Below are 184,152 nucleotides of genomic sequence, written 5' to 3' on the forward strand. Positions count from 1 at the left end.
AGGCCGCCAGGGATCGACACGGCGACGCCGACATCGGCGTGCTTGTGCTTGACCATGGCGCTGTCGGTCCACGAGGCATTGGCATCCGGCACCGCCATCAGCGCCATCGCCATCGCCTTGATCACCAGGTCGTTGACCGAGAGCTTGTAGGCTGGAACCTCGCCCTTCTCGGTCTTCTTCACCGGCGCGGCGGCATTGAGCTGCGTGCGCAGCGCCAACAGCGCGTCGAGCTCGCAGTCGAGCGTCAGATAGAAATGCGGGATGGTTGACTTGGCCTCGACCAGGCGGCGCGCGATGGTCTTGCGCATACTGTCGTGCGAGACGAGCTCGTAGGAGCCTTCGGCAAACAGCTTCAGCACCTGGTCGTCCGACATCGCCTTCGGCGCCGCGGCGGATGCAACTGCGGGAGCCTCCGCAGCGACCCTTGGGGTGGCGTTGCCGATCGCCGCGTCGATATCCGCCTTCACCACACGGCCGTATGGGCCGGTTCCAGCAATATTGGAAAGCACGATGCCCGCCTCACGAGCGAGACGACGGGCCAGCGGCGTTGCACGTGCGCCCACCGGCGATTGGCTGATCTCCCCCCTAGTGGGGGAGATGGCCGGCAGGCCAGAGGGGGGCGCGACAGAATGAGATGCTGGCGAGACAGCGCCCCCCTCTGTCGGCATCGCCGACATCTCCCCCACGAGGGGGGAGATTGGAGCCTCACCCTGCTTCGCCACAGCATCAGTCCCATAAGCCTCGCCATCAGCATAAATCCAGGCAACAGGCGCGCCGACCGGAATGTCGACGCCCTCCTTGCCGGTGACATCAAGCAGAATGCCGCTCGCCGGCGCATCGATTTCCATCGCCGCCTTGTCGGTCTCGATCTCGAACAGCACGTCGCCCTGCTTGACGACGGAACCCTCGCTGACAAACCAGCGCGAGATCTGGCCGGTCGTCATATCCATGTCGACCTTGGGAAGGATGACTTCGACGGGCATCGGCTAGCGCGCTCCCCTGACCAGATCGCGCGCCGCCGCGACAATGTCGGGCACTTGCGGAACGGTCGCCCTTTCCAGGTCGGGATTGTAGGGGATCGGTATCTCGGCGCCGCCCAGCCGCACGATCGGCGCATCGAGGAAGTCGAAGGCCTCGCTCTCGGCGATCATGGCGCTGACCTCGGCGCCGACGCCCAGCGTCTTCACCGCCTCGTAAACGCAAAGCAGCCGCGAGGTCTTCTTGACGCTTTCGATGATGGTGCGCTTGTCCATCGGCCGCACGGTCCTGAGGTCGATCACCTCGATGTCGATGCCTTCGGCTTGCAGCGCTTGCGCCGCCTCCAGTGACTTGTGCACCATGATCGAGGTCGCGACGACGGTCAGGTCGCTTCCCTCGCGCCGGACATCCGCCTTGCCGATCGGCACCGTGTAGTGGCCCTCGGGCACCGGCCCCTTCATCTTGTAGAGCAGCTTGTGCTCGAAGATCATCACCGGATCGGGATCGGCTATGGCGGCCAACAACATGCCCTTGGCATCGTAGGGCGTCGCCGGCTGGATCACCTTCAACCCCGGCACATGGCCGAGCCAGGCTTCCAGGCTCTGGCTGTGCTGCGCGGCCGCGCCGGTGCCCGAGCCGGCCGGGAACCGCATCACCACCGGCACCGAGACCTCGCCGCCCAGCATGAAGCGCATCTTGGCCGCCTGGTTGACGATCTGCTCCAGGGCAAGCGTGGCAAAATCGGAAAACTGGAATTCGAAGATCGGCCGCAAGCCGGTCATCGCCGCGCCGACGGCGACACCGGCGCCGCCGAGTTCGGAGATCGGCGTGTCCATCACCCGGTCGACACCGAAACGCTCGACCAGATCGCCCGTCACCTGGAAGGCGCCGCCATAGACGCCGATGTCCTCGCCCATCAGCAGGACGCGCTCGTCGGCCTCCATGGCGATCGCCATCGCCTCCTGGATCGCCTGCGCATAGCTCAGTTCGCGCATCTCGGCATCCATCACGCCAGCTCCGTATAGACGTAGTTCTGAAGATCGCCGATGTCCGGAGCGGGGCTCGCCTTGGCGAATTCGATGGCCTCGGTGATCTCCTGTCTGACAGCTTCGCGCACCGCTTCGATGCCGCTGTCGTCGATGATGCCGAATTCCTTCAGTTCAGCCTCGAACAGCGTGATCGGATCGCGGTTCGACATCCAGTCCTCGATCTCCTCCTTGCTGCGGTAGCGGTTGCGGTCGCTCTTGGAGTGGCCGCGATAGCGGTAGGTCTTGGATTCGATCAGCGTCGGTCCCTCGCCTGTCCGGGCGCGCTCGATGGCGGCATGCGCGGCCTCCGCGACTTCGGTGAAGCTGTTGCCGTTGACGATGACGCCGGGCATCGAATAGGCCGCCGCCCTGTCGGCGATGTTCCTGACGGCGGTCGAGCGGGCGGTCGATGTCGACATGCCGTAGCCATTGTTCTCGCAGACGAACACCACCGGCAGCTTCCAGATCGACGCCATGTTCAGCGCCTCGTGGAAGGCGCCCTCATTGTTGGCGCCGTCGCCGAAGAACGAGACCACCACCTTGCCGGTCTTCAGCCGTTTGGCGGAAAGCGCCGCGCCGACCGCGATCGGGATGCCGCCGGCGACGATGCCGTTGGCGCCGAGATTGCCCTTGGCGACATCGGCGATGTGCATCGAGCCGCCGCGCCCTTTGCAGTAGCCGGTGGTCTTGCCGAAGAACTCCGCGAACATCTTTCTGACCTCGGCGCCCTTGGCGATGCAGTGGCCGTGGCCGCGATGGGTCGAGGTGATCTGGTCGTCCTCGGCAAGCGGCATGCAGATGCCCATCGCGCTTGCTTCCTGCCCGATCGACAGGTGCATGGTGCCGTGGATCAGGCCGCGCATGTAACAGTCCTCAGCGCCCTCCTCGAAGCGGCGGATGAGGTACATCTTGCGCAGCACTTCCCTGAGCTGGCCGGCGTCGTAGTGCCGGTAGGCAAAGGGCAGATTGGTGGGCGCGGCCTTTTCCAGCACGGCTTTCCTGGCCATCGTCATGCCCTCCCGTAGACCAGCTGGTCCTGTCGCGCCCTGAGCTCCGCGATCCTTGAACCCGGCGCGGGCGCCGCATTGGCATAGGTGATGAGATCGCCCTTCCTGATCGGCGATGTCACCGAGGCGCCTTGCAGCAGGCCGCAGGGAACGGCTCCGGCCGCCTTCGCCTCCGGCGCGGTCATGATCCAGGCGCGGTAGCAATACTCGCCGATCGCATCGAGCCGTTCGCCCGGCTGCATGTCCTTCTTGGCGACCGCGCAGACCTCCGCCACCGGCTTTGCCAGCGGCACCATGTCGGCCTTGCCGTAGAGGACGACGCGCGCGCAGGTCAGCGGCACTTCGAGCGAGGTCAGGTGATACGGTCGATGAAAGGTGAAATATGGGCCCTTGCCCATCTTCAGGTCCTCCATGCGCTCCGAGATGCGCGGATGCGACATGTCGGCGACGACGAAGACACCCGGCGCGACGCCCTTGCCGATCGAATAGTCGACGACGCCGACCTTCGACAGCACGCCGCCATCCTTCTGCGGCACCAGCACCTTCGACAATTCGCCAAGCGTCGCAGCGGGCCCGTGCATGCCGGGCCTGTCGGGCACCAGTCCGGTGGCATTGGCGATCGCCGCCATCTCGACCATCGTCTTGGAGCCGTCGACGAATTCCACCAGCATGCGCACATTCATGTGGCGGCGCGCGGCCTCCTCGGCATAGTCATGCGGGACGGCGTCGATGTTGAGCGGGTTGTTCTTGCCCTTGCCGGCGGCGACGATCGGATGGCCCATCGCCGAAACGAACTCGATCAGTTCCATGCAGGAGGACGGCTCGTCGCCGGCGCCGAGCGAATAGGTGACGCCCAGCCTGTCGGCCTCGCTCTTCAGATAGGCGCCGATGGTCACGTCCGCCTCGACATTCATCATCACCAGATGCTTGCCGTGCTCCATCGCCCGCAGGCCGTATTCGGCGCCGACCGCCGGAACGCCGGTGGCGTCGATCACCACATCGATCAGCTCGTTGTTGATGACGAGGTCGGCATCGCCGGTGACCGCGACCTTGCCGGCCTCGATCGCCGTGCTCATCGCCGCGACGCTTGAGACCTCGCGCGAATGGCCGCTCTCCTGAAAGGCGATATCGACCGCCTTGGCCGCCGCCGGAAGGTTGAGTTCCGAGATCGCGCCGATCTCGATGCCGGTCATGTGGGCGACCCTGGTCACGATGTCGGTGCCCATCTCGCCTGAACCGATCAGCCCGATGCGGATCGGCTTGCCGGACTTCGCCCGCTCGGAAAGATCGCGCGCAAGGCCGGTCGGCGCGACGTTGATGGTCATTGCTATATCCTCCCAGGGGCGTCTTGCCTCCGGCTGACAAATACTGAACATCTGTCTCCATATCAAGACGAATGTACAAATCTTTGCGGCAAAATCCGCAGCAGGAATTGCCTGCCGGATGAGAGGTCACGCACTTCGCGAGGGCTTTGCTGCTTTCCGGCCCGAGGACCGGTTGCCCTCGCCTGAAAATCAGATCGAATCGCTCGGGCGTGATTGCCCGAACGCATCGCCGGGCCGTAGGGCGACAAGCCCGGCCCGTAGGCCGATTGGGCTGAACCTGCTCCCTGGACCGGAGCGCCGACAGACCGCCGCAGCGGAAAACGCAAGAACGGACTCGGCGCGCCGTAGCCTATCTCGTCGCTGCCGGAGGCAGGCGGTCGAGCGCCGTTTCGCGGGGAGCGGCCAGAGCCTTCTTGATCGCTGCCCTCTCCTGCGCCATCGCCGGGAACAGCCAGTTCGGTTCCAGGCCGACGAACTGGTCGAGGAAGGCGATCGACATGTTCGGATCCTCCTCGGCGTTTTCCCGATAGGACCACCAGACGCGCAGATCGGAGGCGGCCTTTTCGAGATCGCGGGATTGCCCGAACTCCTGTTCCTGGACCGCGGCAATGCCGCAGACGCAGAAATTCGTATAGAGAAAGCCTTCCGGCCAGAACCGCGCAATCTCGAGCGTGGCCTTGTCATCCGCCTCGCTCGTCCCGGCATCCGAAACCATCACCGCTGGCTTGGTCCGGATCAGCTCGCGCAGGGCTAGCCCCGCCACGAAGACGATGTAGTCGGCCCGGTCGATCGCTGCCGAATCGTCCTGCTCGTCGATCGCCGCCAGCCAGTCGAAGAAGACCTGGTTCAACAGCTTGTCGTCGATCCGGTAAGAGAACCCAAAGTGCTCCTTCACCAGTTCCGCATTGTTCCGGAAGGCCTTGGAAAACCACCGCAATTGGCGGAGCCGGTGCCGCAGGTCCGGTATCGAGGACAATTTGTCCTTGGGTGTCAGATCCATTGTCCAGTTCCAACTGAGGCGCCCGCGATACCCAACCGCGACAGGGCATCAACATGTACATCTGTTGCACAAAAAATGCAAAGGTTCATCCCCGCCGATTTCGCGACAACCTCTCGCGAACGACCCGCTACGGAAGATGCGGGATCAGATCGGCAAAGACTCGCGCCAGGTCTCCAGGCCGATCCTGGCTTGCCAGCGCCTTGCTGAACAGCACGTAGCGCGCGTCGACCGCAGCGCAGACGCCCACATAGATATCGTCATCCGCCGTGACGTCGGCGCTATAGCTGGCGACAGCGGTGGCCAAGGCGAGTGCCGCCGCGACATATATGCCAGTGTCCAGCATCCGGCCGTTGGCCGCGTCATCGATGTATCGCGGCGACTCGACCGGACGGGCGCGAAGAATGGCATGGGCCATGGCGGCCGCCTGTAGGGCAATGTCGTCGAGCGAGGCATCGTCGGCGCCTTTCGATCGGCCAGCCGGGGCCGGCTGCTCGGTTCTGGCCGCGAGGCGATGGGCTTCGCCGAACAGTTCCTCGCTCAGCCGCGGATTGGCGACCCCTTTCGCCAACAGGATCTGCTTGGCGGCGAAATAGCAGTCGCGCGCGAACAGCGCCTGGGAGGTCGCATTCTCGGTGTCGAAGTAACGGCCGAGCGGATAGGCGGACGCGCTGCCGAAATGCGCCTTGGGGTCGGAAGAGAGCAGCCCAATGGCGACAGATTCCAATGCCGAAAGCGCGCTGTCGGAGAAGTCGGCGATCGCCGTCACCAGCCCGGCCGGGCCGGCGGCGCGGTCGCTCCGTTCCGGCGACTGGTCGTCCTGCCCCTTGCGGGTGGTCGCACGCATTTCGCGCGCCACGAACCGGGCGTCGCGCAAGCGCTCCTTCACTTTGGTCCGCAGTTCCTCCGGCAAAAACGGCGCCATCACCTGGGTCCCTTTGACTGCCAATCGTTACTCCTTGCAAAGATAGACAATTATGGGCTGCAAAGCTATGACATCGTCATCCGCGCATCCTGTGTTCCGGCTGTGACAGGTGGGCTGGAATGACGGGAGCCAAGGGGACCATGCGCCAGAGGAAACGGGGCTCGAAAGATCCCGAGATGCCGTTTGGCGAGAATGTCCGCGGCTCGAGTCAGGCCGACCGCGTCCGCATCCGGACCGCATGGATGTACTATGTCGAGCAGCTCACCCAGAGCGAAATCGCGGCCATCCTCAATGTCGGCCGGGTGACCGTCGTCAGGCTTCTGGCCGATGCCCGCGCCCGCAACGAAATCAAGATCACGATCAACGCCAAGGTCGCCGACACGACCGAGCTGGAGCGCGGCCTCGAGGAACTGTTCGACATCCAGAAGGCGATCGTGGCGCCGCTGTCCGGCCCGCAAGCCGATCCGGTGCCCGTCATCAGCGCCGCGGCGGGCGACTATATCTCGCAGATCGCAACATCGAACATGCGCGTCGGCGTCGGCTGGGGACGGACCCTCTACAACACCTTGCCCTTCATCAAGGGCCAGTCGCTCACCGGCTTCCGCGTCTACTCGCTGCTCGGCGGCATCATCCAGGCGCGCCGCTTCAATCCGGCCGAGTTCGCCTGGCAGCTGGCCGAGCTCTTCCAGGGTGAGGGCTTCCTGGTGCCGGCGCCGGCGATCGTCGACAGCGTCGAGACGAAGCGCACCCTGATCGAGCGCTGCGGCCTCAACACCATCTTCGAAATGGCCGAGGATCTTGACGCCGTGCTTCTCAGCGTCGGCGGAACCACGTCGACCGCCACCTCGTACCAGGTCGGCTACCTGACCGATGCCCAGCACGACTCGCTGGTTGCGGCCGGCGCGATAGGCGACCTTTTGTTCCACTTCTTCGACGAGCGCGGCAACCTCATCGATCACGAGATCAACGACCGCGTCATGTCGGTCGGCCTCGACCGGCTGCGCCGGGCGCCGATCCGGCTGCTCGCATCCGGCGGGCCGGAGAAAGTGGGCGCCCTGATCGGGGCGATGAAACTGGTCAACCCGACGGTTTTCATCACCGACGAGGTCACCGCGGCGAGCATGATCGAAAAGACGCGGCTGAACGGATCGCGGAAGAAGGCATAGAGCGCCGGACGGCACGGCCGGCGCCCGAGCCGCGCCTCAGGCGGCGAGCGTATTGGTCTTCTTCCTCGTGCGCCGCGCGAAGTCCATCGTGTGCTCGAACGACACCACTCCGGCCTGGCTGCCGAGCCCGGTTGCGTTCAGCGCCGAGGTCGCCTGCGCCAGCGTGACCGCGCTTTCCGCGTCGAGCCCGCGGTGCAGGCCCGCCGCGAAGCCGGCGTTGAAAGCATCGCCGCAGCCGCAGGTGCAGACCACATCGACCTCGAAGGCCGGGATATGGAAGCGCGTGCCGTCGGCATGGTGATAGTAGGCGCCGTGTTCGCCAAGCGTCAGGATGCAGCAGCCCACGCCGCGATCGAGCATGAAGCGCGCCACGTCCTGCGTGTCGGTGAGACCGGACAGTAGCCGCGCCTCCTCGACCGAGGGCAGGAAATAGTCGACATGCGGCAACAGCCTTGCGATCATCGACATGTCCTCATGCCTCGCGGAAGCGACGTCGAGCGTGGTCACGCAGCCGCGCTTCTTGGCGCGCGCCAGGAGGTCGACGGTCGGCTCGCCATCCATGCGATCCATCAGGCCCGCGCCGCCGACATGCACGAACGACGCATCGAGCACCCGGTCGAACTGGTCCGGCGTGACTTCGAAGAAGCCGGTCGCGCCCTTCATGTGCATGGCCGGCCGCTGGCCGTTGTCCTGGACCGCGACGATGCTCGACGAGGTGCCGACACCGTCGATGCGCTGCATCATGCTGGTGTCGACGCCGTAGCGGTTGAGCCGGCCAAGCACCCAGTCGCCCATGTCGTCGGCGCCGACGCCGCCGACGCCGAGCACCTTCATTCCGTATTTCGCCGCCACGATCGCCGCCGCCCCGGCGGCGCCGGAAACGGCGATGGTGATCTCCTCGAGGAAATCGAATTCGGTCGGACCCGGAATGCGGCGCACCGGCCGCCCGAGGCAATCGAAGGTGAAGAAGCCGATTGAGGCGTAGTCGTAGAGCACGGTGGTTCCCGTCAGTTGAGGCGGATGCGCTGGCCCGATTCCGCGTCGAAGAAATAAAGCCGCTCGGGGTCGAGCTCAATGGCGATCGAGGTGTCGAGCGGCTGCCGGAAATCCCGGTCCGCCTTCACCTCGACGACCATCGCATCGGTGCGAACCGAAAGGAAGGTCTGGTCGCCGGTCGGCTCGAGCCCGTAGAGCTGCCCCTTGAGATGAGCGGCCGTGCCGGTCGCCACTTTCGCGTCCTCGGGCCGCACGCCGAGAATGACGGCCCGGCTGTCCGGCAGGTTGATGCCGGCGACCTCGACCCCCGGAGCGGAAAACCGCTTGCCGCGCACCTCGCCCTTGATCAGGTTCATGGGCGGCGAGCCGATGAAGCCGGCGACGAAGGTGTTGTTGGGATTGCTGTAGATCTCGTCGGGCGTTCCAAGCTGCTGGATGCGCCCCTTGTCCATGATGACGATCCTGTCGGCGAGCGTCATCGCCTCCACCTGGTCGTGGGTGACGTAGATGGTGGTGATCTTCAGCTGGCGCTGGACATGTTTCAGTTGCACCCGCATCGCGTTGCGCAGCTTGGCGTCGAGGTTGGACAGCGGCTCGTCCATCAGGAACACGCGCGGCTGCCTGACAATGGCGCGGGCAAGGGCCGCGCGCTGCCGCTGTCCGCCCGACAGCGCGCCCGGCTTGCGGTCGAGGTAGGCTCCGAGTTCGACCATGTCGGCGGCCCGGCGCACCCGCGCGTCATGCTCGGCCTTCGGGATGCCGCGCATCCTGAGCGGAAAGCGGATGTTTTCGTAGACGGTCATGTTCGGATAGAGCGCGTAGCTCTGGAACACCATCGCCACGTCGCGGTCGCGTGGATCGAACTCGTTGACCAGTTCGCCGTCGATCCAGATTTCGCCCGAGCTCAAATCGTTGAGGCCGGCGATCATACGCATCGTCGTGGTCTTGCCGCACCCCGACGGCCCGAGGAAGACCATGAACTCCTCGTCGCGTATATCGAGGTCGACATTGTCCACGCCGACGACCGATCCCCACCCCTTGGTTACCTTCTTGAGCTGAATCTGAGCCATGTTCGTCTTTCCGGTTCTTTCTTTGGCCGCGCCGGAGCCCTTTGGGCCGGCGCGAAATCTCAGCCCTTGACCGCGCCCATGGTCAGGCCTCGCGACAGGTGCTTCTGGATCAGCACGACCAGAAGCATGATCGGCACGAAGGCGAGGAAGGCGACAAGCGCGATCGCGTTGTAGATGATGCCGTCGGACCCGCCGGTGAAATTGGCCAGCGCCACGGACAGCGTGTAGGCGTTCTTGGTCGACGCGATCAGCAGGGTGAAGAGGAACTCGTTGACCGCGAAGATGACGGCGATCACCGCAGCGGTGATGATGCCCGGCAGGCACATCGGCACGATGATCGACACCAGGATGCGCAGGTCGGACGCGCCATCGGTGCGGGCCGCATCCTCGATCTCATGCGGAATGTCGAGCATGTAGGAGCGGATGATCCAGGTCACCAGCGACAGGTTGATCGCCGCATAGACCAGCATCAGCGCCCAGACCGAGTCGAGCAGGCCAAGCTGGCGGAACAGGAAGAAGATCGGGATGGCGACGATGGCCGGCGCCATCATACGGGTCGACAGGATGTAGAAGCCGATGTCCTCGCGGAACCGGTAGTTATAGCGGGCGAGCGAATAGGCGGCCGGGATCGCGAGCAGAAGATCGATAACGACGCTGCCGCCGACCGCCACGACCGAATTGCGCAGATAGTTGCCCATCGGCCAGTCGGTCCAGATCATATCCCAGGCATCGAGCGAGAAGCTCGGCCAATAGATCGGCTGGGCGGCGATGATTTCGGTCCTCGGCCGCAGTCCGATCGACAGGAACCACAGGATCGGCGCCAGGCAGAACACCGCCCAAGCGCCAAGCACCAGGTAGCGCAGCAGCAGGCTTTCGGAGGATTTCGCTTTGGCGGCCATGGGCTATTCCCGTCCCGAGCGGAAGAAGCGTTTCACGAACAGCTGCGCGACGATGACGGTCATTGCCAGCATCACCACCGAGACGGCCGAGGCGTAGCCGAAGTTGAAGGTCTTGAAGCCGATGCGATAGATGAAATAGCTGATCGTCTCGGTGGCGCCGCCGGGCGTCCCGCCGGTGATGATGAAGACCGAGGCGAACATCGTGATGATGTCGATGGCGCGCAGGATCAGCGCGACGACGACGATCGGCATCATCAGCGGCAGCGAGATGTTCCAGAAGATCTGCCGCCATTTGGCTCCGTCCAGCCGCGCCGCCTCCTCCATCTCGGCGTCCTGGCCCTGCAGCGCGGCGACGAAGATGATGAACAGGAAGGGCGTCCACTGCCAGACGTCGGCGACGATCAGCGTCAGCCGGGCAAGCCAGACCGAACCCAGGAAATCCAGGTTGCCGTCGATCAGCCCCAGCCGCATCAGCAGGTCGCTGACGACGCGGCCGTCGTTGAAGGCAAGCTTCCAGATGAAGGCGACGGCCGAGGGCATGAACAGCATCGGCATCAGGAAGATGATGCGCCACGACCGCACCCACGGATCGCGATAGGCGAAGGCCGCGATGCTGATGGCGATCGTGCATTCGAGCGCGAGCGCGATCGCGCCCATGACGAAGGTGTTCCACAGCGCCTGCCAGAATTCGGGATCCGACAGCAGCTTGCTGTAGTTGTCGAAGCCCGCGAAGGTCCAGTTGTTGAAGCGGACGTGGAAGAAGCCCTGATAGATCGCATAGATGCCGGGATAGAGCGTGATCCCCAGCAGGAAGATCACCGAGGGCGCCACCAGAAGATAGGGAAAGGCCTTGCGGCGCCACCGGCTCCGGGGTCGGAGCCTGACGCCGGGATGGGCGGCCTTGGCCGCCCATCCTGTACTGTTCTGGACCGCGGAGTCCTGCATTACGTGAAGTCTCCCTGGACCAGTCGGCAAGCCAGCATCGTTCAATCGTCAGACCGGCGGGGTCTTGCCCTTGCCGGCCCAGGTCGCCGGAGCCACGGCGGCGTATTTGAAGGGTTCCTTGTCCGAGAAGAAGCCATTCTTGGTCATGATCTCCTTCCAGGCCTTGGCGCCGGCATCCAGCGCCTCCTTCGGCTTCGCCTGGCCGACGATCGCCTTGTTGATCTCGTTTCCGAGCGCCTGTTCCATCTCGAACATGCCGGGAATGCGTGGCGCGCACCAGGCATAGTCCAGCGAGTCCGCCCAGACCGCGGCGGGCTGGGAAACCGACCGCAGCTTATCGTTCTTCAGCACCGACTTGTAGCCCGGCGCGACGCCGTTGGCGTTGGCCTCGTTCATCGCCATGATCGATGCCGTGGTCAGGAAGGCGAGCATCAGGAAGGCGCCCTCCGGGTTCTGCGACGTGGCCGTCACGCAGGAGGTCGATCCGGCAATGTTCGGCGGCGCGAAGCGGGCGCCTTCGATCTGCACGCGCGGCTCATAGATGGTGAGCACGTCGCCGACGATGCGGCTCTGGTCCGGGCGTGTCGCCTGGGTGCCGGAATCCTGCCAGGAGATGTTCATGGCGAGCTGGCCGCCGAGCCAGGCGGCGCGGTTCTCGCCCCAGCCCCATCCGGCCACGCCTTCCGCCGAAGACGCCTGCAGCGCCAGGATGGTTTCCAGCGCCTTGACGCCGGCATCGCTGTTGAAGACCGGCTCCCAGGAATCGTTGAACAAATCGACGCCGTGCTGTGCGGCGATGTGCTCCCAGGTGTAGGTGGACCAGAAGCCGCGGGCGCCCATCAGGCCGACGCCGGCAACGCCCTTCTCAACCTTGTTGAGCTCCGCCGAAAGCCTGATCATCTCGTCATAGGTCGGCACGGTCAGCTTGGTGTCGGCATCCTTGCCCGTCACCTTCTTCAGGAGCGACGGACGCACATGCACCATCTGGATATCGCAGTCGAACGGGATGCCGTACAGGCCCTGGTCGCCGAAATAGCCGTAGTTCAGGCGATAGGTGTCGTAGAAGTCGTCGAGCGGCAGCTTCCACTTCGCGGCATAGTCGTCGAGCTTGGCAAGGAAGCCCGGGCCGGCGAAGTCGCCGAGCCACGGCGAGAAGAACTGCAGCGCGTCGAAGCTGGCGTTGCCGGAGATGAACTCGGCCAGCACCTTGTCGTACATCGAATCGTCCGGGATCGGCACCAGCTCGACCTTCATTCCCGAAAGCTGCTCGAAGGGCTTCAGCCCGTCCGCGGCCGATTCCATGTCGGCGGCGCCGATGGCGAACTTGACCGTCTTGCCGGAGAATTCGCTGCGCACCTTCTCCCAGTCGACGGTGCGGATCCAGTCCTTCGCGGGATCCCAGAGCTCATCGCCATCGGCGAGCTTGTAGAGATCGCGGTATTCCTTCTTGACGTAGCCGCCGACATTGATCTTGGCGAGAATGTCGGCGGGGTTCGCGGCTTCCTGCGCGAAGCTGCGCCGCACATTGAACAGCGACACGCCGCCGGCCGCCACAGCTGAGGCGCCAACCGCCGCCGTCGACATCAGAAACGACCGACGCGATACATCCTTCCTACTTCCAATAGGCATTGCAGATCCTCCCAAACGCCCGCCAGAAAAATCATGCACCGTTGCGGGCCGACGACGATGCTAGCTTCGCGGACAGGGCCGTTGCGGACCCTGCATTGATTCAACCAATCACGCCATATCTTGCCCGGGCCGCGCGGAAATCGGTCCACGCCGGTGCAATCCCGAAACAACACGAACAGACATGTGACTGGGCCTCCCAACTCCCCCGATTTCAGCCGAGGTCGCTTGCCTCTGCATGAACATCGTTATTCTCACAAAGTCAAATGTTCATATCAGCGGGGCGTTGTCAATACGCTCTCGACGGACTTCCGCGCATCTTGGCAAGGCGAGCGCCGGCTAGGGATTGCGTGCAGGAAGTGGCGGAATTCGACGTGCTGTCATCCGCCTTCGCCTTCACCGATGGCCGCGCCAATGCAACGCCTCCCGATCCGTCCAGACCGCGCCGGTGAGCAGGGCCTTGCCGGTCACGTCCAGACCGGGGGCGATGGCCGCCCCGCAGGCGCGTTGGTGTGACTATTCGAACGAGTAGGTGAACCCGTCCGCGGAAGCGCCGACGGTCACTTTCGTCATCTTGGCGCCTTCCAGCGAACGGTTCAGGACGCCACGGCTCAGTTCCGGCAGCAGCGTGTTGGTCAGGATGGCGTCGATCATCCGTCCGCCGGACTCGATCTCGGTGCAGCGCGCCTTGACCAGATCCATGACGCCCTCGCCGATCACCAGCTCGGCATCGTTGGTCGCCCGCAGCCGGCGCGCGATCTTGCCGAACTGGTGCCGGGCGATCGCCTCGATCATCGAGTCCGAGAGCGGGTAGTAGGGGATGGTGACGACACGACCGAGGAAGGCCGCCGGAAAGACTTTGAGCAGCGGGCCGCGCAACGCGGTATCGAGATCATCGATCCCGGTCCGCACGGTGCCGTTCTTCGTACGGTCCATGATGACCTCGGAGCCGACATTCGAGGTGAGCAGGATCAGCGAGTTCTTGAAATCAATCCGCCGGCCCTCGCTGTCGTCCATCATCCCCTTGTCGAAGACCTGGAAGAAGATCTCGTGCACGTCCGGATGCGCCTTCTCGACTTCGTCGAGCAGGATCACCGAATAGGGTTTCCGGCGCACCGCCTCGGTCAGGATGCCGCCCTTGCCGTAACCGACATAGCCGGGAGGAGCGCCCTTCAGGGTGGAGACCGTATGCGCTTCCTGGAATTCGGACATGTTGATGGAAATGAGGTTCTGTTCGCCGCCATAGAGCGTCTCGGCGAGCGCCAGCGCGGTTTCGGTCTTCCCGACGCCCGAGGGACCGCAAAGCAGGAACACGCCCACCGGCTTTTCCGGCGCGCCGAGCCCGGCGCGGCTGGTCTGCACGCGTCTGGCGATCATCTCCATCGCGTGATCCTGGCCGACCACGCGTTCGGCAAGCGTGGCGGCGAGCTTGAGCGCCTTCTCGGTCTGGCTGGACAGCATCCGTCCCGTCGGGATGCCGGTCCAGTCCTGCACCACGGCGGCGACCGCGTTGCGGTCTACGGATGGCAGGATCAGCGGCGTCTCGCCCTGCGCCGCGGCAAGTTCCGCCATCAATTCGCGCAGTCGTGCCAGGTCGGCGGCGGAATCCGGTGGCGAGGCGACGACCTCGGCAACGGGCGCCTCGACCTTGGCTGCCTTCGTTTTCGCGGCCTTCGTCTTCGAGGTCTTGGTTTCCGCGGCTTTCGCCTCCGACGCCGTGGCCTCGGTTGCCTTCTTCTCGGGCGCCTCTGCTCCCGTCGCGGCAGCCGTTTCGTCGCCGGCAGCGCCCTCGGCGTCCACCGGATCGAGCGGCACGCCCTCGCCGCGCAGCCGTGCTCGCAGCTCTAGGATCTCGGCCACCAGCGCCTTTTCCCGGTCCCAGCGTGCCTTGGCGGCGGACAAAGCGGCTTCGGTTTCGGCCAGGCCGGCCTCGACCCTGGCCTGCCGGTCGGCCACCTCGATGCCGATAGCCGCCTCGCGGCCGATGATGCCGCGCTCGACTTCGAGCGCCTGGCGGCGACGCAATATGTCCTCGACCTCGGCCGGCGTGGCATGCTGCGAAACGGCGACGCGGGCGCAGGCGGTGTCGAGAAGGCTGACCGCCTTGTCGGGCAGCTGCCGCGCCGGAATGTAGCGATGCGACAAGGCAACCGCCGCCTCGATCGCCTCGTCCAGGATCTGCACCTTGTGGTGCTGTTCCAGGACGCCGGCGACGCCGCGCAGCATCAGCACGGCCACGACTTCAGACGGCTCATCGATCTTGACCACCTGGAAGCGACGGGTCAGCGCCGGATCTTTCTCGATATGCTGCTTGTATTCGGCCCAGGTCGTGGCCGCGATGGTGCGAAGCTCGCCGCGTGCCAGGGCAGGCTTCAAGAGGTTTGCGGCATCGCCGGTTCCGGCGGCACCGCCGGCGCCGATCAGCGTGTGCGCCTCGTCGATGAACAGGATGATCGGCGTCTCGGAGGCCTGGACCTCGTCGATCACCGCTTTCAGCCGCTTCTCGAACTCGCCCTTGACGCTGGCGCCGGCCTGCATCAAGCCGACGTCGAGCATGCGCACGCTGACATTCTGCAGCGTTGGCGGCACGTCACCCTGGGCAATGCGGAGCGCAAAACCCTCGACCACCGCGGTCTTGCCGACCCCGGCCTCGCCGGTCAGGATCGGGTTGTTCTGCCGGCGTCGCATCAGGATGTCGACGATCTGCCGGATCTCGGGATCGCGGCCGACGACCGGATCGATCTTGCCGTCATGGGCGCGCTGGGTCAGGTCGGTGGCATATTTCGCCAGCGCCGAATCCCCGCCGGGGCCGCGTTTTACCGGCGTCTCCGTGGCTGGGGTGGCCGGGGCAGCGCCGGCCTCCAGCGAACCTTCCATGACATCGGCGAAGCGGGAAATGACGCCGTCCGCATCGATCCGGTCGAATTCGGCGCTGATCTTCGAAACCAGCCCCTCCAGCACCGGCGTCTTCAGGCAGGCAAGCAGGATATGGGAGCTGCGCACCTCTTCCACGCCGAACTCCAGCGTCGCCAGGTTCCAGCCTTCCTGGATGGCGTGGAAGATGTGGTCGGAGAATTCCTCCACCGAGGTGGCGCCGTAGGGCAGCTTGTCGATGGCGCGGGTCATGTCCGCCGTCAGCCGGCTGGCGTCCAGCCCGGCATCGGCCACAATCATCTGTACGTCCGAGCGCTCCGACAGCACCAGTTGCTGAATGAAATGGACGAGTTCGACATAGGGATTGCCGCGCAGCTTGGCCGTGTCGGCCGCGGCCTTGAAGGCACGCACCCCCGTGGCATTGAGCTTGGCGACCAGTTCCTTGCGCTTGAAGCCCTGCGATGACCGGCGCTGTTCCATCGAACGTGCTCCCGAAATCAGCCAGCCGATACCCTGCCATAGAAGCGGCAGGTTGACAAAGCATGTGATGGATAACGCGCCTCGATCCCCGATTCGGCCGGCATCTTCCGTTTTAAGGAAAGCCCCGCATCCCCAAGCAAACAAACACGAAATTGCCCCCGCCTATGCGACGCATTTCACATACGGCGCCGGACAATCACGCCATGGGTTTCGACGACAGAACGGCCGCGTTTAGCTTCCGTTAGTTTTTGAGCAGTCCTTGAATTGTGATAAAGTGACGCAGTGTGATAACCTCACGTCACGCAAGGTCTCAAGGCCGCTCCTGGGGGTTGGTGTGATTGATCTCGCACTCTGGCTGAATCCTCTCGACGGTGAGAATCCGTCAGGTGAGGATTTGCGCAACGAGCCGGCTTTTCATGAACTGGAGCGCCTGACCGAACAGCAGACCAAAGTCGAGTATGACGAGCGCAACAAGCCGTCCGCGGAAGCGATCATCCCGATCGACTGGCCCGCCGTGCTTGCCAAGACCGAGGAATTGCGTCCGCGCGGCCGGGATCTGCGCCTTCTCGTCATCGTCACGCGTGCCCTGGCCAATGAATACCGGCTGGCCGGACTGGCCGAGGGCCTGAGCCTGATTGCGCAGACGTTCGACGCCCACTGGGAAACCCTGCACCCGGCGCTGCGATCCGCTGCAACGCCGCGCGACGCTGCCTTGCGTCGTATAAATGCCCTGCTCGACCTCCAGAACGGCCAGGACGGCCTGCTGGCTAACCTGCGGCAGATGATCTTTTTCGCGCCGCGCCCGATCGGGCCGATCAGCGGCCGCGACCTTGAACAAGGCGCTCTCGACGAGCGCGTCATGCTCCAGGAGGCGGCATCCGGGTTGAATGCGACCGAAAAGGCAGCGCTTGCAAGTGCCCACAGCCAGTTGCTGAACCGGGTGCGCAGCGGATGCGCGGCGCAGATCGATCAGGCCGGCGCCGAGATGACCTCGCTTCTGGCCGACGCCCGCGCAGCCATCGCCGCTCTCGATGCGGTCGAGACCGCGCTCAACGCCCGCATCGAAGGCAACGGCCCTGCCGTCCCGGACTTGAAACGGTTCCTGCAGCGTTTGCTGACCACGCTGGAAAGGAATTCGGCCGGCGCCACGGTGGCGAATGGCGCGGCCAAAGCATCTCCCTCAACTGCGGAACCGGCAGTGCCTGCTCGAAACGGTCATGGAGCCGATACGATGGCAAGTGTGGCAAGCTACGCGGAACAGAGCACCGGGCTGCCCGACCGGATTTCCTCGCGCGACGACGTCGTCAAATGCCTCGACCTAGTCGTCGCTTTCTATGACCGCACCGAGCCGTCCAGCCCGATCCCGCATATCGCCCGCCGTGTGCGCCGCATGGTGCACATGGATTTTGTTGAACTGATGGAAGATCTCGCCCCGTCGGGACTGAAGGAATTCCGGCTTCTGGCCGGCGTTCCCGATGCCAAGAAGACGGCCCAGAAGGATGAAAGGTAGCAACACATGCCAGCCGAAAGCAAAGCGAAGGTCATCGAACGAAATCGCGCGCCGCGGGTGCAGATCGCCTACGACGTCGAAACCTACGGCAGCCCGACTACGATAGAACTTCCGTTCGTCATGGGCGTGATGGCCGACCTTTCCGGCGCTTCGCAGACCAGGGAGGCTTCAAAGTCGCTGCTGGACCGCGCCTTCGTCGAGACCGACGCCAACCGCTTCCCCAAGTTCATGGAGGCGATGGGGCCACGCGTGAAGGCGCGGGTGAAGAACACGCTGCCGCAAGCAGAAGGCGCCGAGAAGGACGAGGAACTGGCGCTTGATCTCACCTTCACCAAGATGGGTGATTTCGCGCCGGACAAGATCGCCGAGCAGGTCCCGCAACTGGCCGAGATCCTCAAGATGCGTCGCCAGCTCGAGGAGCTGCTCGGCTTCATGGATGGCCGTGTCGACGCGGAGAAGCGCATCGCCCAGCTTCTGAACAACGAGCCGCTTCTGAGCAAGATCGCCAGCCAGGCAATGTCTGACGACGACAAGGTTGGGGAATAAGTCATGGCCGAACAGCAAAAGACCGCAGCCGTCACCGCCGAGGCGGAAGCCATCGACCTCGGAGAGTTCAGCGGGCTCCTCGAGAAGGATTTCAAGGTCAAGAAGGACGACAGCGAGAAGCTGCAGCAGTTGGTCCGCAATCTCGCTCTGGCGGCACAGTCTCGCTCCGAGACCACCACCATCTCGTCCAATGCGATCAAGTCGATCAAGTCGCTGATCGCCGGCATCGACAAGATGCTGACCACGCAGGTCAACGAGATCCTGCACGCGCCGGAAGTGCGCGAGATGGAAGGCACATGGCGCGGCCTCTGGTATCTCATCAACAACACCGAGACCGATGCCAAGCACCTCAAGATCCGGGTGATGAACATCTCCAAGGAGCAGCTGGCCGACACGCTCGAGGATTTTGAGGGCCAGATGTGGGATCAGAGCCCGATCTTCAAGAAGGTCTACACGGACGAGTATTCGATGCTGGGCGGCGAGCCGATCGGTTGCATCGTCGGCGCTTACGAATTCTCCAACCATCCGCGCGACGTCGGCCTGTTGCGCAACATCTCGGGCATCTGCGCCTCCGCACATACGCCGTTCATCGCGGCCGCCTCGCCGCGGCTGTTCCGTATGGACAGCTGGCAGGAACTGCCCAACCCGCAAGACCTGCAGATGATCGTCAACAACCCTGCCTACGCCTCGTGGCAGTCGCTGCGCGAGAGCGAGGATGCGCGCTACATCGGCCTCACCATGCCGCGCGTGCTGGCCCGGCTGCCTTATGGCACCGAGACCGTCCCGGTGAAGGGCTTCACCTTCGAGGAGGAGGTTGAGGGCGACCACAACAAATATGTCTGGATGAACGCCGCCTTCCCGATGGGCGTCAACATCAACCGCAGCCACAAGCTCTATGGCTGGGGCACGCAGATCCGCGGCGTCGAGAATGGCGGCACCGTGCTCAACCTGCCGGTGCATGCCTTCCCGACCGACGACGGTTCGATCGCGATGAAGTGCCCTACGGAAGTCGCCATCGACGACCGCCGCGAGGCTGAACTGGCCAAGCTCGGCCTGATGCCCATCCTGCACCGGAAGAACACCGACCTCGCGGCCTTCATCGGCGCCCATTCGCTGCAGGACGACGAGACGCGTGCCGGGCGACTGGTCGATCCCGACGCGCAGTCGAACGAACGCCTGAGCGCCAATCTGCCTTACCTGTTCCCGGTGTCGCGCTTCGCGCATTACCTCAAGGCCATCGCGCGCGACAAGATCGGGTCGTTCAAGGAACGCTCGGACATGCAGATCTGGCTGACCGAGTGGATCAACCGCTACGTGCTGGCCAACCCGGCCTTCGCCGACGACAAGGCGCGCGCAAAGCGTCCGCTTGCCGCGGCCGAGGTCCAGGTGGACAGCGTGGAGGGCCGGCCGGGCTACTACAACGCCCGCTTCTATCTGCGCCCGCATTACCAGCTGGAGGGCATCAACGCTTCGCTCCGGCTGGTGTCAGAACTCCCGTCAGTGAAGGGTTGAACTGCAGCAATGTGATCTTGTTTCGTTTTGAGAGCGGTGGAGAAAGACAATGCCTGTGAAGATCGATGGATTCCTGAAAGTTCCGGATATCAAGGGTCCGAGCGTGCGAGACGGCCACGAGGACGAGATCGAAATCCATGGCGTCGACTACAAGATGGTCGCGCCATACGATCCGAATTCGCTCTCGCGCCGCGGTCGTGTGGCCTTGGGGATGATCAAGTTCACCAAGCACTACGACAAGTCCTCGCCCTATCTGAAGAAGGCGCTGTTCGAGAACAAGGCTCTCGACGAGGTGGTGTTTTCCGCGCGCCGGACCATCGACGGCGAGACCAGCGACTATCTGGTCGTCACGCTCACCGACGCCTCCATTATGGAATACGACATGCAGCAGGCCGAGGACGAAGCCGACCTGATCGAGGAGGAAGTCAGCTTCGCCTATAAGAAGATCAAATTCGTCTACGACAAGGACGACGAAATCGAAATGGATGTCTATGTCGGCAAGTGAGGTCCGGCGGCCCGGCGCGAACAAGCCGCGGCTTGCCGGCAGTTCGCGAGCGACGCGCGAGGCGGTCCAGCCCTCTCTCTGGGACCGCCTCGTCAACGACCTGCCCGGGCTGACCTCCGAGATAGACGGGCTGCGCCAGCTCCTGCAGGACGAGCTTGGCGCGGACCGCCTGGAGACATTTCTTGCCGGTAGCGCGCGGGCCATCGACGCCGATGCGGAGCTGACACCTGACCAGAAGCGGCGCCTGCAGCGTTTGACCTTCCAGACCCAGCATCGCGCCGAGATCGAGAGCCGCGGCGTGGTGGTGTCGGCGCGCGTGCTGAGGGAGGCCGTGCGGCGCGACATCGAGGCCCTGTTCAACACCGAGCGCTTCGAATCCGTTCCGCTGTTTTCCGATCTCGAGCGCGAGCAGGCGTTGGACGATCCGCCGTCGCTGGCGGATTTTCCGGAAGTCCGCCGAAGTGTGGTCAACTACGGCGTGCCTTCCTTCTCCGGACGTTCATCGCGCGACTTCGACCGCGACGTGCTGGCGCGCGAGATCCGCGCGGTGCTCGCCACGTTCGAGCCGCGCCTGAAGGAAAGCGCCACCACGGTCACCGTCACTCTTGGCGACAAAAGCGTGGGTCTGAAGATCGAGATAGACGCGGTGCTGATCATGACGCCGACGCCGGAGCGGCTGCGCCTTCGCACCACGATCAATCTCGACAACGGCCTGGCGCGGACCGAATTCGGGGAAAGCTGAGATGGATCGGGTCTTCGTAGAATATTACGAGGAGGAACTGACCCATATCCGCGGGCTGGCAGCGGAATTCGCCGACATGCATCCGGCGATCGCCCGCAACCTTTCGCTCGATACGGTGCCGTGCCCGGACCCCTATGTCGAGCGCCTGCTCGACGGTGTGGCCTTCCTCGCCGCGCGCACCCGGCTGAAAGTCGATGCCGAGCGCTCCCGCTTCACCCGCGCCGTGCTCGACGTCCTCTATCCCGATCTGGTCACACCGGCGCCGGCGACCGCGATGGCGGTGCTGAAACCCGGCCAGCAAGTCCAGTCGATGATTGCGGGGCATGTCGTCAAGCGCAACACCAGGCTGGTTTCCAGCCTGCAGCCCGGCCTGTCGACACGCTGCACCTACACCACCGCGCAAGAGATCACGCTGTGGCCGATCGCGGTCAGTTCCGTCAGCTATTTCCAGGATCGCAGCGGACTGGCGGCGGCCGGTATCCCGCCGATCGGCGGCGTGGCCGGCGAAGCTGCGCTGCGCGTGGCATTCACCCGGACCGGCAAAGGCAAATTGAACGAACTCGCGCTCGATCGGCTTGATCTCTATTTGGCCGGCCGCGCCAAGGCGCCGCTGATTTTCGACGCCATTTTCGGCGCCTGCTCGGCGGTTGGCGCACGGGCCGAAGGCAAGACCAATCCGATATCGCCGCTGCCGGAGCCCGAAATGGTCGGTATCGGCGACGACGAAGCCTTGATGCCCCGTACCCGCCCGACATTCGAAGGCTACCGCCTGCTGCGCGAATATTTCATGATGCCCGAACGCTTCCACTATGTGCGGGTGTCCGGCCTGCAGCCCGTCATGCGCAAATGCGACGGCGGGCTCGAGATCATTTTCATGTTCCGGCGCCCGGTGCCCGAGCTTGCCGACCTCACGCCCGCCGATTTCGAACTCTTCGTCACCCCGATCATCAATCTCTTCGAGCGCGAGTGCAACGTCGTCGAGCTCGACCCCCGCAGGACGCGGCAAGTGCTGCATGCCGACCGCACGCGCGCGCGCGACTTCGAGATCTACCGGGTCACGCGCGTCGAGGACGCCGAGAGCGAAGGCAGCGACGCCGAAATACCCGAGCTCTTTAGCCTCGGGCAAAACCGCGGCAGCGGCTGGGTCTATTCCACCGAGCGCCGCCCGCGCCGGGCGACCGAGGATGAGCGGCGCGATGGCCTGACCCGCACCTCCTACACCGGGGACGATGTCTTCCTGGCGATCTCCCGTCCGGTCACAAGCCCGGCGAACCGGGCCATAAGGCGGCTCGACGTGATGGCGCTTTGCACCAATCGCGACCTGCCGATCCTCGACGACACCCCAACGCTGACGCTGGAGACGGCCGATCCGGTCGAGGCCGTCAGGCTCATCGGCGCGCTGCGGCCGCCGCAGCCGGCGATCCCCGCCGCGTTGCCCGCGGGCGCCGAAGGTGAATCGAGGGCCGACAATCTCGCCTGGCGGCTCGTCGCCCAGCTCGGGCTCAACTTTCTCAGCCTCGCCAAGGAGGGTCGCGGCATCGATCCGCTCCATGCCTTGCTCGACCTCTATGCCGACCGGGGCGATCCAGGCCTTGCCCGCAACGTGCATTCGATCGTTCGCATCGACTCGCGCCCGGTCATCGAACGGCTGCAGATCGACGGACCGATGTGCTTCGGCAGAGGCACGGAAGTGACCTTGCATGTGGACCAGTCCGTGCTTGCGGGGCAAAGCACGCTGCTGCTTTCGGCCTTGCTTGCGCGGCTGTTTGCCCGCCACGCCGGGATAAACGGCTTTGTGCGGACCCGTACACGGCTGCTGCAGAAGCAGGAGGATGTGCCATGGCCGATGACGCCCGGCAATCGCTACCTGATCTAGACAAGGTCGGACCGGACCGGACCGAAGATTTGTCTCAGTCGTTCGACTTCTTCGAGCTGCTGCGCCGGCTTGAACGCAGAGGTGGCCTGTTCGGCTATTCCGGCCGCTTGGAACGCGAGCCGGCAAGGCTCGGTCAGCATGTGCGCCTGAGCTTTTCGGCCAGGGACGTAGTGGACTTCCAGGAAGCAGCCGACAACGCGCCGGCGCGGGTCACGGTTGCCAATCTTGGCCTGATGGGACCCGAAGGCCCGCTGCCGCTGCATCTGACCCGCTGGGTGCTCGATCGCCTGTCGCAGCGCTGGTTCACCGGCGCCGATGCCAGGCAGACCAGCGACACCACCTTTGTCGACTTCGCCAACATTCTGCAGCATCGCATGATTGCGCTCTACTACCGGGCCTGGGCGGATGCCCACCCGGCGGTGCAGGTCGAAAGGGCCGTCGGCGGCCGGGTTCGTGCAATGCTGGAAGCGATGGCCGGCATTGGCCTTCCCGGCACCCAGAACCCCGAGCTCGACACCGTCAGGCTGCGCCAGGCCGCTTCGCTGGCCAGCCAAGTCGACGGCCCCGAGCGGCTCACCCTGTTCCTGGCCGAAGCCTTCAAGGTGCCGGTGCAGGTCAAGGAGTTCATTGCTGCCTGGATACCGCTGCCGGCCGCGCTGCAGAGCAGGCTTGCCAAGGCCTACGCGGTCCTCGGCCGCGGGGCGACGATCGGCCCGCGCGTTTTCAGCCGCCAGAGCCGGATCGAGCTGCGCGTCGGTCCGCTCGGCCTGGAGGATTTCAAATCTTTCCTGCCGGGCGGCCGGCGCCTGGCGCTGTTCAAGCAGGCGGTTCGCGAGATGCTCGGCGAAGCGCTCGACGTCGACCTGCGCATCGTGCTCGCGCGCGAGGCCGTGCCGCCGCCGCGCATCGGAACCGTCCAGCTTGCCCGCACCGCCTGGCTTGCGCGGCCCGCCGAAAGGGGGGATGCTGACGATCTGCGGCTGCGCACGATCGTCGGATGGCGGCCGGAGATAGCGGGGGTCGCGGCATGAGTCTGCTGCTTACGCTGGAGCAAGGGCCACGCACCCAGGCGGTAAGGCAGACCCGGCTGGACGAGGGTGAGCTGGTGATCGGCCGCAGCGCCGACGCCGGCTGGCAGATCGACGATCCGGACATGTTCGTCTCGCGCGCCCATTGCAAGATCACCGGCGGGCAGGACGGCTATTTCGTCACCGACACGTCGAGCAGCGGGCTGTTCATAAACGATTCCGACAGCCCGCTCGGCGCCGGACGGTCGGCGCGTCTGCAAAGCGGCATGCGGCTGAGGCTCGGCGACTACATACTGTATGTCGACCTGCAGACGCCAGCCATGCAATCGCCAGCAACCACCACCCAGCCGGTCGCCGAACGGTCGCCGCCCGCGTCCCGCGCGCCGTTGAGCATCGGCAACGACGATTTCTTTTCGGCCAGGGCGGAAGAAGAGCCGCGGCGGCCGCGTCCGGCCGATCTGCCCAACCCGTTCGAGCAGCCGCTGCCGGGAGCATTCGAACGCGCCAACGCCAACCAGGGCAGTTCGCAGGCCTTCGACGACCCGTTCAGCCTCGACCCGGTGCCATCCCTCAACGGTGCGGCCGAAGCCGCCCCGGCAAAGCCGTCGGCCGTCGAAGACGATTTCGGTTTCGGGCCGGCCGCTCCGGCGCATGGCGAATGGCCGGCGGGCCAGCGCGAGCGCGTCGCCGAAAGACCGCAACCGGCGAACCCATGGGATTTGCCGGCGCAGGCGCCCGAGCCCCCTCCCGCGCCGCGTGTGGCCGCCAGTCCGCGACCGGTCCGTCAGCCGCCGGCGGCCCCGTCGCAGTCGCACTCGGACATGGCGCTTCGCGCCGCCTTCCTGCGCGGCATGGGCGTCGAGGAAGCCGATCTCGCCGGCCGCGACGCGATCGCCGAGATGGAGAAGTTCGGGCGCGAGTATCGGCTGATGCTGGAAGGCCTGATGCAGCTTCTGCGCAAGCGCTCGGAGGAAAAGGGAAACGCGCGTGTCGCCCAGACGATGGTCGGCGCCTCCGAGGTCAATCCGCTCAAGTTCCTGCCGACGGTCGACGACGCGATCGTGACCATTCTTGGCGAACGCAGTCCCGGCTTCCTTGCCGGCGAAGCGGCGATCTCGGATGCGGTCCGCGATCTCGCGCAACATCACGTGCGCGCCTGGCGCGGCGTGCAGGCCGCGCTTCGCCAGATGGTCGACCGCTTCGACCCGGCGGCGATCGAGGAAGAGCTGAAATCGAATTCCGCGATCGGCACGCTGCTTTCGGGCGGGCGTGGCGCCAAGCTGTGGGAGCTTTACCAGAAACGCCATCGTGAAATCGCCGAGAGCGCTGAAAAGAGTTTTCTCGGCGAGGTCGGCGCTGATTTTAGGGATGCATATGAGGAGGAGTGAGACATGATCGATCGACGCGAATTCATCATTGCCCTTGGCGCCACCGGGCTGGTTTCGGCCTGCCAGAGCGGTCCGCCGAAACCATCCGTAATCACGGTCAATGTGAGCGGCGGCGCCGGCATGAATCCGGGGCCGGGCGGCGGTGACCGGCCGGTGACTGTCCTCGTGATGCGGCTGAGCAGCACCGGCAAGTTCAATTCGGCCGACTATTTCGCGCTGCAGGGCGATGCTGGGTCCGCGCTCGGGGCCGACCTCATCGGGTCCGACACGGTCTCGGTCGCGCCGGGAAAGACCGCGGCCAAGACCATCACGGTCGAACCGAACGCGACGGCGCTCGGCTTCGTCGCGCTGATCCGCGAGCCTGGCGGGAGGAACTGGCGCACGACCAAGTCGGTCTCGCCGGGCTCGAAATTCACCATCAACGTGACGCTCGGCAGCGGTGGCATCTCCGCCTAGCGGCCGGACAGGAAGTGGCTCCGTGCGGAGAGTAACGGCATGAGCGATGCAAACAGGGTGCTGTGGTCCGAGGGCCTGTTTCTCAGGACCCAGCATTTCCAGCAGCAGGACCGGTTCTTCGAGGCGACCGTGCGCGGCGCCTTGCAGGCCGGGCAGCTCCACACGTTCGGCTTCCAGCAGCTGACGCTCGACCAGTCCCTGCTCGACGCCGGCCAGATCTCCATCGTGTCGGCGCGCGGCATCTTCCCGGATGGCACGCCCTTTTCCATTCCCGAGATGATGGACGCGCCACGACCCTTGCCGGTCACCGCCGACACCGGCGCTGGAGCGGTGCTGGTCGCGCTGCCGCTCGAACCGCCCGGCGGCGTCGGCTTCGATCCGGCGCATGCCGCATCCACGGGCGCGCGCTATCATGGGCGGATCGTCTCGGTCCGCGACGCGGTGCACGGAGGATCGGACCCGGAGGAGATCGAGATTGCCCGGCCGCAGGCAGTGCTCTTGGCGCCGGGCAAATCGGTCGGCGGCTACACCGCCCTGCCCGTCGCCGATGTCAAAGGCGTGCGCGCCGATGGCGGCGTCTCGCTGGATGAGGCGTTCCTGCCGCCGACCCTGATCACAGGCGCGGTGGCCTGGTACCGGCAATTGCTTCTGGAAGTCGTCACCGGCCTCGACCAGATCGCCGAGGCGCATGGCAAGATGGTGATGGGCGGGCCCGGGCGCAGCGTGGAGGACCTGTTGATGCTCCACCTTGCCAATGCGGCACGGCCGCGGCTGGCGCACATGCTGGCGCAGGACGTCTTCCACCCGGCCGAGCTCTACCTGGAGCTTGCCGGCCTCGCCGGCGAGATGGCGACCTACGGTTCCAGCTCGCGACGGCTGGGCGAATTGCCGGCCTATGATCACATGGCCCCCGGCCCCGCCTATTCGGCGCTGGCCGACGCCTTGCGCTCGCTTATCCTGAGCCTGCGCTACATCGAGCCCAAATCGCGCGCCCTGCCCGTCATGCGGCATTCGACCAATGTCTGGAAGATCCGCATCGACAATCCGAAGCTGCTGGTGGCGAGCCGCATCGTTATCCGCGTCGGGTCCGAACTGTCGGAAGATGCGCTGCGCAAGATCTTCGTCAATCAGGCGACGGTCGGCGCGGCCGACCAGTTCGAGGGCCTGTGGAAATCGCGCCTGCCCGGCATCCCGCTGAAGCCGCTCCATTCGCAGCCGCGCGAAATCCCCTACGACGGCGACCGGCTGTGTCTCGAGCTCGATCAGAAGAGCGAGCATTGGGCCTCGCTGCTCGACGCCCCCGGCTTCGTCATCGGCGTCTCGGGTGTCTTGCCGAGCGAGCCGCAGGTGGACTGCTATTCGGTGAACAGGTGAGATCATGAGCCGGGATGATCCCTTCGGACTGTCGGAGGATCGCGAACGCACGCGCATCAGGCTGACCGGCGCCCAGATGCCGCGGCCGACGGCGCCGATGCTGACGGGTGTGCCTATCAAGCGCTCACGCACCCATCCCAATGCGCTCATCAACGCCTTTGCGCCGCTGCTCGAATTCGCGCCCGAGCTCGAAAGCGCGCTGGCGCCGGAGAACCCTGAAACGTTGCGCACGCGTCTGCTAGAAGAGCTGGTTCGGGCGCGCGATGCCGCCATGACGTCGGGATCGTCTCTGGAGCGCGCCGATCAGGCGGCCTGGGTGGTGGCGGCGCTTCTCGACGACCTCGCGCTCAACACGCCCTGGGGCGGCGCCAGTGCGTGGCCGCGCCAGCCGCTGGTGGTCATGCTGCGCGGCGATGTCGATGCCGGCACCCAGTTCTTCACGCGCCTCGACGAGCTGGAGCGCCACCCGAACCGGGACCGCGAGCTATTGGAACTGCAGTACCAGTGCCTGGCGCTTGGCTTCCGCGGCAAATACCGGGTGCCCGGCCGCTCCGGCGACCGCTCGCTCAATGCCGTTCGCGTGGCGGCGGCGCGCTTCCTGCGCGATGCCGACGCCGAGGGCGCGCCGCTGTCGCCACATTGGAAAGGCGTGATCGCCTCGGACGAGCCGCAGCGCTTCATCGTGCCGATCTGGGTGATGGCGCTCGCCGCCGCAGTGATCGCCACTGTGGTCCATATCGGGCTCTCGATGGGGCTGAGCAGCCAGGCCGTAGAGCTCTCGGCGCTGGTCCGGGCGCTGCCGCCGCCTGCGCGCGCCGACATCACCCGCGCCGCGCCGAAGGTTGACGCGCCTGCGCCGCCCGAGCCGGAGCCAGTCGATTTCGCGCTGCTGCCGGAATTCAAGGCCGAAGCGCCGGACGACCTCAGGGGGGCGCTCAGCGGCACCGAGAGCGTGTCGCTGGCCAAGCTGGTCATCCAGGCCTCCAACCCCGAATTGTTCCAGTCGTCGCGACCGACACTGACGCCAGGCTTCGAGCCACTGGTCGAATCCATCGCCAAGGTTATCCTCGCCAACCAGGAGCTGATCGGAAACATCACCGTCGTCGGCCACACCGACAACGTGCGTCTGCAAAGATCCAACCCGCTTTCGACCAACCAGCGGCTCTCGGAAGCGCGGGCCGAGACCATAGCCGACCTCCTGGTGCGGGCCGGCGTGCCGCAGGAGCGCATCCATTCCGAAGGGCGCGCTGAGACCGACCCGGTGGCCGACAACTCGACACGCGAGGGCCGCGCGCTCAACCGGCGCGTCGAGGTCCTGGTCGAGAAGAGGCTCTGAGATGTTCATCCTGCGCTTCCTCTGGGCTGTGCTCACATCGCGCTTCCTTTGGACGCTGATCGGCATCGCACTGCTTTCGCTGGTCATCTGGATCTTCGGCCCGATCGTCCAGGTCGGCCCCTATTCGCCCTTCGATTCCGACAATGTGCGCATCGGCATGATAGCCGGGCTGATCATCCTGTGGCTGATCTGGCTGATCATCGCCCAGCGCCGCGCGATCCGCGCCAACCGCATGTTCGTCGCCGAGATCGCGGCGCCGGTGGCGGAGAAGCAGCTCACCCCCGGCGAGGAAAGCGTCGCCGCCGTCGGCGCCAAGTTCGCCGATGTGATGGCCGAGCTGAGGCGCCGCAAGCTCGGCGGCCGCAAATTCCTGCGCGAAATGCCCTGGTATGTGATCGTCGGGCCGCCGGCGACCGGCAAGACCACGGCGCTGCGCCAGTCCGGCCTGAACTTTCCGATCGACCTCACCGACGACCTGCAAGGCGTTGGCGGCACACGAAACTGCGACTGGTTCTTTTCCGAAAACGCGGTGCTGATCGACACCGCCGGCCGCTACGTTCAGCAGGAAAGCCAGCCGGATGTCGACGCAACCGAGTGGCTGGGTTTTCTCGACCTGCTCAAGAAGCACCGCGGCCGCCGCGCGCTGAATGGCGTCATCGTCGCGCTCTCGATCGACGCGCTCTCGGAAGGCGACGAAGCCATCAAGGCGCACGGCCGCAAGATCCGCCGCCGGCTGGCCGAGCTCAACGACCGGCTCGAAATCCGCCTCCCTGTCTACCTGATGCTGACCAAGGCCGATCTGATCAAGGGCTTCGAGGCCTTCTTCGGCGGCCTGTCGACCACCGCGCGCGAGCAGGTGTGGGGGACGACCTTCGCGCTTGACGCCCGCGTCGACGCCAAGACCATCGAGAAGGAAATCGCCACGCTGGCGACCGAACTCGAGCGGCGCCTGGTGCCGCGTCTTGAAGACGAAGACAAGCTCGCCACGCGCGCCGAGATTTTCCGCTTCCCGGCCCAGCTCGCGAGCCTTTCCGAACCGATCCAGGTGCTGATCGAGGCGATGTTCGGCGAAAGCCGCTACGAGGAAGCCGCCTGGCTGCGCGGCCTTTACCTGACGTCGGCGACGCAGGAAGGCGCGCCCATCGACCGGCTGACCGCGGCGTTGTCTTCATCGTTCGGTCTTCCGCCGCGCCGCGCCATGCCCGCGCCAAGGGTCGAGAAGCGCAGCTTCTTCCTGCGGAATCTGCTGACCGAGGTGATCTTCAAGGAAGCCGGCCTGGGCACGTTCGACCCGCTGGCGCAGCGCCGCCGCGCCTGGATCTGGCGCGGCGCCGCCACCGCCTGCGCGGCAGCGGCCTTGCTGGCCGCCGGCCTGTTCTCCTGGTCCTACTACGATAACCGCACCGCGATCACCGCGCAGGCTGGCCAGTTCGAGGCGCTGCAGGAGCCGCTGACCGCCGTCACCGCCGCACCGGCATCGGTGGAGCAGCCGGCCATCGACGGCGCGCTGGCCGCAATGGACGAGGTCGCGAATGCCCGCACCGCGCCGCCGGACGCGCCGCACGACCTGCTCGGACCATCGGCCTCGGCGGAACTGGTGCGCGCGCAGGCCGACACCTACGATCATGCGCTGCGCAACGTCCTGGAACCCCACATGGTCGCGCTGCTCGAGGCGACCATGTGGCGGCAGATCCGCGATCCGGACTTCATGCTGGGCGCGCTGAAGACCTATCGCATGATGACCGGCCTGTCGCAGATGGACACCGACTTCGCGCAGGGCTGGTGGGTCAACAGCCTGCCCGAATTCGCGCCCTCGCCGCCTTTCCCGAGCCCGGACGCGGAAGAGCACCAGTTGGCCGCGATCCGTCGCATGGCGGTCGACGACAACTACATCGCGCCCGACAAGGAACTGGTCGCCGAGGCACTGAAGACGGTGTGCACGATCTCGCTGCCGGCGCGCGCCTACAAGCAGTTGCTGGCCGATCCGGAAGTGGCGGGGGTGAAGGAATGGATCCCGGCCAATTTCGCCGGGCCGAACGGCGCCAAGGTGTTCGCACGGCGCTCCGACAAGACGTTGCGCGTCGGCGTTCCGGGCGCCTTCACCTATGCCGGCTTCCACGATGCCGTTCTCGACCGGGTCGAGGACGTGGCCGCCCAGGCGGCACTCGATCGGGCAGTGTTCGCCGGCGGCTGCTCGGAGAATTCCGAAACCTCCGTCTCGGCGCTGTCCGAGGACATACTGAAGCTCTACTACGACGACTACATCGCGCAATGGGACAGCTTCCTGCGCGATATGCGGCTCGCGCCGTTGGCCGACCTCAATGTCGCCAGCGAGAATCTCAAAGACCTTTCAAGCGCCGATTCCGCGCTGAAGCGCCTTTTGACCGCAGTGGTTCAGGAGACCGACCTTACCCGGTCCGACGAAGCCCCGGCCGACGACAAGGCGGCCGCGAAGGGCGGCTCGAAACTGCTCGGCAAGCTCGGCAAGCTGGGCAAGGTCGTCAAGACCGGGGCAAAGCTGCTGCCGCGCGCCGGTTCGGCCGACAAGGTGGACTTGACCGGCAGCCTGGTGGCCGAACACTTCAAGCCGCTGAAGGGCGCGATCGCCGAGGTCGACGGCCAGCCACCTGCGCTCGACGCCGCGGTGGTGGCGCTGACGGCGCTTTCCAATGTGCTGCAGACGGTGACCGCCAATCCCGACCCGCAGGACGCCATCAAGAAGCAGGGCGGCCTGGCCGAACTCACCGGCGCCGTCGCCAGGCAGGCGCAGATCCTGCCCGACCCGATCGACGACTGGCTCGGCGGCATCGCTGGCGACACCAGCGGCCTGACGCAGAAGGCCGTCACCAACGAGCTCAACGCCATCTGGCGCGCCGACATCCTGCCGTTCTGCCAGGCGGCGCTCAACGACCGCTATCCGTTCAGCCCCGAGAGCGCGGTCGACGTCAATGTCCGCGACTTCGCCCGCCTGTTCGGACCGGCCGGCATGATCGACGCTTTCATCAACGACCATTTGATCAGCTATGTCGACACCGCCAGCCAGCCCTGGAAATGGCGTGCCGACTTCGGCCTCGACCCTGCGGCGCTGGCGGCGTTCGAACAGGCCAGGCACATACGCGACGATCTCTTTCCCGGCGGGACGGGACCGGTGATGAGCTTCACGCTGGAGCCGAAGGACCTGTCGCCCAATGTCACGCGCGTGACGCTCAATCTCGACGGCCAGAACCTCGTCTATTTCAACAACGCGACGCGGCCGCAACCGATGACGTGGCCCGGCAAGGACGGCACCGGCGTGATCTCGCTCGCCTTCCAGCCGGTCGACGGCTCGCCCGAGATCATGCTCAACGAGACCGGCAGCTGGGCGTGGCTGAGGATGCTGCGCGCCGGCCGCTTCACCGGCACCTCGCTGGCGGACGTCTACAGCCTGCGCCTCGGCACCAAGGGCATGTACGCCGATTTCGAGCTCAAGGCGGCAAGCGTCGAGAACCCCTACAACCTCGAAATGTTCAAGAAGTTCACATGTCCGCCGCAGATATGATCCTGCCGGGCTTCTACGGCAAAATCCCCGCCACCGGCGATTTCGTGTCGCGGCGGCTGACGGGAGATTTTGTGCGCGTCTGGGATCGCTGGCTGGCGCAGCATCTTGTTCCGCTGATTGGCCTGGAGTCTTGGCCGCGCGCCACCGCACTGCGCTTCCTGGCCGGCCCGTCCTCCTTCGGCGCGTCGGCAGGCATTGTCGTGCAAAGCGCCGACAGGGTCGGCAGGCAATTCCCCTTGAGCATCGTCGCGCAGCTTTCCAAGGCTTCCTTCCAGTTGGCGCATGCCGAAGCGTGGTTTGCCGGCATCGAGGAAACGGCCATTGCCGCGCAGCAGGGCGGGTTGACGCCCGACGATCTGGAGGCAGCCCTGACGGTGCTGCCGGTGCCGCCCGTCGAGGCCGGCGATGAGGTCGTTGGCGACCTGGTGATGTGGACGACCTATTCGGATTTCTTCGACATCGATCCGCAATCGCCGCAACCGACGCTGGAACAGATCCTCGCCGCCACCTGGGAGACCAGCTGATGCAGATCTGGAATCAGATGGGCTATCCGCACCAGTTCACCATGGGCATGGACAAGGCCGGCCATGAGTGGATCGTCGTGGTGGTCAAAGGTACGTTCGATTTTCCGGCGACGCCCGGCGCAGCGGTGCAGAAATCGGCGGAACAGGTTCCGCTGGTGATGGCCGACACGCAAACGGGTTTGCCAGGTTATTCGGCAACGCTGTGGGAGACCGATTTCGCCTTCCGCAAGCCGCGTTGCGACGTGATCGCCAATGGCTGTGCCTATGCGCCAGGCGGGCGACCGGCGGAGCGCGTGCCGGTCGGCATCAAGGTCGGCACCTGGTCGAAACTGTTCGAGGTTGTCGGTCATCGCGAATGGCGGGCCATCGGGCCGGTGTTTACCTCCACGTCGCCACAGCCCTTCCTGAAACTGCCGATTTCCTACGACGTCGCCTGGGGCGGTGTCGACAGATTGGACCCGGAGGACAAACTCCCCGCCAGCTACAAGTACAACCCGGTCGGCACCGGTTGGTCGCGCACCAGGAACCAGCGCCTCATCCCAGGTTTGCGGCTGCCCAATACGCAGGCGGTCGACGAGGAAATCCGCTCCCCCTTCGGCGACTACAAACCGATGAGCTTCGGGCCGATGGGTCGCGGTTGGCCCGGTCGTATCGAATATGGCGGCACCTATGACGACAACTGGACAAAGAACATCTTTCCTTTCCTGCCGCCGGATTTCGACGAACGCTATTTCCAGATGGCGCCGGCCGACCAGCAGATCGACCATCCCCGAGGGGGCGAAGAAGTGGTGCTGGTAAATTTGACGCCGGAGGGACGGGTTAGCTTCCGACTGCCCTCGACGGCACTGCCGATGACATTGTTCAAGGGCAAGCAGAAGGCCTATGAGGCCGACATCCTTCCAGACACGGTACTCCTCGACCCCGAGAATCGGCGTCTTTCGCTCGTCTGGCGTATCTCACAGCGCATCCAGCGGACCATTTTGGATTTCTCGGAGTGCTGGGTTGGGCCACCGACGCAAGCAATGCTGAGGGCGCGCGCGACGGGGCGCACGTATATCCGTGCCAATGGCACCGCGCCGCAGGAGGAAGAGGCATGACCTCTCCGATCGAGATTGTTTCGGTTGGTATGGTGACTGCGGTTGGCCTCGACGCGCCCTCCGCTTGCGCTGCGATGCGCGCTCGACTCGATGGTTTTCAGGAAACCCGTTTCGTCGGCTTGCCCGCAGGATGGCTTACGGGTGCGCCCGTGCCGCTACCACGCAACTGGATCGGGGAGAAGCGCATAGCCCATCTGGCAGCCGGGGCTATATCGGAGGCTTTTGAAAATCACCCGCAAGCGCGAGGACAGACGGCGCTCATCCTTTGCCTGCCGGAGGAAGATCGGCCTGGGCGACCGGTGAAAGATAATTCCTCCCTGCTCCGTCGCATCGGCGAGATCGTTGAAATCGAACCTCATGTACGCTCTCGTATCGTGGCTTATGGTCGTCCTTCCGGACATGTCGCGCTCGATCAGGCCCGCAGACTGATTGCAGCCGGCGAAGCTCCCTATGTGATGATCGCGGGCGTCGATAGCTATCTGACGGGGCCAACAATTTCCCATTACCTCAGCAGGGGCCGCTTGTTGACCGCGGAGAATTCCAACGGCTTCATTCCAGGCGAAGCTGCGGCTGCGGTTCTATGCTCACGACCGCGAAATAACGGTTTCAGGCTCTTCGGACTCGGTCTTTCGCGCGAGGAAGCTTCGATTTACAACGAGCAGGATTTGCCGCTGCGCGCCGATGGCATGACGGCGGCATACGATGTGGCATTCCAAGAGACCGGGATTGACATGAACCGGCTCGGCTATCGCATCGCGGACCTGATCGGCGAGCATTACTGGTTCAAGCAGACCGCGTTGGCCTCTATCCGCCTCCTGCGGGGACGCCACGAGTTTCAGGACTTATGGTCGCCCGCTGAATCTCTGGGCAATGTTGGGGCCGCAGCCGTTCCTGTCATGGTTGGCATGGCTTGGACAGCAGCCGGGAAAGGGTATGCCGCCGGCAATCCGGTTCTCATCGAGGCCTCGTCCGATGCAGGCGCGTGCGGCGCTGCGGTGTTCGCATACGGGAGATCGGCATGACCGTCTATGCCAATGGTCTTGAGGTTGCCTGCAAGGCGCAGGCAAACCAAGTTATAGCGGCCTTCCCCTATGTCTGCTTCACACCGCCGCAAACTCCGGCAACGCCGCCGGGAGTTCCGGTTCCCTATCCAACATTTGGAATGGACAGTGACACCGACAACGGAACCGGCACGGTCAAGATCGGCGGAAAGACGATAACTCAGAAGAACAAGTCCTATTACACCAAATGCACCGGCAACGAGGCCGGCTGTGCGCCCAAGAAGAACATCATCACCTCGGTAAACACGGGCAAGGAATACGCCCATGCCTGGTCCGGCGACGTCAAAATGGATGGCGAGCCGATCAGCCGTTTCACCGACATTTCATCGAACGATCACGCCTCGCCTACAGCCGGCGGGCCTCCGATGCCCAAGGTAGCTACGGCCACGCCCGCGACCTTCAAATGCTCCGATCTTGAGATAAAGCCCTACAAGGAACTGGAATGCCCCGAAGGCTACGAAAAGGAGCATACCGTCGAGGTCCAGTTCTTCACCGCCGAAGGCGTGCGAGACCTGACCTTGGACTGCTGCAAGGACTACGACGACAAGGAAGCGCCATGCATTTGCATGAAAGCGAAATGGCTCGCGGGCGAAGCCGCAAAGGCCAAGGCAGCAGGCGCGCCCGGCAAAAAGGTAGTCGGCAAGAAGCGCAAGACCCCGCACAACCTAAAGTCGGCGGATGCCCGCAACTGGCTGAGCAACAATTCTTCCGGCAAGCTCGGTGACTTTACCGACACCTGCGTAAACAGCACGGTCAAGAACCTGGACGATCCGAAAATTCCACCGGCCGTGCAGGCCGCGGCCACAGAGTGCCTGAAGACTGCGAACATGGAATACATGAAGAAGGCCATGAACAAGTCCGAGAAGGAGGTGAAAGACAAGAAGGCCTGCCATGCGACATGTCCCAAGGCGAAGGATCAGGCTCGCCTCGTGCAAGTGGCGAAGAAGCGCCTGAAGAAGGCAGCGGGAGGGGAGTCCGTCGTAGTGACGGCCGCAGATGTCGCTCCCTCGAAAGTTTCCTGTTAGCCAAACAAAAGACGAGGCGATGCCTCGATGGCCCGCAAGAATATCTCTCAAGGAGGATGAAGCGGATGAAGATGGATAAGGAAGACCTTGAGGGATTCGCAACCGATCCGGACACTGACATCGAGTGCCTGCAAATTGCGCCATTGAGCGGCAACAAAGTGGCGATCCTGTTCCTACTCAGCGATGCTGACTATGTCACCACAGTCTCAGTGATTTTTGTCGTCGAAAATTTCGACCCTAAGAAAGCTCGTGGCGCCCTGGTGACGTCCGAATGGCTGATGGCGCTCTCGGCCGCGCCTTCGGGCGAAATGTTTGCGCTCGAGGCCACCACCTGGATCTGGCGCTACGCCGGCACCAATTGGACGCGGGACAAGGTCAGCGAAAAGAGCCTCAGGCAGGTTTGGGCAGAGGATGCCGGTGGGGTGATCACTGTTGGCACTGAGGGCGTGGCCTATCGAATGGTTGGGCAGCAATGGCTGCCCATCAGTCCACTAGGCTCCAATGAATATCTGGATGTCCATGGACATCCCAAGCATGGCATCTACGCCTGCGGCGAGATGGGCACCATTCACCGGTTGGTGGGTACGGGCTGGCAGCCGCTGGAAACACATAGACACGACCGATTGCGTGGCATCGATATCGCGCCGGACGGCAAAATCAGGGTTGCCGGCGACGACGGCGTGTGCCTCCGAATTGCAAATGAAGAGATAACCGAGATGACCGCCGCCGGCGACATGACATATCTGTCTGTGCGCAGCTTCAATGGCAAGGCCTACTGGGGCGACGAGGCCGGCCTCAATGTCGAATCGGCTGACGCTCTTCAGCCATTCGAGGACACAGGAATTGCCTCAGATCTCCGCACTGATGGCGAATTCCTGTACGTCGCCGGTATCGACACGGCGTGGCGCTTCGACGGTAAGAGATGGAAGACACTCACGCTCGTCTATGATGACGGTTTGCGCCTAATCTAGCATAGGGGGGTGGTTCGGTTCACGGTCGTGTCTGTCCGGTGACGAAGTCGGGCGGACCGTCCGCCCCTCAATGGCCATTCTGCGAAAGGTAGGTCCGGACCTTAATGAGGTCCAGTTCGGCAATCCGTTTTGGAGCACCGTTTGCCAGCATGCGCAGCACGAACAATTCCCCGGCTTCCGGGTATTCGGCATAGAGCGCCTCTGCAATTTCCCGCCCCGCCTCGCCGGCTATCCTAAGGCCGTCGAGATGAGCATCCAGCCTTTCGACCAGGCGCTCAAGCCGCTCCTCGTCCATATCGGGATTCTCGTCGGGATGCAGCAGATGGCGGTCATAGACGGTCCAGAGAAACGCCGCCATTTCTGCGTGCTGCCGTACAATCTCGCGCAGAACAACCTTGGGCATCAGTTGAGGTTCACAGATGCCCCACGAACGCGGTTCGTAGCGCTGGCATGGCTCGTTACATAAGTGCCGCGGATGGTGATGCGACCGTCTTTTTCCATAATGATCATGGCCTTGCCGCAGCGAAGTTCGATGCGCTCGTTCGCATTGATCCGTACGTGTTCTCCGTCCCGAACGACATGCGCCGCGTTCGATTTATGAGCAGGGTCAACGATCCGGCCAACAATCAGCGGCCGGCCTGGATCGCCATCCTGAAACAGGAGCGCCACCTCTGCGCCGATCATGTCCGAGGTCAATTCCGCAAGACTTCGCGCTGAAACGGCAGTTTCCTTTGGATTGCCCGGGAAAACCACGAGGGGTGAATCCTCTCCGAAGCCCAAAAAGATGCCGATTACAACGCCTTCGATCCGTTCTTTTGTCGCCGACATGGCGCGTCCTCAGTTCTGCTTTATTTCCGAACCCTTCATCGTGATGTCGCTCGAGGCCTTCACATTGATCTTGCCGGAACCCTTGATGGAGATGTCCTTGCCTTCAATGGTGATGGTGCCGTCCTTCTTCATGGTGATCGACGCTGACCCGCATTTGAGGGCAATCGCATCGCCGGCCTCGACTAGAAGCGTCTTACCCACATTTACGGTCGAGTCCTCGCCGACCCGAACCATGCTTCCTTTTGCGACTTTGAGCTCATGCGCCGCGCCAACCTCAGTCACATCATTGTTGGCGATTTTGGTATTGCGGTCCTTTCCTATCTGGGAAGTCTGGCTCCCAGCGATCGCAAAGCTCTGGTCGGCGCCTATCTGAACGCTCTGGCTTGCGCCGATCTTCCAACTATCGCTTGCACCAATATCGTGGCTCTGCCCCGCACCCACCGTCACGCTCCGCGACGCCCCGATCGTGTTCGACTGCACCGCGCCGACGCTCCTCGTCTCCGAAGCCCCCACCGTATCGATGCGCGCCGCGCCGACGGTGACGGTCTGGACGATGCCCACCGTCTGCGAATGGTTGGCGTCGATATTCTCCGTCGAGTTTGAAACGACGTGGATCGTCTCATTCGCCATCACCGTGAGCGAGCGGTTCGCGCCCACCGTCTCGGTGTCGTTGTTGCCGATGTCCGTCGTCTGGTCGACGCCGATCTTGACCGTCTTGTTGTTGCCGACGTCCTCGTCGAGGTTGTGGCCGACGGAGTGCTTGGCGTCATGGTCGATGCGGTCGGACTGGTCATGCTGGACCAGCTTCGTGCGGTCGTGCTTGATCAGCAGGTTGTGATCCTTCTGCGCCTGGAAATTGACCAGTTCGGAACCGGCCTTGTCCTCGAACATCAGCTCGTTGTAGCCGCCGCCGCCCTTGGACGAGTTCGATTTCCAGCCCGATTGCGTCGCGTTGCCCGGCAGCCCGTAGGGCGGCATCTGCGAGGCGTTGTAGACCCTGCCGGTGATGATCGGCAGGTCCGGATCGCCCTCGATGAAGTCAATGATGACCTCCTGGCCGATGCGTGGGATCTGGATGAAGCCCCAGCCGCTGCCGGCCCAGGTTTGCGAGACGCGCACGAAGCACGAGCTGTTCTCGTCCTTCTTGCCCAGGCGATCCCAGTGGAATTGCACCTTCACCCTTGCATATTTGTCGGTGAAGATCTCTTCGCCGGAAGGGCCGACCACGGTCGCCGTCTGCGGCCCGCGCATGATCGGCCGCGGCGTGATGCGCGGCGGGCGATAAGGCAATTTGGTAGGCGCGAGGCCCAGCACTATCCTGAAATTCTCGCTATGCCCCTCGTTCTGGGTCCGGTAGCCCGGATCGAACAGCCGGTACTCGGCGCTGAGCACCATATAGTCCTGGTTCTGGTCGTCGCGCGGAAAACTCTCCAGCTTGAACTTGCAGCCGGCAAAGAGCCCGCGCACGGTGCCCACCGCGGTGCCGCGCTGATGCACCGCCTGAAGTTCCTCGCGCCTTATCCCCGCAATCTTGTCGCCGCGCCCGACATCCAGATGCGCTCCGGGCTGGCGGTAGTTTTCGCCGGCGGCTTCCTTGTGGCCGAAGGGCTGCGCCGATTTCGCCATCAAATCCGCGCCGGGCTTCTCGAAATCATAGTCGGTGTGGGCGTAGGCGCCGGGCCGCACCGAACTGCCTGGAATCCATTCGGTGATGTATTCGACATCGCGCCGCGAGGCCTGCCCCTCGAAATTGTAAAGCACCTTGTCGTAGCCCGGAGCCGGCTTCAGCTTGCTCATCGCATCGCACAGAATGAGCGTGTGCTTGCCCTCGTCATATTCGAAGAAATAGAAGATGCCTTCGTGCTCCATCAGCCGCTGCACGAAATCCAGGTCGCTCTCGTCGTACTGCACGCAGTATTCGCGCTGCGGATAGGACCCCTGCAGCCGCTTCTCGAATTTCGCGATGCCGTATTTCGAGAAGATCTTCTCGATGATCTCCACCGCGGTCATGTTCTGGAAGATACGGCAATCGGTGGTGTTGCCGAGGAACCAGAGCCACGGCCTGATGACCGCTTCATAGTAGGCCAGCCGGTCCTCGATGCGGGTGAGCCGGAACTCGGACACCAGGCCGCTGAACCAGCGCTTCGGATCGGACTCACCCTCGATCGAGACGGAGCCGCCCAGCATTTTCAGCGGATCGACATCGTGGTTGGTGCTGACGAACCCGATCGTATGGGCGAAGCAACGGCTGATCTCATCGCGTCCGACAAGATGGGTAAAGGTCAACAATTCGGCGCCTAACGGCGTCTGCACAACCGTGGCACGTTCGTTCGGCATAGGTCGTGCCCCTCCAGGACGCGGCCGCCAGTGTGATGGATTTGAAGTTCCCCCTATGTTAACCGCATCACGTTCGGGGACTTCCCGGATTGCCACACTAGGCTTCGTTCAGCCTACCATATGTTTTCCCACCGGCCAAAAGGAACGACGGGCGGGCAAAGCTTGCGCCGGAGGCAGTTGTGAAAGGCTGCTGTCGTGTTGTGCTCGCAAACTGCTAGAATGGCGAAATAGATCAGCGGTCCGCGGCCAATTCATATGTTCATCAGTCTGCAGATCAACAATGTCGAGGCCGTGCCCGCAGGTCTCCCCCTCGGCTACGGATCGCGGGACCGCAGCTTTGAAATCGGGCGCGAAAATTGCGACTGGACCTTGCCCGACCCGGACAAATTCATTTCCGGCCGGCATTGCGAGGTTCGGTATGAGGCGGGAGCGTTCTGGCTGCACGATGTCTCGCGCAACGGCACCTTCATCAACGGATCGAGCAAGCGCCTGGCCGCGCCGCATCGCCTCGGGCACGGCGACCGGCTGCTGATCGGCCGCTACGTCATCTTCGTGTCTCTCGACGACGAGCGCGGCGCGACGGGGCACCCTCATTCGCGATCCGGTTCGACGCAACGCGAAATGCCGGCCCCGACGGGCCGGCCGCAGGAATTCAGCAACGAGCCGTTCTTCAGCCCGCGCGACCAACGTCAGGCGCCGGCCCCGACGTCCTCATTGCGGCAGGCCGCCCCGCCGCCTTCGGCCGCGCAGCACCCCGGCGCGGACGAGATCCTCAGGGATATCGCCCGAGCTGCCGGTATCTCGCCGGACCTGCTTCAATCGCGCGACCCGCATGAGGTCGCCGCCGAAATCGGCGCGGTGCTGCGGACGACGGTCGAGCAACTGGCCTTGCTGCTGAAGGCCCGCGCGGCCGCCAAGATCCTGGCCAAGAGCACCCACCGCACGATGATCAGCGCGGCCGACAACAATCCGCTCAAATTCGTGCCCGGAACCGACGACATCATGGAAATCATGTTCGCGCGGCGCAGGGCCGGCTATCTTGACGCCAGGCACAGTGTCGAAGACGCCTTCCGCGATCTCAAGACGCACGAATTGGCCACCTATGCGGCCATGCAGGCGGCGCTCTCCCGGCTGCTTGACGACCTGTCGCCCGAGGCGATCGGCAAGAAGCTTCCGCCCACGTCGTTCAGCTCGAAGAAGAGCCAGGCCTGGGATGCTTTTGTGGCCACCTGGCGAACCATGGAGGAAGCCCACGAAAACGGCATGCTGGACATATTCCTGGCCTATTTCGCCGAAGCCTATGCCAAGGCCGACAAGCAAAAATAGCGTGTAAAATCCGGCTCTAGGGCCGGATCCCTACACCGCCGCCGTTAAGAATAATCCGGGCCATTCCGCGCATATGGTTCCAATCGGCGGCTTCTGAGATTACGATCACATACGACAGTTCGCCAGGCGGTTACGGCTGAATGACCCAGGGGTCTGCGGCAAATGTCATGTTACGGCGGGATCGCGTTCTGTAGCCTAGCTTCCACCGGACACTCCCCGCGCCAGCAGGGCACGCATTCTTTGCTTCTGCCCATGCATGGTCTTGCGCGCCGGCACGGCCGCCATGCGGGAACGGAAGGCCAGCAATGAGCTCGAAGGACGATCCCTTCGGCCCCGCCGGCAAGACCGTCATTCGCGCCAATCCGCGACGCAGGCAAAAGTCGGCGCCGTCGCCCCCGGCATCCGCCGATGGCGGGCAGCCCCTGCCTGTGCGGGATTCGACGGTTTTCGATCCCCAGGGCGGACAGCACATGCCGCCGGGCTGGGCATCCGGAACCGTGATCTATCAAGGAGCGGCGTCCAATGCCGGCCCCTTGGAGACCGCGCATTCGGCGGCGCCGCACCAGGACGTCCTCCTCGACGCCGCCGGCAGCATCACCTACCCCACGGCAAACCCGATCCTGGCCGCCGCCGCGCCTTTGCTGCTGCTGTTCGGCCAGCTCAGGCTCATCCCCGTCGAAAGACATGCCGAGCCGCTCGCCGGGCATATCGCCGAGGCGATCGAAAAGTTCGATCGGACGCTGCAGAAGTCAGGCATCGCCGAAGAGGACGCACGGATCGCGAAGTTCGCGCTTTGCGAAACCGCCGACGATCTTGTCGGCAACCTGCCCTGGCCCGAGGGAGACGGCTGGGCAGGACATGCCATGCTGTCGCGGTTCTTTCACATCAAGTCCGCTGGCGCGGGTTTCTATGAAGCGCTGAACAAGCTGCTCGCCGCGCCGGAAGCGCATTACGACCTGCTCGAACTGATGCATGCCTGCCTGTCGCTGGGGTTTGAAGGACAATACCGCGGCCTGGCGCGCCAGGGCGACAATCTCGAGCGTATCCGGCGCGACGTCTTCGACACGCTCCGCTACTTCCAGCCGCCTGCCTCGCAAGACATCTCGCCCCGCTGGCAAGGCATGGCGGCCGTCATGGCGCAGCCGTCGGCCCGACTGCCATTGTGGGCCGTGGCGGCCGCCGCGGCGACACTGGTGACGGCAGCGTTTTTCGTCCTGCGAGTTCTCATCACCGATGAGGGTGATGCGACGGCCGGAGAGCTGCTGGCGCTCAATCCGTCGACGCCGGTCACCATCGAGCGCGCCGGCGTGGCGCCGCTGGCCGAACCGGCGAAAGTCGCTCCTCCTCCTCCAACGCCCGTCGCGCTCACCCAGATCAACCGGATCCGCGCAGCGCTGGCGAAGGATCTGGTGCGCGGCGGGCTGGCGGTGGGCACGCAAGGCAGCTTCATCGTCGTCGAGATAAACAACGTCCTGATGTTCGAACCCGGCAAGGCCGAGCTGAAACCGGAGTTCCAGTCCCTCGCCGCCGACATCGCCGGGGCGCTCGACGCCGAGCCGGGACCGATCAGGATCGTCGGTCACACGGACAACGCAAAGCCACGCAAATCGAGCACGTTCAAGTCCAATTTCGACCTCTCCGTCGCCCGCGCCAAGGCTGTCGAGGCGCTGATGGCGCCCGGGTTCAAAGACCCGTCGCGGATCACGGCCGACGGCAAGGGAGAGGACGAGCCGATCGCCGACAATGCGACGCCGCAAGGCCGCGCCACCAACCGCCGCGTCGATGTGATGATCCCCAAGGAGGAGACATTATGAGCGCGGCCCGCCGGAAGCGCCCATGACGCAATGGCTGCTGCGCATACTCAACGCCCTCGCCTTGGCCGGTTTCGCGGCGGCCGTCTGGTTTGCCGGGCCGTTGATCCGCTATGCCGATAGCCGTCCGCTGGGCCCGGTGTGGCTACGCGCCGCGATCATCGGCCTGGCTGTGGCCGCGGCCGTACTCTTCTACACGATCCGGTTCTGGCAAAGGCGAAAGGCGCAAAAGGCGCTTGAAGCCGCAATCGTGCGCAACGACGCCGGCAATGACGATTCGCAGGTGCTCGAGGCCCGCATGAGCGAGGCCATCGCGACGCTCAAACGCTCGAGCGGCAAGCACAATTTCCTCTACGACATCCCATGGTACATCGTCATCGGTCCACCTGGCGCCGGCAAGACCACGGCGCTGGTCAATTCGGGCCTGAAATTTCCGCTTGCCGGTTCCGGCACGGCGCAGCCGGTGGCCGGCATTGGCGGCACCCGGTCCTGCGACTGGTGGTTCACCGACGAGGCCGTGCTGATCGACACCGCCGGACGCTACACGACGCAGGATTCCGACAAGGCGCGCGACAACAAGAGCTGGCTCGCCTTCCTGTCGCTGCTCAAGAAATATCGCGCCAGGCAGCCGATCAACGGCGTCATCCTGGCTGTCAGCCTAGCCGATCTCATGAGCCTCGACGACCGGCAGCTTGATGCCCATGTCACCGAGATACGCAGCCGCCTGCGCGAAACCCATGAAACGCTCAGGATCCAGTTTCCGGTCTACCTGCTTTTCACCAAGGCCGACCTCGTCGCCGGTTTCATGGATTACTTCGGCGGCTTCGACGAGGCGCGCAGGCGCCAAGTGTGGGGCGCTACCTTCCAGACCACCGACCGCAACAAGAACATGACCGGCGAGGCGCCGGCCGAATTCGATGCGCTGCCGGCGCGCCTGGCGGACGAGGTGGCCGACCGGCTGCAGGAAGAGGCGGATCCGGTCGCGCGCATATCGATCTTCGGCTTTCCGGCGCAGTTCGGCGCCTTGCGCAACCGGGTTGCCGGCTTCATCGGCAGCCTGTTCGACCCCTCCCGCAGCGAGGTCAATGTCAGCCTGCGCGGCCTCTATTTTTCCTCGGGCACGCAGGAAGGAACGCCGATCGACCAGGTGCTCGGCGCCATCGGGCGCAGTTTCGGCAGCAGCGCCCAGGCCCATCTTTCCGGGACCGGCAAGAGCTTTTTCCTCCACGATCTTCTGGCCAGCGTCATTTTCGCCGAAGCCGGCTGGGTTTCGTATGACAGGTCGGCCGAAAGACGCGCGGCGATCGCCAGATATGGCGGCATCGGCGCAATTGCTTTGGCCGCCGCCGTCGCCCTCGGCGCGTTTGCGCTCAGCTTTACCGCCAACAGATCGCTGCTCGCCGCAACGACGCAGGCGATGAGCCAATACCGCCAGGCGGCGGAACCGCTGCTCAACAGCACCGAGGTCGCCGACGTCGACCTCGAGAACGTGATTGGCCCGCTCGACCAGCTACGCAACCTGCCAGCCGGATTCGAGACCGGCGACACGCCGACGGCTATCGAGGAGACGTTCGGCCTCGGCCAGCGGGAGCGGCTTCTTTCAGCGTCCAAAACGGCCTACCGGCAAGCACTGGAACGAAGCTTCCGCTCGCGCCTGCTGCTGCAGGCGGAGCGCACGATCCAGGCCAGGATGGCCGATCCGGCGGCACTCTATGAGCCGCTGAAGATCTATCTGATGCTCGGCGGCAAGGCGCCGAAGGTCGACGACGAGCTGGTCGTTTCCTGGATGAGGCAGGACTGGGAGCAGAACCGCTATCCCGGCGAAAACAACCGCGAAGGACGGGCCCAGCTCGAAAAGCACCTGCGCGCCATGCTTGCGCTGGACGATGCCTATGATCCGGTCTTCGAGCTCAACCAGCCGCTTGTCGAAGCCGCCCAGCGCTCGCTCGGACGCATGAGCCTCGCCGATCGCGCCACGGCCCTGATCAAGTCGGCGGTCTACGCCGCGGCCCTGACCGATTTTTCCGTCTCGGCCAAGGCAGGGCCGGAAGCGCCGCTGCTGTTCGAGCGCGCCGACGGCAGCGATCTCTCTGGACTTCGCATTCCCGGCCTCTATACCCATGCCGGCTTCAACGATTTCTATCTGCTGCAACTTTCGCGCATCGCGCAAATGCTTGTCGACGACCGATGGGTCCTGGGCGGAGGCGGCGAGCAGGGCGGCATCGATCAGGAATTGCTCAAGCTCGGCCCCGAGCTTCTCGATCGCTATGCCAAGGAATTCGCCGCAGCCTGGAACGGCGTTCTCGACCAGCTGCGCTTCAAGGCGATGCTGAAGGACAAGCCGCAATATATCGCGCTTTCCGCCGCGGCTTCGCAGAACTCGCCGATCGATCAGCTGTTCAGCGCGATTGCCGATGAAACCGCCCTGACCCGGCAAAGCCAGGTCGCAAACACCGACGCAGCCACGGCCGGGCAGCCAGACGCCGCGGCCATCGCCAGGGGCCTTGCCCGCATCGGCATCCAGATGGCGATCGGCAAGTCGCAAAGCCGTGCCGGCGCCGGCACGGCGAGCGCGCAGGGCCCCGGCGCCAATGTCGAGGCGCAGTTCAGGTCGTTCCAGGCCCTGGTGGGCGGTCCCGCTGGACGCCGCCCGATCGACGCGTTGACCCAGAACTTTCGCGACATCTATCAGAGCCTGAAGCTGGCGGCGGACGTTCCCTCCGAGACCGAGCGCGTCAGCACGAACCTGCAATTGCAGGTCTCGACGCTGCGCGCCAACGTCTCGCGCCTGCCCAAGCAGCTTGCCCGCATGGTCAACGCGGCGGCCGACGAGTTCGAGGGCAACGTCGCCGAAACCTCGGTGGCGAATCTGAACCAGTTGCTCGACCAGACGGTGACGCGCCCCTGCGAGGAGATGGTCAACGGCCGTTATCCTTTCGCCGCCGGCAGCACGCAGGAGATTGCGATGGCGGACTTCGCCAAGCTGTTCTCCCCCGGCGGATTGATGGACCGCTTCTTCGCGCGAAATCTCGCATCCATGATCGACATGACCGGCCAGGACTGGAGCTGGAAGCAGGACCAGCGTTTCGGGCGCGATCTCTCGAAAGCGACGTTGAAGACCTTCCAGTCGGCGGCGGAAATCCGCGCCGCCTTCTTTCCGTCCGGTGGTTCGGTGCCTTTGGTCAACATCACGTTCACGCCCTTTTCGCTGCATGGAGATGCCGACAGCGCGGTGCTCGATGTCGATGGCCAGACCGTTCAAAGCAGCCAGACGGGCAACGCGCCGAGCACGCTGAGCTGGCCGAGCGGCGCTGCCTCCGGGTCCGCCAGCCTGAGCCTTGCGCCGGAAATGCCGGGCCGGGAATCCGCCATCAAGTTCGACGGCCCGTGGGCGCTGAAACGGCTCATGGATAAGGCATCCGTCAGCGGCAGCGCAGGCAGTCTGGAAGCGCGCTTCGTGATCGGCGGACGCGACGCGGCTTATACGATCCAGAGCAATTCCGATCCCAACCCGCTGTTCCTTCCGGCGCTTGGCGCGTTCAGTTGCCCGAAGGGATTCTGAGATGTTTTTTCCGCTCCCCGCCCCATCGATGACAAAGCCGGCCGGCCGGCGTACCGGCCTTGATTTCGGTACTCTAATGCTCGCGCCTGTGGCAGAGTGGCGCGAGCGGCGGCCCGAGGGTGCGGCGCGAAGGACGCTTGAGAAGCGCTTGGTGGCAAATTGAACAATGTCGCCCTTCCCTTTGAAAGCTTCGGCGTCAGCCACAAAGGCTGCGTGCGCGACCTCAATGAAGACAGCTATCTGGTCGAGCCGCGAACAGGCCTCTGGGTTGTGGCCGACGGCATGGGCGGACATGATGCCGGAGAGGTGGCTTCGGCAAGCGTCGTCGATCATCTGGCGACGATCGGCATCGCCAGTTCCGCGCCGGATCTTCGCGCACGCTTCGAGGACAGGCTGAGCCGGGCCAATGCCGAAATCCGCGGCATATCCGAAGCCCGCGGCATAACCATCGGCTCGACCTTCGCCGCCCTCTTGGTGATGGACGGGCGGTTTGCCTGCCTTTGGGCCGGCGACAGCCGCGTGTATCTTGTCCGCAATGCCTCGATCTCGCAAATCTCGAAAGATCACACTGAAGTCCAGGAACTCCTCGACAGAGGCATGATCAGCGCCGCCGAAGCGCTCACCTGGCCGCGCCGCAACGTCATCACCCATGCGGTGGGCGTCAGCGACGACGTCGTGATCGACTACCAGCAGGGCGAGACCATGCCAGGCGACATCTTCGTGCTGAACACCGACGGGTTGACGGCGCATGTCAGCGATGCGGAGATCGAGGCGGCGGTGTTGTCGGCCGCGCCTCAGGCGGCGTGCGAGAACCTGCTGGAAACGGTGCTGGCGCGCGGCGGAACCGACAATGTGACCATAATACTCGTGAAGATCGGCGATCGTCGCAACGGCCAGGCGGCCGGTCCGCATCCCGCCACAGCCGGAAGTGGGGACCGATGAGCGCCGACGACAAGACGCGCGTCTCGCCGAGCTTTGCCAGCACAGGCGTCGGCACGCAGCTTAGCGGCATATACGAGCTCGACGAGCGGATCGCGTCCGGCGGAATGGGCGAGGTCTATCGCGGCCACAACATCCAGACCGGCGATCGCGTCGCGATCAAGATCGTGCTGCCGGAGTTCGCCCGCGATCAGACGATCCTGTCCCTGTTTCGTAAGGAAGCCTCGATCCTCAACCACCTGTCGCATGACGCCGTCGTGCGCTACCACGTCTTCACCATCGATCCCGGTATCGGGCGACCCTACCTGGCGATGGAATTCGTCGACGGCCAGTCGCTGTTCGATGTCATCAGGCGTGGCGCCATGCCTGTGGAGGACGTGCGCAAGCTCTGCCATCGGCTCGCCTCCGCCCTGAGCGCCGTGCACCAGGCGGGAGCGATCCATCGCGATCTCTCGCCGGACAACATCATCCTGCCGGGTGGCCGGGTCGACCGCGCCAAGATCATCGATTTCGGCATTGCGCGCTCGGCGGCCGTCGGCGGGGAGACGCTGATCGGCGGCAGGTTCGCCGGAAAATACAACTACGTTTCTCCCGAGCAGCTGGGGCTTTACGGAGGCGAGGTCAGCGAGCAGTCCGACATCTACAGCATGGGGCTGGTGCTGGCGGCCGCCTTGCGTGGCAACCCGCTCGACATGAGCGGCTCCCAGCTCGAAATCGTGGAAAAGCGCCGAACGGTTCCGGATCTTTCCGACATCGATGCCGATTTCCGCGAGATCATCGAGGCGATGCTGCAGCCGGACCCGAAGCACCGGCCGATCAGCATGGCCGAAATCGCCAGGATGACCCGCGACCCCGACGAGGAGACCAGGCCGCCGGTATCCGCCATGCCGCGCGAGCGGCCGGACCTGCATCGCACCTCGACCCCTGCCGCGCCGGAAAAGTCGCAAGGCCAGGCCTGGGTGCCCCCCGGCGACCAGCGTTTTGTCCCGCATCAGCGGCCCGCGCATCTTTCCGAACCGCGCCCGCGGGCGGCGGCACCCCCTCCCCGCGCGGTCGCGCCCGACGGTTCCAGGAAACCCGCAAGGACCCGAAACATCGCCATCGCCGCCGTGGCCGCGCTGGCTCTGGTGTCGGGAGCAGGCGTCTATCTCAACGGTCTCCTGACGCCCGCCGCGCCGCCGGCCGGCAAGACGACGCTTTCCCCTTCGAAAACGCCGAAGCCGGCGCCGGCCGACAGCGCCGCCACGACGCCTCCCGAGGAGCCGGCAGCGGGCTCGTCCCGAAAGCCACAGACAGAGGCAGGCCAGCCGCCGGCTGAGAAGCCGGCAGCGCCGACCCCGGCGCCGGTCGAAAAACCGGCGGATGTGGCGTCCGACCAGAAGCCGGCGCCAACGCAGCCTGCCGAGCCCCTGCCGTCAATGGAGGAGGAACCAAAGCCGCCGACTGCCCAGGCGCAAGCGCCCACCGAACAAGCTCCATCGGCAAATCAGCAGCAGGCCAGCGATGGCCGGAAGGCGACTGCGCCGCCCACCAGGATCGCGCCTGCTCCGCCAACGGAAGAGATTGCCCCGGCCTCGCCACCGGTCGAAAAGGCCCCGGCGCCCGTCCAGCCGGATATCGCGGAAGCTCCGAAGCCGAAGCTGCCGGCCAGCCAGCCGGCTGAGCCGAAGGTGGCTGACAAGGTTCCCGAAGGTGCGGCGACTGCACCGGAAGCGGCGAACACGACAAGCCCGCAGCCTGAACCGCCCGCCGCCAAGCAGCCGGGTGAGACCGTCGTCTTGAATGTGCCCAAACCGCAGGTTCCGCCGGCCGCTCCCCTCGACCAGACCGCGCTACGCGCTTCCTGGGTGCGCGATTTCAGCGGCGGCGACTGTTTCTACGCGACCATGACATCGGCAACCGCCAACGCCGCGGCGATCGAGGGCTTCGGCACTGCGGTCCAGCCGTTCGAGCGCCTGATGTCCGACTTCCAGTCGCGCTTTGGTGTCGAGCCGGATATCAGCGTGCGCCTCATTGAACCCGCCCAATGCGAGGTCACCAATTTCCTGCGTTCTCTCGGCCGCTCCGATGGCGACAAGCCGCAGCTCGTCCTCGATCGGACATTGGTGCCGAACGGCGCGCCGATCGGCGGCACGCTGGTGACGCGTGGCGGCCTCATCTCCAACGTGCTCCTGATCGACCACAAAGGCATGGCGTTCAACCTCGACGACCGCATGGTCGTGCAGGCGGGCAAGGCGAGCTTCAGCATCCCGATCGAGCTCGGCGCCGCCGACAAGACGGCCGGCAAGGTCGTGCCGCAGGTCATACTGGTGATCACGGGACCTCGCGACATCCCGGCCGCCGTGTTCACAAGGCCTACTCCGGCATCCGAGCTGCTGCCCAGGATCCTTGCCGAGATCGAGGCCCGCGGATCTGATTTCTCCGCCACCGCCAAATATTTCCGGCTCGGCGGATAGCATGGACGCCGATGGAAATCCGCCGCTCGCGTTCTTCCTTCCCACCCGTCCTCCCGCCACGCAAGCTGCGTGAACGGGCCCGAACCGTGCTTGGCCTGATCGGCCGCGCCAGGCCTGCCGCGATCCCGGTCGCGGCACTGCTGGCGGTCCTGTCGATCGGCCAGGCGCGCGCCGAGTTCACGGTCTGCAATCAGACGCTGGATGTCGTCAATCTCGCGGTCGGCCAGAAGGTCGACAATGCCGACCAAACGGACGGCTGGTGGACCATCGGCGCGAACCAATGCGTCAACGTCATTCGCGAGGAGCTGACCAACCGCTACATCTACATCTACGCGACGGACGTCTTCGGCCACGCGATCCTCAACGGCTCGACCGAAATGTGCATCGACCGGCGCCGCTTCTCGATACGCGGCATCGACGAATGCTGGCAGCGCGGCCATATCGCGGCGCGGTTTGTCGAGGTCGACACGCTCGAACAGGTGCGGTGGACATTCTTCCTGACCGGGAACAGCCCGTGACGCACAGTATCGACACGAGCTTCAAGCTGAAAAGGCAGGCGCGCCTAGCTTCGCGCAGGCGCAAGCTCTGGCGCCGGGTCCTTATCGGTCTTGCGGCGATGGTCCTGGTTTCGATCGGCACCGGTTTCTACCTCACCGCCGACTACTGGTCATTCGGCGATGAGGATGAGGAATTGCAGGCCGTCGACGGCACAGAGGACGTCCCGGCCGACGCCTCGGTCTATGTGCCCGCCATCATCGACCTTGCCGGGGACCCGATGTGGATCACGCTCGCCCCCGATGCCGACACTTCGACGAAAGCCCATGCGATGGCGCGGCCGGCCGAACTCGATCAGGCCGGGATCTCGCCGCAGATCGAGGTGCTGTCGGACGTGATGCTCAGCGCCAGCGAGAAATTCATGACGACGATCCCGTCGACGCAGGAGGATTTCGCCTTCTTCCAGGCGCAGCGGCAGACCGCGTCGCCGCCGTCCGACGACCTGCAGGACGATCTTCAGCCGCCGGCCGGCGACCTGCAGAACGACCTGCAACCGACGCCTGTCCCTGACGAGGCGCCGGCCGCTGCGGGACAGCCAGCGGACGCCGACGATCCGGAGGCCGGCTGGGGCGAAACGATCGATGCGGGCGAGGCTGCCCTGCCCGCATTCCAGAAGACCCAGATCGAAAACAACACCAGCGTCGCGACCGTCACCAAGGAATACCAGCGCTTCGAGGCGACCGAAGACAGCTTCGTGAAGATCCTCAACGACCGCAGCCTGGACAGCGTGGCGCTCGATGCGCATTTCTCGGCCGAGGACGCCAAGCTGGCCGGGGAAGCGCTGAAGGCGCTGTTCAACCGGGAAAGCCTGGAACCGGGCTATGTCGTGGCGATGCGCGGCTTCAGGCCGACGCGCGAGGCGACGACGATGTCGCTCATGCAGGTCTCGATCTACGCCAAGAACGTGTTTGTCGGCACGCTGACGCGCAACGCCGCCGGCGCCTTCGTATCGGGGGTCGATCCCTGGGTCCGCGAGGACCTGTTCAACTATTCGGGCGCGCCGGAGGAAGGAACGCACAAGCGGCAGTATCGCCTGCTCGACGCGATCTACTCGACGGCCGCGCGCAACAAGGTTCCGACCGGCGTGATCGGCGAAGCGATCATGTATCTGTCGCGGGGGCAGGATCTCGACGCCTTCGCCAGCGAGGACCAGCGCCTGGTGCTGATCTACTCGCAGACGCCGCGCGGCCAAAGCGAGATCTCCGGACGGGTCCTCTATGTCGGCGTCCAGGGCACGGAAAAGAGCCTCGACTGTTTCGTTTTCCAGCAGAGCGACGGCCAGTTCGCGTGCGTCACCGGCAATGACGAGGTTCGTTCGCTGGCGGTGACAAACGGCATGGTCACCCCGGTCAGCGGGGTCATGACCTCGACCTTCGGCCCGCGCAAGCACCCGATCCTCGGAACGGTGCGAATCCATAAGGGCGTCGACTGGGCCGCTCCGGTCGGCACACCGATCATGGCCGCCTTCGATGGCGAGATCACGTTTCAGGGCGATGGCGGCAGCTATGGCAATCTGGTGAAGATCTCGCATCCCAACGGGCGCGAAACGCGCTATGCGCATATGCAGAAATTCGCCATCGCCAGCGGCGTCGGCACCAAGGTGAAGGCCGGCGACGTCATCGGCTATATCGGCACCACGGGGCTTTCGACCGGCCCGCATCTCCATTTCGAGCTCTACCAGGCCGGCGCGGCTATCGATCCGCTGGGAACGGTCACCACGGTTGCCGCCTACGCTTCCGGCGGTTCTGGCGGCACCGGCGATGCTGCCGTCGAGACGCTGACCGACCGCATCGTCCATGTCGAAAGCGGCGGCAGCGCGCGGGCCAAGAACCCGCTTTCCTCGGCGACGGGCGCCGGCCAGTTCATCTCCAAGACCTGGATCCGGATGATGAACACCTACCGCCCCGATCTCGCCCGCTCGCTGTCGACCGCCGACCTGCTCGCGCTTCGCTATGATGCGACGCTGTCGCGCGAGATGGTGCGCAACCTGGCGCGCGAAGGCGAGGCCTATCTTCGCGCCCGCGGCCATCAGATCACCGCCGGCCGTCTCTATCTCTGCCATTTCCTTGGCATGGAAGGCGCGCATCAGGTGCTGGCGGCGCCGGGCGCGTCGCAACTGAGCGCCGTGCTCGGCTCGGCCGTCATCCAGGCCAACCCTTTCCTCACCGGCAAGACGGCCAGTTACGTAGTGGACTGGGCGGAGCGGAAAATGGGGCAGAAGGCCCCTCGCATCGCCACCGACGCGGCGCAGCAGACGACGACCACGACCGAGATCCGGCAGACGTCGCCGGAATTCGAGAAGTACAAGCAGGCCGTCACCGCCCTTATAGGCTCGCTTCAGAACACCCTTTAAGCCCGCCGTTGGTGTTCCTGCCGCCCGGTGATATTATCGGCGAACTTTTTTCGGGCCTGTCGTGAACCATGACTGTGGTTGAGATCACAGACGCCCAAGAGCCATTTTTGGCAGAAGCGACTGTGTCGCCGACGAAACTAGCATGCGCAGACATCACTAGCGCGCCCCTCTGGGGCGGAGGGCTGATCCATGAAAGCGTTCGCCGTCTTTCTGAGCGGATTCATACTGTTCGTCCTGGCCTCGCTTAGCGCCCAGGCTGCGGCCTCCGATAGTGGTGCGCCCGACGCCAAACGCGTCGCGCTGGTGATCGGCAACAGCAAATACGTCCATGCCGTCGCCCTGCCCAATCCCGCCAACGACGCGCACCTCATTGCATCGACGCTGCGCAACGCCGGCTTCGAGGTCATCGAAGGGGTGGACCAGGACAATGCGGGCATGCACAGCCTCATCAGCCGGTTCACCGAGCAATCCTACGATGCCGACCTCGCCGTCATCTACTATGCCGGCCACGGCATGCAGGTGGACGGCAAGAACTTCCTCATTCCGGTCGATGCCGAGTTGACCTCGCCGGCCTATCTCAAGACCCGCACCGTCCAGATCGACGAGTTCATGGCGGCGCTTCCGTCCGATCCGGCGGTCGGCGTCATCATCCTCGACGCCTGCCGCGACAATCCGCTGGCCAGGACGCTTGCTGCATCGCTTCCGAAGTCGCGCTCGCTGGGCGCCGGCCTGGCGCCCGTCGAAGCCAAATCGGAAGGCGTCGGCACCGGCGGCATCCTGATCGCCTATGCGACCGACCCCGGCGCCATCGCCTTCGACGGCAACGGCGTCAACAGTCCCTACTCGACCGCGCTCGCCAGGCATCTGACCGAGCCGGGCGTCGAGATCCAGAGCGCGCTGACGCGCGTGCGCGGCGAAGTGACCGAGACCACGCAAGGCCGGCAGCGGCCATGGCACAACGCGTCGCTGGGGCGTGAGGTCTTCATGGGAAAACCCGTGGTGGCGCCGCCTGCGGCAAAACCCGCCGCCGACGCGCCCAACGCCGCGGCGACATCGGCCCCCGGCCTGGTGGTTGGCGAAGCTCCGTCCTGGGAAGTCGAGCAGCGGCTGTGGGACGAAGCCTCGAAGAAGAATTCCATTCCGTTCTACGAGGCCTATCTCGACCAGTTCCCGAATGGCCGTTTCGCGACGGTGGCGCGGTTGAACATCGATGAGTTGCAGGACCCGAAAGCCGAAGACCGAAAGGTCGCGGCCCTCGATACGGATGAGGCGGATGCCAATTCCGGCTCCACGGTGCGCACCTCGGTTGGCATTTCGGACGAGATGAAACAGGCGCTGGGCAGCGAGCAGACGGAAAACGCCATCGGCCTCGATCGCGAGGGCCGCATCGACCTGCAGTTGCGCATCGAGGCGCTTGGCAACGAACTTGGCCGCGTCGACGGCAATATCGGGCCCAAGACCCGCCAGGCCATCGGCGACTGGCAAGAGAGGAACGGCCTGCCGCCGACCACCTTCCTGACACGCGAGCAACTGGCCTTCCTGGTGGTCCAGACCGATCCGATGATGGAGGCCGTGCGTGCCAAGCACGCAGCCGACCAGGCCCGTGCGGCGGCGCCGAAAAAGCAGGTCGTGCAGAAGGCCCGCACGCCGAAGGCGGTGGCGCAGAAACCCCGCAAGAAGCAACAGCAGGTCGTTCAGACGAGGCGCAACCGCGACACGCTGGTCGGCCGCGAGGAACCCCCGCCGCCCCAGGACAACAACAACGACTTCCTGACCAAGGCGCTGATATTCGGCACCGGTGTGGCCGTGGGCGGCGCGCTCAAGAACTGACGCGCCCGCGGCATCCCCGGATGGCGCGAGGGCAGGCTATGTCGGCCCAAGCTACTGAGTGCTGATCCGCATCTCCACCCGGCGGTTGACCGGATCATAGGGATCGGGGCTGCGCGGGTTCTTCTCGCCCATCCCGATGGCCTTGATGCGGGCAGCGTCGACGCCGCTGGACGTCAGGAAGGCGGTCACCGAGCGTGCCCTTCGCTGCGACAGTCCCTCATTGTAGTGGACCGTGCCGGACGCGTCGGTATAGCCTTCGACGACGAAGCTGAGGGAGCTCAGCCGGCTGTCCTTCAGCGCCTTGGCGAACTCGTCGAGTTCCGCGCGCGCCGTCGCGTCGAGCTCGGCCGAATCCAGTCCGAAATTGACCAGCATGTCGAGGCCTGCCTGTTTGGCCGGGGCTTCCTTCGTCTCGCTTTTGCTCTTGCACTCGTCTTCGCTGCCGACGCAAATTCCACGCGAAGCGCCGAGTTTGCCCTCACCGGCAAAGAACTTCACGATATCTTCCGATTTCTGAAGCGGATCGGCAAAAGCCTGGCCCGACACAAGCGCGATCGCCAACACTAAGGCTGCATTGCCCAATTGCATAACCGTTACTCCCGTCTGAGCATCCGATTTCGCCGGCCGGATCATATCAAATTCCGGAGCAATTGTCTGTCGGCGACATCGAAAATATACGGCATTGCCGACAGTGGCCGCTCCGCGGCCGAGCAAGGCTTGACCGTTGCCTCGCCGGAGGCTTGAGTGGTTGTTGTCCCTCAGGGAAGGCGTGGCAGCCATGGCCAATGAGCTCCGATTCAAAACGGCACGGGATCTTTTCATGGCTTGTCCCGCTGTTGCCGAGGACATGAGCGCCCCTCCAACCGAGCAAGCCTCGATCGAGTTCTGCCGCGCCCTGCTCGCCGGGCCGGTGCCCGAGGAGGCGATCACGTTCTGCGCCTATCTGCTTGCCGAACGGGCTGCCGTCTGGTGGGCGCATGAGTGTCTGAGCCACCTGACCGACCTGCTCGACGGGCAGGATCAGGAACTGCTCATGCTTGTCGGCGACTGGGTCAGCGAACCGGACAATCCCCGGCATCATGCCGGGCTGAGCAGGGCCGCGGCGATGCCGCCGACAACCCCCGCCGCCTGGATCGCCCTGGCGGCGGCATGGCGCGGCGACGGTTCGGCCGCGGAAACCACGGCGCGGCCTGTCGCGCGGCTGTTCCCCGCCGCCCATGCGGTGAATGCCGGGATTCTGTCGGGACTGGCGCGTGTCGCGCTCGCCGATCGCTTTTCCGTGCTTTCAGCCTTCGTCGAACTGGGCATCCAGACGGCGGAGATCGATGCGATGCGTCAATCGACGAACGCCTAGTTAGTGAAATTCCGGAAAAAGTGCTCGGCAGCGCCTTTGCTGGCCTATTTGGCCACGCTTATCCCCAACCACCCCCACCCCCGCCGTTACCGCCACCACCACCACCACCGCCCAAGGGCGGAACGACCACAGGCGTGGTTTCCTCAACCGGCTTTACCACTTTCTTGGCAGTCACCTTTTTCTGTTTGACGACCGTCGTCTGAGGGGTCGTCTGCACGACCTTTTGCTGCGGCTTCGCCGCCACCGGCGTCGGCTCTGCCTTGGGCATCATGGACGTGCAGCCCATGAGCGCCACCACGACGCCGGATAGCGTTGTTGCGGTGATTGCTTCCTTCAATGTCCTGCCCACCATTGCCTCCCGGTTGATCAGAAAAGGTCCCTGCGCGGATTGGCTTCTTCCCACACCCCTCTGGCCGCGTTGATCAGCTGGGCGTCCAGCGAACCGGTCGCGGGGATCTTCGACTTGAGCTCCTGCTGCAACTGCTGCAACGCGGCCGTTTTCGGCTTGGCTCCGAATTTTGCCAGCGTCTTTCTGGCCCCCGGAAGCTCCTTGCGAAGATCGAGCGCAGCCGCGAAGGCAAGGAAACGCGCAGCAACGGCCTGATCCGCCTTGTCGCCCTTTTGCATTTCGAGAGCCGCGCGATCGTAGGCGCCGGACTGATCGCCGCGCATGGTCGCCAGCTCGAACAGTCTTTGCGCTTCGGCGAGGTCCTGCTCCACGCCAACACCGTCCCGGTACATGCGTCCAAGGCTGGCCGGGGCATAGGGCTGGCCAAGATCGATGGCCTTCTGAAACAGCGTCAGCGCCATCTTTGGATCCTTCTCGATGCCCTGGCCGCTGAGATAGTTCCGGCCGAGAAGGTTCATCGAATACATGTCCTGCCGCTGCACGCCGGCCTGAAGGAAGGCGACGGCGCGGGCCGGGTCGGCGGTCACGCCGTTGCGGCCCTCGGTGAAGATCGCGGCGAGATCGTTCATGGCGTAGGTATGTCCCATCGCCGCCGCCTTGAGCAGCAGGTCCAGCCCCTTTGCGGTATCGGCCTTGACGCCGTAGCCGTTGAACAGGGCGCGGCCCCAGGATGTCATGCCGTAGGGGTCGCCCTTGTCGGCCGCGGCCTTGTAGAGGGAGTTGGCCTGCGTGCGGTCTTGCGGCGTCCCGGTCCCGGTCGCGTGCAGGTAGCCGAGCTCGAACACGGCGCGGACATGTCCCTTCTTCGCGGCCTCCTCGATGGCTGTCCTCGCCTCCTCGACCTTGCCGGCGGCAAGCAGCGCGCGCCCGAGTTCATAGCGGAAGCGGGGCACATCCGGGTAAGCCTTCACCGCGGCCTCGCAGACGTCCACGGCACTGGCGCCGATCTCGTTCGGCAGCAGGCCGGGGACCACGCCCTGCAGGTCGAGAGGCTCGCCGGCGGCCGTATCGCAAGGGTCGACGCTGGGCGAGAGTTTCATGGTGGCGGGCTTGGGCGAATTGTTGTCCGCCCGGATTTCGAAGCCGACCACAAGCGGTTTGACGGTGCCGATCTGGGGTTCGTACCGCAGGTGCTCGACTTCGCCGACCATCAGGCTTGAGTCGGGCGTCAGTGTTCGGTCAGGCAGGGATAGCGTTCCCGTCGCCGGATAGCTCGCGACTTTCAGGCTGACCGCTGGGTCCTTCGTCGGCAGGTCCAGCTTCAGCGCAACCGGGCCGACGCCGACGGGAACGGCAACGTCGCTATTCTCGATCGCCTCGGCCGCACCGGTGATGTGGATGCCCCGTTCCAGCGTCTGCTGCTTCTGCTCGGCCTCGAGCGAGGCCACAACCTGTTCGCCCTCGGCGCCCTCGCCGCTCTTGACCCGGAACACCATGATGCCGTGAGCTTCACCGCCCCAGTCGTCGTGGGTGGCGTAGGCCAGCATATCAACTTCTTCCTGGGCAACTGCTCCCTTGGGTACATCCATCTTCAGGCGCGGCAGGTCCTTGCCCTGGATCGGCTGGCCCACCTCGACAGGCTTGCCGTCCAGTGTCAGTTGTCCGAGCGCAGGCGGTCTTTCGATGCTGACCGTGACCGTTCCACCATCGACGTCGACGGGCGCCGGCAAATCGAGGGCAACCGGGCCGATCCCCGATGGCACGACCTTCTCCAGCACCGGCGGCAGCGAAGGCCGGGTGGCGCGGCGCATCAGCACGACCTCATCGATCAGCGAGGAATTTTCCCAGGGCACCTGCTTGCCTTCGGTCGCCTGGACCACATCGCGGCGCACAGCCGCCATCACGGTGCGTATCTCCTGGTTCGGCGCCAGCGCGCGCCGCGAAAATGCCGACGAGAAGGGACTGAGGTCGCCGGTTCCGTCATAGGCGACCGCCCCGGGTTCCGTCGCGAAGGCAATCAGCGTGTTCAGCGAGCTCTTGACCTGCGCGAGGCCTGCATTGCCGGCGGTGATGAGCTGATCCCTCAGCCAGTAATCCTTGCGCGGGAACGGGTTGTTGCGGCAGGCATCGAGGATGATCACCTGGATCTTCGATTTCGAACGCATCTGCTCCAGCACATCGTTGAGCTTGATGGCCTGGACCTCGATGTCGGCCGCTTTCTTCAGCGAGGCATCGACCGGGATCAGAAAATTCTCGCCGCCGATCTGGAAGCCGTGCCCGGAATAGTAGACGACCGCCAGTTCGGCGCCGTCGGCTGCGGCCAGATAGTTGCGAAATTGCTTCTCGAACTCGAGTTTGGTGAGGTCCTTGGCGACGAACACATCGAAGCCGGCCTGCCGAAACGTGTTCGACACATCCTCGGCATCCTTGTCGGGATTCTTGAGCGCCGGGATGTCCCGATATTCGGAATTGCCGATCACAAGGGCAACCCTCCGATCGGCGCGGGCATCCAACGTCGCGAGGCCCACGAGGATCAGGGCTGCAATGAACGCGCAGCATCGCAGCATGGCAAATCCTTAACTGCTATGACCTGTCGACCACAAGAACGCAGCTTGCGGTGCCGGGGTCTGTTAAAGAGTTCACAATCTGCCGAAACAGGGGCTGAGGCAGGCGCCATGGCGAATGCGGGCGTATTCCTCATCCAATCGGTTTCTAAATTACCCTAGCGGCGGAACTTCCGCAATGATTTGAGCCGGCTTGCCGCTGCGGCCTGCCCAGCGCCTTGGTCGGCCTTCAGCCAGTTCAAACGCCGCATTCCGGATACGGGGCGCGGCGGTGCGGGAACAGCGCCAGCGCATTGCCGCGCCGCGCCGCACTGCCGCCCCGGGCGGCGAGTTCAAATTCCTGATTTGGCTGAGGCTGGCCCCGAAAAAGGCGGACCTGGGGGACACCGGGTCCGCCTTGCCTGCCGACGGGGCTTCGGGGGGAAGACGAGGTTCGGCAAACAATCCGAGGGCAACTCCTGCGAGCGTTGGAGTTTTTGGTAAGCTCGGAAGACAGATAGTGAGCGAGTTTGGCGCTTAACTCAATTAGCTCGATAGGCCTTAGCTCGATCTGGTTAGTCGGCAGCAGCTTATGTTGTCTCCTTCACAGTCACCGACACGGCTTCGTTACATAACGGTGCGACCTTAAGCTGTGGGTAGGCAGAGGGAACCGTGGAGATGACATACAAGTCAGTTCAAGAGAGCCTGCGGGCAGCCGGAATTGTCATGAGCAAGAAGGGCGAGATCCATCGCATAAACTTCTTCGGCGGCCTCGAGGACACCGCGCACTACACCACAAGTCTCAAGGAGGCCCTGGAAAAGGGGCTGGCGATGGCAAGGCCGCAACGCTGGTGACAGGCGCCGCCCAGCAGGCGTCGGCAACGCGGATCCCCGCGGTTGCAAGCTTGCCTGTCAGGTCGCCCGTTCACGCCGGGCCACGAGGGATCCACGGCTATTGGGGTCAATTCAGCAGCGAGGCGCAACGTACGGACTCGACAAGGTCGAGCAGCTCGTCCCATTGGGGTGAAATATCGAGCCCGAGGCCGGTCCCATAAGAGAGCAGGGAAAACTGCGCCGTCAGTTCCTCCTGAAGACGCAGCGCTTCAGCAGGATCGGAAATCGAAGTCGTAGCCAAGGCAGCCAGGTCGCGGCACCTGGCCTCGGTCTCGAAGCCGAGGCCACCGACAATCACACCAAGTTCGACCATCATCGAAATGAGGCGCACAAACCCCCTCCGGCGATCTGCGCAACACGAGCGGCACGAAATCAACCATGGTTGATTGGAAATAGAAAGCCGCAATTCGGGGAATCCCCGTCTTCCCCGCATTTCACTGTCTTGTGACAGCATACCCCTCCTTCCGGGAATACTTGTATTGACAGGTTTTCCTGCAATAGGACGGCCAGCCGAGATGCCGGCGCGTGGAGCGCTCGGCCGCGCGGTGTGACGGGGTCGGCGGTAGGGCCAGCTTGCGATACGCGTGGTAGACTGGTGGCAGTCGAAAACGCGGGGCCGGTCCCAAGAAATCGTCTCGCACATCTCTTGGCGGCAGTCAGGCAAGCGGGTGGGCGCCTGACCCAGACGTCCACCCGCTTCTGCCAACTCGATACGACGAGTTGCTCTATCCGGATTTAGCCGCCACTGCCGCCGGAGCCACCCGAGCCGCCGCTGCCGCCGCCGCCCGAACCGCCACTGCCGCCGCTGCCGCCCGAACCGCCGCTGCCACCGGAGCCGCCCGAGCCGCCGTCACCGCCCCCGTTGCCGCCGCCATCGCCGCCGCCATCACCGCCGCCGTTGCCGCCGCCATCGCCGCCGCCGTTGCCGCCGCCATCACCGCCGCCATCGCCACCGCCGTCGCCGCCGCCATCGCCACCGCCGTCGCCGCCGCCATTGCCGCCGCCGCCCGAGCCGCCACCACCGCCGCCGCCAGAGCCGCCGCCTTCACCGTCACTGGCAACGGTGGCTGCGATAAGGGCGGTCGTGATCGGCGGGCACATTGCGATTTGTGCTCGCGTCAGGATGGTTCCGCGATTGCTCGCAATGCAGCAGAGCGCGTAGTTGGATTCCGTCAGCGGCTGGCATTGTGCGGCCGTCATACGCGGCCGAACGCTGTTTTGTGCCGATGCGGGTATTGTCAGATTCACCGCTGCAAGAGCGGATGACACAAGCAAAAGTGCGCGAGCCCTGCTCGCGCAGGTTGGGTACAGGTGCATTTCTTCCTCCAAGAAGGGAAAAAAGGCGCTCCCGTCCCCAAACTGGGCGCTATGTCAAAGTTTCCGACCATCGGAAACAATTTGTTAAGCATACATTGTTTTAGAATCTGTGCAAACACTATCCGGCAGGGTTGATTTACCTGGTTCCGCGAACATCATCATCGCCTTGATCATTCGAGCTAGTTCGAGGGGATGAACGTGATACGTTTCGTGGCGCTTGTCGCCGCGGCCATGGCTTTGGCCGGCTGCAGCGAAACCATGCGCACTTCCGACAGTTCGGCCATGATGGCCACGGCGGGCTATGCGTTCGCCCCGCCGGCCGCGCGCACCTTCTGTGCAAGGCAGCCGAGATACTGCAGTCCGACCGGACACGTCAGAGAGGTGAAGCTTAGCGATCGCCGCTTGGCCGAGCTGCAGGCGGTGAACAGTTCCGTCAATGCCAGGATCATGGCCCGCAACGACTCTGCTTCCGGCAGTGCCGACGACTGGCGTATCCCGACCCGGGAAGGCGATTGCGAGGATTTTGCAATCCTCAAGAAAAGCGAACTGATGAAACGCGGCTGGCCGGCTTCGGCCTTGCTGCTGACGGTGGCGACCCTCGGCGGCGCCGGCCATACGGTTCTCACCGTCCGCACGGACAAGGGTGACCTCATCCTCGACAATCGCAGCGGAGCCGTGAGGAACTGGTCGCAGACCTCCTATCGTTATTTCGCTCGCCAATCCCAGTCGCAAAGCGGCAAGTGGGTGCGGATCGAATCCTAGCCAGATCCCCGCCCCGCGCGGTCTGCCGATCTGCCTGGCGGGACAAATCAGGTCGCGTCCCGCGCCCACTCAATCCTTTGATTGTCTTGCAAGGCTGGTCCCCGCCATGGGATCATCACAGCTCGCTCCCTGGCCAGGCCCAGGGACTGGGGGAACAGCTGATACCAGGATCATTGCCCGTTTACCGACGCTCCTGAGCAAAGGTCGGCGCCATGCGCGTGGATGTTATCGACGGCTTCGACACGCTCGTCCAACTGAGAAGCAACTGGGATGCCGTCTACGCGGCGGATCCCGAAGCTCAGTACTTCATGTCGTGGCCGTGGATAGCAGGCTGGTTCAAGCGGCTTCGCTATCAATGGCTCGTTCTGGCTGCAAGGGAAGATGATTCATCCGACTATGTCGGGTTCTTTCCGCTTCAGCTTCGAACCGAAAGGGCCAGGGACGGCGCATTCCACAACGAACTGAGGACCGGGGGCGGCTATTTCGCCGGATACAGCGGCTTCCTCTGCAATCCCGATGTTCAGGACGACGTCATCGTCGCGTTCGCCGAAACGGTGAAGCAGCAGAACTGGGCCAAGCTGCATCTCGAGAACATCTTTATGTCGCCGCGGCGGCTGAACGGCTTTCTGAGCGAGTTTTCCGCCCCGGCATTCCTGACCGGCAAGGTCAGGCGACCGGACGACGGAGATGGCGTCGATCATGACATCTTTGTCTATGTGAACCTGCCCGGCGACTGGGAAGAATTCCTCAACGGCAGGCTCGGCGCGGCGACACGCAAGACCGCGCGGCGCACGCTGCGGGCGATCGACGATGCGGCCGAGTACCGTGTGACAGACGTTACCGCCGCGACATTGGAACGCGACCTGCGGATCCTGCTTCAGTTCTGGGAAAACCAGTGGGGCGCCAAGCTGGCGGCGCGATATCACCCTGGCCTGCCCAAGGCGATGATCAACAATTTCCGCAACATGCTGCGATGCGCCTTCGAGGACGATGCCCTTTACCTGCCCGTGCTTTGGCAGGGCGAGAACCCGATCGGCGTCCAGGCCACGCTGATCGATCGCAAGAACCGGTCCCTGATCGGCATGCTCAACGGACGCGACCTCAGCATCAGGAAGCCGGCGCCCGGGTTCGCGCTTCATCTCTACAGCATACGCTGGGCCATCGAGAACGGCTTTGCCGTCTATGACCTGCAGACCGGGGACTTCGCCTACAAGTATGATTTCGGCGGCCTCGAGCGAAAGGTCGAATGCCTGCTCGTGAACACCGCCACGCGCCGCAATCTGCGCGACAGCCTGGAGAGGCGAAGCCTGCCCGTCGTGCTTGCGCGGGCAAAAGCACTGCATCAGGCGGGCGACCTCGACGGGGCCGTTCGCGCCTGCAGACAGATCCTGAGCGCCGACCGATCCCATTCCGGAGCACGTCAGCTGCTCGAGCAGCTGGATGCCGCGCGACGAGCGCTGCTACCGCAGACGCTCAGTGTGGCCGCCCGTTTGCACCAGGCCGGAAGCCTGGCCGAGGCCGAAAAGATCTATCGCGAGATCCTGGACGTCGAGCCCAGGCACTTCGACGTCCGCTATTTGCTCGGTGTGATCTTCCTTCAGCAGCGCAGATACGGCGAGGCGGAACAGCAGATCAACCAGGCGATCGAGATCAGGCCCGACGTCCCTGGCGGGCACTACAATCGCGGCCTCGCGCTGGCAAAGCTCGACCGTATCGAGGACGCGCTCGCAAGCTTGGACAATTGCATTGAACTGGAGCCGAGCCACAGCCAGGCGCTGGCCCTTCGCGCCGCTTTGGTGAGAAGCCCTCAGCCCGCCGCGAGCCTCACCCGATAGCAGCCCTCATCTGGGGAACGAATTGTCCGCGACGATGGACCATATGTCCTTGTTTATGGCCCTGATGTCCTCGATGGAATCGTGGATCCTGCCCATCTCCTTGTCATCGAGCGCTTCAATCTTCCCGTATTTGACGTCGTCCTTGCCGTCGACGATGCGCATCAGTTGCGTGCTTCCGTGCGATCCGCTCTCGTCGAATGAATAGATGCAATGGCTGTATTTGTTGCGCAGCTTTGCCTGGCGCGTGAGCTTGCCGGTGACGGTCAGCACCGCCTGGCGGCAATCCGCCGCCGTCTTCGGCATCTTGGCAAGCCGTTCGACCAGCTCGATACGGGCACGCGTCGTGTTCAGCGTCAGAAAGATGATGATTGCCGTTTCCTTGTCCACCTTCGCCAGGCCGGCAATCAGATAGATCAGCAGGCTTTCGGTGTTGGTCCACGTATAGTTCAACTGGCCAACGAGGAGCAGTATCTCCTGAAAGCGGGGCATCGCCGCCTCATGCCGAGGACTGGCTGATGCCCGGCTGTCTCGACCGTTCCATGCCGCCGTAAAAGGTATCCTTGCGCGCATGAAAGACGGCGGCCGCTTCGGTCCTGTTGTGAGCTCCGAGCTTGGTGATGATGTTGTGCAGATGGATCTTGACCGTATGCTCGGACAGCCGGAGGGTCGCCGCGATGATCTTGTTCTGCAAACCGCGCGCTACCATTTCGAGAATCTGAAACTCGCGCTCGGTCAATTCACCCATCTCGTCGAAACCCGCGCGGTCCGTCGCCGATTGCTCGATCTGCAGCGAATGATCCGGAGCCCGGTCCGAAAGGCCCTTGGCGAAGGACTGGAACATCGCCAGCGGGAAGTATTCGCCGCCGCGAAGCATGAGCCTGATGACCGAAAGCCAGACGTCCAGCTTCAGATCCATGGGCAGGACGCTGCGCACGATCTTCAAATCGAGAACGTCCTGGATGGAAACAGGAACGCGGCTGTCGTGCTGCACCAGCACGATCGGCGCCGATGGATGGCACCGCATGAAAGCAGCCGCATGCGTATCGATATCCTGCAGGAATTCAGTGTCGATAAGGATCAGGCAAACAGGATGCTCGAATGTGTCGCAGGCCGCGTCCAGGCTTGTAGCCTGTTCCACGACGATGGAGGGAAACTCCCTCTCGATTGCGTAGACGAGACATTCCGGAAAGCTGTCTTCAGACGAAACAGTTAGAAGAATTCTGCGCGCCCAACTGTCTCCCGCACCGCTACCCACGGTGCTGCGCAAATTGACTCTGGACATGGTTGCCACCCCACCCTAGACCAAGACTGTCGATTTTTCGTTCTTTTCCCTTCTGCGATGTTGGGGGCCTCCACCCCACGAACAGCTAGCCTTAATGACTTATACACCAAATTAGGCGCCGCTGATATAGTTCGGACGAGCTATAGCTGATTTTACCGATCTCGCCGCCGATCAGCTGGCCCCGACAGGGCCGTTTTGACCTCGATTCGCGGCGAAATCCGGCCATTTTGCCCCTGTTGGCCACCTCCGCCACAGCCCGGCCGGACGGGCTAGGCCGAACTGTCAGCTTACAATCACATCCCCGTGGCCACAAACTTCCCGGGTTCCATGCGGGATTGGGGAACATCCAGGTCTCCCCTGTTTGAACGACCGGATCAGTGCTGATCCGGCGCTCGATGGGTGTTGCCTTGGCTGGGCCGCCTCTCCCGGAGTCAAAGGGAGGTATTCAAGCAAACAAATGACGAATGCCGGGTTTCGGACCTCAGTCCCCTCGGTCCGAGAATCCGTTCACCGCATTAGACGCAACGTCCGCGTACGGCCAATAACCGCGTAAGAGAAGAATGCGGTTCGGCGGTCGCGGCCTCAACAGAGGACACGATCATGTCTCTCGACCTCGACAAGAATAATATCAATGCATTCGGCTTGCAGATCGTCGACAGCGAATTCGATATCGGTGACGGCGGTGGCGAGAACGAAAACACGAACCACAACACGAACGACGCCAAGAACGAAAACGAGAACGAAAACAAGGCCTCGAACGAGAACGAAAACAAGAGCGAAAACGAGAACCAGAACGAGAGCAAGTCCTCGAACGAGAACGAGAACAAGGCCTCGAACGAGAATGAGAACAAGAACTCGAACGAGTCCAAGAACGAGAACTCGAACGAGAACAAGAACGTCAACGAGACCAAGGTCGACGTCGACGTCGACGTTGGCGTCAAGCTCGAGGGCGAGCTCGGGAACTCGGATGACGACTTCGCCGACATCTATGCCAACGGCGACATGAAAATCGACACCATGATCAACAACAAGGACGGCAACGTCACTTATGATCCTGGCGACGACGTCACCTTCAAGGACATCCTGAACAATTCGATGACCGGCGCCGGAACCAACACCGCGTCGATCATCAACCAGACCCTGAACATGTATGACAACGACAAGCTCGACAACGCGACCGTCAAGAACGACGCCGATTTCAAGCTTGATCTGAACGCCAAGGGCGGCAATTCCGAAGCCGGCGACGGCATCTCGGCCGGCGGCGGCGGCGGCAGCGGCGGCGATGACGCCAAGGCCAATGGCGGCGAAGGCGGCAATGGCGGCGACGCCAAGTCCGGCGACGTCGAAGCCGGCGACGGCAAGGGCGGCCTGGCGCTCAGCGCGGCCATCGGCGGCGACTCCAAGAGCGACAACAAGGCCGACGCCGGCGACGCCAAGGCAGGCGACGGCGACAGCGGCGACGCCAAGGGCGGCTACGGCGATGGCGGCGACGCCAAGGGCGGCTACGGCGATGGCGGCAACGCCAACGGCGGCGATGGCCTCGGCCTCGGTCTCGGGCTCGGCCTGGGCCTGGGTATCGGCGCAGCAGAAGCCGGCGATGCCCAGTCGGAAGACGGCGGCGATGCCAAGGCGGATGCCGGCGACGCCAAGTCTGATGGCGGCGATGCCAAGGCCGATGGCGGCGATGGCGGCGATGGCGGCAATGGCGGCGACGTGACCGGCGGCGACGCCAAGTCGGACGGCGGCGACGGCCTCGATGTCGATGGCAAGCTCTCGCTGCTGAACTACGGTGAAGGCGGTGACGCCAAGAGCACGGCCGGTGACGCCACCGGTGGCGGCGGCGGTGGCGGTGGCGGCGGCGGTGGCGGCGGTGCCGATGCTGACGGCGGCAATGCCAATTCGGACGGCGGCAACGCTCATTCCGACGGCGGCGACTCCGAGGCCTATGGCGGCGATGCCCTCGGTGCAGGCTTTGGCGCAGGCTACGGCGCAGGCTCAGGCACGGGCACCGGTGGTGCTGGCGGTACAGGCGGTTCTGGCACGGGCGGTGCCGGAGCTGGCGGAAGTGGAACCGGCGGTGAAGCCACCAGCGGCGCGGCGACCGGCGGCGACAGCCTCGGCGGCTTCGCGGCGGCCTTTGGCGGTGACGGCGGTCATGCGCTGAGCGGCGCCTGGGCCGATGGCTATGGCGGCGACGCCAAGGGTGGGTTCACCCACGCCGGCGACGGCGGTCTCGGCGGTGCTGGCGGCACGGCCTACACCGGCGACGGTGGTGCCGGCGGCGACGGTGGGACCTGGGGCTCGAACAATGGCGATGACGGCTTCGTGACCGGCACCAGCCATGCTTCGGCCGACGGCCTGATCGACGTCAGCGCTTTCAACCAGCAGATCGTGATGGGCGCCAACCTGCAGGAAAACCTGGTCGACCAGACCGTGGTTGGCGGCGACTACCACAACACGCTGACTGGCGAGGACGCCGGCGACCACACCGGTACGTGATCGATCCTACACGACTGATTTCTTAGGAAATCAGACAGCTTGGGACTGCGCGGAGTTTTCCGCGCGGTCCTTCCAATCCGGGAGACATGCCGCCCCGACCGAGCGCGAATGATCTCAAGATACGGAGGCTACCGTGTATTCGATGCAATTGGACAAGATCTCCGAGGCTATCTCGCATTTCATCGGAATGTTCGAAATCTCGGTCGAGGAGGCACGGCAGCTAAAGAGCTACGACGAATTCAAGATCGCCGAGGCCGTCAAGGAAGAGACCCCCGATCTTCCCAATACGAACATCAACATCAAGGCGCCGTACACGCTGGACGATTTCGATCCGCATGTTCCGTACATGGGACTTAAGGCTGAGCTAGTGCCGAACACGGTCGGCTCGAGCTTCTGGTACACGCCCCCCGAAATTCCGAACGCCGGCCCCCTGCACCATGGCCACCATCTGTTTCACATCCCGCATCTGCCGGGAGCGGGCGGCCATCTGGTTCTGCCTGACATCGAACCTCCAGGCGCGGTTGCGGCGTACATCAACCAGGAAATCCGCCTGTCGGATAACGACTATGTCAGCGCTGGCGGACACGGCCTGACGTTCACGCCGGCGATCGACGACGGCAGCCACCTGGCTTTCCTGATGAACAAGGCGGCTGAAGTATCGCCGCTCGACGATCTGGCAATGCCTGGTTCCGGCGAGGAGATGGCAAACACCGTCATCACCGCCGGCGAGCGGATAGCGGCCTATGCCGACAGTTTCGACGGAGACGCGACCGTCTTCGTGCTGCACCCGGACGCGGCCTCGGGGCCGATCGCGGGCATCTACGTCAACGGTCAGCTGGTCGACGAAGCCGACGCGCCGAAGGCGGAGGACCACCTCAACATCCTCAAGGAACAGCAGCAGGATAACGAAGCCGCGAGCGACGGTCCCGACAAGGACGATTACAACACGCCGCCGGACTCCTCGGACTTCATGTCGGGCTGGGGCAACGGTTTGCTGAACCCTTGCGTCGATTTGGACACCGGCGGCAACACGCTGGTCAACTCCGCGGTGCTGACCAACAACTGGACAACGACATCCGTCGTCGCCGCGGTCGGAGACAGCTATGAAATCAATGCCATCATTCAGATCAACGCCTATTGCGACAGCGACGCGACCGGCCCGAGCCTGAACGGCTGGACGTTGGACAATGCCGCCGACGCGTGCTTCAACATCGCGGCGTTCAAGCACATCGATCCCTCGGCCGGCAACGAAGCACCGACCCCCGCGGACGGATTCCCCGCGGCGTGGGTGGTGACGCAAGTCACCGGCGATCTGATCATCATGAGCTGGCTGCAGCAATACAGCTTCATGATGGACAACGACACCTCGATCCTGTCCTCGTCGGGCGTCAGGACCATGGTGAGCACGGGCGACAACACAGCGATAAACGATATGTCGATCAGTGAGTTGGGTCACTACTACGACCTGATCATCATCGGCGGCAACATCTATGACGCCAATATCATCCATCAGCTCAACCTGCTGATCGACAACGACCTTATCGGCGCCGTCGATGGGTTCGAGACGTCGGGAGGCGGCTCGTACTCGACCGCCGGCAACCTGCTCTGGAACGACGCGACGATCATCAACGTCGGCGGGCAGAACCACTTCGAGGCATTGCCCGCGTCTTACCTGAAGGCGGCCCACGACATGGCCGCCGGCAAGGATGACGATCCCGGCGACATCCTGAAGGACCCGGCGTTCCACGGTCTCGGTCACTTGCGGGTTCTCTACATCTCGGGCGACCTGATCAACATGCAATACGTCTCCCAGACCAACGTGCTGGGCGACAGCGACCAGGTGGCCCTGGCGATGAACCAGCTCGTCGCCCACCCCGAAGCGGAATGGACGATCACCACCGGCGGCAACCAGGTGGCCAACTTCGCAGGCATCATCGACGTCGACGGAACCGACAAGACCTATGTCGGCGGCGAGCACTATACGCACGAGATCTTGATCCAGGCAGACATCATCTCCTGCGATCCGGAACTCGGCGGACAGAATCCGGACGCGCTGGTGAACGAGGCGGTCGCCTTCCTGGCCGACGATCTCACCGACGATGCCGCGCAGGTAGACCATCCGATCGCCCCGACGCCCGACCATGTTCAGGCCGACGGCGTGCAAACGATTTTGGCTTGATCCGGGATCCGGGGGCAAATTATGACCGACGATCGCGACCTGTCCTGGGAGACGTTTGCCGAGGACCTTGAGGCAACCCTGCATGAGGACGAGCAGGCATCGCCGAAAACAGGTTCCGAGATGCCCCGCAAGACGCTTTCGAGCGCGTTGCTGCAGCATGAGCGGGCCATAGACCGCACCATCGAGGCCATCGACACGGTCGTCGGCGAACTGCACAACGTCGTGGCCCATGCGGGCACGAAGGATCGGGCCCCAGCCCAGCCCGGCAGCCAGACGGTCGAGACCGCCCGCCCAAGAGCCGTGCCGACAAGGGAACAGGCGACGGCCCCCGCCCCCGCCTCCCAGGTCAGGCCAGCGGCACCGGTATCCGCGCCTTCCGTCGTGCCTGTTCTGGCGGCGGGCGGCGGCCAGCCCGGGCAAGCGGGAATGGCGCCCCCGGCCTTGAGCCCGCAGGCTACTGCACCGAAGACTCCGGTGGCTGACCCCGTCAAATCCGTCCTGTCCATGCAGGAGAAGCGGCCTGAGCCAAGGCCAAATCCAGTTCAGCAGCCGGCAACCCGCTCAGACGGGTTGCCGCCAACCGCGCCGGCCGCAAAGGCGGCGCCGGCGGCCGACAGGTCGAACCCCGCACCCTCCGCTCAACCGGCCAGACCGGTTGAGGAGCGGCATTCGAGCCGGAACGCCGCTGCCGGCGCTCCAGCCGTTGCTTCCGCGCCGGCCCGCGCTCCCGAGCCGACACCGGCGGCGCAAAGACCCGGATCCGCACAGCCGGTGCAGGAGCCGAGGCCGGCATCGACGAGCGAGAGTAACGGCGCAACGGCCGCACCAGCGGCGGCAAGGCCGGAGCCCCCGCCCCAGCGTGGACCCGAGCCCAAGGCCGCGTCGCCGATCGAGAAGCAAGGCGCCACAGTGCCGCCGGCGGCTGCAAGGCCGCAACCCGCGCCGCAAGGCACGGCCGCCCCCCACGCCAAAGCGGTGCCGGAAACGCCCGAAAAACCATCGAAATCCGAAATGAAGGATGTGCCCAAGTCGCCAGGCATGATCACCATAGATGGCGACACTGGTCCGATCGTGGCAAGGGAGCGCACCTCCGATGGCGGCGATCCCCCGCGCGGCGACGACAATGGCCGGCGGGGCGGCGGTGGCGGCGGCAGCGGCGCCTTCCACAAACGCCTCGGACCGGTTGATTTCGGCGCCTCCCTCAAGGCCGGTTTGAGTGCGGTCAGGAAAAACCTGGCGATCGTGATGATGTTCACCGTTGCCTGCAACATGCTGGTCCTGGCGATCCCGATCTACCTGTTCCAGATTTCGGATCGCGTCCTGACCAGCCGCTCGGCCGACACGCTGGTCATGCTGACGGTGGTGATTGTCGGTGCCGTCGTGCTGCAGGCGATGTTCGACGCGCTTCGCCGCTTCATCCTGATGCGCACGGCGGTCGAGGTCGCGGCCCAACTGGGCGCGCCGATCCTCAGCGCCGCGGCCAGGGCCTCCCTCAACAGCAACGGCAAGGAATATCAGGTCCTGGGCGACCTGCAGCAGCTGAGAACCTTCCTGACATCCGGCACCCTGCTGTCGTTCCTCGATGCGCCCATGGCTCCCTTCATGATGCTGGCGGTGTTCCTGATCCATCCGCATCAGGGGTTCATCGTCGCGGCCTCGGCACTGATGCTGCTCATGATCACGATGCTCAACCAGCGCGCGACGGCCGCCGCTTTCGGCGAAGCCAACGCGCATCAGAGCAAGGCCAACATCCATCTCGATTCCATGTCGCGCAACTCTCAGATCATCAATGCGACGGCGATGATTCCGGAGGCAGTGAAGATCTGGGGCAAGGACACGGCCAACTCCCTTCGCGCCCAGGTGATCGCGCAGGACCGCAACATCGTCTTTGCCTCGCTGTCGAAGGCGGTGCGCCTCCTGACCCAGGTGACGATGCTCGGCTGGGGCGCTCATCTGTCGATCGAGGGCCATCTCACCGGCGGCATGGTCATCGCCGCCTCGATCATCGCCGGTCGTGCCCTGGGCCCGATCGAAGGCGCCATCGAGGGCTGGAACCAGGTCGTGCATGCGCGCGCCGCCTACGGCCGGATCGCATCGCTCCTGCAGTCGTCGCCGCTCAATTTCGAACGGCTGAACCTGCCACGTCCCGAAGGCCGTCTCGACGTCGAACGCCTTCTCTTCGTGCCGCAGGGAACCAAGCGGGTGGTACTGAACGGCATTTCCTTCGCGCTGTCGCCGGGCGACTCGCTTGCGATCATCGGAAATTCGGGCGCCGGCAAAACGACCCTGGGCAAGATGCTTGTCGGCTCCATCCTGCCGACATCGGGCAACGTCCGGCTGGACCTCATGGATCTGCGCAACTGGGATCCGCGCCAGTTCGGCGAGAACATCGGCTATCTGCCGCAGGATGTTCAGCTGTTTCCCGCTTCGATCAAGGCCAACATCGCCCGCATGCGCGACGACGCAACGGACGCCGAGATCTATCAGGCCGCCGCGCTTGCCGACGTCCATGAGATGATCTCCACCTTGCCGCACGGCTACGAGACCTTCGTCGCCGCCGACGGCGCGCCGCTTTCCGGCGGCCAGAAGCAGCGCGTCGCCCTTGCCAGAGCCTTCTTCGGCAATCCCCGCCTGGTCGTGCTCGACGAGCCGAACTCGAACCTGGACTCGGCGGGTGACGCGGCGCTGGAACGAGCTCTCCAGCACGCCAAGGAGCACAAGATCACGGTTATCACCATCACCCAGCGGCCATCCCTGCTGAAGAGCGTCGACAAGATACTCCTGCTCGTCAACGGCACCGTCGCCCTGTTCGGCATGCGCCAGGATGTCCTGCAGGCATTGGCGTCGCGCGGGCTCAGCATCGAAGGCGGGGCGTTTGGCCAGATCCAGTAGGCGGGCAATCATATGACGACCGACATCGCGAAAGTTCACGACATAGAATGGTACTCCGAGGTGCCGCGCTCGATCTGGAAGCAGACGGCGGTCGGCTTGCTGCTGATCACCGTGGCCTTCGGCGGCTTCGGCACCTGGGCGTCCACGGCGCCGCTGGCGTCCGCCATCATCGCCCAGGGCAGTTTCGTCGCCACCGGGCAAAACAAGATCGTCCAGCATCTCGAGGGCGGCATCATCAAGGAAATCCTGGTCAGCGAGGGCGACCATGTCAGCCTCGACCAGCCGCTGATCAAGCTTGATGAAACCGCCGCCCAGACCAACGAGCGGCAATTGTTCCTGCGCAAGGCCCGGCTCGAGGCAATCTCGGCGCGGTTGAACGCCGAGGTGCAGGGCAGCCCCAGCATCCAGTTCCCGGCGATCGTCCTCGACAACCGCTACGACCCGGAAATCACGCCGATCATGGAGAGCCAGCAACTCAACTTCGAGGCTGCGGAACGCAAGCGCGACAGCGAGATAGCGCTGTTCGACCAGAACAAGAAGGCGATGGAATTCCGCAACGAAGGCATCGACGAGCAGATCTCGTCGGTCCGGCGGCAATTGCAATTCCTCAAGGAGGAATACCTCGGCAAGCAAAAGCTACTCGACCAGGGCCTGATCCGCGGAACCGAGGTCAAGGCGATCCAGCGGGCGATGGCCGATGCCGACGGACAGATCGGCAAGATGGTGGCGGAAGTCTCCGAGAACCGCGAACAGATCGTCAGGTTCGAGCAGCAGATAACCCAGACGAAGGATGCCTATCGCCAGGCCGCGCTTCAGGAGTTGCAGAGCCTGGAGGCCGAACTGGACGCGGTGCGCGAGCAGTCGCGGGAGGCCGAGAATGTGCTTCGCCGCGTCACCATCAATGCCCCCGTGCCCGGCACGATCATTCGCATGTACTACCATACCGCCGGCGGTGTCATTGAGAGCGGCAAGGCCATCCTCGAGATCCTCCCCTCCGATGTGCCCCTGGTCATCGAGGCGCAGGTGCCGCGCACCGACATCGACAACGTCAAGGTCGGGCAGAAGGCTTCGATACGGCTGATCGCGCTCAACCGGCGCACCACGCCTGTCCTGGAGGGTGAGGTCTACTATGTCTCGGCCGACGCATTGCCGGAGATGAGCGGCCCCACGCCCAAGGAAGTCTATCTGGCGCGCGTGCGCTTGCCGGCAAGCGAACTGGCGAGGGTGCACGGCTTTCAGCCGACGCCCGGAATGCCGGCCGAGATCCTCGTGCAAACCCAGTCGAGGACGTTCTTCAGCTATCTGACGAAGCCGATCGCCGACAGCATGGCGAGAGCCTTCATGGAACAGTGAGCAACAAGGAAAGAGGAATTATTCGGGGGCACCATGCAGATCGATGTCATTACGACAAGGGAGGCCTTGAACGGGCTCAAGCAGAACTGGGACGACCTTTACGAAAAGGATCCCGAAGCCCAGTTCTTCCTCTCCTGTACATTCCTGTCTTCCTATGTCCGCCGCTATGAGGGCGGCTGGTCGGTGCTGGCGGCCCGGCCGGGACCAGGGACTCCGTATGTCGCGCTGCTGCCTTTGCGGCTACGCACCAGGCTGAACAAGAAGACCGGCTTCTGCCACAACGAAATCAATATGGCCGGCAACTACGCGGCCGACTATGCCGGCATCGTTTGCGCGCCGGGCTTTGCCGAACGCGCCATCCCGGCGCTTGCCGGCCATCTGCTGAAGATGAACTGGGCCAAGCTGCATCTCGAGAATCTGCGCATGTCCGACAAGAGGCGGCGCCTGCTGCTCGACAATCTCGTCGACAAGCGGCTCACCGCCCAAAGGATGCAGCGCGTCAACAAGACCGACAATGTCGACAATTGCATCTGCCCGGCCGTTGCCCTGCCGGGAAATTGGGACAGCTATCTCGAGCAGAACACGAGTTCGAACACCAGACAGAAGATCAGACGCTTCCTGCGCAAGCTGGACAGTTCCGACGAGTTTCGCATCACCCACGCCGACGCCTCGACGATCGACCGCGACATCGGCATCATCCTCGAAATGTGGCGCATCAAATGGGCGCCGCGCAAAGGCAACCTGATCCCGGGCCTGATGCGGTCCAATCGGATATTGTTCAAGGACGCCTTCGAGAGCGGCACGCTTTTCCTGCCGATCCTGTGGCAGGCAGACAAGCCGCTCGGCGGCCTGGCGTTCCTGGTCGATCCGGTCAAAAAGGCGATGCTCTTCCATCTCGCCGGGCGCGACGAGACCGCCAACGACATTCCGTCGGGGCTTGTGCTGCATGGCTATTGCATTCGCCGTGCTATCGAACAGGGCTTCCGCAGTTACGACTTCCTGCGCGGCAACGAGGCCTACAAATACTCCTACGGCGTCGAGGAAACCGCCATCCATTGTGTCCTGGTCAAGACCAGGACCGGTCGCAATCTCGGTGACCGGCTTGACCCGAGATCCGTCGGCAGCGTGCTCGAGCAGGCGACCAAGTTCCATGAGGCGGGCAATCTGACCAATGCCGAGAACGGCTATCGCCAGATTCTCGAGGTCAATCCCCGCCATTCCCGCACCCTGTACGGTTTGGGACAATTGCTGGCGGCCAAGGGCGACCACTGGTCGGCTGCCGATACCTTCGCCACGCTGGTCGAGATCGCCCCTCAGTCGCTCAAGGCGTGGTCGAGGCTCGCCATCGAGTACCAGGCGCTAAGTCGCCACGCGGAGGCCGCGGACGCCTTCCGCAAGGTGCTGGAGCTCAATCCGGACCTTCCCGGGGCGCAATACGGCCTCGGCCGCAGCCTGGCGCAATTGCGGCAGATGGACGAGGCCGCGAAGGTCCTGAGCGCGGTGCAGGACAAGGCCGACAAACCCGTCGACCCCGTGCTGCGCGCCAAGGCTCGTGTGCAGTTGCAGAAGCTGAAGGAGGAAGCAAACCCCTGCTACATCAGGCTCGAGCCAAGCAATGCCAGGTCGCCAATCCTTGAGCAGGCGGGCGCTTAGGGCAATTCCAGGAAATGTGTAACGCTTTTCCGTCCCGAGCTTCGCCCTGACGTTGGGCTCTACTGCTTCACGGAAGTCGAGGTGCCCCAGGTGTCGGACAGCACATAGCCTTGGGGGTATGGATCCGTCGGATCGAGATAATAGACATGCTCGCCGGTGATCCAGGCCCGGCCGGTGATCTCCGGAACGATCGCCTTGCGACCGCCGATTTCCGTCAGCTCCACGATCCTGCCGGTGAAGCGGGAGCCGATGATCGATTCATGGATCAGCACCTCGCCTACCTGCATCAGGCCCCTCGCTTGCAGGACCGCCATGCGGGCCGACGTGCCCGTCCCTGTTGGGCTGCGGTCGGAGCGTCCCGGCGAGACGATGCAGGTGTTGCGGGTGACGTTGCCCGGACCCTGGAACGGCATGGCGAACTGCACGATCGAGACACCGCGTACATGTTCGAACTCCGGATGCACGACATCGAGCTGCTCGCGCGCGGCGTGCCTGATCTTCTCGCCGGCCACCGCCAGTTCGCGGGCCTCGTCGGGAGCGACCGAGAAGCCGAGCGCCATGGCATCGACGATGGCGTAGAACATGCCGCCATAGGCGATGTCGACGGTGAGCGTGCCGAGCCCCTCGACCTCGATGCTGGCATCGAGACGTTCGGCGAAGGCGGGCGCGTTGCGCAAGGTGATCGAGACGCATTTGCCGTCGCGGCATTCGGCGCGCACTTCGATGACGCCACCCGGCATGTCGAGCTTGAAGCGCGTCTCAGGCTCCTGCATCGGCACCATGCCGGTCTCGAGCAGCACCGTGGCGACGCAGATCGTGTTGGAGCCAGACATCGGCGGGTATTCCGTCGGCTCCATGATGATGGCGCCGGCGGCGCAATCATCGCGCGTCGATGGAACCAGGAGGTTGACGTGGCGCGCGACGCTGCCGCGCGGCTCGCAGATCAGCATCCGGCGGATGTGGTCGTGATCGCGTTCCATCGTGACCATCTTTTCCATCATCGTGCGGCCCGCCGGCGGCAGCACGCCGCCGACGATGACGTCGCCGACTTCACCTTCGGCATGGCAGCCGACGACACGAATGCTTGTTTTGGTGCGCATTGTTTCTCCCTGGCCTCCGCCACTATTTGCTTGGCAAGCAGTGCCGCTCCGGGACAAACTGGTCAATCTGCCAGCCAGCCTCAAGGAGAATCCCAATGGGCGCCAATATCTTTTCCGGCTGCATGCCGGCCTTGATGACACCCTGCACGGAGGACCGCCAGCCCGACTTCGAGGCGCTGGTGCGCAAGGGGCGGGACTTGATCGCGGCCGGAATGTCTGCCGTGGTCTATTGCGGCTCGATGGGCGATTGGCCGCTCCTGACCGACGAGCAGCGCATGGAAGGCGTCGAGCGCCTGGTGAAGGCCGGCGTGCCGGTGATCGTTGGAACCGGCGCGGTCAACACCGCCAAGGCCGTGGCCCACGCCGCCCACGCCCAGAAGGTCGGAGCGAGGGGCTTGATGGTGATCCCGCGCGTCTTGTCGCGCGGACCGTCGGTGACGGCGCAGCGCCACCACTTCAAGGCGATCCTCGCCGGGGCGCCGGATCTGCCCGCGGTCATCTACAACAGCCCCTATTACGGCTTTGCCACGCGCGCCGACCTGTTCTTCGCGCTGCGCGCCGAGCATCCGAACCTTGTCGGCTTCAAGGAGTTCGGCGGCCCGCAGGATCTGCGCTATGCGGCCGAAAACATCACCAGCCGCGACGATGAGGTTGCGCTGATGATCGGCGTCGACACCGCCGTCTTCCACGGCTTCGTCAATTGCGGCGCGTCCGGCGCCATCACCGGCATCGGCAATGTCTTGCCGAAGGAGGTTCTGCATCTCGTCGGACTGAGCCAGGCGGCCGCCAAGGGTGACGTCGAGGCCCGCCAGCGCGCGCAGGAGCTCGAAGCCGCGCTCGCCGTTCTCTCCTCCTTCGACGAGGGTCCGGACCTGGTGCTTTATTTCAAGCACATGATGGTGCTGAAAGGGGATCCCGAGTACCGGCTGCACTTCAACGAGACGGATGCCCTGACCGACAGCCAGCGCGGCTATGTCGAAGCGCAGCTCAAGCTGTTCGACAGCTGGTATGCCCAGTGGTCGAGGCAGCCCGGCGTGATCGCGAGATATGCGGCCTGAGACCGGTCGAGATCATCTCCGCGCCATAAGCCGAAGGCAGGGGGCCTTTCATCTATGCTGGCGGCGGCGCGGTGTCCGCGGCTCGAATTGCCATTACCAATTCGAGCCGCAATCATGGCGAGCAGTGGCCGATCGTCAGGAAGCAATCGTTTTCCTGCGCGGCCAGGCTAGTAGACCTTGAATGCACCCGCACCCGCTCGTGCATCCACATCGGTGATCAGCATGTGTCCCGGCGATACCGTGATCGAGATCGCCAATTCGGCACGAGCAAGAGCATCCTGGGCGGTCAGGCTGCTGCCCCAAAATACAGGGACCTCCCCGTCCATGATCTCGACCGCATCGCCCCAGTCGGGAGCCATCAAGTCCTCTATCCCAATGATGGCGGGCTCTCCGACATGGATGGGAGAGCCATGGGCGTGCGGAAAACGTGCGGTAAGGGCGCGAACCTTGTCGACGTCGCACTGTCTTATCGGCCGCATGGAGACGACCATCTCGCCACCAAACGGTCCGACGCCGCGGGTCTCGATCCTGGTTCGGAATTTGGGCAAGGCGTTGCCGTAGCCGATGCTGCGGAGCTTGATGCCCTTGGCGACAAGGGCGGCTTCGACCGTCAGCGAACTGCCCAGCGCGAACACGGCGAAGTCTTCGCGCCACAGGTCGATGATGTCCGTGGTCTGATGGATCACTTCCCCGAAGCAATAGATGTTGTACTGGGGCGCGTCGGTGCGGATGTCGATATCACCCAGGGTCGGGAGCAATGGGCTGCCGACACGGCTGACGCCCACCAATGGACAGGGTTTTGGGTTGCGGACGCAGAACTGGTGGAAATCGCCGGCAAAGCTGCGAGGCACGATCACGACATTGGCCTGGAGCTTGCCGCGCGCAAGCCCGCCCGTGTGCCCTTCATAGGCACCCATCCTGACCAATCTGCGGAGCCCGTCCGCATCGACCAGTCGCAAATTGTCATAGAACAATGAAGTGGTCAGGCGAGCCATGGCTTCCGAAGTGAGATGCACGTTTCAGAGACACGTCGAGAGCGCGTAAGATCATCGGCGGGTTGGCCGCTTGTCAAATTGTCAGAATCTTTCCCCAACGATAAATTGTATTTATTGGTCGGCCAATGGTGACCGCTATTATCATTAGCGTTTGCGAATAAATCTTTTCGTTCACCGGCAGCCGCGGCAGCCGATCGCCTCTATCTGCCGGCCAGCTTCGTGCAGAAAGGCAAGGTCCCGGTTCATGTAGAACAGCAGGAAAGCCGCATAGAGGACAAAGACGAGGCTGAAGACCAGCGTCTTGACGACCAGCGAAAGCGCAAAGACGTTCAGGTGCGGCGAGGCGCGCGCCAGGAAGGCAAGCACGATGTCGGACAAGAGCATGCAGATGATGAGCGGGAAGACGAGTGTCAGCGCCATCATCAGGATGCGGTTCAGCAAACCGAGGAAGATGACGGCGGCATCCTTGCTGAACACGGGCATGAGCTGGTCGATCGGCCAAAGGCCATAACTGTCATAGAGGCTGGTCAGGGAAAGTTCGAAGCCGCCGGCGGCCAGATAGACCGTGACCATGATGACCGCGAGCAAGGTGCCGGTGGCACTCGTCTCGTGGGTCATCATCGGGTCGATCAGCGTTCCCATCGTCGAGCCGCGCTGCAGGTCGAGGATGTCGCCGGCAGCCTCCGCCGCCCAGAACGGTATGCCCATCGCCAGCCCGAGCGTTACCCCGACCACGACCTCCTTGAGCATGTAGAGCACAATCATCGTCGTCGTGATGTCGGTGCTCGTCAGCTTGTTCACGATCATCGGAAAGACCGGAACCGCCAGCGCCAGAGCCACGCCGTTGCGCAGCAGCCCGGATAGCGGCACCCGCGAAAAGAGCGGCATCAAGAGCATGAAACCGGTCATGCGCGCCAGCGCGAAAGCGCCGGCCAGCAGATAGAACTGAAGCTCCTTTATCGACGCGAAGAGTGGTTCGACCGGCATCCGCCTGCCTCAACGCGTGACGACGGGGAACTCGTCCAGCGCCGTCGAGGCCTGCTCCGCGATCTGCTGTCCAAGCAGCGGGCCGACGACGATGATGACCAAAAGGATCACGACGAGCTTGATCGTCTGCGGCAAGGACTGGTCCTGGATCTGCGTCAGCGCCTGGGCAAGTCCGACAAGGATGCCGACCGCCAGCGCCGCGATGATCGCCGGGCTGGACGCGAACAGCACCGTCCAAAGCGCGCCTTGGACCTTCGCCAGGATGAAGTCATTGCTCATGCAAAACCCCCGGCGGCGTCAGCCATAGCTCAGGATGAGGCCATGCATCAGCCGCGACCAGCCATCGATGGCGACGAAAAGGAACAGTTTCAGCGGTATCGAAATGAGGACCGGCGAGACCATGATCATGCCGAGCGTCATCAGGACGTTGGCGACGACGATGTCGATGATGAGGAAAGGGAGATAAAGCAGGAAGCCGATCTCGAAGGCACGGGTCAGCTCGGAGGCGACAAAGGCGGGAACAAGGATCGAGAGATCGTCGTCCTTCAGGTTCTGGCGCGCCTCTTCCGGCCACAGCCGGCTCGTTCCGTCGAGGAAGAACTTCCGCTCCTGCGGCTGGGTGAATTTCATCAGGTGTCGTTGCAACGGTTCCCTGACCAATTGTGCCGCCCTGGCCAGGTCATCCGTCGTCTGGAACTGGACCTGCCCCTCCTGAAGCCGCCCCGACATCTCGCTCAGCAACGGCGTCGTGACGTATACGGTGAGCACCAGCGCTATGCCGTAGAGCACCAGATTGGGCGGCATCTGCTGGACGCCGAGCGCATTGCGGATGAGAAACAGCACGACCGAGATTTTCAGGAAGCCCGTCATCGTGACGACCGCCAGCGGCAGCAAGCCGACGAAGCCGACGGCGATCAGAATGCCGAGCAGGTTGGGCGAATTCTCAAGCATTGTCGAACATGCGCACGATCCGCACGCCCAGGCTTTCGCCGATCCGCACGATCTCGCCACGACCGACACGCTTGCCGTTGGCGATGATGTCGACACTCGCCTCCGTGACATCGGCGAGCGCAACGACAGAACCGGGCGCAAGCTGCCTTATCTCGCCGACCGGCATGGCCGTGCGGCCGATCTCGAAGGCAAGCGCGACCGGCAGCTCATCCAAGGTCGACTCTTCCAAGGTCCGGCCGGCTGGCGGCGGCGTGTTCTCGTTCATGGTCCACTCCCAATTCGATCCGGCGATTGCGGTCGGCGCGGCAAGCAATTGCGGCCCATCGGCAGTCAAGGCCACCGGCGCATAGAGGCGCTCGGCAATCACCAGCGCCGCCATGCGTTCCTCCTCTGCATCCCTGAAAAGCACTACATCGTCAGGCTGCAGGCTCCGCAACTCGCCAAGGGTGATCGCAAGCGGGCCACGCCGAAGGTGGACCGGCAGCGGAAATCCGGCCGGGATCGGCGGCCTCGCCTTACCGAGCTCGTCGAGAAGGCGGCCGATCCGCGCCGCCAGGCCGGCGTCGTCAGCATGCAAGACGCAGTCGATCGCTTCATCCTTGCCGGTCAGGACAAGGGCGAATGAGGTTTCGCCCGAAACGGCATCTCCCGGTGCGATCGAGGTGATCGCGATCCTCTCGCCCAGCCTGCCCTCGATCCAAGCGAGATCGTCCTCGAACGTGGCCTCCAGCAGCAGCGCGGCGTGAGCAGGCGCCAATCGTCGCACGTCGAGGAGTTCGTCCGCCCTGGCCAAGCCCCGTTCGACAACAGAAAGCGGCAGGCGCAAGTTGACGACCGCGTCCCCGACGGTGAGCGCAATGGTACAAAGCCGCTCGTTGGCAAGATTCGGCGCCGGCCAGACCGTCGCGATCGCCATGGCCTTCCCCGCAATCGTGATCTCCGCGGGAGCGCGGCGGCGGTAGAAGGCGTTCAATGCACCGACGTCAACCGGCGCAACGGATTCCAACGTCAGCAGATCGCCGACGCTCGACCGTGCGGCCGCGCGCTTCGCCGGTTTTGACCGCGTTTTCCTTTTTGCCGACGCGAAGGCTTGAGGCATCAGATCCATATTCACGATCACGGATTGGGGCTATCGTTCTGTGGGCAAGCGCGATGGACCGCGCTCCTCCTCCTCGGAAAGCTCGGCAAGCGCCAGGCGACGACGTGCGGTGCGCCTGGTCAGGTGCTCCAGCAGCCCGTCCAGCTTCGTCACGGCCCTCATGCTCTCGCGATGATCCTTGCGGGCTGCCGACAGCTCCACTTTGCGTCGCTGCTCGGCTACGCCGGCCATCTTCTCGTTCTCTCGCAATTGCCCGGTTTTGCTGGCGGCGACTTCGAACCGACCCTGAAGCCGATACAGGCTGGCAGCCTTCACCGGCTGTCCGACAAGCGCACCGAACGCTGCATCTTCGGCGTCGACCGTGCGCTGAAGGTGTTCGGTGACGGCGGCCGCCGCTTCCTCGACCTCCCTCGCAGCCCGCTGCGCGGCGGCTTGCCTTCTGATGACCTCTTCCGTTGCGCGCTCTTCGCGGCGGCGTCTGAGGTCGCGCAGCCGGGCGATCGTGTCAGGCGCCTTCATTGGACGATCTCCCGCATGCGCTGGCGTGTCTTCTCGATGCCCTCGTGCGTGGCGGACGGCTGTCGCAGGAAGTCATTGATGGCGTCGATCTTCGCCACCGCCTCGTCCGCCACGGTATCGCTGCCCTTTTGATACTCCCCGACGCGCAGGAGAAGCTCGATGTCGGCGTAGCGGGCAAGCAGCTCGCGAAGGCGGCTGGCGTCAGCCCGGTGCGCCGGCGGCACGACGGCATCCATCAGACGGCTTCGGCTGCGCAGGACGTCGATGGCGGGGAAATGGTTGCGCTGCGCCAGCTCGTTCGACAGGAAGACGTGGCCATCGAGAAGCGCCTGGATCTCCTCGGCGACCGGATCCAGCGTGCCGTCGCCTTCCAGGAGAACGCTGTAGAGGCTGGTGATGGACCCAATGCGACCGGGCCCCGAGCGTTCGAGCAGACGCGGCAGGACCGCGAACAGCGAAGACGGAAAACCGCGCCGCGTCGGCGGCTCGCCCGAGGCCAGGCCGATCTCGCGCTGCGCGCGGGCAAACCTGGTTATGTTGTCCATCGCAAGCAGCACATGCTTGCCCTGGTCGCGAAAATATTCCGCAATGCTGGTCGCCACATAAGCGGCCTTGACGCGCTCGATGGCAGGCCGGTCGGATGTCGCGACGACGACGATCGCCCGCTCCCGCCCTTCCGCTCCAAGCTGATGCTCAACGAATTCGCGCACCTCGCGCCCGCGTTCGCCGACAAGGGCGACCACGGCGACATCGGCGTCGGTGCCGCTGACGATATCTGAAAGCAGGAGCGACTTGCCGACGCCAGGTTCGCCGAAGATACCGACGCGTTGCCCGCGCGCGCAGGTGAGCAGCCCATCGAGGGCGCGGATGCCGAGCTGGATCGGCTCGGAAATCAGACTGCGCTCAAGCGGAGATGGCGGATAGGCGTTGACCGGATAGCTGCCGGCAATGCCATCCGGCGCAAGCGGCTTGCCGTCCAATGGCTCGCCGAGCGCGCTGATCACCCGGCCAAGAAGGCCGGGACCGACGGGCACCTGCTGGTCCTTTCCGGTCGCAACGACCTCGGTCAGGCTCGAAAGGCCGGTCAGATCGCCAAGCGGAACGAGGATCGCCATCTCGTCCAGCAGGCCGACCACTTCCGCCCTGGTCGTCCTGCCTGTCCTGGGGTCGATCAGTTCGCATATCTCGCCGATCCGGGCCTCCTCCACGGTCGCGTGGATGACGGTGCCGGTGACCCTCCGCACGCGCCCTCGCCTCGGCCGGCTGGCATCGTCGCGCAGGCCGGAGCGCAGGCCGGGGATGATGGACGCCAGGCGATTTTCGATTTCGGCAGCGGGCGTCGTCATGCAACCTCCGCCTTCGACGCGATAGCGGCAGCTATGGCCTTGAGCTGCGCGTCGATGCTGGCATCGACGACGGCAAAGTCGGTCGAAACGATGCAGGCGCCGACCGCCAGCGCATCATCCGCGTCGATCTCGACGGTCATGCCCAGATCACTGTCGCGCAGGACGGCGTTCAGCTCGTCCCGGACCCTGTCGACGGAAGCGGGATGAACCCGGACCTTCAGATATTTGGCACGGCGAATTTCGGAAACCGCCTGTCTCGCGGCCTTGGCGACAAGCGTGCCGACGTCGAACTCGCCCAGCATTCGCCTGACGATTTCGATGGCCAGGCCGATGACTTCGGTCTCCAGCCCGGCGAGATAGCGATCCACCTTGACCGCTGTTTCGCCGATCAGCCGCGTGGCGTCCGCATCGCCCTGCGCCTTGCCGTCCTCATAGCCCTGCGCATATTCGGCCGCGTAGGCTCGCCGGGCGGCTTCGCGCAACTGCTGCGCATCGTGCCTCGCCTCGTCGAGAAAGGCGTGCCCATCCTGCCAGGCGCGCGCTTCCGCGGCGCGCAGGATGCGCGCAGAAGGGCGTCTCGGCATGGCGTCGATCGCTTTGCCCGGTTCGATCATCTCGTCTCGCTCATCGCTCGTCGAACAATCGCCGGACCGGCAGCGGCAAATGCTTCGGCCGCCGCTGCGTCGACAGACCCGTGCGGCATCAGCTTGAGGCGAACCCGCATGCTCGTCTCGCCGGGCATCGCCTGACACCACGCGCCAAGGCAGCTCAGCCCATCGGCATAGACGCGATCGTGAATATCTTCCAAGGGCTGCAAGGACTGGGTCGGACCGGCGAGATCGCGGTTGGCGACCAACAAGGCGCAGAGATCGGCGCCAAGGGCCGCCTGCAATCCGGCGGCTTCGCGTCCATCGATGACAGCGGCCAGACTGCCGGCCCAGTAGATCGCGCCCGAGCGGAGCGCAAGCTCCTCCAACTCCTCACCCGATGACAACGCGATCGCCCGATCCACCGCGTCGGCCGGCTCATCGGCCGCGGAATGGAGCCGGTAGCGCTCGAGCAGCAATTTGGACAGTCGTTCCTGCAGGCGCTGCGATCGCAGCATGCGCTCGCAGGCGGCCTCGCTTATCGTGCCGTCAAAGCATTCCGCAAGCCGGGCTGCATCCGCATAGGATGCGGGATTGGCCATGAATGCCTGCCATTCCGGGCTGGCGGTTTGCTGCGAGCCGGTCCCGGTCATGTCTTCTTCACCGGCAGAGCGGACGCGTCGAGCGCATAGACACCCGGCCGTCGATACCACTGGAGGTAGGCCAGCCGGGCAGCCAGCGCCAGTATGGCCGCAGCCATGCCGTAGAACAGCCACATCGCGGCGGCGACGCTGTCCGGATGCAGCCAGAGGCCAAGGAATGTCGTGAAGCCTGCTTCGGCGGTTTCGTGCTCGGGGGCCTTCGCGGCCACCGGGATGAGCGTGACCGAGACATTGTCATAGGTCAGTCCGGCGATACCCTTGGCCACCAGCATCTTGACCTGCGGGATCAGCTCATTCATCGGAACCGACGCGCGATGGCGGATGAAGACGGAGGCGGAAGACGGCACCAGCTGCTGTCTCAGCGGATCGTTCTCCGGCAAGACGAGATGGACGCGTGCGGAAAGCACGCCGTCGATGTCCGAGATCGTCTGCGAAAGCTCCTGGCTCAGGCCGTAGATCATCGTCGCCCGCTCTTCCACCGGCGAGGACACCAGCCCGTCTCTCTTGAACACCTCGCCGAGCGTCTGGAATTCCTGCTTGGGCAGTCCGCTTTCGTCGAGGATTGCCATGGCTTCGGCGAAACGGCCCTTCTGCACAGACACCGTCATCTTGCCGTCCTTGCCGGCCTCGCGCTGGGCCGGGATCCCGCGACGCATCAGCGTGGCGACGATCTCGTTGGCCTGCTGCTGGTTGAGGTTGGAATAGAGCTCCACCGAGCACGCCTGGAGCACAAGCATGCCCATGACAACCAGCGCGACGCGGCACCGGGCGCCGCACCGATTCAAAAGCGTTGATCGCCGCGGCAAGGATAGCGTGAGCACGAACACTCCGTAGCGCTTACTGTTGCTTGATCAGCGTGCTGGTGGACGACGTGACGGCGGTCACGCTGCTCGTCACCACCTCGAGATTGGCGGCTGCCCACATCACCGAAATCGATCGCTCGAGCAGTTGCTCGGCGTTCTTTGCCGGCGCGCTTTCGCCTTCCTTGCCCGACGGCGCCGCCTTGCCGGTGGCCTCCTGCAGCGAGGCTGCTTCAGCGTTCACCGGGGCGTTCGCCTGGCCGAGGGCTTTCTGGACCTGCTGCATGGTTCCTTCAAGCGACCGAACGGCGGAACCGAACAGTGCCGACGGATCGGTGAGCGCCCCACCCCCTGCCTTCTCCGCCTCGGCCAGATAGTCGAAGAGTTGGCGCTCCACGATCGGCTCGGTGCGTTCCGCTTTGGCGGATTGTCCGGCCATTGCCGGATTGGCGCCGGACGATGCCTGCGCCACCTGCCGACCTGCCGGCGTGGCGACATCGCCTCGGTCGGGCGTGCTGGCCTTTGCGACATCGTGCTTTTCCTGCTTGGCGCCCACCATCCGGTTGCCCGGCTGCGCTGCCGCGCCGGCGGTGATCTGCTGTTGCGAACTTATGCTGGTGGTCAAATTTGCCAGCGTTGCTTCCAGGGCTCCAATCGGCGCGATCTGCATGAACCTGGCCTCCTGTTTCAGTTCGGTGTGACGGGCACATTCTGTGTCTCCGCCAGCTTGCCGCCGCGGAAAACGCGGATCGAAACGACCTTGCCGGGCTCCCGCTTCGGGCTCGATGCGGCAGGAACTCCGAGCGTCTTCCTCACGAGTTCGACGTAGGACGGCGGCCCCGACACCGAGACGACATCGTCTTGCCTGGAAACCTTGATCGGAAACCTCGGATCGATGACGCCCAACCGCTGCAGCCGATCTTCCGCGCCGGCAGCCGTGTTGGCATCGAGCGGGATCATCTCGGTCTGGACTTCAGCCTCGGTCGCGACGTTCATGACGATGCCGTCGAAATGCCAGACCAGGCCGTACCGATTGCAGATCTCTTCCAGGAATTCGCGGGCAGTTCCAACCGGCATGCCGGCGCTCAGGCGCCCTTTCACAAGCTTGCCGACACGCATGGGCACCCCCATGTTGCGACCGAGCTCGATCAGCGCGTCCGTCACCGACTGATCGACCGTGATGTATTTGTAAGGACCGGCAGGCCAGCGTGGCTCGGCGGCGCTCGCCCGAGACGAAGCGAGGCCAAGCGCCAGGATCATCGCGAGGCCGCCGGCCGCGAAGACAGCCTTGGCTCCCGACAACCAGTGCGCATGGCAGGTACCGCGTCCCGTCAACATTTGATCCTGTCACAGGACGACGCGGAGCGATGACCCGCCTCGCCTGTCTCATTGGTTTACCCGCCAACTCCCTCTTATCGTGCACACCGCAAAATTGGAAGTCCAATTGGATTGCTCATGTGCATTTGGTTCCAAATGTTGCGAACGGCGAGCAAAGCGATATGGTGCGCGCTGGAATCAGGCATCACCGCTTCGTGATCGCCGGATTCAATGCCTGGATGGGAAGGATCGGCCTCGGTGGCGGCAAGCAAGAACCTGGTCGCGCGTCTGGACGCTCCCACCGGAAGTCCGGGGCGCTGGACGTCGATCGGGCTGAGCCTCGCCCAGAGCTTGGGTGAATCAGTTCTGATTGCTGCCACGTTGACTGTCGCCATGGCGCCGGCGCAGGCTCGATCGAACAGCGGCTATCCGCATGACCAATGAAGACGTCATCGACCTATATGACCGAGTGAAGATCGGCGCCCAGATTATTGTCCGGCATTGAATCGTGATCCCTTTCAACATCAAGCAGCTCGAAACATTTCTGCTGGTGGCGACTTTCGGAAGCTTTCGAAAGGCGGCCGAACGGCTGAACACAACGCAGCCGGCGGTATCCACCCGAATTGCCGGCCTGGAAGAAGCGCTGGGTGCCAAGCTGTTCGAGCGGCAAAGCAGCACCGTCAGGCTGACTGCCGAGGGACAGCGGCTGCTGCCGCCCGCGCAACGCGTCTTGCGCGTGGCGGAAAGGCTGCAGCTGACGGCCAACTCCCTTTCAGAAACGGCGGGAGTGCTCAGGCTCGGCGTTGCCGAAACCATCGTGCACACCTGGCTGCCGGATTTCCTGAAGGAGTTGCAGGCAAACTATCCGCTGATCGACACCGATATCGTCGTTGACGCGACGACCACCCTTCGCAACGAACTCATGTCGCATAGACTCGATCTTGCGGTGCTGATGGGCCCGGTTCTGGAGTACAGCATCGAGAATATCGGACTGCCGTCCTTTCCGCTCGTCTGGGTGTGCTCGCCGCAGCTGAAATTGCCGAACCGGCGCAAGCTGACGCTGAACGATCTGATGCAATTTCCCATCATCAGCTACGCGCGCACCACAACGCCCTACAGCGAGCTTTACCGCAAGCTGACCGGCGAGTTGGAAGAGACGCCGCGCATCTTTCCGGCCAATTCGCTGGCCGCGTCCATCAAGATGACGATCAACGGTATCGGCATAGCCTCTCTCCCCGAGGAAGTGGTCCGGGACTATGCCGCAGGCGGCCAACTGCGCATCATCGATTGCGAATGGCACCCGTCCGACCTGCGGTTTACCGCCTCCTACTCTTCCGAGCCCTCCAATCCGATCGCGGAGCGGGCGGCGAAGCTGGCCGCCTGTGTCGCACACGCCTATGCCGCAAGGATCGGCAAGGCTCCTGCTGACTAGACTGAGCCGGCCGCTCCTCAGCCAACCGATGTGACCGGCAGATAGATGCGGTCGCCCGAGAAAATCTGATCCGGGCTCAGGATGTGATCCATGTTGAGCACCACCGTCTCCGCCACATCCGCAGAATGCGTCCTGGCGATCAGGCGAATGCTGTCGCCGCTCTTGACCTCGACCCACTGATAGCCGCCCTTCTCCAGCGTCGGGTTCGTGCGGCCCTGGGCATTGCTGCTGCCGTCGAGATGAACCTCGACATGGTCGCTGGAAACCCAGCCGCTATGCATTTTGCCGTCCGGCCCGAAACCTTCGACAGGTATCCAGGCTTCTCCTGACGGGTCGCTCGAAGGCTTCGCGGTCTGTTCGACGAACGTGCCGGGCTGCAGGACCGTCGCCACGCTCGAATCCCCGTCGGGCTCTGTCCGCAAATTCAGACCGTCATCCGCCGACACGACGAGCTGCGGGAAGTCCTCGGGCGGGGTTTGCGGCGGAACATCCGAAGGATCATCGGGTTGCTGGGACGAGGCATCGCCGTCCGGTTTTTTCGGATCGGGTGGAGAGGCCGGCGCGCCCTCCCAAGGCTTCGCCAGCAGCGAGTCCAGCGAGAAGAGAAGCATGCCGACGCCGAAGGTTATGCCCAGCGTCCACCGATCCCACGCACCCCATCTCTTGTCGGACTTTTCCGCCGCCGCCATATCGGCATCGGTTCGCGGCACCGAACGGCGATTCATCCGGTCCGTCCGTATCGCCGATGCCCAGAATTCGGCGCAGCCGAACGTGAACAAGGAGCCGGCGACCGTGGCGATCGGCGCCGGCCAGGAGTGCAACGTATAGACGGCGCAGCCAAGCACATAACCGGGTCCAGCCAGATGTTCGGCCACGTTTCGGATCACCGGTCTGCCGGTGAACGACTGCAGCATCGACTTCGTGCCATAGACGACGTTGCCGAGCGAAAACGTGCTGTTGACGACAAGATCCTTGCCCTGGATCATCCCGGTCGCGGCACCTGGCGCCGCTGCAATGAACGTGGCCCCGCCGAGCGCGTTGAGAAATCTCCCGAACGGCTTGTTGTTAGCGGTTGCGTTGGGGAAGATCGCCTGCGTGCCGAACACGAAGCCTCGCACGCCGAATGCCACGGCTGCGGCAGTCGCGCTCCAGGTTGGCGGCAACGAACTCCACAACATGTAAGAAGTGGTCGACATGCCGCCAAAGGTGGCGAGCGCCTGAGCGTTCTCGCGCATCCTGGCATGGCTGAGGGCCAGATCGACGCTGGCGGCCTGATCCGGCGTCATCGCCTTCTTGTGGGTGGCGCGATAGGTCGTCAGTTGCAGTACGGAAAGGCCGTTCGTCTGATCCCCGCTCATCCACCCGAACTGCTCAGGCGTGAACTTGCGGAACTGGCCGGGACTCATTTCCTCGAACTGTTTCGGTGTCACCGCTTCGATCTGCGGCTGGATCAGGGTTTCGATGTGGTGGACCGTGAAAGCGCCCCATTGATCGCGCGTCAGCATCGGGATCTGCTTCTCGGTCAGCCACGGCACCTGCTTGGGATCGAGCTTCGCCACATCCAGCGAATCGATCATGCTTTCGGGGATCGCCGGAACCTGGCGCTCGGTGAGGTTCTTCAGCAATCCGGCCTCGCCCAGTTCCTTAAATTGCTGTGACGTGAACTTCGCGACCTGGCCGGGCTTGAACCACGGAACCTGGCGCGCTTCCAATGTCGGCACATCGACGAACGCGACCATGTCACCCTTGATCGCGCGCACCTGTGGTTTCGTCAGGTGAGGCGTCAAACCGGCTTTGCCGAATTCCCGGAACTGCTGGTCGCTCAGATTCCGGATGTGACCCTCGGTCAGCCAGGGAACCTGTTTCGCGTCGAGCCCCGCGATGTTGACATAGCCTATCTTGGCCTTCGGGATACCGCGCAGTTGGACCTTGGTCAGATAAGGCAGCAATCCGGCCTGATCCATGTCGCGGAACTGCTGTTGCGTCAGCTCGGCCACCTGCTCGCGTTTGAGCCATGGAACCTGGTTCGGCTGGAAATCGCCCATGACGAGACCCGGCACCTGGTCAAGCGGAGTAGCCCTGACGCCATCGCGGGTCAGCCCGTGGCCGCCGGAGGCACCGCGTATCCAGGGCAGGACGACGGCTTCGCCCGTGTCGGGGTCGTAGACCAGCATGTGCGTCTTGTCCTGCACCTCCGGAGCATCGGCCGGGGCGCGGGGCCCGTCGGAAGGCGGCACATAAACCTGTTCCGGGCTCCTCGGCTCCGTGCCCAGCATTGCCGCGACGATCACCTCGCCATTCCTGTCCTGGAGATGGATGGTGCGGCCCGCGGCGACCTGGCTCGACGCCGGTTGAGATTGCGGAGTTGCCGTAGCGGGCTTGCTGTGTCCGAAGATGTTGCCGACAATTCCCGCATCGTCGAGCGCCCGCTGCAATTCCGCGGAAGGCGGCGCATCGAGGAAAACCCAGCGCGGCTGATAGGCGGGGTTCTCGTTGCGCAGCGCCACATCCTTGTTGATCTGCTCCTGCAGTTTTGGCGTCAGCGGCACTTCGCGCATCTGGGCGACACCGTTGATGGTCGTCCAGCGATGGTAGGTCTTTACCTCGATGGCCTCGATCACGTCAGGGCTCTTGAAGACAGGCGAATCCACGTAGCGCCCGCCCTCGCCGAAGACCGGATGCGGGCCGTCCGGATTGGCCGCGACCGGGAAATGCGCCTCCCCAAGCGATCCGTTGAGTTCGCGTGTGTAGGTCTCGCCGGCCTTCCATTTTTCAGGCTGCCGCATGTTGCGCACCTGCTGCAGCGAATAGGTGGTCGGCGGCGCCGCCTCGATGGCCTTCCTCGCCGGCATTGCCTGCGGCGGCACGGCTTCTCCCTCCGGCCGTCCCTGGCTGCCCGGCACGTGGTCCTGCGAGCCGCCGCGCACCCATGGCAGGACATATGCTTCGCCCGTCTCCGGGTCCCGATAAAGAATGTGCGACTTGTCCATCAGCTCCGGTTCGTCGCCGCGCGCCTTTGGTCCGTCGGCCGGCGGCACATAAACCTGCTCCGGACTGTTCGGTCCGTTGCCCAGCATTGTGGCGGTGATCACATTGCCGCTCTCGTCCTGAAGCTGCAGGGTTCTTGGCGGGCGTTTACCGGCCGACGCAGCGTTGGCGGCGCCAGCGGCCGCGTCTTGCCCAGGCGCAGTGTTACCTGCCGGCGGTGCTGGCCGTCGAAACCAAAGCGGCCTGTCCGAGGGCGAAGGAGCAACCCCTTGCTCCTGATACCAGCGCGCAAGCGCCTGCTGCTGGTCGGATGGCGCCAGATAGACAAATTCCGGCGGCGGCATCTCAATTGGTTTTGCCTGTGTCTCGAGGAAGTCACGGATGGCGCTCATCGCGCCAGGTGGAATGAAGGCTTCATCCTTGAGTGACAGCAACGTGGATTGGCGGAACGCCTCGATATCGGCCTTCTGACCGGGTGTCGCGGTCGTTTCGAGTTCATCCAGCCATTTTCCGAAAGACGCCTTGCCGCCTCTCGGAAATGCCAGACCTCCGCCGCTGTCGGCACGCTGGTCGAGTTCATGCAGCCAGCGCGGAACCACTATTTCCACAGGCAGGTTGTCGGCGAAGGTAAATTCACGTCCAACGAAGTCGCCCTTCGCGACGATCGGGGCGACCTCAGGCAAATTCGTTCGGTAGAAGAACCTGATTTCGCCCGTGAACGCCAATGGCAGTTGGAGGAACGGCACGGAGGGCACGCGCAACTTGAGCGCCGGGCTCCGCACCGCAAGCGTGACGTCAAGTGTCGAGGCGACAGCCTCACGCTTGCCGAAAAGGTTGACATAGATCGGACCGCCCGAGCGAACATAATGATTGTAGGGCGCAGGCAGCTTGCGCAGGAGAATGCGATCTGGACTCGGCAGGAATTTGTGGAATGCCTCGTTGACGATGACCTCGAGCCGGCTTGCGCCGGCATCCCACACGCGCCGACTTTTTCCCGTGAGATCGACAATTGTCTCTCCCAGTGCCAAGCCGGGAACAGCAGATTGCCGCATCCCGCTTTCCGAGCCAGGAATGAACAAGATCGATTTCTGAGCATCGATTTCTCCCGACGCCACCAGTGCCCGGATCGTGCTCATGTCAGGATTGTCGGCAAGCGCCTGCGCCGTATGCTCGTCCTTCACGACGAACTGGGCCCTCAGTCGCAGGCGGTCAAGCACTCCCTTGTTCGCGTCGACGAAATCTGAATTGACGATCGTTCCCTTGGGAAATGTTGCGTCCATCGCCACTTCGTAGCGCTTCTCGACGCTTAGCAAGCTCGTCAGGTAATACTTGTCCTCCAAGTAAACTTTGCGATACGGAACGTCGCCGTGGAACTCCGAGAATTCCGTCTTGCCGTCCTCCGTTTGACGCAAGAAGTCGCTTTCACCGTCCTTCAAAATTGCCGACTTTGAGCGAAGGGCGAGGCTGAATGTCAGCTCCACGGCCCAACCCTGGTTCCCTGCCGGACCCTCAACGCTGGCAGAACGCGGCATGACCGTGAAGACGGAATCCGAGGCCTCGCCGAACAGCCTTTGACGTGCCGCGTCGAGAAAATCCTGACCTTTGAACTGGAAAGCCGTCTGGCGCTGAACCTTGAGGCCGAGCTGCGCGAGCGTGATGTTGCGATGCTCGTTCGGGCGAATGGAGATTCCCAGTTCCTTGCCGAGACTATAGCGTGCCGGTTCGAGCGACCGGTATTTGACGCTGTCGGCAAATGACTGCCAAAGGGCACGATAATCGGTGCGTGTCCCTAGGCCCACCATGTATGACCGCCAGGTCGGCGATCCCAACTGGAGGGCCTCAGGCATACCCGGGATCGAATGGACGGCCATGTTTGCCGGGTCGGAGTTGAACCGGACCCGCCCGAGCGCGGATATCCTGAAATCTCCCCAGTTCTTCTGTTTGGCCGGCTCGACGCCTGCCAGCGGGTTGGCGCCAGGCGCTGCGCTTTCGTCCACCGTCCCCCGCGCTGTTTCTGGAATGCCATCCGGGCCATAGCGTTCTGCCAGCTCATGGCTGGAATAGTAGCTTTTCTCCTGTTCGTAGCGGGTCACCAGCTGTTCGGTGGTCAAACCGTCGAGATAGGCCGAGGGCGTTTTGGGATCCTTGCCGCTTGTGTAGACATACCCGCCTGTGTCGCGTTCAGGCGTGCCAGTGAAGCTGCGCGTTTCCGGATCCCACACGAGATGCACCGGGACCTCTGTCACGGTCGGCTTGTTCGACACGATGATGGGATCGCCGTCAGTGGGGTTGGCTGGGCTTCGCACGGCCAAGCCATCCGGATCGCGGCCCGGCAGCATCGTCGGGTCACCGCTTCCAGCGCCTTCGAATGGCTCGTGCAGGACGATCGGCCGCGACGGCTGACTGTTGCCTGAGGGATCAGTCTTGTCACCAGTCGATGGCGGCTGGTTCTGGCCCTCTGACTTGCCGGCTGGCAGCGCGCGCTGACCAACTGGATTTCCGGCCCCCTCCCGAGCGCTGAAACCGGGCCCCGGCTGGCCGCTGGTTTCGCCGATCACCTCGCCCTGGATAACGATCTCATTCGGGTCCGGCATGACGTATTCGCCGGTGGGCCTGTAAACACCGTCCTGGCCCATCGCGTAGACCGCCCGCGGTCCCGGCCCCGAATCCGGTCCGCCCGGCGGTGGAAAGCCTGACGTGGGAGTCGCGTCGCCGCCCCGAGGACCGGACGCTCCAGGCATGTTGTACAGCAACGAGCGGCCGCCAAGGCCCGTGCCGACCGCGCCGGTGCCGATGCCCATGATGGCGTTCGCAAGTTCGGCAAATGACATTTCACCGCCGTGCCTGGCCAGATCCTCCGCCGACCTGGCAAGCACCGGAATACCGGTGACCACGCCCCCGGCATCGAGGCCCCAGGCTGTGTTGGTCAGCTTGCTGCCGCTTTGCAGATAGCTCGCTGCCTGTTCGGCATAAGAGGATTGCGTTACGTTTACGCGGAGTTTGCCAATGCCCCAGCTGGCGTCGCTCATGCGCGCCATGCCGAATCCGCCCGCAAACGCCTCGGACGTGGACAGGCCGGCCCTTGCCAGGCCGAACGTGCGCAGGGCGCCGGCCCCTACGGGCAGGAACGCGGTCACGCCGGTGGCGACATTCCAGGCCGACTGACTGTCGAAGTCGCCGCCCTGAAGCAGGTGCTCGCCTTCCCTGTAGAGCGTCTTGCCGCCAAGAGCCGCGCCGGAGGTGATCGCAATGGGAATGGCCCATTGACCGCCCGGAACGAACGAGACGATGGTGGCGGCGCCGGCGACGATGCCAAGACCGATGTCGGTGGCCTTGTCCCAGAAATCAACCTTGCGTGCGTCGGCGATCTCCACCTCGTCGAGCGAGAACCCATCGGCGCCGAGCTTCATGTCGCCGCCCTTGGCCAGGATCAGCTTGCCGTTCTGGCTGAAGATGCGGTTCTCATGCTGGAATTCGTCGAAGCTGCCGTAGTATTTGCCGGAGCTGTCGACATAGCCGATTTCTTTTCCATCGTTCTTGATCGCGAACAATGCCGTCGACGATTCCATCCCGCCATCCAGCGAGAAGATCGGCACGACCTTGACCTCCGCGTTTTCGCCGGCACGGTCGGTGATCTCTCCGGTAACCTTCGTGACCCCCTCGCTCGATTCGTCGAGGCCGAGAGTGCGGGCAACCGTGCCGCTGAGCTCGCCGGGCTTGTATTGCTTGTATTCGCCCGTGAACCCGTTGTCGTACAGCTGCTTGAGCCTGACCTGGTAGCCGGCGAGCGCCTGATCCTTGTGCTCCTCGAAATACGTGTTTTTGAGCCGCGCCTCATGCTCTTCGTTGCCATAGGTCAGAAGCTTGGGGTTGCTTGCGTAGAAGCCGTACCAATCGCGCGCCGCCACCATCGCGGGGCGGACATCCTTGTTCCATGTCTCCAGTTGAGTCTTTTCGGTTTCTGCTAAACCCCTGTCGATTTCCGCGGCCGCCACTTCGGGGTGCACCCACAGCCACTGGCCATCCATCTCGATCCGGACCGACTTGCCGCTGGCGCCGATTGCGCCCGGCCCACTCTTTTCGTAGGCAGCGGCAACCTCCGGTGCGACCCAAAGCTCGCGGCCGTTCACCGTGACCTTTACCGGCTTCTCGCCCGGCTGCAGTGTGCCGGCAGGCGCTTCGACGGTGCCCCCGCCATGCTCGGTGATTGCTTTGTCGCGAGCCGTCGTCGCGTCGACGAGCTTGGCTTTCGCATCTTTGAGCTTCGCGTCGAACTGCTCGACCTGCACGCCGACGATCTTGGATTTGGCCGCCGCCAGCGCCGATTGCGAACCTGTCCCATTGGGCGTGCAGACCGGCGCCGAAGCCGAGCTTTGTGTCGATGCCAGCAGCTCCTGCCACTGCTTGTTGAGCGGATTGTTGCGGAAATCGTCCCGGATATTCTTGTCGCCGAGATCGTATGTCAGAGCATATTTCAGGACTGGCGTGTCGTTGCCGTCTTTGTCGCTGAAAACATCATTCTCATAGGTGTTTACGAGATAGAGCTGTCCATTCTCCTCGATCACTTGCTGCGATTTCAGTTTGCCGGTGAAGTCACCCTCGCCGTTCGTGTAGCCGTCCCAATCGAAATGGTGCGGATTTCTCTGCTTCGCCTGGGCGACCAATGCCTGCTTGATCGGTTCGACATCCACGGCAAGGTCGGCCGCATCTTTTTGCGCGACGCCAAATTCCTCATACGCCTCAGCCAGCGTCACCTGGCTGGCTGCCGGCCCCTGCAGGCCTTTCAGTCCCTCAAGCCTGCCATTGATTTCTGTATACTCGGGGCTCCCGGATTTGACGCCGTAGAGCTCCAATTCCGTCGCGCTGACCATCTGGTCGATGGTGGCCTTGTTGCCTCGCGCGGTGTGCAGCGCCGCGTTGATGAAGAGTTGCGTCACCCCCGCGTGCTCGGCCTTGCCCTGCAGGTTGGTTACTTCGCGGCTGGGCCCGCCGACAGGACCGACGGACGGCTTGCTCGGATCGCTGAGCATCGGCAGGGTTGCCTGCTTGCCCAGGGCATCAAGGAGGCTCTTCTCGCCCTGTGCGTACTCGGCCCTGGCAGTGCTGGCACTTTGCAGCATGCTGTTGGCGGTGGTCAGCCGCTTTTGCGCATCCGCCAGCGTGCCTTTCGGCTCGGGGGCCTGCCATTGCAGCCCATACGGCGCCAGCACCTTATCGAGTGTCGTCTCGGCGCTCTTCACGGCTCCCTTAAGTTCGGGATCCAGCGCATAGACGTCGAGCTGGGCCCCGCTCTGCTCAGGTTTTGCCTGTGCTTCGCCGAGACGCGCTATCACAGCGTTTTCGGCGGCGATCGCCTTGGCAACTTCCGGATCAAACCACTGCCAGCTCCCGTCGACCATCAGCGGCACCCACTTGCCGCCTGACGGAGCCGTAGCCGATGGCGGCTCGCCGAACGGGCCAACCGATGTGGCGCTGCCGTCGAGATTCGGCGTCGCCGGCCTTCCGCCACCATATTGCTTGATCGCGTCCTTTACTGCTTGCTGCTTATCTGCGACCTCTTGCGCAAGCTCAGGACTTGCCCCGCCGAGCACTCCTTCCAGAATCGTCTTGAGAACCGTGTCGGTCTTGGCCTGCTCGGGATCCTTGCTCTGCGGGTTGATTTTCATCAACAGTTCGGCCAACGCCTGCTGCGCCGTGCCGACCTCGATCTTCAGGTCGTTGCCGGTCGTGTCGTTGTGCAACGTCATGCTGCCATCGGGCCTGGTGGTCAGCGTATAGCCGTTGAAGGTGACCTTCACGGTGGTTCGCGTGCCGTTTTCGATGGTGACCTTTTCTCCGGCGTTGATGACGTCCGGATCACGGGCCGAATCGAAAAGGCCGGGATTCGTCCGCCTGAGATCGTCGAGCGATACGCCATATTTCCGTGCGATCAGGGTCAGGTTGTCGCCCGGCTTGACCTCGTACTCGACGGGTTTGCCGCCATTGATCTTCTCGGTGATGGTCGTCGTCACCCGGCCATCCTCGTCGGTGACGGTCTTGGTTTCGGTTCCGTTGCCATCGATGGATTGCGACGTTTTTTTCCCGTCCGCCGTCGTCGTGACGGTGCGTACATCGTGCTGATAGTCGTAAGAGTAGACCGTCTTGTCGCCGGTGCGCGGATCGGCGAGCTCGACCGACTGCGCGTCGCTGCTGCTGGTGGCCGTCACCTTGTAGCCGGCGGCCTGCAATTCGGCGATCACCTGGTCGCTGGTGAGGCCGTTTTCCTGCGCAATCTGCTCGATGCTCTTCCCATCGGCAAGGTCTTGCTTGATGTTGTGCGTGCTGGCCCCGCCCGGATCCTGGGAGGCCGCCAATATGGTCTTGCGGCCGTCCGGACCGGTGACGGTGGTGACGGGAAGCGACGGGCCGGCGCCCGGCGTCACCGTTTCCACCGAGGTCCCGTTGGGCATCGACGTCCGCTCGGTGACGGTGCCTGTGCCGAGATCGTCTTCATACCGCGTCGTGATGGCGCCGGTATCGGGATTGTAGCTGCTGGTCTCCTTGCGTCCGAGCCCGTCGCGGACCGGCGTGGTGGTTGCCGCGCCATTGGGTTGTGCCTGGACGCTCGTATAGTAGCTGTCGTGCTGGTAGTCGTAATATTGGGTGACGGTGCGGCCGCTGCCATCCGTGATTTTCGTCGTCTGCACGTCGCCATTGCCGCTTGTCGGGTCGGTGGTCGACACGGTCATCCCGCCGGACCTGAGCGCGGCGATAACCTGTTCGCGCGTCATGCCGCGAGCGGACGCAATCTGGTCGATGCTCTTGCCGCCGGTGACGTCGTTGACAATGTTGCGGGCGGTCGTCGCGTCTTTGGGGTTCTCTTCGGCCGGGCCCCCATCGAGTTTCACCGTCGCGGCGGTTGCGGCAAGATCGGGTCGCACATAGAGAGCTGGCGCCACCGTCGCGCCATTGCCCGACGTGCCTGCGCTGGCGTTGACGACATTGACGCCCGGCATTGCCGGAACCGCGACCGGCGGCGGCTGAAGCGAACTCAATTCGCTATTCACCTGCGCCAGTTGCTGGCGCGCCTGCGCCGCCCAATCGCGCTCGCCCATTCTGTTGGCAAGCCGGATCTGCTCGCGCAGTTGCACTGCCTGCGCCTCCAGCCGCGCAACCTGCGCGGCGTTTGCCTTGGCGTCGACTTTTTGCGGTTGGACCGGCGGCTTGGTGAGCGTTATCGGGCGAACCATCTGGACGACCTCCGGGAATCACTGTTGCCGGCAGCCTGGCTGCCGTCACGCCCGCCCAGACAGCAACGTTCCAATGCTATCTGGGGGGCTTCCAATAAATGCCGAAAGCGGCAAGCTGCTCTTCCGACTGCTTAATTCGATCCGCGGCATCCACCTCGGACTGCGCAGCCGTCAGCGCCGCCAGGATTTCGACGGCGGCGAAGGCCGGCGCCAGGCTGCGGAAGAACGACTGCGAATTTGACGTGACGATGATTGTTTCCCGCGCGATCCGGGCCAGCGGCGACACGCTGCTGTCGGTGATTGCCACCACGCCGACGCCCTGCCGAGCCGACTGCCGCGCAACATCGATCGTCGTGCGCTCATACGGCGACATACCTAGGGCCAGCAGCACATCGCCGCGTCCCGCCTGCTGCAGAACATCGAGGCCAGGTCCGCCCATCTCGCCGACAAGCGTCACCTTGCGGTCGCCGCCAGCCAGAAACGACATGATGTGGGCGAAATGGCCCGCGACCGGATAGGCGGAGCGTGTGGCCAGGACGAACAGGTTGGACGATCGCGCCAGCAGGCCGGCGGCGGCGATGAATTGCACGGCACTGCCATATTCGCCAAGACTTGCAATCTGGGCCGCGAGCGTATCGGCAACGACCCCGACGGTCGAATATCCCGGATCGCCATGCTGCTTGATACCCTGTCGCGCGGGCTCACCGGCGATCGTCTCACGCAATGCACGCGCATAGAGGCTGCGCATGTCCTCGTAGCCATCAAGCCCGAGCCAGCGCGCCAGCCGCATCATCGTGCTGTGCGAAACGCCGGCCTGGTGCGCCTGCTCGCGCATCGACATCAGCGCGACGTCCTTGGGATGATCCAACACGAAACGCGCGGCGACCCGCAACTGCGGCGGCATATTCTCGAACCGTTCGACCAACAGCTCGGCCAAAGGACCTTTTTCCATATCCGAAATACCCCATTCACCCGCCTCGCAGGTTACTCCTAGAACGCGACCAACGCAACAGTTGGAACTTGTATGGCTCAAATATTCCAAATGGACTTTCATTTTCAGCCACGCTGTCTTAAGCTGCCTTGGCAATGTGCCGGAGCGCAGCGGTGTGAGTCCGGCGTTTGCGACTTGAATTTCTCGCAAGGAGACAATGATGGCTGCTACCCCTCCCATTACGTCCGGCTCTGCAGGGTCGCCGGAACAGAACCTGGACAAGATGATCAAGCACCAGGAGCGCATGTTTGGGCTGGAGATCACGAAAGAGATCGCGAAATCCCAGCATGACATGCTGATGAGCACCGCGAGGACGCTCGGCCAGTCGGCTGAGAAGGCCTAAGGCGGATCTCGAACCCGTACGCCGCCGAAGCAACCGGCGGCGTACTTGCACGGCAGGAACCTTTCAACGCCGTCGTCGCTGCATTTGAAATCGTCATCGGCGGGAGATGAAGTGGCATGACCGATAGTCCTATCGGCAGGTATCTGGATGCGGCGCCAGCGCGCCGGCTGCGGTCGATCATCGCCCCCTCCCCGGCATCCGGAGGTTTCGTTGTGCTCAGCGTCACCCACGGATTCCACGCCGGCGCCGAACTCAGCCTGGTGGAGACGCTGTACACGATCGGCTCCAGCACGGAGTCCGACATTGTGCTGAGGGATGCCGGCATCGCGCCGGTCCACGCAAGGCTGCGGCGCAAGGGCAGCCAGTTTGAAATCGAGGCCGTCGGCGGCGATGTCACGCTCGCCACAGGCGAAACCATCCATGAAGGCCACGGCAGCCGCTGCAGGCTGCCGCTCACCGTAAGTGTCGGCGACGCCCGTATCCGGCTGGTCAACCCGGAACGCCCCGCAAGTCGGTGGTCCTTTTCCAATCGCCCCGTGCTGGTGGCGGGCAGCGTTCTGTGCGCCGTATTCGTTCTTTCCCTCGCCGCGAACGGGCTCTCTCTCGCCAAGCCCGATGTTGGCGAGACGCGCCCCTCGAAAGATGGCGAACCGATCAGAATGGCCTTCGCCGGCGAGCCGGGCCAACAGGTCCTGGACGATTCGTCGCCGGCGCAAATGCAGACCGCCGCCGAAGCGGAAAGTCAGCTCAAGCTGCGTCTCGAGCAATCCGGCATAAGGACCTTGACCGTTCAGCGATCGCCGGGACGTCTCGTGGTCTCGGGCATGATCCCGAATGACCAGAGCGGCGTCTGGACGGAAACGCAATCGTGGTTCGACCAGGCCTACGGCGCACACATTCCGCTGGTCTCCAACGTCATGATCGGCAACGCCGAGCAAGCCCCGCGCCTGACGCTGCAGGCGATCTGGTATGGCGAGCGGCCTTACGTCATCGCAGCCGATGGCGCGCGCTACCACGAAGGTGCGTTCACCAATGACGGCTGGACCATCAAGCACATCGGCGAGACGGAACTTCTCCTGACGAAGGGCGGCGCCACGGTCGCGCTGAAATACCCGTGAACCGTCGGCTTGAAGGGCCGCGATTCGATTCGGCAAGGATGGACACGGCTGGCCGCGAGGTGCGCCAGGCGGAAGGCGTGCGCGGTCAGGCAATCAACCGGCGACGGATGAATGGCGTCGACAAGGCCGCGAGCCGTGCTCAGGGAACGAAATCCGCCGCTGGTGCTGAAAGGCCGCAAACCGCGGAGTTTCAGTCCTCCAGGGAAGCGGCAGGCGAATCGCTTGATGACATCCTCATCGACTTCGTCATGCCCCGTATACCCGAGCCAGCCATCCTGCGGCGCTCCGTGCCTATCCTCCAGCATTTTGTGACGCACCTGGTTCCCAACCTCGAGGGCGGCGAGCAGCTCAAGTCGCTTGCGAGAACGCTGATGGAGGATGAAATCGAGCGTCATCGCGACCTGCTTGGTCGCATGCAGGAAGGAATCGAAATCTGACCGGCCCGGATGACACCGTGCATCTGCTGCATGTCCTGGGCTTTCTCTACGGGTCTCACGGGCAGGCAAAGCGGGGCGCGGCCTATCTGCTTATCGCCGCGCAGCTGTCGCCGGGAAATGCCGGCGTGCTGAGGACATTGGCGCATCTGCTCATCCTCGATGGCGAGGCGGAAAAGGCGCTGGCCACGATTGCCAGGCTGGAGACCTTGGAAGGAATGGACCATCCGGCGCTTGCCTTGCTGAAGAGCCGAGCCTTGCTCGTGGCGGGGCGCAAGACCGAGGCGCACAGCGCCCTGCTGAGTTTCCTTTCGCAACGAGGCGTTCAATGAACATGACCGTGTCGGAGCGGGTGCTGCAATTCCTTGCCAGGCTGTCACGCCGCAGCGACCTGGTCATCGCCGTCCTGCTGCTCGTCGCGGTGGTGATGATGCTCATTCCGTTGCCGACATTCCTCGTCGACATTCTCATCACCGCCAACATCGCCATCAGCGTGCTCATCCTGCTGGCATCGTTTTACGTTTCCCATCCGCTCCAGTTCTCGTCGCTGCCGTCGGTCATCCTGATCGCCACCTTGTTCCGGCTGGCGATCACGATCACGACGACGCGACTGATCCTGCTGCAGGCCGATGCTGGCGAGATCATTACCGCCTTCGGCACCTTTGTCGTCGGCGGCAGCATTGCGGTCGGCCTGGTCATCTTCCTGATCATCACCGTCGCACAGTTCATCGTGGTCGCGCGGGGTGCCGAGCGCGTCGCCGAAGTGGCCGCACGCTTCACACTCGATGCACTGCCGGGCAAGCAGATGAGCATCGATGCGGAGCTGCGCAACGGCGACATAGACCAGGCGGAGGCGCGACGCCTGCGCCAGCAGTTGGAGCGCGAGAGCCAGCTGTTCGGCGCGATGGACGGCGCCATGAAATTCGTCAAGGGCGACGTCATCGCCGGTATCGTGATCATTCTGGTCAACCTGATCGGTGGTTTCGCGGTCGGAACGCTGCAGCACGACATGTCATTGGGGGATGCGGCCGCGACCTACTCGCTGCTCACCGTGGGTGACGGGCTGGTGGCGCAAATACCGGCACTGCTCGTCGCCGTGGCCGCAGGCACGATGGTGACGCGTGTCGGCAGCGCGGACGGAACGGGCGACCTTGGCCAGCAAATAACCAGCCAGCTCCTGCGCGACTCCCGAGCGCTCGCGCTCGCTGCGGTGATCATGGTCGGCCTGGCCATCGTGCCAGGCTTCCCGTCGATCGTGTTCCTGATCCTCGGCGCCTGCTTCGGCGCAGGCGCCTACGCAATCAGTCGCCGCACCGCCCGGGAATCCGAGCCTGACGACGCCGCCGGCCAGATCGCCATGCGCGAACAGCCGGGAAATTCCGCAGCGCTTTCAGCAATCTCCACCGGAACGCTGCCTCCTCCCTACCGCATCGTCGTGCGCTTCGGAGCCGAACTCGCACGCTCGATCCCGGAGCCCGAATTTGCCGCGCTGGCCGACGGCGTGCGCCGCGAGCTCTTCGGCGATCTCGGTGTCGACGTTCCGGCCATCGGCCTGCAGGTCGACGAGATGCTTTCGCCTCGCGGCATCCGCATCGATCTGGAGGGTGCGCCCATCCTCGACGCCGAGATTCCCGCCGACCGCGTTCTTGTCGAGGCGGATGCAACGCATCTCGACCTGCTCGAGGTGGCTTACGAAGGCGGTTCTTCGATTGCCGGCCAGCGCAGATTCGTGTGGGTCGACGACAGCCACCTGCCGGCATTGAGGGAAGCCGGCTTCGTCTTCTCCACGCCGGCGGAAACAGCGGCCAAGTGGACCGGAAATGCGCTGCGGCTCTATGCCGGCCATTTCGTCGGGATTCAGGAGACACGCAGGCTCCTGTCGGACATCGAGCCGGACTACGCGGATCTGGTCAGGCAGGCTCAGGAGATCGTGCCGCTGCAGAAGATCGCGGAAGTGCTTCGCCGGCTCGTCGGCGAGAACGTGCCGATCCGCAATCTGCGCCTCATCCTGGAAGCGCTGATCGAATGGGGCCAACGCGAGCAGGACGTCGTCCTGCTGACGGAATATGTCCGCACGTCGTTGAAGCGCCAGATCAGCTTCCGCTCCGCCGGCCGCAACAACATCATCGCGGCCTACGTGCTGCAGCGGTCGGCCGAGGATATCCTGCGCAACGCTGTGCAAGGCACCTCGACCGGCACATTCCTGAACCTTTCGGACGATGACGCGCAGGCCCTGGTGACGGAGATCGAGCGAGCCCTGTCGCAGAGCTCCATCGATGTCTCGCCCGTCGTCCTGGCCGCGATGGACGTGCGCCGGCACATGCGCACCTTGCTGATGCACAATGCCATCGAGCTTCCCGTCCTGTCGTTTCAGGAACTCGCGCAGGAATTCAACGTCCAGCCTTTGGCCACGATCACCGGCCGCACGGTCAGAACCGGCGCGCGCTCGCAGGCGCTGCCCTCGGCTCAGGCGAAAGCCGGGCAAGAGGCTGCCTCATGACGGCAGCCGGACGGACGGGGACATTAGGGGAATCAGGAGAGGAACGGGCTGACAATCCACGATACCGCAGCGCTCGCATCGCTGCCGCACATCGGCCCACTGGAACCACAACTGTGCGGTAAGATTGCAACATGGCCGAAGACGCTGAGGAAAAGAAGCTACCGGCATCGGACAAGAAACTCCGTGACGCCCGCCGCAAGGGCCAGGTTCCGCAGAGCCGCGACCTGGTCTCCGGCTTCACGCTTTTCGCGGCGCTGGCGTATCTCTATTTCGCCTGGCCGACGCTCTTCAAGCGCCTTTCGGACCTCGTGCAGACCGTGACGATGCCCGGCGAACCGTTCGGGGACGCCAGCCTGCGGGCCATCCGCCATTCGTTCTCGCTGCTGATGCTTGCTACATTGCCGCTGGTCGGGATCGTCGTCGTTCTCACCGTTGCCTTCGGCATGCTGGGGACGTTCGGACCGGTCTTCTCGTTTGAACCGCTCAAGCCGCAGTTCGATCACATAAATCCGGCGAAGGGCCTGCAGAAGATCCTGTCGCTCCGCAACGTCATCGAGTTCGCCAAGGGCCTGGCCAAGGTGGTGTTGCTGGCAAGCCTGTTCGTGTTCATCCTGATGGCGTGGCTGCAGCCGCTCTTCGATGCGCCGGGCTGCGGTCCGTCATGCCTGGAGCCAATCATCACGGCGGTGTTGACACCTCTTGGAATCGCCGCCGCCCTGGCCTTTGTCGTCATCGGCGTGATCGACGTTCCGATCCAGCGCTGGCTGTTCCTTCGCGACATGCGCATGACGACAACCGAATACAAGCGCGAACACAAGGATCTCGAAGGCGATCCCTTGATCCGCCACGAGCAGCAGCGGCAGCGGCGCCAGGCGGTGACGCAACCTGCGAAGCTTGGCGTGAGAAATGCGGTCATCGTCTTCGTGACCGGCGACTGCGCCGTGGCGTTGCGTTACGTCAAAGGCGAAACGCCGGTGCCGACCGTCGTCGGCAAGGGCCAGGGCCGCGCGGCCGACGAGATGGCTGCGCAAGCACGCCAGGCAGGTATTCCAGTAGTCGACGATGCGACAGTCGCGGAACCACTTTTCGAGCGCGCCAATACGGGAACATATATCGGCCAGGACATGTTCTCACCTGTCGTTCGCCACCTCGTCCGCCACGGGCTCACCTGAGGCAAAATCCTGCGGTTCTTTTGCAGTCGCGATGTGGAAACGAACCCGACAGTCAGGGTATGAGCGCGGCTGGGTATCTGATGGAGAACCGCTGGCCAAACGGCCGCGATCTCATACCGTCCACATCGTGGAGTGGAGCAGAGCTTGCATGTGCTCTGGCAAATCCAGTTCGCCGCGCGCCTCGATCTCGAGAAGATACGTTGCCTTGGCAAAGCGATCGCCTTGCGTGGCCACGGGAAAAGCGCAGATGGAGATCAGCGCCCTCTCCTCTTCCCGGCTGGCTCCATCGTAGTCGCGGCTGTTGGCACCCGTTTCGTGGACAGCTTTGAGGAACGCCGCATATGCCGTCTTGTGCCCGTCGATCAACGCTCGCAGTTCGTTCGACGGTTCTGCCTCTAGACGCGATGCCTCGGCGGCGAGTGACGTGGCTGATACGGTCAAGGCGACGGCGGCGGTGCCTGACCGAAAGAGCACAGTGCGACGGCTGATCCTGGACGTGGGAAACGCTCCTCTCATTTCAGAACAGCACGTAACAGCTGTCCTCGATCGTGGGACCCTAACATGGCGGTTAGCCCATTTATGTCAGGATGACGCTCGAAGCCGGCACGGTTATCGCACAAGGTCAGTTCCTGGCCTGCCCCGCCTTCGAAGAACGCGATGGCGACCTTGCCAGCAAGTCTCATATCTCTCCATTGCCGGAACCATCGGGGAAGACGCTTGCGTTGCACAGTCCGATTATCTGAACGCCCTTTTAGCTTCCTTGTTTGAGGTCGCCGGCGCTGGGAGTAATAGTCGGCCCGGAATTCGTGAGGAGGAGACGATGACGCTGAACTTCGACCCGAGGGCGAAGGCCACGGCGCTCTACCATGGCGAATTCCGGCCGATGTTCATCGGCGGCAAGTGGGTTGCGGCGCAATCCGCAGAGGTGATGCAGGCGCTGAACCCGGCGACGGGAGAGGTGCTGGCGACAGTGCCGCGCGGCTCGGCCGCCGATGTCGACGCGGCGGTGGCCGCGGCGCGCGCTGCCTTCGAAGGCCCCTGGTCCGAATTCTCGCCCTACGAGCGGCAATGCGTGCTGCTCAGGATCGCCGATCTGTTCGAGACGCATTGGGAAGAGCTCTGCGTCTCCGACACGCTCGACATGGGGCTGCCGATCACGCGCACGCTGGCCAACCGGCGCCGCGTCATCGGCATGCTGCGCTTCTATGCCGGCATGGCGACCGCGCTGCATGGCGAGGCAATCGACAACTCCATTCCGGGCGAAATCGTCACCTTCACCCGCCGCGAGCCGGTTGGCGTCGTCGGCGCCATCATTCCCTGGAATGCGCCGACCGCCGCCTCCATCTGGAAGATCGCGCCGGCGCTGGCGACCGGCTGTACCATCGTGCTGAAGCCGTCGGAGGATGCATCGCTGACGCCGCTCCTGATCGCGAAGCTGATGCAGGAAGCCGGCGTTCCAGACGGCGTCGTCAACATCGTCACCGGAACCGGCGCCGAGGCCGGCGCAAGGCTTGCCGAACATCCGGACGTCAACAAGATCGTCTTCACCGGCTCGACGCTGACCGGCCAGGCGATTGCCCGCGCCGGCGTCGCCAACCTCAAGCGCGTTTCGCTGGAGCTCGGCGGCAAGTCGCCGATCATCGTCTGCCGCGACGCCGATATCGACAAGGCGGTGCCGGTCGCGGCGATGGCGGTGTTCGTGCATTCGGGCCAGATCTGCATCGCCGGCTCGCGGCTGTTCGTGGCGCGCGAGATCCATGACGAGTTCGTGCGCCGGGTCGCCGAGTTTGCCGGCAAGCTGCGCATCGGCCACGGCATCGAGGCGGAGACCGAAATCGGGCCGCTCATCAACTCAAGGCAGGCCGGCAAGGTGGAAGGCTACATCAAGGCCGGCAGCGACGAGGGCGCCGAGCTGGTCGCCGGCGGCTCGCGGCTGACGGGCGAGCTCTATGACGGCGGCAACTTCATCGCCCCGACCGTCTTCGGCGCGGTGTCGGACAAGATGACCATCGCACGCGAAGAAATCTTCGGGCCGGTCATCTCGGCAATGCCCTTCGACACGCTGGATGAGGCCGTCGCGCGCGCCAACGCGACACCTTACGGCCTGGCGGCGGGTATCTTCACCACCAATCTCGGCACCGCGCACAGGCTGGCGCGTCGCGTCAAGGCCGGTTCGGTCTGGGTCAACATGTACCACGCCATCGACCCGGCGGTGCCGTTCGGCGGCATGAAGATGTCGGGCTACGGCCGCGAAGGCGGCGTCGAGCATCTGCACGAATATTTGGAGACGAAGTCGGTCTGGATCCAGACTGACTAGGCATACCCCTAAGTCAGTGAGCCAAGCTCCCGCAGATTGGTGCGGATCAGGTTCATCAGCTGCTCGGAGAACGAGTGGTGCACGTAACCCCGGGCGGTGATGATACCGACCGCGCGGTGGGCGTCGCGATAGTCGATCGGCACCACCCGCATGCGCTCGTCGTTGCGCGAGATAGCGATGCCAGGCAGAAGCGAAGGCGGCTAGCCACCCATCCAAGGCATATCGATCGCCCCGAGCGATAGGACGATCCCGAGGGCCACCAGCGCAACGCCCACGCTACCTTCGAAGCGCCGGCCACGGGGCAGCAGCTTCTCGACGAAGACAACCAGCGTCAAAAGCAGCATCCAGGCGAGGCTCATGACGCCGGTCGCGACCAACACGGCAAACAGCGCCCAGCAGCAGCCAAAGCAATATAGGCCGTGGCGCAGCCCCATCTTGAGCGCGCCAACACGTCCGTCGCGCCAGTGCTGCGCAACGAAAGCGAGCGGCGAGCGGCAGTGGCTGAGGCAAACATGCTTGAAGGTTGTGAATTGGTAGAGCCCGGCGACGCCAAGCGTGGCGCCAAGCGCGAGCGGTGCCCATTTCGAACGCTGCGGTGGATCGAGGCTCGTTGCAAAGCCGCTGCCGAGCTGGACCAGGACATATACGACAAGGCCCGCGGCCGCCCAGATGAGCAGATAGCCCGCGACAAAGGTCCACGTCGGGACGGCCACGCCTTGTTCGCGCCTCGCCTGCGCCGCCGCGAACATAAAGATCATAGGCGCCGCAGCTGGCAGCATCATGGCAGCCATCATCACGGTCCACACAGCGAGAAAAGCGGCAGCGCCGGCAACCGACCAGCCGTCGGCGGCAATTCCGGCCATCGCCATGCCGGCCATGCCTTCCATACCCGCCATGCCGCCGCGCACGGCAATGCCCATGGGCATATCCATGCTGAAGGTTTGGTAGAGGGTGAGCGCCCACGCCGCTGCCGTCAGCCCGACCAGCGATGCGAGCAGACCGAACGGGATGCCGCGCAGATTCCGGGTTAGCCGCCGCGATGTCCTGGGGAACGCGTCAGCCATCGCCGTACCCTAGTTCGGGCCGGTCCAGTCGAACGGAATGTGCTTGCTCGAGCGGGCCGTTCCGGTCCAGTCGAACCCGAAGCCTTTGGCGCTCACCTCGACAGAGCGCCCCCAGGTGGCAACCTGGCCCGGGCCGACCTCCGAACCAGGCGAGTTGATCGTCTGCACCCGCTTGCCGGGTGGGGTGGTGGGTCCGGAAAGCGCTTCCGCGTGACCGACGACGAGGCCAGGAATATCGACGCGCCAGGTGGCCAGGTCGCCCGCCACCTCGAAAGTGATCGGCACGAACTCCATGCCACGCATCTCGCCGACATTGGCGGCAAAGCCCGCCGGCCAGCCGCCGGCCTGGCCACCGAAGATCATCTGCAGGGCTTCGCGTTGCCGCTCGTTCGCCCTTTCGTCGAGATACATGCCCATCACGGCACTTGCCTCGCCAGCCCAGAGATTGCCTTCAAACTCGCCGAGCGCCACCAGTGTCAGGCCGTCGAGCTTGACGTCGCCATACTGACCCTCGCGCACATGCCAGGCGAGCACACCTTGGCAATGATTGCCGGTGGGCCGCTGTGCGAACTCGCAGGGGCAAGGGATATCGCAGCTGCAGATGTCGAACCAGTCGCCTGCGAGCCGCCATTGAGGTACTGCATTCATGGCCAGTCCTCCCGAAGATCGAGGGATCAGATAGTACGACGATGGCAAGCCGCACTCCAGCTATTCGTGCGCAGCTCTCCGATTTTGAGACTGGCCCTTCACGTTAGCGGTCGAGCGGTTCACGCCTGCAACTGGGCCACTTCGGTCGCGATCTCGGCAACGACCGTCCCCGAGACCGGATCGGTCACGCCGAGGTCGCCGCCAAGATCCTCAAGCATGTCGCGCATCGTATCCAGAAGCCCGATCATCTGCGGCCGCGCCGCTGCGAGACTATCCATGTCGTTCCATTCGCCGACGATGCAGAAGGTTCGGTCGCCAGTCCTGATGAGCGCACCTTTGCGGAAACCCTTGACGTCGAGCTTTGCCTTCATGTGCGCATCGATGAATGCCTGCTCCCTGCCGGGCTTGGTGCGGAACCGGACGACGTTGTAAGCGGTCATGTCTTCCTCCATTCAATCGCTTTCACGCAAAGAACCTTCGGGACGTGCCTCGATAGGCGTGTTGAACGGCGTCTCGTGGCGCGGCCTTGGCGACAGGCCAGTTCCCGTTGCGGGGTAAGGTTCTCGCTGTGACAGTCAGTTGTTCGATCCGTAGCGACTGGCCGTTACAGCTTCACAGTAACGTGACCGCTGATGGGAATTCTCAGCGAGAGGGGGGACTTCGAGTCCGCTGCCGCATGGGGCCAACAAGCTAGCTCAGAAACCCCGGCTGGCGTCGACGTCCTATCCTGGTGGACTGGACTACGCCGATTTCAAAACATGGCTGTGGTCGAAGTCTACGAGTTTTGGGTAAGCGATGGTTGGCGCATGCGCCAGACCAAGCAGCCGTTCACGGTAACGGCCGAGGAAAATCCGGCGTTCGGTGTCGCTGATGCGCGCAGGTGCGTGCACGAGGAAAGGCTCGATCACCTGAAGCCGACAAAGTAGAGCATACCGTGATTGATCGGAAATAGAATTGCACCGATTGGGCCGTTCAATCCTCGGTCGGAATAGATCGGCGGCGGCCCGCCGATCGTGACGGAACACATCGCGCGCTTTCCTGAGAAGACGCCGCGATCATACCATTTGCCGCCGCCATAAATACGGCCCCCAGACGCGAACACCCGGTCGACCCAGCCCTTGAGAATCGCCGGCAGCCCGAACCACCAGAGCGGAAACTGAAGGATCAAGGCGTCACACCAGAAGAGCTTGTCCATCTCCGCCTGGATGTCTGGAGCAAATCCGTCGTGGGCGGCCGCATTCGCCTCCTCAGTCTGCTGGTGGTAGTAGTTCGCGTCTCGTACGGTCGTGAAGTTGCGGCGATCCGACACTGGGTTGAACCCCATGGCGTAGAGATCGGAGACAACGACCTCGTGTCCAGCCGCGACAACGCCTCCCGAGCCGATCGGGTCAGGGCACCGTTGAAGCTGTTGGGCTCGGGGTGCGCGTGGACGATGAAGATGCGCATCGTGCTTTCGCCGCCCGGTCGGACTGTTCATTTTGCAGATGCCGAAAGGGTTCGCTCGGCGACATAGTCGAGAGAGAAGACGCCGGCGCCGCGTGTCAGCACGAGAAACAGCAGCGATGCCCACAGGAGGTGCTCGGCCCAGTTCTCCGGATAGACGAAGATCTGGATAACGGAGACGACGCCGAGCAGCATCAGGGCCGCAAGGCGCGAGAACAGTCCAAGGAAAATCAACACCGAGCCTGTGATTTCGGCCGTCGTTGCCAAGGGCGCGGCGATCGACGGATCGATGAGCGGCAGATTGTATTCGCTGGCGAACAGCTGCAGCGTCACGGGCCAGGATGCGAGCTTGCTCTGCGCCGATTGCCAGAAAACATGAGCCACCGCCACACGAGCAGCGAGCTGGATCAGTGAAAACGGAAGGTACTCGGGCAGCTTGATGATACGCTTGTAGAGGCCGACAACGCCGGCCGGTTTGGACGAGGATTGCTCCGATATTGCGGTCATGACCGTCTCCGTCAGTTTGAGGGGGAATTCGCGGCGATCCGCACGTCGGTGACGAGCCTGTCGCGGAACAGACGCACAAGGGCTGAAACCAGGTCGAAGGCCGGGTCGAGCGCCAGGGCACGGCCGGTGGCATGATCGAGACCGAAACCGTGCTTCAGCGAATGCCAGAAGGCGAAGCTCGCGCGGTCGAGCAGAAAAAGCCGCACGTAGTTCCCCGATCGCCACAGCGCCACGCGTTCGGGACGCCTTGTCCAGGTGATGTTTTCGTCGACCGCCGTCCCGTGTTGATGCGCCATCCATACCGACAGGATCGACCAGTGCGAGATGATCAGTCGCAGTGAGGGCTGGAGCAAGATATCCGGCGAGAACCCAAGGTCGGTGCTGTCGTATTCTGCGAGGCTGCGGGGCGGCAGCGAAGCCGTATCGAGGGCCTCAGCTATGGCCCATTCGAGCCGAGCCGTCTCGGCGACGATCGGCATGTCGGACAGCGTGTCGATCGTCTTCAGGAAGCGTGGGAATCCGGATCCATAGCGCGAAAGACGCGATTCAGCCGGCGGATACCGTCGAATGAACTCGCTCGCCACGTAGCGGAAAAAGCGTTCGTCTATCAGCCGGACGGTGACAGGAAACACCGACATCAGCGCCGCGGTGAGCGAGCTGCGCGTGTTGTTTTGGTAGATACGCAGGCGGGCCAACGGATCGGCCCTGCCGGCGGTCAGCACATTCGCGGCGACAACTGGCTCCATGGCCAGCACTGCCCGCGCGATGGTGGTCTGCAGGTGTTCAAGCGGCAACATGGTATTCCTCCTCGATTGAGACAAGCGCCGCGGGCATGCACGACCTGGCGCACCGGGCAGCTGCAAACGCCGCAAGGACGGGCATGCTGGTCGTCGTTTCGGCCTCGACAGAAAGGCGGATCGGCGGCGCTCGTGTTTCGGTCGTTTGCTCACGTCGCGCGGCTTGCTTGCGGCTGAACATGATCGACGCGGTGAGCATGTCGGCCCACATCGCTTCGCCAAGCAGCACGTCGAGGACGGGAACGTCGGTGTCCCACTCGATCAGGGTGGGACGCGGTCCGAACCGGTCTATGGCATGCTGGTAGAGCGCCCAGACGACCGGCGGCACGCGCGAGCCATGGTCGTCGATGAGCACGGTGTCGGTCCCGACGTGATTGGTTGCGTGACCGGCAAGATGAATCTCCTCGATCGCCGCCGCCGGCAGCGCATCGATGAAGGCTTTGGCGTCGTATTGCAGATTGTGCGCCGAAACCTGGACGTTGTTGACGTCGAGCAGCAGGCCGCAGCCGGCCCGCGCCACGAGCTCGGACAGGAATTCGGCCTCGCTCATCGCCGAATCGGCAAAGGCGACATAGGCCGACAGGTTCTCGATCAGCACACGCCGCTTCAGCGCGTCCTGGACGGTCTCGACGTTGCGCGCCACGATCGCCAGCGCGTCTTCGTCGTAGCGCAGCGGCAGCAGATCGTTGAGGTAGGCGCCGTCGGCGACGCTCCAGGCCAGATGTTCGGAGACGAGATCGGGCTGGAAGCGCTCGCAGACCTTGCGCAGTCGCTCCAAATGATCGCGGTCCAAGCCTCGCGCGCTGCCGAGCGACAGGCCGACGCCATGAACGGAAACGGGATAGATCTCGCGCAATCTTTCCAGCGCCTCGACGCCGGCGCCCTCCCCCATGTAGTTCTCGGCGTGGACCTCAAGCCAGCCGGCGGAGGGCCGCCTCGTCAGCATCTCTGTGATGTGAGGCGAGCGAAGACCGATGCCCGCCGATGCGGGGATCGCGAGGGACTGAAACGCACGGGACATCGGTCTGCTCCTTTCAAGGGTTGGCTCGAAGTCTGGATTGCTCAGGCTTTCGGCTTGTCGCTGCCGCCGGTGATCTTGGCGCAGCTGCCTGCGGGCACGTAGAGCCAGGAATCCGGCTGGTTGTCGGCGGTTGCGGTGCCGGCGCAGGAATGCGTCGCGGTCTGGCAGTCGTTCTGGCCGGCCTTGACGACGCCGTAGCACTTCTCGAAGGCGAAGCCGGGCTTGGCGGCCGGGCCGCTGTAGGCCGCTGTCGCGGCAAGCGAAGTAGCGGCCGCGAGGGCCGATCCGATGAGGGTCTTTGTGTTGATCACAGGCTTGTCTCCTGGTTGGCGTTTCAAGTGAAAGACCGGCCTCGAGGCCCGTCTGCAGATCAGTCTGTCCGATCGTGACGCCGAGCTGAAATGCTGTCTCGGCATGGATTTGATACGCACTCCCTATGTCCCGGAAGGCGGCGCGAAAAGGCCCTCCGGCGGGGGCACCGGAGGGCTTGGCACCTGCGTTCGGGAGTATGCGATGCAGGCGCGGCTAGGCGGGGAGCGAGGCGCCTAGATGTATCGTCGCTCGCTGGCTGCGACCGGGCTTTCATCAGCGCGCAGAGGATCAGCGGCAAGCCAGGCTGCTGCACGCTGCCGCCCCCTGTCGCGCATGTCGGTCAGTTCGCCCCAATCGGTCCAGGGCCGCAACAGCAGCGGAGCTCCGGCACGGTGTCGACTGTCGAATATGGTGTGAACCGGCGCGCATTTCGTCAGGCAATGACCGGCTGCGGTGCTGCGAGCCGGACACGGCGTGGTGAAGACGGAAGGCTTGCCGGCGATAATCAGGCGATGGCGACCTTCAGCTGATACGAGGCGCGGCGACTGGAAGACGTCGCCCTCACCCCAATAGGCATCGCCGTCGATCTCGACAGGCGGCGAAAGGAAGGGGATCGTGGCTGCCGCGACGATCGCATCGATCGACAACCGGTCGCTCGTGAATATCTTTACCGCATCCGTGCGCGCGTTGACGGCTAACACGCCCAGTTTCACCGGGCATTCCTCATCACGGATTTGCTTGAGATCAATTGACTGTTCCAGGATAGATCGAAGCAGGCTGGCTCTGTCATCGGAAAAGACCGAAGCGTGGCTGATGCGCCGCCAGAAATTGGCCAGTGCCGTCCGCGCGCCGCGCCTGCCGCCGACGCTCAGGCCGTAGGCAAAGACGGATGCCTCCATCGCTGCGAAACCCGACGCCGTGACGCCGTTGACGCGGCAGTTCGTTTCGTCCAGCAGGCGATCGAGCACGCCCCAGACGAACGCGCCATGGGCATCGTTTGCCAGCACGATGTCGATCGTCCGTTCCTCCAAGCCAAGATCCACCGCTGAAATGGCGGCCTGGTCCGGTCTAATCGGGGACTGGGCAAGCATGGTTTCGTCTCCATCCCAAGATCGTCAACAAGGCGACTGGAATGAGACTGCCGCATCTTCTTGATCAGCCGAAATGCCAAGGTGGCATGAAGTCCATAGGCAGATTGCATTGGCTGCCGGTCTTCGCGCGCCGCACTCTTCATCCCGATCAGACGAGGCGACGCGCGTTGCCAGCCCTGGCGCTGTTGCCAGAGCCGCCGCCTGGAAAGGAGATCAATGATGAGAAGACTACTTGCCTGTCTGGCAGCGTTTGCAATTGGCGTTGGTGCGTACCCTGCGTCCGCCAACCCGTTCAGTGACTTCGCTGCATTTCCGAGCTTCTATACGGACGCCACGATGAAGACGATGAAACCGATGGCTGGGTTCAAGAACGCCTGGTTCGCTCTGTCAAAGCATGATCGCGTCAAGATGACAAAGGCATGCAACGACCCGGCGATGAGTAAGCCCCACGCCCAGTTCTGCGCCAAAGTCCTCGCTTTGGGCGGAGCTGACTAGCAGTGCGATCGTAGGCATCTACGAGATGCACGCCCGGCATAACCTCGATACGCAGATGGCATTGGCAGCTTGCCGGCTGATTGTCGCGAGATCAAAGCCAGCAACGAGAAACCCAGAAATTCTCAATTGCTGTCAATCAATCAAGCGGTTGTCGACAGGACGACTACCCGACCAGAAAAGGACTTGAAAATGAATCCAAAAGCTATCTGCCTCGGCGTTTTTGCCCTTTCCGTTCTTGGCGGCGTTGCCTTCGCCGGCGCCCTCGACGAGCCTTCCAACATGCAGCCCTTCTTCACCGACGCCAGCATGAAGACGATGAAGTCGAGCGCCGATTTCGAGACGGCGTGGAAGGCCACGCCGAAATCGACGCAGAACGCAATGATGAAGGAATGCAACGACGCCGCCATGAGCAAGCCGCATGCGCAGTTCTGCGCGCAACTCTTTGCCCTCGGCCATCACAGCTGACGCTACACGACCAGATGGCGGGCCTTGGCCCGTCATCGTCGCATGACGAAACGCTATTGACTTTATAGCCCCCGCGCATTGGCGCGATCCCGTTCCTTGCGGCAGTCTTCGAGCTGGAAATGCACCTGCGCTGCTCGAGGGACGATACTTATGGACATCCATCACATCCGCTACTTCCTGGCCGTCTGCGAGACCCGAAATTTCACGCGCGCGGGCGAAAGGTGCAACGTCACCCAGCCTGCGCTGTCACGTGCGATCCAGCAGCTCGAGGAAGAGGTCGGCGGCCTGCTGTTTCGCCGCGAGCGAAACCTGACCCACCTCACCGATCTGGGTGCTTTGCTGCGGCCGCGGTTTCAGCAGATCCTCGATGAGCTGACCGGAGTGCGGCAGGAGGCCTCGAGATTCCTCTGCCTGGAGAACGCCAACCTCAAGGTTGGCGTCATGTGTACCATAGGCCCGCGCCGCTTCACCGGCCTGCTGGCCGATTTCAACAGGCGCCAGCAAGGCATTCAGCTGCAGCTTGTCGAAGGTGTGCCCGCGTCCCTGTCGCAACTGCTGGAGGCGGGTGAGATCGATGTCGCCATCATGGCGTCCAGCAACAGTTTTCCGGAGAGGTTCGATGTTACGCCGCTCTACCGCGAGCGTTTCGTCCTCGCTTTCCCCAATGGGCATCGGTTGGCCCGCAACGACAATGTCGCCATCTCCGAACTCGACGGCGAAAATTATCTGAGGCGGCTGAACTGCGAGTATCGCGATCATCTCGCCGGTCTGTGCAACGACCGTGGCGTCAAACTCAGGATCTCCTATGCGAGCGAGCGCGAGGACTGGATCCAGAACATGGTTTCCGGGGGGCTTGGCATCTGCTTCATCCCGGAGTTCAGCGCGGTGATCCCAGGCTTGCAGATCCGGCCGGTCATCGATCCCGAGGTCTGGCGGGAGGTCTCTCTGGTGGTCGTGGCGGGGCGCAGGTTCTCGCCGGCCGCCTCTGCCTTCGTCAACAGCGTCAAGGCGCATGGCTGGCCTGAGAGTGCCCTCGCTCAAGCAATCCGTAAGACCGCAGCCTGAAGAAAACTGAAGAAATGGTTGTGGCGCGCCTCAAGTCCTGTCGTGCGCCTTCTTCATGCATCCAGGACAGCCAACGATAGTTTTCAGGTATCGAATTAAGAGCCAGTCAGCATTTCTCTTTCATCGAGGCTCCCGTCACTCTCCTCTCATGCCCCGCTTCCGCGATTGGGCACCGACAAAGGAGAAATCGACATGGCTTCCAAGACTATTGCATTGCAGGTGCCGCTGAAGCTGGCGCTGACACTCGGACTTCTCACCGCCACCGCCGCGTTTTCGGTGGCCCCGGTTTTCGCCGGCGACTGTCCTGCCGGCCAGGCCGCGACGACCGACATCCAGGAACATCCCAGCAAGCCGGTGGGTGTGACCGACACGGTCCTTTCCGCAATCGATCTGAGCAGCAAGGGCGAGGCCTGGAAAGGCAACATGCTGCGCCTTCGCAAGCTCGTCGTTCAGCCCGGCGGCGTCGTGCCTTGGCACGAGCACAATGTCCGCCCGGCCAACATCCTGATCGTCGAGGGTTCGATCACCGAATATCGCAGCACCTGCAAGGTCGGCATCGAACATCCGGCCGGTGACGTGACCGCCGAGTTCGGTCAGCTTGCCCACTGGTGGAAGAACAATGGCAAGGTTCCGGCCGTCCTCTATTCCGCCGACGTCCTGCCGCCCGCGATGCACGAAGACCACATGATGTGAGCCGTTCGTCGCGGCCAAGCTATCCCGACATCAGAAACCAAAAGCCCGTCCTCTGGCGATCGCCCGGGGACGGGGCAACGGAGCCTGTCATGACGACGAGTGAACATACCGAACCAACGCGGCTTCGCTCAGTGGCCGCAGACGGCTGGCGCTTCGGCCTGATCGCCTTGATTGCGTTCCTGACGCTCGTTGATCTGTTTGCCACCCAGGCCATCCTGCCTTCGCTGGTGGTGAAATTCGGCGTCAGCCGCGCCACCATGGGCTTCGCCGTCAACGCCAGCACGTTCGGCATGGCGGTGGCGGGCATCGCCGTCGCGCTCTTCGGACGCGGCATTGATCGCCGCAACGGCATCTGGATCAGCCTGGTCATCCTGGCGATACCGACAACGCTGCTTTCGCAGACCGACAGCATCGTGGTTTTTGCTTTGCTGCGCATAGCGCAAGGCCTCTGCATGTCGACCGCCTTCACGTTGACGATGGCTTACCTGGCAGAGCATTTTTCCGCTCGGCAGACGACCAGCGCGCTCGCGGCCTATGTGACCGGCAATGTCGCCAGCAACTTCTTCGGCCGGCTCATGTCGGCTGCCGTGGCCGACACATTCGGCATCTCTTCAAACTTCCTGACTTTCGCCGCCCTCAATCTGTTCGGCGCCGCTCTTGTCTGGTTCACGCTGCAGAAGACCTCGGCCATGATGCGTGGGGACGGGACTGGCGGGACTGCCCGCGGGGCCTGGAAAGCACCATTGCAAAACGTCGAGCTGCGCGCCTGTTTCGCGATCGGCTTCCTGATCCTCTTCGTCTTTATCGGCACGTTCACCTACGTGAACTTCCAGCTCGTAGCAGTGCCCCTGTCTTTGACCCCGATGGCCCTCGGCGTGGTCTACTTCGTCTTCCTGCCCTCAATGTTGACTACTCCACTCGCCGGGCGCGTGGCCTCGCGTCTCGGGCCGAGGGTGGGGGTCGGACTGACGCTCGGGCTGGCGATCGCCGGTTTGCTTCTGCTGCTCGCTCCGAGCCTTCCCGTCGTCCTCGCCGGAATGGCGCTGGTTGCTATCGGCACCTTCCTTGCGCAGGCGATAGCGACCGGACATGTCAGCCGGACCGCCGCGCGCGATCGCGCCGCCGCGAGCGGCATCTATCTCGCGTCCTACTACGGCGGCGGCCTCGCCGGCAGCTTCGTCATCGGACAAGTCTACGACCGCATTGGGTGGACCGCCTGCGTGGCCGTGCTTGTCGCCGTTCTCGCCAGCGCGATTGCGATCGCGCGTGTGCTGCAAACACCGAAGGCCTGAGCATCAACCTGAAAAACTGTTATCCAACCAAGGAGACTGACATGATCAACCAACTGAAAACTCTGCTCGCAGGCGCCGCTCTGCTGATCGCCGTTGCCCTCCCGGCAGCCGCATCGGACGGCGTTGTCACCGTAAAGAGCGACTATTCCGTCGCCGAGACCGTCGCCCGCATCAAGAAGGACGTGCTCAAGAAAGGCATCAAGTTCTTCGGCGTCATCGACCAGGCACGGCTTGGCAACAATGCCGGCAACGATGTCAGGCCTTCGCGGCTCGTCATGTTCGGCAATCCGGCCCTCGGCACGACGTTCATCACCTCAAATCCCGAGGCCGGCCTGGACTGGCCGGTGCGCGTGCTGGTCTACCAGACGCCCGACGGGCAAGTTTACGCTGCCTACAGCGACTTCGACTGGATTGCCAAGCGCCACGGCATCACTGACCGGCAGGCGCAGTTCAAGATGGCCACCGAGGTGATCCAGTCCGTGACCTCGACCGTCAAAAAGAACTGAGCGCCGAGATCCAGTGGCCGGGCATGCGAAGCACGCTGGCCGGCGCCGGCGGCCCCTACTCGGCGGCGGACAGCGCTTTCACCCGCTCGCCGAACCACTTCTTCTGCGTGGCCTCGCGCACCAATGCGCCGACCGCGGGCGAATGCCTGCGGCCGCGCACCGTGACGAGATTGACCTCCCGCCAGAATTCCGGTTCGGTGATCGGCAGGGGCACCACGCCAGGATGCTTGGCGGTATGCTCCGGCATGAAGCCGAACCCAAGCCCGGCAGCGATCATCGCCAATGTCCAGTCGTCTCGATCGCTCCAGTAAACCGGACTGACGGTGACGCCCTGCTCCGCAAGGATGGCGTCCGCGTAGCCCGCGAACTCGCAATTGTTGCGGTGGATGTAGCTTTCGTTGCTCATGTCCTTCACCCGCACAACGCGCTGGTTGGCAAGGCGATGGGCCAGGTGAACGGCCATCACCATCTGCTCTTGGAACAGCGGCAGGGAGTGCACTTCCTCGTCGGGGACGTCTGAAGGCAACGCGTAGATGGCGGCCTCGAGTTCACCCTCGAGCAGCCTTCTCCTGAGGCTCACGGCGTCCGCATCGCAAAGATGCAACTCGACGCCGGGGTGGTGCGCGCGCACGCCCGCGATGAGCTCGATGATCTCGTCCGGAGCGATCGTGCTCATGATGCCAACCTTGAGCGGCATCTTCTTCAGGGTCACGTATTGTTCGGCAATCTGCTTTGCCTGGCGAGAGTTCTCGAAGACGCCCTCGAGATAGGTCTCGACCATGCGGCCGAGTTCGGTGAGGTGAGTGAAGCGGCGCTCACGGTGGAAGAGCGGCCCGCCGAATTCATCCTCGAGAAGTTTGATTGCGCGCGACAGCGCGGGCTGCGTGACATTGCACTGCTCGGCCGCCCTGGTGAAATTCAGCTCCTTGGCGACGGCCAAGAAGTATCGGACCTGGCTGATCTCCACTGCACGCTTCCCCTCGGGGCGGTTCCGGATGCCCCGGCGTTGCCGAGCAATATTACTAGCTGCCGTAACGTCAAACAACCCGGCCTGCGGACCTGCACCCCGAGGCGCGCCGGTCAGACTGTCGGCTATCGAATCCATGTCTCAACGGCATTTCCGCGGTTTCAGGCGGCTCGCCATACTGGTCCGCAGATCCAGAGCCGAGCGCTGCAGCTCGGCGCCAAGCAGCCGCCGGCCCATTTGCCTGCGGTTCCAGACACAGGGAAACAACGATGCTCAGTGGCAAGACAGCGCTCATCACCGGTTCGACCAGCGGCATCGGGCAAGGCATAGCCGAAGCCTTCGCCGCCAAGGGCTGCAACATCGTCCTGAATGGTTTTGGCGATGCCGTCGAAATCGAACGCCTGCGGGCGAAGCTCGCCGGCGATCACGGGGTCACCGTCCGCTACGACAATGCCGACATGAGCAAGGGCGTTGCGATCACGGCGATGATGGACAAGGCCATCGATGAATTCGGCTCAGTCGACATACTGGTCAACAACGCCGGCATTCAGCATGTCGCGCCGATCGATGACTTCCCGATCGAGAAATGGGAGGCGGTCGTCGCGATCGATCTTATGTCTTCGTTCTATACGATCCGGCGCGCGTTGCGGGCGATGAAGGCACGCAAATGGGGTCGCATCATCAACGTGGCTTCAGCACACGCACTCGTCGCATCGCCCTATAAGTCCGCCTATGTCGCAGCCAAGCACGGGGTCGCCGGCTTGACCAAGACCGTCGCGCTGGAAGTCGCCGAACAGGGCATCACCGTCAATGCCGTCTGCCCCGGCTACGTGCTCACGCCGCTGGTTGAGAAGCAGATCCCGGACACGGCGCGAGCCCGCGGCATCACCGAGCAGCAGGTGATCAAGGATGTGTTGCTCGCGGCGCAGCCGACCAAGCAGTTCGTCACCGTCGAGCAGGTTGCCGCGCTCTGCCTGTTCCTGGCGTCGGACGAGGCGGCGTCGATCACCGGTGCCGTGATGCCGATCGAAGGCGGTTGGACCGCTCACTAGACCTGCACGAGGACCGAAGGCCATGAACAAGATCACGCGAAACCTGTCTGTTCCGGAAGCAGAACCGGCGGTCAGCCACCAGGCCGAAGTCAGGCGTCAGACAGTCCTTGTCCTTCAAGGCGGTGGCGCTCTCGGTGCCTATCAGGCCGGTGTCTACCAGGCGCTGGTCGAGGGCGGCATCGAACCGGATTGGGTCATAGGAACCTCCATCGGCGCCATCAACGCCGCGCTGATTGCAGGAAACGAGCCCGGCGATCGTCTGCCCAGACTTCAGGAGTTCTGGGACGGCGTCAGCCGGAGCAGTCCGCTCGACGAGTTTTTCCGGATGATGATTCCAAGCAACATCTTCGCCAACATGGGCACGGTGATGCGCGGCATCCCTGGCTTTTTCGAACCGAACCCAAGCGCGATGTTTGGAGTGAACCGCGAGGTCGGTGTCGAGAACGCGTCCTACTACACGACAGATCCGCTCAAAAGGACGCTGAACAATCTGATCGACTTCGACTACCTCAACGGTCGCCACACGCGACTGACGGTCGGCGCGGTCAACGTCAACACCAGCGAGCTCAAATACTTCGACACGCGCGAGATGATCCTGTCGCCGGCGCATATCATGGCGTCGGGCGCTCTACCGCCAGCGTTTCCGGCGGTCTGCATCGACGGCGAGCCTTACTGGGACGGCGGCATCTATTCGAACACGCCGATCGAGGTCGTTCTGGACGAGCGTCCGCGGCGCGACGCGCTGATCTTTGCCGTCAATATGTGGCAGCCCCGCGCCACCGAGCCGAAATCGATCTGGCAGGTCATGGGGCGGCAGAAGGATCTTCAATACGCCAGCCGCGGCAAGAGCCATGTCGCCCGCCAGGAGCAACTGCATCGTTTGCGCCACGTCGTGCGCGAAATGGGAAAGCTCGTGCCCGAGGAGCGTCGCGAGGATCCGATGTTCAAGGAACTCGCGTCTTACGGCTGTCCGTCGGTCATGCATCTCGTCCGGCTGCTTTCGCCGCGCCTCGACGGCGAGGACCACACCAAGGACATCGACTTCACCCGCTCGGGCATCCGCACCCGCTGGCAGGCGGGATACGGACATGGGCAGCGCGTCCTAGCGGACAAGCCCTGGGAGTGCGAGGTCGACATGCTTCAGGGCATCGTGATCCACGAATCCCAAGAGTGATGCGCCGCGCCAAAGAAGGGATGGAGACCACCGATGCAGATCATCACTCCAGGTGTGCGGCTCATTCCTGAAGCCGTTCTGGCCAACAATGCCGCGCTGTTCCGCACCATCCCGGAGACTCCCTCGCACGCGGACAAGTCCCTGCACCGCGTGGTCATTGTCGGCGGCGGCGCCGGCGGCCTGGAACTGGCGACGCGCCTCGGCCGCAAGTTCGGCAACCGGCGGCTTTCGGTCACGCTTGTCGATCGAAACCGCACCCATATCTGGAAACCGCTATTGCACGAGGTGGCGTCCGGCGCCTTGAGCGCGTCGCACGACGCCGTCGAATACATCGCCCATGCCAGCCGACACGGCTACCGGTACCGCATCGGCGAGGTCGTCGGCATTGACCGTGCAAGGCGCCAGGTCTTTGTTGCGCCCAGCTTCGACGATGACGGCCGGCAAGTCATACCGCCACGCGTTCTTGGCTACGACACGCTGGTCATGGCAGTCGGCAGCGTCAGCAACGATTTCGGCACGCCGGGCGCCGCGCGCCACGCCATTTCGCTCGACACCGCGGAGCAGGCCGCCCGATTCAACAGGCGCATGATCGATGCATGCCTTCGTGCCAACGCGCAATACGAGCAGCTGTCGCCCGGTCAGCTCCATTGCGTCATCGTCGGCGCCGGCGCAACCGGCGTTGAATTGGCCGCGGAGCTGCACAAGTCGATGCGTGAAATTGCATCGCACAATCTCGACAACATCGACTTCGAAAGGCTGATCCGCATCACCATCGTCGAAGCCGGGTCGAGGATTCTCCCGGCGCTGCCTGAGCCTATGGCGCGCGCGACGGCACGCTTGCTGATCAAACTTGGCGTGCAGATACGTTGCGGCATCAAGGTCACCGAAGTGACCGAAGACGGTATCCGGCTAGGCGAAAAGCTGTTTGTGCCGGCCGAATTGGTGGTATGGGCGGCCGGCATCAAGGCGCCGGATTTCCTGAGGGATCTCGATGGCCTCGAAACCGACCGCATCAACCGGCTGGTCGTCGACGAAACCCTGCGGGCGGTTGGAGACGAGCATGTATTCGCGATCGGCGACTGTGCGAACTGCATGCTGCCGGGCGAAGACAACGCCTTGCCGCCGCGAGCCCAGACGGCCCATCAGCAGGCAGACCACATGGTGAAGGTGATCGCAACTCGTCTCGCAGGGCGTGCCGCGCCGGCGTATCGCTACCGCGACTATGGTTCCGTGGTCTCGCTGGCCGACTACGGCGCGTTTGGCAGCCTGATCGGAGGGCTGAAGATCGAAGGTCTCATTGCAAGGCTTGTCTATCGCTCGCTGTACAAGATGCATCTCAAGGCGGTGCACGGACTGGCGAAGACCATGCTGGCTGCGATAGGCGAGATCATCGTCAGGCGGGCAAGACCGCGGATCAAGCTTCACTGATGCATGTCGCCCAAAGTGTGCCGGCGGATCGGATCGTCGGGGGATATCTGGTTGGGAGGCGAATGGAACAGGAACCTGGCATGCGACGATGCACGGGGGGCATCGAAACCATGCAGGAAAAACATGGCAATGGCCGAGGGGCTCCGGTGGTAGGCTGTGCGGGACGCGTGAAAGTGCAGACATGACCGCCGACGACCAGGCAATGACATTCGAGCAGTCCGTCCAGGCAGCCATCGAACTTGATGCGCCTCTCAACGAACGGCTGGCGGTGGTTGCCGCGGCGGTTCGCCGTCTGAACTCGGAATTCGCGGACGCTGTAGAGCGACTGGTGGATCGCCTTGAGAAACAAGGGGCCGGGACCATGGCGCCGGCTCCGGGCGATGCCATGCCCGGTTTCCTGTTGCCTGATGACGATGGCAAGCTCGTCAGCCTGTCGGAAATCCTCGCCAAGGGCCCAGCCGTCATCACCTTTCAGCGTGGGCACTGGTGCCCCTACTGCCGCTTGAACGCCATCGGCATCGTCGAGGTGCAGCGCGAGATCGCTGAGCTTGGTGGACAGGTGGTCGTGATAATGCCCGAGCGGCGCAAATTTGCCAAAGCCATGAAGGCCGCGGTTGGCGCGCAGTTCCCGTTTCTGGTCGACATGGACAACGGCTACGCATTGTCCCTCAACCTTGCGATCTGGGTCGGTGCAGAGATGGAGCGGCTGATGGGCCTGGGGCTCGATCTGCCCAACTACCAGGGCAACAGCAGCTGGTTTCTGCCGATCCCAGCCACCTTCATCGTCGGAACGAACGGCATCATCGCGGATCGCTTCGTCGATCCGGACTACCGCCGGCGCATGGACATTGACGAGATGATCGCGGCGCTCAGGCGGGCTCGCTGACGCCGAATGTCGACCAATCTGCTGACCTCAGCAGGTTGAGCAGCGTTGTCGCGACAGGCGAGCGCTGCCTGCCGGCAACCGCATAAACGGAAACGATCCGCGAGACGTCCAGATCGCGAAGCTTGAGCCGCCGGGTGTTCGAGGATCGCGGCGCCGTAAGCGAGACAAAGCCGACCCCGGCATTGGCCTCGAGCAGCGCGAGTAGGTCCTGGTCGGTTTCTACTTCATGCGCGGTTCGAGGCGAGTAGCCTTTTGCGGAAAGGCAGCGCGACAGTTCCTCGCTCGTCTCCCAATCGATCCGGCTGAGCACAGGCTCTGCCGCAAGCTGGGCCAGCGAGACATCGGCCTCATTGCGCCGGGCAAGCGGATGATCGGAATTTACGGCGAGCTCAATCTCCTCCTGAAACAGCGGCCACACGTCCAGGCGATCCCAGACCTGTCCCAGCGGCCCGGCAATCGCCAGTTCGGCATCACCACTTTTCAGCGCGTCGATGACGGCAGCCGGCGAACCACGGTTGATCTTGAGGTGAACGCCGGGATAGGCCCGGAAAAGCTCCGTAAACGGCGACACCAGCAGCGCGATATTGACGCTGTTCGAGATCGTGACATTGAGCGGCGCGACGTCGCTGCTTTGCACTGCCTTGGCAAGCGATTTGGCGGAAGTGGCGGCATCATAACACTGCTGCAGCAGCGGCAGCATGCGGCGCCCAAGTTCGGTGAGGTGCGAATGCTGGCGCTCGCGCCGAAGCAACTCTCCGCCCAGTTCCTCTTCAAGCGTCTTGATGGCGCGCGTAAGCGCCGGCTGCGTGACGTTGCACTCTTCGGCCGCTCTGGTGAAATTCAACGTATTGGACAGGGCCAAAAAATAGCGGACCTGCTGCATCTCCATGAACTTTCGCCCCCTCAGCGAAATGGTTTATCAGCGATGGCGCATATTGCGAGACTAACCCAATTGATCTCATTGAGCAAAGTGGCTTGCGGCGAGGCCGAGGATCGGCGGCGATTGCGGACGTCGATGCAGAGGAGCCTAGCCCTTTTGCCTGGCGTCGTTCTCAGCAGAATCTAATTTCGGTCGTTCGCTTCCTTGCGTCTCAACATTGTAGACGCGAACGTGCCCTTCGAGGCCTTTGAACTGGCGCGTGCCGAGGTCAACGATCGGCATGTTACCAGGCAAATGGCGCGCCACGGAATAATCGATAAGGATTTGTCGATCTTCAGCGGACGAACACAGCCTCGACGCCAAGTTCACGACATTGCCAATTGCGGTGTAGTCAGCGCGGGCCTCATAGCCAATCCGACCCACCGTTGCCCACCCCATAGCGAGACCCATGCCGAAGCCAATCTCATAACCACGCTGCCGCCAATCAGATATGAGCTCTTGTGTGGAATCCTGCATGTCGACAGCCATTTTTACGGCATGAAGCGCCGGCTCTTCACATGGAACCGGGGCGTTGACGAGGATCATCAATCCATCCGCCGAAAAACTGGTCAGCGTTGCTTCATACTTGGTGATTATCGCGCCGAGCGCCTCATAGTACTCGCGCAGGACCTGCATGAGGTTCTCAGGCTCAGCGTGCGATGAAAATGCAGTAAAGCCACGCAAGTCGCTAAAAACAGCGACTACTTCTGCGCGCTGTCCAGCGAGCATTCGCTCGTCACCGGCCTTCTCTACGAGTTCCGCAACCTGTGGTGCAAGGAAGCGCTTCAACCGCGTCAGTCGTTCCGCGCGGTCCCGCGATGTGGCAAGTTCCTGCGCCATTTGGTTGAACCGAGCAGCCAACCGTTCAAGTTCGTCTCCAGTGGAGATGGTGAGCCGGTGATCGAACTGTCCAGCACCGATCTTGAGAGCGCCCTCCTCCAACAGGAGGATAGGCCCGCTCATCCGTCTGGCAAGCCAGTATGCGAGCACCGCCGCAAGGACTGTGGCGAGGAACAACAACCCGCCCGTCCGCCACAATGAAGCGTATAGAGGCGCAAAAGCCTCTGCCTGCGACTGCTCGACAATTACCGTCCAGCCTGCCGCGGTAACCGGCGCGCCAGCAATCACAACGCGTTCATTCTCGGCGTTGCGGCTTGCAATCGCAGTGCCGCCTGCGGCAGCGCTCGCATCCCGCAATTCGCGCAGGGCCAGCGCTGCTTTCTCGTCCGCGCCCTCCATCACTTTGCTGATCGCGGGGTGAGCGATGAGGTGGCCGGCCTGGTCGATGACAAATCCCTGGCCGCTGCGGCCCACGCGGATTTCGGAAACGATGAGCCAGATCGGCTTCAGACTGATTTCGGCGATGACCGAGTTGGCGACGGCTAAATTGTCGTAGCTGGCCATCGCCATGGTTAGGGAGGGTTCGGACCCCGGGCGATAAATGACTGGACCGTACCACACCTTCGCCGTCCTGAGGCCCACGACAGCGGGATCGCCTGAGCGATCCGCCCCGCTTTCTGTCCTGTTTTTGCCAATGCGAGAGATGTGCAGCCGCTCCGCGCCAGTACCGTCGACAATACTGATGCTGAGGATTCCCGGGACCTCGTGCATCGCTCGTACGGCAAGAAGCCGAAGCTGTTTCACGCTGGCCATATTCGATCCTTCCGGGGGGATCGTCGAGCCTAGCGGAAGCTGGATGCCGTCAAGAAAGCTCTCAATTTTGTCGGCCGCCGATGTTGCCTCGGACTGCAGCAGGGCACTGAGGATCGCATGCTGGTCGACATAGCTGAACCACGTGTTGCTGATGCCACCGGCAGCGATCGGAAAAATGGCCGCGGCAAACAAGACGAAGAAATACTTCTGAAATAGCGATCGACGCATGATGCGGCTTTGAGATTGGACGACGGTCTCCCAAGTGATGCGACCCGACCATAGGTCGCGATAGCTCAGCCCCGGAAAGGTAACCTAAATTATTGCGTCTTGGTATGGGCTGAGCCGTTCCCGCTCATGGTCGCGTCTCGTCCCTTCCATGGGTTTGGATACGGATCGGGGAGAGTCGCAATCACGACCCTCAGCTTGATGGAGTCCGCTTCAGGACAACGACGAACTTTGCCTGTTAGGCCGAAATTGGACGCGAAGCTGCCGGTCAAGTCAGGATCGCCCCATGTCGCGGTTTGCGTCCGTGGCGGCGCAGCCCCCGACGGGTTATCCATGCTGATGGTTTGCTACATTAATTTCCACCCGAAACCCACATCGTCTCTGGTCGCCGCTGGGTGCTGCCTGAAGGCGTAACAGTGCCCTATCCAGCCGTTGCAAGCGTTGATTGTGGAGGGAACGTCGTCTGGCCTATGCGCTGAGGCTGGTTCACTCTGGCGTCCGCCCGTTGAATGGAATCGCGCTACGAAGCTTACGGGCAGACCCGGGCCGCGCTTCAGCACCTTGATCATGGCCTCAAACCCATAGAATCGTTACAGGGCGCGGTGGTCGAGCGAATTTTTCGGCAGCCTATTGATGTGCGACTTGGGACGCTACCGATATCAGTTCCTCGGGTTTCGGCGCCCTGAACGTTTGGAGACCAACCTCCAGAATTTCAGTGAAGCTCCAGCGCACGATGCCCTCCCGGTCGATTAGGAACTGACCGACAAGCTGCGCCTGGCCGGAACCCATCATCTGCTGATCGGCTTCCGTAATCTCATATCCTTCCTTCTTGTTGAGAAATTCGTTCATTGCCATCACGTCCATAGGTTCTGGCAACTCGCCTGGAAGGTCAATCTGTATCGCCGCGACCGCGTCCATCCCGACCTCGCGCAAGCCGAAAGCACGATGCGAGGCCCGCTCCGGGTCGGACGCGGCGAGAAGGTGGGGCATCGGGTGGTAGCGGAAATAGAGCCGCGCCCGTTCGACCGGCGTATTGACCACTGCCAGGCACTCGACGCCTTTCTCACGCAGAGCCGGATTGAGTTGCGCCATGGCCGCGACGTGACGGCGGCAGAACGGACAGTGCAGACCGCGAAACAAACCGATCAACAACGGGCTACGGCCTCGAAAATCATTGAGCGCAATCTTGCCTTCTCGCGAGATAGCATCGAGCACTATATTGGGCGCTGGGTCGCCCGGCTGCAGTGGGCGGTTAACACTACACATGGACATGGACACAAACTCCTCGCCCAAGCTCAGTCAGCAAAAGGCAGCAACACTACATTTCGGGTTGCGCCCGCTGGGCGCAAACTCCCGCGCCAGAGCAAACAGCGTTCGGCCTCTGCCATATGCCGAGGTCAAGGTTGCAAGCCCATCATAGCACGAAAAAAGCATCTGCGGCTCACGCGTATCGCGAGCCGTCTCGGACGCCGCGGCAAACAGTGGTCGTCTCATCCGTGCGTAGGACGACCACAGCGGCGAGACCGACAGGATCTTTCAAACGGTGCTCAACGTCTTGAAACTTGGGCGGCTTCGATGTGACCGGAGCCGGCAACGGTGTGTTAGCCCAGATTCGCGACCTCTGCGTAGAACCCTTCAAGCTTTGATCAGAACCGGTCCGCGTTCCGGAAAACCGATGCCGACATTGTCGCCCGCCTGAAACGGCGCATCGACGTTGCGCGACAACACGAACACGTTGCCAAGTGCCGTGGCAACGACCAGTTCGAGATGGCTGCCAGCATAGGTGGCCTTTGCGAGCGTGCCTGCGATCGTCTGCGGCGCGCCAGCAGGACCGATCTCGATGCGGCTTGGACGGACGGCCAGCTTCGCCGGGCCGGCTTGGTGGCCAAGCGCCGGCAGTTTCAAGGCAAGCGTGTCTAGCCGCACGGTAGCTTCGTCCCCTTGCACCGCAACCACCTCGCAATCCAGGATGTTGGCTTCACCGATGAAGTCGGCAACGAATGCGTTGGCTGGCGCGTCGTATAGTTCGCGCGGCGTACCGTCTTGTGCGACCACCGCCTTGTTCATGACGATGATGCGGTCCGAAACCGCAAGCGCCTCTTCCTGGTCGTGCGTGACGTAGACCACAGTCAACCCGAGCTTAGTCTGGATCTCCCTGATTTCCTCACGCACATGCCGGCGCAGCTTGGCATCTAGGTTGGAGAGCGGCTCGTCGAACAGCAGCACTTGCGGTTCTAGCACCAGTGCGCGCGCCACCGCCACGCGCTGCTGCTGACCACCCGACAGTTCGCTGGGCAGGCGCGCCTCGAAACCGGTCAGGCCGACCAACTCCAGGCCGGCGCGGGCGCGGGACGCGGCCTCCTTCTTGTCATGGCCGGAGAAGCGCAGACCGTAGGAGACATTTTCCATCACCGTCATGTGAGGGAACAACGCATAGGACTGGAACACCATGGAAACGTCGCGGTCGGTGGCCGGCAAGCTCGTTACGTCGTTGCCGCCGATGAGGATACGGCCGCTGGACGGCATCTCCAGGCCGGCGATCATGCGCAGCGTCGTCGTCTTGCCGCAGCCGGAAGGTCCGAGAAGCGTCACCAGCTTGCCGGCCTCGATCGCAAGCGAAATGTCGTTGACCGCCGGCGTGCTGGCGCCGGGATAAGTCTTGGTGACGTGCTCGAAGGTCACCGAGGCAGCGTTGCCGCGAATTTCGGCCATCACCCGGCTCCTGCTATTGTCGTCTGGCCCCCTGGCGTTGCCGGCAGGCTGACATTGGTGCGCACGCTCCAGCCACCGTCGCCTTTCTGGATACCGCGCCGGCCGATATTGCGGCTGCCGACGACCAGTTGCATCAGGCCGATGACCACCAGCATGACGACGATCAGTACCGTCGAATAGGCGATGGCGATGCCGTATTCATTGTTCTCGACACGTCCGACGATATAGCTGGTCGAAAGATCGTAACGCGCACTGACCAGGAAGATGACGGCGCTGATCGCGGTCATGGCGCGCACGAAGGAATAGACAAGCGCCGCCAGCATCGCCGATCTCAGCAAGGGCAGGATGACGCGTCTGAAGGTCTGCCACGAATTGGCGCCAAGCGTCAGCGAGGATTCGTCCAGGCTGCGGTCGATCTGCGACATCGAGGCGACGCCGGCGCGTACGCCGACTGGCATGTTGCGGAAGATGAACGACAGCACGAGGATGATGCCGGTTCCAGTCAGTTCGATCGGCGGCACGTTGAAGGCTATGATGTAGCTGACGCCAATGACCGTTCCTGGAATCGCGAAAGACAGCATGGTCGCGAATTCGAAGGCATTCTTGCCACGGAAATTCTGGCGAACGAGAAGGTAGGCGGTCAGAAGTCCTACCCCTGCGGTCAGTGGCGCCGATATCAGCGCGATCTCCATCGTCGTCCAGAACGAACTCCACGCCGACCCCGACCAATGGATGCCGAATTCATTCCAGCTGACGGCGAACGCTTTCTTGTAGTGCTGCAGCGTCAGGCTCTGATCGACCCCCCACAGCCTGACAAAGCTGCCGTAGAAGATCACCGCGTAGACCAGCACGGTGAACGCCGTCCACAGGCCGGCGATAACATAGAGCGCGCGTGTCAGCCCGTCCGGCAGGCGCGGATGGACGCCGGCATCGCCCTTGCCGGTGACGGTGGTATAGGAACGCCTGCCGATCCAGAAGCGTTGCGCGTAAAAGGCGCCAAGCGTGAAGCCTAGCAGCACCAGTGCCAGGATCGCCGCAAGTGCTGCATCGTTCTGCGCGCCGACAATGGCGAAGAAGATTTCCGTCGACAGGACGTCATAGTTGCCGCTCAGCACCAGCGGATTGCCGAAATCGGCCATGCTTTCGATGAAGCCGAGCAGGAAGGCGTTGGCGAGGCCTGGCCGCATCAGCGGCAGGGATACGGTCCAGAAGGTCTGCCAGCGGCTGGCGCGGAGCGTCTGCGAGGCCTCTTCCATGGATGGGCTGACGCCTTCGACGACGCCGATCAGAACCAGGAAGGCGATCGGGGTGAAAGCGAGAACCTGGGCGATAAGCAGGCCGGGAAGGCCATAGACCCAGCGTGTCGGCTGGATGCCGAAGACGCCGGCGACGCTCTGGGTCACCGCGCCCGACAGCCCGAACAACAGGATGATGGCAAGGCCGATGACGAAGGCCGGGGTGATGATCGGCAACACAGTCAGCGCACGCAGCAGCTTGCCATAGCGGAAATCACTGCGTGTCACGACAAGCGCGAACACCAACCCCAGAAACATGGTCAGCAGGCCGACGAGCACGGCGAGCAGCAGCGAGTTCCAGGCAACGCCGCAGCGGCTGCCGCCGGCGAGACAGTCCAGGCTCCACAAGCGCGAACTGAACAGCTTGGCCAGGAACGTGACAAGCGAATAGCCACCGTCGTCGGTCTGCATGGCGTTGGCCAGCATCATCAGGATCGGCATGAAGATGAAGATGGAAACCACCGCGACGACGAAGCCGATCGAGCTGACGACGAAAACGTCGCCACCGACGGCACCGCGCGAGGCAATGCCAAGGGTGAGCAGAAACAGAAAGGCGCCACTGACCAGCAGGGCGCCGTAGCCCATGCCGAACTGGCGGTCGCCAAGATCGCCGAACAGGCTGGTCAGCCAGCTGAACTGCCAGCCGTGCAACCCGATGGCGAAGCCCTGGAACAAAAGCCAGCCAAAACCGGCAGCGCCGACAATGACCAGCAGCCGGCCGAAAGACGGATCGGATTTGTTGCGACCCCACAGCAGCAGCGGCGCCGGCAGGAGGAAGCCGAGCGGCGCCAGCCACAGTTTTTCGCCCTTGAGGGCCAGAACCAGCGCTGGAGCGAATTTGCTATCGAACGGGTAGCCGTCGAACAGCCAGGAAAAACCGAAGAACCCGTCTTCGATGCCGTACCAGGGCAGCAGGGCAAACCCCACCCAGCCGATCGCCATCCAGAGGACGACGATCGGTTCGAGCGGCCCGCGGGTTTGGCGAAAGCGCATCTGCTATTGCGGCAGCGACGCGACCTCTTCGTCCCATTTTTTCAACAGGCGCTTGCGCTCTTCACTCGATCCATACTTCTTGAAGTCGTAGTCGATCAGCTTGATGGCAGCGAGGTCAGGCGCCTTGTCCGAGGTTTTTGCCGCCTTGTTCGACGGAACCTGGAACGACCCCGCATCCTGCGCCGTGGACTGGACATCGGCCTCGAGCGCCCAGTCGTAGAATTTTTTCGCGGCCTCCATGTTGCGGGCACCCTTGATGATCGATTCTGAGCCAATCTCGTAGCCGGTTCCCTCGCAAGGGGTGACCGGAACGATCGGGAATCCGGCGACGACCTGCGACACGGCGTCGTGGATGAAGACGATGCCGATCGTGGTCTCGCCAAGCCCGGCGGCCTTGATCGGCGCCGAGCCCGACTTGGTGTATTGGTTGACGTTCTTGTGCAGGGCTTTCAGGTACTCGAAACCCTTGTCCTCGCCGAACAGCTGAACGATGGTCGCCAGCATGTTGTAAGCTGTACCTGAGGAATTCGGGTTGGCGACCTGGATATGCCCCTTGTACTCCGGCTTGGTCAGATCGGCCCAGCATTTCGGCTCGGGCAGATTGTTCTTGACGAGCAGGTCCTTGTTGTAGCCGAAGCCCAATGCGCCGGAGTAGATGCCGACCGTGCGGTGGCCGGATGTTTCAGCCTGCTTGATTGCCCAGGGCTGCAACTGGTCGAGCAGGGGTGATTTGTACTCCTCGGTCAGACCCTCCTCGGCCGCCTGTAGGTGCGGGTCACCGGTGCCGCCCCACCAGATGTCACCCTTGGGATTGGCGGCCTCGGCGCGCAGCTGGGCATAGATTTCGCCAGCGCTCTTGCGGGTCATGTCGACGGTGATACCGGTCTTTTCCTCGAAGGCCCGCGCCGTCTGCTGACACCAGACCTCGTCGACGCCGCAATACATGGTCAGGTTTTCAGCGGACGCCGATGACGACGCGCTCCACATGCCAGTGGCAAGGATTCCGGCGCCGAGAATTGCCCTTTTTATCATGTTGAATTCCTCCCTAAGCTATTTGCCGACTTTGAAACCCATAGGCGGAAAATACAAGTTGGAAGCTAGCATCTGCCTGACCGAGTTGCAGCGCTTTCCATAGATGGCGCCGCGCATACCTCGCAGTTTAGGGACGAAGGTCTGCTTTCGGGAAGTCGCAAACTGATCTCTTGCGACCGGCCTGAGGCGCGAAGCCGTCGTTCCTGAGCCCTGGCGAGTATACTGGATGGGTCAGGCCCGCCCTTTCGCACGCCGTTGCCGCCGATCACCGCACCCACCGTCGGAGAGCCTTTCGAAATTTATGGCCTTGCGCTACGTCGTAGTTGGTGGGCCAGCAGCGTCATCGTTTTCTGCATAAAATCAATATGTTAGCGGGTGGTTAGCCAACTCTTTTCCTTCGTATTCTCTCGTATGGCCTGGCGAACCCAAGTATCAAGTGGACACAACCCCACAAGTCTCTCGACCATCTCCTTAGGCAAAAATTGAAGTGGCCAAAATCAGACGGTCTGCCTGACCGGCAGAGGCACGCCCTTGCTGGAGCTGATGACTTCCGCCAGGTCCTCGACCGTCCGCAGATAGTGCTGTTCGAGCAGCACGGAGGCCTTGTCCGCATCCCTGTCGAGGGTCGCTTCCGCAAGCGCGCCATGCTCGGCCTGGACATCGCGACCGACCGGTCGGGCAGAGGCCAGCAGAACGGGAATGCGGTAGCGCTCGGTCGCTGCATAGAGCCGTTCGAAGAATTCCAGCGTCCATGGCGAATTGCAACCCGCCAGCAAGGCGCGGTGGAACGCGTGGTGCCGCTTTTCGAGGGTCCAGATATCGGCTTCGGGGCCCGTTCGCGCCGCCTGCACATTCAAGGCGTAGAGCGAGGACACGATGCCCGACGCCCAGGCGTCGTCGCCATTCTTGATTGATGCCTTGAGCGCTTCCGTCTCGATGACGATACGCAGTGACGTGGCGTCGTGGAGCTCGTCGAGCGACAGCGGCGCCACGCGGAAGCCGCGCAGCGATTCGGCCGTCACCAGCCGTTCGGCCTGCAGGCGGTTCAGTGCCTCGCGCAGCGGCGAGAAGCCCATGCCATAGCGCTCGCCCAGGTCGGCAAGACGCAACGGTCGGCCAGGCGGAAGTTCGCCGCGTATGATGTCGTGGCGCAGGGCATCGTAGGCTTTTTGGGCAAGCGTCATTCACATTTCCTCGCCCGTACAGCCTTACCTCATAGAGGAGCTCGTCGGCAATTTCATTTATTTTCGAAAATTTCTGTTGCAATCGAAAATTCTTGAGGTCATGCTAGACTTACGGGCTACCAGCAGGAGAATGCCATGGCACAGGAGCGCGAAAACCATCGCGAGGATGTCGTCGGCCGGGCGAACGTCGAGGACACGCCGGAATTGCTTGCCTATTACGACGAGCTGGCGCGCCATAAGGCAGGCGCGCTGTGGACCGTCGCCAACAAGATCGAGCCTTGGGAACCGAAGTCGCAGTCGGTGCCGGTGGTCTGGCGCTATCGCGACCTGCGTGCGCATGTCCTTCGCTCGGTTGAACTCGTCACACCGGAAAAGGCCGGACGGCGGGTGGTTTATCTGAACAATCCGGGGCGCTCCGACGTGGCGGCCGCGGTCGGCTGGATCTATGGCGGGCTCCAGGTGATGAACCCCGGCGAGGTTGCCTCGGCGCATCGCCACTCGGCCTCGGCGATCCGCTTCATTATCGAGGGCTCGGGCGCCTATACGGTGGTGGACGGGCACAAGATGACGCTCGGGGCGAACGATTTCGTGCTGACGCCGAACGACACCTGGCACGAGCATGGCGTGGAGGCGACCGGCTCGCCCTGCATCTGGCAGGACGGCCTGGACATCCCTTTCGTCAACGCCATGGAAGCCAATTTCTACGAGGTTCACCCGGATCTCAGCCAGGCGGTCGGCTACGCGGTCGACGACATGACCAAGACCTGGGGGAACGCGGGGCTCAGGCCGATGGGCGAGAACTGGACCAAGGGCTACAGCCCGATGTTCAAATACGAATGGGCACCAACCTACGACGCACTGACGAGATACGCGGGTTGCACCGATGGCTCGCCCTTCGACGGCGTGCTGATGGAGTATGTGAACCCGGTGACGAACGGCCCGGTCATGCAGACGCTCGGCGCATCGATGCAGATGCTGCGTCCCGGCGAGCACACAAAGGCGCACCGGCACACGGGCAGCGGCCTCTACCATGTGGCGAAGGGCAGCGGTCATTCGATCATCAACGGCCGCCGCTACGATTGGCAGGAGCAAGACATCTTCTGCGTGCCGTCCTGGGCGTGGCACGAGCATGCCAACGGCTCGGATCGCGAGGACGCCTGCCTGTTCTGCCTGTCCGACCTGCCGGTGATGCGGGCGCTCGGGCTCTACCGCGAGCAGGCATTCGGCGACAATGGCGGCTTGCAGCCGCTCCTCTGAAGGAAAGATCATGAAACTTGTGACCTATCGCGCCTCGGTCGAGGCGGCGGCAAGGCTCGGCGTCCTCGTCGACAATTTGGTGGTGGATGTGGAGGCGCTCGCCACGGCGCAAGGCACGACCCTGCCCGATACAATGCTCGGCCTGATCGATGCCGGGCGCGGCGGACTGGAGACGCTTCGCGACTGCCTCGGCAGGGCAGCCGGACGCTTCCCGGCCGGAACCGCTACGGCGGTGGACAATGTAAGGCTGCTGGCGCCCATTCCCCGACCGCGCAAGAACATCTTCGGCATCGGCCTGAACTATGTCGAGCATGTCGCGGAAAGTGCGAAGTCGCTAGACACGTCAAAAGACCTGCCGAAACAGCCTGTCGTCTTCTCGAAGCCGCCGACCACGGTGATCGGGCCTGGGGACGGCATCGAGCACAACAAGAAGATGACGCAGCAGCTCGATTGGGAGGTGGAACTTGCCGTTATCATCGGCACCACCGCCCGCCGCGTGCGCAAGGAGCACGCACTAGACCACGTCTTCGGCTATTCGGTGATGATCGACATTTCGGCGCGCGACAACCGGCGCGCCGGTCAATGGATCTTCTCCAAGGGTCAGGACACGTACGCGCCGTTCGGGCCGTGCATCGTGACGGCCGACGAGATTCCCGACCCGCAGGTGCTCGACCTGTCGCTGACGCTCAACGGGGTCGAGAAACAGCGGTCCAACACCCGCCACATGCTGTTCAAGGTCGACCACCTGATCGCCGACATTTCGTCGGCGATCACGCTGGAGCCCGGCGACATCATCGCCAGCGGCACGCCGGAAGGTGTCGGCGCCGGGCGCGATCCGCAGGAATGGATGTGGCCGGGCGACGTGGTCGTGGCATGCGTTGAAGGGATCGGCACGCTGCGGCATCCAGTCGTGAACGCGACGCCGGAGTAGACACGTGCCCACGCCGTTCAAGACAGCCGTCGTGCGGTTGGTCCCGGATCTAAGCGATCAGAAGGTCTCTGGCATCCAAGACAGCCTGCCTGGTGGCCGATGAGAGCAGGAGAGTTGCCATGCTGAAGCTTCCAAAGTTCGTTGCCGCGGCGGTGCAAGCCGCACCCGTTTTTCTCGATACGCCGGCGACGATCGAGAAGGCCGTCTCCCTGATCCGCGAGGCAAGGGCCAATGGCGCGGATCTCATCGCCTTCCCGGAGGTGTTCATCCCGGCCTATCCGTATTGGAGCTGGATCACCGATCCGGTGACCGGCGGAGCCTGGTTCGACAAACTGGCGCGCGCCGCCATTGTCGAGCCCGGTCCGGAAGTCGAAATCCTGCGCAGTGCGGCACGCGAAGCCGGCATCCACGTCGTGATCGGCATCAACGAGCGCAGCGCGAGTTCGATTGGAACTCTCTACAACACCCTGTTGACCATCGGCCCGGATGGAACGCTGCTTGGCAAGCACCGCAAATTGATGCCGACCTGGGCCGAAAAGTTGACCTGGGCGCCTGGCGATGGAGCCGGCCTGAAAGTCCACGATACTGCAATCGGGCCACTCGGCGCGCTTGCTTGCGGCGAGAACACGAACACCCTTGCGCGCTTCACCCTTCTCGCCCAAGGCGAACTGGTTCACGTCGCCAGCTACATTTCGCTGCCTGTTGCGCCGCCCGACTACGACATGGCGGAGGCCATAAAGCTGCGCGCCATGGCCCACTCGTTCGAAGGCAAGGTCTTTACGATCGTTTCCTGTTCGACCGTCTCGGAAGAAATCATAGCCGCAATGGAGGGTGTCGTTCCGGATGCAAGGGCGCGCCTGCAGCGCAAGTCCAGCGCCTTCTCTGGGGTGATCGGCCCGGACGGGCGCGTGGTTGGCGAGCCGCTGATCGACGAAGAAGGAATCGTCTACGCCGAGATTGATCTCGGACGCTGCATCCAGCCGAAGCAGATGCATGACATAGTCGGCCACTACAACCGGTTCGACGTTTTCGACCTGCGGGTAAACCGCCGCAGGCTAGAACCGATTTCCCTGACCGAAAGGGCGCAGACCTTCGACAGCGATGACGCCGGCTTGATCGAAACAGCACAGCCAGGTGCCCATTCGGCATAAGCCGAAGCCTACCAGTTACAGCAGTCAGACGGAGCGGATCCAGCATGGCGAGCACTTTTCGCATCGGGCAGATCGTGCCTTCCTCCAACACCACAATGGAGACGGAAATCCCGGCGATTTTCCGCACGAGGGAAATATTCCTGCCTGAACGTTTCACTTTCCATTCCAGCCGGATGCGGATGAAGAAGGTGGTCAAGGAAGAGCTCGAGGCCATGGATCGTGACAGCGACCGCTGCGCGATCGAGCTTTCCGACGCGCGCGTCGACGTCCTCGGCTATGCCTGTCTGGTCGCGATCATGAGCATGGGCAAGGGTTATCACCGCACCTCGGAAGCGCGGCTGCATATGCGCACAGCGGAGAACGGCGCTCCTGCTCCAGTTGTCACGAGTGCAGGTGCGCTCGTCGATGGCCTCAAGGTGCTCGGGGCGAAGAAGATCTCGATGATATGCCCTTACATGAAGCCGCTTACCCAGCTGGTGGTCGACTACATTGAGCATGAGGGAATAGCGGTGAAGGACTTCGTCGCCCTCGAAATTCCCGACAACCTCGAAGTCGGCAGGCACGATCCGAACAACCTGCTCGATATCTACAAGAGGGTCGACACAACCGGCATCGACGCGTTTGTCGCGTCCGCCTGCGTGCAGATGCCTTCCTTACCGGTGATCGACGAACTCCAGAAGGCGCTGGGCCTTCCCGTCGTCAGTGCCTCTGTCTGTACCAGCTATCAGATGATGTCACGGCTTGGACTGCTCGCCGCGTCACCCGGCGCCGGCGAACTGCTCTCCGGCAGGTATTGACGAGCGCAAGTTCAGTCACAGGCCCTGATCGAAGGCAGACCCGGTTACCAGTCGGCAATGCAGCCCGGATTCCCGCGATGCCCTTCCCACTGCCTGATCGCCGCGGTGGTCAGCCCTGAGGCCTGCGACACGTCATTATTCTCGAAAAAAGAAGAATCTTCGAAAATCTCATTGACAGGCTTATGCGAACGTGAAAACTTAACTGACAAGTAAAGAAATCCGAAACAAGCCGGATCGTCAATGGGAGTTTAGCGATGCTGCAAGAGCGCATCGAAGGACGGTGGCTGGACTGCTTCCGCCGCGTCTTCGTACTAAATGCTATCGGCAATGGGACAAGGGTGGCGATCCTGTCTGAGACGCAGTCGCGTCCGGTGCTGGTCCATCTGTCGGAACTCGCCCTGCACGATCTCGGTGCCGAATTCTGCATGATCCAGATGCCGACGCCGCGCCAGACGGCGCCGGTGCCGGTGAAGTCCACCGGCACGTCCTGGGCGATCCAGGGCAACCGCGCCGTGATCGAGGCGCTGAAGCTCTGCGAGGTGATCGTCGACTGCACGGTCGAGGGGCTGATCCATGCCCCGGAATGGCCCGAGATCGAGGCGGCAGGACGAACCCGCCTCCTGGTCGTCACGAACGAACATCCTGAAATCCTCGAGCGCACCGAGCCGACGGCCGAGCTCGGCCCGAAGGTGGCGCTCGGCGTGCAGATGCTGCGCGAGGCGCGCGAGATGCGCGTCACCTCGCCGGCCGGTACCGATCTCGTCATCGATTTGCGCAACGCACCCTGCGGCGGCACGCCGGGCTTCGGCACCACGCCCGGCGCGGTGGCACACTGGCCGGGCGGGCTCTGCCTCGCCTTTCCCGGAAAGAACTGCGTCAACGGCCGGATCGTCATGGACGTTGGCGACATGAACCTGACGTTCAAGACGACGCTCACCAGCCGCATCGACTTCACCGTCGAGGACGACTTCGTCACCGCCATCAAGGGCGACGGCGTCGATGCCATCCATTTCCGCGAATACATGGAAGCCTGGAACGACCGTAACGCCTACGGCATGAGCCATGTCGGCTGGGGCATGCATCCGCGTGCCCGCTGGGTCTCGGCCGCCATGTACGACAAGCGTGACATGCAGGCTGTGGAGTTCCGCGCGCTGGCGGGATCGTTCCTGTGGTCCACAGGCGCCAACCAATATGCCGGCCGCTACACGCTCGGTCATTTCGACCTGCCGATGCGCAACTGCACAATCACTCTGGACGGGAACGTCGTCGTCAAGGACGGCCTCCTGCAAGGCGAACTGGCGTCCTGACGCCCTCGGAGAAGACCATGAGCGACATTGCCGATTACTACGACCTCTCCCGCATCCGCCCGCAGGTGCAAGCCAAGCTGCGGCTGGTCAACGAGCTTGGCCGCGATAAATTCGCGTCGCGCGCCAAGGGGATCGACGATGACGCCTCCTTCCCGGTCGAGAACTACAAGGATTTGGCGGCTGAAGGCTTTCTCGGGCTCTGCATCCCGGAGGAATTCGGTGGCTGGGGCTTCTCGATGTTCGAGTATGCGATGGTCGGCGCCGAGATCGGCAAATACTGCGGCGCCACCGCACTGACCTTCAACATGCACAACTCGTCCATGGCTTGGTCGCGCTTCATGTTCGATATGCCGAACCTGACGCCCCAGGAGAAGGCGGCATTCGCGCCGCTGCGCGAGCGCCAGTTCCGCCGCGCCATCGCCGAAAAAGCGATCTATTCGCAGCCGATCTCCGAGGGTGGCCAGAACTGGACCTCGAAGCCGAACCAGACGCAGTGCCGCAAGGTCGACGGCGGCTGGAAGATCAACGGCTTCAAGAAATTCGCCTCGCTGGCCGGCTATTGCGACTACTACACCATCGTTTGCACCGAGGTGTTCGAGGGCCGCGAGCCGCGCCACGAGGACACCATGCTGTTCGTCGTCCACAAGGATGCGCCGGGCCTCAGCGTCAAGGGCGACTGGGATCCGCTCGGCATGCGCGGCACCAACAGCCGCGACCTCATCCTGAAGGACGTCTTCGTCACCGAATTGGACCTCTTGATGCCGCGGGGCATCTTCGGCAAGACGCTGCCCAACTGGCCTCACATGATGGTGACCCTTTCGCCCACCTATATGGGTGTCGCGCAGGGCGCCTTCGACTTCATGGTCGACTATCTCAAGGGCAAGGTGCCCGGCCAGCCACCAATAGATCGGCGCATGTATGCGACCAAGCGTATCGCGGTGGGCAAGATGTACGCCCGGCTGGCGAACATGCGCGCGCTGTGGTGGCAGGCTTTCGGCGAGTCGAAAGGCTTTCCGACCAAGGGCGAGGTGCTGCGCATGTACGCCGCGCAATACAACGTCATGGAAGGCGCGGCCGAGATGACGTCGATGGCCATCCGCACCTGCGGCGGCCAGTCGATGCTGAAATCGCTGCCGCTGGAGCGGATGTACCGAGACAGCCGCTGCGGTGCGCTGATGCTGCCCTTCACATCCGAGATCATGGAAGACTACCTCTCGGTGCTGGCGCTCTACGAGATGGACGAGATCGACTCCGCCCCTGGCGATGAAGGCGGCGCCCGCATGTCGCTGTGGCGCGGCGAGCACGGCGCCGCGCGATCGGCCCGGTAGACGCCAATGGCGCGCGAAACGGTCGAGGTCGTCGGCGTCTCAGCTGCCTCGCCGGAGGCGGTGTGGTCCGTCGTTTCGGACTTCTGCGGACAATGGCACCCGGCCATCGCCACCATCCACGCCGAGCGCGACGCGCGAGGCGCCCTGGTTCGCGCCTTTACCGCTCATGGGGAGGGTACCGTCTATCGCGAGCAACTCACCTGGCTGAGCGACAGCGACCGCACGCTTGCCTACACACATCTCGAAGGCATTGCCGGCGCGCAATCCTATGACGGCCGCATTGCCATAGGCGCCGGCGATCATGGCGGCAGCACCCTGCGCTGGAGCGCGCGGGTCGAGGCCGCCTCGCCGCGGTTGCAGGCGATTTGCGAGGGCACGAAGGCGATCTTCGAAGCGGGCATCGCCGCCCTGTCGGAGACAACGCTCGCTACCGACGCGACGGAGCAGCCAAGGCCCCTGCCCGCCTCTGCCGCCACGCGGGACATAGTCATCGATGGCGAGCCTCGCCTCGCGCTAACGACGACGGACAGCGACGGTCCGCTCTGCCTGTTCCTGCACGGCATCGGCGGCTCGCGCGGCAACTGGCTGCCGCAACTCGCGGCCGCAGGCGGCGTGATGCGCGCGGCGGCACTCGACTTGCGCGGCTACGGCGGCAGCGCGCTCGGGCGAATGCAGTCGACCGTAGAGGACTACTGCGACGACATCCTGCGCGTGAAGGAAGAACTTGGCGCCGATCGGCTGGTGCTGGTCGGCCTCTCCCTGGGCTCGTGGATCGCCACCTCCTTCGCCATGCGCCACCCGGAGATGCTGGCGGGGCTGGTCCTTTCGGGTGGCTGCACCGGCATGTCGGAGGCAAGCCTCGAGGAGCGCGAGACCTTCCGTGTCAGCCGCAAGGTGCCGCTGGATGCCGGCCAGACGCCGGCCGATTTCGCTCCCGCGGTGGTGAAAGTGCTGGCGGGGCCGAACGCCTCCGACGCGGTGAAGGAACAGCTTTTCCGGTCAATGGCGGCGATCCCGTCCGCCACCTATCTCGACGCGCTCGTCTGCTTCACGAATCCCTCCGAGGGTTTCGATTTCTCGCGCCTGACCATGCCGGTGTTGATGATGACGGGCGAGCACGACCGGCTGGCGTCGCCATCGGAGATCCGCAGCGTTGCCGGGCGAATGCTCGACCAGGCCTCCCGGCCAGACATCCGCTACGAGACCATCCTAGATGCCGGCCATGTCTGCAATGTCGAGCAGCCCGCAGCCTACAGCCGCATCCTGCTGGACTTCCTGAGGAAACTGCCGCGATGACCGCCTTGTCCCGCCGACAGCAAAACAAGATCGAGCGCGAGCGGCGCATCCTGGAAGCCGCGCTGAAGGTCTTTTCCGAAATGGGCTATTCCGGCGCCAACATGGATGCCGTCGCTCTCGAGGCGAACCTGTCGAAGCCAACGCTTTACCAGTACTTCCAGTCCAAGGAAGCGCTGTTCTCGGCCATGATGCTTGGCGAGCGCGACCAGATGCTGGCGGTCTTCGAACATCCTTCCGATCGCGGCATGGTGGCGGACCTGCTGGAATTTTCCTGGGACTACGCCGACACCGTGCTGCGTCCGGACCTCCTGTCGCTGGCAAGGCTCATCATTGGCGAGGTGCAACGCTTTCCGGAGATCGGCCGCGCCTATCAGGAGGTGGGGCCGGACCGCCTGCTGCGCGGCATCATGGATTATCTGCAAGGCCAGCGACGCGGCGGCCGGCTGGCTTTCGACGACGCCGAACTCGCCGCGCAGGATCTATGGGGCCTGATCCTGTCGGCGCCGCGCACGCAGGCCCTCTACATGCCGGACCACTCGCCCTCGCGCGCCGAGATCGCCCGCTATCTGAACAACGGCCTCAAGGTATTCCTCAAGGCCTATTCGACACAGCCCGAGACTGATCTCGCCGAACTCGCACGACTTATCGGCGCCCATTCCCTCAATCAGGTGCAACATGACGCTTGACGATTATATGGCCGACCCGGCCAGCCGCTTTGCCACGGTCGCGATGACCGACACCAACGGGCTGCTGCGCGGGCAGATGGTCTCGGCCAACAGCCTCAAGGGCATTGCCAAGAACGGCATGGGCATGGCCCCCGCGCAACTGGCGCTGGACCCGACCGATGCGATGCTCATCATTCCTGGCGTCAATGACGATAAGGGTGATTTCCACGATGACCCCTTGCAGCTCGATCCCGGTTCCGTCCGCCGCCTGCCGTGGTCGAAGGCCGGGCATGACCTGCTGGTGCTGTCGAACTACACCGGTGCTTCATCACAGATATGCCCCCGCGCGATCCTGAAATCCGTTCTTGCCCGTGCCGGCGAAGCGGGGCTGGTGCCGAAATACGGAATGGAGCTGGAATACACGCTGTTCGACGAGACGCCGGAGAGCGCGAAGGCGAAGGGCTATCGCAATCTCAAGACCGCGACGGCGCATGCAAGCCACGACCTGATCCTTTACCAGGTCGTCCAGACCGAGTGGTACGAGGCCGTGGCCGCCATGTGCGAGCCGCTGAAGATCGACCTCGCCAAGATGCACGAGGAAATCGGCGCGGGTTTCATGGAGGCGTGCATCGGCGCCGGCGAGGGCATGGGGCCGGCCGACCAGCTGGTTCTCCTGAAGAACTTCATCCGCGCGCTGGCGCTGCGGCAGGGCCGGTCGGTCACCTTCATGCCGCGCTGGAACGAAAAGGCGGATAGCCAGTCGATCCACCTGCACATCAGCCTGAAGGACAAGACAGGCAGGTCCCTGTTCTGGGACGCGCAGGAGAAGAACGGCGTCAGCCGCACTTTTCGCCACTTCCTTGGCGGGCTGCAGGCCTATGTCGGTGACGCGACGCTAGTTTTTCAGCCGACGGTGAACAGCTACCGGCGTTTCGCCCCCGGCACTTTCGCGCCGCCTGGCCTGACATGGGGTTTCGAAAACCGTACCACCTGCTTTCGCCTCGTCGGTCATGACGCGGGGTCCCTGCGGGTGGAAAATCGCCTGCCCGGCGCAGATTCCAATCCCTACCTCTCGGCCGCCGCAACCATCGCGGCCGGGGTCGCCGGCGTCATCGGTGAGATCGAGCCAGATCCCGAAACCATCGGCTCGGGTTATGCGCAGCAACCCGCTCGCGACTTCGCCCGCTCGATGCCGGATGCAATCGACCGGCTGCGCGGCTCCGCCTTCGCCAAGGACTGGCTGGGCGCACGCTTTGTCGAGGCGTTCACGGCCACTCGCGAAAGCCAGCACAACGAGTTCCGTCGCAAGGTTCCGGACGTCGAGCTGGAACGCTTCTTCGACCTGGGGTGAATGAACATGGATACCGATCTGCGCGCCCGTTTCATCGAAGGCATGAGCCGCGTGGCCGCCGCCGTCACCGTGGTGACCACGGACGGCGAGGCAGGTCGTTTCGGCGTGACCGTTTCATCGATGACGTCGGTGTCCGCCGACACCAGCCGGCCTTCATTGCTGATCAGCGTCCATCACCTCAGCCCCGCATGCGAGGCGATCAAGAAGAACAGGCGGTTCTGCGCCAACGTGCTCAGCGGCAACCAGAGTTTCGTCTCGGATCTCTTCTCCGGCCGCCTCAAGCATTTGAACCAGGACCGGTTCGGCGCGATCGCTTGGCATCCCGGCGCGACCGGCGCGCCGATCATCGATGGCGCTGTCGTTTCTCTCGACTGCGAACTCAAGACGGCGCTGATGTGGGGAACCCATTTCCTCTTTATCGGCGAGGCCGAGACCATCGACCTTTCGGCGCAGCGCTCGCCGCTGGTCTACGGCAATCGCGGCTACCGGCGCGCCATCCCGATCATGCCGGATGACCATCGACCGCCACACCCGGAGAACCATCTCAGCATCGGCTTCTTCATCACGCTTGGACCGCAATTCGTGCCGGACCTCGTCGCCGGCTTCGCCAGCCAGCAGCCGGATGTCGACATCCGCCTTCTGGAAGCCGACCATGACGATCTCATCGAGCAGATGCGGGCCGGCAGGATCGAGGCAGCGATCACTTTCGGGGCGGTGAACGAAGCTGACCTCGATGCCGAACTGGTCTGCCCTCCGGCTCCGCATGTGCTGTTGAACGCCAGCCACGCATTGGCCGGCAGATCCAGTCTGCGGCTAAGCGATTTGGCTGAACTGCCCATGATCCTGCTGGATTATCCCTCGGTGCACTCGGCCACGGACACCCTGTTCAAGCGCGGCGGGCTGCAACCGCACATCCGCTTCCAGTCGCCTTCCTTCGCCATGGTGCGCGGCCTGGTCGCGCAGGGTCTTGGATATTCGATCGTCCCGCAGGCGCCGCAGGCCAGGACCGCGCCCGACGGCAAGGAGATCCTCGCCATACCGCTGGACGAGGACTTCCCGGAAGGGGCGGTCGTGGCGATCACGCCACGCGGCAACGGCCGCAGCGAATGGGTCGGGCAGTTTCTGGCCAAATGCCGGCGGTCCTTCGGGCATGCCGCCAACGGAGAGGGATGACGGCCGGACGAAACGGCCGAGCGGTAACAGACATCAACAAACAATGGACCGGTCAATCGGCCATGGGGAACAGAGAGGGAGAACGACAGAAATGAGTACCGCAGGAAGCAATCAACTTCGCAGGAATTCGCTAGGACTGATCGCCGTGACCTTCATGGTGATCTCGGCAGCAGCTCCCCTGACCGGCGTGGCCGGCGCGATGCCGCTGGCGTTCATGCTTGGCAATGGCGCCGGTATTCCAGCGACCTTCATTTTCGTGACGCTGGTGATGCTCGCTTTTTCGGCCGGTTACGTGGCCATGTCGCGGCATGTCACCAATGCTGGCGCCTTCTACGCCTATGCCGCGCGCGGTCTCGGCGGGCGCTCCGCCGGCGCCGTGGCGCTCGTGGCCCTGGTCGCCTACAACGCCATGCAGTTCGGACTGATCGGTCTGCTGGGCGGAATCGCCTCCGGGGTCTTCAGCGAGCTCGGACTGGTCCTGCCTTGGTGGGGGTGGAGCCTGATCGCCGTCGTCCTGGTCGCCATTTTGGGCTACCGGCAGGTGGACCTGTCGGCAAAAGTTCTCGTCGTGGCCGTCGCGCTCGAATATCTGATTGTCCTGATCGTCGACTTTGCCATCCTCGGCAAGGGCGGCGACCACGGGCTGGCGCTGAACGTGTTCGATCCCGCCGCGATGTTTTCGGGTTCGCTGACCGCTGCGATCCTGTTTTGCCTGGGTTCCTTCATCGGCTTCGAGGCAACCACGATCTATGCCGAGGAAGCCCGAGACCCGGAAAGGACCATTCCGCGCGCCACTTATCTTTCGGTGCTGATGATCGGCATATTCTTCGTGTTCACCACCTGGCTGATGATCGTTGGCATAGGTGCCGACAAACTGGTCCCGACCATCCAGGGCTATGGCGATCCATCAGCGCTCTTCTTCGATCTGGCGGGGCGCTATGTCGGCGGGCCGATACCGACGATTGCCGGTATCTTGCTCGTATCGAGCCTCTTTGCCGCGTTGTCGGCCTTCCACAACTACATCGCCCGATACAGCTACGTGGCAGGACGCGAGGGCCTGTTGCCCGCCGCCTTCGGGCGCACCCATGCAGATCACCAGAGCCCCCACATCGGCTCGGTCGTGCAGACGATCGGCGCCCTGATTGTGCTGGCGATCTTTGCCGGCCTCGGGCTCGATCCGGTGCTCAACATGTTCACCTGGATCAGCCAGGTCGGCACGCTCGGCGTGCTCGGCATGATGACCGTCACCTCGCTCTCGGTGATCGTCTTCTTCCGCAACAAGCAGGCTGGCGCGCCGGCGCTGTCGACTGTGGTCCTGCCTGCCTTGTCGGGGCTGATCATGGCGGCCCTGTTCGTCTACATCTTTCTGCATTTTGGCGACCTCACCGGCACCACCGGCGGCGCGCTAGGGGTCATCTTGCCGGCATTGATCCCGGCCGCCGCCGTGGTCGGATATGGGCTGTCGCTGCGACTGGAGAGGGCAGATCCGGCCCGCTTCGCCCGCATGGGTGAAAATCAGGCCTGATATTGCCTATGCGGAAGCGTGCGTGGTCGCGCTTCCGCCAGCAAACGGAAGTGATATCAGCGCCAAACATTTTAAGCTTTAAACAACTGGACTCCTGTGCCACCGTCGGCTGGTCGTTTCCATTGCACATTTCACGACGGGTGGAGGTTTGCGAATGCTTGGTCGGTCTGCACATGTCGATACGTTCGCGCGTGACAATCTTCCGCCCGGCGATCAATGGCCTGACCTTCCGCTCGATGGGTTCGACTATCCGGAGCATCTCAATGCCGCGGTAGAGCTGACCGATCGGCAGGTCGAGCGCGGCTTCGGCGATCATGTAGCGCTGATCGGCAACGGTCGCCGCAGGACCTACAAGGAACTGTCCGACTGGACCAACCGCCTGGCGCACGCGCTCGTCGAGAACTACGGCCTGCGGCCGGGCAACCGCGTGCTGATCCGTTCAGCCAACAACCCGGCTATGGTGGCGTGCTGGCTGGCCGCTACCAAGGCAGGCGCGGTCGTGGTCAACACCATGCCGATGCTGCGATCAGGCGAACTGTCGCAGATCGTGGACAAGGCCAAGATCACGCTTGCGCTATGCGACACGCGGCTGATGGACGAGATGGTGGCTTGCGCCAAGGACAGCCGCTTCCTCAAGCAGGTCGTCGGCTTCGATGGCACGGCCAATCACGACGCAGAGCTCGACCGCGCGGCCCTCGACAAGCCGGTCGTATTCGATGCCGTGGAGACCGGTCGCGACGACGTGGCCCTGCTTGGGTTCACGTCGGGCACCACCGGCTCGCCAAAGGCGACGATGCATTTTCATCGGGACCTGCTGATCATCGCCGACGGTTATGCGCGCGACGTCCTGCAGGTCACGCCCGAGGACATTTTCGTCGGCTCGCCGCCGATCGCCTTCACCTTCGGCCTCGGCGGACTTGCCATCTTCCCGCTCCGCTTCGGCGCCACGGCGACGCTGCTGGAGCACGCCTCTCCGGCCAACATGATCGAGATCATCGAGAGATATGGCGCGACCATCGTGTTCACGGCTCCGACGGCCTACCGGGCGATGATCGCCGCGCTCGACGAAGGGGCCAATCTTTCGTCGCTTCGGATCGCGGTTTCTGCCGGTGAAACCCTTCCCGCGCCGGTGTTCGAGGCCTGGGTGCAGCGGACTGGCAAGCCGATTGTGGACGGCATCGGCGCAACCGAGATGCTGCACATCTTCATATCCAACCGGCTGGACGATCTCGCGCCGGGCAGGACCGGGCGTCCGGTTGCCGGCTACGAGGCCCGGATCGTGGATGCCGATATGAACGAGTTACCGCGTGGCGAGGCCGGCCGGCTAGCCGTCCGTGGCCCGACGGGCTGCCGCTACCTGAATGATCCCCGGCAGAAGGACTATGTGCGCGACGGCTGGAACCTGACAGGGGACTCGTTCTTCCGGGATGAGGAGGGCTATTTCCATTTCGCCGCCCGCTCTGACGACATGATAATTTCCTCAGGCTACAACATCGCTGGTCCCGAAGTTGAGGCGGCCTTGCTTTCCCACCCCCATGTCAAGGAATGCGCTGTCGTCGGCGTCCCGGACATCGGTCGTGGGCAGATCGTGGAGGCGCATGTCGTCCTGATCGACGGGATCGACCCGGGTGAGTTGGAGCAACGCCTCTTGCAGGATCATGTCAAAGCCACCATCGCGCCCTACAAATATCCGCGTTCGATCAAGTTCACCGATGCGCTTCCAAAGACGCAGACTGGCAAGATCCAGCGGTTCAAGCTGAAAGCGCATACCGGCACCTGAGCCCATCGTGCTCAGGTGCCAGCCTAGGCTGAAGGAAGTCGCTCGGTGTTTTTCTGGCGGCGGCCGAGGCCTCGACCAAGCAGCTGTTGGCCGGCTCTTTTTGTCGACGAAAACAACGAACTACCCGAGAGTTTGGCTCGCCAGAGCATAGGTCTTCGGCATAGCCGGGCCGCCGGCAGCATAATCGGCGAGGCGCTTGCCCAGCGACATGGTCAGCACCGTGTCGAAGACCGGCATTCCGCTGTGCGACAGGAGGGCGGCGAAGTCGCCATTGTCCACATGCGTGTCGATCCTGAGGAAGGACCCCGAGTGGTCGGCCACGTGCGGCCGGACGACCGCCACGGCGTCGGCGTCGCTTTCCGCCACGACCGGCCCAACGACATGGCCCCGCCCGAACGGGCGGCAGAGCGCGAAGGCTTTCAGCCTGTCGCCCTTGAAAAGGCCATAGCCGGCTGAGTGCGCGAAGAGCTTTTCGATGAGCGCCGCCCGCCTGACGCCAAATCCCGCCCCATCGAGCGTGATCGCCGCGGGAATGTCGCCTTCACCCAAAGTCCGGACATCGCCCCTGGTCTCTGCCAGCCTACCCGTCCCCTCCGCACGAACGATACCCTGGCATTGGTAGACGGTCTTCTCCGGCTGGAAGTCGAGCGAAAGATAGAGCCGTCTTGCCGCTCGGGTTGCATTGAGGCGCAGGTCGCGCCCGGCGACCTTCTCGAAGACCCGCTTCATCAGCCATTGCCCGGCTCCGAGCGTCTGCAGTCGCGGCGAGGTGATGACCATTCCCACGGTCGCGAAGTCGGCGCCATGCTCGAACCACATGGCCGAACCGAGAACGCGGCCAATTTCATCGAGCGCCACGAAGCCGCGTCCCGATTCGCGCAGGAACTGCCAGTCTTCGGCCCGGTGCGGCCATCCCACGGACAGGGAGTGCGCGTGCAACCGGTCGAGTTCGATGCCCTCGATGTCGCCGATGCGCATCGAGAAGGTATCGATTTTCAAGCTTCCGGACGGCTTCAAGTCCATGCCCCTGAAAGATTGCCGCACTAGAGGGTGACGCCCTCGCCCCGCCCACGCTAAACAAGCAGACCGGTAGGATTTGCTCGAAAGCCGCGCGCCAACGCTAGATTCAACTCAAACACTTCCGCTTTCGGCACGCAATCGCGAAAGAACGCCCACATCCTCTCCGGAAATCTAGCACCATATGGTCGTCGGCACCGATCCCGGCGACCCGAAATCTTTCAAGGGTTGGAATGGACGTCTCCGACATCCTCGACCGTCTCGTCGCCTTTCCATCGGTCGCCGGCAAACCGAACGGCGACATCGCCGGCTGGATCGCGGCCCATCTTGCGCAACACGGGGCGCAGGTCACCCTGCTTCCGGGGCCGGAAGGCGACCGTTCCAACCTGTTCGCGACGATCGGCCCCGCCGATGTCCCGGGCTACATGCTGTCCGGCCACATGGACGTCGTCCCGGCCGGCGAGCCGCAATGGAGCTCGGCCCCTTTCGCGCTGCGCCGGGAGGGCGAACATCTCTACGGGCGTGGCACCACGGACATGAAGGGGTTCCTTGCCGCCGCGCTGGCGGCTGTGCCTCACCTGACAGAACTGCGTCTGGCCAGACCGATCCACCTCGCCTTCTCCTACGACGAGGAGGTCGGATGCCGCGGCGTGCCGCATCTGATCGCCCGCCTTCCCGAACTTTGCGCGAAACCGCTCGGCGTCATCGTCGGCGAGCCGAGCGGCATGCGCGCCGTGCGCGGCCACAAGGGCAAGGCGGCGGCTCGGGTGACGGTCAACGGGCGGTCCGGCCATTCGTCGCGACCCGATCTCGGGCTCAACGCCATCCATGCCATGGCCGCTGCGCTGGGCGCGGCCGTCAGCGAAGCCGAGCGGCTGACGTGCGGTCCGTTCGACCCCGCCTTCGAGCCGCCCTATTCCTCGCTGCAGGCGGGCGTGGTGACGGGTGGGCAGTCGGTCAACATCATTCCAGACACCTGCACGCTGGACCTGGAGGCCCGCGCCATACCCGGCGTCGACCCGGCCAGCCTGCTCGCGCCGGTCAGGGCGCGAGCCGAAGCCCTTGCGGTCGACGGCTTTCGGATCGAGTGGACGCCGATGAGCGCCTATCCGGCGCTGTCGCTGCCGCAGGACGCTGCACTGGCGGCACTGTTGGCCGAGTTGACCGGCGAAGCGCCGCTCGCCGCCGTCAGCTACGGCACGGAGGCCGGACTCTACCAGGCCGCCGGCTTCGATGCGATCATCTGCGGCCCGGGCGACATAGGTCGCGCCCACAAGCCCGACGAATACATCCTCGCCAGCGAGCTCGCCGCCTGCCAGCGATTGATCGAGGCGCTGGGCGCCCGCTGCGCGGCTTGAAGGGGAACCGGGATGACCTTCCTGTTCAATTCCGATGCGCGCCGCGGCGCGGTCTTCGCAGAGGCCTTCGCCGAGGAACTGCCGGACATCCCCTTCACGACGAATGCAGCAACAGTCGATCCCGACGCGGTACGCTATCTCATCACCTGGACTGCGCCGGAAGACCTCGCGCGCTATAGGAACCTGGAGATCCTGTTTTCCATCGGCGCCGGCGTAGACCAGTTCCGCCTCGATAGGGTGCCGGAACAGGTGAAGATCGTGCGTACGATCGAGGAAGGCATCGTGCGCATGATGCAGGAATATGCGACGCTTGCCGTGCTTGCGCTCCACCGCAACCTCCCTGGATATCTGGCACAGCAACGCGCCGGCGAATGGCGCGACATATCGCAGCTTCAGGCCGCCTCGCGCCGGATCGGCGTGCTCGGCCTGGGGCAGCTCGGCCAGGCCGTCCTCGACCGGTTGAAGCCGTTCGGCTTTCCGCTTGCCGGTTGGAGCCGCTCGCCACGGCGGATCGAGGGCGTGACCTGTCACGATGGCCGGCACGGGCTGCAGGAGATGCTTGCGGCCAGCGACATTCTGGTCTGCCTGCTGCCGCTGACCGAGGAGACGCGCGGTTTCCTCGATGCCGAGCTGTTCGCGAAGCTGCCCAAGGGCGCGGCGCTCGTCCACGCCGGTCGGGGGCCGCAACTCGACCAGGAAGCGCTTGTCGCCGCGCTCGATAGCGGCCGCCTCTCGGCAGCGATGATCGATGTCACCGATCCCGAGCCTCTGCCCTCGGGCCATCCATTCTGGTCGCACCCGAAGATCATCCTGACACCGCATGTCGCCAGCGTCACCCAGCCGGCGACCGCTGCGCGGGCCGTCATCGACAACATCAAGCGCCACCGCGCCGGGCTCGATCCGATCGGGCTCGTCGACCGGTCGCGCGGCTATTGAAGCTCCAACCTGAAAGGTCATTCCTTGTCCCTGCTGAAGACCCTCGATACCGACCCGTCCTTCCCGCCACGCCAGTCCAAGGCGTTGCCCGAGCGGCTGATTGCCGGCGACCCGGCCTTCAAGACCTGGGCGCAGGACGCAGCCAAGGACGACCTCGTCCATACCGGCGTCTGGGAGGCGACGCCGGGGGAGACGCGCTCGATCAAGGGAAAGACTTTCGAGTTCTGCCACATCCTGTCTGGCGTGATCGAGATCACGCCAGACGGCGGCGAGCCGGTGACCTACGGCGCCGGCGACAGCTTCGTCATGAAGCCGGGCTTCACCGGGGTCTGGAAGACGATCGAAACGGTGCGCAAGATCTACGTGACGGTCGGGTGAACGGTCGGCGCGGTTTCAAGCGGCAGCGACAGATTTTGCCGTCCCGCGCGACACGCACGCAACAATCATCCGCGACGGTTCGACGAACGATGCAAGCTGCTTGCCCGCGCGCGCTAGGCTGCTGCCAACGCTGCTAAGTGGTTGCCCATGAGCCTGAGCTTCGATCCAAACACAATTCCCCTTCCCGTCGGCCATTTTGTCGGCGGGAAAATGATCGCGGCCGAGGGCGCGATCGAGATGCGCCGCCCGTCCGACGGCAAGGAATATGCCGCCTGCCCGGTGGCCGGCGCCGACATGATCGACCGTGCGGTGGACAGCGCCAGGGCGGCGCTGAAGGCCAGCAACTGGGGCGGCGTCCGGCCGCGCGAGCGCACCAGGGCGCTGCTGGCCTGGGCCGACCTGATCGAGGCCGAAGCCGCAACGCTGGCCAGGATCGAGGCGCTGTGCTCCACCCGCCCGGTCGGCCAGCTCATTGCCGGCGACATCGCGGTGACCGCCGAGCAGATCCGCTTCTTTGCGGAATTCGCCGACAAGGAAGGCAGCGAGCTCGTGCCAACCGACGACGCCAGTCTCGGCATGATCATGAGCGAGCCCTATGGCGTGGTCGGCGCGATCACGCCCTGGAATTTTCCCATCTCGATGGCCGGATGGAAGCTTGGCCCGGCGCTGGCCGCGGGCAATGCGGTGGTGCTGAAGCCATCGGAAATGACACCCTTTTCGGCTGTCTACATGGCGCAACTCGCCGTCAGGGCGGGTCTGCCGGCAGGGCTCATAAACGTGGTGCTAGGAGACGGTCCGACGACCGGAACGGCGCTGACCGGCCATCCCGAGATCGCCAAGGTCAGCTTCACCGGCTCGACTCGCGCCGGCTCGGCGATCATGGAGAACGTCGCTCGCACCGGCGTCAAGCCGATGACGCTGGAGCTTGGCGGCAAGAGCCCGCAGCTCGTCTTTGCCGATGCCGATCTGGACAAGGCGGCGACGGCGATCGCCGGCAGCGTCACCTTCAACGCCGGCCAGGCCTGCGTCGCCGGCACCCGGCTGATCGTCGAGAAGAGCGTGGCCGACAGGCTGACGACCGCGATCCTGGAGAAGATGAAGGCCGTGCGGCCTGGCCCGACCTGGGACGAGGCGACGCATTATTCGCCGATCATCTCGGAACGGCAGCGGGCGCGTGTCGACAGCATTGTGCGGGCTGCGGTGGCGGCAGGCGGCGAATGCCTGACCGGCGGCGCCGCCATGGATAGCCGCGGCTATTTCTACGCGCCGACACTGATCGCCAATGTAGATCAGTCCAATCCCGCGATCGTCGAGGAGATCTTCGGCCCGGTGCTCACCGTCCAGACCTTCGAGACCGAGGACGAGGCGCTGGCGCTGTCCAGCCATCCTACCTACGGGCTGGCTTCCGGCCTGTTCACTTCCGATCTATCGCGTACGATCCGTTTGGCGCGCAAGCTCGAAGCGGGCACGGTCTGGGTCAACCGCTACAGCCGCTCGCGCGACCACATCCTGCCGACCGGCGGCTACAAGCGCTCCGGCATCGGCAAGGACCTTGGCCGCGACGCCTATCTCGCCAACCGCAGGACCAAGAGCGTCCTGGTCAGCGTATGAAGGGATGCCGATGAAATCCTACTCGATCGCCCTGATCCCCGGTGACGGCATCGGCCGCGATGTCACCGCCGCCGCCTGGACGGTGCTGGAAACCGTGGCCAAACAGGACGGCTTTGTCCTGACGGGCACCGAGTTCCCCTGGTCCTGCCGCTTCTACAACGAGACCGGCCGCATGATGCCCGAGGATGGCATCGAGACCTTGCGCGGCTTCGACGCCATCCTTCTCGGCGCGGTCGGCTGGCCGGCGGAGGTGCCGGATTCGGTCTCGCTGCACGGCCTGCTGCTGCCGATCCGCAAGGCATTCGTGCAATATGCCAACATCCGGCCACACCGCCTGCTGCCTGGGGTCACGGGACCGCTGCGAGCGGAGAGCTTCGACATCCTGTGCATCCGTGAGAACACCGAGGGCGAATATTCCGGCGCCGGCGGGCGTGTGCACCAGGGCACTTTGGACGAGGTCGCGGTGGAGACATCGATCTTCACCCGCGCCGGCGTCGAGCGCATCCTGCGCTTCGGCTTCGAGCAGGCGCGATCACGGCGGGGCAAACTTGCTTCCGTCACCAAGTCCAACGCCCAGAAATACTCGATGGTGTTCTGGGACGAGGTCACCCGCAAGCTTGCGGGGGATTATCCGGACGTCGAGGTGACCAGCTATCATGTCGATGCGCTCGCGGCGCGCATGATCATGGCGCCGGAGAGCCTCGACGTGCTCGTCGCTTCCAACCTGTTCGGCGACATCCTGACCGACATCGGCGCGGCGATCCAGGGCGGGCTCGGCTATGCCGCCTCCGCCAACATCAATCCCGACCGTTCGGCGCCGTCCATGTTCGAGCCGGTGCACGGCTCGGCGCCCGACATCGCCCATCTCGGCATCGCCAACCCGATCGCCACCATCTGGTCCGGCGCCATGATGCTCGATCATCTCGGCGAAAAGGCTGCCGCCGGCCGCGTCATGAAGGCGCTCGAGGCGACAACCGCGCGAGGCATTGGAACAACCCCCGGCAAGGATCGCACACAAGCGATCACCGCTGCCGTCGTCGCGGCGCTCACCTGATTGCAAGGTCGTTTTCGATGAGAAACCTGAAAGACAAAAGCCTCTTCCGCGAAGCCGGTTTGATCGGCGGCGAATGGGTCATCGCCGACTCTGGCAAGACGGTCGATGTCATCGATCCGGCGACCCAGGCCGCGATCGGCACCGTGCCCGACATGGCCGCTCCGGAGACCCGCGCGGCCATAGACGCCGCGGCTGCTGCCTATGGGGATTGGAGGAAGAAAACCAACGCCGAGCGCGCTGCCCTCCTGGAGGCCTGGCATGGGCTGATGCTGGCGAATCTGGACGATCTTGCGCTGATCCTGACGACCGAACAGGGCAAGCCGCTGGACGAGGCCAAAGGCGAGATCCGCTACGGCGCGTCCTTCGTCAAATGGTTCGCCGAGGAGGCACGCCGCATCAACGGCCACACCATCCCCTCGCCGACGCAAGACCGGCGCATCATCGTGCTGAAGGAGCCGGTCGGCGTGTGCGGCATCATCACGCCGTGGAATTTTCCCAATGCGATGATCACCCGCAAGGTCGCGCCGGCGCTGGCCGCCGGCTGCACGGTGGTCATCAAGCCATCGGAGTTCACGCCCTATTCGGCACTGGCGCTAGGCGTGCTCGCCGAACGTGCGGGCATCCCCGCCGGCGTCATCAACATCGTCACCGGCGTGCCGGCCGATATCGGCAACGAGATCATGGCGAACGAGACCGTGCGCAAGATCTCCTTTACCGGCTCGACGCGGGTCGGCTCGCTGCTGATGCGCGGCGCGGCCGACAGCGTGAAGCGGCTCAGCCTCGAACTTGGAGGCAACGCGCCCTTCATCGTCTTCGACGACGCCGACCTCGATCTCGCCGTCGAGGGCGCGTTGGTTTCAAAATTCCGCAATGGCGGCCAGACCTGCGTTTGCGCCAACCGCATCATCGTCCAGGCCGGTGTCTACGAGACCTTCGCCGCGAAGCTCTCCGCCCGTGTCAACGCCATGAAGGTCGGGCCGGGCACCGAACCCGGCATCGCCATCGGGCCAATGATCAACATGGCCGCTGTCGAGAAGATCAACCGTCACGTCGAGGACGCGCTAGCCAAGGGCGCGGCGATCATCACCGAAAAGCCGGCGCTACCGGTCGGTCACCAGTATGTTGCGCCACTGGTGCTGACCGGCGCCACGAAAGACATGCAGCTTGCCGGCGAGGAAACCTTCGGCCCGGTCGCGCCGCTTTTCCGCTTCGAGACGGAGGAAGAGGCGATCTCGCTGGCCAACGGCACGCCTTACGGGCTTGCTTCCTACTTCTACACCGAGAATTTGAAACGCGCCTGGCGCGTCGGCGAGGCGCTGGAGTTCGGCATGGTGGGGCTCAACACCGGCTCGGTCTCGATGGAGGTGGCCCCCTTCGGCGGCGTCAAGCAGTCCGGTCTTGGGCGCGAAGGTGCCCAGGCCGGCATCGAGGAATATCTCGAGATGAAGAGTTTTCATATGGGAATAGGGGAGTAGGGGAGTAGGGGAGTAAGGCAGTAGGGAATGAGCGCCTGTACCCTACTCCCCTACTCCCCTACTGCCTCATTGTATCCGGTCAAGCGCCTTGTAGTAGAGGCCGACCATCGGCAGGAACCAGGGCTTGCCGGAATAGCCGGGAATGGAAGGCCATTCGAGCCCCTTTAGCGGATTGCGATCCTCGCGGCCGAGCATGGCATCGGCCAGGATCATACCGAGATGAGTGGAAAGCTGCGCCCCGTGGCCGGAATAGCCCATCGCGTACCAGACACCGCCATTGTATCCGGCGCGCGGAAAACGGTCCTTGGTCATGTCGACCAGCCCGCCCCAGCAATAGTCGATCTCGACCTTGGCAAGTTGCGGGAAGATCGCCGCGAGGCCGGCTCGCAATATCTCTCCGCTTTTGGCGTCGGAGTGCTGATCCGACGTTGCAGAGAAGCGCGCGCGGCCGCCGAAGATCAGGCGCTTGTCCGGCGAAAGCCGGAAGTAGTTGCCGATGTTCATGGAGGTCACGCATGTCCGGTTGCCCGGCATGGTCGTGGCGATCTCGGCATCGCTTAACGGCCGCGTGGCGATGATGAAGCTGCCGACGGAGATAATCCTGCGACGGAAATAACCGAAATTCGGCGTGGTGTAGGCACCGGTCGCCACCAGCACATTGTCGGCGCTGATCCGGCCGCGCGAAGTGGTCAGCTCATGCCTGCTGCCGGTCTGCTTGCGGTCCGTCACCCTGGTGTTCTCGTGGATCACGGCGCCGTGGCGGGCGGCGGCCGTGGCCAGGCCTGCCACATAGCGGCCCATATGCATCATGGCGCTCTTCTTCGACAGCATCGCGCCATGGAAGGGCGAACCGATCTCGGACTTGAGCTCCGCCGCCGACAGCAGCGCCGTGTCCGGATCCACCTCGGCATGGACGGCCTCGAAGTTGCGGGCGATCGCTTCGAAATGCTGCGGCTTGGAGGCGAGCTTCAGCTTGCCCGCGCGGCGGAAGTTGCAGTCGATGCTTTCCTCGGCGACCAGCGCCTCGATGGTATCGACGGAGTCGTCGAGCGCTCGGTACAGCGCGATTGCGCGTTCCTTGCCGAGTTCCGCCTTGGCCGAGAGGAAGCTATGGGCGAGGCCATTGTTCAGGTGCCCGCCATTGCGCCCGGATGCGCCCCAGCCCACCCGCTCCGCCTCCAGCACCGCCACCTTCGCGCCGGCCTTCGCCAGCTGGCGCGCGGCGGCGAGACCGGTGAAGCCGCCGCCGATGATGGCGGCATCGTAGTGACCCTCGACCGGGCCTTGCGCCGCGCCGGAAAAGTCGGGGGCGGTGTCGTGCCAGTAGGAGACGAACTTCATCGGCAATCCGCCCTGTTCAGAGACCGACCACGCCTGGAAGACCCGAAATGTCTGATATCTCGACATAGCCGTAGTACGGGTTGGCCGGTTCGTGGCCGCGGTTGACCCAGACCTTGTTCTTGATGCCGAGATCATGGGCCGACATCAGGTCGTAGCGGAATGACGACGAGCAGTGAAGGATGTCCTCCGGACCGCAGCCCAGCCTGTCGAACATATATTCGAAGGCCTTGAAGCGCGGCTTGTAGGCCTGCGCCTGCTCGGCCGTGTAGACGGCATGGAACGGCGCGCCGAGCTTCTCGACATTGGACATGATCTGCGCGTTCATGGCGTTGGACAGGATGACCAGCGGAATTTCCTTGGCGACTTTCGCCAGGCCGGCCGGAACGTCGGCATGCGGCCCCCAGGTCGGGACGCGCTCATAGACCATCTTCGCGTCGTCGGGGCTGAAGGCGACGCCGTTGCGCTTGCAGGAACGCTCGAGCGCGTTGTGGACGACATCGGCATAGGGCTTCCAGTCGCCCAGGATCTCGTCCAGCCGGTACGCCGCGAATTTCTTGATGAACTCCTGCATGCGCGGCTCGTCGAGCCGGCTGCCGTAGAGGTCGCGTGCGGCTTCCGCCATCTGGAAATTGGTCAACGTGCCGTAGCAGTCGAAGGTGATGTATTTGGGCCTGAAGGAAGCCATGTCCGTCGATCTCCGGTGGAAGCACATCCGCGTTCGGATGAATTCATCATAGGACGGCAGAAGGCGGCCGACCTGACCGAAATCGGCGTCCCGAAAGCAGAAAGTTCCGTATCCGCCATCCGGTTTGGCACGCTGTAGCATCTGGTGTGGCGATTACGTCGTCGCGCGAGACGTGAAGCGCGTCCGGCGCGGCGGGCGCGCCAGCACAAGATGCGGCGCATGCCTCGCGCTACGGCGAAAGATACTGTCCAGGCCAAAACCTTCAGACGATCTGCGGCGCGCCGATGGCCGAGACTTGATCAGCAGACGAAAGGATGCCTCATGCAGCAGGGCGAGATCGAACTCCAGGCCTTCGGGCCGGACCATATCGAGGGTGCGGTAGCGCTTTCTCGCCAGGAGAATTGGCCGCATCGCGCGCAGGACTGGCAGATGGCGCTGCAACTCTCGAGCGGCGCGGTCGCGCTCGACGACCAGGGCCGTGTCACCGGCACCATCCTGGTAACGCCCTATGGCAATGATTGCGCCATGATCAACATGGTGATCGTCGACAGGAATGTGCGGGGCCAGGGGCTCGGGCGCCGACTCATGGATCAGGCGATCGCCCTTGCCGGCGACCGTCCGCTGCGGCTCGTCGCGACGGCCGATGGCGAGCCGCTCTATGAAAAGCTCGGCTTCGTGCGCTCCGGTGCGATCCTGCAGCATCAGGGGAAAGTGACGGAGCTTGACGCGCCCGACGGCGTTGAAGCCGCAAGCATTGGCGATCTGCCGGAAATCAAGGCGCTCGATCGCGACGCTTATGGCGCCGACCGGGAAGCCCTGATCGATGCGCTGGCCGAGCGCGGTCACTTCGCAATCATCCGCCGCAACGGCGCCATCGAGGCCTATGCGGCGATCCGTCCCTTCGGGCGCGGCGAGGTGATCGGCCCGGTCATCGCGGCAAGCGCCGAGGCCGCGAAAGACCTGATCAGCTTTTTCGCCGCGCCGCGCGGCGGCGCCTTCCTGCGCGTGGATACCGACAGCCGGACCGGTATCGATGGCTGGCTCACCGAAATCGGCCTCGTCCATGTCGGCGGCGGCGTGGCCATGGACCGTCCGCCCAAGCCGGGGTCGGAACAGGCCAGGCCAAAAGTTTACGCCCTCGCCAACCAGGCGCTCGGCTAGGAGGACAACAATGCTCGCCAATTCCCTGATCGAACTCGACCGCGCCCATCTCGTCCATCCGGTCTCCTCATACCGCGGCCATGAGGCGCTCGGCGTGCGTGTCCTGAAATCGGCCAAGGGCGCCACCGTGACCGAAGCATCCGGCCGGCAGTTGATCGATGGCTTCGCCGGGCTGTGGTGCGTCAATGCCGGCTACGGCCACGACAGCATCGTCGAGGCGGCGGCCCGGCAGATGCGCGAACTGCCCTATGCCACCGCCTATTTCGACCTCGGCTCGGAACCGGCCATTCGCCTCGCCTCGGAACTGGCCGAGCGCGCTCCGGGCGACCTCAATCACGTCTTCTTCACCCTCGGCGGCTCGGACGCGGTCGACAGCACCATCCGCTTCGTCCGCTACTACTGGAGTGCCAGGGGCGAGCCGAAACGCGACCAGTTCATTTCCATCGAGCACGGCTATCACGGCTCATCGGTGGTCGGCGCCGGCCTGACCGCGCTGCCCGCCTTTCACGCCGGTTTCGGCATTCCCTTTGAATGGCAGCACAAGATCCCCTCGCCCTACCCTTATCGCAATCCGGTAGGCGAGGACGGCAACGCGATCATCGCCGCATCGCTGGCCGCGCTGAAGGCCAAGATCGAGGAGATCGGACCGGAGCGGGTTGCCGCCTTCTATGCCGAGCCGATCCAGGGCTCGGGTGGCGTCATCGTCCCACCGAAGGGCTGGATCAAGGCGATACGCGAGCTCTGCCGGGAGTACGGCATCCTGTTCATCGCCGACGAGGTGATCACCGGCTTCGGGCGCACGGGACCCCTGTTCGCTTGCACGGACGAGGACATCGTTCCCGATTTCATGACGACCGCGAAGGGGCTGACCTCCGGCTATGTCCCGATGGGCGCCGTCTTCATGGCCGATCATGTCTACGACGTCATCGCCGACGGCGCGGGCGCCGCTGCGGTCGGCCACGGCTACACCTATTCGGCCCATCCCGTCAGCGCCGCCGTCGCGCTCGAGGTGCTGAAGCTCTACGAAGACGGCCTTCTTGAGAACGGCATCAAGGCCGGTGCCCGCCTGATGACAGGATTGGCAAGCCTGCGCGACCACCCGCTCGTCGGTGATGTGCGCGGTCGCGGCATGCTGGCCGCGATCGAGCTGGTGGTCGACAAGACGAAGAAGACACCGCTTCCGGCGTCGGCCATGCCGGCGCGGCGCGTCTTCGACCGGGCGTGGGACAACGGTCTCATCATCCGCGCCTTTGCCAACGGTGTCCTCGGCTATGCGCCGCCGCTCTGCTGCACCGACGACGACGTCGACGCTATCATCGAGCGCACGCGCCTCACGCTCGACCAGACGCTGGACGATCCCGACGTCCGTCAGGCCCTGGCATGACGGGCGCCGAATTTTTCGTATCTCGAAATATCGCCGGGGCAGACGATTTCGCAATTTTGTGCCGCCCCCTCACGCCTTTTCGGCGAATCCAGCGCGGGGGAAGTGCCAGACTGCTTATAAGACAAGGCCAGAAAGCGCGGATTTATGGGCTTTCGAAAAGGGCCAACGCCTTGGACAGCACGGAATTTTGTTCTGTTCAGCACCATGCAATCCGGTATCGCGCAGAGGAGAGCTAGTTTCTTGGCCAGGGCTTTCAGCGAATTCAAGTACATGACCTTCGATGTCGTCGGCACGCTGATCGACTTCGAAGGCGGCATCACGACTAGCCTGGCCGGGATTGCCGCCGAGGCTGGCGTCTCCATCGATGGCGAAGCCGCGCTGGCCCTCTACCGGCAGGCCCGCTACATGCCCGATGCCGGCCTGTTCCCCGACGATCTGGTGCGTGTGTACATGGTCATCGCGCCGCAGCTCGGCCTGCCGGCAGACGAGAAATTCGGCGTCCGCCTGCGCGATTCCGCCAGCGTCTGGAAAGGTTTCCCCGACAGCGCGGCGGCATTGGCGGACCTCGCGAAATCCCACAAGCTGATTGCCACGACCAATGCCCGACGCTGGGCCCTCGACCATTTCGAGAAGCAGCTCGGATCGCCCTTCTTCGCCACCTTCACCGCCGACGATACCGGAACGGAGAAACCGGATCCGGCGTTCTTCCAGAAGGTCTTCGATTTCGTCGCCTCAAGGGGCGACAGCAAGGACGACATCCTGCACGTCGCGCAAAGCCAGCATCACGACATCGGCGTATCCCGGGCACTTGGCCTGACCAATTGCTGGATCGAACGCCGGCATGCCCAGAAGGGCTATGGCGGCACGATCGAGCCCGAGCGCTTCACCGTGCCGGACTACCACTTCACCTCGATGGCCTCCCTTGCGGCGGCCGTTCGGGAAAGCCTGAAGGAACGAACCTGAACCCAAGCCCGGACAGCCGCAGCAAGACGAGCATGCCGACCAAACAAACAGAAAGGGGAATGACATGACCGACAAGATCACCAACTGGACCAGCGCAGACGACGCCATGGTCGAGAACGCCATCCGGCGGGGCGCGAGCCGCCGCGAACTCCTCAAGATGCTGTTGGCCGGTGGCGCCGCGGTCGCCGTGGGCAGCCTGGTGCTTGGCCGCGCCAGCCAGGCCGTCGCCGCCGAGCCGGTTTCCGGCGGAAGCTTCAAGGCGGCCGGCTGGTCGTCCTCGACCGCCGACACGCTCGATCCGGCAAAGGCGTCGCTCTCCACCGACTATGTCCGCTGCTGCTCGCTCTACAACCGCCTGACTTTCCTCGACAAGGATGGCGTCACGCAGATGGAGCTGGCCGAGAGCTTCGACAGCAAGGACGCCAAGACCTGGACCGTGAAGCTGCGCAAGGGCGTCACCTTCCACGACGGCAAGGACCTCACGGCCGACGACGTCGTCTACTCGCTGAAGCGCCATCTCGACAAAGCGGTCGGCTCCAAGGTTGCCAAGATCGCCGCGCAGATGACCGGCTTCAAGGCGGTCGACAAGTCGACCGTCGAAATCACGCTCGCCGACCCGAATGCCGACCTCCCGACCATCCTGGCGCTGCACCATTTCATGATCGTGGCGGACGGCACCACCGACTTCTCCAAAGGCAACGGCACCGGCGCTTTCGTGCTGCAGACGTTCGAACCCGGCGTGCGTTCGGTCGTCACCAAGAACAAGAACTACTGGAAGTCGGGCAAGCCCTATCTCGACTCCTTCGAATTCATCGCCATCACCGACGACAGCGCTCGCGTCAACGCCCTGCTTTCCGGCGACATCAATTTTGCCGCATCGATCAATCCGCGCTCAATGAAGCTCCTGGAGAGCCAGCAGGGCTTCGAACTGTCGAAGACGACCGCGGGCAACTACACGGACCTCAACATCCGGCTCGACATGGAACCGGGCAGCAAGGCCGACTTCGTGGCCGGCATGAAGTACCTCGTCAACCGCGAGCAGATCGTCAAATCGGCATTGCGCGGCCTTGGTGAGGTCGGCAATGATCAACCTGTCTCGCCGGCGAACATCTTCCACAACGCCGACATCAAGCCGAAGGCATTCGACCCGGACAAGGCCAAGTTCCACTTCCAGAAGTCAGGCCTGCTCGGCCAGTCCATACCGGTGATCGCGTCCGACGCCGCGACCTCGTCGATCGACATGGCGGTGATCATCCAGGCCGCCGGCGCGGATATCGGCATGAAGCTGGACGTCCAGCGCGTCCCATCCGACGGCTACTGGGACAATTACTGGCTCAAGGCGCCGATCCATTTCGGCAACATCAATCCACGCCCGACGCCGGACATCCTGTTCTCGCTCCTCTACGCTTCCAGCGCGCCCTGGAACGAAAGCCAGTACAAGTCCGAGAAGTTCGACAAGCTTCTTGTCGAGGCGCGCGGCTCGCTCGACCAGGCCAAGCGCAAGGAAATCTACAACCAGATGCAGGTCATGGTCTCCGAGGAGGCCGGCACCATCATCCCGGCCTACATCTCCAACGTCGATGCCCTCTCCAGCAAGGTGAAGGGTTTGGAGGCGAACCCGCTTGGTGGCATGATGGGCTACGCAATGGCGGAATATCTCTGGCTCGAAGCCTGAGGGGCGACTGCCGGGGGCCGGTCAGCCGGTCCCCCGGCGCTGCATTGCGCAAGATGGTTGGCCGAACGCACCGCAGGGAGCGCTTTCAATGACGTCTGGGGTTCTCAACCTCGTGCTGAAGCGGCTAGGGATCTCGGCCATCACGCTATTGATCGTGCTGTTCGCCGTGTTCTTCGCCACCAGCATGCTGCCTGGCGACACCGCGTCGATCCTGCTCGGCCAGGCGGCGACTCCCGAGGCGGTCGCCGGCCTGCGCGAGGCCATGCATCTCAACGACCCGGCGATCCTGCGCTTCCTGCGCTGGCTTGTCGGCCTGCTCCACGGCGACCTCGGCACCTCCTATGCCAATGAGATGCCTGTTGCGGCTCTGATCGGCGGGCGCCTGGTCAACACCATGAAGCTCGCCGGCATCACCGCGCTGCTCTCGGTGCCGCTGGCGCTGACGCTCGGCATCACCGCCGCGATGTTGCGCGGCTCCGTCTACGACCGCACCGTCACTGTGCTTTCGATCGGCGTCATCTCCGTGCCGGAGTTCATGGTTGCCACGCTGGCGGTCTTGCTCTTCGCCGTTTATCTCAGATGGCTGCCGGCGCTGTCGTCGGTCAACGAGGCGCATTCGCTGACCGATCTCGTGCGCATCTATGCAATGCCGGTGATCACGCTCACCTTCGTCATCTCCGCCCAGATGATCCGCATGACGCGCGCCGCGGTAATCGAAACGCTCTCCACGCCTTATGTCGAGATGGCTCTCCTCAAAGGCGCCTCGCGCAGCCGGATGGTGCTGCGGCACGCGCTTCCCAACGCGCTCGGGCCGATCGTCAACGCGATCGCGCTTTCCTTGTCCTATCTGGTCGGCGGCGTGATCATCGTCGAGACGATCTTCAACTATCCGGGCATCGCCAAGCTGATGGTCGATGCGGTCGCGACCCGCGACCTGCCGCTGATCCAGAGCTGCGCGATGATCTTCTGCCTCGGCTATCTTCTCCTCATCACGGCCGCCGACATCGTCGCCATCATGTCCAACCCGAGGCTGAGATGACGATAGCGCGCACGACAACCTCCCGACGATCCTTCCTGGGCCACAGCTACAACCTCGTCGGCGTCGTGGCCTCGCTGGTCATCCTGGCGTGGACACTGATCGCGATCTTCGCGCCTTACATCATTCCCCATCCCATCGGCGACATCGTCGACGACGACTATTTCGGCCCGATGCGTCAGGGGCTGTGGCTCGGCTCGGACTATCTCGGGCGCGACATGCTCTCTCGGGTTCTGATGGGCGCGCGCTACACAGTCGGCATATCGCTTGCGGCCGTCTCCATCGCCTGCTTTTCCGGCGTCGTGCTGGGTATGATAGCGGCCGTCACCGGCGGCTGGCTCGACACCTGCCTCAGCCGCTTCCTGGACGCCATGAACTCCATCCCCAGCAAGCTGTTCGGCCTTGTCGTCGTCGCTGCCGTCGGCTCGTCGATTCCGGTGCTGATCCTGACGCTCGCCGTCATCTATATCCCCGGCGCCTACCGCTTCGCGCGCGCGCTCGCCGTCAACATCAACACCATGGACTTCATGACCGTCGCGCGTGTCCGCGGCGAGAGCACCCTCTATCTCATCGGCTCCGAGATCCTGCCCAACATCATCCGCCCGGTGCTCGCCGACTTCGGCCTGCGCTTCGTCTTCATCGTTCTGCTGCTCTCCGGCCTGTCCTTCCTTGGGCTCGGCCTGCAGCCGCCGCTCGCCGACTGGGGCGCGCTGGTGCGCGAGAACATCGGCGGCCTGCCCTTCGCGGCGCCCGCCGTCATCGTGCCTTCGCTGGCGATCGCCAGCCTCACCATCAGCGTCAACTTGCTGATCGACAACCTGCCGCAGAAGATCAGGGACCGGGACGCATGAGCAATCTCGTCGAGGTCAGGAACCTGAGGATCGAGGCGACGACCGACGCCGGACGGCTTGTCGAGATCATCAAAGGCGTCAGCCTCGACATAGCCGACGGCGAGATCGTCGCCCTGATCGGCGAAAGCGGCTCCGGCAAGACTACGGTGGCGCTCTCGCTGATGGGTTATGCGCGGCCCGGCTGCCGGATCACCGGCGGCGAGATCAACGTCAACGGCAAGAACATGGCCGCCCTTTCCGAAAAGGAGCGCGCCAGGCTGCGCGGCACCGACATTGCCTATGTTCCGCAAAGTGCAGCCGCCTCCTTCAACCCCTCCTCCACCATCATGGAGCAGGTCATCGAGGTCACGCGCATCCACAAGCTGATGCCGCCCGAACAGGCCCGCCGACGCGCCGTCGAGCTGTTCAGGGCCTTGTCGCTGCCGGACCCGGAAGGGATCGGCGCCCGTTATCCGCACCAGGTTTCGGGCGGTCAGTTGCAGCGGCTGTCGGCGGCCATGGCGCTCATCGGCGATCCCAAGCTGGTGATCTTCGACGAGCCGACGACGGCACTCGACGTGACGACGCAGATCGACGTGCTGAAGGCATTCAAGTCGGTCATGCGGGCGGGCGGTATCGCAGGTGTCTATGTTTCCCACGACCTCGCGGTCGTCGCCCAGATCGCCGACCGCATCGTGGTGCTGAAGGGCGGCGAGGTGCAGGAAACCGGCACCACAGCGGCAATCCTGTCAGCTGCCCGGCACCCCTATACGCGCGAACTGCTGGCCGCCTTCGAACCGAAGCCGCGGCAAGGGCAAGCCGACGCGGATGCCGGGACGAAGCAGCTGCTGCGTATAAACGACGTGACGGCCGGCTATGGCGCGATGCGGGCTGACGGACTGCCGCTTATCCGCGCGGTCGATTCCGTCAGCCTGGTCGTCGAGAAGGGGCGCAATCTCGGCGTCATCGGCGAATCCGGCTGCGGAAAATCGACGCTGGCGCGCGTCATCGCCGGCATCCATCCGGCCGCGGCCGGCGACATCGTCTTCGATGGCAAGGACCTGCAGCGCGCCGCCAGGAAACGCAGCCAGGACCAGCTGCGCGAGATGCAGATCGTGTTCCAGTACGCCGATACCGCACTCAATCCGGCCAAGCCGGTGGAGGACATCATCGCCCGTCCGCTCGCCTTCTATCACCGGCTCGACAGGCAGGCGCGCTCGAAGCGCGTCGACGAACTGCTCGACATGGTGCGCCTGCCGAGGGCGCTGCGCTACCGGCATCCATCGGAGCTCTCGGGCGGCCAGAAGCAGCGCGTGAATTTCGCGCGCGCGCTGGCGGCCGACCCCAAGCTCATCATCTGCGACGAAATCACCTCGGCGCTCGACACGGTGGTGGCGTCCGCCGTGATCGAGTTGCTCAAGGAGCTGCAGCGCGAGCTGGGGCTCTCCTACATCTTCATCAGCCACGACCTCTCCGTCGTCGAGGCCATCTGCGACGAGATCATGGTCATGTACAATGGCCAGCGGGTGGAGCAGATCACGCCAGACAAGGTGAAGGCGCCCGCCCACCCCTACTCCAAGCTACTGTTCTCTTCGGTGCCGAAGCTCGATCCGACCTGGCTCGACGGCCTGGTGCGCGACCCCGAGCTCGTCAGCCAATACGGCCATTGCTGACTACATCGGAAGACTGAGGGGTGACGGCAAGTTTTTCAGCCACGATTGTGTCACCAGATCAACGCGCAGGCAGGCAGAATGAAGCTTGATCGACTGGACTCTCGCTTGCTTAATATTCTGCAGACCAACAATCGCCACGGCACGGAAGAGCTTGGCCAATTGGTCGGCCTGTCAGCAACGGCGGTCCAGCGTCGTCTCAAACGGCTTCGGGTAGGGGGAGCAATCGAAGCTGACGTTTCGATCGTGAAACCCAAGACTGTCGGCCGGCCCATTGCGATGCTCGTGCTGGTTTCGCTCGAGCGCGAACGGGCTGACATCGTCGACCGCTTCAAACAATCGATCCGCCAGACTCCGGAAGTGATGAACGGCTACTACGTTACGGGAGAAGCAGATTTCGTTCTCATTGTCACATCCCGAAGCATGGAAGATTATGAAGCTTTTACTCGGAGATTTTTCTACGAAAATCACGACATCAAGGGGTTCAAGACAATGGTTGTCATGGATCGAGTGAAGGTTGGGTTTTCCATGCCAATCGATTTCGAGCATTTTCTTGATTGATTATGCGTTTAGGCCTGTCAACGGCGTGCAGGCAGCCCGTGATCTGAATCTCTGCAAGAACGTGCCGCGAAAAATGGGCGCGAGGTGAGCGCCGATCCGAAGAACTGGTCTACCCAGTCGCGGTCAGAGTCCGACGCGTTCGGAGCGTTTCCTCTTACAAACCTAGAATTGGCAGGAATTCTGCGGAAATTCAATTGAATAAGACGGAATTGCGTGCCCCGACGGACATAAGCTGAGGTCACGTTTTGTAATCCTTGAGGGTGGAATGCAGCTGGAAGCAGTCGGCCTTGAACGGGAGGGGTCGCGACATCATCCGTCGCCGGATTTCGTCGAACCGAAATTCGTTTGTTTCTGCGATGCCCCCTAGGGATCCGAGAATGACTACCAGCGAAGATGTCGCCGAAATGGACCGTCGATCGGCTCTACATCCCTTCACCACGGCACGGACAGGAGGTGCTTCGGCGTGGCTCCCGTTCTGAAAGTTCACGAACTTCGCAAGGCGTTCGGCGCGGCCCGCGTTCTCAACGGGCTGAGCTTCCAGATGCGGCAAGGCGAGGTCATTTCGCTGGTCGGCTCTTCCGGCTCGGGAAAGAGCACCGCGCTACGATGCATCAATTTTCTGGAGACCCCGAGTTCGGGTGAGATCGAGGTGATGGGCGATGCGATTTCCGCGTCGCAGAACGAAAGCCACGAAACGAAAATCGTCAACGCGACCAATATCAGAGTTTTCCGTCGCCGCATCGGAATGGTGTTTCAGTGCTTCAACCTGTGGCCACATCGAACCGTACTTGAGAACGTAACCGAGGCGCTGATCTACGTACTGCGGAAGGGCAAGCGGGAGGCGGATGAAACAGCGCTTTCGGCGTTATCCAAGGTGGGCATGGCCGACTTTGGCCACCGGTATCCAAGCCAGCTTTCGGGTGGGCAGCAGCAGCGCGTGGCGATCGCACGCGTTTTGGCGATGCAGCCTAAGCTGATGCTTTTTGATGAACCAACTTCCGCGCTTGACCCCGAGTTGGTCGGCGAGGTCTTGAAGGTCATCCGAACGCTTGCCGACGAGGGAGCGACCATTCTCCTCGTCACGCATGAAATGAGGTTCGCGCGGGAGGTGTCGAACCGAATGATATTCCTGCACAAGGGTATCGTTGAGCAGGATGCCGTGCCGGAAGAACTGTTTCGAAATCCCGCATCCGAGGCGGTGAACCGGTTCCTATCCAGCGTTATTCCAACTGCCGCCTGATGGCGGCCATCAAACAGAAAGCAAAGAGGGGTAACTCAGAATGCTCGTAAAGAACACACTTCGCTTAATCTGCCTATCCGGCCTGATGGTGGCGGCGGCAATAAGCGTCGCATGGGCCGAGGACGGCGTCTTACGCGTGGGCACCGAAGGCGATGCCCCGCAGTTCAGCATGGCCGACGCCAACGGCAACGTTACCGGCTTCGACGCCGATATCGCCAACGGCATTTGCGCCCAGCTCAAGGTCAAATGCAAATTCGTGGTGCAGACGTTCAGTTCCTTGGTTCCGTCGATGGACAGCGATCGCTTTGATGTCATCATCTCGGGTCTCGGCATCACCGACGAGAGAAAGAAGAAGATCGACTACTCCGTCCCCTACGCAACCACACCGCAGTATTTTGTGGTTCCGAAGGATTCTCCGTCCGTTGGGCTGAAGAGTCTTGCGGAAATCGAGAAGGCGCTGGCCGGCAAGACCATAGGCGTTGTGAATGGCACCACATACGCGCAGTTCATAAAGAAACATATTCCGACTGCGGATCTGAAGACCTACGACGCCACTACCCAGCAGAATTCCGATCTCGCGGCAGGCCGGCTTGACGCTGCATTCGGCGATTCCCCGACCTGGGTCGATTTCCTCGGCACGCCTGAAGGCGCAAATTTCGCCCGCATCGACGTCAAGGTCACCGGAGCGGACGACCACGAGGCGCTGGGCTACGGCATGGGTGTTGGCTTGCGCAAGGGCAACTCCGCACTGAAGGCCAAGCTGGACAGCGCGCTTTGCGCCATGATCAACAGCGGCAAGGTGAAGGCTGCCTCGGAAAATTGGTTCAAGGACGACTACACCATCGCGTGCAAGAAGTAGTCATCCAACGGGGAACAGGCCGTCGCGGCAATGCCGCGACGACCTGATGGAATGGTCTTCATGTTGCACGATATCTGGGTGCTGATGATCGAGAAGGGCTGGCTCCTCGCGCTGCTGCGCGGCGCCGGAATAACGCTTCTGATCGGTTTTCTCGGCGCGGTCATAGGGCTGGCGACGGCGATACCTCTTGCCATCCTTCGTTGGCGCCGGGTTCCGGCTTTGTCACAGCTTGTCGATGCCTACAGCATCGTCGTTCGCGGCGTTCCGGGGCTACTGGTCATTTATCTGCTGTTCTTCGGCTCCGTCGATTGGGTGCAGAAAATTGCCTCGGCATTCGGCTACGCCGAGAGCGCCGAAAATGCCTATCCGTTGATCATCGGCATCGCGGCTATCGCCGCGATCTCGTGCGCGTACTCGATAGAAGTCATACGAGGCGCCTTGCAGGCAGTTCCCGCCGGCCTTCTGGAGGCGGCCCGATCGCTTTCGTTGTCGCCACGCGTCACCTTCTCCCGCGTGACCCTGCCGCTCGCTCTCAGGCTGGCTCTGGGCGGGATCAACAACGTTTGGCAGATGACGATCAAGGACACGTCGCTCGTATCCGTCGTCGGCATGCAGGAACTGATGCGAGCCGCAGCGGTCGCCGCGGGAATCACCCGCTCGCCGCTGCTGTTCTATTGCATGGCGGCAGCGATGTTTTTCGGCATGACCGTGGCGAGCCAGGTTCTGTTCAACCGCGTCGAAAAACATTTCAATCGCGGATTCACCAGAGGCTAGGATGGACTTCAGCATCGTCACCTATGCGGTTCCGTTTCTGCTCGTCGGCGTTAAGACGACTCTGCTGATTGCATTTTTCGGGGTCGGCATCGGATTGCCGTTCGGCATACTTATGGCAACCGCCCGCATGTCCCGGCGCGGCATCGTCCGCAAATGCGCCGACTTCTACTGCGCGGTGTTCCGGGGCACGCCGATGCTCGTGCAGGTCTTTGTGATCTACTACGGCCTCGCGCAGATAGGCTTCATACGTCACAATACGGTTTTGTGGTGGCTGATCGGCGACAGCCTGCATGCCGCCATCCTTGCCGTCATCCTGAATACCGGTGCCTATACGGCGGAGATCTTCCGTACGGCGCTGCTGTCGCTGCCGCGCGGACTGATCGAGGCGGCGCAGGCATGTGGCATGTCCGCCTGGGTGGTTTTTCACCGCGTCAAGTTCCCCTTGGCGCTGCGCCAGGCCCTGCCCTCCTACAGCACGGAGGTCGCCGTCATCATCAAGGAGTCAAGCCTTGCCTCCACCATAACGGTGCTTGAAATCACCGGCTATGCCAAACGGCTGATGAGCGAGACGTTCGCCATCATGGAAATCTTCGTCATCACCGCCGTCTTCTACCTTGCAATCAACGTCGTCTGTCTGACTGCTCTGCATGCCATCGAAAGGCGCCTGTCTTTCGAGCGGCATGCCGCGCGCTGAAAGGGTGCCCCATGTCCAAGCTTACCTTTTTCGATCAGAACAAGCTCCCCGAACCCAGGAAAGGCGAACCGCTGCCGGAACGGCGCGTGGATGGTGATCCCCGTTTCCTGACTTGGGATATCGCGCAAACCGCTGACGGCCAAGTGCGGGCCGGTGTATGGGAGGCCACGCCGGGCGCCTATCGCTCCATAAAAGGCGGAACCTTCGAAGTCTGCTACATCCTTTCGGGAGTTTCGGAACTCATCGAGGACGGGTTCGAGCCGCGCCGCATTTCGGCAGGCGACGCCTTCGTGATGCACCCTGGATTCACGGGCGTCTGGCGGGTGATCGAAGCCACCCGCAAGCTCTGGGTCTCGCGCGATTGAGCGCGTTGATCGGATCACAGATGCACAGCATGGATACGACCACCTCGCGTCCGTTCAAGGCCACGCCATACTGGTGGGACGATTGCGCATTTTCTGCCTTGCCTGTGGTGCCGCTGGTCCCCCGATGCGATGTCGCCATCGTCGGCGGCGGCTATGCGGGGCTGTCGGCGGCCATCGAACTGGCGAGAGCCGGACGCAGCGTCCAGCTTTTCGACCGGCAAGCTATCGGGCAGGCCGCGTCAGGCCGAAACGGCGGCATGGCGAGCGGCAGCATAAGGCCGAGCCGCAAGCAATTGATCCGCAGGTTCGGTCAATCTCGGGCCGATGGCATCCTGGCGGAAGGAAAGGCGGCGCGACAGGACCTGGCAGCCTTCCTCGAAACCGAAGGGGTGGAATGCGACTTCTTCCTCTCGGGTCTCTTCGATGGCGCGGTAAACCATCGCGAATGTGATGAACTCAGCCGCCACGCCGAGTTTTTAAACCGTTTCCTCGGGATTGAGACGTCGGCGGTCCCCCGCAAGGAAGTATCGCGGTATATCGGCACGGACTTCTACGCCGGCGGCTTCGTACGGATGGACATCGGAGGCCTTCATCCCGCCAAACTGCTGTCGGGCATATTGCGGGTCGCCCGAACAACCGATGCCATCATTCACGAGAACACGACGGTTCTGGGGACCAGCCAAGAGGCTGGTGGTGTGCGCCTCGCAACGTCACGCGGCGAGGTGTCGGCGAAAAAGCTGCTGGTATGCACCGACGCCTACACGGACGGCTTCGATCCTTGGCTGCGCCGTCGCCTCGTGCCGGTGCGGAGCCGCATCATAGCGACCGAGCCGTTGGGCGAAAGCGTGATGGACCGGCTGATGCCGAAGAAGATGATGCACGGCGACACGAGACAGCTCAGCTATTACTACCGACCGTCGCCGGATGGCACGCGCATTCTATTCGGCGGACGCGACGGCACGACGGAAGGGGATCCGCTGGCGCCCACCACACATCTGCGCTCGGAGCTTGGGCGTATTTTTCCCGAACTGGCAAAGGTGGGCATAACGCATAGCTGGTTCGGCCAAGTCGCGATGAACCGCGACATGGTTCCGCGAATGTTTACGGTTGGCGATACGGTCTACGCCACCGGTTTCTGCGGTTCCGGTGTGGTTTGGGCGCGCTGGCTCGGCAAGAAGGCCGCCTTCAAGCTCCTTGGCCAGACAGAGAGGGCTCAGTCGGCTTTCGACTTCGATCCGCCACCGAAGGCAGTGCCTCTATACCGTGGCAAGCCTTGGTTCATCCCACTGGTTTATTCGCTCTATGAACGAAGGGACAAACGCGCCATGCGCGGCAAGAAGGAGAGTCCCAAAGGCTGACCTTCCTATTTCGATGATCGCGCGTAAGGCCTCACATCGGGAACAGGCTGGGCAGCGGCATGTGCGCCTTGACGATGGGGGACTTCAGCACGACGAAGGAGAAATACTTGTCGATGCCGATATCCATGTCGGTTAGCCGTTCCATGATCGTCTGGTATTCGCCGATGCCGGCGGTGACGAATTTCATCAGGTAATCGTAGCCGCCCGAGACGAGGTGGCATTCGATCACCTGGTCGATCTTCTCGACGACAGCGAGGAATCGGGCGAAGTCGACCTGGCGGTGGTTCTTCAAGGTGATCTCGGTGAACACGGTCAGCGTCTGGCCGAGCTTGCCGATGTTGATCTGCGCGGAATAGCCCTCGATGTAGCCTTCCGACTGCAGTTTCTTGACCCGCATCAGGCAAGGGCTCGGCGACAGATGCACGAGGTCGGCCAGTTCCACATTGGTGATGCGGCCGTTCTTCTGCAATTCGTGAAGAATCTTGATGTCGATCCGATCCAGTTTCATGGCCGTCTCCAAAGATCGCATGCCACAGCACAAAATGCTGCCGTACCAACAGCCTTGACACTACCACAGCCCGCGGGCCAGTCCATCCGAGCGGGCACCGCTTTGAAACGCAGCGAGTTCCGATTTCGACCGAGCAGCCGAAATAAAATTCTGCTTCGGCTTCAACTGCGGCAGCGGCTGCCTGCGCAACGCGTTAGATTGGCGCGTGAAGGTAGAGAGACCATGCGCGCGCCACTGCAGCAAATCGAGACATCTGGCAAACTGCCGCAATCCGCGGACGTGGTGGTGATCGGCGGCGGCATCGTCGGTGTCTTCGCGGCCTATTATCTTGCCAGGCGCGGCATGAAGGTCGCGCTTGTCGAAAAGGGACGCATCGGCGCCGAGCAATCCTCCAGGAATTGGGGATGGTGCCGCCAGCAGAACCGCGACGCCCGCGAACTGCCGATGGCGACCCGCAGCCTCGATCTGTGGGACAGCTTTGCGGCGGCGACCGGCGAAGACACCGGCTTTCGCCGCTGCGGCCTGCTTTATCTCAGCAATGACGAGGCGGAACTGGCCGGCTGGGCGCGCTGGCGCGACTTCGCCAGGACGGCCGGCGTGACCACCCATATGCTCGACGGCGCCGAGGCCAGCGAGCGGGGTGGCGCCACGGGCCGGACCTGGAAGGGCGGCGTCTTCTCGCCGAGCGATGGCACCGCCGACCCGTCGCGGGCCGCGCCCGCGGTCGCCCGCGCCATCCTCAAGCTCGGCGGCACCGTTCACCAGAATTGCGCCGCGCGCGGCATCGAGACCGAGGGCGGACGCCTGAGCGGCGTGGTCACCGAAAGCGGAACGATCCGCACGAAAGTGGCGGTCATGGCCGGCGGCGCCTGGGCGTCGTCCTTTTGCCGGCAGTTCGGTTTCCGCTTTCCGCAGGCGTCGATCCGTTCCTCCATCCTGTCCGTCTCTCCCGGCGCCGAAGGCCTGCCGGATGCGCTGCACACGGCGAGGATCTCGGCCACGCGTCGCGGCGACGGCGGCTACACGCTTGCCATCAGCGGGCGCGGCCGCGTCGACGTGACGCCGCAGCAGTTGCGCTTCTCGTCGCAGTTCCTGCCCATGTTTCTGAAGCGGTGGCGCAGCCTCGCGCCCGGCGGACTGCAAGGCGTGCGCTCGGGGCACGAAACGCTGCAGCGCTGGCGGCTCGACCAGCCGACGCCGATGGAGCGCATGCGCATCCTCGATCCGGCTCCGGACCGGGCCACCATCCGTCTGACCCATGCCCGCGCGCTTGAACTTCTGCCCGACCTCAGAAAGACGAAGATCAGCGCTGCCTGGGCCGGCTACATCGACAGCACGCCGGATGGCGTGCCCGCCATCGGCGAGATCGATAGCGTTGCGGGCTTCTTCCTCGCCGCCGGATTTTCGGGACACGGTTTTGGCATCGGGCCCGGCGCCGGTCATCTCGTCGCCGATCTGGTGACCGGGTCGGAACCGATCGTCGATCCGACATCCTACGATCCGCGCCGCTTCGAAGCCTCCGCCTGGGGCAAGGTTGCCGAATTCTAGGATTTGACCCTCATCAATGCGCGGCATCCGCAATTGCGTCAGCCGTTCCGCAGAAAAGCGCCGATAGGCGCCGGTCGGACAGGAGCCTGTCCGCGAAACCGGCCGACGGCGCCGGGCGTGCAGCCGGCCTGTGCCGCAACAAGCTCGACGGCAGCCAACTGGCAGTAGCGCCCCTGGCAGCGCCCCATGCCGACGCGCGACAGCGACTTCACCCTGTTAGCCTCGCAGCCGCCGAAAGCCACGCCATGGCGTATGTCTCCTGCAGTCACGTTCTCGCAGCGGCAGACAATCGCGTCGTCAGGGAGCACCCGCGCCATCGCCTCCGGCCAGGGAAAGGCGCGGGCCAGACCGCGGGCAAAGCGCTCGAGCCGCGCGAGCTCGCTCAGATCGGTGCTGGCCGACGGCGCCGGTTGTCCGAGATCGGCAAGGCACGCCGCCGCCGCAAGGCGCCCGGCAATCTCCGCGCCGTCCGCTCCCAGAAGCCGAACCCCATCGCCCGCAAGGTAGACGCCATTCCCGGCACGGCCCATCGCATCGGCCTTCGGCAGCCATTGCCGCCACTGCGCGTCATAGGCGAAGGCGCACCCGACGACGTCGGCCAAGTGGGTCTCAGCACGCAAGTGCCAGCCCATGCCGATCATGTCGCATCGCGTGACGTGTTCGCGGCCGCCAGCGTCGCGCCAACGCATCGCGATGACACCTTGTTCGTCGGCCTCGATTTGTTCGAGCGTCACCCCCGCATGGTAACGACCGCCGAGCCTCGCCCGCAGCGCCAAACCGCGCAGCGCGACCAGCGGCCGGGCGGCGAGCCCAAGTAATCCCCGCATCTGCTGGCGCCAGGACGATGTATCCAGCACCGCCGCCACATCCGCCCCAGCCTTGACGAGTTGGGCGCCGACCAGCGTCAGCAAAGGCCCCGATCCCATCAGGACGATCCGCCGCCCTAGAGCCACGCCCTGCGCCTTGAGCGCGATCTGCGCGGCGCCGAGGCTGTAGACACCGGCGCTCTGCCAGCCGGGGACCGGAGCGACGCGATCGGATGCGCCGGTGGCAAGGATCAGGCGGTCATAGCTGACTAGCTGCATGCCGCCCTGCCCCAGCACATGCAGCCGACCGTCCCGCGCGGCGATGACCGAACTCGCCGCGCAATGGGTGAGGCGCTCATCCTTGACCAACCGGTCGAACAGCGCATGCAGCGCCCGCGCCTTCGCGGCCTCCGACCCGTAGAGCTGCTCCGGCGTGCGGGTAAATCCGTCCGGCGGGCGACGATAGATCTGACCGCCGGCGCGATTACCTTCGTCGATCACCATCGGGTGCAGCCCGGCCTCGACCAGCACCGCCGCCGCCCTTATGCCAGCCGGACCGGCGCCGACGATCACGATCTTCGGCGATGAAGCGTCACTCACGGCCAGCTCTCCGGCGGTGTCGTGCGCAGCCGCATGCCCTCAGCGATAGGGGTTGTGCACGCGCGCAGGCGCGGCCCCTCTTCCTGCCAGACCCAGCAATCCTGGCAGGCTCCCATCAAACAGAAGCCCGCGCGGGGTTCAGGCCCGAACTCGGACTTTCGCAAGGCTCGTCCCGACGCCAGCATGGCGGTCAGCAAGGTATCGCCGGCCAGCGCGCTGCGCATCTCGCCATCGAGGACGAAATGCACCTCTACCCGGTCGCGCTCGGCCAGCCGGACGATGCGGCCGGCGCTGATCATTCAGCGGCCTCCCGCACCGGGCGAGGACGCGGCAGTTCGGGGAACCGTTCGCACGCCGCATCGAAGGCCGCCTGCACGCCCTCCGGCCCGGAGCCCCCCTTCATGCGCCGGAAGATCTCGGTCTTGGCGAAGAACCGCCAGTGGATCGGCAGGTCCCTCAGTATGGCGGTGAGCCGGTCGTAGGCGGCAGGGGTCCATTGCTCCTCGTAGCCGTCGCGCTCTGGACCGAAATGGAAATGGCCGACGGACGGCTTGTGCCGCGCGCGCAGCCTTTCCGTCGCCTGCTCGTCGACCTCGCCGCCGCGCAGGACGACGCCATAGTCGCGCTCCGCCGATGCCTCTGAGACATAGCCGCGCCGAACGTCCTGCGCGACCCGCCAGGGCTCGCGCAGGTGCGGATCGCCGCGCCCGCCGCCTCCGGCGGAGCGGATATCGAGCAGGTCGCCGGGCTGCAGCACCGCGGTGTCGATGTTGCCCAGCCGCCGCTCGTGCTCGGTGCCCGGATTGACGACCATGTCCGACAGGCCGGCCGCCTTGCCGCCCAGCACGCCCCAGGGACGGAAGAAACTGCGGTCGCGGTTGCGCGCCGTGATCCTGGAGTCGGGGGCAAAGACGCGGAAGGCCATCTCGGTCGCCAGCCCGCCGCGCCAGCGGCCCGCACCGCCGCTGTCCCTGGCGAGCCCATATTTCACGAATTCGACTGGGGTCTCGGTCTCGGTGATTTCGATTGGCGTGTTCTTGAGATAGGCGGCATCGGCGCCCGATCCGTTGGTCCCATCGCGATGCGGCATCGCACCGCCGCCGCCGACCACCGGGTTAACCGCCGCGATGACCGTGCGGCTGCTGCGCTCGTCGATAGTCATGACGTTGACGATGCAGTTGTTGCCGGCCGGCGCCGCGGGCAGACGCTCGGGCACTGCTTGCGAGAAGGCGCCGAAGATGACGGAGCGCAGCCGGGCGCAGGTGAGCGAGCGCATGCCGACGGCTGCCGGATGGACCGGGTTCAGCACCGATCCCTCGGGAGTGATGCAGGTGAACGGCCGGGTAAGGCCGGTGTTGAGCAGGATCTTCGAGTTGAGCGTGTAGAGCACGTAGTAGACGCCGACCAACAGCATGGTGTGGCGCGGGTCGCCACCTGAAGGCACGTTGAGCGAGGAGCCCAACTGCGGATCGGAGCCGGTGAAGTCGAGCACTGCCTCGTCGCCCTTGATCGTCAGTGTCAGCTTCAGCCGGCAGGGATTGGCCTCGACCGAATCCTCGTCGGCATAGTCGGCGAATTCCCAGGTGCCGTCGGGCATGGCGCGCAGCACGTCGCGCGCCTGCGCCTCGGCATGATCGAGAAGCGCGGCAACCCCTTCGATGAAGCCGGCCTTGCCGAACTTCCGCACCATTGCCTGGATCTTGCGCTCGCCGGTGTTGAGCGCGCCGACAAGCGCCTTGATGTCGCCGATGTTGAGGTCGGGCTTGCGCACATTGGTGCTCATGATGCGCAGGATCGTCTCGTCGAAGACGCCCTCCCGCACCAGCTTCATCGGCGGGAAGCGGATGCCTTCCTGATGGATTTCGGTCAGCGCCCGGCTGAGCGAAGCCGGCACCGCCCCGCCCATGTCGGTGTTGTGGATGTGACCTCCGGTCCAGGCGACGATCTCGCCGTCGACGAAGACCGGCTTCCACAGATGCGTGTCGGGGGCGTGCGTGGCGACGTGGCCCGAATAGGGATCGTTGGTGAAGGCGACGTCTCCAGGTCGGTAGTCGTCGACCATCGCGATCGCGCGGTGGTAGGAAAGTCCCGGATACCACGTGGCGCCGAGTTCCATCGGCACGGCGAAGGTCGCCCCCGCACGGTCCATCAGCATCACGGTGAAATCCTGCGTCTCCTTGACGAAGGCGGAGTGCGCGGTGCGGTGCAGCGTGTGGGCCATGTTTTCGGCCGCCGCGCGGGCGTGGTTCGCCAGAACCTGCAGGTTTGTCCGGTCAAACATGGCGTCACTCCGCGAAGGTCAGCAGAAGGTTGAGGTGGCGGTCGACGCGCGCCTGCGCTCCCGCGGGAATGGCGAAGGTGGTGTCTTCCTGCACGACCACGGCAGGCCCTCGGAAGGTGGTGCCCGGCACCAGGGTCTGCCGGTCGTGGAGGTCCACGACTTCGAGGCTCGCGCCCGTGTAGACCGGAAGGCGGCGCGCCGGAATGGCGGCGGCGCCGATCTCGTCTGTCTCCGGGAAGGAGAGTTTCGGCCCCGCGCCTATGGCGGACAGCCGCACGTTCACAAGCTCGATCTCGCCGTCCGGGTCGTGGAAATCGTAGAGCTGCTCATGGGTGCGGTGGAATGCCTGCTCGATTGCCTCCGGGTCGGCGTCCGCCAGCCATTGCGGTGAAAGGACGACCTCGATCTCGTAGCTCTGGCCGAGATAGCGCATGTCGCAGGAGAGAGTGAGCTCAGCCGCCGCGTCGTGGCCCTGCGCCGCGAGCCAATCGCGCCCCTCCTGCGCGAGAGCATCGAAGGCCTCGCGAATCTCGGGGAGCGACGCAGCCGTCAGCGGGCTGAAGATGGTGCGTATGAAATCCCCGCGCAGGTCCGCCACAAGCCCGCCCAGCGCCGACACCACGCCGGGGCGGCGCGGCGCCATGACGCGCTTCATGCCGAGTTCGCGGGCGAGGAAGGCGCCGAGCATCGGGCCGCCGCCGCCGAAGGGCATCAGCGTGAATTCGCGCAGGTCGACGCCGGCGCGCGAGGCCAGCTTCTCGACCTCGACGAACATCTCCGACACCGCGATGTCGAGGATCGCCTGCGCGGTCTGCTCGACCGGGCGGCCGAGCCGGGCGGCAAGCTCGCCGACCGCGCTATGCGCCAGCCCGGTATCGATGCGGAGCTGGCCATAGGCCATCTCGCTGTGACCGAGCCATCCGCACACCACCATGGCGTCCGTCACCGTCGCCTGCGTGCCGCCACGGCCGTAGCATGCCGGCCCCGGCGTCGAACCCGCCGATTCCGGTCCGACCCGCAGCACGCCCTGCGCATCGACGCTGGCGATCGAGCCGCCGCCGACGCCGATCGAGCTTACCGACACGGAGGGGATGTGGAGCGGAAATTCGCCGATCAACTCGCCGGTGCCGAACTGCGCCTCGCCGCCGATGATCAGCGCGAAGTCGGCGGAGGTACCACCGATGTCGAGGGTCAGCACCTTGTCTTCGCCCGCCTGGCGCGCCAGCCACGAGGCGCCGATGACGCCTGAGGCCGTTCCCGACAAAAGCATGTTGACACAGGCGCGCTTGCCTTCGGCGGCGTTCATGAGCCCGCCATTCGACTTGGTCAGCATCGGCCGGGCCGGCACGCCACGACGCTTCAGCCGCTCTTCCAGCGCGGTCAGGTAGCCAGAGACGCGTGGATGAACATAGCCGTTGAGGATGGCGGTCGAGCTGCGCTCATATTCGCGGATGACCGGCCAGACCTCGGCCGAGGTGAAGACAAAGAGATCAGGCGCAAGGCGCGCGACCGCCAACTTCACCGAAGCTTCCTGCGCGCCGTTGCGCCAGGCATGGAGGAAGGACACGATAATCCCCTGCGCGCCGTTCGCTTTTGCCGCCATCACGGCACGCTCCACCGCCGCCATGTCCGGTGCCTGGGATTCGCTTCCATCGGCACGCAAGCGGGCCGGAATGCCGAACACCATGTCGCGCGCGATCAGCGGATCCGGCCGCGCGCAGAACAGCGAATACATGTCCGGCATGCGAAGCCGCGCCAGCTCGATGACGTCCTCGAAGCCGGCATTGGTGAACAGTGCCAGTGGCGCGCCCTTGCGCTGAATGATGGTGTTGATGCCGACGGTCGTGCCATGCACGAAGCGTGTCATATGGGTCGGATCGAAGCCTTCGCGTTCGGCGAGAAGGGTGAGGCCCGTCATCAGCTCGGCGCCCGGGTCCTCCGGCGTCGTCAGCACCTTCAGGGAGGCGACGCGTCCCGAGTTCGCCTCGAGCGCGCAGAAATCGATGAAAGTCCCGCCGATATCGACGCCGACCTTCCAGTCGGTTCCGCTTTGCGCCTCATCCCCAGTGATGACCCCATCCATGGTGCGTCCCTTCCTGTCTGCCTGCAGAAAGCTGGCACGGCTGGCCGGTCTGGGTCCAAGATGGATGATGGGCAAGCATATAAGGTTTGCTTATGCCTTTGCCTTGTCGCCGCCCAGAACGGCGGAGCAGGCGGCGCGGATCTGGTCGCGCATCATCTCGTCGGCCCGTGCAAGGGCGCGTGTGCGCGAGGTCAGCAGAGCGATGGGAAATTCCGGCCCCGCTGCCAGCGGCCTGACGGCAAGCCCGGCAAACTGGCGCCAAGGCAGCAGGGCGTCGACGAGCCCGATGCCGAGACCAGCCTGGACGAAGCCGACGGCGGAGATGGAGACGTCGATCTCGAGCGAGGGCGAAAGCGCCACGCCCTGCGCGCGGGCCGCATGGGCCAGTTCGTCGGCGGGACGGGTGTTTCCGCGATAGGATATCAGCTCCTCTCCGGCGAGATCGGCGAGCGTCAACTCGGCTTTCCTGGCCAACGGATGCCCGGCCGGCAGCAGGCAGGCGAAGCCGACACTGCCGATCACCTCCGCCTCGATATCGGGAGGCAGGCGGTCGTCCAAGGCGACGCCCAGGCTGGCATCGCCGGCGCGCAGCATGTCGACGATGGCTGCGATCGGCGCCATGTGGGAACGCAGCAGAATGCCTGGATGCTGCGCCCGGAAACTGGTGAAAGCGCGCGGCAATATCGCCATGGCCGGCGGCGGCGAGGCCGCAACGCGCACGAGGCCAGCCCGACCCAGGCGCAGGTCGGTGGTCTTGCGCCGCAAGCCCTCCAGCCCCGCCGACAGCCTTTCGGCATCGGCGAAAATCTCAAGCGCCTCCGGCGTCGGCCGCAGCCGTCCCTTGACGCGCTCGAACAGCGTGAAGCCGAGTTCGTCCTCGGTGTGGAGCAGGATCTGGCTGAGCGCAGGCTGGGAGATGTTCAGCATCCGCGCCGCGGCGGTCACGGTGCCCGCGCGCATGACGGCGATGAACACTTCGAGCTGCCGCGCCCGCATTGTCACTCCATAGGTCAAGCTTATGGTTTTCGTCCAAACCCATCTTTGACGCATCGGCGCGGCGTCGACAAGATCGGTCGAAATTCGGGCACTGTTTGCGAGGGGCCGCTATGGATGTGATCGTGCTGGGCGGCGGCCTGATGGGGACGGCTTCGGCCTATTTCCTGGCCAGGCGCGGCGCGCGCGTGACGCTGATCGAGCGCAACCGAATCGGCACAGGAGCAACCGTCGCCTCTTTCGGCAACATCCGACGCACCGGGCGCCATCTGTCCCAGCTTCCGCTGGCCCACCGCTCGCTCAAGCTGTGGGGCGAGGCCGAAAGGCTGCTTGGCCGTGACGTGGAGTTCCGCGCCACCGGACACATCCGGTTGATCTTCGATGAGGGCGGTCTCGCCGACATGCGGGCCTATGCCGACACGGCGCGACCCTGGGGGCTCGAGCTGGAGGAACTGACCCCGCGCGAGATCCGTGTCCGCTTTCCCGGCCTCGGCCCCGAAGCGATCGCTGCGTCGTTCTCGCCGCGGGACGGCAGCGGCAATCCGCGGCTGATCGCGCCAGCCTTTGCCGAGGCGGCCCGCGGGCTGGGCGCAGAAATCATCGAGGAAGCCGAGGTCGAGAGCGTCAGCCGCGATAACTCCGGTTTCCACGTCGCCACCTCGAAGGGTGCGTTCGCCGCCGAGTGCCTGCTCAACACCGCCGGCGCCTGGGGCGCGCGCATCGCCGCACAGTTCGGCGAAGAGGTCCCGCTCGAGGCCCGCGGCCCGCAGATGGGCGTGACCGAGCCGCTGCCGCACAGAATTCTCCCCGTAGTCGGCATCTGGACCCGCGACAAGGAGTACGGCGCCTATCTGCGCCAGGTCGAGCGCGGCAACATCGTCTTCGGCGGCGCGGCCGAAAGGGTGCCGGTGGATCTCGAACCCGGCCATGCAAGAGCCGACCCCATGCGCCTGCCTTTACAGTTGCGCGCCGTCGCGCGGCTGCTGCCGGCAATCGCAAAGGTCGCGGTCATCCGCACCTGGTCCGGCTGCGAGGGCTATGTGCGGGACATGCTCCCGGTGATGGGATGCTCGGCGACGACGCCAGGCCTGTTCCACGCCTTCGGCTTCTGCGGACACGGCTTCCAGCTCGGTCCCGGCGTCGGCGATGCCATGGCCGAACTCATCACGACCGGCCGTTGCGAAACGCCGCTCAATGATTTCAGGATCGACCGCTTCAGCCGCGCTGCCTGACGAACTGAATTGACTACGATTGGCCTCCCCAAGGCCACCAGCAATGACCGTTTTTCGGAAACGCCGGAACCTTACCGCACCGGCCCATATGAGACGCAAAACCGCCGTTCGTTTGCTGGCTCTCAGCGGCCCACCGCAAGTCAACAAAATCAACACGATGCGCCGAGGTTCGCCGAAAGGCGATTTGAGAGAAGAAATCAAGACTAAGCCATTGATAACAACGACAATGGCGGGCCCGGAGGGTCATCGTTTTCCGACATAAAATCAATACGTTGGCGGCTGGTTCGCCAACCGATTTCCTTCGTATGATCTCGTATGATCCGGCGAACCTCCTAAACCGCCCACTTGTTGGCAGGACAGTTGGCAGCTGTTTCGCGGGCCAGGAATGAGGCGCCCATTGTGCCGTAGCTCAACATTCCTTGACATCGGGTATTTATCCGAAATTATGTAGGAAAGAAGGATCGCAAGCATGACGGGAATCACGCTTTCGGGCGTATCAAAGCACTTCGGCGCCGTCGAAGTGATCCGTGACGTGAG

Annotated in this window: 154 protein-coding genes and 2 pseudogenes; 91 read left to right on the top strand and 65 right to left on the bottom strand. The window is 63.7% G+C overall.

All coding sequences use genetic code 11. The features are described 5' to 3' along the window. The 6 genes from EN857_RS25785 to EN857_RS25810 form a co-directional block, all read right to left on the bottom strand. Window positions 1–983 (bottom strand): dihydrolipoamide acetyltransferase family protein (locus EN857_RS25785; RefSeq protein WP_135859317.1); only part of this gene is annotated, 983 nt, incomplete at its 3' end. Window positions 984–986: 3 nt separating this feature from the next. Further along, window positions 987–1,985, bottom strand: a complete 999-nt coding sequence (locus EN857_RS25790) for an alpha-ketoacid dehydrogenase subunit beta (protein ID WP_128346923.1) — start codon at window positions 1,983–1,985, stop codon at window positions 987–989. Then, entirely contained in the window at window positions 1,985–3,019 is a 1,035-nt protein-coding gene (locus tag EN857_RS25795) for a thiamine pyrophosphate-dependent dehydrogenase E1 component subunit alpha (protein ID WP_127393910.1), read from the bottom strand. Before EN857_RS25795 ends, EN857_RS25790 begins: the two co-directional genes overlap by 1 nt. After that, window positions 3,016–4,338, bottom strand: a complete 1,323-nt coding sequence (locus EN857_RS25800) for an NAD(P)H-dependent oxidoreductase (protein WP_135859318.1) — start codon at window positions 4,336–4,338, stop codon at window positions 3,016–3,018. Before EN857_RS25800 ends, EN857_RS25795 begins: the two co-directional genes overlap by 4 nt. Window positions 4,339–4,687: 349 nt before the next feature. Beyond that, window positions 4,688–5,338, bottom strand: coding sequence for a hypothetical protein (locus EN857_RS25805; protein ID WP_127393912.1), 651 nt, complete (start codon window positions 5,336–5,338; stop codon window positions 4,688–4,690). Window positions 5,339–5,465: 127 nt separating this feature from the next. Beyond that, a complete protein-coding gene (locus EN857_RS25810; RefSeq protein WP_128347109.1) occupies window positions 5,466–6,284 on the bottom strand; it encodes a hypothetical protein in 819 nt (272 codons plus the stop codon). 116 nt (window positions 6,285–6,400) lie between these two features. On the opposite strand from EN857_RS25810, the gene EN857_RS25815 reads away from it, so the two are divergent. Beyond that, the gene (locus EN857_RS25815; RefSeq protein ID WP_127284107.1) at window positions 6,401–7,426 is read left to right on the top strand and encodes a sugar-binding transcriptional regulator; all 1,026 of its coding nucleotides are present in this window, start codon (window positions 6,401–6,403) and stop codon (window positions 7,424–7,426) included. A gap of 36 nt (window positions 7,427–7,462) precedes the next feature. Here EN857_RS25815 and EN857_RS25820 read toward each other — a convergent pair whose 3' ends face one another. The 6 genes from EN857_RS25820 to EN857_RS25845 all read right to left on the bottom strand — a co-directional run bounded on the left by EN857_RS25820 (window position 7,463) and on the right by EN857_RS25845 (window position 16,316). Next, window positions 7,463–8,422 (bottom strand): sugar kinase, encoded by a 960-nt coding sequence (locus EN857_RS25820; RefSeq protein WP_135859319.1) that lies wholly within the window; start codon window positions 8,420–8,422, stop codon window positions 7,463–7,465. A gap of 11 nt (window positions 8,423–8,433) precedes the next feature. Next, complete coding sequence (locus tag EN857_RS25825) at window positions 8,434–9,492, bottom strand: ABC transporter ATP-binding protein (RefSeq protein ID WP_127309205.1); 1,059 nt, start codon at window positions 9,490–9,492, stop codon at window positions 8,434–8,436. A 59-nt stretch (window positions 9,493–9,551) separates the two neighbouring features. Next, window positions 9,552–10,391, bottom strand: coding sequence for a carbohydrate ABC transporter permease (locus EN857_RS25830; protein ID WP_127287161.1), 840 nt, complete (start codon window positions 10,389–10,391; stop codon window positions 9,552–9,554). A 3-nt stretch (window positions 10,392–10,394) separates the two neighbouring features. Beyond that, entirely contained in the window at window positions 10,395–11,336 is a 942-nt protein-coding gene (locus EN857_RS25835; protein WP_245493322.1) for a sugar ABC transporter permease, read from the bottom strand. A 48-nt stretch (window positions 11,337–11,384) separates the two neighbouring features. Beyond that, on the bottom strand, window positions 11,385–12,920 hold the full coding sequence (locus EN857_RS25840; protein WP_245493323.1) for an extracellular solute-binding protein: 1,536 nt from the start codon (window positions 12,918–12,920) through the stop codon (window positions 11,385–11,387). Between the two features lie 558 nt (window positions 12,921–13,478). Beyond that, window positions 13,479–16,316: an ATP-dependent Clp protease ATP-binding subunit gene (locus tag EN857_RS25845; protein ID WP_128346205.1), complete on the bottom strand. Its 2,838-nt coding sequence runs from the start codon at window positions 16,314–16,316 to the stop codon at window positions 13,479–13,481. A gap of 334 nt (window positions 16,317–16,650) precedes the next feature. Between EN857_RS25845 and tssA the strand changes: the two genes are divergently transcribed. The 17 genes from tssA (at window position 16,651) to EN857_RS25930 (ending at window position 36,805) form a co-directional block, all read left to right on the top strand. Next, complete coding sequence (gene tssA, locus EN857_RS25850) at window positions 16,651–17,826, top strand: type VI secretion system protein TssA (RefSeq protein ID WP_135859320.1); 1,176 nt, start codon at window positions 16,651–16,653, stop codon at window positions 17,824–17,826. A gap of 6 nt (window positions 17,827–17,832) precedes the next feature. After that, window positions 17,833–18,372 (top strand): type VI secretion system contractile sheath small subunit, encoded by a 540-nt coding sequence (gene tssB / locus EN857_RS25855; protein ID WP_127392664.1) that lies wholly within the window; start codon window positions 17,833–17,835, stop codon window positions 18,370–18,372. 3 nt (window positions 18,373–18,375) lie between these two features. Beyond that, window positions 18,376–19,884: a type VI secretion system contractile sheath large subunit gene (tssC, locus tag EN857_RS25860; protein ID WP_127285564.1), complete on the top strand. Its 1,509-nt coding sequence runs from the start codon at window positions 18,376–18,378 to the stop codon at window positions 19,882–19,884. Between the two features lie 49 nt (window positions 19,885–19,933). Beyond that, window positions 19,934–20,389 carry an Hcp family type VI secretion system effector gene (locus tag EN857_RS25865; RefSeq protein WP_127285565.1) on the top strand — a complete coding sequence of 152 codons (456 nt, stop codon included), beginning with the start codon at window positions 19,934–19,936 and terminating at the stop codon, window positions 20,387–20,389. After that, a complete protein-coding gene (tssE, locus tag EN857_RS25870; RefSeq protein ID WP_127392665.1) occupies window positions 20,376–21,131 on the top strand; it encodes a type VI secretion system baseplate subunit TssE in 756 nt (251 codons plus the stop codon). The genes EN857_RS25865 and tssE overlap by 14 nt, the downstream gene beginning before the upstream one ends. A gap of 1 nt (window position 21,132) precedes the next feature. Continuing rightward, on the top strand, window positions 21,133–23,007 hold the full coding sequence (gene tssF / locus EN857_RS25875; protein WP_127285567.1) for a type VI secretion system baseplate subunit TssF: 1,875 nt from the start codon (window positions 21,133–21,135) through the stop codon (window positions 23,005–23,007). Then, the gene (gene tssG, locus EN857_RS25880; protein ID WP_128274029.1) at window positions 22,971–24,038 is read left to right on the top strand and encodes a type VI secretion system baseplate subunit TssG; all 1,068 of its coding nucleotides are present in this window, start codon (window positions 22,971–22,973) and stop codon (window positions 24,036–24,038) included. The genes tssF and tssG overlap by 37 nt, the downstream gene beginning before the upstream one ends. Beyond that, complete coding sequence (gene tagH, locus EN857_RS25885; protein ID WP_127392667.1) at window positions 24,035–25,423, top strand: type VI secretion system-associated FHA domain protein TagH; 1,389 nt, start codon at window positions 24,035–24,037, stop codon at window positions 25,421–25,423. The genes tssG and tagH (EN857_RS25885) overlap by 4 nt, the downstream gene beginning before the upstream one ends. A gap of 3 nt (window positions 25,424–25,426) precedes the next feature. Continuing rightward, window positions 25,427–25,879 carry a type VI secretion system lipoprotein TssJ gene (gene tssJ / locus EN857_RS25890; RefSeq protein WP_127308960.1) on the top strand — a complete coding sequence of 151 codons (453 nt, stop codon included), beginning with the start codon at window positions 25,427–25,429 and terminating at the stop codon, window positions 25,877–25,879. Between the two features lie 39 nt (window positions 25,880–25,918). Further along, a complete protein-coding gene (tssK, locus tag EN857_RS25895; protein ID WP_127308961.1) occupies window positions 25,919–27,253 on the top strand; it encodes a type VI secretion system baseplate subunit TssK in 1,335 nt (444 codons plus the stop codon). A gap of 4 nt (window positions 27,254–27,257) precedes the next feature. Next, window positions 27,258–28,589, top strand: coding sequence for a type VI secretion system protein TssL, long form (tssL, locus tag EN857_RS25900; protein WP_127308962.1), 1,332 nt, complete (start codon window positions 27,258–27,260; stop codon window positions 28,587–28,589). A gap of 1 nt (window position 28,590) precedes the next feature. Further along, entirely contained in the window at window positions 28,591–32,127 is a 3,537-nt protein-coding gene (gene tssM, locus EN857_RS25905) for a type VI secretion system membrane subunit TssM (RefSeq protein ID WP_135859321.1), read from the top strand. Then, complete coding sequence (gene tagF / locus EN857_RS25910; protein ID WP_245509043.1) at window positions 32,109–32,651, top strand: type VI secretion system-associated protein TagF; 543 nt, start codon at window positions 32,109–32,111, stop codon at window positions 32,649–32,651. Before tssM (EN857_RS25905) ends, tagF begins: the two co-directional genes overlap by 19 nt. Beyond that, entirely contained in the window at window positions 32,651–33,748 is a 1,098-nt protein-coding gene (locus tag EN857_RS25915) for a DUF2169 domain-containing protein (RefSeq protein ID WP_127392752.1), read from the top strand. Before tagF ends, EN857_RS25915 begins: the two co-directional genes overlap by 1 nt. Next, complete coding sequence (locus tag EN857_RS25920) at window positions 33,745–34,770, top strand: beta-ketoacyl synthase N-terminal-like domain-containing protein (protein ID WP_127392750.1); 1,026 nt, start codon at window positions 33,745–33,747, stop codon at window positions 34,768–34,770. Before EN857_RS25915 ends, EN857_RS25920 begins: the two co-directional genes overlap by 4 nt. Continuing rightward, window positions 34,767–35,834, top strand: coding sequence for a PAAR-like domain-containing protein (locus tag EN857_RS35855; protein ID WP_245493466.1), 1,068 nt, complete (start codon window positions 34,767–34,769; stop codon window positions 35,832–35,834). The genes EN857_RS25920 and EN857_RS35855 overlap by 4 nt, the downstream gene beginning before the upstream one ends. Before the next feature lie 65 nt (window positions 35,835–35,899). After that, the gene (locus tag EN857_RS25930) at window positions 35,900–36,805 is read left to right on the top strand and encodes a hypothetical protein (protein ID WP_127394054.1); all 906 of its coding nucleotides are present in this window, start codon (window positions 35,900–35,902) and stop codon (window positions 36,803–36,805) included. A gap of 67 nt (window positions 36,806–36,872) precedes the next feature. Here EN857_RS25930 and EN857_RS25935 read toward each other — a convergent pair whose 3' ends face one another. From EN857_RS25935 to tssI, 3 genes are read right to left on the bottom strand one after another with little or no spacing between them, the layout of a single operon-like run. Continuing rightward, window positions 36,873–37,208 carry a hypothetical protein gene (locus tag EN857_RS25935; RefSeq protein WP_127394055.1) on the bottom strand — a complete coding sequence of 112 codons (336 nt, stop codon included), beginning with the start codon at window positions 37,206–37,208 and terminating at the stop codon, window positions 36,873–36,875. Then, the gene (locus EN857_RS25940; protein ID WP_127394056.1) at window positions 37,208–37,633 is read right to left on the bottom strand and encodes a DUF6484 domain-containing protein; all 426 of its coding nucleotides are present in this window, start codon (window positions 37,631–37,633) and stop codon (window positions 37,208–37,210) included. The genes EN857_RS25935 and EN857_RS25940 overlap by 1 nt, the downstream gene beginning before the upstream one ends. 9 nt (window positions 37,634–37,642) lie before the next feature. Then, window positions 37,643–39,970, bottom strand: a complete 2,328-nt coding sequence (tssI, locus tag EN857_RS25945; protein ID WP_128346682.1) for a type VI secretion system tip protein TssI/VgrG — start codon at window positions 39,968–39,970, stop codon at window positions 37,643–37,645. A 255-nt stretch (window positions 39,971–40,225) separates the two neighbouring features. On the opposite strand from tssI, the gene tagH (EN857_RS25950) reads away from it, so the two are divergent. The 8 genes from tagH (EN857_RS25950) (at window position 40,226) to EN857_RS25985 (ending at window position 54,802) form a co-directional block, all read left to right on the top strand. Then, entirely contained in the window at window positions 40,226–41,296 is a 1,071-nt protein-coding gene (gene tagH / locus EN857_RS25950) for a type VI secretion system-associated FHA domain protein TagH (protein ID WP_127394334.1), read from the top strand. 305 nt (window positions 41,297–41,601) lie between these two features. Continuing rightward, window positions 41,602–43,110 (top strand): type VI secretion system protein TssL, long form, encoded by a 1,509-nt coding sequence (gene tssL / locus EN857_RS25955; protein ID WP_128346674.1) that lies wholly within the window; start codon window positions 41,602–41,604, stop codon window positions 43,108–43,110. Between the two features lie 22 nt (window positions 43,111–43,132). Further along, window positions 43,133–46,669, top strand: coding sequence for a type VI secretion system membrane subunit TssM (gene tssM, locus EN857_RS25960; RefSeq protein ID WP_128346675.1), 3,537 nt, complete (start codon window positions 43,133–43,135; stop codon window positions 46,667–46,669). 159 nt (window positions 46,670–46,828) lie between these two features. Beyond that, on the top strand, window positions 46,829–47,611 hold the full coding sequence (locus EN857_RS25965; RefSeq protein ID WP_135859322.1) for a protein phosphatase 2C domain-containing protein: 783 nt from the start codon (window positions 46,829–46,831) through the stop codon (window positions 47,609–47,611). Beyond that, window positions 47,608–50,064 (top strand): serine/threonine-protein kinase, encoded by a 2,457-nt coding sequence (locus EN857_RS25970; protein WP_135859323.1) that lies wholly within the window; start codon window positions 47,608–47,610, stop codon window positions 50,062–50,064. Before EN857_RS25965 ends, EN857_RS25970 begins: the two co-directional genes overlap by 4 nt. Before the next feature lie 11 nt (window positions 50,065–50,075). Then, complete coding sequence (locus EN857_RS25975) at window positions 50,076–50,582, top strand: DUF1036 domain-containing protein (RefSeq protein ID WP_348630794.1); 507 nt, start codon at window positions 50,076–50,078, stop codon at window positions 50,580–50,582. Further along, on the top strand, window positions 50,579–52,972 hold the full coding sequence (locus EN857_RS25980) for a M23 family metallopeptidase (RefSeq protein ID WP_127393161.1): 2,394 nt from the start codon (window positions 50,579–50,581) through the stop codon (window positions 52,970–52,972). Before EN857_RS25975 ends, EN857_RS25980 begins: the two co-directional genes overlap by 4 nt. Window positions 52,973–53,161: 189 nt before the next feature. Beyond that, the gene (locus EN857_RS25985) at window positions 53,162–54,802 is read left to right on the top strand and encodes a caspase family protein (RefSeq protein ID WP_128346758.1); all 1,641 of its coding nucleotides are present in this window, start codon (window positions 53,162–53,164) and stop codon (window positions 54,800–54,802) included. A gap of 51 nt (window positions 54,803–54,853) precedes the next feature. Here the strand turns inward: EN857_RS25985 and EN857_RS25990 are convergent, their stop codons facing one another. Next, entirely contained in the window at window positions 54,854–55,390 is a 537-nt protein-coding gene (locus EN857_RS25990) for an OmpA family protein (RefSeq protein ID WP_128346759.1), read from the bottom strand. Window positions 55,391–55,622: 232 nt separating this feature from the next. Between EN857_RS25990 and EN857_RS25995 the strand changes: the two genes are divergently transcribed. Then, a complete protein-coding gene (locus EN857_RS25995; protein ID WP_245511346.1) occupies window positions 55,623–56,156 on the top strand; it encodes a hypothetical protein in 534 nt (177 codons plus the stop codon). Window positions 56,157–56,214: 58 nt separating this feature from the next. Here EN857_RS25995 and EN857_RS34910 read toward each other — a convergent pair whose 3' ends face one another. Further along, the gene (locus tag EN857_RS34910) at window positions 56,215–56,493 is read right to left on the bottom strand and encodes a hypothetical protein (RefSeq protein ID WP_187331462.1); all 279 of its coding nucleotides are present in this window, start codon (window positions 56,491–56,493) and stop codon (window positions 56,215–56,217) included. A gap of 29 nt (window positions 56,494–56,522) precedes the next feature. Then, entirely contained in the window at window positions 56,523–59,072 is a 2,550-nt protein-coding gene (locus tag EN857_RS26005) for a caspase family protein (protein ID WP_127393837.1), read from the bottom strand. Between the two features lie 702 nt (window positions 59,073–59,774). Here EN857_RS26005 and EN857_RS36210 point away from each other — a divergent pair. Further along, entirely contained in the window at window positions 59,775–59,903 is a 129-nt protein-coding gene (locus EN857_RS36210) for a hypothetical protein (RefSeq protein WP_281015745.1), read from the top strand. Window positions 59,904–60,009: 106 nt separating this feature from the next. Here EN857_RS36210 and EN857_RS26010 read toward each other — a convergent pair whose 3' ends face one another. Then, window positions 60,010–60,273 carry a hypothetical protein gene (locus EN857_RS26010; protein WP_127393838.1) on the bottom strand — a complete coding sequence of 88 codons (264 nt, stop codon included), beginning with the start codon at window positions 60,271–60,273 and terminating at the stop codon, window positions 60,010–60,012. Between the two features lie 394 nt (window positions 60,274–60,667). Continuing rightward, the gene (locus EN857_RS36355) at window positions 60,668–61,003 is read right to left on the bottom strand and encodes a hypothetical protein (protein WP_189521666.1); all 336 of its coding nucleotides are present in this window, start codon (window positions 61,001–61,003) and stop codon (window positions 60,668–60,670) included. 514 nt (window positions 61,004–61,517) lie between these two features. Between EN857_RS36355 and EN857_RS26020 the strand changes: the two genes are divergently transcribed. Both EN857_RS26020 and EN857_RS26025 read left to right on the top strand, forming a co-directional pair. Beyond that, window positions 61,518–62,021, top strand: a complete 504-nt coding sequence (locus EN857_RS26020; RefSeq protein WP_245493496.1) for a transglutaminase-like cysteine peptidase — start codon at window positions 61,518–61,520, stop codon at window positions 62,019–62,021. A 212-nt stretch (window positions 62,022–62,233) separates the two neighbouring features. Continuing rightward, complete coding sequence (locus EN857_RS26025) at window positions 62,234–63,856, top strand: GNAT family N-acetyltransferase (protein WP_128346855.1); 1,623 nt, start codon at window positions 62,234–62,236, stop codon at window positions 63,854–63,856. Window positions 63,857–63,862: 6 nt separating this feature from the next. Here the strand turns inward: EN857_RS26025 and EN857_RS26030 are convergent, their stop codons facing one another. Then, entirely contained in the window at window positions 63,863–64,345 is a 483-nt protein-coding gene (locus EN857_RS26030; RefSeq protein WP_135859326.1) for a hypothetical protein, read from the bottom strand. A gap of 7 nt (window positions 64,346–64,352) precedes the next feature. Continuing rightward, on the bottom strand, window positions 64,353–65,138 hold the full coding sequence (locus EN857_RS26035; RefSeq protein ID WP_245478120.1) for a response regulator transcription factor: 786 nt from the start codon (window positions 65,136–65,138) through the stop codon (window positions 64,353–64,355). Between the two features lie 600 nt (window positions 65,139–65,738). Here EN857_RS26035 and EN857_RS34915 point away from each other — a divergent pair. The 5 genes from EN857_RS34915 to EN857_RS26065 all read left to right on the top strand — a co-directional run bounded on the left by EN857_RS34915 (window position 65,739) and on the right by EN857_RS26065 (window position 75,714). Continuing rightward, window positions 65,739–67,637 carry a hypothetical protein gene (locus EN857_RS34915; protein WP_187331464.1) on the top strand — a complete coding sequence of 633 codons (1,899 nt, stop codon included), beginning with the start codon at window positions 65,739–65,741 and terminating at the stop codon, window positions 67,635–67,637. A 133-nt stretch (window positions 67,638–67,770) separates the two neighbouring features. Then, entirely contained in the window at window positions 67,771–69,816 is a 2,046-nt protein-coding gene (locus tag EN857_RS26050) for a type I secretion protein (protein WP_127394138.1), read from the top strand. Between the two features lie 504 nt (window positions 69,817–70,320). Next, window positions 70,321–72,708, top strand: a complete 2,388-nt coding sequence (locus tag EN857_RS26055; protein WP_245511347.1) for a type I secretion system permease/ATPase — start codon at window positions 70,321–70,323, stop codon at window positions 72,706–72,708. A 12-nt stretch (window positions 72,709–72,720) separates the two neighbouring features. Further along, window positions 72,721–74,061 carry an HlyD family type I secretion periplasmic adaptor subunit gene (locus EN857_RS26060; RefSeq protein WP_127393888.1) on the top strand — a complete coding sequence of 447 codons (1,341 nt, stop codon included), beginning with the start codon at window positions 72,721–72,723 and terminating at the stop codon, window positions 74,059–74,061. 33 nt (window positions 74,062–74,094) lie between these two features. Beyond that, complete coding sequence (locus tag EN857_RS26065; protein WP_128346389.1) at window positions 74,095–75,714, top strand: GNAT family N-acetyltransferase; 1,620 nt, start codon at window positions 74,095–74,097, stop codon at window positions 75,712–75,714. Between the two features lie 59 nt (window positions 75,715–75,773). Here EN857_RS26065 and EN857_RS26070 read toward each other — a convergent pair whose 3' ends face one another. Further along, window positions 75,774–76,814, bottom strand: a complete 1,041-nt coding sequence (locus EN857_RS26070) for a proline racemase family protein (protein ID WP_127392983.1) — start codon at window positions 76,812–76,814, stop codon at window positions 75,774–75,776. 95 nt (window positions 76,815–76,909) lie between these two features. Between EN857_RS26070 and EN857_RS26075 the strand changes: the two genes are divergently transcribed. Continuing rightward, entirely contained in the window at window positions 76,910–77,872 is a 963-nt protein-coding gene (locus tag EN857_RS26075; RefSeq protein ID WP_127392984.1) for a dihydrodipicolinate synthase family protein, read from the top strand. A gap of 167 nt (window positions 77,873–78,039) precedes the next feature. On the opposite strand, the gene EN857_RS26080 is transcribed toward EN857_RS26075, so the two are convergent. From EN857_RS26080 to EN857_RS26135, 12 genes and pseudogenes are all read right to left on the bottom strand, one after another. Then, entirely contained in the window at window positions 78,040–78,867 is an 828-nt protein-coding gene (locus tag EN857_RS26080; protein ID WP_135859329.1) for a DUF1445 domain-containing protein, read from the bottom strand. A gap of 171 nt (window positions 78,868–79,038) precedes the next feature. Further along, window positions 79,039–79,854 carry a type III secretion system export apparatus subunit SctT gene (gene sctT / locus EN857_RS26085; protein ID WP_127392986.1) on the bottom strand — a complete coding sequence of 272 codons (816 nt, stop codon included), beginning with the start codon at window positions 79,852–79,854 and terminating at the stop codon, window positions 79,039–79,041. A 9-nt stretch (window positions 79,855–79,863) separates the two neighbouring features. Beyond that, window positions 79,864–80,133 carry a flagellar biosynthetic protein FliQ gene (locus tag EN857_RS26090; RefSeq protein WP_127285468.1) on the bottom strand — a complete coding sequence of 90 codons (270 nt, stop codon included), beginning with the start codon at window positions 80,131–80,133 and terminating at the stop codon, window positions 79,864–79,866. A gap of 21 nt (window positions 80,134–80,154) precedes the next feature. Then, window positions 80,155–80,805: pseudogene (gene sctR, locus EN857_RS26095) on the bottom strand (type III secretion system export apparatus subunit SctR); the annotation flags it as partial. Next, on the bottom strand, window positions 80,798–81,721 hold the full coding sequence (gene sctQ, locus EN857_RS26100; protein WP_189379639.1) for a type III secretion system cytoplasmic ring protein SctQ: 924 nt from the start codon (window positions 81,719–81,721) through the stop codon (window positions 80,798–80,800). The gene sctQ and the pseudogene sctR, both read right to left, overlap by 8 nt. Before the next feature lie 213 nt (window positions 81,722–81,934). Beyond that, the gene (locus EN857_RS26105; protein WP_127392988.1) at window positions 81,935–82,423 is read right to left on the bottom strand and encodes a YscO family type III secretion system apparatus protein; all 489 of its coding nucleotides are present in this window, start codon (window positions 82,421–82,423) and stop codon (window positions 81,935–81,937) included. After that, the gene (locus tag EN857_RS26110; protein WP_135859330.1) at window positions 82,420–83,769 is read right to left on the bottom strand and encodes a FliI/YscN family ATPase; all 1,350 of its coding nucleotides are present in this window, start codon (window positions 83,767–83,769) and stop codon (window positions 82,420–82,422) included. The genes EN857_RS26105 and EN857_RS26110 overlap by 4 nt, the downstream gene beginning before the upstream one ends. Beyond that, window positions 83,766–84,383, bottom strand: coding sequence for a type III secretion system stator protein SctL (sctL, locus tag EN857_RS26115; RefSeq protein ID WP_127394121.1), 618 nt, complete (start codon window positions 84,381–84,383; stop codon window positions 83,766–83,768). Before sctL ends, EN857_RS26110 begins: the two co-directional genes overlap by 4 nt. Next, the gene (locus EN857_RS26120) at window positions 84,380–85,009 is read right to left on the bottom strand and encodes a SctK family type III secretion system sorting platform protein (protein ID WP_128346938.1); all 630 of its coding nucleotides are present in this window, start codon (window positions 85,007–85,009) and stop codon (window positions 84,380–84,382) included. Before EN857_RS26120 ends, sctL begins: the two co-directional genes overlap by 4 nt. Further along, window positions 85,006–85,845, bottom strand: coding sequence for a type III secretion inner membrane ring lipoprotein SctJ (sctJ, locus tag EN857_RS26125; RefSeq protein WP_348630795.1), 840 nt, complete (start codon window positions 85,843–85,845; stop codon window positions 85,006–85,008). The genes EN857_RS26120 and sctJ overlap by 4 nt, the downstream gene beginning before the upstream one ends. A gap of 10 nt (window positions 85,846–85,855) precedes the next feature. Then, the gene (locus tag EN857_RS26130; RefSeq protein WP_128346939.1) at window positions 85,856–86,488 is read right to left on the bottom strand and encodes a hypothetical protein; all 633 of its coding nucleotides are present in this window, start codon (window positions 86,486–86,488) and stop codon (window positions 85,856–85,858) included. 17 nt (window positions 86,489–86,505) lie between these two features. Further along, window positions 86,506–87,156 (bottom strand): type III secretion protein, encoded by a 651-nt coding sequence (locus EN857_RS26135; RefSeq protein ID WP_245493512.1) that lies wholly within the window; start codon window positions 87,154–87,156, stop codon window positions 86,506–86,508. A 237-nt stretch (window positions 87,157–87,393) separates the two neighbouring features. Between EN857_RS26135 and EN857_RS26140 the strand changes: the two genes are divergently transcribed. The 3 genes and pseudogenes from EN857_RS26140 to EN857_RS26150 all read left to right on the top strand — a co-directional run bounded on the left by EN857_RS26140 (window position 87,394) and on the right by EN857_RS26150 (window position 88,567). Beyond that, window positions 87,394–87,579, top strand: coding sequence for a hypothetical protein (locus EN857_RS26140; RefSeq protein WP_127392398.1), 186 nt, complete (start codon window positions 87,394–87,396; stop codon window positions 87,577–87,579). Window positions 87,580–87,685: 106 nt separating this feature from the next. Then, window positions 87,686–87,778 (top strand): annotated as a pseudogene (locus EN857_RS35865) (LysR family transcriptional regulator); the annotation flags it as partial. 93 nt (window positions 87,779–87,871) lie between these two features. Then, entirely contained in the window at window positions 87,872–88,567 is a 696-nt protein-coding gene (locus tag EN857_RS26150) for a substrate-binding domain-containing protein (RefSeq protein WP_245509034.1), read from the top strand. Window positions 88,568–88,584: 17 nt separating this feature from the next. Here EN857_RS26150 and EN857_RS26155 read toward each other — a convergent pair whose 3' ends face one another. Together EN857_RS26155 and EN857_RS26160 are read right to left on the bottom strand one after the other, a co-directional pair. Next, window positions 88,585–98,784 carry a LysM peptidoglycan-binding domain-containing protein gene (locus tag EN857_RS26155; RefSeq protein WP_135859331.1) on the bottom strand — a complete coding sequence of 3,400 codons (10,200 nt, stop codon included), beginning with the start codon at window positions 98,782–98,784 and terminating at the stop codon, window positions 88,585–88,587. Window positions 98,785–98,860: 76 nt separating this feature from the next. Then, window positions 98,861–99,721, bottom strand: a complete 861-nt coding sequence (locus EN857_RS26160; protein WP_127393863.1) for a MurR/RpiR family transcriptional regulator — start codon at window positions 99,719–99,721, stop codon at window positions 98,861–98,863. 214 nt (window positions 99,722–99,935) lie between these two features. Here EN857_RS26160 and EN857_RS26165 point away from each other — a divergent pair, with 214 nt between their 5' ends. The 6 genes from EN857_RS26165 to EN857_RS26190 all read left to right on the top strand — a co-directional run bounded on the left by EN857_RS26165 (window position 99,936) and on the right by EN857_RS26190 (window position 105,342). Beyond that, window positions 99,936–100,118: a hypothetical protein gene (locus tag EN857_RS26165; RefSeq protein ID WP_126092905.1), complete on the top strand. Its 183-nt coding sequence runs from the start codon at window positions 99,936–99,938 to the stop codon at window positions 100,116–100,118. A gap of 116 nt (window positions 100,119–100,234) precedes the next feature. After that, window positions 100,235–101,236 (top strand): EscD/YscD/HrpQ family type III secretion system periplasmic domain-containing protein, encoded by a 1,002-nt coding sequence (locus tag EN857_RS26170; protein ID WP_127393864.1) that lies wholly within the window; start codon window positions 100,235–100,237, stop codon window positions 101,234–101,236. 38 nt (window positions 101,237–101,274) lie between these two features. Beyond that, a complete protein-coding gene (locus EN857_RS26175) occupies window positions 101,275–101,673 on the top strand; it encodes a hypothetical protein (RefSeq protein ID WP_127393865.1) in 399 nt (132 codons plus the stop codon). Between the two features lie 17 nt (window positions 101,674–101,690). After that, complete coding sequence (locus tag EN857_RS26180; RefSeq protein WP_245455579.1) at window positions 101,691–102,002, top strand: hypothetical protein; 312 nt, start codon at window positions 101,691–101,693, stop codon at window positions 102,000–102,002. Beyond that, entirely contained in the window at window positions 101,999–104,170 is a 2,172-nt protein-coding gene (sctV, locus tag EN857_RS26185; RefSeq protein ID WP_245493316.1) for a type III secretion system export apparatus subunit SctV, read from the top strand. The genes EN857_RS26180 and sctV overlap by 4 nt, the downstream gene beginning before the upstream one ends. A gap of 131 nt (window positions 104,171–104,301) precedes the next feature. Beyond that, window positions 104,302–105,342, top strand: coding sequence for an EscU/YscU/HrcU family type III secretion system export apparatus switch protein (locus EN857_RS26190; RefSeq protein WP_127393978.1), 1,041 nt, complete (start codon window positions 104,302–104,304; stop codon window positions 105,340–105,342). Window positions 105,343–105,453: 111 nt separating this feature from the next. Here the strand turns inward: EN857_RS26190 and EN857_RS26195 are convergent, their stop codons facing one another. After that, window positions 105,454–105,783: a hypothetical protein gene (locus EN857_RS26195; RefSeq protein WP_245493315.1), complete on the bottom strand. Its 330-nt coding sequence runs from the start codon at window positions 105,781–105,783 to the stop codon at window positions 105,454–105,456. Between the two features lie 379 nt (window positions 105,784–106,162). Between EN857_RS26195 and EN857_RS26200 the strand changes: the two genes are divergently transcribed. Beyond that, window positions 106,163–107,659, top strand: a complete 1,497-nt coding sequence (locus EN857_RS26200; protein WP_128346199.1) for an aldehyde dehydrogenase family protein — start codon at window positions 106,163–106,165, stop codon at window positions 107,657–107,659. A gap of 8 nt (window positions 107,660–107,667) precedes the next feature. Here EN857_RS26200 and EN857_RS26205 read toward each other — a convergent pair whose 3' ends face one another. From EN857_RS26205 to EN857_RS26220, 4 genes are all read right to left on the bottom strand, one after another. Then, window positions 107,668–107,811: a hypothetical protein gene (locus EN857_RS26205; RefSeq protein ID WP_187331466.1), complete on the bottom strand. Its 144-nt coding sequence runs from the start codon at window positions 107,809–107,811 to the stop codon at window positions 107,668–107,670. A gap of 48 nt (window positions 107,812–107,859) precedes the next feature. Then, window positions 107,860–108,723, bottom strand: coding sequence for a DUF2182 domain-containing protein (locus EN857_RS26210; RefSeq protein ID WP_127392679.1), 864 nt, complete (start codon window positions 108,721–108,723; stop codon window positions 107,860–107,862). A gap of 9 nt (window positions 108,724–108,732) precedes the next feature. Further along, complete coding sequence (locus EN857_RS26215) at window positions 108,733–109,371, bottom strand: DUF1326 domain-containing protein (RefSeq protein ID WP_127283291.1); 639 nt, start codon at window positions 109,369–109,371, stop codon at window positions 108,733–108,735. Window positions 109,372–109,490: 119 nt separating this feature from the next. After that, window positions 109,491–109,811: an antibiotic biosynthesis monooxygenase gene (locus EN857_RS26220; protein WP_127392678.1), complete on the bottom strand. Its 321-nt coding sequence runs from the start codon at window positions 109,809–109,811 to the stop codon at window positions 109,491–109,493. A 318-nt stretch (window positions 109,812–110,129) separates the two neighbouring features. Here EN857_RS26220 and EN857_RS35260 point away from each other — a divergent pair, with 318 nt between their 5' ends. After that, entirely contained in the window at window positions 110,130–110,297 is a 168-nt protein-coding gene (locus EN857_RS35260) for a hypothetical protein (RefSeq protein ID WP_210235149.1), read from the top strand. Here EN857_RS35260 and EN857_RS26225 read toward each other — a convergent pair. The 6 genes from EN857_RS26225 to EN857_RS26250 all read right to left on the bottom strand — a co-directional run bounded on the left by EN857_RS26225 (window position 110,276) and on the right by EN857_RS26250 (window position 114,542). Continuing rightward, complete coding sequence (locus tag EN857_RS26225) at window positions 110,276–110,848, bottom strand: NAD(P)H-dependent oxidoreductase (RefSeq protein WP_210214002.1); 573 nt, start codon at window positions 110,846–110,848, stop codon at window positions 110,276–110,278. The two genes, EN857_RS35260 and EN857_RS26225, sit on opposite strands and share 22 nt — an antisense overlap. After that, on the bottom strand, window positions 110,845–111,321 hold the full coding sequence (locus tag EN857_RS26230; protein ID WP_127392677.1) for a DoxX family protein: 477 nt from the start codon (window positions 111,319–111,321) through the stop codon (window positions 110,845–110,847). The genes EN857_RS26225 and EN857_RS26230 overlap by 4 nt, the downstream gene beginning before the upstream one ends. 11 nt (window positions 111,322–111,332) lie before the next feature. Continuing rightward, window positions 111,333–112,118: a DNA-binding domain-containing protein gene (locus EN857_RS26235; RefSeq protein WP_127392676.1), complete on the bottom strand. Its 786-nt coding sequence runs from the start codon at window positions 112,116–112,118 to the stop codon at window positions 111,333–111,335. Continuing rightward, window positions 112,105–113,139, bottom strand: a complete 1,035-nt coding sequence (locus EN857_RS26240; protein ID WP_135859332.1) for a DUF692 domain-containing protein — start codon at window positions 113,137–113,139, stop codon at window positions 112,105–112,107. Before EN857_RS26240 ends, EN857_RS26235 begins: the two co-directional genes overlap by 14 nt. A 41-nt stretch (window positions 113,140–113,180) precedes the next feature. After that, window positions 113,181–113,450: a DUF2282 domain-containing protein gene (locus EN857_RS26245; RefSeq protein WP_127283463.1), complete on the bottom strand. Its 270-nt coding sequence runs from the start codon at window positions 113,448–113,450 to the stop codon at window positions 113,181–113,183. A 234-nt stretch (window positions 113,451–113,684) separates the two neighbouring features. Beyond that, entirely contained in the window at window positions 113,685–114,542 is an 858-nt protein-coding gene (locus EN857_RS26250; protein WP_135859333.1) for a hypothetical protein, read from the bottom strand. Between the two features lie 219 nt (window positions 114,543–114,761). On the opposite strand from EN857_RS26250, the gene EN857_RS26255 reads away from it, so the two are divergent. From EN857_RS26255 to EN857_RS26280, 6 genes are all read left to right on the top strand, one after another. Then, complete coding sequence (locus EN857_RS26255; protein WP_128346197.1) at window positions 114,762–115,037, top strand: hypothetical protein; 276 nt, start codon at window positions 114,762–114,764, stop codon at window positions 115,035–115,037. 189 nt (window positions 115,038–115,226) lie between these two features. After that, a complete protein-coding gene (locus EN857_RS26260) occupies window positions 115,227–115,502 on the top strand; it encodes a hypothetical protein (protein WP_127392673.1) in 276 nt (91 codons plus the stop codon). A 150-nt stretch (window positions 115,503–115,652) separates the two neighbouring features. Then, window positions 115,653–116,567 (top strand): LysR family transcriptional regulator, encoded by a 915-nt coding sequence (locus EN857_RS26265; RefSeq protein WP_127392672.1) that lies wholly within the window; start codon window positions 115,653–115,655, stop codon window positions 116,565–116,567. Between the two features lie 192 nt (window positions 116,568–116,759). Continuing rightward, complete coding sequence (locus tag EN857_RS26270; RefSeq protein ID WP_127283467.1) at window positions 116,760–117,260, top strand: cupin; 501 nt, start codon at window positions 116,760–116,762, stop codon at window positions 117,258–117,260. A gap of 89 nt (window positions 117,261–117,349) precedes the next feature. Continuing rightward, window positions 117,350–118,552 carry an MFS transporter gene (locus EN857_RS26275; protein ID WP_127391597.1) on the top strand — a complete coding sequence of 401 codons (1,203 nt, stop codon included), beginning with the start codon at window positions 117,350–117,352 and terminating at the stop codon, window positions 118,550–118,552. A 41-nt stretch (window positions 118,553–118,593) separates the two neighbouring features. Continuing rightward, window positions 118,594–119,058, top strand: coding sequence for a DUF302 domain-containing protein (locus tag EN857_RS26280; protein WP_127283469.1), 465 nt, complete (start codon window positions 118,594–118,596; stop codon window positions 119,056–119,058). A 55-nt stretch (window positions 119,059–119,113) separates the two neighbouring features. Here EN857_RS26280 and EN857_RS26285 read toward each other — a convergent pair whose 3' ends face one another. Beyond that, window positions 119,114–120,025, bottom strand: coding sequence for a LysR family transcriptional regulator (locus EN857_RS26285; protein WP_127283470.1), 912 nt, complete (start codon window positions 120,023–120,025; stop codon window positions 119,114–119,116). 269 nt (window positions 120,026–120,294) lie between these two features. Here EN857_RS26285 and EN857_RS26290 point away from each other — a divergent pair, with 269 nt between their 5' ends. From EN857_RS26290 to EN857_RS26305, 4 genes are all read left to right on the top strand, one after another. Then, the gene (locus EN857_RS26290) at window positions 120,295–121,077 is read left to right on the top strand and encodes a 3-hydroxybutyrate dehydrogenase (RefSeq protein WP_127391595.1); all 783 of its coding nucleotides are present in this window, start codon (window positions 120,295–120,297) and stop codon (window positions 121,075–121,077) included. A gap of 22 nt (window positions 121,078–121,099) precedes the next feature. Beyond that, window positions 121,100–122,251: a patatin-like phospholipase family protein gene (locus tag EN857_RS26295; protein ID WP_128272274.1), complete on the top strand. Its 1,152-nt coding sequence runs from the start codon at window positions 121,100–121,102 to the stop codon at window positions 122,249–122,251. Window positions 122,252–122,284: 33 nt separating this feature from the next. Further along, window positions 122,285–123,679 carry an NAD(P)/FAD-dependent oxidoreductase gene (locus EN857_RS26300; protein ID WP_187331467.1) on the top strand — a complete coding sequence of 465 codons (1,395 nt, stop codon included), beginning with the start codon at window positions 122,285–122,287 and terminating at the stop codon, window positions 123,677–123,679. Between the two features lie 181 nt (window positions 123,680–123,860). Beyond that, entirely contained in the window at window positions 123,861–124,565 is a 705-nt protein-coding gene (locus EN857_RS26305) for a peroxiredoxin-like family protein (protein ID WP_127391593.1), read from the top strand. Here EN857_RS26305 and EN857_RS26310 read toward each other — a convergent pair. From EN857_RS26310 to EN857_RS26340, 7 genes are all read right to left on the bottom strand, one after another. Further along, window positions 124,549–125,454 carry a LysR substrate-binding domain-containing protein gene (locus tag EN857_RS26310; protein ID WP_127391592.1) on the bottom strand — a complete coding sequence of 302 codons (906 nt, stop codon included), beginning with the start codon at window positions 125,452–125,454 and terminating at the stop codon, window positions 124,549–124,551. The genes EN857_RS26305 and EN857_RS26310 overlap by 17 nt on opposite strands. 138 nt (window positions 125,455–125,592) lie before the next feature. Beyond that, a complete protein-coding gene (locus EN857_RS26315) occupies window positions 125,593–127,365 on the bottom strand; it encodes an adenylate/guanylate cyclase domain-containing protein (RefSeq protein WP_127391591.1) in 1,773 nt (590 codons plus the stop codon). A gap of 624 nt (window positions 127,366–127,989) precedes the next feature. Further along, window positions 127,990–128,634: a peroxiredoxin-like family protein gene (locus tag EN857_RS26320; RefSeq protein WP_127391590.1), complete on the bottom strand. Its 645-nt coding sequence runs from the start codon at window positions 128,632–128,634 to the stop codon at window positions 127,990–127,992. Between the two features lie 363 nt (window positions 128,635–128,997). Next, entirely contained in the window at window positions 128,998–130,074 is a 1,077-nt protein-coding gene (locus EN857_RS26325; protein ID WP_127391589.1) for an ABC transporter ATP-binding protein, read from the bottom strand. After that, window positions 130,074–132,311, bottom strand: coding sequence for an iron ABC transporter permease (locus tag EN857_RS26330; RefSeq protein WP_210235150.1), 2,238 nt, complete (start codon window positions 132,309–132,311; stop codon window positions 130,074–130,076). Before EN857_RS26330 ends, EN857_RS26325 begins: the two co-directional genes overlap by 1 nt. A 54-nt stretch (window positions 132,312–132,365) precedes the next feature. Beyond that, window positions 132,366–133,394 (bottom strand): ABC transporter substrate-binding protein, encoded by a 1,029-nt coding sequence (locus EN857_RS26335; RefSeq protein ID WP_127391587.1) that lies wholly within the window; start codon window positions 133,392–133,394, stop codon window positions 132,366–132,368. A 497-nt stretch (window positions 133,395–133,891) separates the two neighbouring features. Further along, window positions 133,892–134,578 carry a GntR family transcriptional regulator gene (locus EN857_RS26340; protein WP_127391586.1) on the bottom strand — a complete coding sequence of 229 codons (687 nt, stop codon included), beginning with the start codon at window positions 134,576–134,578 and terminating at the stop codon, window positions 133,892–133,894. 135 nt (window positions 134,579–134,713) lie between these two features. Between EN857_RS26340 and EN857_RS26345 the strand changes: the two genes are divergently transcribed. From EN857_RS26345 to EN857_RS26400, 12 genes are all read left to right on the top strand, one after another. After that, window positions 134,714–135,835: a cupin domain-containing protein gene (locus EN857_RS26345; RefSeq protein ID WP_135859335.1), complete on the top strand. Its 1,122-nt coding sequence runs from the start codon at window positions 134,714–134,716 to the stop codon at window positions 135,833–135,835. Window positions 135,836–135,845: 10 nt separating this feature from the next. After that, window positions 135,846–136,766 (top strand): fumarylacetoacetate hydrolase family protein, encoded by a 921-nt coding sequence (locus EN857_RS26350; protein ID WP_127393681.1) that lies wholly within the window; start codon window positions 135,846–135,848, stop codon window positions 136,764–136,766. A gap of 119 nt (window positions 136,767–136,885) precedes the next feature. After that, window positions 136,886–137,917 (top strand): carbon-nitrogen hydrolase family protein, encoded by a 1,032-nt coding sequence (locus EN857_RS26355; RefSeq protein ID WP_127393682.1) that lies wholly within the window; start codon window positions 136,886–136,888, stop codon window positions 137,915–137,917. Window positions 137,918–137,961: 44 nt separating this feature from the next. Continuing rightward, window positions 137,962–138,714 carry an Asp/Glu racemase gene (locus tag EN857_RS26360; RefSeq protein ID WP_127283480.1) on the top strand — a complete coding sequence of 251 codons (753 nt, stop codon included), beginning with the start codon at window positions 137,962–137,964 and terminating at the stop codon, window positions 138,712–138,714. A gap of 254 nt (window positions 138,715–138,968) precedes the next feature. Further along, on the top strand, window positions 138,969–140,021 hold the full coding sequence (locus EN857_RS26365; RefSeq protein ID WP_127393683.1) for a peptidase M29: 1,053 nt from the start codon (window positions 138,969–138,971) through the stop codon (window positions 140,019–140,021). A gap of 17 nt (window positions 140,022–140,038) precedes the next feature. Beyond that, the gene (locus EN857_RS26370; protein WP_127283482.1) at window positions 140,039–141,349 is read left to right on the top strand and encodes an acyl-CoA dehydrogenase family protein; all 1,311 of its coding nucleotides are present in this window, start codon (window positions 140,039–140,041) and stop codon (window positions 141,347–141,349) included. Between the two features lie 6 nt (window positions 141,350–141,355). Continuing rightward, window positions 141,356–142,645, top strand: coding sequence for an alpha/beta fold hydrolase (locus EN857_RS26375; protein WP_127283483.1), 1,290 nt, complete (start codon window positions 141,356–141,358; stop codon window positions 142,643–142,645). Continuing rightward, entirely contained in the window at window positions 142,642–143,331 is a 690-nt protein-coding gene (locus EN857_RS26380; RefSeq protein ID WP_127283484.1) for a TetR/AcrR family transcriptional regulator, read from the top strand. The genes EN857_RS26375 and EN857_RS26380 overlap by 4 nt, the downstream gene beginning before the upstream one ends. Next, a complete protein-coding gene (locus EN857_RS26385; protein ID WP_127392283.1) occupies window positions 143,321–144,661 on the top strand; it encodes a glutamine synthetase family protein in 1,341 nt (446 codons plus the stop codon). The genes EN857_RS26380 and EN857_RS26385 overlap by 11 nt, the downstream gene beginning before the upstream one ends. Before the next feature lie 6 nt (window positions 144,662–144,667). Then, the gene (locus EN857_RS34920) at window positions 144,668–145,834 is read left to right on the top strand and encodes a LysR substrate-binding domain-containing protein (protein WP_210213996.1); all 1,167 of its coding nucleotides are present in this window, start codon (window positions 144,668–144,670) and stop codon (window positions 145,832–145,834) included. A 91-nt stretch (window positions 145,835–145,925) separates the two neighbouring features. Beyond that, window positions 145,926–147,359 carry an APC family permease gene (locus tag EN857_RS26395; RefSeq protein ID WP_127392284.1) on the top strand — a complete coding sequence of 478 codons (1,434 nt, stop codon included), beginning with the start codon at window positions 145,926–145,928 and terminating at the stop codon, window positions 147,357–147,359. Between the two features lie 154 nt (window positions 147,360–147,513). Continuing rightward, window positions 147,514–149,139, top strand: a complete 1,626-nt coding sequence (locus EN857_RS26400) for an AMP-binding protein (RefSeq protein WP_127392285.1) — start codon at window positions 147,514–147,516, stop codon at window positions 149,137–149,139. Between the two features lie 120 nt (window positions 149,140–149,259). On the opposite strand, the gene EN857_RS26405 is transcribed toward EN857_RS26400, so the two are convergent. Further along, the gene (locus EN857_RS26405; protein ID WP_127392286.1) at window positions 149,260–150,162 is read right to left on the bottom strand and encodes a GNAT family N-acetyltransferase; all 903 of its coding nucleotides are present in this window, start codon (window positions 150,160–150,162) and stop codon (window positions 149,260–149,262) included. A gap of 227 nt (window positions 150,163–150,389) precedes the next feature. Here EN857_RS26405 and argE point away from each other — a divergent pair, with 227 nt between their 5' ends. From argE to EN857_RS26435, 6 genes are all read left to right on the top strand, one after another. After that, a complete protein-coding gene (argE, locus tag EN857_RS26410) occupies window positions 150,390–151,514 on the top strand; it encodes an acetylornithine deacetylase (RefSeq protein WP_127392287.1) in 1,125 nt (374 codons plus the stop codon). 12 nt (window positions 151,515–151,526) lie between these two features. Next, window positions 151,527–152,450, top strand: a complete 924-nt coding sequence (locus EN857_RS26415; protein WP_127392288.1) for a glyoxylate/hydroxypyruvate reductase A — start codon at window positions 151,527–151,529, stop codon at window positions 152,448–152,450. A 24-nt stretch (window positions 152,451–152,474) separates the two neighbouring features. After that, window positions 152,475–152,828 carry a cupin domain-containing protein gene (locus EN857_RS26420; protein WP_128346169.1) on the top strand — a complete coding sequence of 118 codons (354 nt, stop codon included), beginning with the start codon at window positions 152,475–152,477 and terminating at the stop codon, window positions 152,826–152,828. 147 nt (window positions 152,829–152,975) lie between these two features. Beyond that, the gene (locus EN857_RS26425) at window positions 152,976–154,439 is read left to right on the top strand and encodes an aldehyde dehydrogenase family protein (protein ID WP_135859336.1); all 1,464 of its coding nucleotides are present in this window, start codon (window positions 152,976–152,978) and stop codon (window positions 154,437–154,439) included. Between the two features lie 10 nt (window positions 154,440–154,449). Beyond that, entirely contained in the window at window positions 154,450–155,493 is a 1,044-nt protein-coding gene (locus EN857_RS26430; RefSeq protein ID WP_128346289.1) for a tartrate dehydrogenase, read from the top strand. Window positions 155,494–155,510: 17 nt separating this feature from the next. Then, window positions 155,511–156,968, top strand: a complete 1,458-nt coding sequence (locus tag EN857_RS26435) for an NAD-dependent succinate-semialdehyde dehydrogenase (protein ID WP_127394081.1) — start codon at window positions 155,511–155,513, stop codon at window positions 156,966–156,968. A 66-nt stretch (window positions 156,969–157,034) separates the two neighbouring features. Here EN857_RS26435 and EN857_RS26440 read toward each other — a convergent pair whose 3' ends face one another. Then, window positions 157,035–158,309, bottom strand: a complete 1,275-nt coding sequence (locus EN857_RS26440) for an FAD-binding oxidoreductase (protein WP_128346288.1) — start codon at window positions 158,307–158,309, stop codon at window positions 157,035–157,037. Between the two features lie 16 nt (window positions 158,310–158,325). Further along, on the bottom strand, window positions 158,326–158,994 hold the full coding sequence (locus EN857_RS26445) for a haloacid dehalogenase type II (RefSeq protein WP_127393181.1): 669 nt from the start codon (window positions 158,992–158,994) through the stop codon (window positions 158,326–158,328). 321 nt (window positions 158,995–159,315) lie between these two features. On the opposite strand from EN857_RS26445, the gene EN857_RS26450 reads away from it, so the two are divergent. The 14 genes from EN857_RS26450 to EN857_RS26515 all read left to right on the top strand — a co-directional run bounded on the left by EN857_RS26450 (window position 159,316) and on the right by EN857_RS26515 (window position 173,564). Next, window positions 159,316–160,155: a GNAT family N-acetyltransferase gene (locus tag EN857_RS26450; RefSeq protein WP_135859337.1), complete on the top strand. Its 840-nt coding sequence runs from the start codon at window positions 159,316–159,318 to the stop codon at window positions 160,153–160,155. A 10-nt stretch (window positions 160,156–160,165) separates the two neighbouring features. After that, window positions 160,166–161,539 (top strand): aspartate aminotransferase family protein, encoded by a 1,374-nt coding sequence (locus tag EN857_RS26455; protein ID WP_127393183.1) that lies wholly within the window; start codon window positions 160,166–160,168, stop codon window positions 161,537–161,539. A gap of 240 nt (window positions 161,540–161,779) precedes the next feature. Beyond that, a complete protein-coding gene (locus EN857_RS26460; RefSeq protein WP_127393184.1) occupies window positions 161,780–162,502 on the top strand; it encodes an HAD-IA family hydrolase in 723 nt (240 codons plus the stop codon). Between the two features lie 64 nt (window positions 162,503–162,566). Beyond that, on the top strand, window positions 162,567–164,177 hold the full coding sequence (locus tag EN857_RS26465) for an ABC transporter substrate-binding protein (protein WP_127393185.1): 1,611 nt from the start codon (window positions 162,567–162,569) through the stop codon (window positions 164,175–164,177). Between the two features lie 88 nt (window positions 164,178–164,265). Then, window positions 164,266–165,216: an ABC transporter permease gene (locus EN857_RS26470; RefSeq protein ID WP_127393186.1), complete on the top strand. Its 951-nt coding sequence runs from the start codon at window positions 164,266–164,268 to the stop codon at window positions 165,214–165,216. After that, window positions 165,213–166,064 carry an ABC transporter permease gene (locus EN857_RS26475; protein WP_135859338.1) on the top strand — a complete coding sequence of 284 codons (852 nt, stop codon included), beginning with the start codon at window positions 165,213–165,215 and terminating at the stop codon, window positions 166,062–166,064. Before EN857_RS26470 ends, EN857_RS26475 begins: the two co-directional genes overlap by 4 nt. Continuing rightward, window positions 166,061–167,716 (top strand): ABC transporter ATP-binding protein, encoded by a 1,656-nt coding sequence (locus tag EN857_RS26480; RefSeq protein ID WP_127391638.1) that lies wholly within the window; start codon window positions 166,061–166,063, stop codon window positions 167,714–167,716. Before EN857_RS26475 ends, EN857_RS26480 begins: the two co-directional genes overlap by 4 nt. A gap of 78 nt (window positions 167,717–167,794) precedes the next feature. Continuing rightward, window positions 167,795–168,274 carry an Lrp/AsnC family transcriptional regulator gene (locus EN857_RS26485; protein WP_127391639.1) on the top strand — a complete coding sequence of 160 codons (480 nt, stop codon included), beginning with the start codon at window positions 167,795–167,797 and terminating at the stop codon, window positions 168,272–168,274. Between the two features lie 463 nt (window positions 168,275–168,737). Then, window positions 168,738–169,514, top strand: a complete 777-nt coding sequence (locus EN857_RS26490; protein ID WP_127391640.1) for an amino acid ABC transporter ATP-binding protein — start codon at window positions 168,738–168,740, stop codon at window positions 169,512–169,514. 40 nt (window positions 169,515–169,554) lie between these two features. Next, complete coding sequence (locus tag EN857_RS26495; RefSeq protein WP_127391641.1) at window positions 169,555–170,373, top strand: transporter substrate-binding domain-containing protein; 819 nt, start codon at window positions 169,555–169,557, stop codon at window positions 170,371–170,373. A 60-nt stretch (window positions 170,374–170,433) separates the two neighbouring features. Next, window positions 170,434–171,147 (top strand): ABC transporter permease subunit, encoded by a 714-nt coding sequence (locus EN857_RS26500; protein ID WP_127391642.1) that lies wholly within the window; start codon window positions 170,434–170,436, stop codon window positions 171,145–171,147. Window position 171,148: 1 nt separating this feature from the next. Next, complete coding sequence (locus EN857_RS26505) at window positions 171,149–171,841, top strand: ABC transporter permease subunit (RefSeq protein WP_127391643.1); 693 nt, start codon at window positions 171,149–171,151, stop codon at window positions 171,839–171,841. 11 nt (window positions 171,842–171,852) lie between these two features. Beyond that, the gene (locus EN857_RS26510; protein WP_127391644.1) at window positions 171,853–172,206 is read left to right on the top strand and encodes a cupin domain-containing protein; all 354 of its coding nucleotides are present in this window, start codon (window positions 171,853–171,855) and stop codon (window positions 172,204–172,206) included. 29 nt (window positions 172,207–172,235) lie between these two features. After that, a complete protein-coding gene (locus EN857_RS26515; protein WP_127391645.1) occupies window positions 172,236–173,564 on the top strand; it encodes an FAD-binding oxidoreductase in 1,329 nt (442 codons plus the stop codon). Between the two features lie 31 nt (window positions 173,565–173,595). On the opposite strand, the gene EN857_RS26520 is transcribed toward EN857_RS26515, so the two are convergent. Beyond that, window positions 173,596–174,072 carry an Lrp/AsnC family transcriptional regulator gene (locus EN857_RS26520; protein ID WP_127283402.1) on the bottom strand — a complete coding sequence of 159 codons (477 nt, stop codon included), beginning with the start codon at window positions 174,070–174,072 and terminating at the stop codon, window positions 173,596–173,598. 222 nt (window positions 174,073–174,294) lie between these two features. Between EN857_RS26520 and EN857_RS26525 the strand changes: the two genes are divergently transcribed. Further along, a complete protein-coding gene (locus EN857_RS26525; RefSeq protein ID WP_127391646.1) occupies window positions 174,295–175,620 on the top strand; it encodes an FAD-binding oxidoreductase in 1,326 nt (441 codons plus the stop codon). Window positions 175,621–175,658: 38 nt separating this feature from the next. On the opposite strand, the gene EN857_RS26530 is transcribed toward EN857_RS26525, so the two are convergent. The 5 genes from EN857_RS26530 to EN857_RS26550 all read right to left on the bottom strand — a co-directional run bounded on the left by EN857_RS26530 (window position 175,659) and on the right by EN857_RS26550 (window position 182,386). Further along, window positions 175,659–177,026 (bottom strand): FAD/NAD(P)-binding oxidoreductase, encoded by a 1,368-nt coding sequence (locus tag EN857_RS26530; RefSeq protein ID WP_127391647.1) that lies wholly within the window; start codon window positions 177,024–177,026, stop codon window positions 175,659–175,661. After that, window positions 177,023–177,325: a (2Fe-2S)-binding protein gene (locus tag EN857_RS26535; RefSeq protein ID WP_127391648.1), complete on the bottom strand. Its 303-nt coding sequence runs from the start codon at window positions 177,323–177,325 to the stop codon at window positions 177,023–177,025. Before EN857_RS26535 ends, EN857_RS26530 begins: the two co-directional genes overlap by 4 nt. After that, entirely contained in the window at window positions 177,322–179,307 is a 1,986-nt protein-coding gene (locus EN857_RS26540; protein ID WP_127391649.1) for a hydantoinase B/oxoprolinase family protein, read from the bottom strand. The genes EN857_RS26535 and EN857_RS26540 overlap by 4 nt, the downstream gene beginning before the upstream one ends. A gap of 4 nt (window positions 179,308–179,311) precedes the next feature. Then, window positions 179,312–181,390: a hydantoinase/oxoprolinase family protein gene (locus EN857_RS26545; protein WP_127391650.1), complete on the bottom strand. Its 2,079-nt coding sequence runs from the start codon at window positions 181,388–181,390 to the stop codon at window positions 179,312–179,314. Window positions 181,391–181,480: 90 nt separating this feature from the next. Next, window positions 181,481–182,386 (bottom strand): LysR family transcriptional regulator, encoded by a 906-nt coding sequence (locus EN857_RS26550; RefSeq protein ID WP_127282713.1) that lies wholly within the window; start codon window positions 182,384–182,386, stop codon window positions 181,481–181,483. A 110-nt stretch (window positions 182,387–182,496) separates the two neighbouring features. Between EN857_RS26550 and EN857_RS26555 the strand changes: the two genes are divergently transcribed. Further along, on the top strand, window positions 182,497–183,615 hold the full coding sequence (locus EN857_RS26555; RefSeq protein WP_128346986.1) for an FAD-binding oxidoreductase: 1,119 nt from the start codon (window positions 182,497–182,499) through the stop codon (window positions 183,613–183,615). Window positions 183,616–184,152: the final 537 nt, after the last annotated feature.

The organism is Mesorhizobium sp. M4B.F.Ca.ET.214.01.1.1 (assembly GCF_004791545.1).
Taxonomy (GTDB): domain Bacteria; phylum Pseudomonadota; class Alphaproteobacteria; order Rhizobiales; family Rhizobiaceae; genus Mesorhizobium; species Mesorhizobium abyssinicae.

Bases quoted from the DNA above. Each gene is read 5' to 3' on its own strand.
- EN857_RS25790 (WP_128346923.1), bottom strand. From the start codon at position 1,985: ATGGATGCCGAGATGCGCGAACTGAGCTATGCGCAGGCGATCCAGGAG.
- EN857_RS25795 (WP_127393910.1), bottom strand. From the start codon at position 3,019: ATGACGATGGCCAGGAAAGCCGTGCTGGAAAAGGCCGCGCCCACCAAT.
- EN857_RS25800 (WP_135859318.1), bottom strand. From the start codon at position 4,338: ATGACCATCAACGTCGCGCCGACCGGCCTTGCGCGCGATCTTTCCGAG.
- EN857_RS25805 (WP_127393912.1), bottom strand. From the start codon at position 5,338: ATGGATCTGACACCCAAGGACAAATTGTCCTCGATACCGGACCTGCGG.
- EN857_RS25815 (WP_127284107.1), top strand. From the start codon at position 6,401: ATGCGCCAGAGGAAACGGGGCTCGAAAGATCCCGAGATGCCGTTTGGC.
- EN857_RS25825 (WP_127309205.1), bottom strand. From the start codon at position 9,492: ATGGCTCAGATTCAGCTCAAGAAGGTAACCAAGGGGTGGGGATCGGTC.
- EN857_RS25830 (WP_127287161.1), bottom strand. From the start codon at position 10,391: ATGGCCGCCAAAGCGAAATCCTCCGAAAGCCTGCTGCTGCGCTACCTG.
- EN857_RS25835 (WP_245493322.1), bottom strand. From the start codon at position 11,336: ATGCAGGACTCCGCGGTCCAGAACAGTACAGGATGGGCGGCCAAGGCC.
- EN857_RS25840 (WP_245493323.1), bottom strand. From the start codon at position 12,920: ATGTCGACGGCGGCGGTTGGCGCCTCAGCTGTGGCGGCCGGCGGCGTG.
- EN857_RS25845 (WP_128346205.1), bottom strand. From the start codon at position 16,316: ATGGAACAGCGCCGGTCATCGCAGGGCTTCAAGCGCAAGGAACTGGTC.
- tssB (WP_127392664.1), top strand. From the start codon at position 17,833: ATGCCAGCCGAAAGCAAAGCGAAGGTCATCGAACGAAATCGCGCGCCG.
- tssC (WP_127285564.1), top strand. From the start codon at position 18,376: ATGGCCGAACAGCAAAAGACCGCAGCCGTCACCGCCGAGGCGGAAGCC.
- EN857_RS25865 (WP_127285565.1), top strand. From the start codon at position 19,934: ATGCCTGTGAAGATCGATGGATTCCTGAAAGTTCCGGATATCAAGGGT.
- tssE (WP_127392665.1), top strand. From the start codon at position 20,376: ATGTCGGCAAGTGAGGTCCGGCGGCCCGGCGCGAACAAGCCGCGGCTT.
- tssF (WP_127285567.1), top strand. From the start codon at position 21,133: ATGGATCGGGTCTTCGTAGAATATTACGAGGAGGAACTGACCCATATC.
- tssG (WP_128274029.1), top strand. From the start codon at position 22,971: ATGGCCGATGACGCCCGGCAATCGCTACCTGATCTAGACAAGGTCGGA.
- tagH (WP_127392667.1), top strand. From the start codon at position 24,035: ATGAGTCTGCTGCTTACGCTGGAGCAAGGGCCACGCACCCAGGCGGTA.
- tssJ (WP_127308960.1), top strand. From the start codon at position 25,427: ATGATCGATCGACGCGAATTCATCATTGCCCTTGGCGCCACCGGGCTG.
- tssK (WP_127308961.1), top strand. From the start codon at position 25,919: ATGAGCGATGCAAACAGGGTGCTGTGGTCCGAGGGCCTGTTTCTCAGG.
- tssL (WP_127308962.1), top strand. From the start codon at position 27,258: ATGAGCCGGGATGATCCCTTCGGACTGTCGGAGGATCGCGAACGCACG.
- tssM (WP_135859321.1), top strand. From the start codon at position 28,591: ATGTTCATCCTGCGCTTCCTCTGGGCTGTGCTCACATCGCGCTTCCTT.
- tagF (WP_245509043.1), top strand. From the start codon at position 32,109: ATGTCCGCCGCAGATATGATCCTGCCGGGCTTCTACGGCAAAATCCCC.
- EN857_RS25915 (WP_127392752.1), top strand. From the start codon at position 32,651: ATGCAGATCTGGAATCAGATGGGCTATCCGCACCAGTTCACCATGGGC.
- EN857_RS25920 (WP_127392750.1), top strand. From the start codon at position 33,745: ATGACCTCTCCGATCGAGATTGTTTCGGTTGGTATGGTGACTGCGGTT.
- EN857_RS35855 (WP_245493466.1), top strand. From the start codon at position 34,767: ATGACCGTCTATGCCAATGGTCTTGAGGTTGCCTGCAAGGCGCAGGCA.
- EN857_RS25930 (WP_127394054.1), top strand. From the start codon at position 35,900: ATGAAGATGGATAAGGAAGACCTTGAGGGATTCGCAACCGATCCGGAC.
- EN857_RS25935 (WP_127394055.1), bottom strand. From the start codon at position 37,208: ATGCCCAAGGTTGTTCTGCGCGAGATTGTACGGCAGCACGCAGAAATG.
- EN857_RS25940 (WP_127394056.1), bottom strand. From the start codon at position 37,633: ATGTCGGCGACAAAAGAACGGATCGAAGGCGTTGTAATCGGCATCTTT.
- tssI (WP_128346682.1), bottom strand. From the start codon at position 39,970: ATGCCGAACGAACGTGCCACGGTTGTGCAGACGCCGTTAGGCGCCGAA.
- tagH (WP_127394334.1), top strand. From the start codon at position 40,226: ATGTTCATCAGTCTGCAGATCAACAATGTCGAGGCCGTGCCCGCAGGT.
- tssL (WP_128346674.1), top strand. From the start codon at position 41,602: ATGAGCTCGAAGGACGATCCCTTCGGCCCCGCCGGCAAGACCGTCATT.
- tssM (WP_128346675.1), top strand. From the start codon at position 43,133: ATGACGCAATGGCTGCTGCGCATACTCAACGCCCTCGCCTTGGCCGGT.
- EN857_RS25970 (WP_135859323.1), top strand. From the start codon at position 47,608: ATGAGCGCCGACGACAAGACGCGCGTCTCGCCGAGCTTTGCCAGCACA.
- EN857_RS25975 (WP_348630794.1), top strand. From the start codon at position 50,076: ATGGAAATCCGCCGCTCGCGTTCTTCCTTCCCACCCGTCCTCCCGCCA.
- EN857_RS25985 (WP_128346758.1), top strand. From the start codon at position 53,162: ATGAAAGCGTTCGCCGTCTTTCTGAGCGGATTCATACTGTTCGTCCTG.
- EN857_RS25990 (WP_128346759.1), bottom strand. From the start codon at position 55,390: ATGCAATTGGGCAATGCAGCCTTAGTGTTGGCGATCGCGCTTGTGTCG.
- EN857_RS25995 (WP_245511346.1), top strand. From the start codon at position 55,623: ATGGCTTGTCCCGCTGTTGCCGAGGACATGAGCGCCCCTCCAACCGAG.
- EN857_RS26005 (WP_127393837.1), bottom strand. From the start codon at position 59,072: ATGCTGCGATGCTGCGCGTTCATTGCAGCCCTGATCCTCGTGGGCCTC.
- EN857_RS36210 (WP_281015745.1), top strand. From the start codon at position 59,775: ATGAGCAAGAAGGGCGAGATCCATCGCATAAACTTCTTCGGCGGCCTC.
- EN857_RS26020 (WP_245493496.1), top strand. From the start codon at position 61,518: ATGCGCACTTCCGACAGTTCGGCCATGATGGCCACGGCGGGCTATGCG.
- EN857_RS26025 (WP_128346855.1), top strand. From the start codon at position 62,234: ATGCGCGTGGATGTTATCGACGGCTTCGACACGCTCGTCCAACTGAGA.
- EN857_RS26030 (WP_135859326.1), bottom strand. From the start codon at position 64,345: ATGCCCCGCTTTCAGGAGATACTGCTCCTCGTTGGCCAGTTGAACTAT.
- EN857_RS26035 (WP_245478120.1), bottom strand. From the start codon at position 65,138: ATGTCCAGAGTCAATTTGCGCAGCACCGTGGGTAGCGGTGCGGGAGAC.
- EN857_RS34915 (WP_187331464.1), top strand. From the start codon at position 65,739: ATGTCTCTCGACCTCGACAAGAATAATATCAATGCATTCGGCTTGCAG.
- EN857_RS26055 (WP_245511347.1), top strand. From the start codon at position 70,321: ATGCAGGAGAAGCGGCCTGAGCCAAGGCCAAATCCAGTTCAGCAGCCG.
- EN857_RS26060 (WP_127393888.1), top strand. From the start codon at position 72,721: ATGACGACCGACATCGCGAAAGTTCACGACATAGAATGGTACTCCGAG.
- EN857_RS26065 (WP_128346389.1), top strand. From the start codon at position 74,095: ATGCAGATCGATGTCATTACGACAAGGGAGGCCTTGAACGGGCTCAAG.
- EN857_RS26070 (WP_127392983.1), bottom strand. From the start codon at position 76,814: ATGCGCACCAAAACAAGCATTCGTGTCGTCGGCTGCCATGCCGAAGGT.
- EN857_RS26075 (WP_127392984.1), top strand. From the start codon at position 76,910: ATGGGCGCCAATATCTTTTCCGGCTGCATGCCGGCCTTGATGACACCC.
- EN857_RS26080 (WP_135859329.1), bottom strand. From the start codon at position 78,867: ATGGCTCGCCTGACCACTTCATTGTTCTATGACAATTTGCGACTGGTC.
- sctT (WP_127392986.1), bottom strand. From the start codon at position 79,854: ATGCCGGTCGAACCACTCTTCGCGTCGATAAAGGAGCTTCAGTTCTAT.
- EN857_RS26090 (WP_127285468.1), bottom strand. From the start codon at position 80,133: ATGAGCAATGACTTCATCCTGGCGAAGGTCCAAGGCGCGCTTTGGACG.
- sctQ (WP_189379639.1), bottom strand. From the start codon at position 81,721: ATGGCGATCGCGACGGTCTGGCCGGCGCCGAATCTTGCCAACGAGCGG.
- EN857_RS26105 (WP_127392988.1), bottom strand. From the start codon at position 82,423: ATGAAGGCGCCTGACACGATCGCCCGGCTGCGCGACCTCAGACGCCGC.
- EN857_RS26110 (WP_135859330.1), bottom strand. From the start codon at position 83,769: ATGACGACGCCCGCTGCCGAAATCGAAAATCGCCTGGCGTCCATCATC.
- sctL (WP_127394121.1), bottom strand. From the start codon at position 84,383: ATGATCGAACCGGGCAAAGCGATCGACGCCATGCCGAGACGCCCTTCT.
- EN857_RS26120 (WP_128346938.1), bottom strand. From the start codon at position 85,009: ATGACCGGGACCGGCTCGCAGCAAACCGCCAGCCCGGAATGGCAGGCA.
- EN857_RS26130 (WP_128346939.1), bottom strand. From the start codon at position 86,488: ATGCAGATCGCGCCGATTGGAGCCCTGGAAGCAACGCTGGCAAATTTG.
- EN857_RS26135 (WP_245493512.1), bottom strand. From the start codon at position 87,156: ATGTTGACGGGACGCGGTACCTGCCATGCGCACTGGTTGTCGGGAGCC.
- EN857_RS26155 (WP_135859331.1), bottom strand. From the start codon at position 98,784: ATGGTTCGCCCGATAACGCTCACCAAGCCGCCGGTCCAACCGCAAAAA.
- EN857_RS26165 (WP_126092905.1), top strand. From the start codon at position 99,936: ATGGCTGCTACCCCTCCCATTACGTCCGGCTCTGCAGGGTCGCCGGAA.
- EN857_RS26170 (WP_127393864.1), top strand. From the start codon at position 100,235: ATGACCGATAGTCCTATCGGCAGGTATCTGGATGCGGCGCCAGCGCGC.
- EN857_RS26175 (WP_127393865.1), top strand. From the start codon at position 101,275: ATGGACACGGCTGGCCGCGAGGTGCGCCAGGCGGAAGGCGTGCGCGGT.
- sctV (WP_245493316.1), top strand. From the start codon at position 101,999: ATGAACATGACCGTGTCGGAGCGGGTGCTGCAATTCCTTGCCAGGCTG.
- EN857_RS26190 (WP_127393978.1), top strand. From the start codon at position 104,302: ATGGCCGAAGACGCTGAGGAAAAGAAGCTACCGGCATCGGACAAGAAA.
- EN857_RS26200 (WP_128346199.1), top strand. From the start codon at position 106,163: ATGACGCTGAACTTCGACCCGAGGGCGAAGGCCACGGCGCTCTACCAT.
- EN857_RS26205 (WP_187331466.1), bottom strand. From the start codon at position 107,811: ATGCGGGTGGTGCCGATCGACTATCGCGACGCCCACCGCGCGGTCGGT.
- EN857_RS26210 (WP_127392679.1), bottom strand. From the start codon at position 108,723: ATGGCTGACGCGTTCCCCAGGACATCGCGGCGGCTAACCCGGAATCTG.
- EN857_RS26215 (WP_127283291.1), bottom strand. From the start codon at position 109,371: ATGAATGCAGTACCTCAATGGCGGCTCGCAGGCGACTGGTTCGACATC.
- EN857_RS26220 (WP_127392678.1), bottom strand. From the start codon at position 109,811: ATGACCGCTTACAACGTCGTCCGGTTCCGCACCAAGCCCGGCAGGGAG.
- EN857_RS35260 (WP_210235149.1), top strand. From the start codon at position 110,130: ATGGCTGTGGTCGAAGTCTACGAGTTTTGGGTAAGCGATGGTTGGCGC.
- EN857_RS26225 (WP_210214002.1), bottom strand. From the start codon at position 110,848: ATGAACAGTCCGACCGGGCGGCGAAAGCACGATGCGCATCTTCATCGT.
- EN857_RS26230 (WP_127392677.1), bottom strand. From the start codon at position 111,321: ATGACCGCAATATCGGAGCAATCCTCGTCCAAACCGGCCGGCGTTGTC.
- EN857_RS26235 (WP_127392676.1), bottom strand. From the start codon at position 112,118: ATGTTGCCGCTTGAACACCTGCAGACCACCATCGCGCGGGCAGTGCTG.
- EN857_RS26240 (WP_135859332.1), bottom strand. From the start codon at position 113,139: ATGTCCCGTGCGTTTCAGTCCCTCGCGATCCCCGCATCGGCGGGCATC.
- EN857_RS26250 (WP_135859333.1), bottom strand. From the start codon at position 114,542: ATGCTTGCCCAGTCCCCGATTAGACCGGACCAGGCCGCCATTTCAGCG.
- EN857_RS26255 (WP_128346197.1), top strand. From the start codon at position 114,762: ATGAGAAGACTACTTGCCTGTCTGGCAGCGTTTGCAATTGGCGTTGGT.
- EN857_RS26260 (WP_127392673.1), top strand. From the start codon at position 115,227: ATGAATCCAAAAGCTATCTGCCTCGGCGTTTTTGCCCTTTCCGTTCTT.
- EN857_RS26265 (WP_127392672.1), top strand. From the start codon at position 115,653: ATGGACATCCATCACATCCGCTACTTCCTGGCCGTCTGCGAGACCCGA.
- EN857_RS26270 (WP_127283467.1), top strand. From the start codon at position 116,760: ATGGCTTCCAAGACTATTGCATTGCAGGTGCCGCTGAAGCTGGCGCTG.
- EN857_RS26275 (WP_127391597.1), top strand. From the start codon at position 117,350: ATGACGACGAGTGAACATACCGAACCAACGCGGCTTCGCTCAGTGGCC.
- EN857_RS26280 (WP_127283469.1), top strand. From the start codon at position 118,594: ATGATCAACCAACTGAAAACTCTGCTCGCAGGCGCCGCTCTGCTGATC.
- EN857_RS26290 (WP_127391595.1), top strand. From the start codon at position 120,295: ATGCTCAGTGGCAAGACAGCGCTCATCACCGGTTCGACCAGCGGCATC.
- EN857_RS26295 (WP_128272274.1), top strand. From the start codon at position 121,100: ATGAACAAGATCACGCGAAACCTGTCTGTTCCGGAAGCAGAACCGGCG.
- EN857_RS26300 (WP_187331467.1), top strand. From the start codon at position 122,285: ATGCAGATCATCACTCCAGGTGTGCGGCTCATTCCTGAAGCCGTTCTG.
- EN857_RS26305 (WP_127391593.1), top strand. From the start codon at position 123,861: ATGACCGCCGACGACCAGGCAATGACATTCGAGCAGTCCGTCCAGGCA.
- EN857_RS26310 (WP_127391592.1), bottom strand. From the start codon at position 125,454: ATGGAGATGCAGCAGGTCCGCTATTTTTTGGCCCTGTCCAATACGTTG.
- EN857_RS26315 (WP_127391591.1), bottom strand. From the start codon at position 127,365: ATGCGTCGATCGCTATTTCAGAAGTATTTCTTCGTCTTGTTTGCCGCG.
- EN857_RS26320 (WP_127391590.1), bottom strand. From the start codon at position 128,634: ATGTCCATGTGTAGTGTTAACCGCCCACTGCAGCCGGGCGACCCAGCG.
- EN857_RS26325 (WP_127391589.1), bottom strand. From the start codon at position 130,074: ATGGCCGAAATTCGCGGCAACGCTGCCTCGGTGACCTTCGAGCACGTC.
- EN857_RS26330 (WP_210235150.1), bottom strand. From the start codon at position 132,311: ATGGCGATCGGCTGGGTGGGGTTTGCCCTGCTGCCCTGGTACGGCATC.
- EN857_RS26335 (WP_127391587.1), bottom strand. From the start codon at position 133,394: ATGATAAAAAGGGCAATTCTCGGCGCCGGAATCCTTGCCACTGGCATG.
- EN857_RS26340 (WP_127391586.1), bottom strand. From the start codon at position 134,578: ATGACGCTTGCCCAAAAAGCCTACGATGCCCTGCGCCACGACATCATA.
- EN857_RS26345 (WP_135859335.1), top strand. From the start codon at position 134,714: ATGGCACAGGAGCGCGAAAACCATCGCGAGGATGTCGTCGGCCGGGCG.
- EN857_RS26350 (WP_127393681.1), top strand. From the start codon at position 135,846: ATGAAACTTGTGACCTATCGCGCCTCGGTCGAGGCGGCGGCAAGGCTC.
- EN857_RS26355 (WP_127393682.1), top strand. From the start codon at position 136,886: ATGCTGAAGCTTCCAAAGTTCGTTGCCGCGGCGGTGCAAGCCGCACCC.
- EN857_RS26360 (WP_127283480.1), top strand. From the start codon at position 137,962: ATGGCGAGCACTTTTCGCATCGGGCAGATCGTGCCTTCCTCCAACACC.
- EN857_RS26365 (WP_127393683.1), top strand. From the start codon at position 138,969: ATGCTGCAAGAGCGCATCGAAGGACGGTGGCTGGACTGCTTCCGCCGC.
- EN857_RS26370 (WP_127283482.1), top strand. From the start codon at position 140,039: ATGAGCGACATTGCCGATTACTACGACCTCTCCCGCATCCGCCCGCAG.
- EN857_RS26375 (WP_127283483.1), top strand. From the start codon at position 141,356: ATGGCGCGCGAAACGGTCGAGGTCGTCGGCGTCTCAGCTGCCTCGCCG.
- EN857_RS26380 (WP_127283484.1), top strand. From the start codon at position 142,642: ATGACCGCCTTGTCCCGCCGACAGCAAAACAAGATCGAGCGCGAGCGG.
- EN857_RS26385 (WP_127392283.1), top strand. From the start codon at position 143,321: ATGACGCTTGACGATTATATGGCCGACCCGGCCAGCCGCTTTGCCACG.
- EN857_RS34920 (WP_210213996.1), top strand. From the start codon at position 144,668: ATGGATACCGATCTGCGCGCCCGTTTCATCGAAGGCATGAGCCGCGTG.
- EN857_RS26395 (WP_127392284.1), top strand. From the start codon at position 145,926: ATGAGTACCGCAGGAAGCAATCAACTTCGCAGGAATTCGCTAGGACTG.
- EN857_RS26400 (WP_127392285.1), top strand. From the start codon at position 147,514: ATGCTTGGTCGGTCTGCACATGTCGATACGTTCGCGCGTGACAATCTT.
- EN857_RS26405 (WP_127392286.1), bottom strand. From the start codon at position 150,162: ATGGACTTGAAGCCGTCCGGAAGCTTGAAAATCGATACCTTCTCGATG.
- argE (WP_127392287.1), top strand. From the start codon at position 150,390: ATGGACGTCTCCGACATCCTCGACCGTCTCGTCGCCTTTCCATCGGTC.
- EN857_RS26415 (WP_127392288.1), top strand. From the start codon at position 151,527: ATGACCTTCCTGTTCAATTCCGATGCGCGCCGCGGCGCGGTCTTCGCA.
- EN857_RS26425 (WP_135859336.1), top strand. From the start codon at position 152,976: ATGAGCCTGAGCTTCGATCCAAACACAATTCCCCTTCCCGTCGGCCAT.
- EN857_RS26430 (WP_128346289.1), top strand. From the start codon at position 154,450: ATGAAATCCTACTCGATCGCCCTGATCCCCGGTGACGGCATCGGCCGC.
- EN857_RS26435 (WP_127394081.1), top strand. From the start codon at position 155,511: ATGAGAAACCTGAAAGACAAAAGCCTCTTCCGCGAAGCCGGTTTGATC.
- EN857_RS26440 (WP_128346288.1), bottom strand. From the start codon at position 158,309: ATGAAGTTCGTCTCCTACTGGCACGACACCGCCCCCGACTTTTCCGGC.
- EN857_RS26445 (WP_127393181.1), bottom strand. From the start codon at position 158,994: ATGGCTTCCTTCAGGCCCAAATACATCACCTTCGACTGCTACGGCACG.
- EN857_RS26450 (WP_135859337.1), top strand. From the start codon at position 159,316: ATGCAGCAGGGCGAGATCGAACTCCAGGCCTTCGGGCCGGACCATATC.
- EN857_RS26455 (WP_127393183.1), top strand. From the start codon at position 160,166: ATGCTCGCCAATTCCCTGATCGAACTCGACCGCGCCCATCTCGTCCAT.
- EN857_RS26465 (WP_127393185.1), top strand. From the start codon at position 162,567: ATGACCGACAAGATCACCAACTGGACCAGCGCAGACGACGCCATGGTC.
- EN857_RS26470 (WP_127393186.1), top strand. From the start codon at position 164,266: ATGACGTCTGGGGTTCTCAACCTCGTGCTGAAGCGGCTAGGGATCTCG.
- EN857_RS26475 (WP_135859338.1), top strand. From the start codon at position 165,213: ATGACGATAGCGCGCACGACAACCTCCCGACGATCCTTCCTGGGCCAC.
- EN857_RS26480 (WP_127391638.1), top strand. From the start codon at position 166,061: ATGAGCAATCTCGTCGAGGTCAGGAACCTGAGGATCGAGGCGACGACC.
- EN857_RS26485 (WP_127391639.1), top strand. From the start codon at position 167,795: ATGAAGCTTGATCGACTGGACTCTCGCTTGCTTAATATTCTGCAGACC.
- EN857_RS26495 (WP_127391641.1), top strand. From the start codon at position 169,555: ATGCTCGTAAAGAACACACTTCGCTTAATCTGCCTATCCGGCCTGATG.
- EN857_RS26500 (WP_127391642.1), top strand. From the start codon at position 170,434: ATGTTGCACGATATCTGGGTGCTGATGATCGAGAAGGGCTGGCTCCTC.
- EN857_RS26505 (WP_127391643.1), top strand. From the start codon at position 171,149: ATGGACTTCAGCATCGTCACCTATGCGGTTCCGTTTCTGCTCGTCGGC.
- EN857_RS26510 (WP_127391644.1), top strand. From the start codon at position 171,853: ATGTCCAAGCTTACCTTTTTCGATCAGAACAAGCTCCCCGAACCCAGG.
- EN857_RS26515 (WP_127391645.1), top strand. From the start codon at position 172,236: ATGGATACGACCACCTCGCGTCCGTTCAAGGCCACGCCATACTGGTGG.
- EN857_RS26520 (WP_127283402.1), bottom strand. From the start codon at position 174,072: ATGAAACTGGATCGGATCGACATCAAGATTCTTCACGAATTGCAGAAG.
- EN857_RS26525 (WP_127391646.1), top strand. From the start codon at position 174,295: ATGCGCGCGCCACTGCAGCAAATCGAGACATCTGGCAAACTGCCGCAA.
- EN857_RS26535 (WP_127391648.1), bottom strand. From the start codon at position 177,325: ATGATCAGCGCCGGCCGCATCGTCCGGCTGGCCGAGCGCGACCGGGTA.
- EN857_RS26540 (WP_127391649.1), bottom strand. From the start codon at position 179,307: ATGTTTGACCGGACAAACCTGCAGGTTCTGGCGAACCACGCCCGCGCG.
- EN857_RS26545 (WP_127391650.1), bottom strand. From the start codon at position 181,390: ATGGATGGGGTCATCACTGGGGATGAGGCGCAAAGCGGAACCGACTGG.
- EN857_RS26550 (WP_127282713.1), bottom strand. From the start codon at position 182,386: ATGCGGGCGCGGCAGCTCGAAGTGTTCATCGCCGTCATGCGCGCGGGC.
- EN857_RS26555 (WP_128346986.1), top strand. From the start codon at position 182,497: ATGGATGTGATCGTGCTGGGCGGCGGCCTGATGGGGACGGCTTCGGCC.